The organism is Aeromonas sp. s11, from assembly GCF_040907945.1.
Classification (GTDB): domain Bacteria; phylum Pseudomonadota; class Gammaproteobacteria; order Enterobacterales; family Aeromonadaceae; genus Aeromonas; species Aeromonas veronii.
On record NZ_JBFOCU010000053.1, the window covers coordinates 1 to 211,827 of the forward strand.

The 211,827-nt window shown below is 58.4% G+C and carries 188 protein-coding genes, 6 tRNA genes and 1 riboswitch; of the genes, 87 read left to right on the plus strand and 107 right to left on the minus strand.

What is annotated here, in order from left to right; all coding sequences use genetic code 11:
• The coding region (locus tag AB5Y84_RS14385) for an integrase core domain-containing protein (protein WP_159159201.1) at positions 1 to 174 on the plus strand (174 nt) is incomplete at its 5' end.
• A gap of 81 nt (positions 175 to 255) precedes the next feature.
• Here AB5Y84_RS14385 and AB5Y84_RS14390 read toward each other — a convergent pair.
• From AB5Y84_RS14390 to AB5Y84_RS14410, 5 genes are all read right to left on the minus strand, one after another.
• Positions 256 to 780, minus strand: coding sequence for an acyloxyacyl hydrolase (locus AB5Y84_RS14390; RefSeq protein WP_368177219.1), 525 nt, complete (start codon positions 778 to 780; stop codon positions 256 to 258).
• A gap of 245 nt (positions 781 to 1,025) precedes the next feature.
• Positions 1,026 to 2,690 (minus strand): asparagine synthase B, encoded by a 1,665-nt coding sequence (gene asnB, locus AB5Y84_RS14395; RefSeq protein ID WP_139463991.1) that lies wholly within the window; start codon positions 2,688 to 2,690, stop codon positions 1,026 to 1,028.
• Between the two features lie 192 nt (positions 2,691 to 2,882).
• Entirely contained in the window at positions 2,883 to 3,251 is a 369-nt protein-coding gene (locus AB5Y84_RS14400; protein ID WP_129503815.1) for a cupin domain-containing protein, read from the minus strand.
• Between the two features lie 143 nt (positions 3,252 to 3,394).
• Positions 3,395 to 4,969: a cation:proton antiporter gene (locus tag AB5Y84_RS14405; protein WP_368177220.1), complete on the minus strand. Its 1,575-nt coding sequence runs from the start codon at positions 4,967 to 4,969 to the stop codon at positions 3,395 to 3,397.
• Positions 4,970 to 5,023: 54 nt separating this feature from the next.
• Positions 5,024 to 5,773: an HAD-IIA family hydrolase gene (locus tag AB5Y84_RS14410; protein ID WP_005337281.1), complete on the minus strand. Its 750-nt coding sequence runs from the start codon at positions 5,771 to 5,773 to the stop codon at positions 5,024 to 5,026.
• A gap of 197 nt (positions 5,774 to 5,970) precedes the next feature.
• Here AB5Y84_RS14410 and AB5Y84_RS14415 point away from each other — a divergent pair, with 197 nt between their 5' ends.
• Positions 5,971 to 7,035: an adenosine deaminase gene (locus AB5Y84_RS14415; protein ID WP_368177221.1), complete on the plus strand. Its 1,065-nt coding sequence runs from the start codon at positions 5,971 to 5,973 to the stop codon at positions 7,033 to 7,035.
• A gap of 111 nt (positions 7,036 to 7,146) precedes the next feature.
• Here AB5Y84_RS14415 and AB5Y84_RS14420 read toward each other — a convergent pair whose 3' ends face one another.
• The 4 genes from AB5Y84_RS14420 to AB5Y84_RS14435 all read right to left on the minus strand — a co-directional run bounded on the left by AB5Y84_RS14420 (position 7,147) and on the right by AB5Y84_RS14435 (position 12,360).
• Positions 7,147 to 8,133, minus strand: a complete 987-nt coding sequence (locus AB5Y84_RS14420; protein ID WP_368177222.1) for a zinc-binding dehydrogenase — start codon at positions 8,131 to 8,133, stop codon at positions 7,147 to 7,149.
• A gap of 146 nt (positions 8,134 to 8,279) precedes the next feature.
• Positions 8,280 to 9,401 (minus strand): alkene reductase, encoded by a 1,122-nt coding sequence (locus AB5Y84_RS14425; RefSeq protein ID WP_368177223.1) that lies wholly within the window; start codon positions 9,399 to 9,401, stop codon positions 8,280 to 8,282.
• 196 nt (positions 9,402 to 9,597) lie between these two features.
• Positions 9,598 to 11,133, minus strand: a complete 1,536-nt coding sequence (locus AB5Y84_RS14430) for a TerC family protein (protein ID WP_058056661.1) — start codon at positions 11,131 to 11,133, stop codon at positions 9,598 to 9,600.
• Between the two features lie 300 nt (positions 11,134 to 11,433).
• Positions 11,434 to 12,360, minus strand: coding sequence for a cation diffusion facilitator family transporter (locus AB5Y84_RS14435; RefSeq protein WP_005361338.1), 927 nt, complete (start codon positions 12,358 to 12,360; stop codon positions 11,434 to 11,436).
• A 167-nt stretch (positions 12,361 to 12,527) separates the two neighbouring features.
• Between AB5Y84_RS14435 and AB5Y84_RS14440 the strand changes: the two genes are divergently transcribed.
• The 6 genes from AB5Y84_RS14440 to AB5Y84_RS14465 all read left to right on the plus strand — a co-directional run bounded on the left by AB5Y84_RS14440 (position 12,528) and on the right by AB5Y84_RS14465 (position 21,531).
• Positions 12,528 to 15,599 (plus strand): FAD-binding and (Fe-S)-binding domain-containing protein, encoded by a 3,072-nt coding sequence (locus AB5Y84_RS14440; protein WP_368177224.1) that lies wholly within the window; start codon positions 12,528 to 12,530, stop codon positions 15,597 to 15,599.
• Positions 15,599 to 16,087 (plus strand): hypothetical protein, encoded by a 489-nt coding sequence (locus tag AB5Y84_RS14445; RefSeq protein ID WP_058058504.1) that lies wholly within the window; start codon positions 15,599 to 15,601, stop codon positions 16,085 to 16,087. The genes AB5Y84_RS14440 and AB5Y84_RS14445 overlap by 1 nt, the downstream gene beginning before the upstream one ends.
• A gap of 166 nt (positions 16,088 to 16,253) precedes the next feature.
• On the plus strand, positions 16,254 to 16,715 hold the full coding sequence (locus AB5Y84_RS14450) for a hotdog fold thioesterase (RefSeq protein WP_064336666.1): 462 nt from the start codon (positions 16,254 to 16,256) through the stop codon (positions 16,713 to 16,715).
• A gap of 180 nt (positions 16,716 to 16,895) precedes the next feature.
• Positions 16,896 to 18,797 (plus strand): DEAD/DEAH box helicase, encoded by a 1,902-nt coding sequence (locus AB5Y84_RS14455; protein ID WP_047438936.1) that lies wholly within the window; start codon positions 16,896 to 16,898, stop codon positions 18,795 to 18,797.
• Between the two features lie 333 nt (positions 18,798 to 19,130).
• Complete coding sequence (locus AB5Y84_RS14460) at positions 19,131 to 19,613, plus strand: molybdopterin-dependent oxidoreductase (protein ID WP_103251610.1); 483 nt, start codon at positions 19,131 to 19,133, stop codon at positions 19,611 to 19,613.
• A gap of 1 nt (position 19,614) precedes the next feature.
• Positions 19,615 to 21,531 (plus strand): putative bifunctional diguanylate cyclase/phosphodiesterase, encoded by a 1,917-nt coding sequence (locus AB5Y84_RS14465; RefSeq protein ID WP_368177225.1) that lies wholly within the window; start codon positions 19,615 to 19,617, stop codon positions 21,529 to 21,531.
• On the opposite strand, the gene AB5Y84_RS14470 is transcribed toward AB5Y84_RS14465, so the two are convergent.
• The 23 genes from AB5Y84_RS14470 to AB5Y84_RS14580 all read right to left on the minus strand — a co-directional run bounded on the left by AB5Y84_RS14470 (position 21,528) and on the right by AB5Y84_RS14580 (position 51,763).
• Positions 21,528 to 23,066, minus strand: a complete 1,539-nt coding sequence (locus AB5Y84_RS14470) for an HD domain-containing phosphohydrolase (protein ID WP_368177226.1) — start codon at positions 23,064 to 23,066, stop codon at positions 21,528 to 21,530. The genes AB5Y84_RS14465 and AB5Y84_RS14470 overlap by 4 nt on opposite strands.
• Position 23,067: 1 nt before the next feature.
• On the minus strand, positions 23,068 to 24,525 hold the full coding sequence (locus AB5Y84_RS14475) for an HD domain-containing phosphohydrolase (protein ID WP_368177227.1): 1,458 nt from the start codon (positions 24,523 to 24,525) through the stop codon (positions 23,068 to 23,070).
• A complete protein-coding gene (locus tag AB5Y84_RS14480) occupies positions 24,522 to 25,658 on the minus strand; it encodes an FIST signal transduction protein (protein ID WP_368177228.1) in 1,137 nt (378 codons plus the stop codon). The genes AB5Y84_RS14475 and AB5Y84_RS14480 overlap by 4 nt, the downstream gene beginning before the upstream one ends.
• A gap of 232 nt (positions 25,659 to 25,890) precedes the next feature.
• Positions 25,891 to 27,354: an NADH-quinone oxidoreductase subunit NuoN gene (gene nuoN, locus AB5Y84_RS14485; protein ID WP_139743581.1), complete on the minus strand. Its 1,464-nt coding sequence runs from the start codon at positions 27,352 to 27,354 to the stop codon at positions 25,891 to 25,893.
• Positions 27,351 to 28,895: an NADH-quinone oxidoreductase subunit M gene (nuoM, locus tag AB5Y84_RS14490; protein ID WP_005337249.1), complete on the minus strand. Its 1,545-nt coding sequence runs from the start codon at positions 28,893 to 28,895 to the stop codon at positions 27,351 to 27,353. The genes nuoN and nuoM overlap by 4 nt, the downstream gene beginning before the upstream one ends.
• A gap of 98 nt (positions 28,896 to 28,993) precedes the next feature.
• On the minus strand, positions 28,994 to 30,841 hold the full coding sequence (nuoL, locus tag AB5Y84_RS14495; protein ID WP_368177229.1) for an NADH-quinone oxidoreductase subunit L: 1,848 nt from the start codon (positions 30,839 to 30,841) through the stop codon (positions 28,994 to 28,996).
• On the minus strand, positions 30,838 to 31,146 hold the full coding sequence (nuoK, locus tag AB5Y84_RS14500; protein ID WP_005337247.1) for an NADH-quinone oxidoreductase subunit NuoK: 309 nt from the start codon (positions 31,144 to 31,146) through the stop codon (positions 30,838 to 30,840). Before nuoK ends, nuoL begins: the two co-directional genes overlap by 4 nt.
• Positions 31,143 to 31,694 carry an NADH-quinone oxidoreductase subunit J gene (gene nuoJ, locus AB5Y84_RS14505; protein ID WP_005359828.1) on the minus strand — a complete coding sequence of 184 codons (552 nt, stop codon included), beginning with the start codon at positions 31,692 to 31,694 and terminating at the stop codon, positions 31,143 to 31,145. The genes nuoK and nuoJ overlap by 4 nt, the downstream gene beginning before the upstream one ends.
• Before the next feature lie 10 nt (positions 31,695 to 31,704).
• Positions 31,705 to 32,247 carry an NADH-quinone oxidoreductase subunit NuoI gene (gene nuoI, locus AB5Y84_RS14510; protein WP_005337245.1) on the minus strand — a complete coding sequence of 181 codons (543 nt, stop codon included), beginning with the start codon at positions 32,245 to 32,247 and terminating at the stop codon, positions 31,705 to 31,707.
• Positions 32,248 to 32,257: 10 nt separating this feature from the next.
• Positions 32,258 to 33,226 carry an NADH-quinone oxidoreductase subunit NuoH gene (gene nuoH, locus AB5Y84_RS14515; RefSeq protein WP_005337244.1) on the minus strand — a complete coding sequence of 323 codons (969 nt, stop codon included), beginning with the start codon at positions 33,224 to 33,226 and terminating at the stop codon, positions 32,258 to 32,260.
• Positions 33,223 to 35,979, minus strand: a complete 2,757-nt coding sequence (gene nuoG, locus AB5Y84_RS14520; RefSeq protein ID WP_368177230.1) for an NADH-quinone oxidoreductase subunit NuoG — start codon at positions 35,977 to 35,979, stop codon at positions 33,223 to 33,225. The genes nuoH and nuoG overlap by 4 nt, the downstream gene beginning before the upstream one ends.
• 41 nt (positions 35,980 to 36,020) lie before the next feature.
• The gene (nuoF, locus tag AB5Y84_RS14525) at positions 36,021 to 37,406 is read right to left on the minus strand and encodes an NADH-quinone oxidoreductase subunit NuoF (RefSeq protein ID WP_139463864.1); all 1,386 of its coding nucleotides are present in this window, start codon (positions 37,404 to 37,406) and stop codon (positions 36,021 to 36,023) included.
• Positions 37,403 to 37,945 carry an NADH-quinone oxidoreductase subunit NuoE gene (gene nuoE / locus AB5Y84_RS14530; protein WP_108539962.1) on the minus strand — a complete coding sequence of 181 codons (543 nt, stop codon included), beginning with the start codon at positions 37,943 to 37,945 and terminating at the stop codon, positions 37,403 to 37,405. The genes nuoF and nuoE overlap by 4 nt, the downstream gene beginning before the upstream one ends.
• Positions 37,946 to 38,025: 80 nt before the next feature.
• On the minus strand, positions 38,026 to 39,831 hold the full coding sequence (gene nuoC / locus AB5Y84_RS14535; RefSeq protein ID WP_368177231.1) for an NADH-quinone oxidoreductase subunit C/D: 1,806 nt from the start codon (positions 39,829 to 39,831) through the stop codon (positions 38,026 to 38,028).
• Between the two features lie 2 nt (positions 39,832 to 39,833).
• Entirely contained in the window at positions 39,834 to 40,508 is a 675-nt protein-coding gene (locus AB5Y84_RS14540) for an NADH-quinone oxidoreductase subunit B family protein (protein ID WP_005344917.1), read from the minus strand.
• Between the two features lie 29 nt (positions 40,509 to 40,537).
• The gene (locus tag AB5Y84_RS14545; RefSeq protein ID WP_150998911.1) at positions 40,538 to 40,942 is read right to left on the minus strand and encodes an NADH-quinone oxidoreductase subunit A; all 405 of its coding nucleotides are present in this window, start codon (positions 40,940 to 40,942) and stop codon (positions 40,538 to 40,540) included.
• Between the two features lie 379 nt (positions 40,943 to 41,321).
• Positions 41,322 to 41,891 (minus strand): DUF1566 domain-containing protein, encoded by a 570-nt coding sequence (locus tag AB5Y84_RS14550; RefSeq protein WP_021231425.1) that lies wholly within the window; start codon positions 41,889 to 41,891, stop codon positions 41,322 to 41,324.
• 13 nt (positions 41,892 to 41,904) lie between these two features.
• Positions 41,905 to 43,344, minus strand: coding sequence for a DUF1566 domain-containing protein (locus AB5Y84_RS14555; protein ID WP_368177232.1), 1,440 nt, complete (start codon positions 43,342 to 43,344; stop codon positions 41,905 to 41,907).
• Between the two features lie 59 nt (positions 43,345 to 43,403).
• Positions 43,404 to 45,848, minus strand: a complete 2,445-nt coding sequence (locus tag AB5Y84_RS14560) for a proprotein convertase P-domain-containing protein (RefSeq protein WP_368177233.1) — start codon at positions 45,846 to 45,848, stop codon at positions 43,404 to 43,406.
• On the minus strand, positions 45,845 to 47,851 hold the full coding sequence (locus AB5Y84_RS14565) for a prolyl oligopeptidase family serine peptidase (RefSeq protein ID WP_368177234.1): 2,007 nt from the start codon (positions 47,849 to 47,851) through the stop codon (positions 45,845 to 45,847). Before AB5Y84_RS14565 ends, AB5Y84_RS14560 begins: the two co-directional genes overlap by 4 nt.
• Positions 47,851 to 49,989, minus strand: coding sequence for a TonB-dependent hemoglobin/transferrin/lactoferrin family receptor (locus AB5Y84_RS14570; RefSeq protein ID WP_368177235.1), 2,139 nt, complete (start codon positions 49,987 to 49,989; stop codon positions 47,851 to 47,853). Before AB5Y84_RS14570 ends, AB5Y84_RS14565 begins: the two co-directional genes overlap by 1 nt.
• Positions 49,990 to 50,151: 162 nt before the next feature.
• Positions 50,152 to 51,027, minus strand: coding sequence for a flagellar motor protein MotB (locus tag AB5Y84_RS14575; RefSeq protein ID WP_368177236.1), 876 nt, complete (start codon positions 51,025 to 51,027; stop codon positions 50,152 to 50,154).
• Positions 51,005 to 51,763 carry a flagellar motor protein gene (locus AB5Y84_RS14580; RefSeq protein WP_005351127.1) on the minus strand — a complete coding sequence of 253 codons (759 nt, stop codon included), beginning with the start codon at positions 51,761 to 51,763 and terminating at the stop codon, positions 51,005 to 51,007. Before AB5Y84_RS14580 ends, AB5Y84_RS14575 begins: the two co-directional genes overlap by 23 nt.
• Before the next feature lie 937 nt (positions 51,764 to 52,700).
• Here AB5Y84_RS14580 and AB5Y84_RS14585 point away from each other — a divergent pair.
• The 4 genes from AB5Y84_RS14585 to AB5Y84_RS14600 all read left to right on the plus strand — a co-directional run bounded on the left by AB5Y84_RS14585 (position 52,701) and on the right by AB5Y84_RS14600 (position 56,070).
• Positions 52,701 to 53,486, plus strand: coding sequence for a Sir2 family NAD-dependent protein deacetylase (locus AB5Y84_RS14585; protein ID WP_323927704.1), 786 nt, complete (start codon positions 52,701 to 52,703; stop codon positions 53,484 to 53,486).
• Positions 53,483 to 53,782: a cyclic-phosphate processing receiver domain-containing protein gene (locus tag AB5Y84_RS14590; protein ID WP_368177237.1), complete on the plus strand. Its 300-nt coding sequence runs from the start codon at positions 53,483 to 53,485 to the stop codon at positions 53,780 to 53,782. Before AB5Y84_RS14585 ends, AB5Y84_RS14590 begins: the two co-directional genes overlap by 4 nt.
• Before the next feature lie 388 nt (positions 53,783 to 54,170).
• Entirely contained in the window at positions 54,171 to 54,773 is a 603-nt protein-coding gene (locus AB5Y84_RS14595; protein ID WP_338771357.1) for a hypothetical protein, read from the plus strand.
• 334 nt (positions 54,774 to 55,107) lie between these two features.
• Entirely contained in the window at positions 55,108 to 56,070 is a 963-nt protein-coding gene (locus tag AB5Y84_RS14600) for an IS1595 family transposase (protein WP_368177238.1), read from the plus strand.
• 122 nt (positions 56,071 to 56,192) lie between these two features.
• Here the strand turns inward: AB5Y84_RS14600 and AB5Y84_RS14605 are convergent.
• The 9 genes from AB5Y84_RS14605 to AB5Y84_RS14645 all read right to left on the minus strand — a co-directional run bounded on the left by AB5Y84_RS14605 (position 56,193) and on the right by AB5Y84_RS14645 (position 62,482).
• Positions 56,193 to 56,280, minus strand: a tRNA-Ser gene (locus AB5Y84_RS14605).
• Between the two features lie 145 nt (positions 56,281 to 56,425).
• On the minus strand, positions 56,426 to 57,043 hold the full coding sequence (locus AB5Y84_RS14610; RefSeq protein ID WP_005337196.1) for a TPM domain-containing protein: 618 nt from the start codon (positions 57,041 to 57,043) through the stop codon (positions 56,426 to 56,428).
• 20 nt (positions 57,044 to 57,063) lie between these two features.
• Positions 57,064 to 57,789 carry a YgcG family protein gene (locus AB5Y84_RS14615; RefSeq protein WP_005351128.1) on the minus strand — a complete coding sequence of 242 codons (726 nt, stop codon included), beginning with the start codon at positions 57,787 to 57,789 and terminating at the stop codon, positions 57,064 to 57,066.
• On the minus strand, positions 57,786 to 58,376 hold the full coding sequence (locus AB5Y84_RS14620) for a LemA family protein (RefSeq protein ID WP_005346564.1): 591 nt from the start codon (positions 58,374 to 58,376) through the stop codon (positions 57,786 to 57,788). The genes AB5Y84_RS14615 and AB5Y84_RS14620 overlap by 4 nt, the downstream gene beginning before the upstream one ends.
• 85 nt (positions 58,377 to 58,461) lie before the next feature.
• Positions 58,462 to 59,199: a penicillin-insensitive murein endopeptidase gene (gene mepA / locus AB5Y84_RS14625; protein ID WP_005359850.1), complete on the minus strand. Its 738-nt coding sequence runs from the start codon at positions 59,197 to 59,199 to the stop codon at positions 58,462 to 58,464.
• Positions 59,193 to 60,098 (minus strand): amino acid ABC transporter permease, encoded by a 906-nt coding sequence (locus AB5Y84_RS14630; RefSeq protein WP_101529945.1) that lies wholly within the window; start codon positions 60,096 to 60,098, stop codon positions 59,193 to 59,195. Before AB5Y84_RS14630 ends, mepA begins: the two co-directional genes overlap by 7 nt.
• Positions 60,098 to 60,919, minus strand: coding sequence for a transporter substrate-binding domain-containing protein (locus tag AB5Y84_RS14635; protein WP_368177239.1), 822 nt, complete (start codon positions 60,917 to 60,919; stop codon positions 60,098 to 60,100). Before AB5Y84_RS14635 ends, AB5Y84_RS14630 begins: the two co-directional genes overlap by 1 nt.
• A 2-nt stretch (positions 60,920 to 60,921) precedes the next feature.
• On the minus strand, positions 60,922 to 61,719 hold the full coding sequence (locus AB5Y84_RS14640; RefSeq protein WP_368177240.1) for an amino acid ABC transporter permease: 798 nt from the start codon (positions 61,717 to 61,719) through the stop codon (positions 60,922 to 60,924).
• Positions 61,712 to 62,482, minus strand: a complete 771-nt coding sequence (locus AB5Y84_RS14645) for an amino acid ABC transporter ATP-binding protein (protein WP_075115892.1) — start codon at positions 62,480 to 62,482, stop codon at positions 61,712 to 61,714. The genes AB5Y84_RS14640 and AB5Y84_RS14645 overlap by 8 nt, the downstream gene beginning before the upstream one ends.
• Positions 62,483 to 62,588: 106 nt before the next feature.
• On the opposite strand from AB5Y84_RS14645, the gene AB5Y84_RS14650 reads away from it, so the two are divergent.
• Positions 62,589 to 63,131, plus strand: coding sequence for a hypothetical protein (locus AB5Y84_RS14650; RefSeq protein WP_368177241.1), 543 nt, complete (start codon positions 62,589 to 62,591; stop codon positions 63,129 to 63,131).
• A gap of 216 nt (positions 63,132 to 63,347) precedes the next feature.
• Positions 63,348 to 63,629 carry an RNA-binding protein gene (locus AB5Y84_RS14655; protein WP_005337180.1) on the plus strand — a complete coding sequence of 94 codons (282 nt, stop codon included), beginning with the start codon at positions 63,348 to 63,350 and terminating at the stop codon, positions 63,627 to 63,629.
• A 71-nt stretch (positions 63,630 to 63,700) separates the two neighbouring features.
• On the opposite strand, the gene AB5Y84_RS14660 is transcribed toward AB5Y84_RS14655, so the two are convergent.
• Positions 63,701 to 64,600, minus strand: a complete 900-nt coding sequence (locus AB5Y84_RS14660; protein ID WP_227342566.1) for an aldo/keto reductase family oxidoreductase — start codon at positions 64,598 to 64,600, stop codon at positions 63,701 to 63,703.
• Positions 64,601 to 64,749: 149 nt separating this feature from the next.
• On the opposite strand from AB5Y84_RS14660, the gene AB5Y84_RS14665 reads away from it, so the two are divergent.
• The 3 genes from AB5Y84_RS14665 (at position 64,750) to ltaE (ending at position 67,078) form a co-directional block, all read left to right on the plus strand.
• Positions 64,750 to 65,157, plus strand: coding sequence for a helix-turn-helix domain-containing protein (locus AB5Y84_RS14665; protein ID WP_368177242.1), 408 nt, complete (start codon positions 64,750 to 64,752; stop codon positions 65,155 to 65,157).
• A gap of 87 nt (positions 65,158 to 65,244) precedes the next feature.
• A complete protein-coding gene (locus AB5Y84_RS14670) occupies positions 65,245 to 65,946 on the plus strand; it encodes a short-chain dehydrogenase (protein WP_167572577.1) in 702 nt (233 codons plus the stop codon).
• Between the two features lie 112 nt (positions 65,947 to 66,058).
• On the plus strand, positions 66,059 to 67,078 hold the full coding sequence (gene ltaE, locus AB5Y84_RS14675; protein ID WP_368177243.1) for a low-specificity L-threonine aldolase: 1,020 nt from the start codon (positions 66,059 to 66,061) through the stop codon (positions 67,076 to 67,078).
• Positions 67,079 to 67,167: 89 nt separating this feature from the next.
• Here ltaE and AB5Y84_RS14680 read toward each other — a convergent pair whose 3' ends face one another.
• The 3 genes from AB5Y84_RS14680 to AB5Y84_RS14690 are packed head-to-tail and all read right to left on the minus strand — an operon-like array spanning position 67,168 to position 69,623.
• Positions 67,168 to 67,599 (minus strand): PAS domain-containing protein, encoded by a 432-nt coding sequence (locus AB5Y84_RS14680; RefSeq protein WP_005337175.1) that lies wholly within the window; start codon positions 67,597 to 67,599, stop codon positions 67,168 to 67,170.
• A gap of 8 nt (positions 67,600 to 67,607) precedes the next feature.
• Positions 67,608 to 68,630: a response regulator gene (locus AB5Y84_RS14685; RefSeq protein WP_157160969.1), complete on the minus strand. Its 1,023-nt coding sequence runs from the start codon at positions 68,628 to 68,630 to the stop codon at positions 67,608 to 67,610.
• A 54-nt stretch (positions 68,631 to 68,684) separates the two neighbouring features.
• A complete protein-coding gene (locus AB5Y84_RS14690; protein WP_005337171.1) occupies positions 68,685 to 69,623 on the minus strand; it encodes a LysR family transcriptional regulator in 939 nt (312 codons plus the stop codon).
• An 861-nt stretch (positions 69,624 to 70,484) separates the two neighbouring features.
• Here AB5Y84_RS14690 and AB5Y84_RS14695 point away from each other — a divergent pair.
• The 5 genes from AB5Y84_RS14695 to AB5Y84_RS14715 all read left to right on the plus strand — a co-directional run bounded on the left by AB5Y84_RS14695 (position 70,485) and on the right by AB5Y84_RS14715 (position 76,447).
• A complete protein-coding gene (locus AB5Y84_RS14695; RefSeq protein ID WP_013723827.1) occupies positions 70,485 to 72,437 on the plus strand; it encodes a bifunctional diguanylate cyclase/phosphodiesterase in 1,953 nt (650 codons plus the stop codon).
• A 143-nt stretch (positions 72,438 to 72,580) separates the two neighbouring features.
• Entirely contained in the window at positions 72,581 to 74,146 is a 1,566-nt protein-coding gene (locus AB5Y84_RS14700; RefSeq protein WP_005351146.1) for an AbgT family transporter, read from the plus strand.
• A gap of 71 nt (positions 74,147 to 74,217) precedes the next feature.
• Positions 74,218 to 74,943: an oxygen-insensitive NADPH nitroreductase gene (nfsA, locus tag AB5Y84_RS14705; RefSeq protein ID WP_005351148.1), complete on the plus strand. Its 726-nt coding sequence runs from the start codon at positions 74,218 to 74,220 to the stop codon at positions 74,941 to 74,943.
• Between the two features lie 191 nt (positions 74,944 to 75,134).
• Complete coding sequence (locus AB5Y84_RS14710) at positions 75,135 to 75,899, plus strand: hypothetical protein (protein WP_005337161.1); 765 nt, start codon at positions 75,135 to 75,137, stop codon at positions 75,897 to 75,899.
• Entirely contained in the window at positions 75,893 to 76,447 is a 555-nt protein-coding gene (locus AB5Y84_RS14715) for a VOC family protein (RefSeq protein ID WP_368177244.1), read from the plus strand. The genes AB5Y84_RS14710 and AB5Y84_RS14715 overlap by 7 nt, the downstream gene beginning before the upstream one ends.
• 145 nt (positions 76,448 to 76,592) lie before the next feature.
• Here the strand turns inward: AB5Y84_RS14715 and AB5Y84_RS14720 are convergent, their stop codons facing one another.
• Complete coding sequence (locus AB5Y84_RS14720; protein ID WP_368177245.1) at positions 76,593 to 77,816, minus strand: MFS transporter; 1,224 nt, start codon at positions 77,814 to 77,816, stop codon at positions 76,593 to 76,595.
• Between the two features lie 95 nt (positions 77,817 to 77,911).
• Here AB5Y84_RS14720 and AB5Y84_RS14725 point away from each other — a divergent pair, with 95 nt between their 5' ends.
• The gene (locus AB5Y84_RS14725) at positions 77,912 to 78,787 is read left to right on the plus strand and encodes a LysR family transcriptional regulator (protein ID WP_368177246.1); all 876 of its coding nucleotides are present in this window, start codon (positions 77,912 to 77,914) and stop codon (positions 78,785 to 78,787) included.
• A gap of 63 nt (positions 78,788 to 78,850) precedes the next feature.
• Positions 78,851 to 79,807, plus strand: coding sequence for a LysR substrate-binding domain-containing protein (locus tag AB5Y84_RS14730; protein ID WP_368177247.1), 957 nt, complete (start codon positions 78,851 to 78,853; stop codon positions 79,805 to 79,807).
• A gap of 81 nt (positions 79,808 to 79,888) precedes the next feature.
• On the opposite strand, the gene ribA is transcribed toward AB5Y84_RS14730, so the two are convergent.
• Positions 79,889 to 80,482 (minus strand): GTP cyclohydrolase II, encoded by a 594-nt coding sequence (ribA, locus tag AB5Y84_RS14735; RefSeq protein ID WP_005351157.1) that lies wholly within the window; start codon positions 80,480 to 80,482, stop codon positions 79,889 to 79,891.
• Positions 80,483 to 80,730: 248 nt separating this feature from the next.
• Between ribA and cmk the strand changes: the two genes are divergently transcribed.
• From cmk to pyrF, 6 genes are all read left to right on the plus strand, one after another.
• Entirely contained in the window at positions 80,731 to 81,423 is a 693-nt protein-coding gene (gene cmk / locus AB5Y84_RS14740) for a (d)CMP kinase (RefSeq protein WP_139411978.1), read from the plus strand.
• Positions 81,424 to 81,517: 94 nt separating this feature from the next.
• Positions 81,518 to 83,188: a 30S ribosomal protein S1 gene (gene rpsA, locus AB5Y84_RS14745; RefSeq protein WP_005337148.1), complete on the plus strand. Its 1,671-nt coding sequence runs from the start codon at positions 81,518 to 81,520 to the stop codon at positions 83,186 to 83,188.
• A 92-nt stretch (positions 83,189 to 83,280) separates the two neighbouring features.
• Positions 83,281 to 83,565, plus strand: a complete 285-nt coding sequence (gene ihfB, locus AB5Y84_RS14750; RefSeq protein WP_005299934.1) for an integration host factor subunit beta — start codon at positions 83,281 to 83,283, stop codon at positions 83,563 to 83,565.
• Positions 83,566 to 83,723: 158 nt separating this feature from the next.
• The gene (locus AB5Y84_RS14755; protein ID WP_005337143.1) at positions 83,724 to 84,008 is read left to right on the plus strand and encodes a LapA family protein; all 285 of its coding nucleotides are present in this window, start codon (positions 83,724 to 83,726) and stop codon (positions 84,006 to 84,008) included.
• A gap of 9 nt (positions 84,009 to 84,017) precedes the next feature.
• Positions 84,018 to 85,184, plus strand: coding sequence for a lipopolysaccharide assembly protein LapB (gene lapB / locus AB5Y84_RS14760; RefSeq protein ID WP_368177248.1), 1,167 nt, complete (start codon positions 84,018 to 84,020; stop codon positions 85,182 to 85,184).
• A gap of 18 nt (positions 85,185 to 85,202) precedes the next feature.
• A complete protein-coding gene (gene pyrF, locus AB5Y84_RS14765; RefSeq protein WP_368177249.1) occupies positions 85,203 to 85,904 on the plus strand; it encodes an orotidine-5'-phosphate decarboxylase in 702 nt (233 codons plus the stop codon).
• On the opposite strand, the gene rrtA is transcribed toward pyrF, so the two are convergent.
• Positions 85,879 to 86,472, minus strand: a complete 594-nt coding sequence (rrtA, locus tag AB5Y84_RS14770; RefSeq protein WP_368177250.1) for a rhombosortase — start codon at positions 86,470 to 86,472, stop codon at positions 85,879 to 85,881. The genes pyrF and rrtA overlap by 26 nt on opposite strands.
• On the opposite strand from rrtA, the gene AB5Y84_RS14775 reads away from it, so the two are divergent.
• From AB5Y84_RS14775 to AB5Y84_RS14795, 5 genes are all read left to right on the plus strand, one after another.
• Positions 86,471 to 87,094: a tRNA-uridine aminocarboxypropyltransferase gene (locus AB5Y84_RS14775; protein WP_368177251.1), complete on the plus strand. Its 624-nt coding sequence runs from the start codon at positions 86,471 to 86,473 to the stop codon at positions 87,092 to 87,094. The genes rrtA and AB5Y84_RS14775 overlap by 2 nt on opposite strands.
• A 20-nt stretch (positions 87,095 to 87,114) precedes the next feature.
• Positions 87,115 to 87,822 carry a 7-cyano-7-deazaguanine synthase QueC gene (gene queC / locus AB5Y84_RS14780; RefSeq protein WP_368177252.1) on the plus strand — a complete coding sequence of 236 codons (708 nt, stop codon included), beginning with the start codon at positions 87,115 to 87,117 and terminating at the stop codon, positions 87,820 to 87,822.
• Between the two features lie 61 nt (positions 87,823 to 87,883).
• Positions 87,884 to 88,555: a 7-carboxy-7-deazaguanine synthase QueE gene (gene queE / locus AB5Y84_RS14785; protein ID WP_069555736.1), complete on the plus strand. Its 672-nt coding sequence runs from the start codon at positions 87,884 to 87,886 to the stop codon at positions 88,553 to 88,555.
• A gap of 1 nt (position 88,556) precedes the next feature.
• The gene (locus tag AB5Y84_RS14790) at positions 88,557 to 88,787 is read left to right on the plus strand and encodes a DUF3820 family protein (RefSeq protein ID WP_005337126.1); all 231 of its coding nucleotides are present in this window, start codon (positions 88,557 to 88,559) and stop codon (positions 88,785 to 88,787) included.
• Positions 88,784 to 89,359, plus strand: a complete 576-nt coding sequence (locus AB5Y84_RS14795) for a cob(I)yrinic acid a,c-diamide adenosyltransferase (RefSeq protein ID WP_368177253.1) — start codon at positions 88,784 to 88,786, stop codon at positions 89,357 to 89,359. Before AB5Y84_RS14790 ends, AB5Y84_RS14795 begins: the two co-directional genes overlap by 4 nt.
• Before the next feature lie 69 nt (positions 89,360 to 89,428).
• On the opposite strand, the gene AB5Y84_RS14800 is transcribed toward AB5Y84_RS14795, so the two are convergent.
• Complete coding sequence (locus AB5Y84_RS14800; protein ID WP_075115902.1) at positions 89,429 to 89,833, minus strand: H-NS family nucleoid-associated regulatory protein; 405 nt, start codon at positions 89,831 to 89,833, stop codon at positions 89,429 to 89,431.
• Between the two features lie 302 nt (positions 89,834 to 90,135).
• Positions 90,136 to 90,307, plus strand: a riboswitch (Lysine riboswitch).
• A gap of 88 nt (positions 90,308 to 90,395) precedes the next feature.
• Between AB5Y84_RS14800 and AB5Y84_RS14805 the strand changes: the two genes are divergently transcribed.
• Both AB5Y84_RS14805 and AB5Y84_RS14810 read left to right on the plus strand, forming a co-directional pair.
• Positions 90,396 to 91,976 (plus strand): Na+/H+ antiporter NhaC family protein, encoded by a 1,581-nt coding sequence (locus tag AB5Y84_RS14805; protein WP_069527952.1) that lies wholly within the window; start codon positions 90,396 to 90,398, stop codon positions 91,974 to 91,976.
• A gap of 91 nt (positions 91,977 to 92,067) precedes the next feature.
• Entirely contained in the window at positions 92,068 to 92,649 is a 582-nt protein-coding gene (locus AB5Y84_RS14810; RefSeq protein ID WP_005351181.1) for a thymidine kinase, read from the plus strand.
• An 80-nt stretch (positions 92,650 to 92,729) separates the two neighbouring features.
• Here the strand turns inward: AB5Y84_RS14810 and AB5Y84_RS14815 are convergent, their stop codons facing one another.
• Positions 92,730 to 94,067, minus strand: a complete 1,338-nt coding sequence (locus AB5Y84_RS14815; protein ID WP_149153116.1) for a flavohemoglobin expression-modulating QEGLA motif protein — start codon at positions 94,065 to 94,067, stop codon at positions 92,730 to 92,732.
• A gap of 158 nt (positions 94,068 to 94,225) precedes the next feature.
• Between AB5Y84_RS14815 and AB5Y84_RS14820 the strand changes: the two genes are divergently transcribed.
• Positions 94,226 to 94,681, plus strand: a complete 456-nt coding sequence (locus AB5Y84_RS14820) for a YbjN domain-containing protein (protein ID WP_005337119.1) — start codon at positions 94,226 to 94,228, stop codon at positions 94,679 to 94,681.
• A 134-nt stretch (positions 94,682 to 94,815) separates the two neighbouring features.
• A tRNA-Ser gene (locus tag AB5Y84_RS14825) sits at positions 94,816 to 94,903 on the plus strand.
• Between the two features lie 286 nt (positions 94,904 to 95,189).
• Here the strand turns inward: AB5Y84_RS14825 and AB5Y84_RS14830 are convergent.
• The 8 genes from AB5Y84_RS14830 to AB5Y84_RS14865 all read right to left on the minus strand — a co-directional run bounded on the left by AB5Y84_RS14830 (position 95,190) and on the right by AB5Y84_RS14865 (position 101,550).
• Entirely contained in the window at positions 95,190 to 95,912 is a 723-nt protein-coding gene (locus AB5Y84_RS14830; RefSeq protein ID WP_368177254.1) for an AcvB/VirJ family lysyl-phosphatidylglycerol hydrolase, read from the minus strand.
• Between the two features lie 11 nt (positions 95,913 to 95,923).
• Positions 95,924 to 98,473, minus strand: a complete 2,550-nt coding sequence (gene mprF / locus AB5Y84_RS14835; RefSeq protein WP_368177255.1) for a bifunctional lysylphosphatidylglycerol flippase/synthetase MprF — start codon at positions 98,471 to 98,473, stop codon at positions 95,924 to 95,926.
• Between the two features lie 151 nt (positions 98,474 to 98,624).
• Positions 98,625 to 98,807: a hypothetical protein gene (locus AB5Y84_RS14840; RefSeq protein WP_005337116.1), complete on the minus strand. Its 183-nt coding sequence runs from the start codon at positions 98,805 to 98,807 to the stop codon at positions 98,625 to 98,627.
• A 54-nt stretch (positions 98,808 to 98,861) separates the two neighbouring features.
• On the minus strand, positions 98,862 to 100,187 hold the full coding sequence (rstB, locus tag AB5Y84_RS14845) for a two-component system sensor histidine kinase RstB (protein ID WP_368177256.1): 1,326 nt from the start codon (positions 100,185 to 100,187) through the stop codon (positions 98,862 to 98,864).
• 21 nt (positions 100,188 to 100,208) lie between these two features.
• Positions 100,209 to 100,919 (minus strand): two-component system response regulator RstA, encoded by a 711-nt coding sequence (gene rstA, locus AB5Y84_RS14850; protein WP_368177257.1) that lies wholly within the window; start codon positions 100,917 to 100,919, stop codon positions 100,209 to 100,211.
• 312 nt (positions 100,920 to 101,231) lie between these two features.
• Positions 101,232 to 101,307 (minus strand) — tRNA-His (locus AB5Y84_RS14855).
• 52 nt (positions 101,308 to 101,359) lie between these two features.
• Positions 101,360 to 101,436, minus strand: a tRNA-Arg gene (locus AB5Y84_RS14860).
• A gap of 37 nt (positions 101,437 to 101,473) precedes the next feature.
• A tRNA-Pro gene (locus AB5Y84_RS14865) sits at positions 101,474 to 101,550 on the minus strand.
• A 213-nt stretch (positions 101,551 to 101,763) separates the two neighbouring features.
• Here AB5Y84_RS14865 and folD point away from each other — a divergent pair.
• Positions 101,764 to 102,618 (plus strand): bifunctional methylenetetrahydrofolate dehydrogenase/methenyltetrahydrofolate cyclohydrolase FolD, encoded by an 855-nt coding sequence (gene folD, locus AB5Y84_RS14870; protein ID WP_005337113.1) that lies wholly within the window; start codon positions 101,764 to 101,766, stop codon positions 102,616 to 102,618.
• Positions 102,619 to 102,735: 117 nt separating this feature from the next.
• On the opposite strand, the gene cspD is transcribed toward folD, so the two are convergent.
• Entirely contained in the window at positions 102,736 to 102,954 is a 219-nt protein-coding gene (gene cspD, locus AB5Y84_RS14875) for a cold shock-like protein CspD (protein ID WP_005300025.1), read from the minus strand.
• A 229-nt stretch (positions 102,955 to 103,183) separates the two neighbouring features.
• On the opposite strand from cspD, the gene clpS reads away from it, so the two are divergent.
• On the plus strand, positions 103,184 to 103,501 hold the full coding sequence (clpS, locus tag AB5Y84_RS14880) for an ATP-dependent Clp protease adapter ClpS (RefSeq protein ID WP_005337111.1): 318 nt from the start codon (positions 103,184 to 103,186) through the stop codon (positions 103,499 to 103,501).
• A 59-nt stretch (positions 103,502 to 103,560) separates the two neighbouring features.
• Positions 103,561 to 105,816, plus strand: coding sequence for an ATP-dependent Clp protease ATP-binding subunit ClpA (clpA, locus tag AB5Y84_RS14885; RefSeq protein ID WP_368177258.1), 2,256 nt, complete (start codon positions 103,561 to 103,563; stop codon positions 105,814 to 105,816).
• Between the two features lie 68 nt (positions 105,817 to 105,884).
• Here clpA and infA read toward each other — a convergent pair whose 3' ends face one another.
• The 3 genes from infA to aat form a co-directional block, all read right to left on the minus strand.
• Positions 105,885 to 106,103, minus strand: coding sequence for a translation initiation factor IF-1 (infA, locus tag AB5Y84_RS14890; RefSeq protein WP_005300033.1), 219 nt, complete (start codon positions 106,101 to 106,103; stop codon positions 105,885 to 105,887).
• Between the two features lie 68 nt (positions 106,104 to 106,171).
• Complete coding sequence (locus AB5Y84_RS14895) at positions 106,172 to 106,888, minus strand: arginyltransferase (RefSeq protein WP_005337108.1); 717 nt, start codon at positions 106,886 to 106,888, stop codon at positions 106,172 to 106,174.
• Complete coding sequence (gene aat / locus AB5Y84_RS14900; RefSeq protein ID WP_005337106.1) at positions 106,885 to 107,592, minus strand: leucyl/phenylalanyl-tRNA--protein transferase; 708 nt, start codon at positions 107,590 to 107,592, stop codon at positions 106,885 to 106,887. Before aat ends, AB5Y84_RS14895 begins: the two co-directional genes overlap by 4 nt.
• Positions 107,593 to 107,611: 19 nt before the next feature.
• Here aat and AB5Y84_RS14905 point away from each other — a divergent pair, with 19 nt between their 5' ends.
• On the plus strand, positions 107,612 to 108,082 hold the full coding sequence (locus tag AB5Y84_RS14905) for a glycine zipper 2TM domain-containing protein (RefSeq protein ID WP_005337104.1): 471 nt from the start codon (positions 107,612 to 107,614) through the stop codon (positions 108,080 to 108,082).
• Here AB5Y84_RS14905 and AB5Y84_RS14910 read toward each other — a convergent pair.
• The 3 genes from AB5Y84_RS14910 to ald all read right to left on the minus strand — a co-directional run bounded on the left by AB5Y84_RS14910 (position 108,076) and on the right by ald (position 111,659).
• Positions 108,076 to 109,308, minus strand: a complete 1,233-nt coding sequence (locus AB5Y84_RS14910) for a diguanylate cyclase (RefSeq protein ID WP_005337103.1) — start codon at positions 109,306 to 109,308, stop codon at positions 108,076 to 108,078. The genes AB5Y84_RS14905 and AB5Y84_RS14910 overlap by 7 nt on opposite strands.
• A 100-nt stretch (positions 109,309 to 109,408) precedes the next feature.
• A complete protein-coding gene (gene trxB / locus AB5Y84_RS14915) occupies positions 109,409 to 110,359 on the minus strand; it encodes a thioredoxin-disulfide reductase (protein WP_368177259.1) in 951 nt (316 codons plus the stop codon).
• Positions 110,360 to 110,543: 184 nt separating this feature from the next.
• Positions 110,544 to 111,659: an alanine dehydrogenase gene (gene ald / locus AB5Y84_RS14920; RefSeq protein ID WP_005337098.1), complete on the minus strand. Its 1,116-nt coding sequence runs from the start codon at positions 111,657 to 111,659 to the stop codon at positions 110,544 to 110,546.
• A gap of 150 nt (positions 111,660 to 111,809) precedes the next feature.
• Between ald and lrp the strand changes: the two genes are divergently transcribed.
• The 14 genes from lrp (at position 111,810) to AB5Y84_RS14990 (ending at position 127,137) form a co-directional block, all read left to right on the plus strand.
• Complete coding sequence (lrp, locus tag AB5Y84_RS14925) at positions 111,810 to 112,301, plus strand: leucine-responsive transcriptional regulator Lrp (protein WP_005300047.1); 492 nt, start codon at positions 111,810 to 111,812, stop codon at positions 112,299 to 112,301.
• Between the two features lie 202 nt (positions 112,302 to 112,503).
• Positions 112,504 to 115,020, plus strand: coding sequence for a DNA translocase FtsK 4TM domain-containing protein (locus AB5Y84_RS14930; protein ID WP_368177260.1), 2,517 nt, complete (start codon positions 112,504 to 112,506; stop codon positions 115,018 to 115,020).
• An 80-nt stretch (positions 115,021 to 115,100) separates the two neighbouring features.
• Positions 115,101 to 115,709, plus strand: coding sequence for an outer membrane lipoprotein chaperone LolA (gene lolA, locus AB5Y84_RS14935; RefSeq protein WP_236396459.1), 609 nt, complete (start codon positions 115,101 to 115,103; stop codon positions 115,707 to 115,709).
• Between the two features lie 153 nt (positions 115,710 to 115,862).
• Complete coding sequence (locus tag AB5Y84_RS14940) at positions 115,863 to 117,200, plus strand: replication-associated recombination protein A (protein WP_368177261.1); 1,338 nt, start codon at positions 115,863 to 115,865, stop codon at positions 117,198 to 117,200.
• 306 nt (positions 117,201 to 117,506) lie between these two features.
• Positions 117,507 to 118,802, plus strand: a complete 1,296-nt coding sequence (gene serS, locus AB5Y84_RS14945; protein WP_005337087.1) for a serine--tRNA ligase — start codon at positions 117,507 to 117,509, stop codon at positions 118,800 to 118,802.
• 188 nt (positions 118,803 to 118,990) lie between these two features.
• On the plus strand, positions 118,991 to 119,479 hold the full coding sequence (locus tag AB5Y84_RS14950) for a CvpA family protein (protein WP_005337086.1): 489 nt from the start codon (positions 118,991 to 118,993) through the stop codon (positions 119,477 to 119,479).
• Between the two features lie 21 nt (positions 119,480 to 119,500).
• Positions 119,501 to 121,021 carry an amidophosphoribosyltransferase gene (purF, locus tag AB5Y84_RS14955; RefSeq protein ID WP_368177262.1) on the plus strand — a complete coding sequence of 507 codons (1,521 nt, stop codon included), beginning with the start codon at positions 119,501 to 119,503 and terminating at the stop codon, positions 121,019 to 121,021.
• Positions 121,022 to 121,226: 205 nt separating this feature from the next.
• A complete protein-coding gene (locus AB5Y84_RS14960; RefSeq protein ID WP_368177263.1) occupies positions 121,227 to 121,985 on the plus strand; it encodes a tRNA-(ms[2]io[6]A)-hydroxylase in 759 nt (252 codons plus the stop codon).
• 303 nt (positions 121,986 to 122,288) lie between these two features.
• A complete protein-coding gene (gene adk, locus AB5Y84_RS14965) occupies positions 122,289 to 122,933 on the plus strand; it encodes an adenylate kinase (RefSeq protein WP_005337083.1) in 645 nt (214 codons plus the stop codon).
• A 97-nt stretch (positions 122,934 to 123,030) separates the two neighbouring features.
• A complete protein-coding gene (gene hemH, locus AB5Y84_RS14970) occupies positions 123,031 to 124,005 on the plus strand; it encodes a ferrochelatase (protein WP_368177264.1) in 975 nt (324 codons plus the stop codon).
• A 34-nt stretch (positions 124,006 to 124,039) separates the two neighbouring features.
• Positions 124,040 to 124,432: an MAPEG family protein gene (locus AB5Y84_RS14975; protein ID WP_064338136.1), complete on the plus strand. Its 393-nt coding sequence runs from the start codon at positions 124,040 to 124,042 to the stop codon at positions 124,430 to 124,432.
• Positions 124,433 to 124,618: 186 nt separating this feature from the next.
• On the plus strand, positions 124,619 to 125,923 hold the full coding sequence (locus AB5Y84_RS14980) for an inosine/guanosine kinase (RefSeq protein WP_005337079.1): 1,305 nt from the start codon (positions 124,619 to 124,621) through the stop codon (positions 125,921 to 125,923).
• Positions 125,924 to 126,104: 181 nt separating this feature from the next.
• Positions 126,105 to 126,467: a DUF2750 domain-containing protein gene (locus AB5Y84_RS14985; RefSeq protein WP_005337077.1), complete on the plus strand. Its 363-nt coding sequence runs from the start codon at positions 126,105 to 126,107 to the stop codon at positions 126,465 to 126,467.
• Positions 126,468 to 126,642: 175 nt separating this feature from the next.
• Positions 126,643 to 127,137, plus strand: coding sequence for a hypothetical protein (locus AB5Y84_RS14990; protein ID WP_368177265.1), 495 nt, complete (start codon positions 126,643 to 126,645; stop codon positions 127,135 to 127,137).
• Here the strand turns inward: AB5Y84_RS14990 and AB5Y84_RS14995 are convergent.
• Positions 127,100 to 128,740 carry an EAL domain-containing protein gene (locus tag AB5Y84_RS14995; protein ID WP_236095571.1) on the minus strand — a complete coding sequence of 547 codons (1,641 nt, stop codon included), beginning with the start codon at positions 128,738 to 128,740 and terminating at the stop codon, positions 127,100 to 127,102. The genes AB5Y84_RS14990 and AB5Y84_RS14995 overlap by 38 nt on opposite strands.
• A gap of 189 nt (positions 128,741 to 128,929) precedes the next feature.
• On the opposite strand from AB5Y84_RS14995, the gene glgC reads away from it, so the two are divergent.
• Complete coding sequence (glgC, locus tag AB5Y84_RS15000) at positions 128,930 to 130,204, plus strand: glucose-1-phosphate adenylyltransferase (RefSeq protein WP_005337070.1); 1,275 nt, start codon at positions 128,930 to 128,932, stop codon at positions 130,202 to 130,204.
• 83 nt (positions 130,205 to 130,287) lie between these two features.
• Here glgC and AB5Y84_RS15005 read toward each other — a convergent pair whose 3' ends face one another.
• Positions 130,288 to 132,285 carry a hypothetical protein gene (locus AB5Y84_RS15005; RefSeq protein WP_368177266.1) on the minus strand — a complete coding sequence of 666 codons (1,998 nt, stop codon included), beginning with the start codon at positions 132,283 to 132,285 and terminating at the stop codon, positions 130,288 to 130,290.
• Between the two features lie 195 nt (positions 132,286 to 132,480).
• Positions 132,481 to 133,032 (minus strand): lipoprotein, encoded by a 552-nt coding sequence (locus tag AB5Y84_RS15010; protein ID WP_005337065.1) that lies wholly within the window; start codon positions 133,030 to 133,032, stop codon positions 132,481 to 132,483.
• A gap of 241 nt (positions 133,033 to 133,273) precedes the next feature.
• On the opposite strand from AB5Y84_RS15010, the gene AB5Y84_RS15015 reads away from it, so the two are divergent.
• Positions 133,274 to 134,044, plus strand: coding sequence for a hypothetical protein (locus AB5Y84_RS15015; protein ID WP_107683119.1), 771 nt, complete (start codon positions 133,274 to 133,276; stop codon positions 134,042 to 134,044).
• 12 nt (positions 134,045 to 134,056) lie between these two features.
• Here the strand turns inward: AB5Y84_RS15015 and AB5Y84_RS15020 are convergent, their stop codons facing one another.
• The 3 genes from AB5Y84_RS15020 to AB5Y84_RS15030 form a co-directional block, all read right to left on the minus strand.
• Positions 134,057 to 134,518, minus strand: coding sequence for a DUF2919 domain-containing protein (locus tag AB5Y84_RS15020; protein ID WP_042023947.1), 462 nt, complete (start codon positions 134,516 to 134,518; stop codon positions 134,057 to 134,059).
• A 148-nt stretch (positions 134,519 to 134,666) separates the two neighbouring features.
• Positions 134,667 to 135,614, minus strand: a complete 948-nt coding sequence (gene corA / locus AB5Y84_RS15025; protein ID WP_005337059.1) for a magnesium/cobalt transporter CorA — start codon at positions 135,612 to 135,614, stop codon at positions 134,667 to 134,669.
• Between the two features lie 293 nt (positions 135,615 to 135,907).
• A complete protein-coding gene (locus AB5Y84_RS15030; protein ID WP_368177267.1) occupies positions 135,908 to 137,551 on the minus strand; it encodes an electron transfer flavoprotein-ubiquinone oxidoreductase in 1,644 nt (547 codons plus the stop codon).
• A gap of 169 nt (positions 137,552 to 137,720) precedes the next feature.
• Here AB5Y84_RS15030 and AB5Y84_RS15035 point away from each other — a divergent pair, with 169 nt between their 5' ends.
• The 5 genes from AB5Y84_RS15035 to aroG all read left to right on the plus strand — a co-directional run bounded on the left by AB5Y84_RS15035 (position 137,721) and on the right by aroG (position 143,497).
• Positions 137,721 to 138,473, plus strand: coding sequence for an electron transfer flavoprotein subunit beta/FixA family protein (locus AB5Y84_RS15035; RefSeq protein WP_149153098.1), 753 nt, complete (start codon positions 137,721 to 137,723; stop codon positions 138,471 to 138,473).
• Positions 138,470 to 139,396 carry an electron transfer flavoprotein subunit alpha/FixB family protein gene (locus AB5Y84_RS15040; protein ID WP_368177268.1) on the plus strand — a complete coding sequence of 309 codons (927 nt, stop codon included), beginning with the start codon at positions 138,470 to 138,472 and terminating at the stop codon, positions 139,394 to 139,396. Before AB5Y84_RS15035 ends, AB5Y84_RS15040 begins: the two co-directional genes overlap by 4 nt.
• 225 nt (positions 139,397 to 139,621) lie before the next feature.
• Positions 139,622 to 140,710: a 3-phosphoserine/phosphohydroxythreonine transaminase gene (gene serC, locus AB5Y84_RS15045; protein ID WP_368177269.1), complete on the plus strand. Its 1,089-nt coding sequence runs from the start codon at positions 139,622 to 139,624 to the stop codon at positions 140,708 to 140,710.
• Between the two features lie 227 nt (positions 140,711 to 140,937).
• A complete protein-coding gene (gene aroA / locus AB5Y84_RS15050) occupies positions 140,938 to 142,221 on the plus strand; it encodes a 3-phosphoshikimate 1-carboxyvinyltransferase (RefSeq protein ID WP_368177270.1) in 1,284 nt (427 codons plus the stop codon).
• A gap of 220 nt (positions 142,222 to 142,441) precedes the next feature.
• Positions 142,442 to 143,497, plus strand: coding sequence for a 3-deoxy-7-phosphoheptulonate synthase AroG (gene aroG / locus AB5Y84_RS15055; protein ID WP_368177271.1), 1,056 nt, complete (start codon positions 142,442 to 142,444; stop codon positions 143,495 to 143,497).
• Positions 143,498 to 143,623: 126 nt separating this feature from the next.
• Here aroG and AB5Y84_RS15060 read toward each other — a convergent pair whose 3' ends face one another.
• Entirely contained in the window at positions 143,624 to 145,219 is a 1,596-nt protein-coding gene (locus tag AB5Y84_RS15060; protein ID WP_064336256.1) for a methyl-accepting chemotaxis protein, read from the minus strand.
• A gap of 256 nt (positions 145,220 to 145,475) precedes the next feature.
• Between AB5Y84_RS15060 and hutW the strand changes: the two genes are divergently transcribed.
• Complete coding sequence (gene hutW, locus AB5Y84_RS15065; protein WP_368177272.1) at positions 145,476 to 146,837, plus strand: heme anaerobic degradation radical SAM methyltransferase ChuW/HutW; 1,362 nt, start codon at positions 145,476 to 145,478, stop codon at positions 146,835 to 146,837.
• 111 nt (positions 146,838 to 146,948) lie between these two features.
• Here hutW and AB5Y84_RS15070 read toward each other — a convergent pair whose 3' ends face one another.
• Both AB5Y84_RS15070 and AB5Y84_RS15075 read right to left on the minus strand, forming a co-directional pair.
• Positions 146,949 to 148,352, minus strand: a complete 1,404-nt coding sequence (locus AB5Y84_RS15070) for a DEAD/DEAH box helicase (protein ID WP_368177273.1) — start codon at positions 148,350 to 148,352, stop codon at positions 146,949 to 146,951.
• Positions 148,353 to 148,534: 182 nt separating this feature from the next.
• Positions 148,535 to 149,011, minus strand: coding sequence for a glutathione peroxidase (locus tag AB5Y84_RS15075; RefSeq protein ID WP_219264645.1), 477 nt, complete (start codon positions 149,009 to 149,011; stop codon positions 148,535 to 148,537).
• 350 nt (positions 149,012 to 149,361) lie between these two features.
• On the opposite strand from AB5Y84_RS15075, the gene AB5Y84_RS15080 reads away from it, so the two are divergent.
• A complete protein-coding gene (locus tag AB5Y84_RS15080) occupies positions 149,362 to 149,970 on the plus strand; it encodes a 2OG-Fe(II) oxygenase (protein ID WP_203116682.1) in 609 nt (202 codons plus the stop codon).
• A 204-nt stretch (positions 149,971 to 150,174) separates the two neighbouring features.
• The gene (locus tag AB5Y84_RS15085; RefSeq protein ID WP_047438279.1) at positions 150,175 to 151,164 is read left to right on the plus strand and encodes a D-alanine--D-alanine ligase; all 990 of its coding nucleotides are present in this window, start codon (positions 150,175 to 150,177) and stop codon (positions 151,162 to 151,164) included.
• A gap of 169 nt (positions 151,165 to 151,333) precedes the next feature.
• Here the strand turns inward: AB5Y84_RS15085 and mngB are convergent, their stop codons facing one another.
• Together mngB and mngA are read right to left on the minus strand one after the other, a co-directional pair.
• Positions 151,334 to 153,991 carry a mannosylglycerate hydrolase gene (gene mngB / locus AB5Y84_RS15090; RefSeq protein WP_368177274.1) on the minus strand — a complete coding sequence of 886 codons (2,658 nt, stop codon included), beginning with the start codon at positions 153,989 to 153,991 and terminating at the stop codon, positions 151,334 to 151,336.
• Positions 153,992 to 154,077: 86 nt separating this feature from the next.
• Positions 154,078 to 156,024, minus strand: coding sequence for a PTS 2-O-a-mannosyl-D-glycerate transporter subunit IIABC (gene mngA / locus AB5Y84_RS15095; protein ID WP_368177275.1), 1,947 nt, complete (start codon positions 156,022 to 156,024; stop codon positions 154,078 to 154,080).
• 247 nt (positions 156,025 to 156,271) lie between these two features.
• On the opposite strand from mngA, the gene AB5Y84_RS15100 reads away from it, so the two are divergent.
• Positions 156,272 to 156,991, plus strand: a complete 720-nt coding sequence (locus AB5Y84_RS15100; protein ID WP_069553902.1) for a GntR family transcriptional regulator — start codon at positions 156,272 to 156,274, stop codon at positions 156,989 to 156,991.
• Between the two features lie 116 nt (positions 156,992 to 157,107).
• Here AB5Y84_RS15100 and xseA read toward each other — a convergent pair whose 3' ends face one another.
• Entirely contained in the window at positions 157,108 to 158,487 is a 1,380-nt protein-coding gene (gene xseA, locus AB5Y84_RS15105; protein WP_368177276.1) for an exodeoxyribonuclease VII large subunit, read from the minus strand.
• A gap of 289 nt (positions 158,488 to 158,776) precedes the next feature.
• Here xseA and AB5Y84_RS15110 point away from each other — a divergent pair, with 289 nt between their 5' ends.
• The 4 genes from AB5Y84_RS15110 to AB5Y84_RS15125 all read left to right on the plus strand — a co-directional run bounded on the left by AB5Y84_RS15110 (position 158,777) and on the right by AB5Y84_RS15125 (position 163,561).
• On the plus strand, positions 158,777 to 159,328 hold the full coding sequence (locus AB5Y84_RS15110; RefSeq protein WP_368177277.1) for a cytochrome b: 552 nt from the start codon (positions 158,777 to 158,779) through the stop codon (positions 159,326 to 159,328).
• A 443-nt stretch (positions 159,329 to 159,771) separates the two neighbouring features.
• The gene (gene guaB / locus AB5Y84_RS15115; RefSeq protein WP_005360033.1) at positions 159,772 to 161,235 is read left to right on the plus strand and encodes an IMP dehydrogenase; all 1,464 of its coding nucleotides are present in this window, start codon (positions 159,772 to 159,774) and stop codon (positions 161,233 to 161,235) included.
• Between the two features lie 84 nt (positions 161,236 to 161,319).
• Positions 161,320 to 162,909: a glutamine-hydrolyzing GMP synthase gene (gene guaA / locus AB5Y84_RS15120; RefSeq protein ID WP_216963139.1), complete on the plus strand. Its 1,590-nt coding sequence runs from the start codon at positions 161,320 to 161,322 to the stop codon at positions 162,907 to 162,909.
• Positions 162,910 to 163,288: 379 nt separating this feature from the next.
• Positions 163,289 to 163,561: a hypothetical protein gene (locus AB5Y84_RS15125; protein WP_005337011.1), complete on the plus strand. Its 273-nt coding sequence runs from the start codon at positions 163,289 to 163,291 to the stop codon at positions 163,559 to 163,561.
• Between the two features lie 143 nt (positions 163,562 to 163,704).
• On the opposite strand, the gene AB5Y84_RS15130 is transcribed toward AB5Y84_RS15125, so the two are convergent.
• The 4 genes from AB5Y84_RS15130 to AB5Y84_RS15145 form a co-directional block, all read right to left on the minus strand.
• A complete protein-coding gene (locus tag AB5Y84_RS15130) occupies positions 163,705 to 165,102 on the minus strand; it encodes a hypothetical protein (protein ID WP_267529088.1) in 1,398 nt (465 codons plus the stop codon).
• Complete coding sequence (locus AB5Y84_RS15135) at positions 165,099 to 166,781, minus strand: VPA1262 family N-terminal domain-containing protein (protein ID WP_368177278.1); 1,683 nt, start codon at positions 166,779 to 166,781, stop codon at positions 165,099 to 165,101. The genes AB5Y84_RS15130 and AB5Y84_RS15135 overlap by 4 nt, the downstream gene beginning before the upstream one ends.
• Positions 166,782 to 167,125: 344 nt before the next feature.
• Positions 167,126 to 167,953, minus strand: coding sequence for a bifunctional transcriptional activator/DNA repair enzyme AdaA (locus AB5Y84_RS15140; protein ID WP_368177279.1), 828 nt, complete (start codon positions 167,951 to 167,953; stop codon positions 167,126 to 167,128).
• A 50-nt stretch (positions 167,954 to 168,003) separates the two neighbouring features.
• Entirely contained in the window at positions 168,004 to 168,768 is a 765-nt protein-coding gene (locus tag AB5Y84_RS15145; protein WP_368177280.1) for an SDR family oxidoreductase, read from the minus strand.
• A 320-nt stretch (positions 168,769 to 169,088) separates the two neighbouring features.
• Here AB5Y84_RS15145 and AB5Y84_RS15150 point away from each other — a divergent pair, with 320 nt between their 5' ends.
• Both AB5Y84_RS15150 and AB5Y84_RS15155 read left to right on the plus strand, forming a co-directional pair.
• Positions 169,089 to 170,459, plus strand: a complete 1,371-nt coding sequence (locus AB5Y84_RS15150; RefSeq protein WP_368177281.1) for a leucine-rich repeat-containing protein kinase family protein — start codon at positions 169,089 to 169,091, stop codon at positions 170,457 to 170,459.
• Between the two features lie 282 nt (positions 170,460 to 170,741).
• Positions 170,742 to 171,389: a thiopurine S-methyltransferase gene (locus tag AB5Y84_RS15155; RefSeq protein WP_368177282.1), complete on the plus strand. Its 648-nt coding sequence runs from the start codon at positions 170,742 to 170,744 to the stop codon at positions 171,387 to 171,389.
• A gap of 331 nt (positions 171,390 to 171,720) precedes the next feature.
• Here the strand turns inward: AB5Y84_RS15155 and AB5Y84_RS15160 are convergent, their stop codons facing one another.
• Positions 171,721 to 174,507 carry an insulinase family protein gene (locus AB5Y84_RS15160; protein ID WP_368177283.1) on the minus strand — a complete coding sequence of 929 codons (2,787 nt, stop codon included), beginning with the start codon at positions 174,505 to 174,507 and terminating at the stop codon, positions 171,721 to 171,723.
• A 162-nt stretch (positions 174,508 to 174,669) separates the two neighbouring features.
• Between AB5Y84_RS15160 and sixA the strand changes: the two genes are divergently transcribed.
• From sixA to AB5Y84_RS15175, 3 genes are all read left to right on the plus strand, one after another.
• Complete coding sequence (gene sixA, locus AB5Y84_RS15165; protein ID WP_113739388.1) at positions 174,670 to 175,137, plus strand: phosphohistidine phosphatase SixA; 468 nt, start codon at positions 174,670 to 174,672, stop codon at positions 175,135 to 175,137.
• Between the two features lie 133 nt (positions 175,138 to 175,270).
• A complete protein-coding gene (locus AB5Y84_RS15170) occupies positions 175,271 to 175,477 on the plus strand; it encodes a DUF1107 domain-containing protein (RefSeq protein ID WP_005336998.1) in 207 nt (68 codons plus the stop codon).
• 164 nt (positions 175,478 to 175,641) lie between these two features.
• A complete protein-coding gene (locus AB5Y84_RS15175) occupies positions 175,642 to 176,559 on the plus strand; it encodes a DMT family transporter (protein WP_368177284.1) in 918 nt (305 codons plus the stop codon).
• Positions 176,560 to 176,663: 104 nt separating this feature from the next.
• Here AB5Y84_RS15175 and AB5Y84_RS15180 read toward each other — a convergent pair whose 3' ends face one another.
• Positions 176,664 to 178,280, minus strand: coding sequence for a peptide ABC transporter substrate-binding protein (locus AB5Y84_RS15180; protein WP_124929635.1), 1,617 nt, complete (start codon positions 178,278 to 178,280; stop codon positions 176,664 to 176,666).
• A gap of 382 nt (positions 178,281 to 178,662) precedes the next feature.
• Between AB5Y84_RS15180 and fbp the strand changes: the two genes are divergently transcribed.
• The gene (gene fbp, locus AB5Y84_RS15185) at positions 178,663 to 179,697 is read left to right on the plus strand and encodes a class 1 fructose-bisphosphatase (RefSeq protein WP_040068095.1); all 1,035 of its coding nucleotides are present in this window, start codon (positions 178,663 to 178,665) and stop codon (positions 179,695 to 179,697) included.
• A 100-nt stretch (positions 179,698 to 179,797) separates the two neighbouring features.
• Here the strand turns inward: fbp and mfd are convergent, their stop codons facing one another.
• Together mfd and AB5Y84_RS15195 are read right to left on the minus strand one after the other, a co-directional pair.
• On the minus strand, positions 179,798 to 183,265 hold the full coding sequence (mfd, locus tag AB5Y84_RS15190; RefSeq protein WP_368177301.1) for a transcription-repair coupling factor: 3,468 nt from the start codon (positions 183,263 to 183,265) through the stop codon (positions 179,798 to 179,800).
• 56 nt (positions 183,266 to 183,321) lie between these two features.
• Positions 183,322 to 183,897, minus strand: a complete 576-nt coding sequence (locus AB5Y84_RS15195) for a hypothetical protein (protein WP_005351323.1) — start codon at positions 183,895 to 183,897, stop codon at positions 183,322 to 183,324.
• 76 nt (positions 183,898 to 183,973) lie between these two features.
• Between AB5Y84_RS15195 and AB5Y84_RS15200 the strand changes: the two genes are divergently transcribed.
• From AB5Y84_RS15200 to lolE, 3 genes are all read left to right on the plus strand, one after another.
• Positions 183,974 to 185,209 (plus strand): lipoprotein-releasing ABC transporter permease subunit, encoded by a 1,236-nt coding sequence (locus tag AB5Y84_RS15200; RefSeq protein ID WP_005345085.1) that lies wholly within the window; start codon positions 183,974 to 183,976, stop codon positions 185,207 to 185,209.
• A 97-nt stretch (positions 185,210 to 185,306) separates the two neighbouring features.
• On the plus strand, positions 185,307 to 186,005 hold the full coding sequence (gene lolD, locus AB5Y84_RS15205; protein WP_236272764.1) for a lipoprotein-releasing ABC transporter ATP-binding protein LolD: 699 nt from the start codon (positions 185,307 to 185,309) through the stop codon (positions 186,003 to 186,005).
• Positions 186,005 to 187,246: a lipoprotein-releasing ABC transporter permease subunit LolE gene (gene lolE / locus AB5Y84_RS15210; protein WP_005345089.1), complete on the plus strand. Its 1,242-nt coding sequence runs from the start codon at positions 186,005 to 186,007 to the stop codon at positions 187,244 to 187,246. The genes lolD and lolE overlap by 1 nt, the downstream gene beginning before the upstream one ends.
• An 88-nt stretch (positions 187,247 to 187,334) precedes the next feature.
• Here lolE and yfbR read toward each other — a convergent pair whose 3' ends face one another.
• Both yfbR and AB5Y84_RS15220 read right to left on the minus strand, forming a co-directional pair.
• On the minus strand, positions 187,335 to 187,925 hold the full coding sequence (gene yfbR / locus AB5Y84_RS15215) for a 5'-deoxynucleotidase (protein WP_088869144.1): 591 nt from the start codon (positions 187,923 to 187,925) through the stop codon (positions 187,335 to 187,337).
• Between the two features lie 92 nt (positions 187,926 to 188,017).
• Positions 188,018 to 188,452 carry a YccF domain-containing protein gene (locus AB5Y84_RS15220; protein ID WP_005336982.1) on the minus strand — a complete coding sequence of 145 codons (435 nt, stop codon included), beginning with the start codon at positions 188,450 to 188,452 and terminating at the stop codon, positions 188,018 to 188,020.
• Between the two features lie 441 nt (positions 188,453 to 188,893).
• On the opposite strand from AB5Y84_RS15220, the gene tig reads away from it, so the two are divergent.
• The 6 genes from tig to ppiD all read left to right on the plus strand — a co-directional run bounded on the left by tig (position 188,894) and on the right by ppiD (position 197,332).
• Complete coding sequence (tig, locus tag AB5Y84_RS15225) at positions 188,894 to 190,204, plus strand: trigger factor (RefSeq protein WP_368177285.1); 1,311 nt, start codon at positions 188,894 to 188,896, stop codon at positions 190,202 to 190,204.
• 86 nt (positions 190,205 to 190,290) lie between these two features.
• Positions 190,291 to 190,914, plus strand: coding sequence for an ATP-dependent Clp endopeptidase proteolytic subunit ClpP (clpP, locus tag AB5Y84_RS15230; protein ID WP_005336979.1), 624 nt, complete (start codon positions 190,291 to 190,293; stop codon positions 190,912 to 190,914).
• Positions 190,915 to 190,984: 70 nt separating this feature from the next.
• The gene (gene clpX / locus AB5Y84_RS15235; RefSeq protein WP_005336977.1) at positions 190,985 to 192,259 is read left to right on the plus strand and encodes an ATP-dependent protease ATP-binding subunit ClpX; all 1,275 of its coding nucleotides are present in this window, start codon (positions 190,985 to 190,987) and stop codon (positions 192,257 to 192,259) included.
• A 141-nt stretch (positions 192,260 to 192,400) separates the two neighbouring features.
• Positions 192,401 to 194,755 (plus strand): endopeptidase La, encoded by a 2,355-nt coding sequence (gene lon, locus AB5Y84_RS15240; protein ID WP_005336976.1) that lies wholly within the window; start codon positions 192,401 to 192,403, stop codon positions 194,753 to 194,755.
• Positions 194,756 to 194,995: 240 nt separating this feature from the next.
• A complete protein-coding gene (gene hupB / locus AB5Y84_RS15245; protein WP_005315375.1) occupies positions 194,996 to 195,268 on the plus strand; it encodes a nucleoid-associated protein HU-beta in 273 nt (90 codons plus the stop codon).
• A 150-nt stretch (positions 195,269 to 195,418) separates the two neighbouring features.
• The gene (ppiD, locus tag AB5Y84_RS15250; RefSeq protein ID WP_368177286.1) at positions 195,419 to 197,332 is read left to right on the plus strand and encodes a peptidylprolyl isomerase; all 1,914 of its coding nucleotides are present in this window, start codon (positions 195,419 to 195,421) and stop codon (positions 197,330 to 197,332) included.
• A gap of 208 nt (positions 197,333 to 197,540) precedes the next feature.
• On the opposite strand, the gene AB5Y84_RS15255 is transcribed toward ppiD, so the two are convergent.
• From AB5Y84_RS15255 to AB5Y84_RS15350, 20 genes are all read right to left on the minus strand, one after another.
• Positions 197,541 to 199,133, minus strand: coding sequence for an ABC-F family ATPase (locus AB5Y84_RS15255; protein ID WP_005336974.1), 1,593 nt, complete (start codon positions 199,131 to 199,133; stop codon positions 197,541 to 197,543).
• Positions 199,134 to 199,195: 62 nt separating this feature from the next.
• The gene (locus AB5Y84_RS15260; protein ID WP_368177287.1) at positions 199,196 to 200,173 is read right to left on the minus strand and encodes a tyrosine-type recombinase/integrase; all 978 of its coding nucleotides are present in this window, start codon (positions 200,171 to 200,173) and stop codon (positions 199,196 to 199,198) included.
• Positions 200,170 to 200,448 (minus strand): DUF3596 domain-containing protein, encoded by a 279-nt coding sequence (locus tag AB5Y84_RS15265; RefSeq protein ID WP_368177288.1) that lies wholly within the window; start codon positions 200,446 to 200,448, stop codon positions 200,170 to 200,172. The genes AB5Y84_RS15260 and AB5Y84_RS15265 overlap by 4 nt, the downstream gene beginning before the upstream one ends.
• The gene (locus AB5Y84_RS15270; RefSeq protein ID WP_258228712.1) at positions 200,427 to 200,561 is read right to left on the minus strand and encodes a hypothetical protein; all 135 of its coding nucleotides are present in this window, start codon (positions 200,559 to 200,561) and stop codon (positions 200,427 to 200,429) included. The genes AB5Y84_RS15265 and AB5Y84_RS15270 overlap by 22 nt, the downstream gene beginning before the upstream one ends.
• Before the next feature lie 5 nt (positions 200,562 to 200,566).
• Complete coding sequence (locus tag AB5Y84_RS15275) at positions 200,567 to 200,998, minus strand: hypothetical protein (protein ID WP_368177289.1); 432 nt, start codon at positions 200,996 to 200,998, stop codon at positions 200,567 to 200,569.
• A 137-nt stretch (positions 200,999 to 201,135) separates the two neighbouring features.
• Complete coding sequence (locus tag AB5Y84_RS15280; RefSeq protein ID WP_368177290.1) at positions 201,136 to 201,597, minus strand: GIY-YIG nuclease family protein; 462 nt, start codon at positions 201,595 to 201,597, stop codon at positions 201,136 to 201,138.
• A gap of 445 nt (positions 201,598 to 202,042) precedes the next feature.
• Positions 202,043 to 202,387 (minus strand): hypothetical protein, encoded by a 345-nt coding sequence (locus AB5Y84_RS15285; protein ID WP_368177291.1) that lies wholly within the window; start codon positions 202,385 to 202,387, stop codon positions 202,043 to 202,045.
• A gap of 2 nt (positions 202,388 to 202,389) precedes the next feature.
• The gene (locus AB5Y84_RS15290) at positions 202,390 to 202,602 is read right to left on the minus strand and encodes a hypothetical protein (RefSeq protein ID WP_368177292.1); all 213 of its coding nucleotides are present in this window, start codon (positions 202,600 to 202,602) and stop codon (positions 202,390 to 202,392) included.
• Positions 202,603 to 202,777: 175 nt separating this feature from the next.
• On the minus strand, positions 202,778 to 203,659 hold the full coding sequence (locus tag AB5Y84_RS15295) for a hypothetical protein (protein ID WP_368177293.1): 882 nt from the start codon (positions 203,657 to 203,659) through the stop codon (positions 202,778 to 202,780).
• The gene (locus AB5Y84_RS15300) at positions 203,656 to 203,937 is read right to left on the minus strand and encodes a hypothetical protein (RefSeq protein ID WP_139401719.1); all 282 of its coding nucleotides are present in this window, start codon (positions 203,935 to 203,937) and stop codon (positions 203,656 to 203,658) included. Before AB5Y84_RS15300 ends, AB5Y84_RS15295 begins: the two co-directional genes overlap by 4 nt.
• Positions 203,934 to 204,845 carry a recombination-associated protein RdgC gene (rdgC, locus tag AB5Y84_RS15305; RefSeq protein ID WP_368177294.1) on the minus strand — a complete coding sequence of 304 codons (912 nt, stop codon included), beginning with the start codon at positions 204,843 to 204,845 and terminating at the stop codon, positions 203,934 to 203,936. Before rdgC ends, AB5Y84_RS15300 begins: the two co-directional genes overlap by 4 nt.
• A gap of 21 nt (positions 204,846 to 204,866) precedes the next feature.
• A complete protein-coding gene (locus AB5Y84_RS15310) occupies positions 204,867 to 205,043 on the minus strand; it encodes a hypothetical protein (RefSeq protein WP_368177295.1) in 177 nt (58 codons plus the stop codon).
• Between the two features lie 58 nt (positions 205,044 to 205,101).
• Positions 205,102 to 205,686, minus strand: coding sequence for an MT-A70 family methyltransferase (locus AB5Y84_RS15315; RefSeq protein WP_368177296.1), 585 nt, complete (start codon positions 205,684 to 205,686; stop codon positions 205,102 to 205,104).
• Between the two features lie 67 nt (positions 205,687 to 205,753).
• Complete coding sequence (locus AB5Y84_RS15320) at positions 205,754 to 206,743, minus strand: RecT family recombinase (RefSeq protein ID WP_368177297.1); 990 nt, start codon at positions 206,741 to 206,743, stop codon at positions 205,754 to 205,756.
• Between the two features lie 77 nt (positions 206,744 to 206,820).
• On the minus strand, positions 206,821 to 208,230 hold the full coding sequence (locus AB5Y84_RS15325; RefSeq protein WP_368177298.1) for a PD-(D/E)XK nuclease-like domain-containing protein: 1,410 nt from the start codon (positions 208,228 to 208,230) through the stop codon (positions 206,821 to 206,823).
• Between the two features lie 67 nt (positions 208,231 to 208,297).
• On the minus strand, positions 208,298 to 208,489 hold the full coding sequence (locus tag AB5Y84_RS15330; RefSeq protein ID WP_279458729.1) for a PA3496 family putative envelope integrity protein: 192 nt from the start codon (positions 208,487 to 208,489) through the stop codon (positions 208,298 to 208,300).
• An 88-nt stretch (positions 208,490 to 208,577) separates the two neighbouring features.
• Positions 208,578 to 209,312 carry a class I SAM-dependent methyltransferase gene (locus AB5Y84_RS15335; RefSeq protein ID WP_368177299.1) on the minus strand — a complete coding sequence of 245 codons (735 nt, stop codon included), beginning with the start codon at positions 209,310 to 209,312 and terminating at the stop codon, positions 208,578 to 208,580.
• A 508-nt stretch (positions 209,313 to 209,820) separates the two neighbouring features.
• Complete coding sequence (locus AB5Y84_RS15340; protein WP_368177300.1) at positions 209,821 to 210,039, minus strand: hypothetical protein; 219 nt, start codon at positions 210,037 to 210,039, stop codon at positions 209,821 to 209,823.
• A gap of 226 nt (positions 210,040 to 210,265) precedes the next feature.
• Positions 210,266 to 210,340, minus strand: a tRNA-Pro gene (locus AB5Y84_RS15345).
• Between the two features lie 347 nt (positions 210,341 to 210,687).
• Positions 210,688 to 211,719, minus strand: coding sequence for an IS630-like element ISAhy2 family transposase (locus tag AB5Y84_RS15350; protein ID WP_001809438.1), 1,032 nt, complete (start codon positions 211,717 to 211,719; stop codon positions 210,688 to 210,690).
• Between the last annotated feature and the right edge of the window lie 108 nt (positions 211,720 to 211,827).

Genomic DNA, 211,827 nt, shown 5'->3' on the forward strand with positions numbered 1-211,827 from the left:
GCGTTGGCGGAGCGGGTGAACGGGATTTTGAAAGGAGAGTTATTGTTGCAAAGCCCGCAGGATTTGACGCAAGCGCGGGAAATGGTGCGTGAAGCGGTGGATATTTACAACGCGGAGCGGCCGCATCATGCGTTGAAATACAGAACCCCCGATGCGGTACATCGGGGGTTCTGAGTGGAGCAAAGCTAGCCGAAAATGTGTAAACCTATTTCAGGACTAGACATTGTTGTACGTATAGCAGTGGCAGCTGTTTGGCTAAAAACGGTACTCGATATGGAGGGTATGGCTGTCCAGCCCCGGGTTCTTGTCATACATATAGGCGTTGGACATGTGCTCATACTGATAGCCGATCAGCCAATTCTTGGTGATGGTGTAACCGAGGCCGATACCCAGAGTGAACTGGAAGGGGCCGCCGTAATCCTTGTAGCCGTGGCCGCGAGTGCCAAATTGGTACTGATCGAGCCAGACCATTTCGCCGGGGAGCCAGGTTACCCAGTTACCCCATTGGCATTCGATACGGGCGCCGCCCCCCAGTCTGGCGCTATCTTCATCTTCTACCTTGAGCGTCCCGCCACGTACCCCCAGCCCAAATTGGCAGCCTGAGTCTCCCCAGCGCCAGAACATGTGGTGGAACTTGGCGTCGGCGATGTTGATGTCGAGCTTTTCATTGCTGAAGGCCTTGCAAAGCTGCAGTACCACGATATTGTCATTCGCCATTGCAGACGGACTGGCGAGCAGTGCTGTCAGCAGGGCGGTCCTTGATAGAGTGTGAGCGTCCATGCCCCCTCCCGATCCTTGTTGTCATCCTAGTGATCCTGTTGATCACCCTTCAGGCATAGTCAATCGACGCGCTCCCTGTCAATGCATGGCCACTCGGTAAAGAAATTTAATATTTATGAAAAATCAACTATCTGCATGGCCAAATATGATTTGGCGGGCGTGGCAATGGGGACATGAAAAAGCCCTTCACCATGATGAAGGGCTTTTTGCTATCTGACGTTACCCGCTCGGTTTGGCGTGCAGGCTCAGTAGCCCTGCTGGTGCACGTCCATCACGGCGCGGCCGGACGGGTCGGCCATCTCCTTGAACTTGGCATCCCACTCCAGCGCGGTGGGGGTGGAGCAGGCGACCGACTTGCCGTAGGGCACGGTACGGGCGGCGGCTTCCAGCGGGAAGTGCTCGTCGAAGATGGCGCGATAGAAGTAGGCCTCCTTGGTGAGCGGGGTGTTGATGGGGAAGCGGAATGCGGCCGCCTCGAACATCTGATCCGTCACCTCTTGTTCTACCATGGCTTTCAGGCTGTCGATCCACGAATAACCCACGCCGTCGGAGAACTGCTCCTTCTGACGCCATGCCACTTCGTGGGGCAGCAGATCCTCGAACGCTTCGCGCAGGATATGCTTCTCGATCTTGCCCTTGCCGCACATTTTGTCGGCAGGTTGCAAGCGCATCGCCACGTCCATGAACTCCTTGTCGAGGAAGGGTACGCGACCCTCCACCCCCCAGGCTGCCATCGACTTGTTGGCGCGCAGGCAGTCATAGAGGTGCAAAGAGGCGAGCTTGCGCACGTTCTCTTCGTGGAACTCTTTAGCGTTGGGCGCCTTGTGGAAGTAGAGGTAGCCGCCGAACAGCTCGTCAGAGCCTTCACCTGAGAGCACCATCTTGATCCCCATCGCCTTGATGTAGCGGGCCATCAGATACATGGGCGTGGAGGCGCGGATGGTGGTGACGTCATAGGTCTCGAGGTGATAGATGACGTCGCGCAGGGCATCCAGACCCTCCTGCACGGTGAAGTGGATCTGGTGGTGGATGGTGCCCAGATGATCGGCCACCTTGCGGGCGGCGGCGAGATCCGGCGACCCTTCCAGCCCGACGGCGAAGGAGTGCAGTTGCGGCCACCAGGCTTCGCTCTTGCCATCGTCCTCGATGCGGCGCGCCGCATAGAGCTTGGTGATGGCGGAGATGACGGAGGAGTCCAGCCCGCCGGAGAGCAGCACGCCATAGGGCACGTCGCACATCAGTTGGCGTTTGACCGCCGCTTCCAGCGCGGCTTTCAGCTCGGCCTTGTCGCTGACGTTGTGCTCGACCGCGGCGTACTCCATCCAGTCGCGCTTGTACCACTGTTTGAGCTCGCCATCCTTGCTCCACAGATAGTGTCCCGGCGGGAAGGTTTCGACGCTCTTGCAGACCGGCACCAGCGCCTTCATTTCGGAGGCGACATAGAAGTTGCCGTGCTCGTCGCGACCGGTATAGAGGGGGATGATCCCCATGTGGTCGCGACCAATCAGGTAGGCATCCTGTTCGGCGTCATAAAGAATGAAGGCAAAGATGCCGTTGAGATCATCGAGAAACGCCGGGCCCTTCTCCTTGTAGAGAGCGAGCAGCACTTCACAGTCGGATTTGGTCTGGAACTGGAAGTCGACCTTGAGGGTTTTCTCCAGCTCTTTGTGGTTGTAAATTTCGCCGTTGACCGCCAGCACATGGGTGCGCTCGGGGTTGTAGAGCGGCTGGGCGCCATTGCCCGGGTCGACGATGGCCAGACGCTCGTGCACCAGAATGGCTTTGTCGGAGCTATAGACGCCGGACCAGTCAGGCCCGCGGTGACGCAGTCGCTTGGACATCTCCAGCGCCGATTTGCGCAGGGCTACTGCATCGGACTTGATATCCAGAATGCCGAAAATTGAACACATTGGCGGTAATCCTCTTGATTTTTATATGAGCCCCCCACGTTTGGGCTCGAAATTCCATTTACATTCCTCGTCAGACACAATGCCTAGCGGAAAAACCTTTTGCAAGCGGGAAAACCGCAGAAAATCATGCCGTAAGCGTCAAGCAGATCAACAGGATAAGGATTGTTGCAACGGGGCAGGGTGACGTGAACGTCAAGCCGAGGCGGGTTCGAAGATGACGTAGACCTTGCGACAGGGGGTGAGGGTCTCCCACTCACCGACAAAGCCTGCCGGAATCACGAATTGATCCCCGGGTTTGAGAGCAAGCTGGCCGCCCTCACTGTCGTGGATCACCACATCCCCCTCCAGCAGCTGGCAATACTCGTGCTCGGTGTAGTGGATGGCCCAGCGGCCCGGCTCGCAAGCCCAGAAGCCCACGTGAAACTGCTGGCTTGGGTCGGAGTAGTGGTTCCACACCGTTTGCGCCGGGTTGCCCGCTTTAATGCGCTCGGGGGCTGGCATCAGCGGGGTAGGGGCCGCCTCGTGGCGGCCCGGCAAAATCCAGTCGTTGAGGGTCTTCATGGTGCCTCCTTGGCTTCGGCAGATAGGAACGCGGGGCCATCCCGGCCCCGCGTTTGTTCGTTTTATTAAACGAGGTTGTGCATAACTTAAACGATGCGTTCCTCCTTGCCAAGAGCCCTTGCCAAGGGCTGCTGGCCGACGACTCAAAGCGGCTGCAAGCGGCGGATCACATGACGGGCAAAGCCGCTGCCCGCTTCGTTGTAGACGTTGAACACCGCATCCACCCCCTGCTCTTGCAGGGAGGCGATATCATCCTCGAAGCGGACGATGGCGGCGATCTTGCCGTTGAACCCGTGGCTGCGCAGCTTCTCGATGGCGTAGAGATTCCCCGAATGGTGGGGCATCGCCAGCAGCACCAGATTGACCTGATTGGAGAGCAGCACCTTGTCCCAGAAGTCGGTATCGGTGGCATCCCCCTCGATGACGTTCATCCCCTGGGCTCGCAGGGTGGGCAGCTTCTCGCTGTCGTTCTCCACCCCGAGGATGACGTTACCGTACTTGTTCTCCAGCTCGAAGTAGGCCCCCTGACCGATCCGCCCCATGCCGAGGATGATCACCTCGGCATCGCCCAGCTCGATGGGCCTGTCTTCCGGATGGAGGTTGCTCGCCTGCAATCCCCGCAGCCAGTGGCCGATGCGGTGATAAATTCGCTCGCTCTGGGCATTGAGCGGGGCGGAGATCATAAAGCTCGCCGCCAGCGCCAGCGAGACCGCCACCAGCCACTCGTGGGAGAGCCAGCCCGCCTTGGCGGCAATGGCCGCGACGATCAGGCCAAACTCCGAGAAGTTGGTGAGCGCCAAGGTCGAGAGCAGGGCGGTGCGCACCCTCAGGTGAGCGCCGCTGTAGACCAGATAGTAGAGGGCGCTTTTGAGCGGCAGGGCCAGCACCAGCGCCAGTGCCAGCAACATGGTGTCGTGGGTCGGCAGACCGTTGAGGCCGATGGTGAGAAAGAAGCAGACCAGAAAGAGGTCTTTGAGGTTGAAGAGCGCCTTGGCCAGCCCTGCCGCAGCCGGATGAGAGGCGAGCAGCATGCCGATGATGAGGGCTCCCAGATCCGGCTTGAGGCCGACCACTTCAAAACCGGCAGCCCCCACCACCAGCGCCAGAAACACCCCGAACAGCACCTGCAGCTCGCCATGACCGGCCCGCTCCAAGAGCTTGAACAGCAGCGGGCGCAGCAGCGGCAATCCCAGCACCCAGAGCGCCCAGATGCTGGGCCACTTGCCACTGGAAAAGGCCAGAAATGCTACGGCGAACACGTCTTGCATGACCAGCACCCCGATGGCGATGCGGGCGTAGAGGGCATTCATGTCGCTGCGATCTTCCAGCACCTTGACCGCAAAGACAGTGCTGGAGAAGGAGAGGGCAAAGCCCAGCAGCAGCGCCAGTTTCCAGTCCAGCGAGAGGGCAAGTTCAAGCCCCAGTCCCTTGCAGACCAACAGAACCACGGTAAAGAGCAGGGTGGAGAGCAGCAGGTGCAGGCTGGTGGTGCCCCAGACATCGCGCCGCATCAGGGTCTTGATATTGAGCTTGAGACCGATGGTGAACAGCAGCAGGGTGACGCCGAGATCGGCCACCTCGCTCAGGGCGGGGGTATTTTCATATCCCATGCCGTTGAGGATAAAACCGGCGGCCAGAAAGCCGAGCAGGGGGGGCAGGCCAATCAGATTGACCAGCATGCCGCAGCCAAAGGCCACGGCGATCAGAATGGGTTCCATAACAGATCCTGCAAGGGCAGGAGAGACCTGCCCTGTTTAACGCTTGGGTGGTGATTAGACGATATCGATGTCGACCACGGAGTCGAAAATATGGTTCGGGCGAAACGGCATGCGGTCGATATCGGCGACCTTGCTCACCCCGGAGAGCACCAGCACCGTCTCGAGACCGGCCTGAAAGCCCGCCAGAATGTCGGTGCGCAGGTTGTCGCCGATGATGATGGTGTCGTCCGAGTGGGCCTCCATCCGGTTGAGCGCCGCACGGATGATCCAGGCGCTCGGTTTGCCGACATAGAACGGCTTCTTGCCTGTCATCCGCTCGATGGGGGCGCACAGGGCGCCGCAGGCCGGGTGCATCATGGGGCCGTGGGTATCGGGGTTGGTGGCGATAAAGCGGGCCCCCTGATCGACGAACTTGGCGCCCTGTTGCATCATGGTCCAGTTGTAGTTGCGGGTCTCGCCCACTACCACGAAGTCCGGGTCGATATCGGTGATGGTGAAACCGGCCTTGTAGAGTTCGTGGGTCAGCGCCCCTTCGCCGATCACATAAGCCTTCTTGCCATCCTGACGCTTGAGGAAGTCGGCGGTGCCCATGGCGGAGGTGTAGAAGCACTCTTCCGGCACTTCGATCCCGGCGGAGCGGAAGCGGTTTTGCAGATCTTTCTGGGTCTGGGCCGGGTAGTTGGTGAGGAACAAGAGCTTGCTGCCCTGCTCCAGCAGGCGATGGACGAAACGGTCAGCACCGGGGATGAGATCGTTATTGTGCAGGATGACACCGTCGATATCGCAGATGACGTTCTTCTTCATGAAAACTCCTTGTCAGGGCGCAGGCGAGCCGCCAATCGTTAAGATGTTCAATCATTTATGATTTTTGTGACGCCATTATAAGTCTGTTTGATGACAAGTCTCCCCTGTCTTGCCACTTCGGTGCACAATAAAGCTGCCGTCGGGTCAGTCTGGTGGAGGGGCTGACGCCGGATCACTTTGCTGATGGAGCCGTTGCCATGGACACCCCGATTCCCAAGCCAGTCACAACCGAACACCTCACCGCCGCGCAATTTATCGCCGGACTGCCGAAACTGGAGCTGCACCTGCATATCGAGGGCAGCCTCGAACCCGAGCTGATGTTTGAGCTGGGCCGCCGCAACGGCGTGCCGCTGCCCTGGCCCGACGTGGCCAGCGTGCGCGCCGCCTATGACTTTGACTGCCTGCAATCCTTTCTCGACCTCTACTATCGCGGCGCCAGCGTACTGGTGACCGAGCAGGACTTCTTCGACCTCACCTGGGCCTATCTTGAGCGTTGCGCCGCCGACAAGGTGGTGCATGTGGAGATCTTCTTCGACCCGCAGACCCACACCGCCCGCGGCGTTCCTTTTGCTACTGTGCTGGGCGGTATCGAGCGGGCGCTGCAGCGCGGGGAGCAGGAGTTTGGCATCAGCTGGCGGCTGATCATGAGCTTTTTGCGCCACCTCAGCGAGGAGGATGCCTTTGCGACGTTGGAAGAGGCTATGCCCTTCCTGTCGCGCATTCACGGCATCGGCCTCGACTCGGGGGAGAGGGGCAATCCGCCGACCAAGTTTGCCCGGATTTTTGCCAAATGCCGCGAGCTGGGGCTGCCGGTGGTGGCCCACGCCGGTGAAGAGGGCCCTGCCGACTACATCTGGCAGGCGATCAACGAACTGCAGGTATGCCGCATCGATCACGGGGTGCGCTCGGCAGACGATCCCGAGCTGCTGCGCTATCTGGCGGATACCCGGTTGCCGCTCACCGTCTGCCCCCTCTCCAACACCCGGCTCAAGGTATTCGGCAATATGGCCCAGCACAATGTGTTGCGACTGCTGGAGCAGGGGCTCTGCGTCACCATCAACTCCGATGATCCCGCCTACTTCGGCGGCTATATGAATGCCAACTTTGCGGCGCTGTCCGATGGCCTCGGCGCGACCATGAGTCAGCTCTGCCGCTTGTCGCTCAATGCCGTTGAGGCGAGCTGGCTCTCTGTGGCCGACAAGGCGCGCCTGACCCGGGAGATCCGCAGTTATGCCGAGGCTCACGGCGTGATCCTGCATTGAGTCAGGCGCCAATGAAGTCGAGATGACATGCACTATATAAAGAGAGGCCCGCCATCACTGGCGGGCCTCTCTCGTTTCAATGGCCGGTGTGGTTATCGGGGCAGGTCAGCGTTACACCACTCGCACCAAAAACTTTTCTCCCTGTCCTTCGCGCTTGAAGCGCTCGAGCAGGGTGGGTAGTTCCTCAAAGTCGCCGACCACCAGCGGCGGCAGGGTTAGCTCGCCGCTCGCCATCTGCTCCATCATGGCGACACCGGCGGCCACCAGTCGGCTCCACTGTTTGTCCGAGCCAAAGGCGTGCTGGGCGCCCAGCGCAATCTCGTGCAATGAGTGGCAATGGCTAAAGGCGGGTAGCGGGTTGTGCGGGATGCGCCCGAGCACAGTCACCATGTGACCGTAGTAGCCAAGGGCAGGCAGCAGGCTCTCTGCCTGTTGGCTGGAGACCAGATCGATGATCCCCTCGAACGGCTCGTTGCCGTTAGCGGCCTGTAAGGTGGCCAGCCAGTCGGGATCCCGATAATCGGCCACCCCCTGCACACCTATCTGCTTGAGCCAGTGATGGTGGCGTGAGCTGGCACTGGCAAAGACTCGCGCTCCTTGCTGGAGGGCGAGCTGCACCGCAAAGCGGCCGACGCTGCTGCCGGCGCCGGTGATGAGCAGTGCTTCTCCGTGCAGGCGCGGCAGCTTGGCCAGCGCCTGCCACGCAGTGAGGCCGGGACAGGGCAGGGCGGCGGCTGCCTCGTCACTCAGGGCATCGGGCACCGGCAGTAGGGCACGGGCTGGTACCCGGGTGTGGCGGGCAAAGCTGCCGTGGTGGCGCAGGTCGGTGTGGTAGGCGACCCGGGCACCGAGGCGCAGATGGCTGACGTTGGCGCCGAGGGCCACGATAGTGCCCATGCCATCGACGCCGGGCACCTGACCATCCTGCCAGTTTGAGTGGCCATATTCGATCAGCTTCCAGTCCACCGGATTGAAGGCGATGACCCGGTTGGCCACCAGTACCTCGTCAGGGGCGAGCGGTGCCAGGGGCAGATCGGCGAGGGTAAGCTGGGTCGGTTCACCGGGGGCATGCCAGCACCAGGCTTGGGTGTGATTCATGATGACTCCTTGTGAAAGCGAGGGGAGAGAATAACGAGGTCATTGCAACAGCAATACAGAGAAACTGCCACTGCTGCGAATGGGCAACAATACGGCAGGCCCCAACCAGTGGGGCCTGCGTCACGTGGCCGGTTGGCCATTCGCAATCAGCAACTGGTGGTTGCGTCCTCGGCCTGGTAGACGGGGTAGTCTGTCAGCCCCTTCTCGCCGCCGCCAAACAGGGTGGCCGGATCGTGGGGGGCCAGCGGATAGCCGTGGCGCAACCGGTTCGGCAGGTCCGGGTTGGCGACGAAGGGGCGGCCAAAACCAATCATGTCGGCCCAGCCCGCGTCGAGGGCGGCGCGTGCACGATCACCATCATATTTACCGGCGTAGATCAGGGTGTTGGGGAAGGCATCCCGCAGATCCTGCTTGAAGTTCCCCGGCATCAGGGGGGCATCGTCCCAGTCCGCTTCGGCAATGTGCAGGTAGACCACGTTGAGCTGGCCCAGCAGACGGGCGGCCGCCAGATAGGTCTCCTGCGGATTGGCATCGACTGTGCCGTTGAGGGTGGTGAGCGGCGCAAGACGCACCCCGACACGTTCGGCCCCGATTTCGCTACTAACCGCTTCTGTCACCTCTTTGAGAAAGCGCAGCCGGTTTTCCAGCGATCCGCCATAACTGTCGGTGCGGGCGTTGGATTCGGAGTCGAGGAACTGGTTGATGAGGTATCCGTTGGCGGCGTGCAGCTCGATGCCGTCAAAACCGGCGCTGATGGCGTTGCGAGCCGCTTGGCGGAACTGGCCCACCACCGCATCGATATCGGCCTGGGTCATGGTGCGCGGAGTGACGGTCTCGACAAAGCCCGGCGCATCGCTGCCGTTATCGACGAACACCTTGACGCCCACTGCGGGCAGGGCTGAAGCGGAGATGGGTTGGGCGCCGCCGATGTTGTCCGGATGGGTGACCCGGCCCACGTGCCAGAGCTGGGCGAAGATGGTGCCCCCCTTGGTGTGCACGGCATCGGTCACCCCTTTCCAGCCAGCGATCTGCTCGGCGCTGTAGATCCCCGGCGTCCAGGCATAGCCCTTACCCATGGGGTCGATTTGGGTGCCTTCGCTGATGATCAGGCCCGCCTCGGCGCGCTGGGCGTAGTAGCTCGCCATCATGGCGTTGGCCACATCACCCGGCTGACTAGCACGGGAGCGGGTCATGGGGGGCATGACGATGCGGTTGGCAAGGTGCAGCTGGCCGAGGCGCAGCGGGCAGAACAGGTGATCGTGGCTCATCTTGAGTTCCTCATGGTGGAAGTGAGGCCACTTTATGCCGCCATCTTGTTGTGAAAAAGAGGGGTAATTGCACAAGAGAATTGTGCTTGATGCAGCAATCAGCACAAACCGCCGGGAAAGGAGGCGTTGAGGCATAAAGTTAAAGCATAAAAAAGAGGGCCGTCTGGCCCTCTTCTGTTTTCTGCTGGTGGCAGGTTCAAGCCGCGGCGGGCATCACTTTCACCCGCTCGATGCGCCGCTCGCTCACCTCGATCACCTCGAAGTTGAGCTGCTGCAGTTGCAACTGCTGGCCCGGGGTGGGCAGAGTGCCGAAGTGGGAGAGCAGCATGCCCGCCAGGGTCACGTATTCATCGCTCTCGCTTACCAGCCCCTCGTGCTCCAGCACCTGCTCCACATGGTGGATGTTGGTGCTGCCGTTGATCAGCCACCCTTCGCCATCGCGCACGATATCCGGGGTTTCGTCCTCGTCCGGCAGCTCGCCGACGATGGCCTCCAGCAGATCGTGGGTGGTGACCAGCCCCTGGATCACGCCAAACTCGTCGGAGACCAGAATAAGGCTCCCCTTGGCTTTGCGCAGCTCCGCCAGCAGGCGGATCACGTTGATGGTCTGCGGCACGATAATGGGATCGTTCTGCTTGGCCAGTTCGCTTAAGGATTGTCCTTCGTTCAAAGCAAACAGCAGATCGCGCGCCTTGACCACCCCGATCACCTCGTCCAGATCCCCGTCGCAAATGGGGAACAGGCTGTGGGGCTCGCGCTGCAGCAGGGCGCGGATCTCGTCGCTGGAGTCGTTGATATCGATCCAGGCCATCTCCGAGCGCGGGGTCATGATGGTGCGAATGGAGCGCTCGGCCAGCGACAGTACGCCGGTCACCATATAGCGCTCTTCCTCGCCAAAGCTCACCGGCGCTACGGCCGGGGCATCCAGATCGTCATCCGGCTGATCCTGATAGGCCTTGCTGCCCATCAATTTGAAGATGGCGGCGGTGGTGCGCTCACGCAGGGGCTGTTTGGATTCGTGACGCATGGCGCTGCGCTGGGCCAGCTGGTTGAAAAACTCGATCAGCACCGAGAAGCCGATGGCTGCGTAGAGGTAGCCCTTCGGAATATGGAAGCCAAATCCTTCCGCCACCAGGCTGAAGCCGATCATCAGCAGGAAGCTCAGACAGAGCACCACCACGGTGGGGTGGGCGTTGACGAAGCGGGTCAGCGGCTTGGAGGCGAGCACCATCACCACCATGGCGATGGTCACGGCGGCCATCATCACGCCAAGGTGTTCCACCATGCCGACGGCAGTGATGATGGAGTCGAGCGAGAAGACCGCATCTAGCACCAGAATTTGGGCGATCACCACGCCGAAGCTGGCGTAGGCGCCGACCGGGCCATCATCCTGGGGTTTGGCTTCCAGCCGCTCATGCAGCTCGGAGGTGGCCTTGAACAGCAGGAACAGGCCGCCCCCCATCAGGATCAGGTCCCGACCGGAGAAGGGGTGATCCCACAGGTGCAAAATCGGGGTGGTCAGGGTGACCAGCCATGACATGACACTCAAGAGCCCAAGTCGCATCAGCAGGGCCAGCGACAGGCCGATGACGCGCGCCTTGTCTCGTTGGGCGGGGGGCAGTTTTTTCACCAGGATGGCGATAAAGACCAGGTTGTCGATCCCCAGCACGATTTCCAGAATGATCAGGGTAAACAGACCAATCCAGATATGGGGATCCAGCAGCAATTCCATTGTATGACCTCAATAAAAACAGACAGAGCAGAGAGTAATCACGGCGCGCGATGGCCGCAGTAACAGCAAGGCAAAGGTGTTATTCAGAGGCGCTGATTAAGCAGAAAAAGATAGGCTTTGACAGAGAGAGACGAAGGGCAACTTCGGGGATTGTCCATGATGGGCAATAAAACCTCGGGTGAAAAATGAGCCCTGATGATAGCGGCTGGCGCCAATTTGGCAAGAGCAGTGTCAGTGGGGCGTGATGGGGTTGTGATGCGACAGGGGGAGGCGGCGGTGCCGCTCTCCCCCGTGCGGTCGTTACAACCAGCGCTTTTCGCGGGTGAAACAGACCGAGAGCCAGGCATCCCCCAGGGTGTCGCCAAGGCGAGACCAGAGCTCCTGACGCAGGGCATCCTGACGTTCGACGGGCCACTCCTGACCCGGCGCCACCAGAATGTTCAATTCCAGATCGAAGCGGCGACCGCTTTTGGCCAGATGGCTGTAGCACTCGATGCCGTGGCGCTGGCGCAGCGCCTCGATCTCCTGCTCGACTTGCCGTGGCACATCTCCCTTGGGGGCGATCTTCAACACTTCCCGCAGGTTGCGACCGAGCACCTTGATGGGAATGAGAGTGGCGCAGAGGGCCAGCAGCGAGACCAGCACCGGGTCTATGTAGCGGTTGTATTGGCCGTAGCCGATGGCATCGAGGCCGATGGCGACCACGAAACCGATAAGCAGGGTGGCGCTGAGCAGGGTATCCACCAGCCACTCCTTGGAATCGACCCGCACCAGCTCGGAGTCTACCTGCTCGGCGACCTGGGCTTCGATGCGATAGATGATGGCGCAGAAGAAGGTGGAGACGGCGGCATAGATGAGGGCGTGGCCGAGATCGATCTCCCGTCCGCCATCCAGCAGGGTGGTGATGCCGCTATAGAGAGCGCCAAGGCAGAGCAGCAGAATAATGGTGCCATTGATGACGTTGGTGATGGGCTCGAAGTGGGCGTAGCCATACTGGAAGCGCGCATCGGAAGGGCGGGTAACGAGATAGGCGGTAACAAGACCGAGGCCTGTCATGCCCATGCTGAACAGGGTGAAGATACCATCGAGCATGATGGCGTTGGAACCGACGAAGAGGCCGTAGCCGATGCCGAAGATGGCAAAGGTGATACAACCGAACAGCGACAGGGTAAGCGCCTGTTTTTCGGTGGTGACCAGCGTACTGATAACATGGCTGTGGTGAGCCATAAAAGTCCTCCTTTCAAATGGTGAATATTGCCAAGCGCAAGCGGTTTTCTAGCTGATATACTGCCCGCTCACATGTGAGCGGACTGGCCTGACTGCCATTGACAGGCGGCTGGCCAGTCGTTGTCGCCGGCGTGCCGGCATCAAGCAAAGGATGGGAACAAGGATTCATGATCCCGAGACTCGATTACCAGGACAGTTTGTCACCCACAACCCTGCAGTTTCTTGAGTTGCTAGAGCGCAGCGCATTTCGTGGTGATATCGAAAAGTCTTATGCAAGCCGGTTGGCGATGGCGACGGATAACAGCGTCTATCAGGTAGTACCTCAGGCGGTTCTCTATCCGCGCAGTGCGGACGACATAGCAGCAATGCTCAAGCTGGCCGCAGAGCCGGCGTTCGCCTCACTGAGTTTTTTCCCTCGTGGTGGCGGTACCGGCACCAATGGCCAGTCATTGGGCGGCGGCATTATCGTCGATCTCTCCCGTTATATGAACCAGATCATGGAAATTAATCTGGAGGAGGGGTGGGTACGCGCCCAGGCCGGGGTGGTGAAAGACCAGCTCAACGCCTATCTCAAGCCCCACGGCTACTTCTTCTCGCCGGATCTCTCCACCTCCAACCGCGCCACCTTAGGCGGCATGATCAACACCGACGCCTCGGGGCAGGGGTCGCTGGTCTACGGCAAAACCTCGGATCACGTGCTGGGGCTCAAGGCGGTGCTGGAGAACGGCGACCTGATGGCCACCGAGCCGCTGACCGGTGAGCGACTGGCCGACAAGCTGGCGCTGGAGAATCGAGAAGGGGAGATCTATCGCACCCTCTATCGCATCGGCAAGGAGCGCCGCGCCGACATCGAGGCGACCTTCCCCAAGCTCAACCGCTTTCTGACCGGCTACGATCTCAAGCACCTCTATCAACCCGATACCGACACGCTGGATGTCAGCCGGGTGCTGTGCGGATCTGAAGGGTCTCTCGGCTTTATCACCGAAGCCAAACTCAATATCACGCCAATCCCGCGCTACCGCACCCTGGTCAACGTCAAGTACGACAGTTTCCCCTCCGCCCTGCGCAACGCCCCCTTTATGGTTGAGGCCCAAGCGCTGTCGGTGGAGACGGTGGACTCCCGGGTGCTCGGGCTGGCCCGCGCCGACATCATCTGGCATTCGGTGAAAGAACTTATTCAGGATGTGCCCGGCAAGGATCTGCAGGGGCTCAACATCGTCGAGTTTGCCGATACCGACGAGGCAGAACACAAGGCCAAGGTGGCAGAGCTGTGCCGTCGTATCGACGAGCTGCTGGCCAAGGGCGAGGCCGGGATTATCGGCTATCAGGTGTGTGACCACCTGCCGAGCATCGAAACCATCTACACCATGCGCAAGAAGTCGGTGGGGCTGCTTGGCAACGCCGAAGGACGCAAGAAGCCAGTGGCCTTCACTGAAGATACCGCCGTGCCGCCAGAGTCACTGGCCGATTTCATCATGGAGTTTCGTGCCCTGCTGGACGCCCACGGCCTCGACTACGGCATGTTTGGCCACGTTGATGCCGGTGTGCTGCACGTGCGCCCGGCGCTGGATTTGTGCGATCCCGAGCAGGAGGTGCTGCTGCGGCGTATCTCCGATCAGGTGGTGGCGCTCACCGCCAAATATGGCGGCCTGATGTGGGGGGAGCACGGCAAGGGCTTTCGCTCCGAATACAGCCCCGCCTTCTTTGGCGAGCTGTGGGAAGAGCTGCAGCGGGTCAAGGGGGCGTTCGACCCGGCCAACCGCATCAACCCGGGCAAGATCTGTATCCCCTACGGTAGCGGCGCCGAGCTGGTGTCGGTGGATGGCCCCAAGCGTGGCAAGTATGACCGCCAGATCCCGCTCGCGGTGCGCACCAGCTACACCCGCGCCATGGATTGCAACGGCAACGGTCTGTGCTTCACCTTCGAGACCGACTCCCCCATGTGCCCCTCGGTCAAGATCAGCCGTGATCGCCGCCACTCCCCCAAAGGGCGGGCGGGTCTGATGCGTGAATGGTTGCGTCAGCTGGCGGAGCAGGGCTTCGATCCGCTAGCGGAAGAGGTGGCGCTGCAATCCGGTGGTGTGCGCTTCAAACAGCTGGTGGACAAGGTGCGCAACAGCTGGGCCAAACAGCGCGGCGAGTATGATTTCTCCCACGAGGTGATGGAGGCGATGGCTGGCTGTCTGGCCTGCAAGGCGTGCACCAGCCAGTGCCCGATCAAGGTGGATGTGCCCGATTTTCGCGCCCGCTTTATGCAGCTTTATCATGGCCGCTACCTGCGCGCCCCCAAGGATTACTTCGTCGGCACGGTGGAGAGCTATGCGCCGTTGCTTGCCAAGGCGCCGAAGCTGGTCAACTTTTTCCTCGAAAAAGAGTGGGCCCAGAAGGCGACCGAGAAGAGCATCGGCATGGTCGATGTGCCGCTGCTCTCGGTGCCGACCTTGGCCGAGAGCCTGCATGACAACCGCGCCCGCTATTTTGATCTGCCGGGTCTGGAGCGGATGAGTGCCGAGCAGCGCAAGCAGGTTGTGCTCATCGTGCAGGACCCCTTCACCAGCTATTACGACGCCCCTGTGGTGCGCGACCTGGTGAAACTCGCCAGCAAGCTCGGGTTCCAGCCCTACTTGCTGCCCTTTAAACCCAACGGTAAACCCCAGCATATCAAGGGGTTCCTGCGCGCCTTTGCCCGTACCGCGGCCAACAGCGCCCAGTTCCTCAACAAGGTGGCGGCGCTTGGCATTCCCATGGTGGGGGTGGATCCGGCCATGGTGCTCTGCTATCGCGACGAGTATGCCAAGGTGCTGGGGTCGGCTCGCGGCGATTTTCAGGTGTTGTTGCCGCAGGAGTGGCTGCTCTCGCTGCCGGCAGATCAGTTGCCTGCTCGAACCGACAAGACCAAGAGCGGGGAGGGGTGCGAGCCCTGGTATCTGTTTGCCCACTGCACCGAGAAGACCGCCAAGCCCTCCACTCACGGTGACTGGAGCACCCTGTTTGGCCGTTTCGGGGCCAGCTTGCAGCCGGTCTCTGTGGGTTGCTGCGGTATGGCGGGCACCTATGGTCACGATGTCAAACAGGTGGAGAACTCCAAGGGCATTTATGGGTTGAGCTGGGCTGACCCGCTAGCCCGTCTACCCAAAGCGCGCTGTCTGGCAACTGGCTATTCGTGCCGCAGTCAGGTCAAGCGGATGGAGGGGGAAAAGCTCAAACATCCATTGCAAGCCCTGCTGGAGCTGCTCTGATGCTGACGTTTCCCAAGCGGTTTAGGGTGCCGAAGGCCTATCGGCACCCACGTTTCTTGCTGTTACCCGCCACTCCCGCTCAGGCGGTGGTGGAGTTTGTTGCCATGTTGCGCGAGCGCGAGCAGCTCCATCAGCTGTTTCGGCCGAACGATATCTGGCCCTCCGCTAACTTCAGCCTGAGCCAGCACGAAGGAGATCTGGAGTGGCAGCAGTCGGAGTTTCTGGCCAAGCGCTCGTTCGCCTATGGCCTCTGGAGTCCGGATCGGGAGCCGCAATTTTGGGGTGGGGTTTATCTCTACCCCTCGGTGTTGCCGGAGGTAGCGGTGGAGCTCTTCTTCTGGAAGGTGGCCGAGGCGCCTATCACGGATGAGGAGTTGGAGATTCAGCTGCGCGACTGGCTCGCCAGGGTGTGGCAGTGGCCAGAACCCCGTCTGCCGGGGCGAGAAGTGCCTTGGTCCGAGTGGCCCGGCGTTACCTACCCCTGGTGACATCCCGCTTAAGGGCATGATTGTGTAACACGCAGCTCCGGGCGGGGCTGCGTTGTTACCACGTCACCCGGTAACCAACAACTCATATAACCGAACCATTTTGCCGATGGAGGGCGTTTCACCCATATCGGTACGCATTCATCGCTTACAAAGGAGTCTGCTCGCAATGAGTCACGATATTGCGCCCATCTGGCGTAAACCCATGAGTCTGGAGGGGCTCAACGCCACCTCTCGCAACACCCTGATGGCCCATCTCGATATCGTCTACACGGCTTTTGGCACCGATTGGCTTGAAGCGACCATGCCGGTGGATCATCGCACTCACCAGCCCCTGGGCATGCTGCATGGCGGTGCATCCGTGGTGCTGGCGGAAACCTTGGGATCGATTGCCGCCAATATGGCGGTCGGGCCAGATAGCTACTGTGTGGGGTTGGAGGTGAATGCCAACCATCTGCGAGCCAAGCGGGAAGGGGTGGTGACCGGGCGTTGCACGCCGCTCCATCTGGGAGCAACAACCCAGGTGTGGCAGATTGAAATTCGGGACGAACGTGAGCGTTTATTATGCACCAGTCGGCTGACCATGGCGGTGCTCAAACACAAGCGGGGCAAGGACTCCAGCGAGGAGTGATCTGCAATAACGCACTATGAGTGCAAAATAAGCAAGCCATACTCGTCAGATCCCTCTATAATTGCCAACGTCTTGAGAGGCTTATCACATTTTTCAAGACAGCAGAACAAAGTGGCGCTATAATCGCCGCCTTTTTGCTATTCCGCGGTGTTAGCCGCCTGCCTTAATCTGGAAGAATCTATGTCTGATACCGAACAACTGCCCCTTTTTAGTGAGCTTGGACTGGCCGCGCCTGTATTGAAAGCGCTGCAGGACGTGGGCTATGAGCGCCCGTCACCGATCCAGGCCGCAGCAATTCCCCACCTGATGGCGGGACACGATCTGCTGGGGCAGGCGCAAACCGGTACAGGGAAGACCGCTGCTTTTGCCTTGCCTCTGTTGTCTCGTCTGGAAGCTGGTAACCGCAACACCCAGATCCTGGTGCTGGCGCCTACCCGCGAACTGGCGCTGCAAGTGGCTGAAGCGTGCCAACGCTACGCCCACCACATGCCTGATTTCCACGTACTGCCCATCTACGGCGGTGCCTCCTACGAAACCCAGACCCGCGCCCTGCGTCGCGGTGCCCAGGTTGTCGTCGGTACTCCGGGCCGCGTGATGGACCTGATCCGTCGCAAGAACCTGGACCTCTCCGGCCTGAAAGCTCTGGTACTGGACGAAGCTGATGAAATGCTGCGTATGGGCTTCATCGACGACGTGGACTGGATCATGGAGCAGTGCCCGAGCACTCGTCAGGTTGCCCTGTTCTCTGCCACCATGCCGGAGCAGATCCGTCGCGTGGCCCAGAAGCACCTGAAGCAGCCCAAAGAGATCAAGATCGCCTCCAAGACTGCTACCGCGACCACTATTCGCCAGCGTTACTGGCAGGTAACCGGTCTGCACAAGCTGGACGCCATGACCCGTCTGCTGGAAGTGGAATCCTACGAAGCCCTGCTGGTATTCGTACGAACCAAGAACGCTGCCGAAGAGCTGGCTGGCAAGCTGGCCGCCCGTGGTCACGCCTGTGAAGCGCTGCATGGCGACATCCCGCAGAAACTGCGTGAGCGTACCGTCGACAAGCTGCGTCAAGGCCAGCTGGATATCCTGATCGCCACCGACGTTGTCGCCCGTGGTCTGGACGTTGAGCGCATCACTCACGTAGTGAACTACGACATTCCGTACGACACCGAATCTTACGTTCACCGTATCGGTCGTACCGGTCGTGCCGGTCGTAAAGGTGAAGCCATTCTGTTCGTGGCTCCCCGCGAGCGTCGCATGCTGCGCGCCATCGAGCACGCAACTCGTCAGGCCATCGAGCCGATGAAGATGCCAAGCACTGAGGACATCAACCAGCATCGTCTGGCCAAGTTCAAAGAGCGCATCCGCGAAACCATGATGGGTGAAGAGCTCGAGATCTACCACAACCTGGTAAACGAGCTGATTGAAGAAGATTCTGCCGATCCGCTGGAGCTGGCTGCTGCACTGGCCAAGCTGGTACAGGGTGACCAACCGCTGCTGCTGGATGACTCCATTCCGGATCCGCTGTTCAACAACAGCAACGATCGTGGTGGCTTCGAGCGCCGTGACTTCAATGACCGTGGCGGTCGTGACTTCGGTGACCGTGGCGATCGTCCTGCCCGTCGCATGCCGTCCCTGGAGCCGCGTCCGCTGAAAGACAACCCGGATGTGGAGATGGAGCGCTACCGCGTAGATGTGGGTGCCCATCACGGCGTCAAGCCGGGCCAGATCGTGGGCGCCATCGCCAACGAAGCGAATATCGAGAGCCGCTTCATCGGCAACATCGACATCGCTGATGACTTCTCCACCGTCGATCTGCCGAAAGGCATGACCGCCGATGTACTGGAAGTGATCAAGAAAGCCCGTGTTTGCCAGCGTCCGCTGCAGATCACTCGCTACACCGAAGTGCCGGCCGGTGGCAACACCAGCAGCCGTCCGCCCCGTGGTGATCGTCCGTTCCGTGGCGACCGTCCTTTCAACAAGGATCGCCGTCCCCAGGGCGACCGTCCGTTCAACAAGAGCGGGGAGCGCCGTGAAGGTGGCTTCAACAAAGATCGCAAATTCGGTGGCAAGCGTCGCGAAAGCTGATTGCTGATCCCGTTATGAAGAAGGCCGCTCATTGAGCGGCCTTTTTTTGTATCTGCGATAGGGACTGTACCGTCAGTTTGCCTGTGTGGGGGTCATATTTCTGTTCCACAAGCCAGGTCGAGAGCCAAAGGGACATGAATATTTTCCGATGCAGTTGTGACATTCGTAGCCAGGATGCCATGCTTTTGGTGGCATTCGGGTACAGCCTGATGCTGGTTGCCTGTTGTGGTGAGCTGGTTGCAGCAACATTGTTTTGCATTGTGACTCTGCCGTTGCCATGTAGCTGGGCAGAGTGAAACCAATAAAACAAACAGTACGATACGGAGGTCTATCATGGGTGGATGGCTTGGCAGGATGCTGCTGTTATCCGGCTGTCTTGTTTCTGGCATGGTGTTGGCTGATGATCCCTTCCTCAAGATCAAGGGGGATGGCTGTTGCAATGGTAAAGGGGAGGTCGTGTTGACCCGGGCCGAGTTTGAGGCCTTACCTCAGACAGAGGTCAAGACCCAGACCCCGTGGACCGAGGGGGATCACACCTATCGTGGCGTGCTGCTGCGAGATCTGGTCAAGATGTATGGTCTCAAGAGCGGGGAGGTCAAGGCAGTCGCCATCAATGACTACTGGGCAGCTGTGCCGCTGGAAGATGGAGATAAATATGCGGTACTGCTGGCCGAGAAGCAGGATGGCAAGGCGTTGACCCTGCGCAACAAGGGGCCGCTCTGGATCATCTATCCCCTCTCTGATCACCCGGAGCTGAACAAGGAGCTCTATCACAGCCGGATGGTGTGGCAACTGACGGCGATTGAGAGCAAATAAGATGCTGCGCGGCAAGTTTCTGAGCTTGATCCTGATGGTGACTGCCTTTTTGGGGGTCGCCATCTGGTCGGTCTGGAACTATGACCGTGCTTTTAATGCTGTGACCCGCTATACCCAGCTCTCCGCCTGGGCGTTGGCGCAGCTGGAGCTGGAAATCCGTGGCTTTGATGAGGCGCTCTCTCTCTATCGCACCGGTTCGACCAGTCAGAAAGAGATGAACAAGCGTTTTGATATTGCCTGGAACCGCCTCGATGTCTTCCTGCACGGTGAAGAGGCAAAGCAGGTCCGAGCTCGCTTTGGTGCTGAACAAGCGGTAGGGAAGATCATGGCCCTGTTCGAGAAGTATGAGCAGGCCGTGGTCAGTGGAGAGCGAGATTCGAAAGAACTTGCTCGTTTCACCGAGGAGTTGGCTCGGGATCTGGTTGCCATCCGCGATGTGATGGTGAAAAATTTCACCGGTCCATCCGCTATTGCCCAGCGGGAGGTACTCAACTCGTCGCGTATCCAAAACTTCTTCATTCTGGCTTTCTTGATGTTGGCGACCGTGGTGATGCTGCTGATGCTGTTTCGCGAAGTGCGCCACCAGCACTTTCTTGCGTGGAATGATGCGCTAACCCGCTTGCCGAATCGGGCCTCCCTGATCAAACACCTCAAGCAGCTGACGGGACATAAAGGGGGGCGCAGCAGCGTGACCGTCTGTCTGGTGGATCTTGGCCATTTCAGGGAGGTAAATGACAGCCTGGGCTACGAGGTGGGGGATGTATTGCTGACACAATTGGCAGAGCGGATCCGCGTGGTATCGGTTGATGGTATCTTTGCCGCCCGCACCGGTAGCGATGAGTTTGCCATCATTATTTCCGGCGCCATGCCCACCTATTTGCGCTTTCCATTTCTGGAGCAGCTGCGTAACGAACTTGCCGGGCTCGCCTTGGCGACCGATCCCGCCCACCGGGTGCGGGTCTTTATGGGGATCAGCCAGTACGTGCGACCGGTACACACGCCGGAGGAGATGCTGCTGTTTGCCGATATCGCCCTCGACAGTGCCAAGCGCAAGCGGCTGAATCGTTACGTGGTTTTCTCCAGCAGCATGTATCAGCACTATCTGCGTAACCGCCGTTTGTCGACCGAGTTGCGCGAGCTGATCCAGCACCACAGCAATTTGCAGTTGAGCCTCTACTATCAGCCCATTGTCCGTGGTCAAGGTAGGGTGCGACTGGGGGCTGAGGTACTGATCCGCTGGAATCACCCGGAGTACGGGTTTATTCCGCCCCTCGATATCATCTCGCTGGCGGAAGATAACGGGCTGGGGGAGGCGCTCGGGTTATGGATCTTCCGGCGCTTGCAGCTTGATCTCGCCACTTTCCCGAGCGACTTGATTGAACCGCTGGAGATCTCGGTCAACCTCTCGAGTTCCATGTTCACTATGGGGTTGGCAGCCCAGCTGGATGAGAACATGAGAGAGGGGCCGCTAAGCCTGCAACAGCTGATCGTCGAACTGACCGAAACGATTGCTCTGGATGATATCGAGCTGAGCAAGCAAATCATCGACACCCTGCGTCAGATCGGAGTGCGGGTGGCCCTTGATGATTTCGGTACCGGCTGGTCATCGTTCTCCTATTTGCGGGAACTTTATTTCGACAAGCTCAAGATCGACCGCTCATTTATCACGGCCATCGACAATGACACCCGTCAGGCCCTGTTCGTCGAGGCGATCACCAGCCTCTCTCATCAACTCGGTGTGCGGGTGGTGGCGGAAGGGGTGGAAAACAACGATGAGCTGAAGGCGGTGCTGAGCATCGGGGTGGATGAAATTCAGGGCTATTTCTACTCGAGGCCTTTGCCGCTGCAGGACTTTCTGCTGTTCTGCCATCGCTACTTTATCAATCGGAGCATCATGCAGGAGGTGGCGCTGGGTTAGCCCAGCGGTTGGGGGATAAAGTCTCCCCGGTCGAGGATCCGCAGACAGGCATCCACCACATCCGCATCGAGCTGATGGCCGCGCATCTGGATGATCTGCTCACGGGCCTGGGGAATGCCGAGGGCGGCGCGATAGGGGCGATCCGAGGACATGGATTCGACGATATCGGCGACGGTGAGGATGCGGGCCTCCAGCAGGATCTCATCTCCCTTGAGCCCCTGCGGATAGCCGGAGCCATCGAGATACTCGTGGTGCTGGTGGATCATCCGGGCGATGGGCCAGGGGAAGTCGATATCCTTGAGCACCAGATAGCCGATGGCGGGGTGCTCCTTGACCAGCTCGAACTCCAGCGGCGTGAGGCGTTCCGGTTTGGTGAGAATCTCGGCCGGCACCTGGATCTTGCCGATATCATGCACCATGGCGCCCAGATAGATCCCCCGCAGCCGCTTCTCTTCCAGCCTGAGCTCCCGGCCGATGGCTTGGGCCAGCTTGGCCACATGTTTCTGATGGCCAGCGGTATAGGGATCGCGCTGCTCCAGCACGGCAGCGATGGCACCCAGCGCATCTTCCAGTGCCAGCTCCAGCTGGCGGGCATGGAAGATCTTCTCCTGTTGCGAGCGCAGATAAGCCTGCTGGGTATGGCGCGCCTGCAGGCCATAGGTGAGGTAGTCGGTCAGCTGGATGAAGAGCTGCTCCTCTTCCTGGCTGAACAACCGTGGCTGGTCGCTGTGAATGATCAGCGCACCGGCCTGATCCTCCTGCAGTGGCAAGGGGATCAGCAGGCGGGAGCGCAACGGGTGGCGGCCGGTATGGGGCCGCTCGTGGAAGATCACCTGATTGAGGCGCCGCTGGTGGAGGATGGCCTGGGTGAGGGCCTCATCGTTCAACCACAGCGTTTGCTCCGAGGCATCGGCACTGCCTGCCTGTGCCACGATCCTCGGCGGTTGGGCGAGTTCGGGCTGGCCTTGCAGCACTGCGACCAGCGGAAAACGGTCATCGACGGCGATGGCATCGCAGATATCCTGCAGCAGTTGTGGCTCATCGCCCGGTTTGAGCAGGGCGTGGTGGGCGCGGCTGATCGCCTGCTGGGTCCAGCTGTACTGTTGCAGTTTCTCCTGCTGCCACTTCTGCTCGGTAATGTCTTCGAAGAAGACGCCGACCCCCACGATGACCCCCGCCTCATCACGCAGGGGAAACTTGGTGGTGCTGAGCCAGCGGGCTTCTCCCCCCTTCAGATAGGGCTCTTCGATGTGCTGGTGTATCCCCTCGCGCATGACTCGGGCGTCATCCTCCCGATAGCGCTGTACCAGTTCGGGAGGAAAGAAATCGCAGTCATTCTTGCCCACCAGTGCCTCTGGGGAGAGGGCGAGATCCGCCGCCAGCAGGCGGTTGCCCGCGATGTAGCTGAAGCGGGTGTCTTTGAGCAGCACCCGATAGGGAAGCTGATCCATCACCTGGGTCAGCAACAGCGCCGAGGAGGGGAGCGCATCGGTCAGTGGCTGGGGGTGTGTACAGGAGGTGAGGAGTTCGGACATCTTATCCCGCCTTGTCTGCAAGTTGACTGATGGGAGGGCCGAAGTGGTAGCCGGTCTGCCAGAGTACGATACAGCTGTTGACCACTTTTTCATCGTAATGGATCCCGGCATAGCGGGTCAGTTCGGCAATGGCGTCACTCAGAGGCATGGCCCGGCGAAACGGGCGATGGGAGGTCATGGCGATCAGCGAGTCGGCCACCCGGATAATGCGCGCCTCCAGGATAATTGCGTTGCCCGCCAGCCCCTGCGGATAGCCGCTGCCATCGAGGTTTTCGTGGTGCTGCAGCACTATGGTGGCGATGGGCCAGGGGAAGTCGATCTGTTTGAGAATATCGTGGCCGGCCAGGGGGTGCTGCTTGATCAGTTCGAACTCCACCGGCCGTAATTCACGTGGGCGGGTGATGATCTCGGTGGGGATCTGCAGCAGGCCGATATTGTGCACCATGGCCGCCAGTCCCAGCGCATCCAGCCGCTCTTGCCGCAGTTGCATGGCCTGCCCGATGGCCAGTGCCAAATCGCGCACCCTCAGCTCATGGCCCGCACTGTTGCGATCCTTGTGGCTGATGGCGCTGGCGAGGGCACTGATGGTCTGGAACAGCAGGTCACGCTGGTGGCGCTCGCTCTCCTTGAGGCGGGTGATGTCGACCAGGGTGCCGATGATGCCGGCAACCATCCCCTGATGGTCATAGAAGAGATCCTTGAAACAGATGACCTGATAGCGCATGCCATTGCGGTCATGCAACTGCTGTTCGATGCACTGGGGCTGGCGACTTCGCAGCAACTCGGCTTCCCGCATGCTGTAGGCCTCGGCAAGCCCGACTGGCAGCAGCTCCTCGACCCGTCGACCCAGCAGCGCCTCCTTGCCGAGGCCGATCACCTGATTGAAGGCCTGGTTGCAGCCCAGAAACCGCCCCTCGATATCTTTGTAGAACACCGGGATCGGGATGGCCTTGAGCAGGGATTCGTTGAAGTGTTTCAGATCCTTCAGTTCGGCCTGCTGACGCAGGGCGAGCAGCTCGCTGTCCTTGCACAGGGAAATGGCGCGGGCCAGGTTGCCGAGCACCGGGCTGAACAGATGGCAGACCGGTACGATCTGCTGATGTGGCTGGGGGGCGAGCAGCAAGATGAGATAACCCCCTTCAACCTTGAGCCGATAGGCAAACTGGTAGGGGCGGCTGCCCGGCAGGGGGAGCGTCTGTTGCAGCAGGCAGTGCTCCTCCTCGCTGACCCACCCAGGCAGTGGCAGGGTGGTGCCGGTGTGCTGGCGCAGCTGCTCGTCGCCGATCACCTTGAGCAGCTTGTATCCCTCCCGTTGTTGCTGCAATACCGCGCCAACCGGCGTGGCGCAGTGATGCATAAAACGTTGCAGTACCTTGGTGAGCAGCGCATCCAGAGTGACTTCACGCCCGATGCAGAGCGCCAGATCGCAGACGATGGCCATGGCGTGGTCGTTGTTCATATCAATGCCCCGTTACAGAGAATGGCGCCGTTATGAAATTGGGGGTAATCCCCATGGCGCACGCTGCCAATTTCGCCAAGGGAGAGGGCTCCTGCCAGATCGCCGGCCCCCGAGTGGGTCAGCAGGGTGCGCAGCTCGGTCACCGTCTGCTGGTCGAAGTGCAGCTGGCGTCCCGCGCAGTAGTAGACCTCCAGCAAGTGTGCCCGGGTGAGGGTTTGTTGCTGGTTGAGGCGCCTGGCCAGTGAGCAGGCATGCTCGGTGGCACTCTCTGGCGCCTTCAGCAGGGTGAGGATGCTGTACTCCGCGACCTCGCCGGCGCAGAGCAGGGCGCCGTCATCGTTTGCCTCGACGGGGATCCTGACAATCACATCCCCGTTGGCCCGCAACAGGCCCAGTGGCATGTGCACCACGAAACGGTAGAGCTCCTCGCGCACAATAGTGTGCTGGAATTGCTGGCGGATCAGCCCCTGATATTTTTGAAAGGCCGGTTGCCAGTCGATGTAGGCAATCTGGTTCGCTTCACTGCTGGTGGCCAGCATTGGTTGGGCTGAGAGTTGATAACCATGTTCCAGAAAGGGAAAGCTGTTGCTGGGCAGCAGCGTGCAGGTGACCCCGTAGGCAAGTTGCCGTTGATTGTCGAACAGGCAGGCAAGGGGGGTGAAGCTGCTGCTGCCTGCATTGGCGCCGGCATAGTTGACGCGATTGGCCAGTTGCAGATAAAGCTCATCCAGAATGGAGGCGATATTGGGAATGAGGTTGTCGAAGGTCAGAAACAGGGTTGGTGGCTGCGAAGGGGTTGGCCAGGTGGCCAGCATGCTCTCCACCTGTTCCGCAATCAGTTGGGCAAGGGATGCTGCGCTGGCCTGCGGTGTCAGGGGCAGCAGTGTGGCGTGATAGGGGTTGGCTCTGGGCAGTAGCCAGGCCCCTTGCGGCAACAATCCTTGCGCACCGATCAGCTGGGGGAAGATGGCGCCATCCAGGGCGATGTTGAAGTCGCGGCACAACTGCTGCAACAGGGGGACCTGAGCGCAATCCTGTTCGGCCAGCAGTATGGTCAGCTTGCCTCCTTGCAAGGGTGCCAGCGTGGCAGCCAGTTCTGTCGGGTTAAATTGGCAAACGTAGTGTTGCTTCATCAATCTGAACTCCATTCCAGAATATAACCAATATATCAATAAGGAATTCAAGAGGGTATGAGGATCTCGCCCGGTTCTGGTTGTATGGCAAAAACCATGATGGGCATCACCCTCGCTGATTGATCTGTCATTTGCTGGCTCGCGGAGTGCGCGATGCTGTCGGTCCGCAAATAGAAAACCGGCAGCCAAGGCTGCCGGTTTTGCGGGTAATGAGGGGTAGCGACGGTAAAGGTTACTGCAATACCACGTGCTGGAACCCTTGTACCAGGCTGATGACCGGCTGGGGATAGAGCCCCAGCAACACCACCAGCACGGCAGAGAGCAGCACTACCACACCACCGGAGGAGAGAGCCCAGTCTGCGCTGGCATCCCGCTGCTGCATACCCGGTTCGCGCAGATAGAGGGTCACCATCACCTTGAGGTAGTAGTAGAGACCCAGTGCGCTGCCGAGCACGATGGCACCGGATAGCCACCAGAGCTGCGCCTCGACGGTGACGCCGATGAGGTAGAACTTGCCGATAAAGCCGAGGGTCATCGGGATGCCCGCGAGTGACAACATCATCACCGTCAGTACGGCAGTCAGATAGGGGCGCTTCCAGAACAGACCACGATAGCTGTGCAGGGAGTCGGCATCCTTGCCGCGATAGGGGCTCGACATCATGCTCACCACCCCAAAGGCACCCAGGCTGGTGAACAGATACATCAGCAGGTAGACCCCGGCTGCTTCCACCGGCATCTGGCCGAATCGGCTCGCCACGATCACCGCCAGCAGGTAGCCGAAGTGGGAGATGGAGGAGTAACCCAGCATCCGCTTGATGTTGGTCTGCACCAGGGCCAGCAGGTTGCCGACCAGGATGGAGATGACCGCCATGGCTGCCAGCAGCCAGTGGATCATGGGATCGCTCGCCGCCGGTACCGCCAGATAGAAACGCAGCAGCACGGCAAAGACCGCCACCTTGCTGACGGTGGCGAGGAAGGTGGCGACCGGTGCCGGGGCACCTTCGTAGACATCCGGGGTCCAGAGGTGGAAGGGGGCCAGGGAGAGTTTAAAGGCAAAGCCGACCAGCATTAACCCCAAACCGCCCATCAGCAGCGGATGGTGAGCCGGGCTCTCGGCCAGGGTCTGCCCCAGGGCTGCAAAGCTCAGGCTGCCTGCCTGCGCATAGAGCAGCGCCATGCCAAACAACAGGAAGGCGGTGGCGGCGGCAGAGAGCACCATGTATTTCACCGCGGCTTCCAGCGAGTGGCGCTCGCGGTAGGCGTAACCCACCAGACCGAACATCGGCAGGGTCAGCATCTCGATCCCGATAAAGAGAGAGGCGAGGTGACGGGAGCAGGCCAGCACTAGACCACCGGCGGTGGCGATCAGCAGCAGCAGGAAGAACTCCTCCCGGTTGTCCGGGTAGGCTTTCAGCCACGATTGACCGAAGGTGCAGGTGGCCAGGGCGCCGATCAGTACGAGACCCATGTAGAAGACGGCGTAACTGTCCACTTGCAGCAGCGGGGTGACCCCCTGATCCCCTTGTGCCATCACGATGGGCAGCGAGAACAGAGCAAGGTTGAGGCCAACAATGGTCACGGTAAAGGCGGTAGTGACACAGCGGCGCCAGGCGATGGCCAGCATCAGGGCCGCCATGGCCCCGGTGGTCAACAGCAGGGGAAGCAGTGCCAGCAGTTGGGAAGCGGAGAAAGTCATTGCAGGGCTCCAGCAGTCGGCAGCAGATACCAGTGCAGCACGTTGATAAGGCTGCTGCTGGCGGTGTCAATCACGGGTTGGGGATAGAGGCCAAGCAGAACCAGCAGGCCCGCGATCACCATCATCATGGTCAGCTCGCGGCGATCCAGCCCCTTGAGCATGCTCTCATCCTTGGCGGGGCCAAAGCAGGCACGCTGCAACATGATGAGAGAGTAGACCGAGGCCAGTACCAGACCGAAGGTGGCGACCGCCGTGATGACAGGGGCAACCTGGAAGCTGCCGACCAGGATCAGGAACTCGCCGACAAAGTTGCCGGTGCCCGGCATGCCGAGCGACGCTACCGAGAAGAAGAGCATCACGCCGGGCAGATAGCGTAGGCGTCCCCACAGGCCGCCCATCTGGCGCAGATCCCGGGTGTGCAACCGCTCGTAGAGCTGACCGCAGAGGATAAAGAGGCCGGCAGCCGAGAGGCCGTGGGCGATCATCTGCACCACCGCGCCCTGCAGGGCCAGCTCGCTACCCGAGTAGATAGCGATCATCACAAAACCCATGTGGGAGATGCTGGTGTAGGCTACCAGCCGTTTGATGTCGGTCTGGGCAAAGGCCACGATGGCACCGTAGACGATACCGATCAGGCCAAGCACCATGGCGTAGGGAGCAAATTCTGCGGACGCCTCGGGGAACAGCGGCAAGGCAAAGCGCAGCAGACCGTAGGCGGCGGTTTTGAGCAAAATACCGGCGAGATCCACCGAACCTGCGGTCGGCGCCTGACTGTGGGCATCCGGCAGCCAGCCGTGCAGCGGCACCAGTGGCATCTTGACCGCGAAGGCGATAAAGAAGCCCAGCATCAGCAGCCACTGAACGCCCTTGCTCATCGGGGTATTGAGCAGCTCCAGATAGTTGAAGGTGAAGACTCCGGTGGCATGCTGGTGGGTCAGCACCAGCCCGATGATGGCCACCAGCATGATAAGGCCGCTCACCTGGGTGTAGATGAAGAACTTGGTTGCGGCGTTGATCCGTGATTTGCCGTCAGTGACCGAATGGCCCCAGAGCGCAATCAGGAAGTACATGGGGACCAGCATCATCTCCCAGAAGAAGAAGAAGAGGAACAGGTCCAGCGCCATAAAGACCCCGAGCACGCCGCCCAGGATCCAGAGCAGGTTGAGGTGGAAGAAGCCGATGCGCTGCACGATCTCTTTCCACGAACAGAGAATGGCCAGTACCCCGATAAAGCAGGTGAGGATCACCATCAAGAGCGACAGGCCATCCACAGCCAGATGCAAAGAGATGCCGAAGCGGGGGATCCACGGCAGGCGCCACTCGGCGGCCCAGGCGGAGGCAGCACCAGAGACGCCCGCGCTGTCGAGGCCGGTCGTGGCAAGGGAGAAATCACCACTTAGCCAGATGGCACAGGAGAGCAGCAGGCTGGCGCTCATGGAGAGCAGGGCAACCCAACGGACAAACTGCCCGCCGAGACGCTCCATCTGCCAGCAGAGCAAGCCGCCGATAAAAGGAATTAGCAAGATCCAGAGTAAGGTCACGGTATCAGCTCTCGTTCAAGTTCATATGAGATTGCGCTCCCTGTTCCATCAGGGAGAGCAAACAGCCTGGCTGTATGATTGTCCGGTTGTTCATCGCGTTACCCCAGCAGCAACAGCGCCAGCACCAGCACGGCGCCGATCCCCATGGAGGCGGCATACCAGCGCAACTTGCCGGTCACGGTCCAGGCCAGCAGCTGGTTGCCACGCAGGGCAAGCCAGGCGGGCAGGCCCATCATCCAGTCCAGCGGATCCTGCCCGACCAGACGGGTCGCCAGCAGATAGGGTTTGACCCACAGCTGGTCATAGAGCCAGTCAAAGCCCCAAGCGTTGAACCAGAGGGTGCTGAGCAGGCGGCCCGGCGCGCTGTTGGCAATGGAGGTGGCCAGACGGCGCTCACCAAGGAACAGAAACGCGGCCAGCGCGATGCCAGCAATGGCAATGATGCCGGAGGTGATCTCCAGCGCATGGCGACCCTCTTCGATATGGTCCCCCGGGCCTGCGGGTAGTACACCTGCCAGTGGCGGGGTGATCAGCGCGCCTATGCCGGTGGAGAGCACCAGCAATACCAGCAGCGGCAGATGGTGAGCCAGACCGTGGCCCGCATGGGCTTTGGTCTGCTCTTGGCCATGGAAGGCGATAAAGATCAGCCGGAAGGTGTAGAGCGAGGTGAGGAATGCCCCTACCAGACCTGCCCACAGCAGCGCGCTTTGGCCAGAGGCTTCTACTTGCCACAGGATGGCGTCCTTACTGTAGAAACCGGAAGTGACCAGCGGCAACGCCGCCAGCGCCGAGCCACCCACCAGGAAGCAGGCATAGACCAGCGGCAGACTCTTGCGCAGCCCACCCATCTTGAAGATGTTCTGCTCATGGTGGCAGGCAACGATAACGGCACCGGCGGAGAGGAACAGCAGCGCCTTGAAGAAGGCGTGGGTCATCAGGTGGAAGATGGCCCCTTCCCATGCGCCGACACCCAGTGCCAGGAACATGTAGCCAATCTGGCTCATGGTGGAGTAGGCGAGGATCCGCTTGATATCGGTCTGAACCAGCGCGGCAAAGCCTGCCAGCACTAGCGTGATGGCGCCAACCAGCCCGACCAGATGGAGGATCTCCGGCGCCAGCAGGAACAGGCCGTGGGTACGAGCAATCAGGTAGACACCAGCAGTCACCATGGTGGCCGCGTGGATCAGCGCCGAGACCGGGGTCGGGCCCGCCATCGCATCCGCCAGCCAGGTTTGCAGCGGCAGTTGGGCCGATTTGCCGACCGCACCGCCCAGGAGCATCAGGCAGGCCAGCGACAGGGCAGGGGAGCCCTCGGCAAACAGGGTCGGTGCGCGCACCAGCAGCTCGTGAATATTGAGAGTGCCCAGTTCCCGATAAAGGATAAACAGGCCGATGGCGAGGAAGACATCACCCACCCGGGTCACGACAAATGCCTTGAGGGCCGCCGCGCCGTTGTTGGGATCCTTGTAGTAGAAGCCGATCAGCAGATAGCTGCACAGCCCCACCCCTTCCCAGCCGAGGTAGACAAACAGCAGGTCATCGGCCAGTACCAGAAACAGCATGCTGGCGATAAAGAGGTTGGTGTAGGTGAAGAAGCGGGAGTAACCCTCTTCCCCGCGCATATACCAGGAGGCGAACAGGTGGATGAAGAAACCCACCCCGGTCACCACCCCCAGCATGGTCAGCGACAGGCCATCCAGTGCTAGCGAGAAGCTCGGGGTAAAGTTGCCCACCGCCATCCATTGCCACAGGCGCTGGACATAGACGCCCCCCTCGGGCGGGTTGCCCAGAAAGTCGATGCCCACCCACAGGGTAGTGAGGGCCGACAGGCCAATGGAGCCAACCCCGATCAGCGCCGAGGTACGCTCGCCAAACCGGCCGAGGGAGAAGGCCAGCACCAGCCATCCCAGCAGCGGAAATAGAAAAGTCAGATATAAGAGGCTCATCCGCGCATCTCGCTCACAGTGTCCACGTTCAGGGTGTGGTAACGACGATAGAGCAGCAGTAACAGGGCAAGGCCGATACTGGCTTCCGCTGCCGCCAGAGAAATCACCAGGATATACATGATCTGGCCATCGGCCTGGGCCCAGCGGCTACCCGCCACCACAAACGCCAGTGCCGAGGCATTCATCATGATCTCGATACTCATCAGGATATAGAGCAGGTTGCGGCGGATCAGCAGACCGCACAAGCCGATGCAGAACAGCACCGCGGCCAGCAGGAGGCCGTGCTCCATGGGGATTCCATTCATTGCTGACCTCCTTCTTGTGCAGAGCGGGATGCTGTGCGGGGGACGGAGAGCACTTCACCGCTCTTCTCTTCCCGACCCAGGTGATAGGCGGTTACCAGACCCGCCAGCAGCAGGATGGAGGCAAGCTCCACCGCCAGCACATAGGGGCCAAAGAGCTCGACACCCACCTGCTTGGCGGTCACCTCGGTCACTCCGATCAGGCCCCCGGTCACCCCGAGAATGCCGTGGGCCAGAAAGCCCAGCAGGATCAGCGAGAGCAGGGCTGGGCCCCCCCAAGTCATGGGGGTGAGCCACTTTTTCTCCTGCGCCTGGGCACTCCCCAGGTTCAGCATCATCACCACGAACACGAACAGCACCATGATGGCGCCGGCGTAGACGATCACCTGCAGGGCGCCCGCAAAAGCGGCACCCAGGCAGAAGAAGATCATGGCCACGGCGATGAGGGAGATGATGAGATTGAGCAGCGCATGCATGGGATTGCTGGTGCTGATCACCCGCAGCGTGCTGTAAATGGCCACCAGGGCCGAGGCATAAAATGCCAGTTCCATGATTGACTCCTCAGGGCAGCAGGCTCTTGACATCGATGGGCTTGGCTTCGTTTTCGGCATCCCCTTTCGGCTTGCCGTCGATAGCCATCCCGCTCATGCGATAGAAGTTGTAGTCCGGGTATTTGCCGGGCCCGCTGATCAGCAGATCCTCCTTCTCGTACACCAGATCCTGGCGGCGATACTCACCCATCTCGAAATCCGGTGTCAGCTGGATGGCGGTAGTGGGGCAAGCCTCTTCACACAGGCCGCAGAAGATGCAGCGAGAGAAGTTGATGCGAAAGAACTCCGGATACCAGCGACCATCTTCCCGCTCGGATTTTTGCAGCGAGATGCAGCCGACCGGGCAGGCAACTGCGCAGAGGTTGCAGGCCACGCAGCGCTCGTCCCCGTCGGGGTCACGGGTCAGCACGATGCGACCGCGGTAGCGGGGGGCCGCATAGACTGCCTGCTCCGGATAGTTGAGGGTTTCACGGGGCCGCCAGGCATGGGAGAAGACCATGGCCAGACTGCGTAACTGGGTGCCGACACCCTGAATAATGCTAACAATTTTCATATTGAGTGCCTCACTGCGTACTTATCAGTACAACTGCCGCGGTGACCAGCATATTGATCAGGGTCAGCGGCAAGCAGACTTTCCAGCCAAACGACATCACCTGGTCAAAGCGCGGGCGAGGCAGGGAGGCCCGCAGCAGGATGAAGAACACCATGAAACAGGCGGTCTTCAGGGCAAACCAGATGAAGGGGGGCAGCCAGGGGCCGTGCCAGCCACCGAAGAAAAGGGTCACGATGAGCGAGGAGATCAGCACGATGCCGATATATTCGCCCACGAAGAAGAGACCCCACTTCATCCCCGCATACTCGATGTGATAGCCGTCGGCGAGCTCCTGCTCGGCTTCTGGCTGATCGAACGGGTGACGGTGGGTGACGGCGACACCGGCAAACAGGAAGGTGACAAAGCCCAGGATCTGGGGCACCACGTTCCACAAGTCTGCCTGTGCCTCGACGATATCCCGCAGGTTGAAACTGCCGGTCTGGATCACAATCCCCATCAGGGAGAGCCCGAGAAACACCTCGTAGGAGAGGGTCTGAGCCGAGGCGCGCAAGCTGCCGAGCAATGAGTATTTGTTGTTGCTCGACCAGCCGGCGAACAGCACCGCATAGACCGCCAGCCCTGCGATGGCCAGGATGTAGAGCAGCCCCACATTGAGATCCGCCACGCCCCAGGTGGGGGTGATGGGCACCACCGCAAACGCCAGAATAAAGGCGGTGAAGGCGATGATGGGGGCCAGGATAAAGATCCGCCGATCAGCGAACGGCGGGATCCAGTCCTCCTTGAAGAACATCTTGATCATGTCGGCGGCCAGCTGGAGCAGACCAAACGGCCCCACCCGGTTGGGGCCGTAGCGATCCTGCCACAGGGCCAGCAGGCGACGCTCGATGAAGCTCATGAAGGCGCCAGCCCCCACGATCCCCACCAGCACGATCAGTGCCTTGCCCACCTCCAGCAACAGATCGATCAGCGACTCGCTCATGCGATCACCTCCTGCAGGTTAGTGATTGAGGCTTGTTGCAGGGCCGTTGGCAGGCCGTTCACCCCAAGGGGGAGCCCCATCAGACCGGCGCTCAGCTGCTCGCTCAGGCGCAGGCGCAGTTGCCAGTGGCTCCCGCCCCAGGAGAAGGAGACCTGACTGCCCCCGTGGAGGGCCAGACGCTGCGCATCAAGGGGATTGAGCACCAGCTCGGGTTCGTTCATCCGTGCCTGAATGACCGGGCTGCGAGCGGAGAGCTCCTCACCGCCAAACAGCTGGGCATAATTGACCACTTGCAGTGCTTCTGCGGCCTTGAAGGGGGCGGGGATGGTCGCAAACCAGCCGAGCAGCTCCTTGCCTTCTGCCTGCGGATCTGTTGCTTCCAGCAGACGGCGACCCGGATCGCCAGCACGCAGTTTGCCACCCACTTCATCCTGGAACTTGTTCCAGGCGGAGGGAGAGTTCCAGCCCGGCGCCCAGGCGAACGGTACTTGCGGTAGCGGCTGACGGGCTCCGGCATACCCTTCCATGGAGAAGTTGAAGGGGGAGTCGGGATCTTGCGCTACCCGCGGCTCGCTGACGTTCTGATCCGCCAGCATGGAGGTGCGACCGCTGTAACGATGCGGCTCACGGGCCAGCCGCATGCCACGGATCCGCAAGCCTGCGTTGGGCGCCGCTTCCAGCATGGTAGCGAGCAGCGGATTGCTGGTGGCGCAGTCATGATTGACCTGGTCGAAGTTCTGCCAGCGCAGCGGCTTGCGTTCTATCGCCCCTTGCAGCGCTGCCAGCCAGCGCCACCCTTCACGCACCTGAATATCGGCGTTGTAGAAGGCGGGCGCATAGACCTGGAAGAAGCGCTGGGCGCGCCCTTCCATGTTCACCAGGGTGCCATCGGCCTCGGCAAAACTGGCCGCTGGCAGCACCAGATCTGCCTTGTTGGCGGTCGGGGTCGCCTGATGGTCGATGATCAGCAGGTGCTGCAGCCGTGCCAGCGCAGCATCCACCCGGTTGCGCGGCGCGCGGCGGTAGAGATCGTTCTCCAGGGTGACCAGCGCCAACCCCTCTTCTGACTCGATACGCGCAAGGGCGGCTTCGAGCGGCTTGTCTGACAAGGTTTGAGCGCCCAGCATGGCCAGCCCCAGCGAATTGGCCTCCTGGCCAACCAGCGCGATGTTGGCATCCAGACCTCGGCCTTTCAGGGCGCGGGCAATGTTGCTGGCCGCCTCAAGCAGCGCCACATCGCGGGCAGTGGAGCCTGCAATGATGAGCGGCTTCTTGGCGTTGCCGAGCAGCTCGGCCCAGCGAGCCGCTTGTGCCTGCTGTTCGGGGCAGAGGTCGGCCACGGCCGGTGCACTCGGGTCGAGCAGGTTGGCGATGGCAAAGCCAATGCGCGCCTGATCGGCATAGGGGGCGTGCAGCTTGTCGGCCGCTACATCGTCCAGACGGGTGGTGTCGAGACTGGTGATGAGCAGCGGGTAGCGCTCGTTCTGACCCAGTGTCTGAACGGCGGCGACTTGCCACAGATCGACCTTCATCTTGCGGGCCAGCTCGCGAGCCTTGCCCTTGACGGCTTGGCGCAGCGCCAGCGCGATACGGGCGGCGCTCATGGTGACATCTTCGCCGAGCACCAGAATGGCGTCAGCCTCTTCCATGTCCCGCAGGCTCGGAGTCGGCACGCCGCCCTGTTGCAGGATCTGCAGCATCTTCAGCTGACAGGCCCACTCGGCCTGCTCGACGCCTGCATAGAAGTTGTCTGCCCCCACCAGCTCGCGCAGGGCAAAGTTGCTCTCCAGCGAGGCGCGGGGCGAGCCGATGCCGATGAGGTCGCGGGCCGTGCGCAGGGCATCGGCGGCTCGGTTGAGGGCGCCATCGACCGTGATGGTCAGCTGGTCGTTGCCATCTTTGAGCAGCGGTTGGCGCGGACGGTCCGCCAGATTGACGTAGCCATAGCCAAAGCGGCCACGGTCACAGAGGAAGTAGTGGTTGACGCTGCCGTGGAAGCGGTTTTCAATCCGGCGCAGCTCGCCATAACGCTCGCCCGGACTGATGTTGCAGCCCACGGAGCATTGCTGGCAGATGCTGGGGGCAAACTGCATGTCCCACTTGCGGTTGTAACGTTCGGAGTGGGTCTTGTCAGTGAAGACGCCGGTGGGGCAGACCTCCACCAGGTTGCCGGAAAATTCACTCTCCAGGGTGCCATCCTCGACCCGCCCGAAATAGACGTTGTCGTGGGCACCATAGACCCCGAGATCCTCGCCACCGGCATAATCCTTGTAGTAACGGACGCAGCGGTAGCAGGCGATGCAGCGGTTCATCTCGTGACCGATGAAGGGGCCCAGCTCCTGATTCTGGTGGGTGCGTTTGGTGAAGCGGTAGCGACGGCTGTTGTGGCCGGTCATCACCGTCATATCCTGCAGGTGGCAGGCGCCGCCCTCTTCACACACCGGGCAGTCGTGGGGGTGGTTGGTCATCAGCCACTCCACCACGCTCTTGCGAAATTCTTTAGCCTCTTCATCCTCGATGGCGATGTAGCTGCCATCGGTGGCCGGGGTCATGCAGGACATGACCAGACGGCCGCGCTTGTCATCGGCATTCTGATATTGTTTCACCGCACACTGGCGGCAGGCGCCAACGCTACCCAGCGCCGGATGCCAGCAGAAATAGGGGACGTCCAGACCCAGCGACAGACAGGCTTGCAGCAGGTTATCTGCTCCGTCTACCTCGTACTCTTTGCCGTCTACATAAATGGTTGCCATACAACTTCCCTGAAACCTGTTTTGTGAAATCTGTGGTGTCGTTACCAGCGCTCGCCCAGCAGATTGGGCTGGATCCCTTTGACCGGCTTGCGGTTATCACCGCTGCCTTTGATCCCGGCCTCGAATTCGGAGCGGAAATATTTGATGGCGCTGGCCAGCGGCTCGACGGCGCCCGGTGCGTGGGCGCAGAAGGTCTTGCCTGGGCCAAGGAAACCGCAGAGTTGTTCCAGAGTCGCCAGATCGCCGGATTGCCCTTCGCCACGTTCCAGTGCCCGCAGCAGCTTGACGCTCCAGGGCAGGCCATCGCGACAGGGCGTGCACCAGCCACACGACTCGCGGGCGAAGAACTCCTCCATGTTGCGCAGCAGGGAGACCATGCTGATGGAGTCATCCACCGCCATGGCGAGGCCAGTCCCCATCCGGGTGCCGACCTTGCCGATACCGGCGGTATACATCTGGGCATCGAGGTGCTCCGGCAGCAGGAAGCCGGTGCCCGCGCCGCCCGGTTGCCAGGCTTTCAGGCGATAGCCGCTCTTCATCCCGCCGGCGTAATTTTCAAATAGCTCGCGGGCGGTGATGCCAAAGGGCAGCTCCCAGACCCCGGGGTTGTTCACCTTGCCGGAGAAGCCCATCAGCTTGGTGCCGTGATCTTCCGAGCCCGGCAGCGCCAGCCCGTGATACCAGGCGACTCCGTTGCCGATAATTGCAGGCACGTTGCAGAGGGTTTCGACGTTGTTGACGCAGGTGGGTTTGCCCCAGACGCCGGAAACGGCGGGGAAGGGGGGTTTGGCACGCGGGTTGGCACGGCGCCCTTCCAGCGAATTGATCAACGCCGTCTCTTCACCACAGATGTAGCGGCCGGCGCCGGTGTGGACGAACAGCTCGAAATCAAAACCGGAGCCCAGAATGTTCTTGCCCAGCAGACCGGCGGCCTTGGCCTCTTCCACCGCGCGGCGCAGGTGGATGGCGGCATCAACGTATTCGCCGCGCAGGAAGATATAGCCGCGATAGGCCTTGAGCGCCCGAGCACTGATGATCATCCCCTCGATCAGCAGATGGGGCAGTTGCTCCATCAGCAGGCGATCTTTCCAGGTGTTGGGCTCCATCTCGTCGGCGTTGCAGAGCAGGTAACGGATGTTCATGCTCTCGTCTTTGGGCATCAGCCCCCACTTCACACCCGTGGGGAAGCCCGCGCCGCCACGCCCCTTGAGACCGGCATCCTTGACGGTACTGACAATCTCGTCCGGGCTCATCTGGCCGAGCGCCTTGCGGGCGGCTTCATAGCCCTGTTTGGCCTGATACTCCTCCAGCCACACCGGCTGGCCGTCATCCCGCAGCCGCCAGGTGAGCGGGTGGGTCTCGGGGGCTCGCGGGGTGCGATTGGCGGTGCCAAGAGAGGCGAGGATCTTGTTTTGCGGCAGGCTCATGGGTAAGCCTCCAGGGTTTTCAGCAAGGTCACCGGATCGAGGCCGCCATAGGTGTCGTCATCGATCATGATGGCTGGCCCCTTGTCGCAGTTGCCAAGGCAGCAGACCGGCAACAGGGTGAAGCGGCCATCCGGGGTGGTTTGACCGGGGCCGAGGTTCATCACCTCCTTGAGACCGGCCAGCAGATCTTCATGGCCATTGATGTAGCAGACCATGCTGTCGCAGACGCGGATGATGTGACGGCCTACCGGCTGGCGGAAGATCTGGCTATAGAAGGTGGCAACCCCCTCCACGTCGCTGGCGGGAATGCCGAGCTCGGCCGCGATGGCGTGAATGGCACCGTCGGGTACCCAGCCTCTGGCCTGCTGCACGATCTTGAGCGCTTCGATGCTGGCGGCGCGGGGATCTTCGTAGTGGTGTTTCTCGTGTTCGATGGCATCGCGTTCAGCCTGGCTCAGAACGAAGTCGTCCCGTTTGCTGCTGCATGCCCCTTGCCCCTGTGGGGTCTGATTATTGTGACACTGACATTGCTGGCTCATGACTTGACCTTTGGTGGCTTGTCCTTTTACTGCTCGTCCGGCGATCCCGATTCCCGGCCATGGCCGGGAGAGCGGATCACTTAACGGTCCACATCCGACATAACAAAATCGATACTGCCCAGATAGACGATGAGGTCCGACACCATGCTGCCTTTGATCACCGAGGGGATCTGCTGCAGGTGAGCAAAGCTCGGGGTGCGGATCCGGGTCCGGTAGCTCATGGTGGAGCCGTCACTGGTCAGGTAGTAACTGTTGACCCCCTTGGTCGCCTCAATCATCTGGAACGACTCGGCAGCGGGCATCACCGGGCCCCAAGACACTTGCAGGAAGTGGTTGATCAGGGTCTCGATGTGCTGCAGGGTGCGCTCTTTGGGCGGCGGGGTGGTGAGGGGGTGATCCGCCTTGAAGGGGCCCTCCGGCATGTTTTTCATGCACTGCTCGATGATCGACATGCTCTGGCGGATCTCCTCGATCCGCACGGTGGCTCTGTCGTAGGCATCGCCATTGCTGCCGACTGGCACTTCAAAGTCGAACTGATCGTAACCGGAGTAGGGGCGCCACTTGCGCACGTCGAAGTTGAGGCCGGTGGCGCGCAATCCGGCCCCCGTGGTGCCCCAGGACAACGCCTGCTCAGTGGTGTAGGCAGATACGCCTATGGTTCGACCGCGCAGAATGCTGTTGCGCATCGCCGCTTTTTCGTAATCCATCAGACGTTTGGGCAGCCAGCTCAGCAGGTTGTCCTGCACCAGCCGTTGCCATCCCTTCGGCAGGTCGTGGGCCACACCGCCGATACGGAACCAGGCCGGGTGCATGCGGGCACCGGTGATCGCTTCGATGATGGTGTAGATCTTCTGCCGATCGGTGAAGGTGAAGAAGACCGGGGTCATGGCCCCCACGTCCTGAATATAGGTTCCGAGGAACAAGAGGTGGCTCTGGATGCGGAACAGCTCCGCCATCATCACCCGGATCATGTCGACCCGCTGCGGCACCTTGATGCCGGCCAGCTTCTCGACCGCCAGCACATAGGGGAGGTTGTTCATCACCCCGCCCAGATACTCGACCCGGTCGGTATAGGGGATATAGCTGTGCCAGGACTGGCGCTCGCCCATCTTCTCGGCACCGCGATGGTGGTAACCGATATCGGGCACACAGTTACGGATCTCCTCGCCATCGAGCTGCAACACAAGGCGGAAGGCGCCGTGGGCAGAGGGGTGATTGGGGCCGAGGTTGAGGAACATGTAGTCCTCATTCTCGTTGCCGCGGGCCAGCCCCCACTCTTCCGGTTTGAACAGCAGGTTCTCCTGCTCCATGTCCTGTTTGGCGGCATCGAGCATGAAGGGATCGAATTCGGTGGCGCGCGCCGGGTAATCCTTGCGCAGCGGGTGACCCTGCCAGCTCTTGGGCATCATGATGCGGGTCAGATGGGGGTGGCCATCGAAGGTTATGCCCATCAGATCCCACACTTCCCGCTCATACCAGTTGGCATTGGGGAAGTGGTTGGTGATGGTGGGCAGATGCAGGTCACTTTCGGTCAGCGCCACTTTCAACATCACATCGGCGTTACGGTCGATGGAGATGAGGTGATAGAAGACGGTGAAATCGCTCTGGGGCAGACCGTCGCGATGGCTGCGCAGCCGCTCATCGGTGGCGCTGAGATCAAACAGCATCACAAACGGGGAGGGCACCTTGCGCAAAAAGCCCATCACATCCTGCAGCAGTTCGCGGGGAAGCCAGACCACTGGCACGCCGGTACGGGTAGTCTGCACGGTGAAGTGCTCGACCCCGAAGTGGGCAAACAGTTCGCCAATGACTTTGGCATCCTTGTGGTCGCTGGGCTGCCACTGGGCCATGGCGTAATTGCTGGGAAAATCACGAGTCAGTTTCATGGTCAGATCTCATCCGGCGTGCGCAGGTTGGTCACATTGATCCGTTCGCCGCGCTTGCGCTCTTTTTCGGCCTGCATCTGGGGACGGTAGATCCCCTGATCGCCCACCACCCAGGAGAGGGGGCGGCGCTCTTTGCCGATGGAGTCCTGCAGCAGCATCAGGGCTTGCAAAAAGGCTTCGGGACGGGGCGGGCAACCCGGAATGTAGACGTCGACCGGCAGGAACTTGTCCACCCCCTGCACCACGGAATAGATGTCATACATGCCGCCGGAGTTGGCACAGGCCCCCATGGAGATCACCCACTTGGGTTCGAGCAGCTGTTCATACAGGCGCTGGATGACTGGCGCCATCTTGATGAAGGGGGTCCCTGCAATCACCATGAAGTCGGCCTGACGGGGCGAGGCACGGATAACTTCGGCGCCGAAGCGGGCCACATCGTGGGGGGAGGTGAAGGCGGTACACATCTCCACGTAGCAGCAGGAGATACCGAAGTTGTAAGGCCAGAGGGAGTTTTTGCGGCCCCAGTTGACTGTGTCTTGCAGCACCTCCTCGAGGCGGCCCATCATGATGCCGCGCGTCGCTTCTTGCGCCAGTGGGTCATCGACGGTCTGGCGCTGCTCCTGGGGGTAGCGCTCAACGGGTGCATCCGGGTCAATCCGGGTCAGGGTGTACTTCATGGTGCAACCTCAAGGAAAGGGTCTGTGGTTCAATCACTGTTTTTGTTGTTCAACGGCGGTTTGCGCGGTGACCAGTCCAGTGCGCCGATGCGCCAGAGGTAGATCAGGCCGATAAGCAGCAGTCCGATGAAAATGGTGGCTTCAATAAAGCCGACCCAGCCGCTCTCCCGCACGGAGACAGACCAGGCAAACAGGTAGAGCGCCTCGACGTCGAAGATGACGAAGAACATGGCGACCAGATAGAACTTGGCGGAAAAACGCAGGCGGGCACTGCCGACCGAGTCGACACCAGATTCAAATGGCTTGTTCTTGGTGCGGCCGTAGGCACGACCTCCCAGCAGGGCGGCGAGGCCTATCATCACCAGACAGATGGTGATGGCACCGATGACATAAATGGCAAAAGCCCAATGTTGAGCAGAAATATCAGCAAACATAGAGGTTTTTCCTAACCAAATTAATCAAGCGACTTAACAATAATGTTACGCATTATGACACTTTCGCACTGATTTACATGTCATTTTTACGGGTTAATTATTAATCGGTTAACCGGTAATTAAATTTTGTTAAGAAGCGCACTTTTTTGTTGGTTATGGCGGGCGAGAAAGGCCTGTAAAGCGCAGAGAGCTGCTCCTCGTCATCACCTGAAAGGGGTAAATGCCGCGGGCGAAGCCGGATCAGGTCGGTATCGCGGGCAGGGGGTACAGGCGGGAGAAGAGCGTGATGGCGGGTGAGATAGGGGGGTGGCAAGAGCAATAAAAAGAGAGGCTCGCAAGCCTCTCCTGTCATCGCGTTCCGGTTTCGAGCGTGGGGCAGTCAGGGTTTATTGGCGACCAGCAAGACCTGATCCGGGTAGGCGCCAATGGCGCGAAGACCGATATCTCCCGAGGTGATATCCAGATACGCCCGCTGACCATTGGCGGAGGTTACCGTGCTGCTCATCAGATAGACATAGCCCTCATTGACCTCTTTACCGCCCCCCGCCATGGCGCGCGGGAAAATGGCTTCATTGAGAGAGGGCTTGTAGCAGGCATGCTCGACCAGGGTCGCCAGCTCCTTGATGTCGGGCAGACGCCACTGGCTGATACCGCCGAAGTGATAGAGAGCATGACTGCTGTCACTGCGGATCCGCTCCGCCACTTGCAGCCCCTGCTGCCAGTAGTAAACGGTCGGTTCCCCCAGGCAACTGCTGCCACTCCATGTCTGCCCCAGTTTGCAGCGCATCCAGGTGAGGCCGGTGTGTTGATCCGTGACGGTGCCGTTGCCGTGGTCAAGAAAACGGGCAGAGGGGGCGGTGCGATCCATGGTGTCATCACAAATGGCAGCACCGTGGGCCAGGGGGGCCAGCAGTGCCAGCATGGCGAACGAAAAGCGATAAAGGCTCATGATATTCCTCGGATTATTGGGGAGTGGCGACCAGTCGTACCTGCATCAGTTCGATATAGGTATCTTGCTGCACCAGCGCGGGATAGGTGGTGCCCGCATCTTCTCCCAGGAGCAGGACTGTGCGTTTGCTGATGGGGCCACCGGAGAAGCGCTGGGCGGTGTTGCTGGTGGCGCTCCAGTAGTAGCCATGGTAGGTGTCATCTTCCGAGGAGGCGATATCCGGGAAGTAACGGGTATCCACGATGATGCGCTGACCCAGCGGGTCCTTGGCCAGGCTGCCGTAGTGCATCAGTGACATCAGCTCACCCATGGTGGGCAGCCGCCACTGGCTGATGCCGCAGCGCTGCTCGCCATTGAGCCACTGCTGATACGCGCGGGTGGTCAGCATGGTGGTCAGCGCCTGTGCCCGGGCGAGGGCCGCCAGATCTCCTTCGGCGGTGAGCTGTTCGATCCTCTTATGAATATGCTGGTAGGCCGCTTGCTGCTCGCCTGCGGTCGCCTTGAACTGCTCATCCTCATAGGCAAAGGGTCTGCTTTTCCAGGCCGGGCTCAAGGGATCGTCCGATTTGACCTCCCACACCAGACCGGTATTGAGATCCTTGACGCACTGCCAGTTCGGCGCGCTGTCGGGCAGCACCTGACCGCGATCATCGAGTTTGCGATAGGCAAGTTGGGGACGAGTGCGATTCCAGCTGGCATCTTGTCCCGGATAGTCATCGGGTTCCTGTTCCAGCAGCGGGTCGTTGCCATCGCTGAAGGTGGTGACGCCGGTGACGGTCAGCAGGTTGCGTGGCTGCTGCTGTACCAGCAGGGTCAGTAGCTCGCTTTGGGTCTCTTCGGCAAACTGGCCGTTGCGCTGCCACTCCTGAGCCAATTGCGCCAGCATCAGGCTGATGGCGCGATAGCTGGTGGTGAGCAACTGGGTCTCCTTGGCGGTTGCAAGGCGTGTGCGGGCCTGTTGCTGCAAGCTGATCGCCACCTGCTGTAGCGCCTGATCAAACTGGCCTAGGCCTGCGAGGGCTGCGCGGTCGCTGCCCGGTTGCAGCGGCGCGAGATCGGCCAGCAGCTGCGTCTGTGCGCGATCGGCGGCCACCCCTTCGGCAATGCGGCTCTGCCACAGGGTACTGAGCAGGGTTGGTTGCAGCCGTTGTGGATCCCCTTTGGCGGCCGGATGTGCCAGTAGCAGGCCTCCGCTCCTCGGTACGAAAAGCAGGGGCGAGTTGACGATGTTGGCCGAACGGCTGACCAGGGCCACAGCTCCTTCGCCGCTGACGGCAGGGTCGGCAGGATCACATTGCCAGTTCTGATCCAGATCGGCGCACAGGGTACCGGCGGTCGGCAGAGCGACATCGACCCGGTAGTCCGGGATCGCCAGTGGTGCGTTATCTTCCCCGCCGCCACAGGCGCTGAGCAGGGCTGAGAGGGTTGCAATAACCAGTACGGATGGTTTCACTTCACATTCCTTGATTCGGTCACAGGTACACGGGGGCGGTAACCCCCGTGGTGCAGGATTCAACGGCGCGGGGTGCTCCGGCGCCAGAGGCGGGGCCAGAGGGCCAGCAACAGCAGCAGGGGGGAAGTCGTGCCGCCACCCCCTTCATCCTGCTCAAGGGGAATGATGCCGGTGTTGGGCAGGGCTTCATCCTTGTCACAGCGGGCGCCGACTTGCTGGGCGACCCGCCAGCTGCGCAACTGACCGGTGTCACCGGCGCTGGTGTCGTTGATCTCCAGTAGCCAGCGGCCAGAGAGCGGTTCGCCGTGCAGCTTATCGAGTGATTCGAACGGTACCAGTTCACGGGGGAACTCCCCTTTGAGCCGGGTATGGCTGGCGTAACCCTTGTTCCACAGGCTGATCCGGGTGCCGTAAGGGGAGGTGAGCCAGATCTCCAGCTGCTCCAGTTTGCTGTGCTCCAGATCGAGGGCGACCACGAATCCGCTGTCGATGCGGGCCTTGCTCTCGGGCAGGGTGAGAGTGAAGCGGGACAGGCCGTGCCGTTCATTGCTCACCGCATCCTTTATCTGGCCACCCTGGCCGATGGCCCGCTGCCAGAGCGGTTCACCGATCGGCAGTTGCAGGTCAAGGCGGGTCTGGCGCTCGGTGGGGCTGGGCAGGGTGAGCTGGAACTGCAGCGGCAAGGTGACTGCCTCGCCACAACTCAGGTTGCTCGCCGCTTCCAGCGGCAGGGTCCAGCGGGCGGTGCCATCGGCGTTGAGCTCTCCCTGCCAGTGACCGTCACCCATGAGCCCCTTGGTCGGGAGCAGGCTGGCGTCGGTCACGGTCAGGGGGCGGCCGCTCTGGTTGGTCAATTCGATGGCGAGGCTCTTTTTCTCCCCGGGCAGCAGGTAGCTGTCATCGGCAAGGCGGGCCGCGATGGGAGTGGGCAGCAGGGCGTGGTGGCGGAAGGCCTGCTCCAGCAGCTTGCCATAGCTGCGGTCCGGATAGAGGCGGTTGGCGGTATCTACGGTGACCCGCGCCAGCTGGGGCATCCGCACCTGCGGGCCGAGGCCGAAGTGGGATTCAATCAGCAGGGTATCGAACTCGTCACGGGCTACCTCGCCATATTGTTCAACGGCCTGGCGCAGCGCGGTGAAGAGCGGGGTGCCCCACAGCTGGTCGCCGTTGCTGCCGTTGATGGTGAGGTGAGCCGGATAGAGGAAGCCCGGATGATAGCGCGCTCGCAGATCATCGAGCTGACGGGGCGTTCGGCCGCTGATCCTGGCATCCCAGTTGAAGACCATGAAAGGCTCGAACTGGCGAGCCTCTGGACTGCGCTGGCGCCAGCTGGCGGCCAGATAGTCGCTAAAGCCCTCGCCGATGGCGCCCCAGTCACCCTCTTCTCCCATGTCGGGCAGGATATGGTGCTGCACCGCATGGCCAAACTCGTGCCAGATCACCATGGGATCTTCCGCATCGGGTACCCCTATCCGGCCAATTTCCAACCGGCGCAGGAAGGGGTCATAGAGGGAGTTGTCCTGCTCCCCGGCATCGGTATCGATGGCCAGGGGGCCGCCCATCAGCGTTGGGTAGCCAAGGGATTCCACATGGCGCTGGGCCAGATCCAGATGGTAGTAGCCATTGATATCGAGGAAGGCGGGCTGCTGGTGATCCAGCTGGAAGCCATCGGCATCAGGGCTGCTAAAGGGGGCTGTTTCCGGCGCCGTGCCATCCACGACCCGGGCGCGTGGGCCACTCAGCTGGTAGGTGTCATCCACCTTTTGTACCCTGAGCGGGACGGTGCGATAGGCCCCGTTGTCCAGCACCAGATCGTGGCGCCACAGCAGGTTGCCATCTTGCAGTTGGGTGCGTGGGTCGAGGGCAAAGATGCGGGCCTGCACTGTGGCCGCTTCCCCTGCCAGCGGGACCGCTTCGGCACGGGTGTTGGCCTCTTGCAGCGTGCGCCCCAGCAGGGCGCTGCCATCGCAGGTGACAAACAGTTGCCAGTGGCTGCTTTTGCTGTTGCCCGGCTGGCTTTCCACCGCCAGCAGACGCCAGGCCGCAGTCAGGGTGTCGCCATCCTGCCAGTACCAGGGCTGGGCTTCGTCACTGCCAGCGAATTGCCACACAGTACCATCCAGCGTGGCGGTATAGGCATCCACCCCGGCGCGGCTTGCTTCATCACATGGCGCCTGTGCCTGCATCAGCCGGGTATTGTGATAAAGGCGCCACGGGCGACCCTGCTCATCGAGACTGACGGCGGCCATCAGGCCGGCGATCGGTGCGCCATTGAGCTGCTGGCGATAATGCAGATAGTGGCCCAGCTTGCCTTGGCGCTGATAGGCCGGGGCATCACTCAAGGTGACGCCGAGCTGCTGTTCGAGCCAGAGGCGGGTATCGGCCGGGGCGTCCTGTTCGACAAAACGCAGTTCGGCGGCCTGAGTGGAAAAGCCAGCCAGCCCCAGCAAGAGGGCGGGCAACAGGGGTTTCATAGTGGTACTCCCAATCAGCGGCGGGGTCATTGGTTGATCCCCGCCAGATGCAACAAGAAGGCAAATTCACGAGCCCGATCGCCACCACCGGCGCGGTGGCCCCCCTCCAGTTCGGTCAGCAGCAGGTAGGGGCCGGAGCCCGTGCTGTGCTCCCGCAGGCGGGCCAGCCACTTGATCGGCTCCCAGTAGGGCACCTGGCTGTCGTGCAGGGCGGTAGTGACCAGCAGGGGCGGGTAGGGGGCGCGGTGCAGGTTGTCGTAGGGGCTGATGCGGCGCATCGCCTGATACTCTGCGGGCTTGGCCGGATTGCCCCACTCCTGGTACTCCTGACGGGTCAAGGGGAGGGCAGGATCGCTCATGGTGCCGAGCATATCGACGAAGGGAACCTGCAACACGGCGCCGCTAAAGAGTGTCGGTTGCTGGTTGAGGGCCGCAGCAACCAGCGTGCCCCCCGCGCTGCCCCCCATGGCAAACAGGGGCAGGGGAGCGGCGTCGGGCGACCAGTGGCGCAGGGCGTGACCGGCTGCGATAAAGTCGCTAATGCCGTTCTGCTTGTGGATGCCCCGTCCGTCGCGGGTCCACTGCTCCCCCAGCATGCCGCCGCCGCGCACATGGGCGATGGCGTAGACAAAGCCCCGATCCAGCAGGCTTAACAGCTCTTTCTGGTAGTAGGGGCGCATCGGCGTGCCATAGGCGCCATAGCCGTAGAGCAGTACAGCGCGAGGGGCCAGATCTTTGCGCCACACCAGCGAGACAGGCACCCGGGTGCCATCGGCAGAGGTGATCCAGCGCCGCTCGCTCTGATAGGGCAATGCTTTATTGCCTGCGGTGTGCTGGTCGTTGATCCAGTGGCCGCTGTTCAAATCCAGCCAGCGTTGGCCGGGGGGCTGGCTCAAGCCCTGACTGCGCACCAGAATACGGTCGCTGGCCGGGTCATGTTCTCCTTGCAGCCAGCCGGTACCGGCGCCACTGGCCAGCGGCAGGCGCTGGCGTTCATGGCCGTTGCGGTCGAGCAGGGCGAGGCAATCCTCCCCCTGCTGGCGAAACTGCACCACCAGATGGCGATCAAACAGTCTCCACTTCTCGGGATCGCCGAGATCCTCCTCTTTGGCGGGCCACAGGCGCTGCCACTCACTGAGCGGCGTGCTGGCTGAGTAGAGGGCAAACGTCCCCTCCCGGTTGCTCTTGATCACCCAGCCGGATTGACTGTCCAGATAGTATTCCACCCCGCGCTGGCGGGGTTTGACCTGCTGCGGCTTGCCCGAGTCGAGCAGGTACTGCTCCGAACTGTCGTGGTTGTTGCCCTGCAACACCAGATGTTGGCCATCCGTGGTGCGATAGAGGCTGAGCAGCCATGCGGGATCCAGCTCCTCATAGAGAGTCTGCTCCTGGCCATCCTGCCAGCCGCGCAGCTGCCAGGGGCGCAGGGTGTAGCGCTCGTTGGCGATGGTGTAGAGGGTGCGACCATCTTGTGACCAGGCGAGATCAGCGCTGCGCTGTGCCAAACTGGCCAGCACCTTGCCGCTCTGGAGATCGAGCAGGGTGACCTGATAGTCGAGATCGCCGCGCCTGTCTTCGGCGATGGCCAGTGTGAGGTTATCCGGGCTCAGTGCCCAGCCGCCCGCTTCGTAATAGCCCTCACCCGCTCTGGCGGGAAGCCGCTGCTGCACCTTGCCCCCGTGGCGTTGCCAGAGTGAGCCATCCGGGCGCAGCTGCCATGCCTGATCGCCGCGCACAAGCCAGTTGTCTGGCACGGGTTCCCCCGCCGGATGGCTGGCAAACTCGGCGCGCAAGGTTGCTTCCAGCGGCTGCTGCGCGGCGAGTTGCTGCTCGCTCCAGCGATTTTGCTGCTTGAGCAGGGCGAGTATGGCCGGGTTGCTGCGGCTCTCGTCCCGCAACCAGAAGTAGGGATCCTGGCGTACGGGATTGCCTGAAATCAGGTGTGGCTGGGACGGGATCGGCGGTGGCAGGGCCTCTTGCGCCCACGCCAACGGGACGGCCAACAGGGCCGCCATGATTGCATGATGTTTCATCACATCCCCACGAAACGGTAGCTGAGGCTGGCTGACAGGTAGCGGCCGCTCTGGCTGTAGAGGGAGGTGTCGCTGCCAGCCGGGAGTCCGGCCACATCCTGATAGCGGACATAGCGGGTATCGAGCAGGTTGCCGATGGTGGCATTGACCTTTAGCGCTTCGGTGATCTGCCAGTCGCCGGTGAGATCCAGGCTGAACCAGCCTGCGCTGCTCTGGCAGGCACCGTTGTAGCCAGTCTGCGCATTGGCGCACTGGGGCACCTTGGTCATGGCGGCGGCATAGTTGCCACTGAGCTCAACCCCCCAGTCGAGCTGTTGCCAGCGCAGGGTGGTGTTGCCTTCCAGCGGTGTCTGGGTGCGCAGCGGCTCACCGCGGTGATCTTTGCCATCCATCCAGGCCAGATTGGTCGAAAGCTCCCACTCGTCGCTCAGCCAGAGGCTGGCGGCCAGCTCGGCGCCCCAGGTTTCTGCTTTGGCGACGTTGCGATACTGGCGCAGGAAGACACCGTCATCGAGGCGAAAACCGGTCTGGCGCCAGTCGATGAAGTTGTAGTAGCGGTTGTAGAAAACGGCCGGTTTGACGCTCCAGTTGTCGCTTTGGCCATTCACTCCCCACTCCAGACTGTGGCTGGTCTCCTCCTTGAGGTTGGGGTTGGCAATGATCTCGAACGGCGGCATGGCAAAGTAGTGAGGAATGTTGCCGTAAACCTGATCGTAAGCGGGGGCGCGGAAGCCGTTGGCATAGCTGAGCCAGCTGCGCCATGTTTCGTTGAAGCGGTAACTGGCCGCCACACTGGGGGAGATGTGGTCGCTGTGGTTCTCGGCCAGATTACTGTCCGGTGCGCGCAGGCGCTGGCGGTCAAAGCGCAGGGTCGGGGTAAACTGCCAGCTGCCCAGATCGATCACATCGCTCAGCCAGATGCCATCGCGGCGGGTCTCGGCCTTGCTGAAGGGGGCTTTCTGTCCTTGGGTGGTGATGCCATCTTCCAGGGTCAAATTGCTGACCGGCCGCTCGTGGTTGGCCTGCTCCACTTCCACACCGTAGCTGAAGGTGTGATCCAGCGAGCCGGTGCTCAGCTTGTTCTGCAACTCCAGCTCGCTGCCAAGGCGCAGCTCCTCGAATGTGGAGAGGGTGCGCTGGCTGCGATATCTGGGATAGCCGCTCAGGGCATCGTTGCGCAGCAGCTGGCGCTGGTTGGCTTCGTTGCGTGACTGGTTGCCAAACAGGCTCCAGTTGAGGGTATCGATCATGCCCAGATCGTTGGCCTCCCAGCTGAACTTGCCGCCCTGGGTGCGCTGATCGCCATCTTCCTGAAAACCGACCACGTCCCAGCTGCCATCGGGTTGGGGCACCGCTTTGGGCCCCATCTGGCGTTTGGCGTGATCCTCGTAGTAGTCCAGCTCCAGCCGCAGAGCGTGATGGGCATTGAGGGGGAGGCGGCTGCTGGTGGAGGCACTCATGCCATCCAAATCAGCCGGAATGCGGTTCTCCTCAAAGTTGGCGGTTTCGTTGCCACGCCAGCCGGAGAGGCGCAACAGATGTTCGCTCTCCAGTGCCCGTACCGCGCCGGTCATGCTGAGTTTCTTCTTGTTGCTGTCGCCTCCGTAGAGGGTCTTGGCCGCCAGATAGCTATCTTGCTGTTGCAGATAATCTTCCGGCTGCTTGGTATTCATCACCACGGTGCCGCCGATGGCATCGGAGCCATGCAGGGAGGAGCCGGCCCCCTTGGCCACCTCAATCTGCTTGATGTCATCGAGATCGAAGTTGAAGCGACCCACCTTGTCATTGATGTTGTCGGCGCCAAAGCCATCGCTGACGCGCACCCCATCCTTGATCAGCAGGATACGGTTGCCACCGATGCCGCGCACGCTGATGTTTTGCGGTCGCCCGGCAGAGCCGGTGACCGAGACACCGGGGATCTTGCGAAACACATGAGTCAGCTCGCTGGCGACCTGACGGTCCAGCTCTTCCTGGGTGATGACGGTGATGGAGCCGGAAACATCGGAGAGTTTCTGTTGTACCCGTTGCCCGGTGACAATGATGGTGTCGTCGCTGCGAGCCTTCTCCACAGGGGGAAGATCGGCCGCGCCAGCGGAGGCACACAGGAGTGCCGGCCATGCCTGAAGCAGTTTTTTCATAATGATAATTGTTTTTATTTAAGCCTGAGGGGCGGCATTATTGCAGAGGCCTGACCACTTGACAATAAATGGCAATCATTATCATTAAGATCTTATGGTATTGATATTATTGAGTTATTTGTTTTTAAAAAGAGGCTCCCGCGCGAAGCGGGAGCGGGGGGATCAGGGCTTGAGCAGTTGCAGTGACTCTTCTGCTGCCTTGCCTTGAGAGAGGGTGATATCGACCCGGCGATTTGCCTGGCGATGTTCGGGGGTGTCATTGGCAAAGCGGGGTTGGGTGTCGGCCACACCCTGAGCGATGACTCGTCTGGCATCCAGCTGGGGATTGGTCAGCATGGTCTGCACGATGGAGGAGGCCCGCAGCACCGAGAGCTCCCAGTTGTTGCGATAGAGTTCCACCGGCGCCTGGGAGTTGTCGGTATGACCGGTGACCACTACCTGCCCCGGGATGTTGGCCAAAATGCCGGCGATCTTGTTGACCAGCGGGATGAACTGGGGCTGCAGGAACGCCGAATTGGCGGGAAACAGCGCCTTCTCGCCAATGCGGATCACCAGCTGACTGCCAAGCTGCTCGACCTCCAGATCCTTCGATTCGATCTGGGCCTTTAGCTGCTGCTCAAGCTTCTGCTTGGTCACCTGCACCCACTCCTGCTCCTGGGTCTTGTGGGGCCAAGCTTCGGTGGTGCTCGGTTTTTCCGAGGCACCTATGGTCTCGTTGAAGGGGTCCGATGCCGCCATGGGGGCATCTTTTTCCAGCACAGTCTCCTCTTTCGGGCTGCTCGGCGTAGTTTTTGATTCTGGCTCGAGAATCCCTGTGCCCCCCTGCATCAAAGGTGAGCCGGCAGGCGGGGAGATGAGGCCGATTTTACCCAGCGACTCGATAAAGCCCTGGATAAGCACCCGGGTTTCGGACTGCTTTGCCATGGCAAAGGAGTAGAGCACCACAAACAGGGCGAACAGCAGGGTCATGAAGTCGGCATAGGAGACCAGCCAGCGTTCGTGGTTCTCCGGTGCTTCAGCCTTTTTCTTTTTGGCCACCGTGACCTCCCAGATAAGGTTCGAGGGTAACTTGCAGGCGCGCTTGGGATTCGCCATCCACGATGCAGAGAATGCCGGTCAGGGTCATCTCCTTGTAGTGGCGGATCTGGTGGGCAAACCCCTTGTAGCGGTTGCCGAACGGCAAGAAGATCAGGTTGGCGGCGGATACCCCGTAGATGGTGGCGATAAAGGCCACCGCGATGGCGCCACCCAGTTTGTCGGGGGCATCAAGCAGACCCATGGCGTGGATCAGGCCAAATACCGCCCCGACGATCCCCATGGTCGGGCAGTAGCCGCCCATGGCTTCATAGAATTTGACCGTCTGTTCGAGATCTTCCTGTTCAAATTCGATCTCGTTCTCCAGCACCTCGTGGATTTTGGCCTTCTCGTAGCCATCGACCATCATCTGCACCCCTTTCTTCAGGAAGGGATCCTTGATCTCCTCGATCATCCCTTCCAGCGCCAGCATACCGCTGCGGCGGGCGTTGCCTGCCAGGGTCTCCAGCAACTGGGCCTGTTCCAGCAGGTCGAGTTTGAGGGGAGAGAGCAGCCATTTGAAACGCCTCATGGTGCTGCCGACGACGGAGAAAGGGAACTGGGTCAGCGCAGCACCTATGGTGCCACCTATCACGATAAGAAATGCGGGCAGATCGAGCAGTGCACTGGGATGACCACCCTCGATCATGTTGCCGCCAAGGATGGCGATCAACGCCAGTACCAAGCCAATCAAGCTCATCTTTTACACGTCCCTGCATGTTGATAATGGCTAGTGTAGCTACTTAAGTATCAGTTTTTCAAAATGAAATCCAATCGCTGAGCAATTAATGGGCGCTGGGTAACGTCCGCAGAGGGAGGTATGTTGAAGAGGAGCAAATCGATGAAGCTTGAAGGGAAATAACCAAGGGGGCGGTAATCTGATCTCCGCCATCCTCTTCAAATCTGTATCTTGGGAAAGTTGTTTCACCTCGCCACAGAATCGTCCCCGGCATTAACTCAAGGCTTCTAAATCTTCCTTACACGAGTGTGCTTTGCGCTAAATACTGTGTGAGTAAGCAACCATGATTTCAACAAGAAAAGTCCTGCAAGTCCATCGTTTCGTCAGTCGTTCCATTGATCAAAAACCCACTATAACCACCCAGGGGATGTTGCAAATCCTGGACTGGACCATCATGCGGGTCCAGCAAAATCAAATCAGGGAGGAGGCCTATCCCTGTATCTTTGCCAGAGGGGCTGAACTGTTTTATCTGATTAGTTCAATCCGACCGTTTAGGCGATACAACCAGTTAACCGCATTGTGTGCTGTCGACTGGTGTGTCCGACAACATGGCTTTGGCCTCAAAGCTCTGCATCTGGATGAACAGCAGGCCATAACGGAGCGTATAAGAAGCGATTACCGAGAGCCACTCTTGCAGGCATGTGATCATTTTGCTCAGGAGTATCGCTACTGGTTTTTCATGCATAGCGAACCCTTCAGTAAACAAAGTGCCAGGTCTGCCAGTGCAATAACATCCATTAGTCGCAGCTTGTTTGAGCTCAGCTGGTAACTGCCGCTCCCCCTCATTCTTACCTCAACGAGGTGAGTAGGAACATAGTCATGAGGTGTGATCCCAACCCCCTGGTTCAGTAACAAATCAATCGGGTGGGCCGGTCACACCTTAACAAAAGGTGGTCGTATGCAACCAATCTCTTCCCGAGCACGAAGACATCAGCGCCGTCACAGAGAAAAAAGAGCACAAGCCTCGGTAACTGGCCAACACTACCATCCCACAATCCTCTTCTTTACCGGGGCGGGCTTGTCAGCGGAAAGCGGTGTGCCCACGTTTAGAAGTGAGGGCATTTGGCGTAATCATGAGAGCTGGTGCTATTCCCACGCTAATAGCATGAGTACGGATCTGGCTGGCTTCTTGGCCTTTCACAACAAACGGCGTCAAACCATGTTAGAAGCCGCCCCCTCACAGGCGCATTATCTGATAGCCCTGCTACAACAGAAATGTACTGTTAGAGTCATCACCCAAAATATTGATGACTTACATGAGAGAGCAGGTAGCCGTGAAGTCCTTCATCTGCATGGTTCAATCCAGTTTTTGGTCCCCATAGGTTTTCGTAGCAAAAAATATCGGCAGCCTTGGCATGAGGATGTGGCGATCGGTGATCGCTGCCCATCCACTGGCTCACAATTGCGCCCAGATATCGTGCTGTTTGGCGAAAATGTTTATGAGTATCAACAAGCTCGTCGCTGGCTCTGCGAGGCTGATATAGTAGTAGCTGTCGGCACCAGTTTGCTTGTTGAGCCTGCGAGTTCTTTGTTACAAAACATCAACCCTGGCGCATGTGTCTACTACATCGATCCCGATCTTGGTTTGTCATCCAGACTACCGTTTCCCGGTGAGCTGATTGTTGATGGGGCCTATCGCGGGATTGCTCACGTATTGGAACTGAACCTAGAAAAAATGGTATGAAATTGTATCTGGACGATGAAAGAAAAAATCCGGTAGGGTGGATTCGTGTCTTTTGGCCGGAGGAGGCGATTGCATGGCTAAAAACAGAGATGGTGACTGAAATTAGTCTTGAGCATGACCTCGGTGATGATGATAGAGGAACCGGATACGACGTGATTCTCTGGATAGAAAATGAGGTAATGACAAATCATTTCATCCTGCCCCAAATTCATATTCACTCAGCAAATGTCTCCGCAAGAATAAAAATGGAACTGGGTATTATGGCCATAAATAAATTTTTAGCGAAGTCAACATGACAAGTTCAAGGCTGTGACTAAACTACAGAGATAGTAAATCATGTCACTATGTATAAAGCCCTTTGGAACTTGGGGAAGAATTGATATCTGCAATGAACTTTCAACAGTTAAAAGTCATCCCCCCTGAAAAACAAAAAGGCTTCTAAAATAGACAAATACGAGTAATGAAATTTTCCTTTTAAAACATAAATGGTAAAAACGCTATTTTGTTGACTTTTATTTAATTCGGAATGACAATCTAACTTCCACTTTGACGATGTAATGGACAATGTATGAGTACGGATATCAATTTCTTGTGTAAAGAGAGTCTGTTTGCGTTCATCCAAAAAAATATGATAACTTAAAGAATGATATGGGATGGGACCTGCTTTTCTGTAGGTATGATAACATGCTATCCCCTCAGTATCCTGTCGCATTCTTTGGTATAAATCCAGGTGGTGGACCATGTGATACCAATGCAATTTCAGTGGAGTCTGAATGTGCATACTACAGTGAACCTTGGAAGGGCTGCGAGGAGGGTGAAGCACCGCTACAACAGCAGATGAGAGCCTTATATACAATGATTGGCGATGAACTGGGTGTATCATACAAACAGCTCATGGATGGCTCTCTGATGACAAACTATATTCCCGCTCGCTCACGAAATTGGCATACATTAAAAGGAAAGGATGAGTGGCTTGAACATGCTCGTGAAATATGGAATGAGCGTATAAAGCAGGTTCACTGTAAACTCTATATCGCGATTTCGAAAATCGTATTTGATGAACTGGATAGCCATTTAATCAAGCATGGTTTCCAGATGGTTGAAAAAATCAATGAACAGATTGGCTGGGGGAGAGTCAGATACCAAATTCAGCGTTACGAACGGGGTGATCAAGTTTCCTTGCTTGTACGCCTCCCTCATTTATCAACATACAAAATATTTAGTCGTCCAGCATGTCAACCATCAATAGATCGAATCAAGTGTGAAATATCTAAAACTATAAAATGATCATGTACAGGGCCTTAAGCATTGAGTTCTTTTAACATGCTCTTCAAGGTCCTGTTCCGTGTCTATTATCTCTGCTTGGTTTGGTGATCAGATCACAGAGCCCTCAGTTGGTTCCATTCAAGTTGTATTGATTTGAGAAACAACGCCTCTTGTTGCTCTTGTTGTGACAGGAAGGAACGCTTGTCGGGTGGGGCAATCACAAAAGCAAGGTAGGGGGCGTGAGCTGGCAATACGAAAAGCTCTGATGTTCCATCAGGGCTTTGAAAAGGCTCTGTCCCAATTACGTGTTGAAAGGCTAATCTTGAAGTAGGCCATCACCTTGAGGTCTACCATCATGGATACCCCAGCCTTTCAACACCTGTTGTCCCTTTTTCCCCAGTTAACCCTGCGCCAGCGCCGTGTTGCTCAGCAGGAGCTCACTGCACCCCACACCATTACCTCGCTCAATACTCAGTTACCGGCATGCAGTGGCTGCCCCCATTGTCAGGCCGATGTCACCCAGCTGGCGCCTTGGGGATGGAGTCGGGGGCTGCGCCGCTACCGTTGCAAACTGTGTCTGCGCACCAGCACCGTTCTGACCAAGACGCCCTTGGCCAGATTGCGTAAAGCACAGTGCTGGGAAGATTACGCGCAAGCTCTCATCGAAGGACTGACTATCCGCCAGGCTGCACGGCGCTGTGGGGTCAGCAAAAACACCGCGTTCCTCTGGCGTCACCGCTTCTTGCGCGCGATGGCAACCCATCAGGCCACCCGGGAAGAGGGCATCGTTGAGGTTGATGAGACCTTTTTCCTTGAATCGTTCAAGGGGCAGCGGGGACTGCCGCGTCCACCACGTCATCGCGGTGGTAAAGGTCGAACTCGTGGAACCGGGCCAGATTACATCCCGGTGATGGTGGTACAAGACCGTGCAGGCCACCATGCGGATTTTCAGTTGGAGAAAATAGATGCCGAGACGGTCATCGCGGTGTTGAAGCCGTTAGTGTCACCAGATGCGGTGCTGTGTAGCGATGGAGCGGGTGTGTATGCCTGTTTCAGCAAGGAACAGGGTATAACCCATCAGGTGGTGCGCAATCGTCAAGGTGAACGGGTGGTCGGTGCGTATCACATCCAGCACGTAAACGGGTATCACCATCGGTTGAAAGAGTGGATGGAGCGGTTCCATGGCGTGGCGACGCACTACCTGAAGAACTACTTGGGTTGGCGCCGGATGCTGGAGCGTTACGGAAAAGGCGTAAATATCAAAGCATGTTTGTATGAGGCGCTGGGGCGCCCCATTCAACACGTAATTGGGACATAGCCTTTGAAAACTGGGGGTGGGAGCGCGTGGATGATCCGCCACTGCGTGGCTCTGGCTCACTTGTCGGCATAGGTGTTTGCCGGAAAGCAAAAAACCGACCCTGAGGTCGGTTTTTTTAAATTTGGCGGTGAGGGAGGGATTCGAACCCTCGATACGTTGCCGTATACACACTTTCCAGGCGTGCTCCTTCAGCCACTCGGACACCTCACCAAATTTTCGTTCGCTGCGCTGTTGTGCTGGAACGGGGCGTAATTTAGGGGAAAGGGCTGTGTGGGTCAACCACTTTTCCCCTTATTTTTCATAATCTTTTCCGAATGCCTAACCCTTGTGCAGAATGCCGATTTTTTAAACCGGATCAGGGCTTGTCGAGGATGATCAGACTGTCCGGCAGCTCGTTTTGATCCCGGGTGGCTGGGAAGGCGTCGGTCAGAATGGCGCTAACGCGCTCTACGCACTCCAGAAAACCCTGTTCGATCTCCTTGTTGCGCACTCGTGCCACGAAGTCGTCGATGATCTCCTGCCACTGGCCGTTGTCGATATGCTGGGCGATGCCGTCATCCACCAGTATTTCTACATAGTGCTCGGCGGCCGAGACGAAGATCAGCACCCCGAGCCGGTCGCGGGTGCGGTGCAGCCCTTGCTCGACAAATTGCAGGCGAGCCATCAGGGCCGCCCGGTGCTGGCGAACCTTCTTCGGGATGAGCCGCATCTTGATGGGGGTCCAGTGGAACAGCAGGCTCAGCAGCAGCCAGACCGACCACTGCACCAGCAGGATTTCGTACCAGCCGAGCCAAAAGCCGAGCTGGAACACCAGCAGCGGGGTGAGCATCGCCAGCAGCGCCGCCCAGAGGGTGGGAATGTAGCGATAGCCATCGCTGGCCGGGGCCAGCACGGTGACCAGTTCAGCATCAGTCTCTAGCTCCGCTTCGCGCACCTTGGCCTGAAGCGTGTGGAAGAACTGTTTAGAAATCATGATTTGTCTCTTTACTCCTGTTACCAGCCACCGGAGGCTCCGCCGCCGCCAAAACTGCCGCCGCCACCGCTGAATCCGCCGCCGGAGCGACCACCAAAGGAGCCGGCACCCAATCCACCGGCCATGTAGGTCGACCGACGTCGTCCTCCCGGCCCACCGCCACCACCGCCGCGCAGGTTGTGGAGCACGATCATCGCAATCACCACCAGAATAAACAGCCAGGGGCCGCCACCGTTGTCACTCTTTGGCTGCTCGACCGGCTGATACTCTCCGGCGAGTGCCTTCATGATGCTCTGGCTGCCCGCCATGATCCCGGCCACCATATCGCCGCGCTTGAAGGCGGGCAGGATGCGGCCATGGATGATGTTGGCTGCGATGGCGTCGGGCAGGGCGCCTTCCAATCCATAGCCTACCTCGATCCGCACCTTGCGCTCATCCTGGGCGATCAGCAACAGCACGCCATTGTTCTTGCCTTTCTGGCCGATCCCCCAGTGGCGACCGAGCTGGTAGCCGTACTCCTCGATAGTCTCCCCATCGAGGCTGTCGACGGAGACCACCACCAGCTGGATGCCGCTGCGCTTTTCAAAGGCGGCCAGCTGTTGGGTCAGTTGATGGGCCTGTTTGCGGGACATCAGACTGGCTTCATCCACCACCCGTCCGCTCAGCGTCGGGAAGTCGGGTGCCGCTTGCAGGGCACTGGCCCAGAGCAGCAGACAGGGAAGAAACCAGCGCAGCATCATCTTCATTGGAAGCTGACCTTGGGCGCCTCATCGGCACCGGGTTTGGCACTGAAACTGGGTTTGGCTTCCAGATCCGAGTAGAGCAGCTTGGACCAGATAACGCCGGGGAAAGTGCGAATCTCGGTATTGAACTGGCGTACCGCCTCGATATAGTCGCGGCGAGCCACCGAGATGCGATTCTCGGTTCCTTCCAGTTGGGCCTGCAGGGCAAGGAACTGCTGATCCGCTTTCAGCTCGGGGTAGCGTTCTACCACCACCATCAGGCGGGAGAGGGCGCTTGAGAGCTGGTTCTGCGCCGCTTCAAACTCCTTGAGCTGGGCAGGATCGCTCACCTGTACGCTGCCGACCCGGGCACGAGCATCGGTGACCGCCTTTAGGGTCTCCTGCTCATGGCTGGCGTAGCCCTTGACGGTTGCCACCAGATTGGGAATGAGATCGGCACGGCGCTGATACTGGTTCTCCACCTGCCCCCAGCTCGCCTTGACCTGCTCATCCAGGGTCGGAATATTGTTCATGCCGCAGCCGGTCAGGCCGAGCAGCAGGGTCAGGGTCAACAGGCTCTGCGTGGTTCTGCGCCAGAGTGATGTGGCCATCTTGTTGTTCTCCTTTGATATTTCGAGTCGATAGTGCGCCATGGATGGTGTACGACCAAGAGTGCATAACCATACCAGCTTGGGGTCAGTTGCCACAACGCGCAGGTAGTTCAGGTCGCTTGTTGATGCCGGATACCTTGGGCAGCTGGGGCTTGTCTTTTAGCCAGGATGCCAGCTCTTCCCCACAGCCATTGCCGGGCGGAATGGGAGCCTGGGGTTCACAATCGGGGCTGCCCACCGGGCAGCGCAGCCGCACGTGGAAGTGGCTGAAGTGGCCCACCCAGGGGCGTAGCTTGGCGACCCAGGGTTCGTTACCAGCTTGTTGGCAGACCGCGGATTTGATCACCGGATTGACGAAGATGCGGGCCACCTCGGGTTTGCTGGCCGCAAGCCGCAGCAGGGTGAGCTGCTGTGGGCCAAAGCGGCCCGGTAACATTTTGTAGCTGGGTTCGTCGATCAGTGCCCACTCCTTGGGGGCATCCTGCTCCCACTTGCTGATGGGACGGTTGGCCATGCGAAACCAGATATCGGCATCAAGTCCGGTCTGATGGCTGCGATGGCCGGAGGTAAAGGGGCCGCCCCGGGCCATCGCCAGATCGGCGATATAGAGATCCGGCAGCCCGGCCATGCGGGTCTGGTTGGCCAGCGCTTGCAGATAGTGGATGAGGTCGGGGTGGCCGTAGTAGCGCAGCCGTTTGGTACGGATCACCTGATAACCCGGCCCTTCGAGGGGTAGGGATACGCCGTTTTTCAGGCAACCGGCGGCATAACCACCGATGGCTTCCGCTTGCAATACAGTCGCCAGCAACAGGGACGTCAGCATGTGCGTGCTCCTTGTCTTGCTTCGAGTCGGCTCAGCAATACGAACAGACTCAAACATATAAATAAATAGGCCGCGGCCACCAGCAGCCAGATCTCGTAGACCAGTCCGCTGGAGTTGGCCATCTCGGTGCCGACGAAGGTGAGCTCCTGCACCGAGATAAGGGAAACGATGGCGGTATCCTTCACCAGCGCGATGAGCTGCCCGGTGAGGGGGGGCAACATCAGCAGCATGGCCTGCGGCAGGATCACATGGCGCAGCCGCACCCAGGGAGAGAGCCCGAGGCTCTGCGCCGCCTCCCACTGGCCACGGGGGATGGCGGCCAGCCCGGCGCGGACGATCTCGGCGACGAAGGCTGCGCTGATCATGCCAACGCAGAGGGTGCCTGAGATGAGGTTCTCCCAGCGGGCAGGTGGGCCAAACAGCGCCTCTTGCCACGGGGAGAGTGATACGGTGCCGAGCCAGCGGGAGAGGCCGCTCGAAGGCAGCAGCTGGTTGGCGATAAAGAAGTAGAAGATGAAGATAAAGACCAGCGGCGGCAGATTGCGGATCAGCTGGATAAACAGGGTCGCGGGCATCACCAGCCAGGGTCGGCGGCTGAAGGCGGCTACCCCCAGCGCAGTGCCGAGCAGCAGCGCCAACACCATGCCGAGCAGGGCTATGCGCAAGGTAGTGAGCAGACCGCTGAAAAAGTAGGGCAACTCGCCGTGAGGGCCAGGGGTGAACAGCAGATCGAAGGCCTCATGCCAGCGCCACTGATAGGCCACCCCGATGTGCAAGCGGCTGGCCAGCCAGAGGCCAGCCAGCAGCAGGATCAGGGCGATCGCCCCATCCAGCCAGTTGATGTTCCGACATGGCTTCCGGACGATGCGCCGGATGGTCTGTTTGAGGGCCATCAGCATCAGGGATTGGCGACCTGCGCTTCCCACGCCAGCGACTTGAACCAGTAGTCATGGCGCGCCTTGAGCCAGCCATCGGCCTGACGGGCGGCGATCCACTCGTTGAACTGCTCAGCCAGGGCATCATCCCCCTTGCGCAGGGCAAAGCCTTCATCGCCTTGTGCCAACGGCTCGGCAAACGGCATAAAGAGGGCATCGGGGTGGCGCAGCGCCTCTTGCTCGGGTTTCGGGGAAGAGGAGAGGGCGCCGTGAGCGCGGCCGTTCAGCACCTCCTGAAATACCTGTGACTCGTCATCAAACTGGCGCAGGGTGGCCTTGGGGAAGTGTTCTTTTGCCACCTGTACCGGTGAGGCGCCACGACGTACCGCCAAGATCACCCCGCGCTGGTTGAAGTCCGCCACGGTTTTCTTCTCTTTGGCCATGGTGCTGGAGGCGGCCAGCTGCACCCCCGAATGGGAGTAGGCCTGGGTGAAGCGCACGCTCTTCTCCCGCTCGGGGGTGATGGTGAGGCCGCCGATGATGACGTCATATTTTTTCGCCAGCAGGGAGGGGATGATGCCATCCCAGGCGGTAGGCACGAACTCTACCTGCCAGCCGTTATCTGTGGCGAGGCGATGGGCCACGTCAATCTCGAAACCGATCAGGGCCCCCTGCTTGTCGCGCATCGCCCAGGGGGCAAAGGTGGACATGCCGACCCGCAGGGTACCGCTCTGCTCGATCTGCGCCTGGGTGTCGGAGGGGGCAGTTTGTGCCAATGCGGGAGTGAGCAGGCTTGTCAGTAGCAGGGCCGCGCCCGACAGGGCGGTTTTGAACGATAAATTCATGGTTAGCGTCCTTGTTGATCCGGATTCAGGTGACGGGCCAGCGCCCGCGAACAGGCTGACAGCGTCAGGGTTAACAGCAAATAGAGGGCAGCCACGGTAAACCACACCTCAAAGGTCAGAAACGTATCGGCAACCAGAGTACGCCCTTCGTTGGTCAGATCGAAGATGGCGATCACACTCACCAGCGCCGAATGTTTGATAAGGGAGACCAGCTCGTTGGTCAGCGGCGGCAAGGTGATGCGCACCAGCTGGGGCAGGATCACCTTGCGCAGGGTGATGGTTCGCGACAAGCCAAGCGACTGGGCTGCCTCCCACTGTCCTTTGGGAATGGCCTGTACGCCTGCACGCAGCACTTCGGCGGTGAAAGCGCCCTGATAGAGGGAGAGGCTCAACACGGCGCAGGCAAGGGGGGCCAATCCCAGCATGGGGCCCAGCAAGAAATAGAGAATATAGAGCTGCACCAGCTGGGGCGTGGTGCGCACCAGCGCCAGATAGGCGATGGCGAGCCAGGGGCCGAGCCTGGAGGGGAGCAGCCGCAGGCTAACCACGCACAGACCGACCGCCATCGTGCCCAACAGACTGAGCAGCGCCACCTGCAAAGTGACCAGCAGGCCGTTTAGCAAGGGGCCGGCATAAAAAGTTCCCTCATCCCATTCGCCGAGAAAGGGCAACACCCGTGGCCACTGCCACTCATAGCCCATCTGGCGAGCGCCGCTATAGAGCGCCCAGCCCAGTAGCGCACAGAGCATCACAGTGCCTGACAACCAGCCAAGCAGGCGGGGGCGTTTGAGCTTAGCCATGATAGCTGAGCACCTGTTCGAGGAAGGCCCGGGTACGTGGGTGACGAGGGGCGTTGAACAGTTGGGCGGGCGGGGCCGACTCGATAATCTTCCCTTCATCCATAAAGAGCACCCGATCCGCCACCTGACGGGCAAAGCCCATCTCGTGGGTAACGCAGATCAGGGTCATCCCCTCGTCAGCCAGCTCGCGGATCACATCGAGCACTTCGCGGATCATCTCGGGGTCGAGGGCGGAGGTGGGCTCGTCAAACAGCATCAGCTCGGGTTGCATGCAGAGGGAGCGGGCGATGGCGACCCGCTGCTGCTGGCCGCCGGAGAGCTGGTGAGGGTACTTGTCGGCCTGAGCCTGAATGCGCACCCGCTCGAGCAGACCGAGCGCCCGGGCTTTGGCCTCCTGGGGGCGCAACCCCAGGGTATGCACCGGCGCCACCATCAGGTTTTCCAGCACCGTCATATGGGGGAAGAGGTTGAACTGCTGAAACACCATGCCAACCCGACCTTGCAGGCGGCGCAGGTAGGAAGGGGTCACCGGCTCGCCAAACAGGAACAGCTGGCCGTCGTCGATCCCCTCCAGCCCGTTAATGGTGCGGATCAGGGTCGATTTTCCCGAGCCTGACGGACCACAGATGACCCACTTCTCTCCCCGTTCAATGGTGAGATCGATGTGATGAAGAGCCTGAAAGTCGCCATAGAATTTGTCGACGCCACAAAAGCGCACACAGGGTTGCGAGCTGGTCAAGAAGCGGGTTCCACTGAGAATCATTTACGCCATGGTATTGATTTTATAGGGGGATGACAAAGAAAACCCCCTTGTCAGCATCCTGATGGCTATTCACAATGGCGCCATTTCGTGATGACAGGAGCTTTTCATGCGTATTACATCCTTGCTTGCCGGTTCTCAGGTGCAGCTGTTGATGCCGCCAGCGGTTCGCTATCGCTGCGTCATTTTTCTGCTGTTGCTGGTGAGTTGGGGCGTGGTGGTGGCCTCCTTGTGGGATGGCTGGGGCGCCATGGCGCTGCTCAACTGGGTGGGCGTGGTCTTTGGTGGCATCACCGGGATCATGGTGTCGCTGCCCCGCAGCTGGCAGCCCTGGCGCCTGGCGGAACTGGGGTGGGACGAACAGCATATCTATCTGCTCAATGGCAACAAGGATGAGGCGCTGGCGCTGCCCCGCAGCCAGCTGGTGGCGCTTGAACGGGAGCGGCGAGTGGGCCACGACGGCCAGTGGCTCGACTTTAGCCTCGATCTGCAACTGAGTGCAGAGGAGCTGGCGGCGGCCATTGCCTTACTGGATCTCAAGGCGGGGGAGCTCCATCTGGTGAGCCCGTCTGTCTATCGCTTCGGCTTTAAACGGGCCTGGCACGGTCGCCGGATGCTGGCGCAACGGTTGTCAGATCTGCAATCGGCCTGAGTCGACTATTTTCTCGACAATTCCCGGCAAAGCTCAGATACTGCCAGTGACTCGAATTGATCTTGTCTGCACTGTTAACCCAAGAGATCAATCACTTGACGACAGTGTGGAGAAGGCCACGGCATGAAGCCATGGCAGGTCCGGCATAGGGGTTGTGCCCTTACCGTTATGCTGGGAATTGCATAGAGAAGGCACCTTGAATCGAGAGTGGATGGCATGAAGATTTACGTAGGAAATCTGTCGTACCGGATGACGGCCGACGAACTGAAAACCCTGTTCAGCCAGTTTGGACAGGTCGACAAGGTTGATATCATTATCGACCGCGATACCGGCCAGTCAAAGGGGTTTGGTTTTATTGAAATGCCGGTCAATGGTGATGCCGAGAAGGCCATCGCTGGTCTGCATGGCACAGAAGTCGGTGGCCGTACCATCACCGTCAACCAGGCCAAACCGAAGACAGATGCTCCCCGTGGTCGCCCGCAACAGCGCCACCGCTAAGGTACCTCGGCAATAAAAAAACGGCATGGGTTTCCCCCATGCCGTTTTTGTTTCTGAATGTTTTGCTGTTATCAGGGGACGTCGTAACCGAGCGCCGCCTTGCGGATGCGGAACCACTGCTGGCGGTTAAGCTCGATGGATTCGGCGGCCACGGCGGCGGCAATCCGCTCCCGCTTGCCGGAGCCAATCAATGGCAGCGGCTGGCTTGGCAGCATCATTACCCAAGCGTAGACCACCTGCTCGATAGTCTGGGCGCCCACTTCCTGACGGATCTGCTCCAGTTCGGCACGCAGCGGGGCATAGGCCTCATCGCTGAACAGTCGGCCGCCGCCGAGACATGACCAGGCCATCGGCTTGATGCCAAGCTGCTGGCACTGATCCAGGGTACCATCGAGGGTCCCTTCCTGATGAAGCGGCGAGATCTCCAGCTGGTTGGTGACTAGCGGGAAGGGGAGGCGCGATTGCAGTAGCTCGAACTGACGGGCGGTGAAGTTGGATACCCCGGCGTGCTTGATCTTGCCCGCCTGTTTCAGGGTGATAAAGGCGTCGGCCACATCATCGGCGTTCATCAGGGGATCCGGGCGGTGGATCAGCAGCAGGTCCAGATGGTCGGTGCCGAGCTTGCGCAGCGAGGCCTCGGCGCTGGCGATGATATGGTCCTTGCCGGTGTTGTAGTGGTTGAGAGCATGCTCCGGCTTGGCGGTGAGGGCGATACCGCACTTGGTGACGATCTCCATCCGGCTGCGCAGGGAAGGCTCGAGGCGTAGGGCGTGACCAAAGGCCTCTTCGCACTGGTAGCCACCATAGATATCGGCGTGATCGATGGTGGTGACCCCCAGATCCAGATGATATTTCATCAGATCGAGCAGAGCGGCCGGAGAGAGCTGCCACTCCATCAGGCGCCAGTAACCCATGATGAGGCGAGAGAAGGTGGGGCCTTGCGGATGCAGGGCGACACGGGATACAGACATGGTTGACTCCTTTAAAAACGCGATGCGAAAACGATGTGCAACATGGATGACTGCGGGCATCTTGGCCCCATGTGGCTGGCAAAGCAATAATGGACAGTGGCATGATTCGAACTTTGGTTCTGACCGAAGAGAGTTGGGGAGATAATTGGATGGAAGGATTTGCCGAGCGCTTGCAGAGCCTGATCGGGGAGATGAGCGTGAGCGCCTTTGCCCGCAAGGTGGGGCTCAGTGAAGCGCTGATCCGCAAATATTTGAAGGGGGCCGAGCCTGGCCTGGCGCGGGCCAACCAGATCGCCATGGGGGCCAACTGTTCGCTGGAGTGGCTGGCGACCGGATGCGGTTATCTCTACCGTCAGGCGGAAGTGGTGGACAGGGAGGCGCTGGTTGCGGCGCAGCAACTGCTGGGCGAGCAGCAACCCGGGGTGGGGCTGCCCGATGAGGAGGCGCTGGTCACCCTGCTCGCCTATTACCAGTTTTTGCGCACCCACAAGAAAGCGGACGGTTTTCTCGACTTGGCGCTGGCGCGGGAGTTTGGTCGCCATCTGGGGGAAGCGTGATGAGGGGCATATTACCCTTTGGTCGTGTCACGGCCGGTTGATTATTCTGATACGCTCTAAGCAAGATAAGTCTCCATGGAATGGGCGATGAGCTACTTGATCCTCGGAAGCGGTGCGCTGGGCTCGGCGCTGGCAAGAGAGCTGATGGCAAGGGGGGAGTCCTTCCTTCTGGCCGGGCGCACCTATCCAAAAGGGATCGAGATGGGGGCCTTCTTCCCGCTGCAAGAGGTGGACGCCATCTCGTTCGACGCCTTGTTTACCCTCTACGACACCGATCCGCTTCCCACTGTGGTGATCAACACCATCGGCCTGTTGCACGATGTCAGCTTTATGCCAGAGCGGCGGGTCGAAGAGGTGCACCCCAAGTGGCTGTGCGACAGCCTGCTTGCCAATGCCTGGCCAACGCTGGCGCTGGCTGCCCGTTTCAGTCGGTTGATGGGCAATGACCATCCGCTGTGGCTCTGTGCCATCTCCGATCTGGCGGGCTCCATCACCGCCAATCTGGAGGGGGGACGTTACAGCTACCGGATGAGCAAGGCGGCCCTCGACATGGGGGTGAAAACTCTGGCCCTCGAGTGGGCGCAACGTTTCCCGCAAGCGGGGGTGGTGGCGGTGGCGCCCGGCTTGATGGACTCCCCGATGAATGCTCCCTTTCTGAGCGAGTTGCCTGCGGAGCAATTGCAGGAGCCTGCCGAGGTGGCGGTGAAGCTGCTCAATCTCATCGAGGGGTTATCGTTGACCCAATCGGGTCAGCTGCTGGATCTCAAAGGTCAGCCGCTGCCTTGGTAAATCCCGCCTGCGGGTTCTATGGACGTCTATTGGCTTCACATTCTGCTCATGCGCCCCTTGCCAAGCGAGGGGCGCATGGCTAACGTCACTCTCCTGTTTCAGGAGGGATCTCATGCGCTATATCGATTTACGAAGTGACACCGTCACCCAGCCTACTGACGCCATGCGTCAAGCCATGCTCCACGCCGCAGTCGGTGACGATGTCTATGGTGAAGATCCGGGCGTCAACGCGCTGGAGGCCTTTGGGGCCAAATTGCTGGGCAAACAGGCGGCGCTGTTTGTGCCGTCCGGCACCATGTCCAATCTGTTGGCGGTGATGAGCCACTGTCAGCGCGGTGAGGGGGCTATCCTCGGCAACGCCGCTCACATCTATCGCTATGAAGCGCAGGGGAGTGCCGTGCTGGGCTCCGTAGCCCTGCAACCCTTGCCGATGCAGCGCGATGGCACGCTGGCATTCGATGATATCAAGGCTGCGCTGGCCCCTGATGATGCCCACTTCGTCCAGACTCGCCTGATCTGCCTTGAGAACACCCACAACGGCAAGGTGCTGCCGCTCTCCTATCTGCAGGAGATGGGGGCATTCGTTGCCGATCGCGGCTTGAAGCTTCATCTCGATGGCGCCCGGCTCTTTAACGCCGCCGTGGCCAGCGAGACCCCGGTCGAGGTGATCGCTGCACCGTTTGACAGTATCTCGATTTGTCTCTCCAAGGGGTTGGGCGCACCGGTGGGCTCGCTGCTGGTGGGCAGCCACGATTTCATCGCCCGTGCGCGCCGCCTACGCAAGATGCTGGGGGGGGGCATGCGTCAGGCGGGGATTCTGGCGCAAGCCGGTCTGTTTGCCCTCGAGCAGCATGTGACCCGTCTGGCCGATGATCACCGCCGTGCCAAACGGCTGGCCGAAGGGTTGGCTGCACTCCCGGGCATCGAGCTCGACCTCTCGCTGGTGCAGAGCAACATGGTGTTCCTGCGGCTGCGTGAGGGGGAATCGGCCCCTCTGCTCGCTTTTATGAAGGAGCGGGGGATCCTCTTCTCCGGTTACGGCGAGCTGCGGCTGGTGACCCATCTGCAAATCAACGATGACGATATTGAAGAGGTGATCGACGCCTTCACCGAGTATCTTGGAGCGCGTTGAGACGGCTGGTCAGGTAGAGGTTATACCAAGACCTGTTCATACCGAAATAACAGAGGGCGCCGCGGCGCCCTCTGTTATTTGCTGCAAGCTCAAGCCTGCCGCTGGCCGCTCATCAGCATGGCCTCATCGGTGGCATCGTAGATCATCACCGCGATGTGGGTCACCTGACCGCCGAAATCGGCCAGTGGCACCAGGGTCAGGTTCTGGAACATATGGGGGGCCGAGCCGGTAATGGGGCGGTAGTTGGAGAAACGCAGCAGATAGGGCTTCTGCTCCCAGGTGCTGAAGGCGCGGTTGTTGAGTTTGAAGACCATGTTGGCCTTGCGTTCGAACCAGGCTCTGTCCACATCGGGGAAGAGCTCGAACAGTACGCCATCGCGCACGTCACTGGCCAGTCGGCCGCTGTGGCTCTCCATAAAGCCGTTCCACACCTGAACCTTGTACTCCTTGTCGAGCACCACCAGGCCTACGTCCAGGTTCTGGACTATGTTCATCAGCCAATGAAATTCACGGATTTCCATAGTCACTCCTAGAGCATGTGCATGATTTTGTTGTTCATGGTGGCGATGGAATCTTCGGTAAACAGCAGCAGCAGATCACACTGCACCGCGTAATCCTGGATCCGGTAGTTGATCTCGATGGCGAGCGTGCGGCGCCAGCGACTCTTGTTGGTGTTGATCAGCTCGTTGATGGGTCTGTGCTGGCCGAGCACCACAGGGTGCCCCTGACTGAAGGGGGTGTCGAGCTGGTTGGCGTAGCCGCGCAGGAAGGCGCCGATCAGCACGTTGGCGGTATCCATCAACAGCTCCAGTTCGGCGGTGCGATCCAGCGTCCCCTGATGGTTCATCAGCTTGGCCAAATCTTTGAAGCTGGAGTCATGGAACAGGATCAGCGCTTCACCGGCGATCCCCGCTCCGATAAACCCCTGACAGACGGCGGAGAGGGTATCTGAATCCGCAGCGGCCGAAAGGGCCATGTGCAGCTCGGAGACCTCCAGCACGTTGACGTTGGGGATAGGCAGTACCACGAAGGCGTTGAGTAGACGAGCCAGCAAGTCGGCGGCCTGACCCATGGAGACGTTGGCCAGCTCCTGATAGACATCGCGGATTTCGGGGGTGATCTTGACGCCTGCATCGGCTACAACGCCGTTTGGCTGCAGTTCGGGGACGCTTGCTTGACCGCTCGGGGCGGCACTCCAGAAATCATGCTTTTTGAGCAGGGCGAGCAGGGTTTCTGGGGCGGCGGGTTTCTTGATGAAATCGAGCGCCCCCAGCCCCATGACCCGTTGATAGGCCTCTGGTTGGATATCCCCGGAGACCACGATCACCTTACTGCGTAGACCCTCCCGTTGGAGGGTCTCCAGCACGCCGTAACCGTCCATTTCCGGCATGGTCAGATCGAGGAAGATGAGATCGCCATGACCCATCAGCACCTGTTCGATCCCTTCGAGACCATTGGCTGCGTAGTGCAAATCGACTTTCCAGTCGGCCGGGAGCGCCCGCGCCAGCTGTTTGCGGGCGAACCCGGAGTCATCACATATCAATACATTCATGGCGTTAGGCAGGCTCTGTTGGCAAGGGATGCTATAAGTGTGGCCCGCTAACGGTCAGATGCAATGGGTGAGGCTATCACCTTGTGAAAATTGGTTGTCCCACTGCCGATTGCGATAGCGTGCTGAGTATTTTTCAACAAATTCAACGAACATCTTAACACGCAACGGAGCGAACTGGTGCTGGCAACACAACATGTAGAAGGGGCGATTGCCGGTTTGCCAGTCGGTCAGTACCGGCACCAGCTGCTCGTCATGGAGGAAGCTGCTCAGATAGTGCAGCGGGGCATTGACGATCCCCAGATGACGCCGGGCTGCACGTACCGCGGCCTGGGTCTGGTTGACGGTCAGTTTGGCGCTGCGTTTGATGCAGACGCTCTGGCCATCCTTGTCGGTCAGCTGCCAGTGCTGGTGAGGCCAGCAGTAGATGAGATCGTGCTCTTCCAGCTGGTTGGGATGGGAGGGGGTGCCCTTCTTGGTTAAATAGAGTGGTGAGGCAAACAGGCCGTACTCGATATGGCCGAGACAGATCGCATTGGGCAGCGACTGGGGCAGCTCACCGTTGAAGAACACCAGATCCCGATCATTGTCGAACAGGTGTTGGTGATCATTGGTCTGGGTGATATCGAACTGTACCTCGGGATAGTGCAGCCCGAATTCGGCCAGCATATCGATGAGGATGGTGTTGGAGAGTGCGATCGGCGCAGCTATCCGGATAAGCCCGGTGATGTCGGCCTCTTGACCCTGGATCTCGCTGGTGGCCTGCTCGATTTGTGCGAGTGGCGTGCAGAGACGTTCGTAGTATCTGAGGCCATCATCGGTAAGGCGGAGCTTGCGGGTAGAGCGATGTAGCAGGGAGCAACCCAGTTGCTCTTCCAGCTGGGAAATGCGTCGACTGATGGTGCCCGTTGGCATGCCCAGTGCGGCTGCAGCGTGGGAGAATCCTCCCTCTTGCACCACCTTGACGAACAGGTAGAACTCTTCGATGTGCTTCATAAACGCTGTTCTGGGTGTAACAAGGGGGCAACCATAAAAAGAGCGTTCCGGGTTGGCAAGGTTAATTCAGCGTTTAATTGATCTGGATTCGATTTCTGTTGATACCAGTTCTCCACCCGCCCGTCATCTCAGTTTCCCCGAGCTGGTGATTATTCCGGCACGATGCCAAATGGTACTGCGGCAGTGATGTTTGCCATATTCCCTGATTTGTTCCGCTATAACCGCAGGCGAAGGCCGATATTGCAACCTGATGGAAGGGCGCCGGGTTGCTCTGCCTACTCAGCCGGGGTGGTTTGCCATCTACAGCCAATGTGATGCAGATCATATATTCGGGTTTTGCTCATTGCCTGTTGAAAAATGAATTTGGGGTATATCAATTCCGCCTTAGTGAACTATTTTTGTCCGTTTTGGCGTTTTTTTGGCTGTTTATCCATCCGCTTGGTTAATTAATGGAAGCTTTGTGACAGAGAGTGATGACTATTTCCACCATTGATTTAAATGTTAATAACAAATTTGTCGCAGCAAATATGCAATTGCTCTTTCAAGGTCTCGAGTGGATAGCTCTTAGTGCTTGTTTTTACTGGGGAAAAAAGTTAAAAATCGACTATCTGATTTGCTTGGATTAACAGGGTCCTTGGCTGAGTCCTTTGTAGTATTGCCGTACAGGCTGCCCTGTTGTTGATATCTGAAATAGTTTTGTCCGCTCTTGGCTATGTGAAAAGGGATAATGGCCGAGAGGTATTTGCACCTTGCATTCTGCAGCTAGCGGTTTGCCAGATCTGTTTTCCGGTTAACCAGTGACCATCCAGCATGAATGACCTTGACCAGATGAATACGCTTGACGAACGGTTACTGAAGACGATGGATGTTCTGCATACCCCGATCTGGGTTTATGACATCGAGCATCACCATATTTTCTGGGCAAACAGCGCCGCGCTCTCCGTGTGGGAGGCGACGTCTCTCGACGAACTCTGCTCCCGCGACTTCTCTGCCGATATGGCAACCGCCATCGATCTGCTGCTACAGCGCTATCTGGGTGATTTTCAGCAGGGGCGCAGTTACAACGAGTGGTGGACCCTCTCCCCAAAGGGGGTCAAGAAGCAGATCTATCTGCGCCTCTCCGGTATTCAACTGGCTGGCCGGCTGATGATGATGACCGAAGCGGTGCTCGACTCCGATACCCTCTATCAGGAGTCCTCGCTGGCAACCGGCGATACCCTTGCCTGCCTGTTCGATAGCCATGGTGTGTTCGAAAGTGGCAACTATCACTTCGAAATGTGTTTCGGCCACCAGATCGCCAAGCTCTCCCAGGTTTTCTCCGGCAATGATGACAGCTTCTACCAGAAGCTCTCCCGTCTCGATGAAGTGGTGACCGAGGGGGAGTGCCGTACCCTCAAGGGGATGCGCTGGTTCCAGTATCAGTTCCGCTATATCCAGCAGGGTGCCCGCATTCTGCTCACCATGCGGGATATTACCGATCGCAAACTCGAAGAGCTGGAGCATCGCCACCTCGCCTGGCACGACTCCCTGACCGGCCTGCTCAATCGGTATGGCTTGATGAAATCCCTCGAGGCCTATTGCGGGCTGGGGGAGCGTTTCGCGCTGGTGTTCATGGATCTGGACAACTTCAAGCTGGTCAACGACAACTACGGCCACAAGGCGGGAGATCGCTTGCTGGAGCGGGTCGCCGGTCGCCTCAAACAGATTTGCCCGCGGGATGTGGAGCTGGCTCGCCTCGGTGGCGATGAGTTCACAGCACTGGTGCCGCTGGGCAATCAGGGGGATCGGGCGCAAGAGGTGGCCGATCAGATGCTCTCCCAGATGACCAAGCCGCTGCAACTGAGCGGGCTGCCGGAGGTGACCATCGGCGGCAGCATCGGTATTGCCATCTATCCCGATGATGCGGATGACGGGGACAACCTTATCACCCGTGCCGATATGGCCATGTATCAGGCCAAGCAGATGGGGCGGCTGCGCTGGCAGCGTTTCACCCCCAGCATGCAACAGACCCTGCAGCGCAAGCTCAATCTCAAACAGTTTCTGGCCAAGGCCATCGGCCGTCAGGAGCTGAGCCTCTGTTACCAGCCGCAGGTCGATGCCGCCAAACGGCGTCTGATCGGTTACGAGGCGCTGCTGCGCTGGTACAACCCGGTGCTCGGCCATGTCTCGCCGGTAGAATTTATCCCGCTGGCCGAAGAGATGGGGCTGATCCGCGAGATCGGCAGCTGGGTGCTCTCCACCGCGCTGGCACAGGTCGCCAGCTGGCAGAAGCGCTTCCATCAGCGGGTGCCGGTCTCCGTCAACCTCTCCGGTTTCCAGCTCTCGTCGGCGCTGCCCGGGCAAGTTCGCCAGCAGCTGGAGCTGCACGGGGTGGATGCCTCCCTGTTGACGCTGGAGCTGACCGAAACCGTGCTGATGCTCGATATGAAGGGGTGCCTCGGCATTCTCGATGATTTGAGCGAGCAGGGGATCAAGATTGCCATCGATGATTTCGGTACCGGCTACTCCTCGCTGGCCTATCTCAACCGGTTGCCGATCAACAACATCAAGCTGGATCGCTCCTTCGTGGTCGGTCTCAACTTGCCGGTGATCCGGGCGACTGCGGCAATGGCCACCAATCTGGGGTTGGGGATCATGGCGGAAGGGGTGGAGGAGCCTCACGAGCTGGCCGCCCTGCAGACCCAGGGGTGCCATGTGTTCCAGGGATATCTGTTCAGCAAGCCGCTGACAGTGGCACAAGTCGAGGCGAGCGGTTTCGTGGTGGAGTGCCAGGTTGGGCGTTATCCACTGCTAGATGCCGTGATGGCAGAGTAACAAGTGTGCGTTAGGCCACAACTTGGGATTTTATTCCGCAATATTTAATCAAAATTAATCATTCTTTTGCGATCGGTCATGAGACGGATTGGCTGGAATTGCTAGCATGCGACCTCGTTTCTAGGGAAAGGAGTATCGCAATAATGAGTCATGCTGCTGTCAATGACCGTCCGGCCAGCCCTCCCAAAGGTTGGCTGAACCGTTTCCTCAATGGCGTCGAGAAAGCCGGGAACAAATTACCCGACCCCGCCATGCTGTTCCTCTACGCCTTGCTGATCGTCTGGGTCGGCTCCTGGGTGTTGTCACAATTCCAGTTTGATCTGGTCAATCCCCGTACCGGGGAGGCCGTAGTGGTCAACAACCTGCTGACCGGTGCCGGTCTGGCCGAGTTTCTCTCCACCATGGTGACCACCTTTACCGGCTTTGCCCCGCTGGGGATCGTGCTGGTGGCCATGCTCGGGGTCGGGGTGGCCGAGCAGTCCGGTTTTATCAATACCGGTCTGAAAAAGTTGCTGAAAGTGACGCCTGCCCGTTTTCTCACTCCCATGCTGATCCTGGTGGCGATCGTCAGCCACACCGCCGCAGATGCGGGTTATGTGCTGGTGATCCCCATCGGTGGCATCATCTTCCACGCTGCCGGACGCCATCCGCTGGCGGGGATCGCCGCTGCCTTTGCCGGCGTTTCCGGCGGTTTTGCCGCCAACTTCCTGCCCTCCGGCGGGGATGCGCTGCTGCAGGGTTTTACCCAGTCCGCCGCTCAGTTGCTCGATCCTGACTACATGGTCAACACCCTGTGCAACATCATCTTTACCGGTGCATCTTCGTTGCTGATCATCTGCGTCGGCTGGTTCATCACCGAAAAGGTGGTGGAGCCGCGCCTCAAGCACGTGGCGCTCAACGAGGATCTGGAGAGTGCCGACGAGATGGGGCGCTACAGCGCGCAAGAGAGCCGGGCCTTCAACTGGGCCGGGTTTGCCATGCTGGCGGCTATCGTGCTGCTGGCGCTGGCGCTCTCCCCGAGCGATTCACCGCTGCGTGCTGCCGATGGCTCCCTGACCACCTTCGCCGCGCCGGTGATGAAGTCCATTGTGCCGCTCATCTTCCTGCTCTTTATCCTGCCCGGGATTGTCTACGGCTTTGTCGCAGGCAGCTTCAAGAGTGGCAAGGATGTGATCGATGCCATGTCGGCCACCATGAACAAGATGGGCTCCTACATGGTGATGGCCTTCTTCTGCGCGCTCTTTATCAAGGCGTTTGGCGACTCCAACCTGGGCACCCTGCTGGCCCTCTCCGGTGCCGAAGTACTCCATGCGCTGGCGTTGCCCGGTGAGGTGACTATCGTCGGGATGATCCTGCTCACCGCCAGCGTCAATCTGGTGGTGGGGTCGGCTTCGGCCAAGTGGGCGCTGATCAGCCCGATCCTGGTGCCCATGCTGATGGCGGTGGGGATCTCCCCCGAGCTGACCCAGGCGGCCTATCGGGTCGGGGATTCTGCATCCAATATCATCACCCCGCTGATGGTCTTCTTCCCGCTGGTGGTGGTCTATTGCCAGCAGTATGTGAAGAGCACCGGGATCGGTACTCTGGTCTCCATGATGCTGCCCTACTCGCTGGCCTTCCTGGTGAGCTGGACGATTTTCCTGCTGCTCTACTGGGCGCTCGGCTTCCCGCTCGGGTTGCAAGCCCCTTACGTCTATCCGGCCCCTTAAGCTGGGTGTGCGAGGGAGCCTTGGGCTCCCTCGTTTTTTTCGCTATGGTGTTACCTCATTTTGGAGGTGCCATGAATCAGACCATCGATCTTATCCTTTCCCATCGCTCCATTCGTCAGTTCACTGCCGAGCCGATCGCCCCGCAGCAGCTGGATGCCATTCTCGCCGCCGCCCAGTCCGCCTCAACCTCGAGCTTTTTGCAGGTGACCAGTATTGTGCGAGTCTGCGAGCCCGAGGCGCGTCAGCAGTTGGCAATGCTGGCGGGCAATCAACCCTATGTGGTGCAGGCGGCCGAGTTTCTGGTGTTCTGCGCCGATTACCACCGCCACACCCAGATCGTGCCCGAGGCCCAGACCGGCTATGCGGAGCAGTTGCTGATCGGAGCCATCGACGGCGCCCTGATGGCGCAAAACGCCTTGCTGGCGGCGCAGTCGCTGGGGCTGGGCGGGGTCTATATCGGCGGCATTCGCAACCATCCGGCCGAGGTGAGCGAACTGCTCGGCTTGCCCCATCAGGTGATCCCGCTGTTTGGCCTCTGCCTTGGTCATCCTGCTCAGCAGCCGGAGCAGAAACCCCGTCTGCCCAGGGGATTGGTGGTGCATCAGGAGCGCTACCAGCACGAGCTGGATCGCGACCTGCTGGCCCGGTACGATCAGCAGATCGCGGACTACTATCAGGCCCGCAGCAGCAACAACAAGCAGCAGACCTGGAGCGGCCAGATCCGCGCCATTCTGGGCAAGGAGTCCCGCCCTTTCATGCTGGGATTCCTGCAATCGCGGGGCTTTAACCTCAAGTAATGGCGCTGATGGGCGATACTATGGGGAGGTGACCGTCATGGTCATCATCCCCTGATCCTGCAATCTCTCCCTGAGACCGGGGGCACAGCTTGGTGACAAATCGTGGGCAAGGGGGGATCTGCAGGCTACCTTAAGTGGGTAAGCTGTTGTAGGATCACGCAATTGGATAGGAACAGGGGTTTGGACATCCTATGATTTTAACTTTGGTATTGCTGTCTATCGGCGCACTCCTGTTTTTGGTTATCGCCTATAACGTGGTGCAGCAATATAAGCAGAAGGCAGAGGCGGACAAGCGTCACGCCGTTGCCAGACACAAGACGGTGGCCGACGAGACCGAAGAGGTGCTGCTGAACGTCAATCTGGTGCCTTTCTCCAAGAACATGGTGTTGCTGTTGCAGCACCGGATCCTCGATGCCTATCGCGCTATCGCCCAGGTGATGCCGAACAATCAGATCAAGCAGCGCATCGTCGATGTGCAGACCCAGATCAAGAATGTGCAGGAGAACTACAGCGTGCAGGATGAGGGGCAGTTCAAGACCCCGGAGTCCGATCGTCAGGCGATCCAGATGCTGCAGCTGGTCAAGAAGATGCGGGCCGTGCTGCGGGTCGAGCACAACAAGGGCAAGATTGACCCTCAGGGGTTTGCCCAGGAAGAGCGCCGCCTCGAGCTGATGCAGCTCAAGATCAACATCTCCAATCTGGTCAAGCGGGCGATGGATGCCCGCATTCAGGGCCAATATGGTACATGCCGCCAGCTCTATACCAAGGGTCTGTCGGCCATGGCGAGCGTGGGCGACAAGGATCCCTATCTGCTGGCCCGTGAAGAGGATATGCGTCAGGGGCTCAAGGAGCTTGAAGAGCTGCAGCAGCAAAACAGCGCGCAGGATCTGCAAAACATCAAGGACAAGGAAGCCGACGAGCTCGATGTCCTGTTTCAACCCAAGAAGAAATGGTAAGCATGTCCCACCCACTCGATTCCACACTGGGGCCAATGGCCCCATTTGTTTTTCAGCTGTTGGCCGAACTGGCCGCCACTGGCGTCACAATTTCCCGGCCAACGGTCGATCACCTCTGTTATCGGGCGGCTACCCTGCAGGAGTACCGCGCGCTATGTGCTGTGCTAGCTGAGGCGGGCACCTTGCTGGTGGAGAGTATGATTGGCGGGCGCCCTATTGCGACTTATCAGTTGCATCAGCCGCTGTTGGCTGGTGAGGTACAGGTACCCTGTATCGAGCTGGCTGCACCGAAACCGGGTCGCGTCCATCAGGCTGGGCTGGAACATATCGAGCTGGTGGTCGCTTCACTGCAAGATCTGGTAGTGCGCTATCCCGAGCAGCCATTCAAAACCGGCAACATGCAGGATACCCGAAACCCCGATATTGGCCTGATGTTGCCCTCCGGCCAGATCAAGTTTCACCTGCGCCCGCTGGCTGAGGTGATCGCCGAAGAGGTGGCGACCGGTGCTGTGGTCGCGGTGCCTGCGGATTATTTCGATCAGGAGTGATCCTGCGTTCAATGCGGTGCGAGCCTGACAGGCTCTTGAATAACGCAGCAAAAGGGGTCACCGGTGTGACCCCTTTTGTTATCTGGCGGTGCTGGGTTGCGAGATCGCCATCTGCTCGTGGGTGACCCTGTTTGCGCTGAGCCCGTTACCCGTGTCGGTGGGGTTGCTGGGCGGGCAGTGACGATTGGCTTCGCTGCTTGAGACGGCCGAGCCAGAGGCTCAAGCCTGCCGTCAGGATGAGGACCAGTTCAATTCCCATGACCAGACCGCCCAGCTCGCCTTGCTCCCAGAAGGGGTGCAGGTAAAGTCCCCCCAGACTCGCCCCCAGATAGTAGGCTACCAGATAGAGGGATGAGGCGAGGGCCCGGTTGTGTTCGACATGATGACCCACCCAGGCACTGGCGCAGGCGTGTGCCAGGAAAAAACCGAAGCTGGAGACCAGCAAGCCACTCAGGATCCCGAGCAGGCTAGCTTGCAGCAGCCACAGACTGCCGAGGGCCATCAGGGCGATCCCGACCAACAGCATCCGTTGTGCCCCCCAGCGGTTGGCAAAGCGGCCGCTCAGTGAGGAGGCCACCGTCCCCGAGAGATAGGTGAGAAACAGCATGCCGAGCCACTGGGTGGGCAAGGAGAAAGGAGGCTTTGCCAGCAGGAAGGTGAGATAACTGAACTGGTTCAGAAACACCATAAAGTTGAGCCCGCCGATAAGGTAAGCCCCTACCAGCAAGGGATTGGTCAAGTGTTGCTGCAAGGCGCGGGCAAATTGACCGCGAACCGGGGCGCTCGCCACAAAGCGGGTCTGATGGGGCAGCAGCCAGAAGACCAGCGGCAGCAGCGACAGGCTGATCACACCGATCCCCAGAAAGGTATGCTGCCAGTCGCCAAACCAGCCCGCCAGCAGGCCACCGACCACCCGACCGGCAATGCCTCCGAGGGAGTTGGCGGCAATATAGACCCCCACCGCCGAGAGCAGCGCCCGTTTGCTGAACTCTTCCCCCATATAGGCAATCGCAGTGGCTGGTAACCCGGCCAGCAGCGCGCCCTGCAGGATACGCAGCAGCAGCAGGGAGCCAAACTGCTCAACCAGCGGGATCAACAGTGAGAGCAGGATCGCCAGGGTGAGGGTACCCAGCATGACCTGCCGACGGCCATGGCGATCCGCCAGTCTGGCGCAGATCAGCAGGGAGGCGGCGAGGCCAGCAGTGCATCCTGCCAGGGTCCAGCTGGCCGAGAGGGAGTTGACCGAGAAGACCTCGGCAATCAGGGGTAACAGGGGATGGGTCTGGTAGAGGTTCAGAAACACCAGAAAAGAGCCCAGGCTGAGGGCCAGGGTTGCACGTATCCACTCGCGACTTCCAACTTCAATCATTGTGTATTGTCCTGACTACTTTTGGTCAGGGTAGAGTCCTTACGGTTATAAATATAATATATTTAAGTTATCCATCTCATAAGATGAATTGATACATGGATCTGAAACAGCTCACCTATCTGCTGGCGGTCAGGGATGCCGGCTCATTTACCAAGGCAGCCAACAGTCTGCATGTGGCACAACCGGCCATCAGCATGGCCATCGCCAAGCTGGAGCAGCAGCTCGAATTGAGGCTGTTTGATCGACAGGACCGGGCGGTACGGCTCACCCCGGAGGGAGAGGTGCTCTGTCGCCATGCCGAGCGTCTGTTGCTGCAGATGCATCAGGCCGAGGCCGAGATGGCCGAGCTCAAGGGGCTGGAGCGGGGGGAAGTGCGGATCGGGATCCCCTACATGATGGGCTCCTACTATTTTCCCCCTCGTCTGATGGCCTTCAAGCACCGCTACCCCGGCCTCAAGATCCGGGTTGAGGAGGCAGGCACCCGTGAGCTGCTCAGCCGGATGGTGGATGGCTCCCTCGATCTGGCCATTCTTATCACCAGTGATCTCCCCCCCGCCATCGAGGGGGCGCATCTGCTGAGCGAAGAGATGTTGATGGTGGTGGGGGACGATCACCCCCTGCGCGGTGAACCAGCTGTCACCCTCTCGCAGTTCTTTGCTCAGGAGCTGGCGCTGTTTCGCCGTGGTTTCTACCACCGGGAGCATATGGAGGCGCTGGCCCAGAGCCTGGGCGTCGAACCCGATATCGCCTTCGAGAGCAATCTTATCCCTCTGCTCAAGGCGGTGGTGCGGCAAGGCTTTGCGGTGACCACCTTCTTGCGGATGGTGCTGGAAGAGGATCCGGATCTGAGTGGCGTACCCTTCGACCCGCCCATCTATCTCGATCTCTGTGTGGCGTGGCGGCGGGGTGATCCGCTCTCCATGGCCAATCGTGCCTTGCGCGATTTTCTACTCAAGGATCGTCCGGCCTGATGGCGGCGGGCCATTGCTGAAAGTTTGTTACTATTAACGGTGGGTTCGCTTGAGGGCTACACCATGAAATTGCAGCAATTGCGCTATATCGTCGAGGTGGCGAACCACAGGCTGAATCTGTCGGCCACCGCCGAGAGCCTCTTTACCTCCCAGCCCGGGATCAGCAAACAGGTGCGGATGCTGGAGGATGAGCTGGGGATCCAGATCTTCGAGCGCAGCGGCAAACACCTGACCCAGATCACCCCCATCGGTCGGGATGTGATCAAAGTGGCCGCCGAGGTGTTGGACAAGGTCGCCACCATCAAGGTGATGGCCAGGCAGCATGTGCATCCGGAGCAGGGAACCCTCACCATTGCCGCTACTCATCTGCAGGCCCGTTATATTCTGCCCGCCATCCTCAAGGGTTTTATGGCCCGCTTTCCCAAAGTTGCCGTAACTGTGATGCAGGGGAGTGCGACGCAGTGCCGCGCAGCCGTGCATGATGGCGCTGCCGATCTGCTGCTGGCGGATGAACCGGAGGATGGGAGCGATCTGCTTGTGCTCCCCTCTTTTCAATGGCAACGGGGCTTGGTGCTACCCAAGGATCATCCGTTGGCCAAAGCAACATCGCTGACTCCGGCTGAGCTGGTGGAGTTTGCATTGGTGACCGATGGAAGGGCTCTCTCCACAGTTCATGGCACTGATTGCGTTCATGCCGAGAGCCGGATCTCCTGCTGTGCGAGCGACAGCGATGTGCTCAAGACCTATGTCAGACAAGGAATGGGCATCGGGGTGATGGCAACTTTTGCTTGGGAGCCCCAGCGCGATGGCGATCTGGTGCTCAAAACGGCGCCCTGGCTACCAGGCGGTGTGGCCGCTATCGGGTTGCGCAGAGGGGCATTTTTATGTGGCTATCTCTACGATCTGATTGAACGTCTCGCGCCGCAATTGACCCACGAGCGGGTCGATCAATACTGCGCGGCCCGCACCGGCGAAGAGCTTGAAGCTCTGCTGGCCAATCTGACCGTACCACAGCGATAGCCAGGGTTGATGTGTGGTCGTCCCAAGAAAAACGCCTCCCAATGGGAGGCGTTTGACTATCTGTCATTCGTCAATGCAGGCTCACTTCTTCAGCATATGATCCAGCTTGTTGGCCTTGGTCGACAGATAGAACTCGTTGTGGGGATTGCGCCCTTCCTGCAAAGGTACCCGTTCGGCCACCGGAATACCGAAGGATTCCATCGCTTTCATCTTGCGCGGGTTGTTGGTCATCAGTTTGAGAGACTTGACCTCAAGCTGCTTGAGCATATCGGCGCAGATGGTGTAGTCGCGCATATCGGCGGCGAAACCAAGGGCCACGTTGGCTTCCACGGTATCGGCACCCTGATCCTGCAGGTGATAGGCGCGGATCTTGTTGAGCAAGCCGATGCCACGGCCCTCTTGACGCACATACAGCAACACGCCACGACCGGCTTTGGCGATATTCTCCATGGCCGCCTGCAACTGGAAACCGCAGTCACAACGCAGGCTGAACAGGGCGTCGCCGGTCAGGCACTCTGAGTGGATCCGGCCCAGCACGGGCTCGTCACCGGTAATGTCGCCCATCACCAGTGCGGCGTGGTCTTTGCCTGTGCCGGTTTCCTGAAAACCTACCAGCGTGAAGGTGCCCCAGGGGGTTGGCAATTTGGATTTGGCCACGAGGGTAACGCTGCTCATAGGTTGCTCCTTACTACTAACGGCTCAAAAAAGGGGGCCAGTTTAGCGCGCCTTGTCAGGAACGACCATAAGAACAAGTCCCTGCATTGCTTAATGAAATCTCCAAATGAGATACAAGCACAGCTGTCCGGCGGGGTTTTGGCCCTTTGTGCGGATTGATGACTGCCAGGCTCACCACATTCGGGTATAATCGGCGCCCATTAACCCACCCCTTCGGGATGGGAGCAACACAGTGCAGGAGAGAAGTTATGCCTCAGATGGCCCCCGTAATGACAATTGATGGCCCCAGTGGTGCAGGTAAAGGCACCTTGTGTCAGCTGCTTGCTGAGAAGCTGGGTTGGCACTTGCTGGACTCGGGCGCCATCTATCGGGTGTTGTCCCTGGCCGCCCTGCATCACGATGTAGAGCTGGACAGTGAAGCCTCACTGGTGCCGCTGGCCGCCAATCTGGATGTGCAATTTCAAGTAGAAGGCGATTTGGTCAAGGTGATCTTGGAAGGGGAAGATGTCTCCCGCACCATCCGCACCGAAGAAGTGGGTAATGCTGCCAGTAAAATCGCTGCCTTCCCCCGGGTGCGCGAAGCCTTGCTGCGCCGTCAGCGGGCATTTCGTCAGGCCCCGGGTCTGATTGCCGATGGTCGTGACATGGGCACAGTGGTTTTCCCCGAGGCCGAGGTGAAGATTTTCCTCGACGCCAGTGCCGAAGAACGGGCCCAGCGTCGCTATAAGCAGTTGCAAGATAAGGGCTTTGATGTTAAGTTTGAGCGTCTTTTAACCGAGATTCGGGAACGTGACGATCGCGACAGAAATCGCGCCACTGCACCCCTGAAACCGGCAGAAGATGCTCTGGTGGTAGACTCTACCGCCATGACCATAGATGAAGTGCTGGCAACAGTACTCGCCTATGCAGAGCAACAACTTGGCGATGCCAGCGCAAGCTGACATCCGGTCGTCTGCACCAAGGATGGCGCAGATTATTTAAAACAGCCCCGCTTGTGCCGGATTGCAAGTGGATGTTTCATTTGTGACATAAACAATGATCGAATCTTTTGCTCAACTCTTTGAAGAGTCCCTGAACGCCGTTGAAACCCGTCAAGGTTCCATCGTCAAGGGTACTGTCGTTGCTATCGAGAACGGTTTCGTACTGGTTGACGCCGGTCTGAAATCCGAGTCCGCTATCCCGGCTGAAGAATTCAAGAACGCCATGGGCGAGCTGGAAATCAACGTCGGCGACACCGTTGACGTGGCTCTGGACTCTATCGAAGATGGTTTCGGCGAAACCAAGCTGTCCCGCGAGAAAGCCAAGCGCCACGAAGCCTGGCTGCAGCTTGAGAAGGCTTACGAAGAGCAAGCTACCGTTATCGGTATCATCAACGGCAAGGTCAAGGGTGGTTTCACCGTTGAACTGAACGGCATCCGTGCCTTCCTGCCGGGTTCTCTGGTTGACGTGCGTCCGATCCGTGACACCGCTCACCTGGAAAACAAAGAACTCGAGTTCAAAGTCATCAAGCTGGACCAGAAGCGCAACAACGTTGTTGTTTCCCGTCGTGCCGTGATCGAGACCGAGAACACCTCCGAGCGCGAAAGCCTGCTGGCTAACCTGCAAGAAGGTCAAGAAGTTAAGGGTATCGTCAAGAACCTGACCGACTACGGTGCATTCGTAGATCTGGGCGGTGTTGACGGCCTGCTGCACATCACCGACATGGCGTGGAAGCGCGTTAAGCATCCTTCCGAAATCGTCAACGTTGGCGACGAGATCGCTGTCAAGGTTCTGAAGTTCGACCGCGAGCGTACCCGTGTATCCCTGGGTCTGAAGCAGCTGGGCGAAGATCCCTGGGTTGCTATCGCCAAGCGTTACCCGGAGACCACCCGTCTGTCTGGCCGCGTGACCAACCTGACCGACTACGGCTGCTTCGTTGAAATCGAAGAAGGCGTTGAAGGCCTGGTACACGTATCCGAGATGGATTGGACCAACAAGAACATCCACCCGTCCAAAGTTGTTAACGTTGGCGACGTGGTTGATGTGATGGTTCTGGACATCGACGAAGAGCGTCGTCGTATCTCCCTGGGTCTGAAGCAGTGCAAATCCAACCCGTGGCAGCTGTTTGCCGAAACTCACGCCAAAGGCGACCGTGTTTCCGGCAAGATCAAGTCCATCACTGACTTCGGTATCTTCATCGGTCTGGATGGCGGCATCGACGGCCTGGTTCACCTGTCTGACATCTCCTGGAACAACCAGGGCGAAGAAGCCGTGCGTGAATTCAAGAAAGGCGACGAGATCGAAGCCGTTGTTCTGCAAGTGGATCCGGAGCGTGAGCGCATCTCCCTGGGTGTCAAGCAGATCGAAGAAGACCCGTTCAACAAGTACCTGGCTGACAACAAGAAAGGTGCTATCGTGAAGGGTAAGGTTACCGAGGTTGATGCCAAAGGTGCCGTTATCGAACTGGCTGATGGCGTAGAAGGCTACCTGCGTGCCTCCGACGCTGCTCGTGACCGCGTAGAAGACGCCACTCTGGTGCTGTCTGTTGGTGACGAAGTTGAAGCTAAATTCATGGGCGTTGATCGTAAGAACCGCACCGTAAGCCTGTCTGTCCGTGCTAAGGACGAGGCTGATGAGCGTGTTGCTATCGATAACCTGAACCAGCAAGAAGAAGTTGTGTTCAGCAATGCTATGATGGAAGCGTTCAAAGCCGCCAAGGGTGAGTAATCCTTGATGCAAGAAAAGGGCGGCATTGCGCCGCCCTTTTTTATCCTGGCAAAATGAATATTGCATGTGATCGGGGAAGGAGATTTAACGTTATGACCAAATCAGATCTCATCGAACAACTGGCAGCCAGCCGCATGCATATGCCGGCCAAGGATGTCGAAGCCGCCATCAAGGAGATCCTTGAGCAGATGGCGTCGACCTTGCAAAACGGCGACCGGATTGAAATCCGCGGATTTGGCAGTTTTTCACTGCACTATCGTGCGCCCCGTGTGGGCCGCAACCCCAAGACTGGGGACAAGGTTGAACTGACCGGGAAATATGTCCCGCACTTCAAACCAGGTAAAGAGTTGCGCGAGCGCGTCAACATCATTGAATAATGCAGAAATGGGCATACCTCGGGTATGCCTTTTTTCTTTTTGGCACCGATTCCTGTGCCAATCGTCTTGTTTCTTAAACTCTTTTCCCATTCACTCTAGAGTCTGCCTGTGATTTTAAGGATAATCAGCCTCTCATTAGATACTGACAGGGAGCTCTTATGAAGCGTATTTTGGCCCTCATTCCGCTGGTGCTGGTGTTTGTTCTGACCCTGGCGCTGGGCTCACAAAATGGCCAGCTGGTTCAGTTCAATTACCTGATCGCTCAGGGTGAGTTTTCGCTTGCCATGCTGTTGGGCTTCTTCTTCGCTGGCGGTTTTTTGCTGGGCTGGCTGGTATTCGGCCTGCTGTTTCTGCGCCTGAAAATGCAAAACCGCACCCTCAACCGCACCATGCGTCGTCAATCCCGCGAGTTGGAGCTGGCCCGGTCACCGGGTAAGGAATAATGTTCCTCAATGCTTGAACTGCTTTTCCTGCTGTTGCCCATCGCCGCCGGTTATGGTTGGTACATGGGTCGCAGGAGTGTTCGCCAGGACACCCAAAAACAGAGTAACCAGTTTTCCCGCCAGTATGTGGCGGGCCTCAACTATTTGCTGTCCGATGAATCCGACAAGGCGGTGGATCTCTTTATCCAGCTGCTTGAGGTGGACAGTGAAACCATCGAAACACACCTCTCCCTCGGCAACCTGTTTCGCCAGCGTGGGGAGGTTGATCGTGCCATCAAGATCCACCAGAACCTGGTAACCCGCCAACTGACCCGGGAGCAGCGCCAGCTTGCCCTGCAGGAGCTTGCGCGCGACTTTTTGGCTGCTGGCCTGCTGGACCGAGCGGAAGCGCTCTGGAATGAGCTGTGTGATGACAGCGACTATGAAGAGACGGCGCTGGCACAGCTGTTGATCATCCATCAGCAGTTGCGGGATTGGGATAAGGCCATCGATGTGGCGGTTCGTCTGCAAAAATTCCAGGGCAAGAAGCTGGCCGACCCCATCTCCCATTTCTATTGCGAGCAAGCCGAGCTCGCGCTGCGTGAGGGCAATAAAGGGGAGGGGCTGGCCAAGCTCAAACGGGCGCTCAGTATCAATCCGGCATGTGCCCGGGCCAGTTTGCGCCTCGCTGAGCTCGCCATGGCAGAGGGGGAGTATGAGCAGGCCAGCAAGGAGCTGCTGCGGGTGTTCGAGCAGGATATCGACTTTGCCTCCGAGGCAATGCCCAAATTGCTCGAGTGCTATCAGCAGTTGGGCCGTACGCCTGCGTTGATCCCGCTGCTTGAGAAGGCAGTGGAAGATCACGCCGGTGTCAGCGTGACCCTGGCCCTTGCCAAGCTGGTTGAAGAGCGTGATGGCCTGAGCCAAGCCCGTTCGCTGGTGTTGCGTCAGCTGCGTCGTCATCCGTCGATGAAAGGTTTTTACCAGCTGGTGGGTTTTCAGCTGGCCAGTGCGGAGGAGGGGCCTGCCAAGGAGAGCCTCGAACTGCTGCAACAACTGGTCGGCGAGCAGATCAAAATCAAGTCAACCCACAAGTGTCGGCAGTGCGGCTTTGCCACTCACTCGCTGTTCTGGCAGTGCCCGTCTTGTCGCCAGTGGGGTTCCATCAAGCCGATCCGTGGTCTGGACGGTGAATAACAAGCAATAGGATGTGAGATGCAAGATCCCAAAGTACTGGTAGCGCTGGATTATCAGCATGAGGCAGATGCCTTAGCGTTCGTTGAACGTATCTCTCCGGCCCAGTGCCGTCTCAAGGTAGGCAAGGAGATGTTTACCCTGTTTGGCCCGCAGTTTGTACGCCAGCTGGTGGCCAAGGGATTCGATGTCTTTCTGGATCTGAAGTTTCACGATATTCCCAATACCGTTGCCAAAGCCGTGGCAGCCAGTGCCGAGCTCGGTGTCTGGATGGTCAACGTGCATGCCAGTGGTGGTGAGCGGATGATGCGTGCCGCCAAAGAGGCGCTACTGCCTTATGGCGACAAGGCCCCCCTGCTTATCGGCGTGACCGTGCTGACCAGCATGGAGCAGTCCGACATGCTCCCCCTCGGGTTGGATGTGAGCCCGGCCGAGCAGGTGATCCGGCTGGCTACATTGACCAAAACATCCGGTCTGGATGGGGTGGTCTGCTCTGCCAACGAGGCCCATGAGCTTAAAGCCTTGCTGGGTGATCAGTTCAAGCTAGTGACCCCGGGTATTCGCCCGACCGGTTCAGCGGCCGGGGATCAGCGCCGGGTGATGACACCGAAAGCGGCGGTCGAAGCGGGGTCCGATTATCTGGTTATCGGTCGCCCCATTACGCAGGCTGCCGATCCGGCCGCCATGCTGGCCAGCATCAATGCCGAGCTGGCTGGTGCGTAACAGGCTCACTCAGTGATACGCGGTGCAGGCCGAGCAACAGGCCTGCACCGGCCCCGATAAGATGAGAGCCGATGTGTACCCTGGCATTGATCAGTGTAGCGATCGGGCTCTCTCCCGCGTTGTAGAAGTCCATCGCCAGCTTGAGCCCCATCCCCGCTAGCAGCAGCCAGCCCGACGTGCGGCGTCCGTGGCGGATATCCTGCATTGCCCCCCAGACAAACAGGCCATGCAGCGAGCCTGATAGCCCCATGTACCACTGGGTCTGCGGGCACCACCACCAGATCCCCAAGCCCACTGCCAACCAGAGCAGCAACATCAGCAGCGGCAGGCGAGCCCCACCCAGATAGTCGCGAAACAGGCTATAGAGGATGGCGAGGCCGCCCAGATTGAGCAGCAGGTGCCACAGATTGGTATGAGCCAGATTGCCTGTTATGATCCGCCACCCTTCGCCCCCGGCGATCAAGGGCCGCTCGAAGGAGAGCTGAAGATTGGGAACGGTAAAGAAGAGTAGCAAGCTGGTGAGAGAGAGCGTGATAACCCAGAGCAATCCAGATTTGTCTGACAACATGAAACAGTCCAACGACAAGAACAGTCGATACTGTACACGTTGCACCCGAGCCCTCAAAGCCTGCCTGTGCGATTATATTGTGCCGGTTGACAATCACACGCCCCTCTACATCTTGCAGCACCCCAACGAGGTGGCACATCCCAAGGGGACCGCGGCACTGCTGGCGGTCTCTTTGCAACAGTGCGAGATCCATGTGGGGGAGGACTTTTCCCGCGATGAGTGGCTCAATGGGTTGCTTGCAGATCCTTCCCGTCGCTGCTATCTACTCTGGCCAGATGAGGATGCCATTTCGCTGACCGATCTTCGCCAACAGTGGGAGAGTGAATCCTCTAGCTCCGCATCCGTCGCCTTTATCTTGCTTGACGGCACCTGGCGCAAAGCCTATCGCATGTTGCAGAGCAACCCGGCACTGGCCCGCTTGCCCTGCATCGGCATTGGTGCCATTGCCGGTCAATATGCCATTCGAAAGAAACCCTTTCCCGATGCCCTCTCTACCATAGAGGCGGGCTATCACCTCTTGTCCCGGTGGGAGGGGAGGCCGGAGCGCTATGCGCCCTTGCTGACCCTGTTCAATCGGTTGAATACCCAGTGGCAGGACTTTGTCGAAGGCCGCCGCGGGTGACAATTCAAGGAGTTATCAAGATGAAAAAAGCAGTTGTGGTTTTCAGCGGTGGTCAGGACAGCACTACTTGTCTGGTGCAGGCATTGGCTCAGTATGATGAAGTGCACGCCATCACCTTCGACTATGGTCAGCGCCATCGGGAAGAGATCGACATCGCGCGCCGTCTGGGCAGTGCACTGGGGATTGCCGCCCACAAGGTGATGGATGTAACGCTGCTCAATGAGCTGGCGGTCTCTGCCCTGACTCGTGACGACATTCCTGTCAGCTGCGAGCTGCAGGATAACGGGCTGCCCAACACCTTCGTACCGGGCCGCAATATCCTGTTCCTGACCCTGGCCTCCATCTATGCCTATCAGGTGGGCGCCGAAGCGGTGATCACTGGTGTGTGCGAGACCGACTTCTCCGGCTATCCCGATTGCCGTGACGAGTTCGTCAAGGCCCTCAATCAGGCGGTGTCGCTGGGGCTGGATCGCGGCATCCGTTTTGAAACTCCCCTGATGTGGCTCGACAAGGCCGAGACCTGGGCACTGGCGGATCACTATGGTCACCTCGACACGGTGCGCCAGCAGACCCTGACCTGCTACAACGGCATTGCCGGTGACGGCTGCGGCACGTGTCCTGCGTGTGAACTGCGCCGTCGCGGCCTGAACAACTATCTGGCCGACAAGGCGGGCATCATGGCCAGACTATTTGAGAAAACCGGGCTGGGCGAGAAAAGCGCAGAGTGAGCCTGCGTCTTGCCGTGGCTTGGGGTATAATCCGCGACTTTTGCAACAAGCCGTGATCGAGATGCACTACCCAATCAACGAGATTTTCCAGACCATCCAGGGGGAGGGTATCTTTACCGGCCTGCCCGCCATCTTTGTTCGCCTGCAGGGTTGCCCGGTGGGCTGCCCCTGGTGCGATACCCGTCATACCTGGGTTGTTGATCCGGCTCGTGAAGTGGGTAAGGCGGCGGTACTGGATCGTTCCAACGAATCCGATTGCTGGAGCCAACTCAGCACAGCGCAGATTATCAAGAGCTTTGGCGATCTGGGTTATCAGGCGCGCCATGTGGTGATCACCGGTGGCGAGCCCTGCCTCTACGATCTGCACGAACTCTCGTCAGCATTACTGGCGGCGGGTTATCAGGTGCAGATTGAAACCAGTGGCACCAGCGAGATCAAGACTCATGAGCAGACCTGGGTAACAGTCTCCCCCAAGATCGGTATGAAAGGGGGGCTGCCTGTGCTGGTCTCGGCGCTGGAGCGTGCCAACGAGATCAAGCATCCGGTGGCCACCGAGCACCATATTGAAGAGCTGGATGCGCTGCTCGCTACCGCTACCCTGCGCCCGGACGTGGTCATTGCCTTGCAGCCGATCAGCCAGAAACCACGGGCCACCCAATTGGCGATGGATACCTGTATCGCGCGTAACTGGCGACTCTCAATCCAGACTCATAAATATCTGGATATCGATTAATATGGATTGGCTATCCGACGAACAGGTACTGCTGACCCTGACCAACAAGATGCCTTACGGTAAATATCAGGGTCGACGTATCATCGATATTCCCGAGCCCTATCTGGTGTGGATGGCGCGCAGCGGTTTTCCGGCGGGTAAATTGGGCCAGACGCTAGCGTTGGCTTACGAAATCAAACTCAATGGACTCGAGTCCATGATTATTCCCATTATTAACAGGATGTCGGTATGAGAATATATACGAGGCAGGGCGACAAGGGCATGACCCGGCTGGCCGATGGTATCCCATTGCCCAAGGATCATTTGCGGGTCGAGACCTACGGTTATATCGATGAGCTCAACTCCCATATTGGCTTGCTGATTTGTGACGTCCCATCGCAAGAGGTCGGCTTATTGGCTGATTTACAGCTGTTGCAACAGGAGTTGTTTGATCTGGGGGGGGAGTTGGCATTCTCCAGCGATGCCCAGAATGAATCGATTTGGCAAGTTAATGCCGCCTGGATCACTCGCCTTGAACAGCAGATAGATCGTTATAGCGAGCCATTGCCGCCGCTGCGCCAATTTATATTGCCCGGTGGTTCCCGTGCCGCGGCGCAAGCACATGTGGTGCGTACTCTGGTGCGTCATTGCGAGCGTTTGCTGCTGACATTGAGCCGGGAAGAGCGGGTCAATCCCAAGGTGCTGCCCTATCTGAACCGGATGAGTGACTGGTTCTTTACCGTTGCCCGCTATCTCATCTGCGTGGCAGGGGATCGTGAAGTGCTATGGGTCAAGGCAGCAGATCGCCCGCAATCAGCTATCTGATATTTCACGTTTAAGCGGCAATAAAAAACCTCGCCTTGGCGAGGTTTTTTATTAGCAACGAGATTGAGATCAGATAGCAAAGTCTTCCAGTGATTTGCCTGCTGCCACTGCGCTGGCAATGACCGAAGGCATACGGCCCTGGCCGGTCCAGGTTTTCTCTACGCCATTATCCTGATAGCGATATTTGGCCGGACGTGGCGCCCGCTTGGCTTTTTCTGATTTGCCGGGGTTGGTAGCGACAGCGCTTACCAATTCTGCCGGGTCAATACCGGCTGCTTTCAGCATTTCGCTATATTCGTTAATTTTCCGCAGATGCTCTTCACGGGCTTGGCGCTCGGCAGCTTCATCCTGCTGACGTTCAGCAACGATAGTAGAGAGTTTTTCCAGTGCCTCTTCCAGTTGTTCCAGAGAAAGCTCGCGGCAGGTCGCACGCAGACTGCGGATATTAAGCAGTACCTTTAAAAATTCATTCATAGGAGTTACCACGTCGAGTCAGAGAAAAATATTATGTTCCAGCAGATTCTTGCTTGGTGATTTAAATAAGTCAAGCCGGGTTAAATATAATATCCGTGGGGAACATCAATACAGATATTTAATATGGCCTGCAATAGGCTTGGTGATTGGATGCCAATGAAGCCGCAGTAGGTGAAAATAGCGTCAAAGCTGGCGTTGTTGCATCATTTGACTACCATTTTCCGACCTTGATATGTTTATCGTGACTATTTAATCAAAAAACTTGCTATAAGCTGCCATCTCGATAAAATGTGCGGCGAATACCTTTAAGTAGAGGCGCGCTGCCTATGAGTATTTGTGCGGAGGGTGATGCCTGTGATGCACAAGGAAAGGAGTCAGCGCCGAAGTGGCTAGGCCATCATACCGGGCTGCTGGTTCTGCATCTAATAGGTGCAGGACTGCCATAGTCATCCACTATGGAGCGCTACCTGAAGGGGCTGAGGAGTATGACCTCCCCATAGGTTTTGTTTCTTTAGATCCTCTCGGTAGATCTCCACCTGTAATCTTTAGGTGCAAAGAGATCATGGACATTAGTCATTTCGCCGACTCCGGTTGGTCCGTTCTTCCCCCCCTGTTGGCTGTCGCGCTGGCGATCCTAACCCGCCGCGTACTGTTGTCCCTTGGTGTGGGCATCGTCACCGGCAGTTTGCTGCTCAATCAGTTTTCGCCCCTCGAATCCCTGCATTACATGTTGAATACCGTGCTCAAGATCTTCTGGGTCGATGGTGCGCTCAATCGTGACAACGTCAACATGATCCTGTTTATGCTGCTGCTGGGCGGCCTCATCAGCCTGATGAGCGTCTCCGGGGCGACCCGTGCCTTTGCCGAGTGGGCCGAGCGTCGTGCCAAGACCCGCAAGGGCGCCAAAGCCCTGACTGGCATGATGGTGTTTGCCTTCTTTATCGATGACTTCTTCCACAGCCTGTCGGTGGGGGCAATCTGCCGTCCGGTGACCGACCGCTTCCAGATCTCCCGTGCCAAACTGGCTTATCTGCTGGACTCTACCGCAGCGCCGGTCTGCGTGCTGATGCCCATCTCCTCCTGGGGGGCTTATATCATCGCCTTGGTTGGCGGCATCATGGCGGCCCACGGTCTGACCGAGCAGAGCCCCATCGCTGCGTTTGTCGAGATGATCCCGATGAACCTCTATGCCGTCTTCACCCTCATCATGGTGCTGGTGGTGATCGCCTGTCAGCTGGATATCGGCCCGATGCGTCAACACGAAGCGTGGGCGCTGGAAGGCAAGCTGTGGGATGAGTCCAAGGGCCGCCCCATCGGTCTGGATATGGAGAGCCCGGAGGAGAGCAACGGCGGCATGATCGACATGGTACTGCCGATCCTGACCCTGACCGCCGCCACCATCTATTTCATGATTGATTCCGGTGCTGCGGTGCTGAGCGAGAAAGGGCTGCCCTTCAGCGTGCTTGGCTCGTTCGAAAACACCAACGTCGGCTCTTCGCTGGTTTACGGTGCCCTGTGCAGTCTGGTGGTCTCCATCGGTCTGGCTATGCGCCTGAAGCTGGGTGCCAAGAACTGGATCAAGGCCGCGCCGCAAGGCGTCATGGCCATGCTGCCAGCCATCAACATCCTGCTGTTTGCCTGGACCATAGGTGCCGTGGTGCGCGACGTTGAGACCGGCAAGTACCTGGCTTCGCTGGCTAACGGCAACCTGCCGATCGAAGTGCTACCTGCCGTGGTCTTTATCCTCTCCTGTGCCATGGCGTTTGCTACCGGTACCAGCTGGGGTACCTTCGGCATCATGCTGCCGCTGGCCGGTGACATGGCCGCCGCCAGCGACATCAGCCTGATGTTGCCGATGCTGGCTGCGGTACTGGCTGGCTCGGTGTTCGGGGATCACAGCTCACCCATCTCCAGCACCAGCATCCTCTCTGCCACCGGTGCCGGTTGCCATCACATCGATCACGTGATGACCCAGCTGCCCTATGCACTGGCCATCGCCTTCGGTGCGGCCATCGGTTACCTGGCGATGGGCTTGATGCACTCCAGCCTGGCCGGTTTCAGTGTCAGTGCCCTCTGGTTCGTGCTCTTTACCGGCTATCACCTGAAAAAGGCCAAAGCGCGGCCAGTGTTGGCCACCGCGTAACATTTATAGAGCAAGGGGCCCGCGGGCCCCTTGGTTTTGTCAGGGGCTTTGGTTAGCATGCGCCCCATAAATTCAGTTTCGGAACAGTATCATGGCTTCACTGCACTACAAATTTGCCACCATGAATTCAGGCAAATCCACCCAGCTCATTCAGGCGCACTTCAACTATCTGGAGCGGGGCATGCATCCTCTGGCGATGACGCCAGCCATCGATGACCGTTTCGGGGTCGGGGTGATCAGTGCCCGGGTTGGCCTTGAACTGAAGGTGGACGTGTTCAGCGACAGCTGCGATCTGTTTGAAATGGTGAAAGCGCGCCATGCGAAGAAACATATCGATGTTTTCATCGTGGACGAGGCCCAGTTCCTGACCCGTGAGCAGGTCTACCAGCTGGCCCGCATCGTCGATGAGCAGGATATTCCGGTGATGGCCTATGGCCTCAAGACCGATTTTCGCGGCGAGCTGTTCCCGGGCTCCTACCATCTGCTCTGTCTGGCCGACAAGTTTGAAGAGCTGAAGAGTATCTGCTGGTGTGGCAACAAGGCTCACATGAACTCCCGGGTCAACGAAGCAGGGCAGGTGATGCGTGATGGCGAGCAGGTGGAGATCGGCGGCAACGATCGCTATGTGTCACTCTGTCGCAAACACTATCTCGAAGGTCGGGCCTACAAGTAAGTCGGCTGCGATAATTGAATCGTCGAGAAGGGCGCCAATCTGGCGCCCTTTTTATTTTCCCCAACTTGTATCGCTGTGGTTCAGTCTATCTCGATATCCACCGGCGCAATGATGGGGTCGGCCACCGGCAGGCGTTGAAATAGCTGGCGAAAATGGTGCTGTACCCGGCCGATATCGACCAGCGACATGCCGGAGGCAAAACCGAACCAGACATAGAGGCCGGTGAGATCGCGAAACATCGGCGGCAAATAGCGGGGAGCGGCAATCAGCCCCTCCAGATAGTGCTGATAGAGCACCGGAATGTCATCCAGTGTCACCTTGCCGACAAACAGCATCGGCAGGATCTCGGGCACCCCTTCCAACACGGCGCTGCGGATAAAGTTGACCGTCTCCACATAGCCACGCACGTAGGAGAGATCCTTGGTAAAGCAGGCGCCGCCGCCCACCATGCCGCCACGAAAGACCCGCTGGGTGATCTTGTAGGCGTCGTGCTCGCTGGTGCCCTGCTGCACGAAGTGCTGAAACACCTCGATAAAATCGGCGCCGCGTTCGGCCATGTCGATGGCCATCACCCGATCGGAGATACGCTTGGCCCGATCCGGAAAGGAGCTGAAGGTGAGGGTCTCTATCAGGACGGCCAACCCCTCCTGACAGGCGGTGATCCGCGGTGAACCGGCGCTCAGCCAGGTGGCATAAGGCTGCTGGCGACCGTTGAGGGTGGTGCCGACATGGACCCACCCCTCGTGTACCTCCAGCACCTGCAAGTCCAGCTCGGAGAAACGGGCGTGGGAGTTGAGCTTGATGTAGTCGCCACCGGCAGCGGCATCGGAGACGATGCCATCGCTCAGCTTCACCTGCACAGTGCCGTCACTGAAGTAGCTCGACAGCTTGCCCTGCAGTTTGGCGACCGCGGCCTCTCCTTCGAACTCCTTGGGGTAGGGGCGCACCAGATGGCGGGCGCCGGGCAGGGAGAAGATATCGCACAGGCGGGCGCCCAGCTCCTTGAGAGTCTTGCGATCCCCGCGCAGGTGATCGCTGGCAGAGCCATAAAGCAGCTGGCTGTAACGCAGAAAATCGGGTTGGCCGCGCTGGCGCAGCATCTCGATCACCACCATGTACTGATCGACCGTCTCTTGCAGGATCCGGCCAAGATCGTCCTGTGGCCCCAACTTTCTGCGGATCCGGTCCCGCAGCTCCTTGAGCTCCAGATACTTGTTGCGCGGATCGAAGCCGAGGGGGAGGGCATCATAGAAGTGCCTGTCGATAGCGGGCAGCTCCCTGCCACCGCTTGCCAGAAAGCGATCCTGCAGATGGCGTGGCCATTTGATGGCATCCAGAATGCGGATGGGTTTTTGCAGGGTGAGCAGCTCATCCGAGAGTGATTTCAGATGAAGGCGATACTTTTCTTGGATAGTCATGGGGCCCCCTGTGGGGCAAGCGTCATCGTGGATTTGGCTGAGTATATGCATAGCGCTTGCCAAAAAGAAGCGAGCCGCAGGGTTATCGGGTTGGCGTGCTTTTTGTTGATAGCAAATTGGTTTAGACTGCGCCCCTTGATCCCAATCTTGTCGTGGAAATGATGAATATCCCCAGCTCCGAAATGATAATGCGTTGGTTGCAACAGGCTCGTATCGAGCACTATGTCTGCGACCAGTGTCACGGTATCCACATTGTCTCTTTGCAGTCGGTCGATGGTATTCAGGAGAGCCGGATCTTCGTGGAAGAGGAAGGCCTGCTGTTCTCCTCCGAGCTGGAAGTGCGCCCCTCCGCAATGCTGCCGCTGGTTGCCGAACTGGGCCGACTCAATATGCAGTACCCCTCCCTCAAGGTGTTCCTCGATATCATCGATGACAACCTTCCGCGGCTGGTGGTCGGCCACACCGTCTTTACCAAGGCCGGACTCAGCGTCGAGCAGTTCCTGCTGTTCGTGCAAAGCACCATCGCTGCCACCCACGAACTGGTTGCCGAATGCGAACGTTCCGGCTTCCTCAACCTGCCAGAAATCCAGGTCGCACCGGAATCTGTGCATTAAGTGTTCGAACGGTTCGCCAGGTGAAAAAAGCCGTTGACGCGGGCGGGGCTTTCCCCTAAATTACGCCCCGTTCCAGCGCAACAGCGTAGCGAGCACCGTGTTGGCTGAACACGTTAAACCACAGACCAAAATTTGGTGAGGTGTCCGAGTGGCTGAAGGAGCACGCCTGGAAAGTGTGTATACGGCAACGTATCGAGGGTTCGAATCCCTCCCTCACCGCCAAATTGCAAAGCCCTGATGGAAACATCAGGGCTTTTTTTTTATGGCGCAATCCCGAGCAGTTGTCAGCATAGGACTGCAAATCCTCATTGTTGATAGCCCAGCATCTGGCTGAGCCGCTTGGCCAATTGGAGTGAACAGCCACAGTGATCTTGCTGCCGAACCCAAGCCTGATCCTGTCAAACTTGCTGTCGAATTCAGTTAAAGGGCCTCTCGCAAGAGAGGCCCTTTTCATTGCTCGCTGATTTGCCCTGCTCGGTACTTGAAAGGCATCCCGTGGTGATACTGGTTAATGCTCCACAGGCTGCGGATCCGGGGGCAGGTTCAGATGCTTGGTGATGGCCTGATAGAGCACCGGGTAATCATCCTCAAAGTGGTGGCCACCCGGCAGGGTGATGCTGGTGACGTTGGGTTGGTTGAGACGGGGGCAGAGGCGGTCGCCGTCATCGTCATCGGCTCCTTGCAGGCAGAGCATCGGCAGGTCGCGGATGGTCTTCACCTGCGGCTCGGTCGGGTAGCTCCGCGCCTTGTGGGTCACCATGTCGCTGACGTGGATCTCGAAATCCGAGCTGGTGGAGGGGGAGAGCATCACGGCACCGATCAGCCCCTGACGATAGTGCTCCGGCAGCCGGTTGATGACGAAGGGGACAATCTCGGCACCAAACGAGAAGCCCACCAGCAGCCAGCGAGGGCGCTGCCAGTGGGCCTGATAATCATCGAGGATCCGCTCCAGATCGGTGGTCACCTGCTCCGGGGTTTTCTTCTTCCAATAGTAGGTGAGGGAGCTCCAGCACACGACCGGTATGCCGTGCAGCTGAAACTGGGCGCTCAACCCCTTGTCGAGGGCTGCCCAGCCGCCATCGCCGCTGAGAAAGATCACCATGGGGGCGTCGGATGGCTGCTTGACCGGCAGCTCAATCAGGCTCAGGTCATCCTTGACCGGGGCGGCGTGCGCCGCAAACGACGAAACGGGCAGTACGAGACTGAGTAACAGCAAAATCAGGGCTCTCATTGGCCATGCTCCTATTTCTTGATTAGCCCCAGCGGGCCGCGGCTAATCAGGGTGATCAGGTGAGTCAGGGTTCTGGGCAGTACCAGCTTGCTGCTGCAGAGCAGGTAGTGGGGTTCCCAGCGGGGCGAAAATTTCTCCTTGTAGCGTCTGAGCCCCTGAAAGTTGTAAAAACGGCTGCCACGCACAAACAGGGTATTGCCAAGGCGGGCCCAGTAGCTGCCGAGCGGGTGATCGTTGAAGCCGGACATGGGGGCCATCCCCAGATTGAAGCTGGCGTACCCTTGCGCCTTGCCCCACAGCAGCAGTTCGACAAAGAGAAAATCCATGATGGGGGCGGTGCCGGTATCCAGGCTGTAGCGCATCAGATCGATGGAGAGCATCTCCTTGTTATCGCTCACCCAGAGGTTGGCAAAACCGACGATCTGCCCCTCGTGCCACACCAGCGCAGCCGGGCTCAAGGTCAGGTAGTCAGGCTCGAAGCGGCCGACCGAGAAGCCCTTCTCCTTGCCCATCTTGCTCTGCAGCCAGGTATCGGAGACGGTTTGTAATCTGGGCAGCAGGGGGGCCACGGCACTTGCCTCGACCACCTCGAAGGTCAGTCCTTCCCGTTTGCCCTTGGCGTGGCTCTGGCGCAGGTTGCGCAGCCGGCTGCCCGCCAGATCGAAGGTGGCCAGATCGACCATCGCCTCTTCACCGAGCTTGAAGGGGATCAGCCCCAGCTCCAGATAGAGCGGAAGATAGCGGGCCGAGACCTGATAAAAGACCGGGTTGGCGTCGTGCTCGTCGCACCGCTCGCGAAATTGCCAGAGCAGCTCTTCGATCTGCTCGGGGCGGCCGACCGGATCCCCCATCACAATCCAGCTGTTGCCCTCGATGCCATACATCAGGAAGGCATCGCCGGCGGGGTGGAACAGTAGGGACTTGTCCTGCAACTGGGCCAGATAGCCGTGGATCCCCCCTTCGCGCACCACCAGCTTTTGGGCGCGCGCCAGCGTCTCCTTGTCCGGTTTTTCACCGACTACGCGCAGCGGTGCAAGCAGCTGGGCAACCCCGGCCACGGCCAGCACGGCCACCACGCTCCCCATGGCGCGCAGGCCGCGGGCCGCCCCGCCATGGGGCGAGAAGTGGAACCAGAGGGCGTGGTCGTACTCCACTTGGCGATAAGAGAAGAGCAGCAGCCACAGCGCTCCCAGCAGCACGGCGCCGACCGAGATGAGCCAGCCAGGGGTGTATTGGGGATAGAGCAGCGACCCCTTGCGATAGAAGAGAGAACGGCAGGGGGTCATGATCAGCAGGAAGCTGCCAAGCAGCAGGGCTGACTCCCAGTCGCCCCCCTTGAGCAGGGAGAAGGCGATCCCCAGTGCCAGCAGCAGCTGGGTGATGCGAAACGCGGCGTCGTGACGGCGATAGAGGCTGCGCGCCAGCAGGATCAGGAGGATACCGCTCACGCTGCCGAGCACGTGGGAGAGCTCCAGCAGATGGAGCGGCAACACCTGCAGCCAGACTTCAATGTGGCTGCGCATGGTCGGGATCATCCCCGAGCAGAGCAGTAGGCTGCCGGCGGCGAAGGTGCCCATGCTGATAAGGGCGGGAAGAAATTCGCGCACTGCGCTCATCAGCCCCTGTAGCCGCTGCCAGCGCGCTTTTTGTTGCAGCATCTCCTGACTTGCAAAGAGCAGCAGGGCACAGAGAAAGGGAAGCAGGTAATAGATGCAGCGATAGAGCAGCAGCGAGGCGAGCAGCTTGTCGGTTGGCAGATAGTTAGCCAGCAACAGGCTCATGCTCGCTTCGAACACCCCAATCCCGCCCGGCACGTGGGCCAGTACCCCGAGGAAGCTGGCCAGCACGAAGGCACTGAGCAGCACAGGGTAGGGGACGCTATCTGCAGGCAACAGCACAAACAGCACGGCGGCGGCGGCCATCCAGTCGGCCAGCGCGACCAACAGCTGCAACAGACGAACCTTGAAGCAGGGCAGGATCAGGCTGTGTTCGCGCCAGGAGAGACGGTGTGTGGGCCAGCAGAGGTAGCAGGCCACCAACAGCAGAGCCATGACGCCCGCCAGCCTGAGCAGGGTATCTGCCCATTGCGGCCAGTCAGGCAGCAGCTGTGATACATCGCAGGTCAGTAGGGCGCCACCTCCCCACGCCAGCAGGCCGAGGAAAAAGGTGATGGAGCAGAACAGCACCACTCGGGCTACCTCACCGGTCGCCAGACCGAGAGCTGAGTAGAGCCGATAGCGTACCGAGGTGCCGGTCAGCAGGGCGAAGCCCAGGGTGTTGGAGAAGGTGTAGGCGATAAAGGAGGTGATGCTGACCTGTTGCCAGGGAAGGCGCTTGCCCAGCGCATGGAGCGCCAGCATGTCATAGCTGCAGAGGCAACCATAACTGAGCAGGGTCAGTAGCAGGGCGCCCGCCAGTCGCGGCAGGGGTTGGGACCAGATGGCCATACGAATATCGTGCCAGTGCCATGCCTGAGTCAGGTGATACAGTACGGTCAGTGCGGTGCCGAGCAGCAGCAAGCTGCACAAGGGGCCGAGCCATTTAAGCAGATGACGCCACATGCCATGTTCCTGTGGTCATTGACCGTTTCCCGCAAAGGGGGCCGGGTCGTGGATCCGGTTTGGACGAGGGAGGCGCTCGTCAGGAAAATTTCGGGAAGAGATGGAAAGGGAGGCGTCAGCCTCCCTCTGTGCTATCCAGTGACCGGTTGGATCACTTGGTTTTCGGCGCGACTTTGACGGCTGGGGTCTTGGCGTGGGTGGCTTTATGGTGTTTTTTCACCACCTTGGTCTGGGTCGCCTGCGGTGTGGCTGTCTTGGTCGGAGTGGCCGCCATGGTGAAACCGGAAGTGAGGGCGAAGACGGCTGCCAGGGTCAGGGGAATGATCTTTTTCATGTTCAATTTCCTTATTCGGGTTGATGTTATGGAGCGTTCTCCATGACAGTCATCCTATGACGGTTGCAGCGGCCCTTCAGTGAGCGGTTGGTGACGGTTTGTATCCAAATGTACAGGCAGGGTGAGGCAGAAGCGGGCGCCGTGGTCACTGGCCAGCAACGCCACATCCCCCCCGTGATGACGGGCAATGCTGCGCACGATGGCCAGCCCCAACCCGGTGCCGCCGGTGCGACGATCCCGGCTCTGATCAAGGCGTACGAACGGCTCGAAGATCTGGGGCGCCAGCGCCGGATCGATCCCCGGCCCATCGTCGCTCACCTCCAGCAGATAGTTTTCCTGCAGCCGCGAGATGGAGAGGGTAACCTCGCTCTCGGCGTAGCGCAGGGCATTGCCGATCAGGTTCTCCACCGCGCGGGTCAGCAGACGCTGATCGCCGCACCAGGGCATGTGGCGTGGCGGCAAATCGAGGGTGAGCCTCTTCTCGGGTGCCAGCGCTTGCCAGTCGCCGAGATGCGCTTGTGCCCAGTGGCTGAGCTCCAGCTCGTCCTGCTGCAGCGGCAGTTCGGGTCTATCCAGCTTGGCGTAAGTGAGCATCTCTTCGATCAGGGCGTCCAGCGCTCCCAGATCTCGCTCCAGCGCCTGCTGCTCCTGCTCGGCAGGGGCAGGATCGAGCATGGCAAGCCGATAGCGCAACCGGACCAGCGGGGTGCGCAACTCGTGGGCGATGGCATCGGTCAGTTGCTTGCGGCTGGCAATCATGGCCTGCAATTGGGTCGCCATTTGATCGAAGGTGCGTCCCACCCGGGCCAGGCTGCTGCCCGGCGGCAGATTGGTTCGGCAGGAGAGATCCCCATCGCCCACGCGACGTGCGGTTTGCTCCAACTGCTGCAATCCCTGCCAGTGGGGACGCAACCAGAGCAGAATGGGCAGGCCGAGGGATAGGCCGATCACCAGCAGCAGCCCCACATCGACCCAGTGCAGCTCGTGCAGGTAGGAGAGGTAGGGTACAGGGCCGACAATCAGCACCCGATCGGTATCGGGGATGCGCTGCAGGAAGGTGTCATCCTCCTCGACGATGACAATGTTGCCGGCAGCCAGAAAGGCCTGATCCTCGCTGGCCAGGGGCTGGCGCACCAGCTCGCCGATCTTGAGGGGGAGGGTAAACTGACTGCTCTGCTCGGCCAGCCGATCGGGCCAGCGCTCGGGCGGGGTTCTTGCCAACTCGCCGGTCAACAGGCCAAGAGAGCCCTGCATCATGCGTTCGAGATAGCGATCACCCGCCCGTTCGGCGGTCACCTGATAGACCACACCCACCAGCAGGATGGCGAGGGTGAAGCAGCCTATCAGCAACAGATAGAACTGGATAAAGAGGCGGCGCATGGCGGTGCTCCCGAAAGAGGGTTATTCCCAGGCGTGAGGGATGAAGAGGTAGCCTTTTTGGCGCACCGTCTTGATCCGAGTCGGGTTGTCGGGGTTATCACCCAGTTTGCGGCGCAGGCGGGAGATGGCCACATCCATGCTGCGATCCTGACCGTCGTACTCCCGGCCGCGCAAGCTGCGAAAGAGGGCTTCCCGACTCAAGATTTGGCCCGCGTGGCAGGCGAGCTCCCACAGCAGATCAAAGTCGGTGGTCGAGAGAGCAACGCTCTCGCCATCGAGCCGCACATCTCGCCCCGGGCCATCCACCCGCAGCCGACCAAATTGCAGTTGCTGTGGAACGCTGCTGGTGGCTGCCGGTTGGGTTGATGCTTGCGGGTGCTGGCGAAACTGCACCCTCAGTCTGGCCAGCAGCACGGGGGGGGGGGTGGTTTTAAGGATGTAGTCGTTGGCGCCCAGCTCCAGACTAAGGATCTGGTTCATGTCGCTATCCAGCGAGGTGAGCATTACGATGGGGCCGTCGAAGCGCGGCCGCAGATCCCGACAGAGGGACATGCCATCCTGCCCCGGCAACATGATATCGAGCAGCACCAGGTCGGGCTGTTCTGCCTCGACCCGGGCCAGCGCCATGTCTCCTCTGGGCTCGAGGATCACGTCCATATCGTGGCGACCGAGCCAACTGCTGATGAGCTGGCCAATCTCGGGATCATCTTCGACAAAAAGAATGCGTTGCATAGAAAAGCTCCAACGGAAAGCAGGAGAGAAGAAGAGCGATCAGCATATCAATGGCGCTTGGGAAATACAGAAAAAGAACCGGGCAGGCTGATGTGCGGGGGAGTGCGGCTGTGTGTATCGATGGGGAGGCGCACATCGTGACAAATGTGCAGAGCCGCGTTTATCGGTCTGGAGGATGGCCTTGCAGACAAGGCATGGCACTGTCGAGCGCAAAACAAAAAACCGGCCAAGGCCGGTTTTTTGTGGAGCAGACCAGAAGGTCACTGCACCAAGTCGATGGAGATCACCTTGCGGCGATTATCGACAGAATAATGGGGTGGCTGATGGGGCTCGAACCCACGACAACCGGAATCACAATCCGGGACTCTACCAACTGAGCTACAGCCACCACTGAAATTTTCATCAACGCTCGCCAATCCAGAAGGATTGGGGAACATCAATGGCGCGCCCTGCAGGATTCGAACCTGCGACCCACGGCTTAGAAGGCCGTTGCTCTATCCAACTGAGCTAAGGGCGCTTTGTATCAACCCGTTTTGAGGACGAATCGATGAACATGGTCGGTGATAAAGGATTCGAACCTTTGACCCTCTGGTCCCAAACCAGATGCGCTACCGGGCTGCGCTAATCACCGAAAATCCCTGACCAGCATATCGACAAGAGTCGTACTGGGCAACGGGCGGGCATCATAGCCAAGCGTAAGGGCCAGCGTCAACGACTTTTTCCCCCAGTAAATTCAAGTGCCTACTTATTGCCCGCTACAGGTCTGGCGTGCGTCTGCCGCTAACATCCCGGCTAAAAAAATGCGACAATGCGCGGCAGTTGAACACATGGTGAGTGGAGAACGATGTCTGCCAAAATCATAGATGGAAAACAGGTTGCGCAAACGATTCGCAGCCAGGTCGCGGCGCAAGTCCAACAGCGGTTGGCGGCAGGGAAACGGGCTCCAGGGCTGGCAGTCATTCTGGTGGGGGCGGATCCCGCCTCTCAGGTCTATGTCGGCAGCAAACGCCGGGCATGTGAGGAGGTGGGGTTTCTCTCCCGCTCCTATGATCTGAGTGCAACCGCCAGTCAGGAAGAGCTGCTGGCGCTGATCGACCAGTTGAATGCGGATAGCCACGTAGATGGCATTCTGGTTCAGCTGCCGTTGCCGGATCACTTTGATACCACTCAGGTGCTGGAGCGGATCCAGCCTGACAAGGATGTAGATGGATTTCACCCGTATAACGTCGGTCGTCTGGCCCAACGTATTCCGGCGCTGCGCCCCTGCACTCCGAAAGGGATCATGACGCTGATCGAGACCACCGGCGTGAAGACACATGGTCTGCATGCGGTCGTGGTGGGAGCGTCCAACATCGTCGGGCGTCCCATGACCCTCGAATTGTTGCTGGCTGGCTGCACAACCACGACCTGTCACCGCTTTACCCGGGATCTGGAAGAGCAGGTTCGCCGTGCCGATCTGCTGGTTGTTGCGGTCGGCAAGCCCAACTTCATTCCTGGCGAGTGGATCAAACCGGGGGCACTGGTAATCGATGTGGGCATCAATCGCTTGGCTGATGGCTCGCTGGTCGGGGATGTGGAGTTTGAGACGGCGCGCAGCCATGCCTCCTTCATTACTCCGGTACCCGGTGGTGTGGGCCCGATGACGGTCGCCAGCCTGATGGAAAATACCCTGATCGCCTGCAGTGAATATCACGACTGATCATGGCTGGTGATAACCCTGCGATCCCGTGAGGAGGCAGGATTCGCCAGAAATCTGACAATAAAAAACCGGTTGCTCAGAGAGGAACCGGTTTTTTATTTATCCAACGGGTGTTATTTACATATTTTGTGCTTCGTTTGGCACAATCACAGAGGCGTGATTTCCTTTCGGCCCCTGTTGCAGTTCAAAATTGACAGCTTGACCCGCTTTCAGGGTCTTGTAGCCCTCCATTTGAATCGTGGAGTAGTGAGCGAAGATATCCTCACCGCCCCCTTCCGGACAGATAAACCCAAATCCTTTTGCGTTGTTAAACCACTTAACTGTGCCGGTTGCCATACTTCTACATCCTTTTATTGATTACCCAGAAGTCGTTGAGTAACCTGCGCCAGCCCTTTATAACTAGGGACATGGGCCCATAGCAGACGGGCACAGATTAGCAAGTAACCAATCTAGTCTAACTTTTGAGCGAGTCAAGAAGTTGTTAACAGCTGATGTGATCTGGTTAACAAGTCTATTGACAACCTTGTGTTAGACGGTAGTAATCTAGAGGTACCAAAGCGCGATTATGAGCAAGCAGAAAGAACTCTTTGCTAATGAAGAGATTGCAGAAGCAGAGAAAACAAAGCTGCAGCCGCCACCCATGTATAAGGTTGTGTTGAACAACGATGACTACACGCCCATGGAGTTTGTGGTGGAGGTGCTGCAAAAGTTCTTTGGTATGGATTTGGACAAGGCGACTCAGGTCATGCTGAGTGTGCATTATAGTGGTAAGGGTGTCTGCGGCATGTTTACCGCAGAGATCGCCGAAACCAAGGTTGTCCAGGTCAACACCTATGCACGTAACAACGAACATCCACTGCTCTGTACTATGGAAAAGGCTTGAATCTGATGACTTGATGGCGAGTGTGACATCACATTGTAGCTGTACTAGGGGAGGTGCCTATGTTGAATAAAGATCTAGAAAAGACGCTGAACGAGGCTTTCAAACTGGCCCGTGACGAGCGCCACGAATTCATGACCGTCGAGCACCTGTTGTTAGCCCTTCTGGATAACAGTTCAGCCCATGAGGCGCTGAGCTCCTGTGGTGCCGATGTCGAGCAGATGCGCAAGGAGATCCGCGCATTCATCACCCAAACTACTCCGCTCATACCGCGCGACGATGAAGATCGTGAAACCCAGCCGACACTGGGCTTCCAGCGCGTGTTGCAGCGTGCCGTCTTCCATGTGCAATCCTCCGGCAATACCGAAGTCAGCGGCGCCAACGTGCTGGTCGCTATCTTCAGTGAGCAGGAGTCACAAGCTGCCTATTTCCTGAAAAAAGCCGAGATCAGCCGTCTCGACGTCGTCAATTTCCTCTCCCACGGGGTGCGCAAGGATAACAAGCCGGATCTCGGCAGCAATAACAATCCCGAGTCTGATGATGATGTTTCGGCCGCCCAGATCGAAAGCTTTGCCACCAACCTGAACCAGCTGGTGCTGGAAGGGCGCATCGATCCGCTGATTGGTCGTGATCAGGAGCTCAACCGTACCATTCAGGTGCTCTGCCGCCGTCGCAAGAACAACCCGCTGCTGGTGGGTGAAGCGGGCGTGGGTAAAACCGCCATTGCCGAAGGGTTGGCTTACCGTATCGTTAAAGGCGATGTGCCCGAGGTGATTGCGGGCAGTACCATCTATTCGCTGGATATGGGTTCTCTGCTGGCGGGCACCAAGTACCGTGGTGATTTCGAGAAGCGCCTCAAGGTACTGCTCAAGCAGATTGAGCGTCAGGAAGGGGCCATCCTCTTTATCGACGAGATCCATACCATCATTGGTGCCGGTGCAGCTTCCGGTGGTCAGCTGGATGCGGCCAACCTGATCAAGCCACTGCTCTCCAATGGTTTGCTCCGCTGTGTGGGCTCCACCACTTATCAGGAGTACGCCCAGATCTTCGAGAAAGACCGTGCGCTGGCCCGTCGCTTCCAGAAGATCGATATTGTCGAGCCGACTATCGATGATACCACTCGCATCCTGATGGGGCTCAAGAGTCGCTACGAAGCCCACCACGGCGTGCGCTATACCGCCAAGGCGATCCGTGCAGCTGCCGAGCTTTCTGCCAAGTACATCAATGATCGTCACCTACCCGACAAGGCGATCGATGTGATCGACGAGGCGGGCGCCGGTCAACGGTTGCTGCCGGCGAGCAAGCGCAAGAAAGTGATCAATGTGCAGGAAATTGAGTCCATTGTGGCCAAGATCGCCCGCATTCCGGAAAAATCAGTCTCCTCTTCAGATAAAGAAGTACTGAAGAACCTGGAGCGCAATCTGAAGATGGTGGTCTTTGGTCAGGATAAAGCCATCGAGGTGCTGACCGATGCGATTCGCCTGTCACGCTCCGGACTTGGCAACGAGCGTCGCCCGGTTGGTTGCTTCCTGTTTGCCGGTCCTACCGGTGTCGGTAAAACAGAGGTGACCCAGCAGTTGGGCAAGGCGCTGGGGGTGGAGATGCTGCGCTTTGATATGTCTGAGTATATGGAGCGTCACACCGTCTCACGTCTGATTGGTGCGCCTCCCGGCTATGTCGGTTTTGAGCAGGGTGGTCTGCTGACTGATGCGGTGATCAAGCATCCTCATTCCGTTGTGTTGCTTGACGAAATTGAGAAAGCTCACCCGGACGTATTCAATCTGCTGTTGCAGGTGATGGACAACGGCACCCTGACCGACAACAACGGGCGCAAGGCGGATTTCCGTAACGTCATTTTGGTGATGACTACCAACGCCGGTGTGCAGGAGACCCAGCGCAAATCGATTGGCTTCCAGCAACAGGATTTGAGCCACGATGCCATGGCGGTGATCAACAAGACCTTCAGTCCGGAGTTTCGTAACCGGCTTGATCACACCATCTGGTTCAACCATCTCGATATGACGGTGATCCATCAGGTGGTCGACAAGTTCATTGTCGAATTGCAGGTTCAACTGGATGCGAAGGGAGTTTCTCTCGAGGTGTCCGAGCGTGCCCGCCACTGGTTGGCAGAGAAGGGATATGACAGAGCCATGGGCGCCAGACCGATGGGGCGGGTGATCCAGGAGCACCTCAAGAAACCCCTGGCCAACGAGATCCTGTTTGGTTCACTGGTTGACGGGGGAATAGTGAAGGTTGAGTTGGTAAATGACAGCCTCAGCTTTGATTTTAAGGTCAATGTTGAAGCTGTTTCCCACTAAGCGTCAGTTATCAGAAAACGACAAAAAACCCCAACCGAAAGGTTGGGGTTTTTTGCTGAATTCCTGGCTTAGCGAGAGCGGAAAACAATACGTCCCTTGGAGAGATCGTAGGGAGTCAGTGCTACCGTTACTTTGTCTCCAGTCAGGATACGAATGTAGTTTTTGCGCATCTTGCCTGAAATATGAGCGATAACCACGTGACCATTCTCCAGTTCCACACGGAACATGGTATTGGGCAGGGTTTCGAGAATAGTGCCCTGCATCTCAATACTGTCTTCTTTAGCCATTGAATCCTCTTGATAAGCCACAACAAAAAACCGCTGGATCATGCCGGATTTAAGGCTATGTGTAAAGTTTACTCGGGCTTGGTGTCGATATTTTTCCATTCCCCCTGAATTAACAGCTCATGAGGGAGGTAATTGCGTTTGTAATTCATCTTGCGACACGCCTCTACCAGATAGCCGAGATAGAGCCAGCTTCGCCCTGTTCGCTTGGCCAGATCGAGCTGGCAGAGGATGGCAAAGGTGCCCAGGGAGCGATCGGCATAGTCAGGATCGAAGAAGGTGTACATGGCGCTCAAGGAGTGGGGCAGCAGGTCTGTGGTGGCGACACCGATCAGGCGGCCCTCTTTGCGCATCTCTAGGTAGAGCGGCGGCATCCAGTCACAATGGAGAAACCCGCGATACTGGCTGCGGTTGGGGGGATACATGCTGCCATCGTGATGGCGTTCGCGGATATAACGTTCGTAGAGCAGGTAATACTCGGGTTTGTCATCATAGCTCAGGACGATCTCGATATCCCTGTTGAGCTGGCGGATCCGTTTCTGGCCGCGGCTGGGGCGAAAGCGCTCGCTGTGAATACGAAGGGATTGGCAGGCATGGCACGCCGGGCAGTGGGGACGATAGATGTCGTTGCCACTGCGGCGAAAACCGGCAGTCAACAGTCGCTCGTAACCGTTGGCGTTGAGCAGATTGTGATCCATCAGCACCAGCAACTGCTCCTGTTCATGGTCCAGATAACTGCAGGGATGCTTGGGAGTCAGCCCTACTTTGAGGATCACTTCTTCAGTCATAAGCTGATCTCCCCCTCTTGCCAGCAGGAAGCCAATAGTGGTTGATGGCCAAGGCGCGCCAGCTCAGCCAGAAAACGGGTCCGTGGCCACTCCTCGATACCTAGGGTCGCCAGAAACGGGTTTTGCATCTGGCAATCGATGAGGGCGCCGCGATGGCGTGCGAAGTGGCGACAGAGTGCCACCATCGCCAGCTTGGCGCCGTTATCAATCCGACTGAACATGGATTCACCGCAAAACAGTCGGCCGATAGAGAGGCCATACAGTCCCGCTTGCAGCTCTCCCTCCTGCCAGATCTCGATAGAGTGGGCATGGCCCAGCCGATGCAACTGCTGGTAGGCCTCGATCATGGGCTGGCTGATCCAGGTGCCATCGGCAGTGCGACGAGGGGCGGCGCAGGCGGTAATGACTTCATTAAAGGCGCGATTGACAGAAATATCGAATGGGGTACGGCGGATAATCTTCTGCAGTGTCCGCCCCACATGGAGTTGGTCGGGACGGATCACTCCGCGGGGATCCGGTGACCACCACAGGGTCGGCTGGTGGGGTTCATTCCACGGGAAGATCCCCTTGTGGTAAGCTGCCAGCAATCTGGCCGGGGAGAGATCTCCGCCGATCGCCAGCAAGCCGTTGGGCTCTTCCAGCGCATGGTTGGGGTCGGGAAACCAGCAAAGCTCATCATCCAGTTGGGTAAGATAGCGAGACATAAGGCAACGAGGTTCATAGATGAAGGCCATTATCCTGATAGTATCCAGCTTGCTCTGCTTTGTCACGGCGCCCGCCGGGGCGGAGGTCTACCAGCGCAATACCGCGCGGCCAGTCAATCAGGTGGTGTTTGGTCAGGTCGAAACGGTGCGCAATATTACCCAGCGCCAGATCCTGGAGTCCGAGCACTCTGGCTGGAAGACGCTGGGAGGGGCTGTGTTGGGCGGCCTGCTGGGGAACCAGTTTGGTGGCGGTCATGGCCGTGAAATAGCCACCGCCGTCGGCGCGCTCGCAGGTGCTGCGGCTGCGCAGCAATACCAGTCCGGGGGAACCGTGGTGGAAAACAAGCTGGTGGAGCTGCTGATCCGCAACGAGCAAAATGCCCTTATCAACGTGATCCAGGATTATGATCCCGCCATGGTCTTTGCCAATGGAGACAAGGTGCGCATTCTCTACTTCGATGATGGGGTGCGGGTGGATAAAACCTATTGATGCTCATGTTGCATGATGCAGTTGCGGCCAGCATGCTTGGCTTGATAGAGCAGTTGGTCTGCATCGTTGAGTAGGTTACCTAGCTCATCCGATGGGGTGTTGGTGATGCCAAAACTTATGGTTATCGAAAAGACAGCATTGTCTACCCTGATCTCTTCCTGTGATATTGCCACTCTAAACTGGTCTAGTCGCTCAAGCAGGCATGAGAAACTTGGTTGTTTACTGAGAATGCAAAACTCTTCTCCGCCGAGTCTGGCCACCAACTCTTCCTTGAAGTATTCCTTTAACTTCCCTGCGACCAGTTTAAGTACATTGTCGCCGATGTGATGCCCATGTTGGTCATTGACACGTTTGAAGTGATCGATATCGAGTAAACAGGCCGTCAGCGTAGGCTGTTCTTGCAGCCATTTGTTGCCGTGTTCGAACAGAAAACGGCGGTTGTAGAGATTGGTTAGATAGTCGCGATTGGCTGTATCACGGATGGTATCCATTAGCTCCAGTGTCTCCAGATTATGGCCAACCCGGCAGTAAAGCTCTTCGGGGGTGAACGGTTTGCTCAAAAAATCATTTGCCCCCAGTTTGATGAATCGGGCTGAAAGCGTTTTGTCTTCAGAGCTGGAGAGTCCAAGAATAGCGAGAGACTGTTTATCGAAGATGTCCCGTAGTCGCCGAACCAACTCTATACCATCCATCTGTGGCATTAGATAATCGGTCACGATAAGACGAATGGTAGGATGCTCCCTGAGCAGGTGTAATGCTTGTTGGCCTGATTCGGCTTCAAAGACGGTCAATAACTGACGACGTAGCAGGTTGGCAATATGGTGGCGTGACATCATCGAATCGTCCACTACCATGACCTCGATAGCGCGGTTATTAGAGAGGCGTCTTACCATACTGACAGTGTATTGAGCACTGAAGCGGGAATCCTTGATGATGTAGTCAAGTGCACCTTGTTCGAGCCAATAGCGTCTGGAGTCTTCGTTGAGGTTAGCCGTCAGGATAATGACAGGCACCCCACGAGCTAATAATGCGCTGGCCGCTTCACCATTTGGTGCATCGGGCAATGTCAAATCGACTAACGCCACAAAATAGTCACCATGATGTTTGGCTAGACACTCGGCCAGGGTATATACAGCATCCACTTCCAGATTGAGATGTTGGCGGATGGCTTGTGTCAGCATACGGCTTATGGTCTGACTATCTTCCACCAGAAGAAGTTTATTCATTACGCGAGTTCCCTGCGAGAGCGACATTCTATCCAATAAAGCAAAAGGTATACCAGAGTATACCTTTTGCCAGTCATTGCGTTGTTAGAGAGCCGTGCTTTTATTGCGCGTCGAGGTAGCGTTCGGCATCGAGGGCTGCCATGCAGCCGGTACCGGCAGAGGTGATCGCCTGACGGTAGTTGTGGTCGGCCACGTCGCCGGCAGCGAAGACACCTTCAATGCTGGTCTGGGTGGCAAAACCGTCGAGGCCGCCACGTACCTTCAGATAGCCGTTTTGCATCTCCAGCTGGCCATCGAAGATCTGGGTATTGGGCTGGTGGCCGATGGCGATGAAGATGCCCATCAGCGGCAGCTCGCTGGTGCTGTTGTCCTGAGTGTTGCGCAGGCGCACACCGGTGACCCCCATCTGATCGCCCAGCACTTCGTCCAGGGTCTGGTGGGTGTGCAGCACGATGTTGCCGCTCGCAACCTTGTCGTGCAGACGCTTGATCAGGATCTTCTCGGCACGGAATTCGTCGCGGCGGTGGATCAGGTGCACTTTCTTGGCGATGTTGGCCAGATACAAGGCCTCTTCCACAGCGGTGTTGCCGCCGCCGATCACCGCCACTTCCTGATTGCGGTAGAAGAAACCGTCACAGGTGGCACAGGCAGAGACGCCGCGCCCCTTGAAGGCTTCTTCGGAGGGCAAACCCAGATACTTGGCGGAGGCGCCGGTCGCGATGATCAGGGCATCGCAGGTGTACTCGCCGTTGTCGCCCTTGAGACGGAACGGGCGCTGAGTCAGTTCGACACTGTTGATGTGATCAAACAGGATGCGGGTATCGAACTTCTCTGCATGGGCTTTCATGCGCTCCATCAGGGCAGGGCCGGTCAGCCCTTCCGGATCACCTGGCCAGTTCTCCACTTCGGTGGTGGTGGTCAGCTGACCCCCTTGCTGCATGCCGGTGATGAGCAGGGGATTGAGGTTGGCGCGGGCGGCATAGACGGCCGCGGTGTAACCGGCCGGGCCTGACCCTAAGATCAGCAATTTGCTGTGAGTGACTTGGCTCATGATGTCATTTCCGGGATGTGATGAGTTTGCGCGATTGTAGGTAATTCGTGATCCGGGGTCAAAGGCTGGTGAGTCGATTGCACTAATCGTGTTCACAAGGGGTGACATGCAAAATAAAGGAATAAAAAACCGCCCATCGCGGGCGGATTTTCACTCATCTCCAACTGGCGCAGGCCAGCGCAGATCAGTTCAGCAGGGTCAGGGGATCCGTGTAGGCAAGGCCATGTGCCACGGCCACTTCCTTGCAAGTGAGCTTGCCCTCCATCACGTTGAGCCCGTGCAACAGGTTGGGGTCGCTCAGCAGTGCCTGACGATACCCTTGCTGGGCCAGCTTGATGATAAAGGGGAGGGTGGCATTGTTGAGCGCCACGGTCGAGGTGCGGGCCACCGCCCCCGGCATGTTGGCGACACAGTAGTGCACCACCTCATCGACAATATAGGTCGGATCCTGGTGGGTGGTGGCGTGGGAGGTTTCCACACAGCCGCCCTGATCGATGGCCACATCGACGATGGCAGAACCCGGCTTCATGCGCGCAATGTGGTCACGGCGGACAAGTTTTGGCGCAGTGGCACCCGGCACCAGCACGCCGCCGATGACCAGATCGGCCGCCAGCAGATGACGCTCCAGCGTCTCGCTGTTGGAGTAAACCACCTTGGCCGCTCCCTGGAACTCGTTATCGAGACGGCGCAGGGTATCGACGTTGTTGTCGAGGATGGTGACATCCGCGCGCAGGCCAATGGCCATGCGGGCTGCATTGGAGCCGACCACGCCGCCGCCGATGATCACCACCTTGGCCGGTTCGACACCGGGTACGCCGCCGAGCAGCACACCGCTACCACCGCGCGATTTTTCCAGCGCCTGGGCACCCGCCTGAATAGACATGCGTCCGGCCACTTCTGACATGGGGGCCAGCAGGGGCAGGCCGCCACGGCCGTCGGTGACGGTTTCATAGGCGATACAGATTGCGCCGCTTTTCAGCAGGGCTTCGGTCTGGGGCAAGTCTGGCGCCAGATGCAGATAGGTGAACAGGGTTTGACCCGGACGCAGCATGGCACATTCGACAGGCTGAGGTTCCTTGACCTTGACGATCATCTCGGCTTTGGCGAAAACCTCTGCTGCAGAGGCCAAAATTTCGGCTCCAACAGCGATATAATCTGCATCGCTGAAGCCAATGCCGTTTCCGGCACCGCTTTGGACGAAAACAGTATGGTTTCGTGCTGTCAGTTCACGTACACTGGCCGGAACCATGCCTACGCGGTATTCATGGTTTTTTATCTCTTTAGGTACACCGATAATCATGCTATCCCTCGTCTATAGATTGGTGTTTCATGTTGCCAAAATGTTAACCAACATTTGCGCCTAGTATATTCAGGTATTGACAGGATTTGTGACCATAATTATAAAATGACTGGTGATTCTTACCAAAAAATAGCCAAAGGATGGAATAAAATGATGGAAGCTAAGAGTCGGCTAAAGGATTTGGACAGGATTGACCGCAACATTCTTAATGAACTGCAAAAGGATGGCAGGATTTCGAATGTTGAGTTGTCCAAGCGAGTTGGCCTGAGTCCTACACCGTGTCTGGAACGGGTTCGTCGCCTCGAGCGACAAGGTTATATCGAAGGATATGCCGCTATTCTGAACCCTCATTATCTGGACGCATCTCTGCTGGTGTTTGTAGAGATAACCCTCAATCGCGGGGCGCCTGATGTGTTTGAACAGTTCAACAAGGCTGTTCAGGTGCTCGAAGAGATCCAGGAGTGTCATCTGGTTTCCGGTGACTTCGACTATCTGCTCAAGACCCGAGTCAGCGACATGTCGGCTTACCGCCGTCTGTTGGGGGAAACCCTGCTGCGTCTGCCCGGTGTCAATGACACCCGCACCTACGTGGTGATGGAAGAGGTCAAGCAGAGCAGTCGTCTGGTGATCAGCACCCGATAAAGCAGGTTATGCCGTGGTATCTTCTCCATATGAGACACCATGACAGTCAGAAACGAGCGGCCGGTCCGCTCGTTTCTTCTTGTAAAGATAATTGCAAATATGGCCCCGTCCCATCAGGCTCTGGCTGACAATCGATGGGCTTTTCGGGGATACTAGGCCCCCTTATTTCCTGCATTACATGTTTTCAGAAAGGAGCCGGAGTTTGGCCGATAAAAAGCTGTTTACTCCTTTATCAGGTACACAACGGATCTTCGAAGCCGTCTTGATCGCCATCACCCTGATGGCTGCTTATCTTCTGCTTGCCCTGTTGTCCTATCATCCCGCTGATCCCGGCTGGTCCCAGACCTCCTGGCAAGGGGAGGTGAAGAACCTCGCCGGTAGTGCCGGTGCCTGGCTCGCCGATATCACCATGTTTACCTTTGGTGCCTTCTCCTATCTGGTGCCGCCGCTGGTGGTGCTGCTGGGCTGGAGTCTGTTCTGGCGCCCGAGCCGTCTGCTCGATGTGGATTACCTCACCCTGGGGGTGCGGATCATCGGCTTTATCCTGACTGTGCTTGGCATGTCGGCCATTGCCAGCATGAACTTCAACGACATGCAGAACTTCTCCGCCGGTGGTCTGGTGGGGGATGTAATAGCCTCCGCGGTGGTGCCGCTGTTTGGCGGCGTCGGGGCCAACCTGATGCTGCTCTGCTTCGTGGCAACCGGCATCACCCTGTTTACCGGCTGGTCCTGGCTCACCATCGTCGAGCAGATCGGCGCGGCCTGTACCGGTTCGGTCAGCGCAGTTTACCACTTCCCGACCACCCTCGGCCGCTGGCTGACCGGTGGCTGGCGTCAACCCCGTAACGAGGGGCCGGATCCCTTACTGGAAGGCGGGGTAGGGGCCATCGCGTTTGATGACGAGGAAGATGAGCCGCACACCAGCTGGACTCGCAAGCCCAAGGCCAAGAACCAGAAGGCTGCCTCCGAAGAGTGGCTGCCCGAACTCGACGACGATACCTTCGAGTTCGATCCCCAGTTTGATGATGAAGATGATGAGCCAGCTCCGGCTGCCAAGCCCAAACGTGCGGTGGCGGCCGCCAATGGTCGCCGTCAGCCGGTACTGGCTGTGGCCGATGACGATGATGAGGACGATCTGGATCTGCCCTGGGCCGAAGGGGACGACGAGGTCGCCGCGCCGGTAGCCGTCGCACCAACCAAGCCCAAGCGTCGTCCGCAGTCAACAATGCCGCCGTTGCCCAGTATCGAGCTGCTGGACAGACCGCCAGCCAAGACCCAGATGATGAGCAAGGATGAGCTGGATCGCATGGGTCGTCTGGTGGAGGCCAAGCTTGCCGACTACAACGTGCAGGCCAAGGTGGTCGGTGTCTATCCGGGCCCGGTTATTACCCGTTTCGAGCTGGATCTGGCGCCGGGTATGAAGGCGAGCAAGATCACCAACCTCTCGCGCGATCTGGCCCGCTCCTTGTCTGCCAGCAGTGTGCGAGTGGTTGAGGTGATCCCCGGCAAGACTTATGTCGGTATCGAGCTGCCCAACCGGGTGCGCCAGACCGTTTACCTGCGCGAAACCCTCGACTGCGATGCCTTCCGCGATAGCCGCAACCCGCTCACCATGGGCCTGGGTCAGGACATCGCAGGGGAGCCGGTGGTGGTGAACCTGGCCAAGATGCCGCACCTGCTGGTGGCTGGTACCACAGGTTCCGGTAAGTCGGTGGGGGTCAACACCATGATCATCTCGATGCTCTACAAGTCATCCCCCGATGACCTGCGTTTCATCATGATCGACCCCAAGATGCTGGAACTCTCGGTCTACGAAGGGATCCCGCACCTGCTGACCGAGGTGGTGACCGACATGAAGGATGCCGCCAACGCCCTGCGCTGGTGTGTGGGCGAGATGGAACGCCGTTACAAGCTGATGTCGGCAGTCGGGGTGCGCAACCTCAAGGGCTACAACGACAAGGTACTGGCTGCCATCGAGGAGGGGGAACCCCTGCTGGATCCGTTGTGGCGCCCGGGTGACTCCATGGATCAGATGCCGCCGGAGCTGGAGAAGCTTCCCCACATCGTGGTGGTGGTGGACGAATTTGCCGACATGATGATGATCGTCGGCAAGAAGGTGGAAGAGCTGATCGCCCGTATTGCCCAGAAGGCGCGGGCTGCCGGTATTCACCTCATTCTGGCGACCCAGCGTCCGTCGGTGGATGTGATTACCGGTCTTATCAAGGCCAACATCCCGACCCGGATCTCATTCCAGGTGTCGAGCAAGATCGACTCGCGCACCATCATTGATCAGGGCGGCGCCGAATCTCTGCTCGGTATGGGCGACATGCTCTACATGCCGGCCGGTACCTCCAACCCGACCCGGGTACACGGTGCCTTTGTCGATGACCACGAAGTGCACAAGGTGGTGGCGGACTGGAAACTGCGCGGCGAGCCGAACTACATCGAGGAGATCCTCTCCGGTGAGTCGGGTGGCGAAGGTGGCAGCGGCGAATATGGCGGTGGTGGCGATGAAGAGCTCGACCCCTTGTTCGACGAAGCGGTCGCTTTCGTGGTGGAGTCCCGCCGTGGCTCGACCTCCAGCGTCCAGCGCAAGTTCAAGATTGGTTACAACCGGGCAGCCCGTCTCATCGAGCAGATGGAGAATCAGGGCATCGTCAGCTCACCGGGTGGCAATGGTCAGCGTGACGTGCTGGCACCGCCGCCGGTGCGGGACTAAGCCTCACCGTTTCATACTATCCCTGGCCATGCCCTCCGCGGGCGTGGCCTTTTATCGAGAGCGTCTTTATGAAGAGCGTGATGAAAAAACAACTGTTGATAGGTACCGTGCTGCTGATGGCCAGCAGCCAGGTGTGGGCCGATGCGGCCAGCGATCTCAAACAGAAGCTGGCGGGGGTGAGCCTCTTCTCCGCCAAATTTGCCCAGACCGTCTATGACAGCAAGGGCAAGGAGCTGCAAAAGGCCAGCGGCGATCTGTTGGTGCAGCGGCCAAACCGTTTCAACTGGCACACCACCTCGCCGGACGAGAGCCTGATCGTGGCCGATGGTCAGGATGTCTGGGTCTATGATCCCTTCGTCGAGCAGGTGACCGCCCTCAAGCTGAAAGATGCGGTGCTCAACACCCCCTTTATTCTGATCGCTGGCAATGACGACAAGTTCTGGAAGAACTATGACGTGACCCAGCAGGGGGATGTCTACACCGTCACCAGCCGCAACAAGGATGAGCTGATCGCCTCCTTCCGTGTCACCTTCGACAGACAAGACAACATTAGTCGTTTCGATGTGAAAGAGGCACAAGGGCAGTGGAGTGAATTCACCCTGAGCAGCTTCAACCGCAAGCCGGTGCTCAAGGGCAACGAATTTGTTTTCAAGATCCCGAAGGGGGTCGAGCTGGACGACCAGCGCTAATGAGCAAGCGGTCGTTGGATTGCTCGCCACTGCGCCAGTCAAAGGCGAGTGGCGTGACGCTGGGTGGTCAATACAGATGAGTAACCTCTTATTGGATTTCTCGTCGGACCGTTTTTCCATGGCGGTATCCGTGATACTGAACGGTCAATACAGATGAGCAACTTGTCGCTGGATTTCTCATCGGACTTTCGTCCGCTGGCGGCCCGGATGCGGCCGCAAAACCTCGACCAGTATATCGGTCAGCAACATATCCTGGGGGCTGACAAGCCCCTGCGCAAAGCGATTCTGGCGGGTCACTGCCACTCGATGATCCTGTGGGGGCCGCCCGGTACCGGCAAGACCACGCTGGCGGAGTTGATGGCTCACTACTGCCAGGCGGAAGTGCAGCGACTCTCTGCGGTCACCTCCGGTATCAAGGAGATCCGCGCCGCCATCGACAAGGCGAAGGAGAACAGCTGGCGCGGAGTGCGCACCATCCTGTTTGTGGATGAGGTGCACCGCTTCAACAAGAGCCAGCAGGATGTGTTCCTGCCTCACATCGAGGATGGCACCATCACCTTTATCGGTGCCACCACCGAAAACCCCTCGTTCGAACTCAACAACGCACTGCTCTCCAGGGCCCGGGTCTATCTGCTCAAGCGACTGGAGGAGAGCGATATTCTCGCCATGCTCGATCAGGCGATGACCGATCCCCGTGGTCTCAATGATCCGGCACTCACCTTTGCCCCGGGCGTCAAAGAGGCGTTGGCCAAGGCGGTGGATGGAGACGGGCGTAAATCCCTCAACTATCTGGAGCTGTTGGCCGACATGGCCGAAACCGACAGCACAGGGGCGCGGGTGATCGACAGTGCCCTGCTCGCTGCCGTGGTGGGGGAGCACGTGGCCCGCTTCGACAAGGGGGGCGATCACTTCTACGACCTCATCTCCGCGGTGCACAAATCCATTCGCGGCTCGGCGCCGGATGCGGCGCTCTATTGGTACGCCCGCATGGTGAGCGCCGGTTGCGATCCCCTCTATATTGCCCGCCGCTTGCTGGCGATTGCCTCGGAAGATGTGGGCAATGCCGATCCCCGTGCCATGCAGGTCGCCCTGTCGGCCTGGGATTGTTTCCATCGGGTCGGGCCGGCGGAAGGGGAGCGGGCCATCGCCCAGGCGATCGTCTATCTCGCCTGTGCCCCGAAAAGCAATGCGGTCTACACCGCCTGGAAGGCGGCGCTTCATGATGCCAAAAACCTCCCTGACTTCGAGGTGCCGGTGCACCTGCGCAATGCGCCGACCAAATTGATGAGCGATCTGGGCTATGGCGCCGAGTATCGCTACGCCCATGACGAGCCGGGCGCCTATGCTGCGGGCGAGCAGTATTTCCCGCCCGAGCTTGCCGGCAAGCAGTACTACCAGCCCACCGATCGCGGCCTTGAAAAGCAGATTGGCCAGAAGCTCGATTACCTCCATGAACTGGACAGGCAAAGTCCGCAGCAACGGGGCAAATAGCCCCTTTGTTACCTCGTATGGCTGAAAATTGGTCAGAAGTTTGAATATGCATGACGGTTTGCGTGCCAAAGTCGGTAAAAACGACACAAATAGTCCCTGTTCGGGCGGGGGGGCGGTCTGCTACACTGCCCGTCTGACCCCGCTTGTCTTGGCCTTGCGCCATCTTCTTGATCTCGAAGGCCTGATTGTTGAGGCCCGATTCTGAAGACGATTGGGGTGCGCCAACCGATGTTAACTTCCGGATCTGTTTCCCAGCCCGTCATGACGACTCAGGCCCAGATCCCATTTTAAAAAAGTAGGTAAACCATGCTGGATCCCAAATATCTGCGCAGCGATATCGAAGAGGCTGCCGCTCGTCTGGCGACACGTGGCTACGTTCTGGACGTAGCGGCTGTCAACGCTCTGGAAGAGAAACGCAAGGATCTGCAGTCCCGTACCCAGGAGCTGCAGGCCGAGCGCAACGCCCGCTCCAAATCCATCGGTGAAGCTGCCCGTCGTGGTGAAGATGTTGCCCCGCTCAAGGCCGAAGTGACCAAGATCAACGACGAGCTGGAAACCAGCAAGGTCGAGCTGGATGCCCTGCTGGCCCAGCTGAAAGCCATTGCCGACGCCATCCCCAACCTGCCGAGCGAGACCACTCCGGTGGGCCGTGACGAGAACGACAACGTGGAAGTGCGCCGCTGGGGTACCCCGCGCGAGTTCAGCTTCCCGGTACGCGATCACATCGACCTGGGCGAAGCGGCCAAGGGCGTTGACTTCAAGAATGGCGTCAAACTCTCCGGTACCCGTTTCGTGGTGATGAAGGGTCAGATTGCCCGTCTGCACCGTGCCCTGGCTCAGTTCATGCTGGATCTGCACACCCAGCAGCACGGTTACACCGAGTGCTACGTGCCCTATCTGGTGAACCCGGACAGCCTCTATGGCACCGGTCAGTTGCCAAAATTTGCCCAGGACCTGTTCAATACCGGTATCGAAGGCGAAGGGGAAGAAGAGGGCAAGGTGCGCAAGTTCTCTCTGATCCCGACCTCCGAAGTGCCGCTTACCAACATGGCCCGTGACGAGATCTTTGACGCCCAAGAGCTGCCGATCAAGATGACCGCCCACAGCCCCTGCTTCCGCTCTGAAGCCGGTTCCTACGGTCGTGATACCCGTGGCCTCATCCGTATGCACCAGTTCGACAAAGTTGAAATGGTACAGCTGGTTCACCCGGAGAAATCCTGGGATGCGCTGGAGGAGATGGTGGGTCACGCCGAGAAGGTGCTGCAACTGCTGGAGCTGCCGTATCGCGTGATGGCGCTCTCTACCGGTGACATGGGCTTCTGCGCCTCCAAGACCTACGATCTGGAAGTGTGGCTGCCGGCCCAGAACACTTACCGCGAGATCTCCTCTGTCTCCAACTGCACCGACTTCCAGGCGCGCCGCATGCAGGCTCGCGTGCGTATCGACGGCAAGCCGCAGCTGCTGCACACCCTGAACGGCTCCGGTCTGGCAGTGGGTCGTACCCTGGTTGCCGTGATGGAGAACTACCAGCAGGAAGATGGGCGCATCGCCATCCCGGCTGCGCTGCAATCCTACATGGGTGGCCTGACCCACATCGGGTAAGTTCACGCCGCAGACCACAACGCCATGGCATTGCCATGGCGTTGTGCATTCTGGCGCCGATCAACCGTTTTAGTGCTGAAAAAAATGCGGTTTTTCGGCGTCGCTTTGAACAGTTAACACATTTTTATCAAGCAATGCGCAATCGTTTTTGTTAGACTGCGCCGCAATTTCGCAGGACATCTTTTTCTATGGTCTGGATTGATTACGCCATCATCGGCATCGTCGGTTTCTCTGCTCTCATCAGCCTGGTGCGCGGCTTCGTCAAGGAGGCCATGTCTCTTGTCACCTGGTTCGTCGCCTTCTTTATTGCCAGCCATTTCTATCCCGATCTCGCTGTCTATTTCACCTCCTTCTCCGACGCGCTGGTTCGCAACGGTCTGGCCATCGCGGCGCTGTTTGTGGCGACCCTGATCCTCGGCAGCGTGGTCAACTATGTGGTGGGCCTGTTGGTGGACAAGACGGGTCTCTCCGGTACCGATCGGGTGCTGGGGGTCTGCTTCGGTGCAATTCGCGGGGTGCTGATCGTCAGTGCCCTGCTTTTTTTCATGGATACCTTCACCAGCCTCTCCCAGAGCGACTGGTGGGTGGCGTCCAAGCTGGTGCCGGAGTTCAAGCCGGTGATCCAGTGGTTTTTCGGGTTCATGTTGAACTCATCCAGTTTTCTTAAACAGGTATAGTGACTTCGAGGTAGCAAAGACATGTGTGGTATTGTCGGTATAGTTGGCACCACCCCCGTCAATCAGGCCCTCTACGACGCCTTGACGGTGTTGCAGCACAGGGGACAGGATGCCGCCGGGATCGTGACCATTGATAGTGGAAACTTCCGGCAACGCAAGGCCAATGGCCTGGTGAAGGACGTGTTTGAAGTGCGCCACATGCAGCGTCTGCAAGGGAACATCGGCATAGGTCATGTCAGATACCCCACCGCAGGCAGCTCAAGTGCCGCAGAAGCCCAACCTTTTTATGTGAACTCGCCCTACGGCATGGTGCTGGCCCATAACGGCAACCTCACCAACGCCAAGGAGCTCAAGGAGCAGCAGTTCAAGGTCGCCCGCCGTCACATCAACACCACCTCCGACTCGGAAGTGTTGCTGAACGTGCTGGCCCACGAGCTGGATTGTTGTGACAAGATGGCGCTGCGCCCCGAAGATATCTTCGCCGCGGTGCGCAGAACCCATCAGCAGATCCGCGGTGCTTATGCGGTGGTCTCGCTGGTGATTGGTCATGGTCTCATCGGTTTTCGCGATCCCAACGGTATTCGCCCGCTGATCCTCGGTCGTCGTCAGGACGAGCAGGGCCAGGTGGAGTACATGCTCGCCTCCGAGAGCGTGGCGCTCGACGCCATCGGTTTCGAGACGGTGCGGGATATTGCGCCGGGTGAAGCCATCTACATTACCGAGCAGGGTCAGCTCTTCTCCGAGCAGTGTGCGGAGAACCCGCAGATGAGCTCCTGCATCTTCGAATATGTCTACTTCGCTCGTCCCGATTCGTGCATCGACAAGGTCTCGGTCTACGCCGCCCGCCTCAACATGGGTCGCAAGCTGGGTCAGAAGATTGCCCGCGAGTGGGAAGATCTCGATGTCGATGTGGTTATCCCCATCCCCGAGACCTCCTGTGACGTGGCGCTAGAGATCGCTCACACTCTGGATCTGCCGTACCGTCAAGGCTTCGTGAAGAACCGCTACATTGGCCGTACCTTCATCATGCCGGGCCAGACCCAGCGCAAGAAGTCGGTGCGTCGCAAGCTCAACGCCATCAGCTCCGAATTCAAGGGCAAGAAGGTGTTGCTGGTGGACGATTCCATCGTGCGTGGTACCACGTCCGAGCAGATCATCCAGATGGCCCGTGAAGCAGGGGCAGCCAAGGTCTACTTCGCCTCGGCGGCGCCGGAAATTCGCTTCCCCAACGTCTATGGCATCGATATGCCCACCGCCAACGAGCTGATCGCCCACGGCCGTGAAGTGGAAGAGGTGTGCAAGCTGATTGGCGCTGACGGTCTGATTTTCCAGGATCTGGAAGATCTGGAAGCCGCCGTGCGGGAGATCAACCCGGATCTGCGTCACTTCGAGACCTCGGTGTTCAATGGCCACTACGTCACCTCCGACGTGAACCAGTCCTATCTGGACCACCTCAATGCCCTGCGCAACGATGACACCAAAGCGGTGCGTGAATGGCAGGAAGGCACCAGCAATCTGGAAATTTTTAACGAAGGCAGTTAAACGTTTGCGGTTTTGCCGGATGGGATAGCGAGATGGGGGCCTGTGGCCCCCATTGTCGTTTCTACCTAACACGGGCAGAAGGGGGAGGAGATATCTGTTTGAAAAATATCCGCTTATCTTGCCGGATATGGGCATGGCCAGCGGGATCCGCTAGCATAGGCGGCAACATATATGACCGATACGCTTTTAAGAGACGAGAGTTCAGATGGATGATCTGTTAGCCCCAGTGCGCCAGTTTTTGCAGTGCGAGACCCCGGATGAGTGGGTGGAGATGGCGCGGGATCCGGCCCGTTTACCGACCCTGCTCATCGATCACGCCAACTGCGAGACCAAGGCCGCACTCACGGCCCACAGTCTGGTGCGCCGCTACTGCCTGCCCAAGGGCAAGCGCCATCTGCTGCCCAAGCTGGAGTTCTATCGCGAGCTGGATGCCATTCCGGAGAAGGCCGAGATCCTGGGCAAACGCAGCATGGGAGAGTCTGATCGCACCGTCTTTGCCGAGCTGGAACGCAATCCGCTGCTGTTTCCCATGGTGCGACTCATTCAGGAGGAGCTGCACCACTTCGAGCAGGTGCTGGAGATCATGCAGGCCCGCGGCATCGAATACGGGCCGGTGACGGCCTCCCGCTATGCCCGCCAGTTGATGCAGCATGTGCGCACCCATGAGCCGGCCACCATAGTCGACAAGATGATCATCGGCGCCTATATCGAGGCCCGCTCCTGCGAGCGGTTTGCCAAGCTGGCACCCCATCTGGACGAAGAGCTGAGCCGCTTCTACGTCTCTTTGCTGCGCTCCGAGGCGCGCCACTATCAGGATTACCTGAGCCTGGCCGAACAGTATGCGGGGGAGGATATCAGCGAGCGGGTGGCCTTCTTTGGCAAGCTGGAAGCCGAGCTAATCTGCTCGCCGGATTCGCAGTTCCGGTTTCATAGCGGCCTGCCTGTCACATCTGACAGTTGTTGACGCACAGGGGGCAAACTACTATTGCCCTGTTCCTACTACGAGCGACAAGTAGTTACTTTTGAGCGCAATTCCCGGCCCTGAGCCGGGATCTTTTTTTCTGTCGTACCTCCTCCCTGCTTTTGGCGCTCTATGCTGAATCCCTGGCTATTTTTGCGTCTTCCCCTTGCGATGAAATCCTGTTCGATCAGCCGGTTATTGTGGTGATAAAGTGCTCATTCAAGTGGCTCACCCTTGTAGAAACGGGCGAAACCGTGTACTTTTTTGCCTTCGCAAGATTTGAATAACCAATCAATAGGAGCGTGTATGCGCATTGTTCTGTTGGGGGCTCCGGGCGCCGGCAAAGGTACCCAGGCTCAGTTCATCATGGAAAAACACGGTATTCCCCAGATCTCCACCGGCGACATGCTGCGTGCGGCGATCAAAGCGGGCACCGAGCTCGGTCTGAAAGCCAAAGCTGTGATGGACGCAGGTCAGCTGGTCTCTGACGACATCATCATCGGTCTGGTCAAAGAGCGCATCGCTCAGCCGGACTGCGCCAAAGGCTTCCTGTTGGACGGTTTCCCGCGCACCATTCCCCAGGCGCAAGCCATGAAGGACGCCGGTGTCGTGGTTGATTTCGTGCTGGAGTTCGATGTGCCGGACGAAGAGATCGTCAAGCGTATGAGCGGCCGTCGCGTTCACTCCGGCTCCGGCCGTACCTACCACGTGGTGTTCAACCCGCCGAAAGTGGAAGGCAAGGATGACGTGACCGGTGAAGATCTGGTGATCCGCGCCGATGACGAAGAGACCACAGTACGCAAGCGTCTGGATGTATATCATCAGCAGACCGCGCCGCTGATCGGTTTCTACGGCAAAGAGGCGGAAGCGGGCCACACCCGTTACGTCAAGATCGACGGCACCCAGCCGGTTGATCTGGTCAGCAAGCAGCTTGCCACCATTCTGGGCTGATCTTTGCTGCCGGCACTGTTTCCCGTGCCATCAGATAAATAAAGAGAAGGGCCCTGTCGGGCCCTTTTTGCATATGACAGATAGACAGGAAGCCAACGTGACCACGAAAACCGGAATATTGCTGGTCAATCTGGGTACCCCAGCCGCACCGACCACCGCTGCCGTCAAAGCGTTCCTCAGCCAGTTCCTGCACGATCCCCGTGTGGTGGACCTGCCCCGTTACCTCTGGTGCCCGCTGCTCCACTTCATCATCTTGCCGACGCGCTCGCCCAAAGTGGCCAAGCTCTATCAGCAGGTGTGGACCGAGCAGGGCTCGCCGCTGATGGTGATAAGCAAGCAGCAGCGTGCTGCACTGGAGCAGGAGCTCAAGCGGGAGGGGGTCGATGTGCCGGTGGAGCTGGCGATGACCTATGGTTCCCCGTCAGTGAATGATGGCTGGCAGGCGCTCAAGGCCAAAGGGGTCAACCGGGTGATCCTGTTGCCGCTCTATCCGCAATATTCGGTCAGTACCACCGCCTCGGTCTTTGATGCCTGGGGCAAGGCGATGAAGAGAGAGCGCAATCTGCCGGTGGTACGGCTCATTCGTGATTATCACGCCCATCCCGAATACATTCAGGCGCTGGCCATGAGCGTGCGCCGTCACTGGGAGCAGCACGGTCAGGGTGATCACCTGCTGATGTCGTTCCACGGTATTCCCGAGCGCTACGAGAACGAAGGGGACCCCTATGGTCACCAGTGTCGCCATACCGCCAGCTTGCTGGCCGAGGCGCTCGGGCTGGAGGCCGGGCAGTGGACGGCCAGTTTCCAGTCCCGCTTTGGCAAGGAGGAGTGGCTCAAGCCCTACACAGACGTGACTATCGCTGGCCTGCCGGCCGCCGGGGTCAAGCGACTCGATGTGATTTGCCCCGCCTTTGCCGCCGACTGCCTCGAAACCCTCGAGGAAATTCAGGTACAGAACCGGGAGATCTTCATGGAGGCCGGTGGCGAACGGTTTGAATATATTCCGGCCCTCAACAGCGATCAGGCCCACATCAGGATGATGGTCTCTCTCATTTGCCGCGAATTGGCATGAGTGACCGGCAGTCAGTCAAACAAGGAGTCGAGTCATGGTACATATCACGTTGATTTACGCAGGTCTGCTGGGGCTGTTGTTTCTGGGGCTCTCCTTCTGGGTGGTCAGACGCCGCGCCCAGTTTGGGGTGATGATAGGGCAGGGGGAGGCCCCCGAGCTGCTGGCGGCGATCCGGGCCCACGGCAATTTTGCCGAGTATGTGCCGTTGACCCTGCTGTTGATGGCGCTGTGCGAGCTCTCCGGTGCCGGTGCGCTCTGGCTGCATGCCGGTGGCGCCATGTTGTTGGTCGGCCGCATCCTGCATGCCATTGGCATCCAGATCCCCAAAGCCCCCAATGTGCCCCGTTTTCTGGGCACCTTGCTGTTCTGGCTCGCCCTCGGCCTCTTCTCGCTGCTGGCCCTGTTGCAGGGGATGGCGGCCGCCTGAAAACCGACGCTTTTTTATGCTATAGAGCCACCCCGGGCGGGGTGGTTTTTTTATGGTGAAAAGGCAAACGTTTTTCCTTGCAAGCCTTGTCTATACTGACTCCATTATTTAAACAGGGCGACTTTTCGGGGCGGCGGATTGTGTTAAAATCCCGCCCCTCTTTCCCCCAGAGCACAGAACATTGCCATGAAATTTCCCGGTCAGCGCAAGTCCAAACACTACTTCCCTGTCGACAGACGCGATCCCCTGGTGCCGCAAAATCCCCTGTTAACCGAGCTGGGTAAAGCCTACGTGGTCGGGATTGATCAGACCCTGGTTGATATTGAAGCCCATGTGGATGAAGACTTTCTGACCCGTTATGGTCTGAGCAAGGGGCACTCCGTCGTCATCAATGACGACGTGGCCGAACGGATTTATGACGAGCTCAAGGCCAACAACATGGTAGTGAGCGAGTTTGCCGGTGGCACCATCGGCAACACGGTACACAACTACTCGGTACTGGCCGATTCCCACTCCATTCTGCTGGGTGTGATGAGTCAGGATATTCGCATCGGCTGTTACGCCTACCGTTATCTGTGCAACACCTCTTCCCGCGTAAATCTGGACTATCTGCAGCCGGTTGATGGCCCCATCGGCCGTTGCTTCACCTTCATTACCGAGTGCGGCGAGCGCAGCTTCGGCATCAACGCCGGCAAGATGAACCAGCTGGATGTGCAGCACATTCCGGAGGATGTGATTAAGGGGGCGTCTGCCCTGGTGATCACCGCCTATCTAGTGCGTGGTGACGATGGTGACCCGATGAAAGAGGCGGCCATGACCGCGGTGCGTTATGCCCGCGAGGCCGGTATTCCCGTGGTGCTGACCCTGGGCACCCGTTTCGTCATCGACGAAAACCCCCAGTGGTGGCGCGACTTCATTGCCGAAAACGTGACTGTGCTGGCGATGAACGAAGACGAAGGTGAAGCCCTGACCGGTATCGCTGATCCGCTCGGTGCGGCCGACAAGGCGCTCGACTGGGCCGACATGGTGCTCTGTACTGCTGGCCCCATCGGCCTCTACATGGCGAGCTACACCGATGAGGACTACAAACGCGAGACCACTCATACCCTGTTGCCGGGCGTTATCCCCGAGTTCAACATGTATGAGTTCAGCCGCCCGATGGCCCGCGCCAAGTGCCGTAAACCGGCCCGCATCTACTCCCACATCTCCCCGTACATGGGTGGCCCGGAGAAGATCAAGAACACCAACGGGGCAGGGGATGGCGCGCTTTCCGCCGTGCTGCACGACATGGTGGCCAACTCCTATCACCGGATGAATGTGCCCAACTCCGCCAAACACATCTCCGAGTTTCTGACCTACTCCTCACTGGCCCAGGTGTGCAAATACGCCAACCGCGTCAGCTACGAGGTGTTGGCCCAGAGCAGCCCACGTCTCTCCCGCGGTTTGCCGGAGAAAGAGGACAGCCTGGAAGAGGTTTACTGGGAGCGTTGATCTCCTGAATCTGCAAGACGCCTCCATCGGGAGGCGTTTTTGCAGGCAAATGGGGGGTTATCCCGGCTTTTTTCCCGGAATAACCCCAATATGCTTGAGTCCATGTCACTTTTGCGACACCATTTGGCCATCGTATTGTCGCCCGACAATGCCGCAGCACCCGAAAGAAAGAGAGAACCCCATGAGCATGCTTAACGACAATCTTGACGCCAATTTCCAACTTTTTATCGAACAAGTCCGCGAGTCGGGTCAGGTGTGGGGTCTGCGCTATGGGGAAGACTGGGTCGTCTGCCGTTCTGCCGAATTTGAAGATGCCGACGTGATGCCGCTCTGGTCTGCCGAAGAGGACGCCCGTCTGCACTGCGTCGACGAGTGGGCCGATTACGAGCCGGAAGTGATCGATCTGGAAGAGTTTCTCGATATCTGGATCAACGATCTGGATGAAGACGATGTACTGGTCGGCCCGAACTGGAACGCCGATCTGGAAGGCCAGGAGCTCGAACCCATCGAGCTGGCCAAGGCACTGGTTGAACTGGACGCCTGAAAGCGCCTCCATTGATGGCCTGAACGCACAGGCCATCGGGACAAAGACCGGCATCCGTGAGGGTGCCGGTCTTTTTTATGGTCGAATGGCCCGATTGATGAGTTAAAAGCCGATTTGCCTTTGCACCTGTCAGGGGGATGGTCCATCATCAACCTTTTGCCAAGGGAGGAGCGCCATGTTTGTATTCGACGTAACGGGAGCTGCGGGTGAGAAAGCCTGCATTCGGGTGCAGGCGCTGGATTGGGCGCAAGCCGGACCTGTGACCTTCCAGTGCGATGATGATCAGCTGGCGGTCGTGCTCCTGAGCGGTTGTCGTTGCGATGCGGTGGGCTTTTTCAATCTGTTGGCGGGGTGCAAACCCCTCTATATCGAGCAGTGGCTCAGCTATCTGCAGGAGAGTGGTCGCATTGGCAAGTGGAGCCATCAGACCGAGAGTCCCGCCGATGGGGACTATCTGGCCAGAGCAGGTCTGGAGCACGATGAACTCAATACCCTGCTTGGTCAGGTCTATCAGGTGGCGGGGTTCAATCGCCTGCAAATCAACCGTTACCTCAAGAACCGCCACAACCCCACCACACTGGCAACCCGTTACGATCAGAAAGAGCTGGAGCGCTATCGCCAGCTCAATGACATCATTCTGACCCTTTTGAAGCTGAAGCATCCTCAGTAAAGAGCCCCAGCTGGCTGATATCCGGTCGCAGCGGTTGCGGCCGGGCGATCAGATAGCCCTGCAAGCCATCGACGTACATCCCCTGCAGCAGCTGTTTCTGACCAAGCTGTTCCACCCCCTCTGCAATCACCTGGCATCCCATCCGATGTGATACATCGACGATCATCCGCACGAACTGCTGGTTGGTCTGATCCTGCTCCAGCCCGGTGATCAGGGCAGGGTCCAGCTTGATGTAGTCGGGCTTGAGCTCGCGAAACAGGGTAAAGGAGCCGATCCCCTTGCCGAAATTGGCGATGGCCGAGCGACTGCCGTTGCGACGCAGCAGTTCAAACACCCGCTTGGCGCCTGTCAGGTTGCGTTCCAGATGCTCTTCATCCAGTTCGAACACCAGATTGGCGCTGGTATTGGGATCTTTGAGCAGCTGGCGGTCAAGCCAGATCAGGAAGGCGCTGTTTTGCAGCAAGTTGGGAGAGAGATTGATCCCCCAGCGACTCTGGTTGGCACCAAAGGCCCGGTACTGGCGCATGATGTGGGTAATGACCAACTGCTCCAGCCGCATCACCATATCGAGCCGCTGTGCCATGGCAAACAGGGTGTCGGTGGGCAGGGCAGTGCCGTCATTGCCGCTGAAGCGGGTGTAGATCTCGTTGTAGGCCAGCATGCTACGGTGCAGTGGCTGGATCGGCTGGTAGGTAAAGCTGAGGCGCTCCTGCGCCAACACCTCGGTCAGCACCTCGCGCCAGTGGTGTTGCCCCTGTAGATCGGAGGCGCTGTCATCCTGCTGGATGGCCCAGCCGTTGATGGTTTCGGTCTGGGCGCGAGCCAGCGCCAGATCCGCTCTGGCCAGTACGGCTTCGATCTTCTGGCCGCTGCTGAGCTTGGTCAGACCCGAGTAACCGGTGCTCTCCAGCTCGTGCTGATCCTGATAGTGATCGAAGGCCACCTTCAAATCCTGTCCCAGCAGATGGGGAGGAATATTGGCCACCGGTTGCACCAGCACGGCGAAATCGGCCCCCGAAATGCGGTAGACCTGATTGCCCGGGAAGCGGCTTACCACCCGCTTGATAAGGGCCGCCATGTCCTTGATGTAGGCATCACCAGACTGGAATCCGCGCTGGGCGTTGATCTTGCCAAGCTCGGTGGCACGGATCAGCACCAGGGTCGCGGTCTGGGTGTCCTGATCCCGTTGCAGCAACTCGGTCATGTCGCGGCGAAATGCATGACGATTGAGTAGCTGGGTCAGCTCGTCGGTGGTGGCCAGGTTGCTGAGCTCGGTCAGCTGGCGATGGGCGCTCTGCTCGGCGCTTTCGAACTGTTCCAGCAGCTGTTGCAGTACCTCCTGGGAGGCGGGCTCATCGAGTTGTGAGGGATCCCGCCCTCTGATCGCCTTGACCCAGGTGAGCTCCTGATGCTGGAGCATGCCATCCATGGTGCGGATGGCCAGCATCAACAGCAGGATCATGCCAAGCAGTGTGGTGGCCAGAATAATGGCCAAAGTGAGCGGTGTGCTCTGAAGGGCCAACCAAACTGCTTGCAGGAGCAGCAGGGGTATGGTCACTATGGTGGCGATCAGAAAGAGGGTACGTCCGAGCTTGTGAACCATCTTGTCATCCTTGAAGTGGCTGCTTTGTGGGGGAATTTTAACCAAGCTGGCGGAGCAAAGCATGCTATTCCTCGCAACTCGGTGAAAAGGGTCAATTGAGATCGGTTAAATGTGAGTGAAACCACTTTCACAGGTGCAGAAACAGGCGAAGATGAGTTGAAAATAGATCAAACAAGGCAGAGGTAAATCATGTTGTTAGAGCCCGAAAATAGTGCCAAAGCACGACAATTATTGAACCAGAGTATGGCACTGGTGCTGGCGGGTGGACGTGGTAGTCGCCTGAAGCAGTTGACTGACAACCGCGCCAAGCCTGCCGTCCATTTCGGTGGCAAATTCCGGATCATTGATTTTGTGCTCTCCAACTGTATCAACTCGGGGATCCGCCGCGTTGGTGTAGTCACCCAATACAAATCTCACAGCCTGCTGCGTCACCTGCAATCGGGCTGGTCCTTCCTGCGTTACCAGATGAACGAATTCATCGACCTGCTCCCTGCCCAGCAACGGGTGGATGAGGTGCACTGGTATCGCGGCACCGCCGATGCCATCTATCAGAACGTCGATATCATCCGTGACTACGGCCCCAAATACCTGGTGGTGCTGGCGGGGGATCACATCTACAAGATGGATTACGCCGCCATGCTGCTCGACCATGTGCGCCTTGGTGCCAAGGTGACGGTCGCCTGTATCGAGGTGCCGCGGGCCGAGGCATCCGCCTTCGGGATCATGGATATCGACGAGCAGCGCAAGATCCGCGCCTTCGTCGAAAAACCGGCCAATCCGCCCGCCATGCCAGGTTGCGAAGATCGCTCGCTGGCCTCCATGGGGATCTATATCTTCGAGGCGGAGTACCTCTACCAACTGCTGGAGGAGGATATTCACAATCAGGACTCCAAACACGACTTCGGGATGGATGTGATCCCTCGCATCGTGGAGGAGGGGATGGCATTTGCTCACCCCTTCAACATGTCCTGTGTCGGGGCGCGTGAGGGGCAAAAGCCCTACTGGCGTGATGTAGGTACGCTGGACTCCTTCTGGGAAGCGAACATGGATCTCGCCTCCGTGCTGCCCGAGCTCGATATCTACGATCAGAACTGGCCCATCTGGACCAGCCAGACCCTGACGCCACCGGCCAAGTTTGTGCAGGACCGCAATGGTCAGCATGGCATGACCATCAACTCCATGTTCTCGGGCGGTACCATCGTCAGCGGGTCGTTTGTGCTCAACTCGGTGCTCTTTACCAATGTGCGGGTGCACTCCTTCTGCACCCTGGATCAGGCCATCATCTTCCCCGGGGTCGAGATTGGCGCCGGTTGCCGTCTGCGCCGGGTGGTGGTGGACAAGGGATGCGTGCTGCCCGATGGGCTGGTGGTTGGCGAGAATGCCGATGAGGATAGCCGCCGCTTCTACCGCTCCGAGCAGGGGATTGTGCTGGTGACCAAGGAGATGTTGGACAAGCTGGTTTGAGGAAGTCCTTGAAACTGTGTCAGACGCTGTAATGCAAAGGGAGCCAAGTTGGCTCCCTTTTTCATGCTGGTGAATGGCGAGGATTATTCGCTGACCACCGCTTTGGCGGCCATCACCATGGCGGTGCCGTGCTTGCCACCGGCGGCGGTCACTTGCGGTACGCCATCTTCGTCGGTATCGCTGCCGGCACCTTCGATGATGTTCTCGCCGGAGTCACCGATCCACTCGGCCATCTGCATGCCACCGTTGACGGTGCCACGGAACCAGCTGACGTACTGACCGGTCAGCTTGGCCAGCTCCAGCTCGGGCGCCTTCTCGGCCCCTTCGTTGCGCAGGTTCAGCATGGCAGAGCGCAGGGCGCCGGAGATGGCTGCTTGGGTCCAGGGGGTGTATTCACCCTGTTTACCCGCCAGCCAGGTGCCCGCCTTGTCATTGAAGTAGGCCTTGTCGGCAGCGATAAACAGCTCGCGGGCGGCAGTGCGGTACTTGGCATCGGAGGTAGCGAGGAACGCGGCGGTCAGACCACGGATGGCGGCGAACTGCGCATCGATGGAGTGGCCGGCATCGAGCTTGCCACCCAGGGTGATGCCATCATGCACCAGACCATTTTTGCCCTTGAGGTTGGCAAGGATGAAATCGGCCTGCTTGCGGATAAGCTCAAGCGCCTCTTGACCCTGCTTGGTCTTGAGGTTCAGCTCGCCATTGTCACCGGCGGCGTAACCGACCGGCAGCGCGTCCTGAGCGCGCTGGAAGATCTGCAGGGCGACCAGTGCGTAAGCGGCGTCAAAGGTGGTGACGTGCTTGCCCTGTTTGCCTGCCTGCCAGCTGTCGACCAGGGTGCCAGCCTTGGTATCAAAGTGCAGGGCTGCCAGGTTCTTGAAGGTGAGGTTGGAGAGATTGATCGCCAGCGAGAAGGCATCGCTGCCCGCGACCGCTTTGCCCAGGTCATTGGTCTTGTTGGCAGCCGGTGCGGCGGCAAACGGCGCACCGTCAAACACGGCGTGGAAGGCCGGGTTCTGGTTGGTGTTGGCGCTGCGCTGATCGCTGAAGGCATAGAACTCGGAGAGCGGCCACAGCATCATCCAGGCATCGCGCAACTGGGCGGAGCCATCCATCACCTCCAGCTTGCCGATGGCACCGGCATCGTTGCTGCTGGTTTCGGTCACTTTCACCTGATGGGGGAAGTAAATCACGCCCTTGGCCGGATCGTACTGCGGGGTAATCTTGGCACCCAGTTGCTTGCCATCGAAGCCAAGCTGGTTCTGCATGATGGCCAGCTTGTCGATGGATTGCTCGGTCAGCATCATGCCGTTGAAGCCATCGGCGGCAGAGACGCCCAGCTTGTGCTTGCCATCCTGATCCATGGTGGCGGAGGCGGCTTCTACCTCTTCATCGGTTTCGGCTACGTGCATGCCGCCGAGGAAGTCCTGAGACCACATCACCTCTTTGAGCAGGATGCCGCCCACGGCTGCGGGCACCAGCAGGTTGTCGCTGCCGCTCCAGCGCAGGGTGCTGTAGTCGCGGAAGTAGGCGGGCACCTGGGTCTTGACGGTTTTCTCGGTCCCTTTGGCGGTCTTGATGGTGATCTGGTCGCCATTGACCGGGGTGGCGTTGACGGCCTGGGCAAACTCCGGATTGGCGGAGGCGTAGGGCAGGGAGAGGGGATACATGCCCTGCGGCACTTCATCCGCCGGGAAGCCAACGGCGTCGGCCATGGCCAACACCCGTTGCCCCAGAGAGGCCATGGTGCCGCCACGGGCCAGGTTTTGCGGCCCGTTTACCAGATGAGGACCCATGCCGGATTGGTAGTTGAGGGCGTACATCGCCTCTTCGGAGTATTCGTAGGATTCGATGCCGGCAGCGAAGTCGAACGGGGTCGGCTCATCGGCACGGTTGGCATCCAGCACATCCAGATCCAGCCCCAGCGCTTCGGCCAGCGGCTCACCGGAGAGCTCGAATTCGGTATAGGCCAGCATGTTGGCGGCGGTATTGAATGTCTTATCTTCGACCTTGACGGCAGCGTGTGCGGCGCCGCTGATCAGTGCGCAGGCGATCGCCTGAACCAGTACGGTTTTTCTCATGTCCCTTCTCACCATTGGTTTTATTATTGACGCTTCTCATGACGAATCTAAATGAGAATGGTCTGCATTATGCTGTGTTGGCGGGGACTTGAGAAGTAAAAAACCGCCCCATTCGGCTGCACGTTAAACCGGATGTGCGCTGTCGAAGAGGACGGTTATCTGTTTATTGCGCTGAAAGTGCCGGTGCGGCGGCGATCAGAGCAGCTTGAACGGGATGACCAGACGGCCCGGTTCCACCTTGAGGGCTTCGACCTTCTCCTTGATCCTGGCTTCGTTCTTGCGGCTGCTGTCGAGGCGATAGACCGGAGTCTGCGACAAGAACAGGGAGAGCGACTGATTGAAGGTGGGCAGCAGCGGGGTGAGGGCGGCCCCGATATCGGCCGGCTCGGTCTTCACCGAGACCAGCTCAAGGTCGCGCAGATAGATGGCGCCTTGATCGGCCACATAGTCCGGACGGGCGCTCAAAGCAAAGCGGATCTTCATCTGCTGGCTGCCAAGGGGGCTGCTCACCTGCAGGTCGCCAGCGGCGTCCAGCTCGATGCGATCTGCTTGTTTGCGGCCGATACGGCTCTGCATCTCATCCAGACGGATCTTGCTCGACATGATGCCGGGGATCCCCAGCTGTTTTTCAAAAGAGACCTGATCTTTGAGGTACTGGTTGATTTCGGCCTCGCTGACGTTGTACTGGGTCAGGGAGCAGGCCCCCAGCAGCAGGGCGAGGGGGAGTAACAACAGCTGTTTCAACATGATGGATTCCGCTTGGGCAACTATGATGGCGCTATCTTACGCGATAACGGGCGTGGAATGAGAGCCTCATACCCTGGGAAATCACGGACTTGCTGCATTCCCGATTGTTTTTTGGCAACCGCCGGGTTCATCATCGACGAGTGAGCGGAATAAGGTAGAGCTGTTTGCTGCGGGTGTGGGTCTACGCCTGAGCAGAGAGAGAACAGAGAGCGAGAAGAGCACAGAGAACGAGGAGATCGCAATGGTTCGGATGGGCAAGGTTGGTCGCAGGGCGCTGTTGTGGCTTGGCTGCATGATGGGACTGTGGAGCCCGTTGCTGTGGGCCGAGGTGAAAGTGATCCCGGTCTTCGAGGCGCAGGCGGCGGTGCAGACCCTCAAGGAGATCTATCCCCAGCTTGGGGTCAGCGCCATGGGTAACCAGTTGGTGCTGAGCGGGACGCCAGCCCAGCTGCAGGAGGCCGAAGCCACGCTGGCGCAGGTCAATCAGCCGCCGCAAAGTCTGCTTATCGAGTGGCGGGTGGAGGGCGCTGCCAGCAGTCAGCAACTGGGGGGCTCAATCAGTCGCGACGAGGCCAAACGGCAGTGGCTGCTCGATGGCAACGCCCAGCACTACCAGCGCAGCCAGAACGACAGCTGGCAGGTGCGGGGGCTGTCGGGTCGTCCCGTGCTGCTGCAGATGGGCTCCTATCAACCGGTGACTTTCTACCAATGGAACGGGGGGGCTGTGGTGGGAATGATGCCGCTGGTGAACGGCCTCTATGCCACGGCCACCTTGATTGGCGATCGGGTGCAGATTGCGCTCAGTAGCGAACAGGCGAGGCTGGAGCAGGGCACCATCAATCGTGGGCAGAGTGCTACTGAGGTGAGCGGGGTCCCTGGCCAGTGGCTGACGGTGGGGGAGCTCTCGACCAGCTCGGCAGATCAGGGGAGCAGCCTCGGCACCCAGCTACAGGGTGGGCGAGGCAGCCAGAGCGAGCGCCAGACCCTGCAGATCCGGGTCACTCGTCAATAGGTGTCAGCCCCGTCAGTGGGGCTGATCTGCGGCATATTCTCGTAGCTGGCGACTGCGCAGCAGATACCAGAGCGCCCAGAGGCTGGCGACCAGCACCAGTGCGGTGGGCCAGCTGAACGACCACTTTTGCAGATTGAGGCTGTGCAGTTGCATCAGCAGGCCGCTGACGGCAGAGCAGAGCAGCAGCAGCGGGCTGTGGCGCCGTAGTCTGGCGCGAATGCTCTGGGTCTGCTGATAGGTGCCCCCGCAGGCGAGCAACGCCAGCATGGCGGGCACGTCGGTCAGCAGGCTGATGTAGAGGGTGATCTTGTCCGGATAAAAGAGGGTCAGGATCTCGCTGCCGCTCTCGCGGGTCACTCCCGCCATCAGAAAGAGCCAGACCGAGCGTGTCAGCAACAGGGCGATGGGCCAGAACCAGAGGGGCGGGCGCAACTGGCCGTGATCGTCATATCGGTGTTCGGGGTAGAGGGTCATGGTTGCCCGTTATCCACTTGAATTGAGTGATGGAAGGGATATGGGGCGACGAAGCGTCCTTTGCAAGGCGTTGGGCGTGGCGCAAATTAATCGGGGGGCCATGCCCCCCAATCCGTTTCTTCAGATATCGCGGTGCGCGTCGGCGGCGTTACAGCCAGCCTTTGCGCTTGAAGAAGAGGCCGGTGCCGAGCGATGACATCACCATCAGCACCAGTGACATGGGATAACCATACTCCCAGGCGAGCTCCGGCATGCGGCCGAAGTTCATGCCGTAGATACTGGCGATCAGGGTCGGCGGCAGGAAGATCACGGCGGCTACCGAGAAGATCTTGATCACCTTGTTCTGCTCCAGATTGGTCACCCCCATGGAGGCCTCCAGCTGGAAGTTGATCTTGTCGAACAGGAACTGGGTGTGGGGCAACAGGGATTCCACGTCGTGCAGCATCTCGTCGATCCACTTGTTCTGCTCAAGGCTCATGCGCTGGCGCAGGCTGCGTTTGAGGAAACGCAGGGCGCGGCGGGTATCGTGCAGAGAGAGACGGATCTGGCCGTTGGCCTCTTCCTGCGCCATCAACTCTTTCAGCATGGGGTTGATCTGATCCGGCTCGAAGATCTGATCGGCGGTGTTTTCCAAGGTCTTGTAACCATCTTCGATAAGGTCGGAGAGGTACTCCACCTTGAGGTTCTGCACCTCCAGCAGGATGTCGAGGGCATCCTCCACCTCCAGCCGATCCTGGCGCATATAGTGACGCAGCAGGCGCACCAGCCCGATGTCATCTTCACGAATGCTGATAAGCAGGTTGTTGCGCAGGGTAAAGGAGACGTGGACACCCTTAGTGTCACGACCGATCCGCTGGGGAAACAGGGAGTGAATGTGCAGACCATCGGTATCCCAGTAAAAACGGGCGGATGCTTCGATGTCGTCGAGCTCTTCCTTGTCGGGGACCTCTTCCAGGAACAGGCCCGTCAACCATTCTCGCTCTGCCGTGTCCGGCTTGTAGGCATCCAGCCAGACCGTGTTGTCAGGTACTATGTCGTCAGGCCCGAGCGTGACTATATCCAGCACCTTGTTGTTGAGAATGTAGGCGGTGATCATCTGTCCCCCCTTAAAAAGTCATGGGTAATCAGGGATGGTTGCACAGGTCATGCGGCCTTAGATCGCTGCAGAAGGCGATCCCGTGGATAAGCAGATCGGGCCGATGGAAAACCTGAATGCGGCGAACTATACAGGGGCGGGCCGCGCTTGTCAGGGGCTATTCATCAGGGATTCAGCTTGTTTGTTCAAAAAAACAGCGAGGTCGGATCACCTGAGTGGCTATGCGGGGTAGAACCCAGCTTTTGGTTGGGGGAGGGCTAGCTGGGGCTGCTTGTTGCCGCTGCCCCGCTTCATCACATATTCGGATAATTGGGCCCGGAGCCCCCTTGTGGTGGCGTCCAGATAATGTTTTGACTGGGATCTTTAATGTCACAGGTCTTGCAGTGAATACAGTTGGCTGCGTTGATTTGCAGTTTGGCCGCGCCTTCCATTTCCAGCACTTCAAACACCCCGGCCGGGCAGTAGCGTTGGGCGGGTTCGGCCCAGGTGGGCAAATTGACCTCGACCGGAATGCGCTCGTCCTGCAGCTTGAGGTGGCAAGGCTGATCCTCGTCGTGACTGGTGTTGGCCAGATACACAGACGAGAGCTTGTCAAAGCTCAGTCTGCCATCGGGTTTGGGGTAATGGATGGGCTCGCAGCGGCTGGCCACGCGCAGCTGACGGTAGTCGTGAGCCTTATCGAGCAGCTTGAAGGGCGAGTTTGCGCCAAACAGCCGTTGCTCCAGCAAGTTGAAGGCACCGCCCAACCAGGGACCATAGCGGTGAAGCGCCGCGCCGAAGTTGCGCGCCGCCTTGAGTTCGCGGGCCAGCCAGCTCTGGTGCAGCTCGTCACCATACTGGGCCAGATCCCGGCCCCCTTCATCGCCCCCCCGTAGAGCCATCGCGACGGTTTTTGCCGCCAGCATCCCCGATTTCATGGCGGTGTGGATCCCCTTGATGCGGGAAAAGTCGAGGGTGCCCGCATCACAACCGATCAGCAGGCCGCCCGGGAAGTGCATGCGGGGCAGGGCGTGCCAGCCCCCCTTGGTGATGGCGCGGGCGCCATAGCTGATGCGCTCCCCATCTTGCAACACGCCGGCGATAAGCGGGTGATGCTTGAGGCGCTGGAATTCGTCGAACGGGCTGAGCCAGGGATTCTGGTAGTTGAGATCGACAATCAGCCCGACTGCCACCTGATCCCCCTCCATGTGATAGAGATAGAAACCGCCGTGGCTATTGCCGCCCCCCTGCTTGCCAAGGGGCCAGCCACTGCCGTGCAGCACCTGTCCCGCTTTGCCTTGGCCAGCAGGCAGTTGCCACAGCTCCTTGAAGCCGATGGCATAGTGCTGGGGCTGGGTAGGGCTTGCCAGGTTGAAGTCGGCGATCAGCTGCTTGCCGAGATGGCCGCGGGCCCCCTCGGCAAAGAGGGTGTAGCGGCCGAGCAGCGCCATGCCGGGCACATGATCTGCTTTCGGATTGCCCGCCCGATCCAGCCCCAGATCGCCGGTGATGACCCCCTTGACCCGGCCCGCGTCCATGATAAGTTCGCTGGCGGTAAACCCTGGGTAAATTTCGACTCCCAGTTTTTCCGCCTGTTGGCCAAGCCAGCGGCAGAGATTGCCGAGGCTGATGATGTGGCAACCCTCATTGTGCATCCGGGGCGGCACCGCCCAGGCGGGGAGTTGCAGGGAGCGTTGCTCGCTTTGCAGCAGATGCACCTGATCGTCGCTGACCAGCACGCCGAGCGGCGCTTGCTGCCAGCCATCCGGCAGCAGCTCTTCCAAGGCGACGGGATCAAACAGGGCGCCGGAGAGCAGATGGGCGCCAATTTCCGTCCCCTTCTCCAGCAGGCAGACAGAGAGATTGGCATCCTGCTGTTTCAGGGCGATGGCTGCACTGAGCCCCGCCGGACCGCCGCCGACGATGACGACATCAAATTCCATTGCTTCCCGTTCCATCTTGCCTCTGCGCTCTGGTTGGCCTAGGGTAATGCTGGTAGTTTACGTAAACGTAAAGCAGTTGTAAGCAAAACTGAGCAAGAAAAAGCAAAAAATCAGGGAAGAACGTACTGCAACAAACGCAGAGGCACACTAATGAATTCAATCCAAAGAGACGAGGCATGACCCCATGAAGCTGCTGGTCGCGATCAAACGGGTAGTCGACTACAACGTCAAGATCCGGGTGAAGGGAGACGGCTCCGACGTGGAGCTGGCCAATGTGAAGATGGGGATCAACCCCTTTTGTGAAATTGCGGTGGAGGAGGGGGTCAGGCTGCGCGAAGCCGGGGTTGCCAGCGAACTGGTGGTAGTGACCTTTGGCCCTGACGCTGCCGCCGAGCAACTGCGCCATGGGCTGGCGCTGGGGGCGGATCGGGCGCTGCATTATGTCACCGATGAGACACTCGCCCCGCTGACTGTCGCCCGCGCCTTGCACAAGGTGTGTGAGCAGGAGCAGCCGGATCTGGTGCTGCTCGGCAAGCAGTCCATCGATTCAGACAACAATCAGGTGGCCCAGATGCTGGCTGCCCTCAATGATTGGCCGCTGGCGACCTGCGCGTCAGCCCTCAAGGTGGAAGCGGGAGAGCTGCTGGTGACTCGCGAAATCGACGGTGGCCTCGAGACCCTGGGCATGCCGTTGCCTGCGGTGGTGAGCGCCGATCTGCGTTTGAATGAACCGCGTTTTGCCTCGCTGCCCAACATCATGAAGGCCAAGCGCAAGCCGCTTGATAGCGCTCCGTTCTCGACACTCGCCGTTGAGGTGGCCAACCAGACCCGTTTGCTCGGGGTGATGGCGCCGCCAGCCCGCAGCGCCGGGATCAAGGTGGGCTCGGTGGACGAGCTGGTGGACAAACTCAAACACGAAGCGAAGGTGCTGCCATGAGCGTGCTGATCATTGCCGAACATCATCAGGGCCATCTGGCCGACAACGTGGCACAACTGGTGACCGCCGCCGTCTCCATCGGCGGTCAGGTTGACCTGCTGTTGCTCGGGCAGGGACTGACCGAGGCGGGTGAACAGGCGGCAGCCCTCAGCGGTGTCGACGAGGTGTTGCTTGCCGAACATCCCCGCTTGGCTGACGGGCTGCTGGATGGGGTGGACAAGCTGCTGGCCAGCTGGTGCGAAGGTTACAGCCACTGCCTGATGGCGGCGAGTGCCATGGGCAAGGCGTTGCTGCCACAGGTGGCGGCACGGCTTGGGGTGGAGATGCTCTCCGAGGTGACGGCTATCGAGAGTAGCGACACCTTCCTGCGCCCCATCTATGCGGGCAATGCCATTGCCAGAGTGGCAAGCTCGGCGCCCGTCAAAGTGATGACGGTGCGGGCCACAGCCTTTGCCAAGGCGGCGACGGGCGGGCAGTCTCCCATCGAACGCTTGGCCGTGCCCGAATTCGCTGGTCGTACCCGGCTGGTCGAGCGCCGCGCGGTGCGCTCCAGCAGGCCCGAACTGACCGCCGCCCGGGTGGTGGTCTCCGGTGGCCGGGCACTGGGCTCCAAGACGCAGTTTGCTTTGATAGAAGCGCTGGCCGACAAGCTGGGCGGTGCCGTGGGGGCATCGCGGGCCGCTGTTGATGCAGGATATGTTGCCAACGATCTGCAGGTGGGGCAGACCGGCAAGGTGGTGGCACCCGAGCTCTATATCGCGGTCGGTATTTCGGGCGCCATCCAGCATCTGGCGGGGATGAAGGAGTCGAAGGTGATCGTGGCCATCAACAAGGACAGCGATGCCCCCATCTTTCAGGTGGCGGACTACGGTCTGGTGGGGGATCTCTTCACCCTGCTGCCGGAGCTCACCGCCAAACTGTAGATTTGTCAGAAATGGCTGAGCTGTGGTCGTTTATGCGTTCTGCCTGTCATTTCTGTGCATGTTCCCTGCAAGCCCTGACCCGTTCGGGGCTTTTTCTACTGCAAGGGGGATGCAGAGTGACGGTAAAAGGTTGAGCCAGCTCCCAAAAAGCCTTTGATCCTGTGGCTGCTCTTGTGTAAAACCTGACAAGTCATCGATTATTCTCATCCACTCACGGAAAGCGTCATGAGCAAACAGATTTACAACTTCTGCGCCGGCCCCGCCATGCTGCCGGTTGAAGTCATGGAGCGCGCCCAGCGCGAATTTTGTAACTTCCAGGGGCTGGGAGCCTCGGTCATGGAGCTTTCCCATCGTGGCAAGCCCTACATGGCGGTGGCCGAGAAGGCCGAAGCGGATCTGCGTGAGCTGCTGGCGGTGCCGGACAACTACAAGGTGCTGTTCATGCACGGCGGTGGTCGCGGCCAGTTCTCTGCCGTGCCCATGAACCTGCTGGGCGGTGCCAACAAGAAGGCGGACTTCCTGCTGACCGGCGTCTGGTCACAGAGCGCGGTGGATGAAGCCAAAAAGTATGGTGATATCCAGACCTTCCAGGGTGTTGCCAAGAACGAGCAGGGGATCACTCACCTGCTGCCGACGCCGGCGTTTCGCGCCGATGCGGCCTATGTTCACTACTGCCCGAACGAAACCATCGATGGCATCGAGATGTTCGACATCCCGGCCACTGGTGAGGTGCCGCTGGTAGCGGATCTCTCCTCCACCATTCTTTCTCGTCCCCTCGACGTGAGTCGCTTCGGCATCATCTATGCCGGGGCCCAGAAGAATATCGGGCCGTCCGGGCTTGCCATCGCCATCGTGCGCGATGACTTGCTGAACCAGGCGAGAGCCGATGTGCCCTCGATTTTCGACTACAAACTCACTGCCAAGAACGACTCCATGTTCAACACGCCGCCCACCTACGCCTGGTATCTGGCCGGTCTGGTGTTCGAGTGGCTGAAAGAACAGGGTGGCCTCGAGGCGATGGAAGCGCGCAACAAGGAGAAGGCCGACTTCCTCTATGACTATCTCGATCAGTCGAGCTTCTATGGCAATCAGGTTGATGTCAGCTGCCGTTCGCGGATGAACATCCCGTTCCAGCTGAAAAATGCCGAGCTGGACGAGCAGTTCCTGGCCGAATCGGAAGCCGCTGGCCTGCTGGCCCTCAAAGGACACCGCATTGTCGGTGGCATGCGCGCCAGCATCTACAATGCCATGCCGCTGGAGGGAGTGAAGGCCTTGGTGAGCTTTATGGATGGCTTTGCCAAACGCCACGGCTGAGAAGAGAGTACTCACATGCTTGCTGGCGGCCTCTCGTGACAACCCGTGAGCCGCTTCCAGCTATTGCAGTGATTCAAGACGCCGGGGATACCCCGGCGTCTTTTTTTCAACAGAAGCAGTGCGCTGGCGTTTGCCGTGCGATTTCCCCTGAAAGTGCCCTTGCCGAGCGGGACGCAGGCTGTTAACGTCCGGACAGGCGTTTATTTTTGAGATAGCACAGGAAGTCTATGAATTCGTTGCGTTTGGAACCCATTTCTCGTGTGGCCGGTGAGGTCAATCTGCCCGGCTCCAAGAGTGTCTCTAACCGTGCGCTGCTGCTGGCGGCGCTGGCTCGTGGCACCACCCGTCTGACCAACCTGCTCGACAGCGATGACATTCGTCATATGCTGGCTGCGCTGACCCAACTCGGGGTCAAGTACAAGCTCTCCGCCGACAAGACCGAGTGTACCGTGCAGGGTCTGGGTCGCAGCTTCGCGGTGAAAGAGCCGGTCAATCTGTTCCTCGGCAACGCCGGTACTGCGATGCGACCGCTGTGCGCCGCGCTATGCCTCGGCTCCGGTGAATATACCCTGGGTGGCGAGCCGCGCATGGAAGAGCGTCCCATCGGCCATCTGGTGGATGCCCTGCGTGAAGCGGGTGCCCATATCCAGTATCTGAAACACGATGGTTATCCGCCGCTGGTGGTGGATGCCAAGGGGCTGTGGGGCGGCGATGTGCACGTCGATGGCTCTGTCTCCAGCCAGTTCCTGACCGCGTTTTTGATGGCGGCGCCAATGGCAGCCGGTGATACCCGGATCCACATCAAGGGAGAGCTGGTCTCCAAGCCTTACATCGACATCACTCTGCACATCATGAAGCAGTTTGGGGTGGTCATCGAGCACGACAACTACAAGCTGTTCTATATCAAGGGCAACCAGACCTATATCAGCCCGGGTGATTTTCTGGTGGAAGGGGATGCCTCCAGCGCCTCCTACTTCCTCGCAGCGGGTGCCATCAAGGGTAAGGTGCGGGTCACCGGTATCGGCAAGCACAGCATTCAGGGTGATATCCACTTCGCCGACGTGCTGGAGAAGATGGGCGCGCACATCACCTGGGGTGATGACTTCATCGAGGCGGAGCAGGCGCCGCTGCACGGAGTGGATATGGACATGAACCATATTCCCGATGCGGCCATGACCATCGCGGTTGCCGCGCTGTTTGCCGAGGGGCCGACCTCCATTCGCAATATCTACAACTGGCGGGTGAAGGAGACCGATCGTCTGCACGCCATGGCGACCGAGCTGCGCAAGCTGGGCGTCGAAGTGGAGGAGGGGCATGACTTTATCACCGTGACCCCGCCGACCCAGCTCAAGCATGCCGAGATCGATACCTACAACGATCACCGTATCGCCATGTGCTTCTCGCTGGTGGCGTTGTCGGATACACCGGTCACCATCAATGATCCTAAGTGCACGTCGAAGACCTTCCCGGATTACTTCGACAAGCTGGCCAGTATCAGCCAGCGTGGCTGATCACTGACAAACCCGTCATCACCGACGCTTCGGGCCCGCGCTGAGCGGGCCTTTTTGCCTTCCTCACCAGCATCGTCATTTCGCTTAGCATCATTTCAATAACTTGCAAGATTGCCATACAAAATAGTTTTGTAATTGCTGTAATTTCCTATTTACACACGCCCTGTCGCGGGCTATGTTGAGATTTCCTAATCGCAGTCATCTAGCAGGAAGCCTTGTCATGCAGCATCAAACCGACGACGTTCGTATTAGTGAAATCAAAGAGTTATTACCCCCGGTTGCGGTGCTTGAGAAGTTTCCGGCTACCGAGGTGGCCTCGTCCACCGTTTTTGAATCCCGTCAGGCCATTCACAATATCCTGGCTGGCGAAGATGATCGTCTGCTGGTGGTGATTGGCCCTTGCTCCATCCATGATCCGGTTGCCGCGCTGGAGTACGGCAAGCGCCTCAAGACGTTGCGCGACGAGCTGAAAGGTCAGCTGGAGATCGTGATGCGGGTCTACTTCGAAAAACCGCGCACCACAGTGGGTTGGAAGGGGCTGATCAACGATCCGTACCTCGACAACAGCTGCAAGATCAACGATGGTCTGCGCATTGGTCGCAAGCTGTTACTGGATCTCAACGACATGGGGCTGCCGACTGCCTCCGAGTTCCTCGACATGATCACCCCGCAATATGTGGCGGATCTGATGAGCTGGGGCGCGATCGGTGCCCGTACTACCGAATCCCAGGTACACCGCGAGCTGGCCTCCGGTCTCTCTTGCCCGGTGGGCTTCAAGAACGGCACCGACGGCACTATCAAGGTGGCCATCGATGCCATCGGGGCTGCCAGTGCGCCACACCACTTCCTGTCGGTCACCAAATACGGTCACTCCGCCATCGTGGCGACCCGCGGCAACCCGGACTGTCACATCATTCTGCGTGGTGGTCGTGAGCCGAACTACAGCGCTGCCCATGTCAGCGAAGTTGTGAAGGGGCTGGAGAAGGCCGGTCTGCCGCAGAAGGTGATGATCGACTTTAGTCATGCCAACAGCAGCAAGCAGTTCAAGAACCAGATGCTGGTGGCCGAGGATGTGGCCGGCCAACTGCGTGCCGGCAGCAAGGCGGTGTTTGGTGTGATGGTGGAGAGCCATCTGGTGGAAGGCCGTCAGGATCTGGTGGAAGGGTGTGAACTCACCGTCGGCCAGAGCATCACCGATGCCTGCATCGGTTGGGCCGATACCGAAGTGCTGCTGCGCAACCTGGCTGATGCCGTCGCAACCCGTAACGCCCGTTAAAGCTATCTTGGCGGCGCTGTTAATCGTCAACGCGCCGCTGGAATAGCAACGCGGCCGCTCGGCCAAATCGAATCCATAAAGCAAAAGCGCGACCCTCGGGTCGCGCTTTTTCGTTGGTGAAGTGCATTACCAGCGGTAGGTTTTCAGCAGTGCCTCCAGTTTCTGGCACTGCTCCACCAGCTGGATGCTGGCGAGGTTGGCGGCGTGCGCCTGACCCAGGGTGTCGTTGGAGGTGTTGCGAATATCGCTGACCGAGCTGTCTACCTCATGGCAGACCCTGTCCTGCTCTTCGGCCGACTGGGCCATCTGGGCGTTGAGGTCGTTGATGCGGGCGATGCGCTCGATGATATTCTGCATGGCTGCCAGGGTCGCTTCGGTCTTGCTGATGCTCTCATCGGCTTTGCTTTTTGCATCCCCGATCACCGTAACTGCGCTCTGGGCCTCATTTTGCAGGGCGGCGATCATCTGGGAGATCTCTTCGCTGGCGGCGCGACTGCGATTGGAGAGGGCCCGCACTTCATCGGCCACCACCGCAAAGCCACGGCCTTGCTCACCTGCCCGGGCCGCTTCAATCGCAGCGTTGAGGGCCAGCAGGTTGGTCTGATCGGCAATCCCCTTGATCACCTCGAGCACACCGTCAACAGCCAGGCAGCGGCTGTCGAGTTGCTGGATCACCTGATCCACCCGATCGATCTCTGCCGACATCTCGCCCATATCGGTGATGGAGTGCTGGGCGAGGCGGCTGGTGTCGGCGGCATCCTGATTGGTGAGGGCGGAGAGCTCGGCGCTGTGGCGGGCATGTTCGCGCACTTCATGAGAGCTTGCGGCCAGCTCGCTCACGGCGGCGGCGACCTGGGTAGTCATCCCCTCTTGCTGGCGGGCCGAGTTTTCGGTCTGGGTCGCCACTTGACGGATCTGGTTCGACTCCTGATAGAGCTGGTGGGTCGCCCCTTCCACCTCCTGCAGGCTGTGGCGGAATCCCTGCACCATGTCATTGACGGCGCGGGTCATCTGGCCCAGTTCATCCCGGCTGTGATTGACTAGGGGGAGGGCGAGGTCGCGTTCTTTGGCCATCCGGATCATGGTGAGCTGCAGCTGGCGCAGAGGGTGTTTCACGTAACGTTGCAATACCCACCAGAGCAAGCCGAAGCCGATGCTGAAGACGGCGGCCAGGCTGCCGCTCAGGATCAGGTTGTTGTGGCGGATCTCGCCGAAGGTGTGGCTGAGGTCATAACTGATCCGCACTGCCCCCATCACGGTTCCTTCATTGACCTGGTGACAGGTGAGGCACTGGGTGCCGCGATACTCCTTGTAGGCTTTGAACGGTTTGATCAGGGTGAGCCGGTTGCCCTGTTGCTCCAGGATGGCTTCGCCCTGATTGATGGCACGCTCATCGAGGGGATCCTGCGCTTTCTGATCCGGGTGGCCCGGGCCAAACAGGTTGCTGACGGCTGGCGCGCGCACCAGGCGGGCCTCAACGATGCCCGCTTCACTCTTGAGTTTGGTCTGCACTATCTGCCGGTTGGCCATGCCACCTGTCATCATCAGCACGTTCACCTGATCCATATAGGTGTTGGCCATGCTCTCAACTTTCTCCTCTGCCAGCCGGATGGCGAGATCCCGTTGCAGCCATGCGGAGAGTTCGAAGCAGAGGCCAAAGGTGGTGCTGATGACCAGCGCAAGAGGGAGGAATATTTTCCAGTTCAAGGAGAGGTTATGCATTTTGGGCAAGTTCCATGCGCTTGGTGTTGTTATGTGATCCCGTATCATCTTGATCGTAGACGAAGAAACGGCGGGAGATGGTTCTCTATCGGCACACGATAACCACTCTTGAGTAAATAATCTGTTAAGCAGATCGGTAATGCAGGTTGCCAAAATGCCTTTCGGGAGGGGGGCTGCTCCTCGGGTTGATCCAGAACAAATCGCCAGTAACGATAATCGTTATCATTGTCATTATTTGCTGATAATAGTGACCATCATGAATCTGACCCCTTCCATGACCGGTATTGCCACGCCGGATCCCCTCAAGTTTGCTTTTAGCGCCAAGACCTCGGCTCACGCCAGTCGGGGAGGGATGCGCCCCTTCCAGTTGGATGAGGCTGGCTGGCAGAGCTGGTGGCAGCGAGAGAGTGAAGCTGAGGAGCGCGCCCTCTACATCCACATTCCGTTTTGCCGAAAGCGCTGCAGCTTCTGCAATTTCTTTGAAAATGGCGCCAATCCGGCGCGGATCAACCGCTATGTCAACGCCTTGTGCGCCTCCCTTGCGCAGGCGGCTGACACCCCGCTGGCGCAGAGCATGCCATTTTCAGCCGTCTATGTAGGGGGCGGCACGCCGACCGACATGAGCGCCGACGAGCTGGCCATGCTGGCTGCCGTGATCCGCCGTTTTCCGCTGGCGGCGGATGCCGAGGTGACGCTGGAGGGACGCCTCAACGGCTTTGATGATGAGAAATGGCAGGTGGCGTTGGCGGGGGGCTTCAACCGCTTCTCCTTCGGGGTGCAGAGCTTTGATACCCGGGTGCGTCAGCAGGCGGCCCGTTTCGATGACAGGGAGACCTTGCTGACCCGTCTGGATGAGCTGACCCGGGATGATGCGGCTGTGATCGTGGCGGATCTCATCTTTGGTCTGCCCGGTCAGGATGATGGCGTGTGGCAGCAGGATATCCGCGATGTGATGGCGAGCGGTGTACACGGGGTCGATCTCTACCAGCTCATCGCCATGCAGGGCACCAATCTGGAGCGGGCGCAGGAGAAGGGAACCCTGGATTGGCTCGCCGATGGCCAGCAGCGGGCGGCCATGTATGCCTATGGCGGAGCGCAACTGGAAGCTCACGGCTGGGAGCGCCTCTCTTGCAGTCACTGGCGGCGCAGTCCGGCCGAGCAGAGTCGTTATAACCAGATGGCCAAGCGCGGTGCGGAGATCCTCCCCTTTGGTGCCGGTGCTGGGGGCAGCATTCTTGGCCACGGCTTGATGTATGGACGGGATCTGGCCCCCTGGCATGACGCGCTGGCCAGTGGCAAGCGGGCGCCCGGGATGGTGATGGGACGCAATCCCAATGCAAGGATGGACGGTCTGCTGCGTGGCTCCCTCGACAGTGGCGTACTGGCGCTGGATCGTCTGCCAGCGCCTTTGCTGACCCATCTGATGCCGCTTTTTGCCGCCTGGCAGCAGCACGGGCTGGCCGAGATCGAGAATGCACGGTTGCAACTCACCCTCGCCGGACGCTTCTGGAACGTCAATATGCAGGCTGGCTTGTTCGAGTTCTTGCAGCTCAATCCGCTCGATGGTTCTGCGCCGCCCAGCCATGGTACTGCCGCGGTACGCCATTCGCTGGTTTGAGCCCGAGCGGAGCATTTGCACGGAGCACTTGCACGACTCCGTGCGATCCATAACGAAAGAGGGAGCCTTGCAGGCTCCCTCTTTTGGCTTGGCAGTTAGCGTCGCGCGAGCTTACTCGTCGCTGCTCTCCTGATAGCTGTCGCGCATTGCTTTGGGCAAGCGGCGCATTGGCGCAAAGCCGATATCCTCGCCCACCACTTCCCGCTTGCGGGACTTGTTTTGAGGAGACTGGGCGGGATTTTTGCTGGCGTCACCCTTGGCTTTGCCCTTGCCCGCGACTGGCTTGCCTTTGGCATTGCTGCTCTTGGCGTTGGCATGGCCGCGAGCCCGGGGCGGGTTCTGCACCGGCTTGCTGCCCGGCAGAGTCTGGCGACTCGGCTTGCCGCTTGGCTCATACCCTTCCAGGATCTCCACGGTCAGGGATTGGCCGATCAGGGCTTCGATCGCCTTGAGCTGACCCAGCTCGTCCTGACTGACCAGCGAGATGGCCTCGCCGCCACGACCGGCACGGCCGGTACGGCCGATACGGTGGATGTAATCTTCCGCCATCTGGGGCAGTTCAAAGTTGATCACGTAGGGCAGTTGATCGATGTCCAGACCCCGGGCGGCGATATCGGTCGCTACCAGCACCCGCACCTCGCCACTGCGAAAATCGGCCAGCGCCCGGTTGCGGGCACCCTGGCTCTTGTCACCGTGGATCGCCACGGTATTGAGACCATCTTTTTGCATCTGCTGGGCGAGGCGGTCGGCGATCTGCTTGGTGCGGACAAACACCAGCACCCGCTGCCAGTTGCCACGGCCAATCATGTGGGAGAGCAGCTCGCGGCGGCGTTCCCGATCCACCTGAATGATGTGTTGGGTCACCTGTTCGGCGGCGGTGTTGCTGGGGTCCACCTCGATCAGGGTGGGGTCGTTCAGCAGGTCATCCGCCAGCGCCTTGATGTCGTTTGAGAAGGTGGCAGAGAAGAGCAGGGTTTGCCGCTCTGCAGGCAGCGCCTTCATGATGCGGCGGATGTCGACGATAAAGCCCATGTCGAGCATGCGATCCGCTTCATCCAGCACCAGCACTTCCAGCTGGCTCAGGGTCAGGGCGCCCTGGGTCAGCAGATCCAGCAGACGGCCCGGGGTGGCGACCAGAATGTCCACACCCAGCTTGATGGCGTCCAGATTGGGCTTGATGCTGACACCGCCATAGGCGATCAGAGTCTTGAACGGCAGGTGGTGGGCATACTTGATGATGCTCTCGCCCACCTGTGCCGCCAGTTCGCGGGTCGGGGTCAGTACCAGTGCGCGCACCTGACGACGGCCACGACCATGGTTGGCCAGCAGACGCTGCAACATCGGCAGGGTGAAACCGGCCGTTTTGCCTGTGCCTGTCTGAGCGCCGCCGAGCACATCCTGACCGGCCAGAATGGCCGGAATCGCTTGCTGCTGGATGGGGGTTGGCTGTTCGTAACCCAGCTCCTTGACGGCCCGCAGAATATGCGGAGACAGACCCAGTTCGTTGAATGACATGTTCGAGAGAAACTCCTGAGATGAGCCTTTTGCTCAACGGGCAGCCAGCGTGTTGGGGCCAGCCACGATATGGAAAAGATAGTGGGGCCGTAATATAGCAAAAGAGCGACCGCTGCGCAGTAGCTGTCGCACCGGCCGCCATACAATCGTTCAACGCAGTGGCGTAAAACAGTGCGGGAGCATCAGAGCATCTCGCGGATCTGCTCGGCCAGACTCTCCGGTTTGGCCTGGGGGGCGAAACGCTCCACCACGTTGCCATCGCGGTCGATCAGGAACTTGGTGAAGTTCCATTTGACGTTTTCCAGCCCAAGAAAGCCCGGTTTCTGTTGCTTGAGCCACTGGTAGAAGGGGTGGGCATGCTCACCGTTGACATCGCACTTGGCCATGATGGGGAAGGTGACCGGATAGTCGAGGGAGCAGAAGCGGGCGATCTCGTCCGCATCCCCCGGCTCCTGATTGCCAAACTGATTGCAGGGGAAGCCCAAAATCACCAGCCCCTTGGGGCCGAGCTCCCGATAGAGCGTTTCCAGCCCTTCATATTGGGGAGTAAAACCGCAGCGACTGGCCACATTGACCACCAGCACCACCTTGCCCGCCAGTTGAGCCAGCGGGTAGGGGGTACCATCCAGTCGTTGCAAAGTGAGATCGGGCAGAGGCATGAGAAGATCCTTTCGTGGGTGATGCGCGGGTTGTGCCGTGAGTGGTTCGGTCGGTGACAGAGACAAGCGCCGGATGAACAGCAACATGGCGATGCGGATACGGTATCGGCTGGCTCTTGGTACCGCAAGGAGGCCGCGGCGCCTCCTCGTCCCGATTGCAAGGGCCATCACAGTTTCCACAGCCAATACGCTCTTTGGCAGGGCGGGATCACAACTGGCGACAAAAATGCGGGGCGGCGGTCAGCAACTCGCGTATTGATGTTGGGACTTCTCAAGAGAAGCAAACCGGTTTGTGACTTTGCCGGTAAGTCGCTACAAAGCGCCCTCTTTCCACTCATTGTGAGCCAATCTTGGACTATCAAGCTGCCATGGATGCCATTTACACCCGGGGATGGGTGATAGTGGATGATTTTTTGACCGCCGCCGAGGTGGATGCCCTCAAAGCCTGTTTGCCAAGCGAATGGCAACCGGCCGGGATCGGCCGTGACGCCCTGCACCAGGGCAATCCCGATATTCGCCGTGACCAGATCCACTGGCTGGAGCCCTCCCTCGGTGCGCCGGTGGCTGACTACCTCGCCCGGATGGAGTCCCTGCGTCTTGCCGCCAACCGGATGCTGATGCTGGGATTGTTCGACTACGAGGCCCACTTCGCCCGCTATCGCAGCGGGGATTTTTACGCCACCCATCGGGATGCCTTTGCCGGTCGCTCCAACCGCCGTCTTACCACCGTGTTTTACCTCAACAACGACTGGCTGCCCGAAGCGGGTGGAGTGCTGCGCATGTATGACGACCAGGAGCAGTTTCTGATGGATGTGAGCCCCAAGGGGGGGCGGCTGGTCATGTTTCTCTCCGAGGAGTTTCCCCACGAGGTACTGCCTGCCAATCAGGAGCGCTACAGCATTGCCGGCTGGTTTCGGGTCAATGGTAACGGCATGGGAAGGGTCGATCCCCCGCGCTGAGGGGCAATGTGTCCCGATTTTGACACAGGGGTGACTTTTCACTGCAAGAAGTGGGGTCATGGGTCTCCCATCAGCTGACAAGGGTTGATCTCCCTTGCTACACTGGCGCGCACTTATGTTCGTATCTGGCTTCGTCCGGTTTTTATGGTGGTTGGCTTATCAAATGGTCATGACGAAGCCGCTTTTCCCAAGGGATCACATCTAATGAAGAACATGCATGTCTTGCTGCTGTGCGGCGGCGGTGGCTCCGAGCACGAGGTTTCTCTGCGCAGCGCCAATTTTCTCGAGCAACAACTGGGCCTTCTGCCCGGTGTCGAAGTGACCCGCGTCGAGATGTTCGCCGATCGCTGGCTCAGTGCCGATGGCCGCGAGTGCAAGCTGGGGCTCGACAAGCTGCTTTCGTTTGACAGCGTGGCCCGTCCGGTGGATTACGTGGTGCCCTGCATCCACGGCTACCCGGGTGAGACCGGCGATCTGCAATCCTTCCTCGAGCTGGCCGGATTGCCTTATCTTGGTTGCGATGCCGAGGCGAGCAAGATCTGCTTCAACAAGATCAGCACCAAGCTGTGGCTCTCCGCCATTGGCATTCCCAACACCCCATACCTGTTCCTGACCGAGCAAAATGAGGCGGCGCTGGCCGAGGCGAAGGCCGCGCTGGCCAAATGGGGCAAGGTCTTTATCAAGGCGGCCTCCCAGGGCTCTTCCGTTGGCTGCTACTCCGCCAGCAACGAAGCGGATCTGGTGAAAGGCATTGCCGATGCCTTCGGTTACTCCGAACAGGTTCTGATCGAGAAAGCGGTCAAGCCGCGCGAGCTGGAAGTGGCGGTTTACCAGTATGGTGACGAGCTGGTGGCCACCTATCCGGGCGAGATCTGCGTGCCGCAGGACAAGTTCTACACCTATGAAGAGAAGTACAGCAGCGCCAGCCATACCGAGACGGCACTGCGTGCCGAGGGGCTGACCCAGGCGCAGGCTGATGCGATCCACGAGTATGCCCTCAAGGCGTTCCGTCAGCTGAAACTGACCCATCTCTCGCGCATCGACTTCTTCCTGACCGAGGAGGGGGAGATCCTGCTGAATGAAATCAACACCTTCCCGGGCATGACCTCCATCTCCATGTTCCCGAAACTGCTGGAGCATCACGGTCACCGCTTCTCTGACTACCTTGAGCAGATCCTGCGCAAGGCCAGCTAAGCGTGCTCTCCCGCTCGCGGGATGAAGCAGAGCCCAATAAAAATCCCCGCCAATCGGCGGGGATTTTTTTATGCCTTTATCAAGTGGGGCAGGCTAGCTTGAAGGGATAAACAGGCGGGGAGGGGATGACTCTTCCCCGCCTGTTGCAACCTGTGGGTGTTACCGGCGGTTAGCCGCGAGCCACCCGAAAGCGCACGCTGCGGGAGTGACACGGCGCCAGTTCGCCAAACTCGCCAGCGGCCAGTTCAAGGGGCAGGGGCTGTTCGTCCATCCGCACCGCTTGCCAATCACTCAAGGTGGTGTGCTGGCTGGTCACCTTGCCTCCCTTCAGCACCGCCTGTTCGCTCGGGTTGTAGACCCGGATCACCAGCGCCTCTTCATCCTCGGCCTTTTTCAGGGCGCTCAGCACCGGACCGGACGAGTCCATGGTGAGCAGGCTGAAGTGGAGCGGGGTGGTGAAGCTTGCCTTGTTGAGCTTCATGGCATCGAACGGGATCTTGTTGTAGCAGCGCACCGGAGTGAGATAGCTGCGCGCCGCCTGCATCACGTTGGCGCTGATGTGATCATCGGCAAACGCCAGCAGGCTGAAACGGCAGCTGAGCTTGCCGCGCACTTGGGAGTCCGGGGTGGGCAGCTTGATGCCGGAGGGGCGGCCCGGACGCAGCAGCAGCTCCTCTTTGCCGAGTACGCCGACCCCGCGCAGCAGGGTGAGCGCCAGGGTGTCGCACTGCTCACCGATCACTTCAAACTCGCGCAGACCGTCACTCAGCACCGCCAGCCCCTGCTTGCCATCTTGCAGGGCGACGAAGTTCATCAGCTGCCAGACCGGAATGGGTGCCTCTTTCCACCCTTCTGCCTCCCAGTTCGCCATGGCGCTGTCGCGGGTAGGGCGGGTGATGCAGCCAAACTGGTTGTCAGAGACAACGGTGTCGCTCGGGAAGGGGGTGGGGATCAGCACTCGCACCCGGTGATCATCGGCCTGATTGTCGAGTTCCAGCTCGATGTCGATGCGCGGACTCTGGTACGCAAGTGTGATGCGGCAGGTGACATCGAGGTGGCCGCTGCACTGGCGGTTGGCACGCTCGGCGAGGTTGGCAGGCAAGGCCATACGCAGTTTGAGAGTGGCGATGCTCTGCCATGCCTGATGGATGACCTCGCGGGTCACGGTAAACTCGGTGGAGTAGCGCAGCCACTCATCCCGCGACGGCGAGTAGTCATACTCGTCGCCATCATCGGAGCCCTCTTCCAGCGTGAGCACCTGATCGAAGGTGGTGCCGCGCAGCTTGTCCAGGATCTGCAAGGTGCCGTTGTCGTTGAGGGCGATGCGGTAAAAATCGTTCTCCAGCAGCTCGCCGCTGGCCGTCACCGGCTGCTCCACTCCCGGCTGGTTGCCCTCGATATGGAGGGTGCAGTAGCCCATGGCAGGCAGCGGATGGCAGAGCTGGATGTCGTACTCCATAAAGGGGTCGTAGTTGCCGTAGTGAACGATCTGTCGGTCTACCAGACCCGGATCAATCTCGCGTCTGGCGCGGATGAAGTAGGGGACCGGTTGGCCCGCCTCATCGCGCAGGGCAAAGGATTGGGCGCGAATGCGGATGCTGGTATTGATCACCTCCTGACGGGGGAAGGGCATCAGGTTGAACAGGCAGAGCTTGTCGGCCACCTGTACCCCGTCTTCACAGAGCGCCACCGGCATGTTGTCGACAATCTTGCGCATGTAGAAGCGGATCAGGTTCTCGGCCATGTCGTCGGCCAGAATGAAGCGGGTCATCACCTCCTGATGCACCTTGTCGCTGCAGCAGCAGCCGATGCTGTCGTGGGCGTGGTTCTTCATGATCTCCTTCCACATCTTCTCCAAAAGCCCGTGGTGGTACTCGAAGCCGAGCGCCCAGGCGATGCTCGCCAGCGGCTCGAGGATGTTGACGATCTTGTTCTCGATGGCGGCGTGAGCCAGCTTGATATCCATCCGGGTGGAGGAGATGGTGCGGTGTACCCGCATGTATTTGCCGTCGTTGAACTCCCCCTTGAGGGTGGCCAGCTGGTCGCGGCATTCTTCAATGCGCTCGAATATCTGCTCGAAGCGGCTCATGTGGAATTCACGCTGAGGGTAGATCTCCCGCAACTTGTCGATGATGGCGAAGATGTTCTGTTGCAGCGGCATCTGATCGTGGCCGTTGGGCAGCAGGATATCCTTGGTCACCGAGGCCTTCTCCAGCACCTCGAAATAGGATTCGAGCCGCTTGCGCAGACCTGCCTCATCTTCCGGCAGGTACTTGCCGATGGCGTAGCCGAGCGGCAGCACCTGGACGGTCACCTCGCTGCCATCGTTGCTCTGCCAGAGGAACTCGGTCTTGTCGGTGCCGTGACGCTCGGAGCAGCCGCGCCAGAACATGGCCCGATCGATCCCGAAGCCGTTGAAGATGTGGGGTAGCTGGGAGGACATGCCGAACGAATCGGGCAGGTAACCGATCTTCATCGGCTCGCCAAGGCTAAGGCAGTCACGCATCCCGTAGAGCAGGTTGCGCAGGATGGACTCGCCGCTCACCTGCATGGTGTCGGTCTGGGTGTACCAGGGCCCGATGATGAGCTTGCCCGCTTCCACCAGCGCCTTCACCCGGGCCTTGTTCTCGGGCTGGATGGCGAGGTAATCCTCCAGCACCGCGGTCTGGCCGTCCAGCACATAGAACTTGTAGTCAGGGTCGGATTCGAGACGCGCCAGGATCTCCGCCATATTGTTGACCAGCAGGATGCGGGACTCCTCGGTGGTGAAGTACCACTCCCGATCCCAGTGCATGTGCGGCGTGATGTGAACTCGTGAAACTGTCATGACAATGATCCTTTGCTGACGCACGGTGGCCCTTGCCTGCCGTGCGGAAAAATAGTCTGTTGAAAAAGCAGTTGTGAAGATGAGCCTTACTCTGCGACGACCACCTGATAGGTGCCGCGCTGCATGGCGTGACGGCGCCAGCCGATCAGCACCACAGTGGAGATAAGGGTGCCCACCAGCGCCGCACCGAGCCAGACGGCGGCAGCCATCAGGGCGCCGTGGCCGCCATCGTGGAGCAGGAACAGGGAGAAGATGCCAGCCCCCGGGGTGGAGAGACCAATCCCCATGGCACCCACCATGGCGCCAGTGACCACCGAGCCTGCGAGGAAGGAGCCGATCACCCGGATTGGATCTTCGATGGCCATTGGAATGGCGCCCTCGGTTATCCCTGCCAGCCCCAGCAGCCAGGTGGACTTGCCGGTCTCGATCTCGAAGGTCTGGAACAGGCGCGGCGCCAGCAGGGTGGAGAAGGTGACGGTAAAGGCAGAGACCATCTTGACCGCGCCGAAGATGGCGTAGGGGCCGTAGACCCCGTTGGCCATGGCGCCGAGGCAGAAGGCGTAGGCCGCCTTGTTGACCGGGCCACCCAGGTCAAACGAGCACATAAAGCCGAGCAGGGCGCCCAGTACCAGCGCATTGGTGCCGGAGAGGCCATTGAGCCACTCGGTAAGGCTGTTGTTGAGCCAGGCTACCGGCTGGCCGATGACAAACAGCATCAGGCTGCCTGCCACCAGGGTGCCGATCACCGGATAGAGGTAAAAGGTGAGAAAGCCGTTGAAGTTGGGGCTCAGGCGCACATGCTGCTTGACCCAGCGCATCAGGTAACCGGCGATAAGGCCGCCGACCACGCCACCGAGAAAACCGGAGCCAATCATGTTGGCGGCCAGTCCCGCCGCAAAGCCCGGGCCCAGCGCCGGTTTGTCCGCCAGCGAATAGGCGGTATAGGCCGCCAGCACCGGCACCATCAGGGTGCCCAGCATGCCGCCGCCCAGCTTGCGGTACATCCAGAGCCAGGAGTTCTCGGTATCAAACAGATGTTGCAGGCCGAAGATCTGGGCCAGCAGCACAGAGACGGCGAGCACGGTACCGCCTGCCACGATCAGCGGTACGGCAAAGGAGATGCCGCTCAGCAGCGCCTGCTTGAGTTCGGTCTTGAGGCTCACCTTCTTGCCGGTCTGCGCGTCGCTTTGGCTGGTGTTGGGCGTCGCGGCGGTGCGACCGGCCTTGGCCGCTTCCAGCGCCTCATTCAGGATCCGCTCGGCATGGCGGATGGGCTCGGCCACCGGCGTCTCGATCCGGGGGATGCCGGCAAAACGCTCCTGCTCCTTGATGGCCACCTCGGCGGCGAAGATACAGGCCACTGCAGCATCGAGCGCCTCTTGCGGCAGGCGATCCTCGATGCCGTTGGCACCCTGCTTCTCGACCAATACCCGAATGCCCAGCTTGCGCCCCGCCTTTTCCAGATACTCGGCAGCCATATAGGTGTGGGCGATCCCCGCCGGACAGGCGGTGACACAGACCACTGTGGGTTGATTTGTATCTAAGTTGTCTTCTTTTGCTGGTTGCTTGCCGCTATCCCCTTCACCATCGAGCAGCGCCATCAGCTGCTCGGCACTCTGGGCCGCCAGCACCGCCTCGCGGGTATCGTCATCCACCAGGGCAGTGGTGAGGGTGGTGAGTAGCTGCATATGGGTGGAGCCCGCTTGATCGGTCGGGATCGCCAGCATGAAGATCAGGTTGACCGGCTCGGGGCCGTCGATCCCCTCCCAGCCCAGCTGCTCGCTCAGGGTAGCGACGGCAAAGGCCGCTTCGCGCACCGCATCGCACTTGCCGTGAGGTACCGCAAGCCCTTCGCCAAGGGCGGTGGGGCCCTGCGCCTCGCGGGCCATGACCGCAGCTAGAAAGGCAGCCTTGTCGTGCAGCTTGCCGGCCTGATCGAGCCGATCAGCCAGAGCATGAATGGCCGCATCCCGATCGGCAAACCGGGTTTGCAACGTGATGAGATGGGGGCCGGTAAGACTGGTCAGATTCATGATGATCCTCTGTCAGGTTGGCTTGCCAGCAAGCCGTCATGGTGAAAGTGACAGCGATGCTAACAAACCGGCCGACTGATTTTTGTGAGTGGTATCATACAATTCATTATTTGTATTGTTTTTGTATTGTTTGGTCAAGATGATTTGTTAGGTCAAATGAGGCCGAGCCGTTTTGTCTACCGGGCAACTGGGGTAGAATGGCGCCTCTTCCATTTATCATGGCGCAGAGCCGACGAGGTGGCCTTTCGTGTCGAAAAAACCCATGTATCGCCAGATAGCCGACACCATCCAGCAGTGGATTGCGCAAGGGGAGCTGGCCCCCGGCGATGCTCTGCCCACCGAAGCCGAGCTGCGCGAGCAGTTCGGGGTGAGCCGGGTGACGGTGCGTCAGGCCCTCAAGCAGCTGACCGAACTCAACGTCATCGAGAGCATTCAGGGCAGCGGCAGCTACGTGCGGCAGGAGAAGGTGAACTACGACATCTATCAGCTCACCAGCCTCTACGAGAAGGTGACTGATCCGGCGGCCGAGACTCACAGCGACATTCTTGCCTTCGAGGTGATCAAGGCGAGCCGCGAGCTGGCCGAGCGGCTCAATCTGCTGGAAGGGGCGCTGGTCTACTACGTCAAGCGGGTGCGCTTTATTCGCCAGATCGCGGTAACGCTGGAGGAGACCTGGATGCCGCTCGCCCTCTTCCCCGATCTCAGCTATGCGGTGATGCAGGGCTCCAAGTACCACTACATCGAAGAGGTGAAGCAGCTGGTGATTGACCGCAGCGAGCAGGAGATCATTCCGGTGCTCCCCTCGGCGCAGGTGGTGGAGGCGCTCGGTATCGATCCTGCCAAGCCAATCATCGAGAAGGTCTCCCGCGGCTTCTTGCAAGATGGCACCGTGTTCGAGTTCAGTCGCAACTTCTTCAAGAGCGATGATTACAAGTTCACCCTGGTCGCCCGCCGCGCCAAGGGGTGAGCGGGCGGCAGCACCCGATAAAAAAAAGGCCACCACCGTGTTTGCGGTGGTGGCCTTTGTTTTTGGCTGATTGCCGGGCTGAATAGCAGATTGGTTGGTGGTTTGATGCAGCCGACCTACTGCGCAGAGTCTTTGATAACTTCCTCGACCCGCACCTGCAGGCTTCCTTGCGCCAGGGTGGTGAGGAGCTGATCGCCACTGTTGACCTGATCGGCGCGGCTGATGACTTCACCACGCGCAGTGCGGGTGATGGAGTAGCCGCGCCCCAGAGTGGCGAGCGGGCTCACCCCGTCGAGGCGGGCGGTGAGCATGGCGAGGCGGTGACTAGCAAGATCTTGCCGCTTGGCAATCAGGGCATAGAGCCGCTCCTCGGCCAGCTGGTGGCGGCGCTTGCCAGCTGCCAGCAAGCGCTCCGGACTCTTGCCCTGCAGGCGCAGCTCAAGGTTGGTGAGGCGCCGCTCACCCTGATGCAGCCGCTGGCGCAATAGCTGTTGCAAACGGGTGGAGAGTTCGTCGAGGCGCTGGGATTGCTGCTCCAGCCGCCGCTTCGGATCCTGATGGTCGAGCCGCTTTTGCAGCAGGATGAAATCGTGGCGTGCGGCGGTCAGCTGGCGACTCATCGCCTGCAGCAGTCGCTGCTTGAGGTGGGCGAGGCGCTGGATGCGGGCCTGATTGTCCGGCGCTACCAGCTCGGCGGCGGCCGACGGGGTTGGGGCGCGCAAGTCGGCGGCAAAGTCGCTGATGGTGACATCCACCTCGTGGCCCACCGCGCTCACCACAGGTATGGCGGAGTGGGCAATGGCGCGCGCCACCGCCTCTTCGTTAAAGCACCAGAGATCTTCAAGCGACCCGCCGCCGCGCCCGACGATCAGCACATCCACCTCGGCGCGCTGGTTCGCTTTGGCGATCGCCGCGACGAGCTGGCTGATGGCGGCGCTCCCCTGTACCTGAGTCGGGTAGATAAAGACCGGCAGATCCGGCGCACGCCGTTTAAGCACGGTTAGCATATCGTGCAAGGCGGCGCCGGTGGCGGAGGTGACAAGGCCCACCGCCCGCGGTTCACGGGGCAGCGGCCGCTTGCGGCTTTCGTCAAACAGCCCCTCGGCGCCGAGGCGGCGCTTGAGCTCTTCAAAACGCAGCGCCAGCACGCCATCGCCTGCGGGTTGCATCGATTCGATGATCAGCTGGTAGTCGCCGCGCGGCTCATAGAGGGAGACCCGCGCCTGCACCAGCACCTGCATGCCATCCTGCGGGCGGAAGGCCACCCGCCGGTTGTTGCCCTTGAACATGGCGCAGCGCACTTGCGCCGACATGTCCTTGAGAGAGAAGTACCAGTGGCCGGAGCTTGGCATCGCCAGATTGGAGAGCTCGCCGGTCAGCCACACCAGCCCCAGATCTTGCTCCAGGATCATGCGCACGGCGCTGTTGAGGCGGGTGACGGTAAAGACCTGCTGCTCGCGGCCGTTCGCCGCACTGGATGGGGTAAATCGGTTCAAAGGCGTACCTGTGGTCTGCTCCGGCGGGGCCGGGATAAAACGATGGCCGCTATCTTAACCCGAAACAGGGGGAGGGCGTTAAGCAGGAGGCGCCAGCAGCAGAAAAGCAAGATTGGAAACGCTGCCGTTTATCCGGGCAGGCAGTATGGCTCCCGACAAAGCCCTCGCGCTTGCCTGCATCTGGCCAAGTTGCGGCTTGCCTAGAGGCCGTTGATATCTCAGGTGCTGCTGATGTTCACGGTGCCACCATCTTGACCAGCGTTTACTCGCCCCCAGTTTGGAGTAGCTTATGAATCCCTCAACCCACTTAAGTTTGACGACCCGTTTGCTGCACTGGTCGGTTGCCTTGCTGATGATTGGCTTGACCCTTGTAGGTTATCTGATGGTTAAATTTGAAATATGGGATCTCTATGCCCTGCATAAATCTCTGGGGGTGATTGCATTAATCTTGATCCTGCCCCGCGCCATTCTCCGCCTTGTTAAAGGGTGGCCTGAGCCTGTGCGTCAATATCCTGTTTACGAGGCATTGGCAGCCAGGGCGATCCACTGGGTTTTGCTGATGTCAACGCTGCTTATTCCGGTGTCCGGTCTCTGTTATTCCGCAGCGGCTGGCCGAGGTGTCGCGATATTTGGCTGGTCTATTATCCCGATGAATCCAGATATTCATGATCCTGCCAACGTGATTCCATTCAGTGAATCCGTTCGGGATATTGCTCACACAGTCCATATTTATTTGCCATATATCATGCTGGCATTTTTGCTGGTGCACATTGTCGGGGCGTTGAAACATCATCTGCTGGATAAAGATAATACCTTGTTGCGGATGGTGGGGCGAAAATAATAAAGAGAGGCACCCCTTTTTGTGCCGGGAAATATATATTGGCAGCGGATGAAATTTATTATCCAGACCGAGCAAAGGAGATTGAGGGGAGAATGATACCGGTGCGAGTGGTCACCGCGAGGGCAAGAGACAATACAAGGACACAAAACAAGGGGAGGGTGGTCAGAGGCCGCTTGCCCCTGAGCCCCTGTCGATCATCCCGTTGCATGGGGGTTGCGCCGCGTCGGCACCTACCGGTTTTGCATAAATCACCGGCTAGCCAACTCTTTTGCCCAGAAATGGCGCTTTTCGTACTGATAATCTTGGTTTTTTGGCGTTTTGGCCGCCTAAAAGAGGGCTATGCCATAAAAAATTCAAAAAACTTCTTTACCAGTGACCAATGCGTGAGTAAACTTCGTCGGCAATATTTTACACCCCCACTTCCTCAACGGTGAGATATTGCCATGCTCAGGATTGCCAAAGAAGCGTTAACCTTCGACGATGTACTGTTGGTTCCCGCCCACTCCGAAGTTCTTCCCAATACTGCCGATCTGCGTACCAAGCTGACCTCCGCCATCAGCTTGAACATCCCGATGATCTCCGCTGCCATGGACACAGTGACCGAAGCCCGTCTGGCTATCGCACTGGCCCAGGAAGGCGGTATCGGCTTTATCCACAAGAACATGTCCATCGAGCAGCAGGCTGCCGAAGTGCGCAAGGTCAAGAAGTACGAAAGCGGCGTGGTCACTGACCCCGTCACCGTGCGCCCTGACATGACCATCGCCCAAATCAAGGAGCTGAGCCACAAGAACGGCTTCGCCGGTTACCCCGTGGTGACTGACGGCAATCAGCTGGTCGGTATCATCACCGGCCGTGACGTGCGCTTCGTGATTGACCTCTCCCAGACCGTTGAACAGATCATGACCCAGAAAGATCGTCTGGTCACCGTGCGTGAAGGGGCCCCTCGCGAAGAGGTGGTTGCCCTGATGCAAAAGCACCGTATCGAAAAAGTGCTGGTGGTGAACGCCGACTTCAAACTCAAGGGCATGATCACCGTTAAAGATTTCCAGAAAGCCGAGCGCAAGCCCCACGCCTGTAAAGATGACAAAGGTCGTCTGCGGGTCGGTGCTGCCGTTGGCGCCGGTGCCGGCAACGAAGAGCGCGTCGCTGCGCTGGTTGAAGCCGGTGTTGACGTGCTGCTGATCGACTCCTCCCACGGCCACTCCCAGGGCGTGCTGGATCGTATCAAGGCCACTCGCGATGCCTATCCGGATCTTCAGATCATCGGTGGCAACGTGGCGACCGCCGCGGGCGCCAAGGCGCTGGCTGCTGCCGGTGTAAATGCGGTCAAGGTCGGTATCGGCCCGGGCTCCATCTGTACTACCCGTATCGTAACTGGCGTGGGTGTGCCCCAGATCACTGCCATCTCCGACGCCGTTGACGCGCTGGAAGGCACCGGTATTCCGGTGATTGCCGATGGCGGTATCCGCTTCTCCGGCGACATCGCCAAGGCCATTGCCGCGGGCGCCAGCTGCGTCATGGTGGGCTCCATGTTCGCAGGTACTGAAGAAGCGCCGGGCGAGATCGAGCTCTATCAGGGTCGCTCCTTCAAATCCTACCGTGGTATGGGTTCTCTGGGCGCCATGTCCAAAGGTTCCAGCGACCGCTACTTCCAGACCGACAACGCCGCCGACAAGCTGGTGCCGGAAGGCATCGAAGGTCGCGTGCCGTACAAGGGTCGCCTCAAAGAGATCATCCATCAGCAGATGGGCGGCCTGCGCTCCTCCATGGGCCTGACCGGCAGCGCCACCATCGACGACATGCGCACTAAAGCTGAATTTGTGCGCATCTCCGGCGCCGGGATGAAAGAGTCCCACGTCCACGATGTGACCATTACCAAAGAAGCCCCCAACTATCGGATGGGCTGATAAAACGGGGCCCTGCGCCCCGTTTTTCCACCCTTTTTTTATCCCGTGCCCTTTGTGACAACATCAGCCTGATGCAGGAATAAAATGACTAAAGACATTCACCAGCACCGTATCCTTATCCTCGACTTCGGTTCCCAGTACACCCAGCTGATCGCCCGCCGCGTGCGCGAAATCGGCGTTTACTGCGAACTGTGGGCCTGGGACGTAACCGAAGAGCAGATCCGCGAATTCAATCCGAGCGGCATCATCCTCTCCGGCGGCCCCGAGTCCGTCACCGAAGCGGGCAGCCCGCGCGCCCCCGAGTATGTGTTCAACGCCGGTGTCCCTGTGTTCGGTATCTGCTACGGCATGCAGACCATGGCCGAGCAGCTGGGTGGCAAGGTGCAATCCTCTACCGAGCGTGAATTCGGTTACGCCAAGGTGGAAGTGCTGGGCGAAGCTGGCAAGAGCTGCGCGCTTTTGCGCAACATCGAAGATGCCATCGCCGACAACGGCAATGCCCTGCTGGATGTCTGGATGAGCCACGGTGACAAGGTCACCACCATTCCGGCCGACTTCACCACCATCGCCCAGACCCCGACCTGCCCGCACGCGGCCATGGCGTGTGAGGCCAAGCGCTTCTATGGCGTGCAGTTCCACCCGGAAGTGACCCACACCCGTCAGGGTGCCCGCATGCTGGAGCACTTCGTCAAAGACATCTGCGGCTGCGAATGCCTCTGGACCCCGGCCACCATCATCGACGACGCCGTTGCCCGCATCCGCGAGCAGGTGGGTGACGATGAAGTGATCCTCGGCCTCTCCGGCGGTGTCGACTCCTCCGTGGTCGCCATGCTGGTGCACCGTGCCATCGGCGATCGCCTCACCTGCGTCTTCGTGGACAACGGCCTGCTGCGCCTGAACGAAGGCACCCAGGTGATGGAGATGTTTGGCGATCACTTTGGTCTGAACATCGTCAAGGTCGATGCCGAAGAGCGCTTCCTCTCTGCGCTTGCCGGTGTTGACGAGCCGGAAGCAAAGCGCAAGATCATCGGCCGCGTCTTCGTCGAAGTGTTTGATGATGAAGCGAAAAAGCTGAAGAACGCCAAGTGGCTGGCGCAAGGCACCATCTATCCGGACGTGATCGAATCTGCTGCCAGCAAGACCGGCAAGGCCCACGTCATCAAGTCTCACCACAACGTCGGCGGCCTGCCGGAAGAGATGAAGATGGGTCTGGTCGAGCCGCTGCGCGAGCTGTTCAAAGATGAAGTGCGCCGCGTTGGTCTGGAGCTGGGTCTGCCCTACGACATGCTCTACCGTCACCCGTTCCCGGGCCCGGGTCTGGGTGTGCGCGTCCTTGGCGAAGTGAAGAAAGAGTACTGCGATATTCTGCGCCGCGCCGATGCGGTCTTTATCGAAGAGCTGCGCAAAGCTGACCTCTACAACCAGGTCAGCCAGGCGTTCGCCGTGTTCCTGCCGGTGCGCTCCGTTGGCGTCATGGGCGATGGTCGCAAATATGACTGGGTGATTGCCCTGCGTGCCGTCGAAACCATCGACTTTATGACCGCCCACTGGGCTCACCTGCCGTACGACTTCCTCGGTCACGTATCGAATCGCATCATCAACGAGATCAACGGTATCTCCCGCGTGGTGTACGACGTCTCCGGCAAGCCGCCTGCAACCATCGAATGGGAATAAGCGGCTCGCGCCGTTCTGCCCTTCGAGCATAAAAATGCAAAAAGACGCCCTTGAGGCGTCTTTTCTTTTCTCAATCGTTTGCGCAACACATCTTCTTTTTTCGAGCAGCTTTTTCGCCACCTTGCCCCTGTCATATGTGACAGGGGCATTTTTGCCATCCCGCACTAGGCTCTCTCATGCCAATTGAGCCTGCTGTCAACAGCGGCTCGTGGCTGGGGGGAGGGCTGATCCAGTTGCAGATAGCTGCGCAAATTTGCTCATCGTCATCGCGCCAACCGGCAGTGATGACACCCCGGTGGAGACCGGAAACCACTTGAATCAACGGGGCGCAGCCCGAACGGCCAAACGAGTCGGGATCATAGAGCACGGAGAGTTTGATATGTCAGAACAAGCAGTGTTGGTGGGTGGATGGACCGCATATCACAAGCTGACCGCCGAGGATCAGGCGGTATTTGATCAGGCGCTGAAAGGATTTGTCGGGGTGCAGTACGTACCCTTTGAAGTCTCCACTCAGGTGGTGGCTGGCACCAACTACCGCTTCAAGTGCAAGAGCACTGTGCCGCTTGCCAAACCGATCCATGGCGAAGCCGTGGTGCAGATCTTCAAATCACTGGACGGGGATGCCCATATCACCTCCATTACCCCGATTTGATTGGGTGGTGGGGCAAGGCGGGGAGGGGTGAGCCACCAGCCTGTTTGCTCCAAATCCTGAAAATAAGAAAGACGCCTTAGGGCGTCTTTCTTGAAAATAGAGCTTTTTCATAAGCTCAAAAAATAGATCTGGATAATTTTTAATCACTGGATCATGTGTTTTATATAATCTTCGAATTTCCCATAGTCATGCTTATAATAAATCCCTTCCATTAAATAAGGTAAGCTGTTGTTCTTGTGTATTTCCTCTGCGTGATATATTGGTTGTAGTTTTGAGTGTTGTAGATACCAATATGTCGTGTATTTTGATGATGTTTCATGCCAAACATTATCTATATTTTGAATTTTGTCATATAAGTCTTCTATTATACTTTTTAACTGTTTGGGTTCAATTAACTCCAGATAATATCTGGTCACAGCATAGTCTAAACAACAGCCTCTTATTTCAAATAAGAATCCATCTTTCTTTTTCACATCAAAGCACCAATCTCTCCATATTTCATATGCATATTTCCATGCAATTGCTTTTGATTCTTGAGTCGCATGTAGAGAAAATATATCTAAGCATTCTGATATCGTTTTTCTTCCTTTGTCATGCATATCAACAGTATAAAGATGAACTGCCTTGAAATATGTTTCTATTGCGGATCTTGATGTTGTCTTGGCTAGGGCTGTTCCTAGGCTTAATTGAATGTGAGGATAACGTGATGGATATGTATTTAGTATTTTCATCCAGTGTTGCCAGAGGTTATCATCCATCGTAAGATCTAAGAATATATCGGTTAACTTTTTAGCCTCAGTGTTAGTTAAATTAGATCTTTCTGGAAATGGAAGAACAGAGGCAATTGCAGAAAATTTCAATGATTGATTTGTAGTTTTTAATGCGATGTGCATTGCCTCACACTTTTCAATTTGGCTCATCATTGCCCACATTATGGGAATATCACGTCTAGTATCTAAGATTGACATGAGTGATTTTTCATTGAAATGAAATAGCAAAAAAAATGCGCTTGTTATGAAATAAGAGATTTCATACTTAAAGTTTTCATAATGTCTGTGAAATTCATTATATATTTTTGACCAGTCATTTTCAGCAATGATTTTTCGAATATAAGATTTTCTTTCCTCTTCATGATACGTTGTAAGTGCTTTAAATTCAGTTTCACTTGAACTGCTATCAATTATTAATTTTGCATAGTGTATAAAGGCATTGTTTATCTTCATTTCTGACGTAGCACATGATTTCCAGAAATAAAAATGTTCAAATGCTATTTCAATTATAAAAAATAACCCTTTAACTTCATCTAAAGAAAGGTTATTCTCGCTTGAGGTTTTGCTATAAATCCAATCCATGACCTTTAATGAATCTTGATTTGCAACAAAATATTTCGAGCCTCTATTTTTTATCAAGAAATCTAAACCTGGGATTTTTTCTGCTTTCTGATATAACTGCCATTCATCTTCGTGAGTAGATAAATCAACTGCTTCTTGATATAGCGTGTCTAAATGCTCATTTATGCGACATGTGATCTCTGTTTTCATATAGAACCCCATATTAAGCATTCATCAGAACTTAGTTCATCCCATAGCTCATTGAATGCATCAAGAATAAGGCGTGCATCACCACATTTTTGTAATATATGATGTTCTTTGCCAACACTATTTACAGATGTCCCTAACGACCAAGCCATAGGAATTTTATTTACATCGGGAAATATTAAAAATCTATCATGGAATTTCCATCCTTTATTATTTCGTGGACTTCTGAACTGTAAGTTTACACCCAGCATCATTTCCGCACTAAATGAATTAAATATATCATGGTATCTATCAAATACGCTTAGTTTTTTGGTTTTATTAGAATCATCGCTGAGAGGCTCTTTTAGAGCACTGATAGCTTTCAAAGGCGAGTTATTAAACTTTGAATAAAACAATGTTTTTACTATATCAGATGGAGATAGGTATGGATCCCATAAGTAAGCCCCATTTTTTCCATACTTATTAATTAAGTATCTTATATCCCCTATGGCCTTGTCATGCTCAAGAATTTTATCTTTACCTTTTGGATTATATTGAATGAATTCGCGACTTTCTTTTAGTAAGCTTCGATTATTTTCATAGATTCTGATTTTGCTCCAGTCAAGATTAGATTGTTGATTGATATCAACGTAATGTGTATCTGAATTGCTAATTGTTGGGACAATAGAACTATTACCATCTTCATGATATATAACGCGGTGTTCATTGCCAACAACATTAGAGGACACGCCGATCCTGCGAATAAATGCTGATGGTGGTAATGAATGAAGTATCAAATTATTATAAGAATCCCAAATAGTTAGTTGAAATGGCCCATTATTATTGAATGGTATTACTGTTGGGTTGATTTCATTCAAGTGTACAGCTATGTGAAAGTCATCATAGTTTAAGTCATCATCTTTTTTAAAACCGCAAATCATTAGGTCTCGAGGTTTTATGTCTGGGTGCCAAGAAATATTGCACTCTAAATTTTCACTATTCCCTTGTGGGGATATTCTAGCTTGTATAGCTTTGATAGGGACTTGAAATAGTATATTTCCGAGTCTATCGGATAGAGAGGAGAGGTCAATGGGGAGATATTTTAAAATCTCATCGGCTAGCTCTTGTAGGACAGAAGGTTTTTCAAAGAAAATAGAGAAATCATTTTTGCTCTTATTTACAAGCTCAACAACATAAGAACCATTCTGAAAATTGTTTTTTAATAATGAATTTAATGGAACCTGATAAAAAGAGTCTGGTGGCGTAAATGTTCTCTTTTTATAAAGATATTCAGGGGTGTTAACTAACTTTCCACAACTATCCCACTTGCGTTTAATATTTGCATCGGTAAACATGTTGATGGCTTTTTCAACAGAGACTAGGTAGCTCTTAATCCCAATGTACCACCCTTTTAAAGATGATGTTTTTATTCCTTCCCTGGGTGTAATGTAATTATCTACGCCAAGATTGATGTTTTTAGTATTTCTGTCTTCGGCAACCATTATTGTAAAGATATTTATTGGGTCATCTTTATTATTGTCAATGGCAAATATTTCTGTGATTTCAATGCAGCTGAATGTGCCCAGAACATTAGTTCTTATAATTGTCTCGATGTCATGTTTGATTGTGGGGGGGTTAACAATGGTAAGAGGATTGTGCATATAAAACCCTAATATTTTAATAATATAACTATTATTTAACATAAGAGTCCTGTGGTCATCCCCTCGAATCTGGTGTCGTTGTGCCGTAGGGTGCAATGAAATTGCACCTCTACTTTTGTTCCTCATACTTTGCACAAAAGCCGCTCGGCAGACGGTGCAATGCGCTGCGCTTATTGCACCCTACGTATTTCGTTCATCCGCTGGGGTGGGGCGGCTGAGCGCGGAGCCTCGCCAAAGTAACAAAAGGGGAGAACTGAGCCCCGATTCTTCTTATGTCCCCGTTTTATATCTCCGCACGCTTGTCCGGCATAGCCTGATTGTCTGCTGACTCACAACCAGCACTCCTGTTTCTTCCCCCCATCAGGCCGGGCAGAAAAAGCCCACCTTCACTCATACCTCGCCGCTTCCCAGGCGTGTATCGCCTGTTTGCGGGTCTCGCCCCAGTGATAGCCGCCGAGTTTGCCGTTTTGCTGGATGACCCGGTGACAGGGGATCATCAAGGCGACGGGGTTGGCCCCCACCGCCAGCCCCACGGCGCGGGCGGCTTTGGGGTTGCCGACGGCGTTCGCCACCTGGGCGTAGCTCACCACTTTGGCGGGCGGGATCTGCAGCAGCGCCCGCCAGACGCTGATCTGAAAGTTGGTGCCGCTCACGTGCAGCGAGATGGGGCGATCCGGCGCCTTGCTGCCATCGAACATGGTGTTGATGACCCCTTGGGTGCGTGATGGCGCTTCTTGCAGCGTTGCTGCAGGCCAGCTGCGGGCGAGGTCGGCCAGTGGCGCCTCTGGGGCCTGGTCATCGAGAAACGAGAAGTTGCACACCCCCCGCGGAGTCAGGGCGACGAACGCCTGACCGAAGGGCGTGTCGTGCACCCCGTGATCGATAACCAGCCCGGCCCCGCGCTGCTTGTACTCGCCCGGCGTCACCGCTTCGAGCTGCACGAAGTGATCGTAGAGCCGCGAGCCGCTGCTAAGGCCCAGGGTATCGGCCACCTCGAGCAGTGGGCGCGACTCCTGCAGCAGTGCCTTGGCCCGCTCCAGGGTCAGCACTTGCAGATAGCGTTTGGGTGTCACTCCGGCCCAGCGGCTGAACAGCCGCTGGAAGTGAAAGGGACTTAAGTGAACGTGCGCCGCTATCTCGTCCAGAGTGGGCTGGCGCTCCACCTGACTTGCGATAAAACGGATGGCATCGGCGATGCGGGCGTAATCAGACATAAGGCGCTCTCACGATAAGGTTTCGGTCGCAGGATCTTGGGGATGACAAGTCATGTACGACAAATTGATACCCCACCATCGGCCAGCAGGGCAATGCCGGTGGTAAAGCTGGATGCATCGGACGCGAGATAAAGGGCCGAGCGGGCGATCTCCTTCGGTTGGGCCAGCCGTTTGAGTGCATGCATATTCTGCACAAAGGCGAGGCTCTCTGGCGTATTGGCAAAAGCCCGCCCCATGGGGGTGTCGGTGCCCCCCGGTAGCAGGGCGTTGACCCGAATCCCTTGTGCCCCATACTCGGCAGCCAGCACCCGGGTCAGGCCAATGAGGCCTGCCTTGCTCGCCGCATAGGCCGCCATGCCGGGCAGCCCCAGGGTATGGCCGACAAAGGTAGAGGTAAAAATAATCGAGCCGCCGCCGCGAGCCTGCATGGCGGGGATCTGGTACTTGGCTCCCACAAAGGCGCTGGTGAGGTTGGTATCCAGAATTTCCTGCCACTGCGTCAGCTCAAGCTGCTCTACGCTGCACGGCATGCCTGTGGTACCTGCGTTGTTGAAGGCGATATCAAGCCCGCCGAAACGGGTTAACGCGAGATCCACCAGATCGCGGGCGTAACTCTCGCTTTTCACATCTCCCGCCAGACTTGCCGCCTGGCCCCCCTCGTGGCGGATCTCCTCCACCAGCAGATCCAGCTCGGGCTTGCGGCGGGCGCCGACGACGACGCTTGCTCCCTCCCGGGCAAACAGGATGGCGCTGGCGCGACCGATGCCGGAGCTGGCGCCGGTGATGATGGCGACCTTGTTGGACAGTAATGACATGGCAGTTCCCTCGCAGGTGTGTTGTGCGCCAGCTAAGTGGCGCACAGGGTTGGCAGTGGGTTGGAACCCCAATAGGTTCCAACCGACTTGGGTTTGGCCCCCACTATGGCAACCACTCCTCGCTGGAACGACCCGAATCTTGCTCTCTTTGTTCCCAAGTCGTTTTGCTACATGTCGATACAGGCCTTTGCGGCAACAAAAGGGGCGAACTGCGCCCCGAATTATTTATAATGCCCCCCTTTAAAATCGCCGGACCCGGGTTCGGCGCGCGCTGATGGTCGCTGTGCCATCAGGCAGATCATCAGGATTGAGAAACGGTTATGCATACTCTGGAACAGCTGCGCGCAGGTGAACTGTGCGGTGCCCGCCATCTGAAGCTCTCTGAAAACCTGACGGAGTTCCCCACCGAGATTTTGAGCCTGAAAGAGACGCTGGAGGTGCTGGATTTGACCGGCAACCAGCTAAGCACGCTCCCTGACGAGCTGGCCGGGTTTGGCAAACTGCGCATCATCTTCTGCTCCGAGAACCGCTTTACCGAGCTGCCCGAGGTGCTGGGGCGCTGTCCCGCGCTCACCATGGTGGGCTTTAAGGCTAACCAGATTGCCACCGTGTCGGCCAAAGCGCTGCCCGCCGGTTTGCGCTGGCTGATCCTGACCGATAACGCAATTGAGCTGCTGCCCGATGAGTTGGGCCAGTGCGACGCTCTGCAAAAGCTGATGCTGGCGGGCAACTGCCTGCGCGAGCTGCCCGCAAGTCTTGCCAACTGCCGCAATCTGGAGCTGCTGCGTATCGCCGCCAACCGCATCGAACGCTTCCCCGAGTGGCTGCTCTCGCTGCCTCGCCTTTCATGGCTCGCCTACTCAGGCAACCCCTTTAGCGAAGGGGAGGAGGCGCGGGCCATCGATGATGCCCATGTCACGCCGATTGCCTGGGAGACGCTGGCGCTGGGCGAGCTGCTGGGGCAGGGAGCATCCGGCGTTATCCATCGCGCCACCCTTGTGGGTAATCCTGCTGATGCAGTGACTCAGGCGAGCGATAGAGGCGATGGCAGTCAGGTGGCGGTCAAGCTGTTCAAGGGGGCGGTGACCAGCGATGGCTTGCCCCGCTGCGAGATGGCAGCGTCGCTGGCAGCGGGCACTCATCCCAACCTTATCAAGGTGATAGGCAAGGTGGCGGATTACCCCTCCGGCATTACGGCGCTGGTAATGGAGCTGATCGATCCGGCCTTTGCCAATCTGGCCGGGCCGCCGAGCCTGGACTCTTGCACCCGGGATGTCTATCCCGAGGGGCTGCATCTGAGTGTGCCGGATGCGCTGGCGATGGCCCACGGCATCGCCTCGGTGGCGGGCCATCTGCACCGTGCGGGCATCATGCACGGGGATCTCTACGGTCACAATATCCTGTTTGCCCGTGGGTCTGATGCGCCGGCTCGCGCCCTGCTGGGGGATTTTGGCGCCGCTTCCTTATATGACCGCTGCGACCGCGAGCGGGCGCTGGGCCTTGAGCGTTTGGAAGTGCGCGCCTTTGGTTGCCTGCTGGAGGAGCTGTTGGCCCATTGCGATACGCAAGACTCACCGCTTGATGGGTTGCATCAGCTCAAAGCGGCCTGCCTCTCGGAACTCCCCACCGATCGTCCCGATTTTGCTTATATCGAGCTTCAGCTGGCGGCTGCTCGCGCCACGCTGTCGTGATTTTTCTGGCGTTGGCAGGCACGTTTTGGCCTGCTAACGTCATTCCTTTTATTCATTCATCGCCATACACCCATGACGTTTTTGCATGGGTTGGTATGCCTTGTCCGTTATAAACGCATCCAATAGCGCCCATTGCGACAGCGAGGCGCACGGAAAGGTGACGTTCCGCCATTCGCCCGATAACACGCAGAGGCTGCGCGGCAAAAAGGGGAGGGCAGAGGGTTGCGCGGTGCCGGTTAAGTTGTGATATTGAGGCATCTTTAGTACAGAAGGGTAATAACGATGGAAGCTGCGTTTTGGCATCAGCGTTGGGAAGAGAACCGGATTGGCTTTCATCAGGCGGACTTCAACCACTGGCTGCAATCCTGGTGGTCGGCCCAGCAAGCGGACGAGCCGGTACTGGTTCCCCTGTGCGGCAAGTCCCGCGACATGCTCTGGCTGAGCGCTCAGGGCCATCCGGTCGACGGTTTCGAGTTATCGAGCCTTGCCGTCAGCCAGTTCTTCAGTGAAAACAAGCTCGCCGCGACCGTGAGCGAGGTGGGCCCTTATCAGTGCCATCAGGTGGACAGCCTGCGCATTTTTCAGGGGGATTTTTTCGCCGCCCCCAGTCTGGGTCGCCGTTACCGGCTGGTCTATGACCGCGCGGCGCTGATCGCCCTGCCGACCGCGATGCGCCGCCAGTATGCAGCCCTGATCAGTTCGCTGGTCGAGACCGGTGGCCAGATCCTGCTGGTGACCCTTGAATATCAGCCGGAGCAGCAGAGTCAGCCCCCCTTCTCGGTGGGGGAGATGGAGGTGCGGGCGCTGTTTGAACGGGATTTTCGCATCGAGGTGCTGGGGCGCGCCGTCGAGGTGGATCACCCGCGGGTGTTGTCGGGCCAGCTCTCCTACTTCGATGAGGTGGCCTACCGGCTGGTTCGCCGTGGCTAACGGACAGCTAACGGGCGGCCAAAGGGTGATCTGCGCCGACAAATCATCGGGCTACGCGCTCTTCGCTACCTCCTTTGACGTAGATCAACGTGACTGGCGGGGGGAGTGCCTAATATGAGGCTGTTTCTCAATCACTGTTGGCATTGCAAAGCGAGTATCGGGTCTTTCCCGCTTGCTGATCAGCAACTCAGTGTCTGATTTTCACGCTCATGTTCACTTTTGGCGGCTTTGGTCGCAATTGTTATGGTTTTTCCAGCCGACCCTGATGGGTCGGCTTTTTATTGCCTGCGATTTGCCGTGGGCAGGAAAAACGGGGGATGTCGAGGCCTGATCAGGCCTCGAAGGTGGCGGCATTGAGCCGAAATGCCTGTGGATCGTCGATAAACTGGCCGGTGATCCGCTCGTCATGTTCGTGCCCCTGACCATAGCTGCAGAGGATCAGTCGATCGGAGGTGCGCGAGCGCAGCTGGGTGATAAAGCGCACCAGATCGGCGCGGCTCAACTTGCCCACCTCGTCGCAGACTCTTTCGCGCTGATCAAACCCCAGATCCTTGTTGCCAATGCTGACCCACAGCCGCTGGCCGCGACTGCGCAGGTTGGCATCCCGCTCGCTCAGCTGGGCTTGCAGCCCTGCTTTACTCTCCTGCCACTGCTGCTCGGTAAATTCGAGCATGGCGAGCGGGAAGAGGTCGATAAACTCCTCCACTGCATCGAGCAGGATCTGCGGCCCCGCCACCGGCGACTGGATATAGAAGATCAGCCCCGGATGGCGATTGAGGGGCAGGTTGCCAGCGCCCACCACATAACCCAGTTGCTGGCGGGTGCGCAGCTCGTGGAAGAAAGTAGAGGACATGATGTGGTTCGCCAGGGTAAAGCAGGCGAGATCCCGCGCCCGGGTGGTGCGAGACTGGTAGTAAACCAGGAGCGCCGAGTCTTCGTGATCGCAACCCTGCTCGCGAATAAGGGTACCTCTGTCCTGAATGGAGATGAGCGGGCGGCGGGTCTCGCCGCTCGGCTTGCTGCTGGTGCCATTGATATCGCTCAGGTGGCGCTCCATCAGGGCGGCCAGCTCCAGCGCTTCGGCGGCAGTCCAGTCGCCATGCACCAGCGCTTCGACATGCACCTCGCCAAACAGCTGGGCCACGAAGCAGGGCATCTCCTCCAGCTCGACCGTGCGCAGGTGGCGCAGCAACTGCTCGAACGGCGGGTTGTTCGGTTGTAGCAAACTGGTGAGCTGGTTAAAGAGCTGGGAGATGGGGCGCGCCTTGGACTGGTTGTCCCAGTTGCGGATGAGCTGCTCCTTGATCTCGGCGAAGCGGCCCGGATCCGGATACCCCAGGGTGCGGTTGCCGAGGATCATGTCGAGCAACAGCGGCTGCTTGTCGGCAAAACCGCTCAGGTTGATGGTAAAGCCTCCCTGATGGGCATAGATCTGATAGCCCAGCCCCGCCAGCTCCGCCGGATAGGTGAGGGCATTGAGGTGGTCGGCCAACAGCTCCACGGCGAGGCGCGCCATGGCGATATTGCGCGGATTTTTGACCGCATGTTCGCTGTCGATGGAGATGTAGAGATTGCCCTTGGGCACGCTGAACAGGTGCTCATGGAGGTGCCAGAGGCGAAAACCGGGGCGATCGATAAGGCAGGCTGGCATGTCGGCGGCAAGCTCGGGCGTGCGCGGATCGAGTCGGCTGCTGATAAAGGGGTTGGGCTTGGGCAGCGCCAGCGCCGGATCCGGCTCGCTCTGCTGCCAGCGAATTTTCTCGGCCTCGGTAATGGTCGCCACGCTGTAGGGGGTCTGATACCAGCGGGCCAGCCGATCGGTCGCCACTTCCGGCGCAGTGATGGTGATACGCAAATTGTGCGGGGTGAGTTTGGCGAGGAAGCGGCGGATCAGCGGCTCGTCATATTCGCGCATCATGTAGTCGCCGTAGAGCAGATCCTCAGGTTTGTAGCTAAAGAGGTTGAGCACCAACCCCGACACCGTATCGAGGGGGCGGCCGCGCTCCTGAAAACGGAACGCCGATTCGAGCACGGTCCGTTTTTCGTCGTAGCGCCAGCTCTGCAACCCTTCGCGGCCAATCAGTTTCAGATAGCCAAACAGGGCGGCGAGGATGTCGTCCACATGCTCAAGGCCCAGAGGGGTGAGGCCGAAGTTGACGCCAAAATCCTTGAAGTTGGCGCCGCTGATGCCACCGCCCGCAGAGAGCTGGTTGACCCAGCCTTTCGCCTTGAGCAGGGAGAGCAGGCTGCCATCCCCCTCATAACCAATCAGATGGCTCAGGAAGGTGAGGGGCTTTTTGTCGTAAAACTCGTCCACATTGGGCAAGGGGAAGCTCAGCGACAGCTTGCGGGTCTCCTTGACCGGATTGATGTGGATGCGCACGCCGAGATCGTCGAGCCGGTAGAGCGGCATGGTGAGGATCGGGGTTCCCAAATTGCGATTCAAAATGGGAGCAAAGTAGCGACAGCACCACTGCAACTGGGTATCGATGGATTCCGGCGAGATCATCACCAGCGCCATGCGATCCGCGCTGTAGTGGCTTTCGTAAAAACGGATAAGGTCGGAGCGCAGATCCCGTCCCGGCAGATCGGCCAGGGTATCGAGGTTGCCCACCGAGAACTTGGAGAAGGGGTGCGCCGGGTTGACCGTCTCTTTATGCACCTGATAGCTGCGGCGCATGTCGTCCTGCAGCTTGAGGCGATACTCGGAGTCGACCGCGTTGCGCTCCTTGTCCACCCACTCCGGATCAAAGGTGGGGCAGATAAAGAACTGGGAGAAGCGATCCAGCCCAGCTTCGAAGAAGCCGTTGTCGATCTCGAAGAAGAAGTTGGTGAATTCGGTGCCGGTCCAGGCGTTGTTGCTGCCGCCATGACGGCTCATAAATTGCTGGTACTCACCAGGCTTGGGGTAGGTGCAGGTGCCGAGAAACAGCATGTGCTCCAGAAAATGGGCCATTCCCTGCCGGTCGGCGGGATCGTCAAAATGGCCGGTATTGACCGCCAGAGAAGCGGCGGATTTGTCGGTGTCGGGATCACAAATCAACAAGACCCTGAGCCGGTTGGCCAGCTCCAGAAAATGGTATTGCCGATGGTCATTGGGACTGGCATATGGGCTCATTGGCGTGTGACTCACGTTGGATTTATTTGAATTTAAACATGATTATCGACCCCGCTATCCCGTCAGGCAAACCCTTTTCTGAGAGGTAGCGCAATTGTTTCCACACCCGTGGCGGGGTAAGATCCCCCGGCTATCAAAACAGGCCCGTTGGGCGAGGTTGTAATGAAGATCTATATCATGCGTCATGGCCAGGCTGGCATGAATGCGAAAACAGATGAACAGCGTCCATTGACCGAGCAGGGTATTGAAGAGTCTATCCAGATGGCCCGCTGGCTGGCGCCTCAGCTGATTGGCCCGCTGGATCGGGTGATCCACAGCAACTATCTGCGGGCACGCCAGACCTGGCAAGCCATATGCAGTGAATTACCTGACGCAGCAGCCGTTGAAGAGAGTGGCGACATTACCCCTTACGGTGATCCCGCTTTCGTGGCCAGCTACCTCACCACTTTGGCTGAACAGCATGACCAGATCCTGATGGTCAGCCATCTGCCGCTGGTGGGTTATCTGGTGCAAAGCCTCTGCCCGGCCGCAGGAGCACCCATGTTCGCCACCTCGGGGATCGCCTGTATCGAGTGGCACGATGGCAAAGGAACCTTGCTCTGGCTCGAAGGGCCGCATACAATAGGCTAAAAGTTAATAAAAAGTTATAGATTGAATTTTTTGGGAAGAGATGGGCGAGTTTTCCGGATTTTTATAAATACTTTACGGAATTAATTCGCAGAAGCTGCTGTCATACGGATACAACTGCAAGAGGTTGCAAACGATGAGAGTGTTCAAGAAGTACCTGCCACTGATGGTGGCAAAGCATGTCAAAACCTTCTTTAAAGGTCGGATTTACATCCATGGTCGGGGGCGGTTTGATTTCCAATCCGGTTTGTTGCTGATGCCGAATCCGGCGGATATTCCCCACCGCCAGACAGTCACCGAGGTCAACGAGCTGATCTCCAGACTGCACATGGATGCCGCGTGATGCGCTTCTGAACCTGTTTCTGCACTGATATGCCCGCACTTGTGCGGGCATATTTGTTTCTGGCGACTGGCGTTCACCGCGTGGCTGTTCAGGCCCACACCTTTGTTTATCTTCCATCGCCCCCTATACTGGCCCGCTGTTGTCTCTTCGGTCTGGATCCTCTCATGCCCCTTGCCTTTCTGTTTCCCTTCTCCTGCATTGCCATCTGGGCTGGCAATGGCATCGTCAGCAAACTGGCGGTTGGCGTTTTGTCTCCTGCAGCCTTGGCCTGGTCGCGCTGGGTGGTGGCTGCGTTGGTATTAAGCCCGTTTCTGGCCCGTCGGGTATGGCGTGCGCGTGCCCGCATTCGTGCCGGTTTTTGGCAGATCGCCATGCTGGCCTTGCTGGGCATGGTGCTCAACCAGACTTTTGGGTACTACGCGGCGCAAACTCTGGGGGCTACCGAGATGGGGTTGATGATGGGACTGACGCCGCTGCTGACCGTGCTGTTCAGTATCTGGCTGCTGCGCGAGCGGCCCACCTGGGGCGCTGTGCTGGGGGCGCTGCTTTCCCTCCTCGGCTTGTCTATCTTGCTGGGGCAGGGGGATCCGACCCGGCTGTTTACCCAAGGCATTCATATCGGCTCTGTCTATATGCTAATTTCGGCGGGTACTTACGCCCTTTACAGCGTGCTGCTCAAGAAGTGGGATCTGGGGCTCGACAACTGGTCGCTGCTCTACGGTCAGGTGATCTGCAGTGTGGTGATCCTGACACCCTTCTTTTTGCTGGTGGATGGCCAGTGGCCGGATGGTCGGGCCCTGTGGCTGATCCTCTATGCCGGTATCCCCACTTCGGCGCTCTCACCCTGGCTCTGGATGCAGGGTATCGCCCTGCTCGGTGCCAACCGTACCGCCATCTTTATGAACCTGCTGCCGGTGATGACGGCTGGCCTTGCCATCACTCTGCTGGGTGAGCGGTTGACCAGCTATCACCTGATCGGGGGCGGTCTGACCCTGCTGGGTGTCTTGCTGGCACAGCTCTTGGTACGTCCGGTGGTGATGGGTCGCCGTCGGGTGGTGTTGGCACTCTGTCCCGAAGAGTAATCTTGCGCGAAAGCGTAGATGGGCCCAATGGCCTGCTTGGCCGCCAATGAAAAGCGCCTGCAGCAATGCAGGCGCTTTTTTATGGTCACATCTTGCCGAGCCGGTTACTGGGCAACCAGATAGAGTTCCTTGCTGTAGACCACATCCTGCGGGTTAAGGTGGGGGTAGCCTTTCACGAAAGGCTTGAGCAACCTGGATTTGACCGAGAAATAGATAGGGGCGATGGGGGCATCCGCATCAATGAGAGCCTCTGCCTGCTGATACAGGGCATTGCGTTCAGCGGGATCCAGCGAGTCGTGGGCCTTGGCCAGCAGGGCGTCGTACTCCTTGTTGAACCACTTGCCGCTGTTGGCACTGCTGCTGGAGGTCATGATATCGAGGAAGGTGGAGGCGTCGTTATAATCCCCGTTCCAGCCATAGCGGCTAACGCCAAAATCCCCCTCGTTCAGTGCCGAGACCATGGTCTTCCACTCCATGTTGTTGAGGGTGGCAGTGACCCCCAGGTTGTGTTTCCACATGGAGGAGACGGCCAGCGCAATCTTTTTGTGGCTCTCGTTGGTGTTGTAGAGAATGTCCACTGTGAGTGGCTTGTCCGGACCATAACCCGCTTCGGCCAACAGGGCTTTGGCTTGCTTGATCCGCTCCTCTTTGCTTTGCAGCTGGCTGGCCGGTTTTTTCAATTCAAAACCGTCCACAATGGGGGGCGTGAAGCTATATGCGGCAATTTGTCCCTGTCCCAGGATCTTGTCGGTGATGGTCTCCCGGTCGATGGCGAGCGAGAGCGCCTTGCGTACTTTCGGGTCATCGAACGGTTTGCGCTGGGTATTGAAGACATAGTAATAGCTGGCGAGTGTGGGGACGCTGACCAGTTCTTCCGGACTCTTGCTCTTGAGCTGTTTGTACTGCTCCAGCGGATAAGTGGTGTAGTGCAGTTCACCGGTGCGATAGCGGTTGTAGGCGGCGGTTTCCGAGACGATCTCCAGATAGATCACCTTGTTCAGGACGGTGTGCTGGTTGTTCCAGTAGTGGGTATTGCGCTCGGCACTCAGTCGCTCGTTGGGGGTCCACTCCTTGAGTACAAAGGCACCGTTGGAGACGATATTGCCCGGTTTGACCCAATCCTTGCCGAATTTTTCAATGGTGGCCTTGGGGGCCGGGAACGTGGTGTAGTGGGCCAGCGTCTTCAGGAAGAAGGGGACCGGATTTTTCAGGGTGACCTGCAGGGTGTGGTCATCGAGCGCCTTGATCCCTAGCTCTGACGGGCTCTTCTTGCCCTGGGTCACCTCGCTTGCATTGACCACTCCGGTCAACTCGATAAACCAGGCGTAGTTGGAGGCCGTCTTGGGATCGGCCGCCCGTTGCCAGCCGTAGACATAATCGGCGGCGGTGACAGGTTCACCGTTTGACCACTTGGCCTCGGGTCTCAGCTTGAAGGTGTAGACGGTGCCTGTCTTGTCGACCTCGTAGCTGACGGCGCCTGCTGGTTTGATCTTGCCGGTATTATCCAGCTCATAGAGCCCTTCAAACAGATCGTTGACGATGGCACTACCGGCGGTCTCTTCTACCAGCTGGGGGTCGATGGTGGTGGGTTCGGTGCCGATATTGGTCACGTAGATTTGTTGGGCATCCGGCAGCAGCTTGGTACCGGCAGGCACCTGGGCAGCCCAGGCAGGAAGGGCAAACAGTCCGGCTACCATGCCGGCAATGAGAGTCTTGTTCATTGATAATCCTTGAGTTTTATTTGCTTCCAAAGCGAAATCAGTGTGCTGGATTGGCGATCGGATCTCAAGAGGCAATGGCTGAGGGAAAGTCAGGCCCATCAGACTCCATTTTTAATGGCTCAAGGCCAGTCAGCTCATGGCTTGTCGCAGGTTATTGCCACGAATTAAGGGTCAGAAAGTTATCGATTGAAACCGAATAAAACGCGTCTTTTACCATAACGTGAGGCGAAATAGCCTATTTAATAGGCCGCTTAATTCGCTGCAAAAACAAAAAACAGACGTTACATTAGGTTACAAATCAAGGCCGCCGGTGATCGGCATTTTTTTTGCCGACGCCTGCAAACGTTTTCAATGCCAACGGATGCGATCTAAAGGAACAAAAATGCGAAACATGATCACCATGGGTGAGTTCATCGTCAAAAAGCAGGCGGATTATCCTACCGCGACCGGCGAGCTGACCTCGTTGCTCAGCTCGATCCGCCTTGCTGCCAAGGTGGTGAACCGGGAGATCAACAAGGCGGGACTGGCGGATATCATCGGTTCCATGGGCGCTGAAAACGTACAGGGCGAGGTGCAGCAGAAGCTGGATGTCTACGCCAACGAACGCTTCAAGGCGGCGCTGGAAGCGCGCGGCGAGGTGTGTGGCATGGCCTCGGAAGAAGAAGAGGACTTCGTGGCCTTTGACTCGCCACTCTCCAAAAACTCCAAGTATGTGGTGCTGATCGACCCGCTCGATGGCTCCTCCAATATCGACGTCAACGTCTCGGTCGGGACCATCTTCTCCATCTACCGCCGTTTGAGCCCGCAAGGTTCGCCGGTGACCCTGGAGGACTTCCTGCAACCGGGCAACCGTCAGGTCGCCGCCGGTTATGTGGTCTACGGCTCCTCCACCATGCTGGTCTACACTACCGGCTTTGGCGTCAACGGCTTTACCTACGACCCCTCCATCGGCTGCTTCTGCCTCTCCCACGAGAACATCCGCATTCCGGAAGAGGGCAAGATCTACTCCATCAACGAGGGCAATTACATCAAGTTCCCGGACGGGGTGAAGAAGTACCTCAAATATTGCCAGGAGCGCGACGAGGCGACCCACAGACCCTACACCTCCCGTTATATCGGCTCCCTGGTCTCTGATTTCCATCGCAACCTGCTCAAGGGTGGCATCTACATCTATCCGTCCGGCACCAACTCGCCGAACGGCAAGCTGCGCCTGCTCTATGAGTGCAACCCGATGGCGTTTCTGGTGGAGCAGGCTGGTGGCAAGGCCTCTGACGGTTTTGGCCGCATCATGGATATCCAGCCCACCGCGCTGCACCAGCGTACCCCCTACTTCGTTGGCTCGACCAAGATGGTGGAGCGGGCCGAGGCCTTTATGCGCGAGTTCTCCGGCCATGAGGATCCAGCCAACCAGGGCTGAACGTACGCAGTAGTCAGATAGCAAATAAAAAACGGGAGCCGATATGGCTCCCGTTTTAGTTGGCGTTATCTCTCTGGCTCGACGCCAGCGCTGCAGAGACTCACAGGCTGTTGCTGGCCAGATCAGCCAGCAAACCATCCACCAGTTTCAGGCGCATCGCACGATCCTGGGTCGGCACCTGGAAACGTAGCCGCGTCGGCCCGTCCATCTTGTAGACCCTTGGCTGGCTGGAGAGCAGCTTGACCAGATAGGCCGGATTGACCTTGGTCTCCTGGGTGAAGTCGAGATAGCCGCCGCGCTCGCTCATCTCCACCCGGCGAATGCCAAGGGCGGTGGCACGCTGACGGAAGGCAGCCAGCTCCAGCAGGGTTTTGGTTGCCTCCGGCAAGAGGCCGAAACGGTCGATCAGCTCCACTTTGAGCTCGCGCAGCTCCTGTTCGTCCGCTGCGCTCGCAATCCGTTTGTACATGGAGAGGCGCATGTTGACGTCCGGGATGTAGTCGTCCGGCAAGAGCGCCGGCAGGCGCAGCTCCACCTCGGTGTGCTGGCTCATCAGCTGCTCGAGCGACGGCTCCTTGCCCGATTTCAGCGCCTCGACCGCCTGCTCCAGCATCTCCATGTAGAGGGTGAAGCCGACCGATTCAATCTGGCCGCTCTGATCATCGCCGAGCAGTTCGCCCGCGCCACGGATCTCCAGATCGTGGGTCGCCAGCGCAAAACCGGCGCCGAGATCTTCAAGCGAGGCGATCGCCTCGAGCCGCTTGGCCGCATCCTTGGTCATCAGCTTGGGATGGGGGGTGAGCAGGTAGGCGTAGGCCTGATGGTGGGAGCGGCCAACCCGGCCCCGCAGCTGGTGCAGCTGGGCCAGACCGAGGTGATCCGCCCGATCCATGATGATGGTGTTGGCGCTTGGCACGTCGATGCCGGTCTCGATGATGGTAGTGCAGACCAGCAGGTTGAAGCGCTGGTGGTAGAAGTCGGACATGATCCGCTCAAGGTCGCGCTCGCGCATCTGGCCGTGAGCGATGCCAATGCGCGCCTCTGGCACCAGCTCCGCCAGGTCGGCTGCGCACTTCTCGATGCTCTCGACATCGTTGTGCAGATAGTAAACCTGACCACCACGCTTCAATTCCCGCAGTACCGCCTCGCGTAACACTGCCGGTTCGTGCTGGCGGACAAAGGTCTTGATGGCGAGCCGCTTGGCGGGCGGAGTGGCGATGATGGAGAGATCCCGCATGCCGGACATCGCCATATTGAGGGTGCGCGGAATAGGGGTGGCGGTGAGAGTGAGGATATCCACATCGGCCCGCAGCGCCTTGATCTTCTCCTTCTGGCGCACCCCGAATCTGTGCTCCTCATCGACGATGAGCAGGCCCAGATCCTTGAAAGTGAGCTCGGAGCCGAGCAGCTTGTGGGTGCCGATGATGATATCCACCTTGCCTTCGGCCAGCTCTTTCATCACAGCGCTCTGCTCCTTGGCGGAGCGGAAGCGGCTCAGCACCTCGACCCGCACCGGCCAGTTGGCAAAGCGGTCGCGGAAGTTGTCGTAGTGCTGTTGCACCAGCAGGGTGGTGGGCACCAGCACGGCAACCTGCTTGCCGCCGTGCACCGCCACAAATGCTGCCCGCATCGCCACTTCGGTCTTGCCGAAACCTACGTCGCCACACACCAGTCGGTCCATGCTCTTGGCCTGACACATATCCCCCAGCACCGCATTGATGGCGTTGAGCTGATCCTCCGTCTCCTCGAACGGGAAGCTGGCGGCAAACTGGCGATAGGCCTCTTTGTCGTGCTTGAAGGCAAACCCGGCGCGAGCGGCGCGATGAGCGTAGACATCCAGCAACTCGGCTGCCACGTCGCGCACCTTCTCCGCCGCCTTGCGCCGCGCCTTGCTCCAGGCCTCGCCGCCGAGTTTGTGGCTGGGCGGGTTATCAGAGCCGGTGTAGCGGCTGATAAGGTGCAAACTGGTGACCGGCACGAACAGCTTGTCGCCGCCGGCATATTCGAGGGTCAAAAACTCGGTGGGCAGACCACCAGCGTCGATGGTTTCCAGTCCAAGATAGCGGCCGACCCCGTGATCCAGATGGACCACCGGCTGACCCTGGGTCAGCTCGCCCAGGTTTCTGATCACCGCATCGGAGCTTAAGTTTTTGCTCTTCTCTCGCGCCCGTTTGCTGCGCACCTTGCCGCCCAGCAGTTCGGTCTCGGTGATCAGCGCCAATGGATCCTGACCGGCCTCCTGCCACAGGAAGCCACGTTCAAGCGGTGCAACCAGCAGGCCGTAGCGATCAGGGCTCGCCATAAAGGCGTCGAGGGAGGGGAACTCTTTAGGTTGCAGCGAGATACGCGCCAGCAGATCGCCGAGCACCTCTCGTCGCCCCTCGGATTCCACCGCAAACAGGGTGCGCCCGGCAAAGCCTTGCAGGAACTGGTTGAGCGCCAGCAAGGGTTGCTCCTTGCTGTGATCGAGTTGCAGATCGGGCAGCGCCGAGATGGGCAGATCGTGCTGACCAGCATCGCCCGCAGTGGCGGCCTCTTGCAGCCGCACCGCGCCATATTGGCCCAGAGAGGCAAAGAGCTGCTCTACCGGCAGATAGAGCTGGGCTGGGGGTAGCAGGGGGCGGGTGTTGTCCCAGCGTCTGTCTTCATAGCGCTGGCCGATGTCGTTCCAGAAACGCTGGGCGGCGGGGTAGATATCCCCCACCGTGAGCAGCAGGGTCTCTTCCGGCAGGTAGTCAAACAGGCTGGCGGTCTGGTTGAAGAAGAGCGGCAGATAGTACTCGATGCCGGCGGGCCAGCGCCCCTTGCTCACCTCCTGATAGACGGAACCCTCGGCCCGCGACAGCTCGAACTGCTCGCGGAACTGGCCGCGAAACAGCTCGATGGCCGCCTCGTCGGTAGGGTATTCCCGGGCGGGCAGCAGGCTGACCGTCTTGACCGGTTCGCTGGAGCGCTGGGTCTCGGGATCGAACGGGCGGATGGAGTCCACTTCATCGTCGAAGAAGTCGATGCGATAGGGGCTGCTACTGCCCATGGGGAAGAGATCGAGCAGGGAGCCGCGGGCGGCAAATTCGCCATGTTCCAGCACCTGATCCACCGCCACGTAACCCGCCTCGGCCAGCCGCCCGCGCAGCTGTTGCAGGTTGAGGCGCTGACCGGCCTTCACCATCAGGCTGTATTTGTCGAGATAGACCCGGGGTGCGCAGCGCAACATCAGGGTGGAGATGGGGACGATCAGCACCCCCTTGCTCATCTGCGGCAGCTTGTAGAGAGTCTCGAGCCTTTGGGAGATGATGTCCTGATGGGGAGAGAAGGTGTCGTAGGGCAGGGTCTCCCAATCGGGGAACAGCAATACGGGGGTGGACTGATCGGCTAGCTGCTTGTCTGCCAGCAAATACTGCAGCTCCTGCTCCAGGCGCAGGGCGCTCGGGGTATCGGCGGTGATAAGCAGTACCGGCCCCTTGGCTTCACTGGTGAGACGGGCTGCAATCAGCGAGAGGCTGCTGCCGACCAGCTGGCCGAGCGTGATTTTTTGGCCCGCTTTGGCGGGCAAGGCGGGGAGTGTCATTGGCATGGTTCGATTCTTTTAACGTTGACGTTATCTATCGCTGACGTTCGCTCTGGTTAGCGCTGACGTTCTTGGGCGCGCAGCTTGAGCTGCTTCGATTGTACGTGGAGGCTGGCACGAACCAGCAGTTCACGGTCATCTTCGCGGATCCGCACATAGTCGAGCTGCACATGGGTGCCATGTTCACCGCCGTCGAGTTGTTTGACCTGGCCATAGCAGTAGATGGCGGCCGCCTCTTCCCGCAGGAAAATCTTGAGGCGGACGATCTGGTGCAGGTGCGGCGCATCCCCGTGATCATGATAGGGGTGCAGGTAGGTGAGCTGGCCAGCCCCGAAGCGCAGGGTGTGAAAGCGCTGCTCCGGATGGTCCTGCAGGGAGAGCACATAGCCCATGATCATGTCGATCTTGCGGGACTGCTGATTGACGATCTCAATCAGATCGTGCATCGACTCGTTCTGGTTGCGCAGCAGGCGAGTGGTCACCAGATCGATGGAGGTAATGGCCGAAGAGATCCGAAAGGGCTCCGGCAGCTCAGCGTCCAGCTCCTCCAGAGAGGGGAGGTGGAAGTCGGCCGGCATGGGGATCACATTGACCGGCGTGGCATGAGTGACGCTGAAGAACTGTTCCTGCATGGAGGCTATCCCTTGTTGTCATGGACGGTTTCCCTTTATTATCCGGTATCTTATTTTGTTGGCAACGTACATATCCTTGAAGACCGGACTTTTTCAGCCCCTTTCGCTGGCCATCGGCCTGCGTTATGCAGGCTCGAAGCGCAGCAATCGCTTCGTCTCATTTATCTCCCTGTTCTCTACCTTTGGCATCGCCATCGGGGTTGCCGCCCTGATGGTGGTCATTTCGGTAATGAACGGTTTCGAAGGGCAGCTCAAAGGGCGCATCCTCGGGGTGATCCCTCATGTGGTGGTGACCAATCAGGCTGGCCGCATTGATGCAGACCCGCAAGGCTTGCCGGATCTGGCCAAATTACCCCATGTGGTCGCCTCGGCCCCCATGCTCGACAGCGAAGGGATGCTGCAAAGCCCCGGCCAGCTGACCGGGGTGAGTGTGCAGGGCATCGATCCTGCGAAGTGGCCCAAGGATGACATCCTGCACTCCCAGATGCTGGGTGGGCGCCTCGATACCCTGCAGGCCGGTCACTACCGCATCGTGCTGGGGCAGGGGGTGGCACGCCGCCTCAATGTCTCCATCGGCGATCAGGTTCGGCTGATCCTGACCGAAGGGACCCGCTTCACTCCGTTTGGTCGGGTACCGGCCCAGCGCCTCTTTACCGTCTCCGGTATCTTCGGGGTCGGCGCAGATGTGGATAACCAGATTGCGCTGATCGCGCTGGGGGATGCCCAGCGGCTGCTGCGCCTGCCGCCAGAAACCGTCGGTGGCATTCGCCTCTGGCTCGATGATCCGTTTGCGGCCGACGAGGTGATCAAGACACCGTTGCCGGATGGGCTGCTATGGCAGGATTGGCGCCGCGAGCGGGGCGAGCTGTTCCAGGCGGTCGCCATGGAAAAACGGATGATGGGGCTGATGCTGGTGCTGATCATCGCCGTCGCCACCTTTAACATCCTCTCCGCGCTGGTGATGGTGGTAACGGACAAGGAGGGCGAAGTGGCCATCCTGCGCACCATGGGTATGAGTGAATCAGGGATCGTCAAAATCTTCATGGTACTTGGCGCCTCCAGCGGGGTGATTGGCGCTCTGTTTGGCGGATTGGCAGGCCTTGCGCTCTCCCTTGGTCTCAACCCCCTGCTCAATGCAGTGGGGCTCAACCTCTATATGGCGGCTGGCGGCAGTGGCTTGCCGGTGATTGTCGAGCCGGCTCAGGTCATCACCATTTTGCTGGGCGCCGTGCTGCTGAGCTTCAGTGCCACCCTCTATCCGGCGGCCCGCGCTGCGCGGGTGAAACCGGCCGAGGCGCTGCGTTATGAGTAATGCCGTGAATAATACATCTTCTGTTGTTACCTCCGGTGCGAGTACCGGCGTTGTTACTGGTGCCTCTGTGGTCACTGGCGTAAGTGGAGCCCCTGTTATGAATGAAGCCGTATCCCGTGAACCTCTGCTGCGCTGCCAGGCGCTCAACCATGTCTATAAAGAGGGGGAGCTGGAGACTCAGGTGCTCAAGGGGATCGATCTCTGCGTCGCGCCCGGTGAAATGCTGGCGGTGGTGGGGAGCTCCGGCTCCGGCAAGACCACTCTGCTGCACCTGATGGGGGCGCTGGACAACCCCTCCAGTGGCGCCGTGCTGTTCAAGGGGGAGGATATACACCACTGGGATAGCCGTACCCAGGCTCGCTTTCGCAACCGCGAGCTGGGCTTTGTCTATCAGTTCCACCATCTGCTCTCCGAGTTCAGTGCGCTGGAAAATGCGGCCATGCCGCTGCTGATCGCCGGTGAGTCGGTGGCGATTGCCACCGAAAAGGCGACCAAAATGTTGGGTAGGGTAGGGCTCTCCCATCGCTTGAACCACCGTCCCTCCGAGCTTTCTGGTGGCGAACGTCAGCGGGTGGCGATCGCCCGGGCGCTGGTCAACGAACCGAGCTTGGTGCTGGCGGATGAGCCTACCGGCAATCTGGATCACGCCAGTGCCACCGCGGTGTACGAACTGCTGTGTGAACTGAATCGTGAACTGGGCACTGCGTTTGTGGTGGTGACTCACGACTTGAGCCTCGCGGCCAAGCTCCATCGCCGGGTGACCCTGGTGAGCGGCGTGATGGCGGAGGTTGCCTGATGTTCAAACCGCTGCCCCTCTTTCTGGGCCTGCGTTATAGCCGCTCCCGCCGTCGCAACGGGTTTATCGCCTTTATCTCTGCCTCTTCCCTGATCGGTATCGCCCTCGGGGTGATGGCGTTGATCCTGGGCCTCTCTGCCATGAATGGTTTCGAGCGGGAGCTCAAAGATCGGGTGCTCTCGGTCGTGCCGCAAGGTGAGCTGGACGCCGTCGAGCGGCCGTTGCCGGATTGGCCGCGTCTGCGTGACTACCTGCTGGCACAGCCGGGCGTTGAGGCGGCTGCCCCAGTCATTCGCCTCAATGGCCTGCTGGAGCATGGCTCTGCCCTCAAGGGGGTGCAACTGCGCGCCGTGCTGCCCGATCTGGAAGCCAATCTGTCGGATGCTGGCAAATACATGACGGGCCGCGGTCTGCGTGAGCTGCAACCGGGTGAACGTGGGGTGATCCTTGGCAAGACTATTGCCGACAAGCTGGGGGTCAAGGTGGGGGACTCGGTCGCCCTGCTGCTGCCGCAAGGGGGCGATCAGGCGGGGATCAAGAATCCTCGCCGTGAAGCCCTGACCGTGGTGGGGCTGCTGGAGATCGGCGGTCAGCTCGACGGCCTGCTCGGCTTTATGCATCTGGCCGATGCGCAAGCGATCACCGGCATGGGCAGCGATGTGGAGGGCTTCAGCCTGCGGGTGAGCGATGTGCTCAAGGCGCAATCCATCACCGTAGCCGCCGCGCAGCAGTTCCCTCATCACGTCTATATCCGCAGCTGGATGAACAGCCAGGGCTACCTCTATCAGGACATCCAGATGGTGCGTACCGTCATGTATGTGGTGATGCTGATGGTGGTGGCCGTCGCCTGTTTCAACATCGTCTCCACTCTGGTGATGGCGGTGAACGAGAAGCGCAGCGAGATCGCCATCCTGAAGACCATGGGGGCGAGCCCTGGCCAGATCCGGCTTACCTTCGTCATTCAGGGGATGGTCAACGGCGTGGCCGGTGCCCTGCTTGGCGCCCTGCTGGGTGGTCTGCTCTCCAGCAAGCTGACCCAGATCCTGAGCGTTGTCGAAAAGCTTATTGGCCACCGCTTCCTCAATCCGGATATCTACTTTATCGACTTCTTGCCGACCGAGTTGCATATGCAGGATCTGCTCATCGTGACGGGCGCCGCCATCCTGATGAGTCTGGTGGCGACCCTCTATCCCGCCTGGCGGGCGAGCGGTCTGGTGCCCTCCCGCGAGCTGGGTCACTGATACGCGGTATCTGACTCGCTGATAAAGAACGAAGGGCCCGCCGGTGCAAACCGGTGGGCCCTTCTGTTTTCAGATCGTGTTGCGTTGCTTAGTGCGCGTTCAGCTCATCGAGCGGTAGCGAGAAGCTGGCCACGAAGGTGTCGATAAAGTAGCGCATCTCATCGCTCATCCGGGCCTCCAGCATGGCTTCGAGGCGCTTGCGAGCCGGTTCGAACTCCCGGTTGCCCGCGTTGATCTCCTCCAGACACTTGGTATAGGCGCAGAGGGTGTCGGCATCCTTGACCAGCCTGGCCAGCTCGTCATCCTGGGCTGCCGAATCGAGCAGGGGGCGAAAGTCCTCCACCAGTTCCGGCGGCAGCATGCCAAGCAGACGCTGCTCGGCGGCCAGTTCTATCTTCTTGTACTCGCGGGCAATTTCGGGGTTGAAGTATTTGACCGGGGTAGGCAGATCGCCGGTCAGCACCTCACTGCTGTCGTGGTAGAGGGCCATCACGGCGGCGCGGTCGGCATTCACGCTGCCGTCAAACAGCCGGTTTTTGATGATGCCGAGGGCATGGGCCACCATGGCGACCTGCAGGCTGTGCTCGGCGATGTTTTCCGGCTGGATGTTGCGCATCAGGGGCCAGCGGTAGATGAGTTTCATGCGGGCGAGATTGGCGAAAAAGTGGCTGGGTAACATGACGGCCTCAACAAAAGAGAATAGAAAAGGGCAGACCCTAGTCTGCCCTTTTTTTCGTTGCAGGGCAGCGTCTGCCCGCGCATTTCCCGTGTTTAGCGGATATAGCGGCCCGATTCCGCCTCCTGGTTGGTCACTATCATCTGGCCGATGGGCGCCAGACTGATGAGTGCCAGCTTGAGGTGCTGGATACCGAACGGGATACCGATAATGGTCACGAAGCAGGCCAGCGCGGAAGCGATGTGGCCGATGGCCAGCCAGACGCCGATCAGCACAAACCAGAGGATGTTGCCAATCAGCCCCAGAGTGCCGGTGCCGATATCGCTCTGGCCGGTCATGGTCTTGCGATTGACCGCCTGCTTGCCAAACGGGAAGAAGGTAAAGGTGCCGATCACGAAGCAGGCTCGTCCCCAGGGGATGCCGACCAGCGAGATAAAGCAGACAAGACCGGCCAGCCACCAGGCCAGGCCCATAAAGACACCTCCCAGTACAAACCAGAGCAGATTGAACAAGAAGCGGAAAAAGGCCATGTGAGTGACTCCAGATCATCAATTTGGTTGCCACCATAACGAGGGAGGGGTAGGGACGCAATGGTTGATTGGTCCAATCGCCATTTGGCTGGTCAAATTGAGTCGCCGCCCGCAACGGTGGGCTGTTTTTCGGCGAAAGATGGGTAATAAAGCGGCGTTCGGATGAAAAAAGGTGAGCAAACGCAAAATTATTGCCATCGGATAGTTGAAGTCGGGCACCTCTCTCCCCATATAAAGGGCAGTTTTGCACGAATTGTGCTTGCACGCCGCTCAATGTGGGGGATGTGTAGCTCGACTCGACCAAAGTGCGCCGCTATAATGCCGCGTCATATTTTCTCATCACAAAGACATATCGTTGTCTTTATAAACAGGAAGACTCCGGGCTTTGCCCAGGGGCAATAAAGGGTCAGCACACAGTGCTGAGTTGAACGAGGTAGAAGAATGCAAGTTTCTGTAGAGACAACCCAGGGTCTGGAACGCCGTCTTACCATCACTGTACCGGCCGCTACCGTAGACGCCGCTGTGCGTAAAGAATTGAATGGCCTGGCCAAAACTCGTCGCATCGACGGTTTCCGTCCTGGCAAGGCTCCGGTTGCCATCATCAAGAAGATGTTCGGCGCCATGGCTCACGCCCGCGTTGCTGATGAAATGATGCAGAGCAACTTCATCAAAGCCATCATCGAAAACAAACTGAGCCCGGCCGGTGCCCCGACCATGGATCCGAAAGAGATCAAAGAAGGTCAGGATTTCGAATTCACCGCCACTTTCGAAGTGTATCCGGAGTTCGAAGTTGCAGGTCTCGAGACCATCAAGGTCGAGAAGCCGGTTGCGACCGTGAAGGATGAAGATCTGGCCAACATGATCGACACCCTGCGCAAGCAGCACGCTACCTGGGCTGATGCCGATGTTGCCGCTGCCAATGGCATGCGTGTGACCATGGACTTCGTTGGTTCCATCGACGGTGAAGAGTTCGACGGCGGCAAAGCTGAAGGCTTCAACCTGGTGCTGGGCGCTGGCCGCATGATCCCGGGCTTCGAAGACGCCATCATGGGCAAGAAAGCGGGCGACGAGTTCACCATCGAAGTGACCTTCCCGGCTGACTACCACGCTGAAAACCTGAAAGGCAAAGAAGCCAAGTTCGCTTCCAAGCTGATCAAGGTTGAAGAGCAGATCCTGCCTGAGCTGACCGAAGAGTTCGTGAAGCGTTTCGGTATCGAAAGCGGTTCTGTTGAAGAGCTGAAAGCCGAAGTGCGCAAGAACATGGAGCGCGAACTGGCTCAAGCCCTGAAAAACAGCGTGAAAGAGCAGGTTCTGAACGGTCTGGTTGAAGCCAACCAAATCGACCTGCCGAAAGCTGCCGTTGCTCAAGAGATCGACGCACTGCGTCAGCAGGCTCTGCAGCGCTTCGGTGGCTTCCAGGGCGGCAACGCTCCCGAGCTGCCGGCTGAACTGTTCCAGGCTCAAGCCGAGCGTCGTGTACGCGTAGGCCTGCTGCTGGGTGACGTGATCCGCACCAACGAGATCAAGGCTGACGATGCCCGCGTAACCAGCATCATCGAGTCCATGGCGACTGCCTACGAAGATCCGAAGGAAGTGATCGAGTACTACCAGAAGAACGAACAGATGCTGAACGGCGTTCGTAACCTGGCAGTAGAAGATCAAGCTATCGACCTGATCCTGTCCAAAGCGCAAGTGACCGAAAAAGAAGTTGCCTTTGACGAAGTGATCAACAAGTCTGGCGCCGCTGCCTAAGAACATTTGACTTAAGGTCAAGACTGTTAAGTATAATGGCTCGTGTGATCTCCACTCGGGCCATTTTATTTTAGGGACAATGCCTTATGTACAAGAACTATAACGATATGACCGATTCTCCCAGCAATGCGCTGGTCCCCATCGTGGTCGAACAGACTGCCAAGGGTGAACGTTCCTACGATATTTACTCCCGTCTGCTGAAAGAGCGGGTGATCTTCCTGACTGGTCAGGTTGAAGATCACATGGCCAATCTGGTGGTTGCCCAGCTGCTGTTCCTCGAGTCCGAGAATCCGGACAAGGACATCTATATCTACATCAACTCGCCGGGTGGTTCGGTGACTGCGGGCATGTCCATCTACGACACCATGCAGTTCATCAAGCCGGATGTCAGCACCGTCTGCATGGGGCAGGCCTGCTCCATGGGTGCCTTCCTGCTGGCCGGTGGCGCCAAGGGCAAGCGTTTCTGCCTGCCTAACGCCCGTGTGATGATCCACCAGCCGCTGGGTGGCTTCCAGGGTCAGGCATCTGATATCCAGATCCACGCCCAGGAGATCCTGAAGATCAAAAATACCCTGAACGAGCGCCTGGCGTTCCACACCGGTCAGGACATGGCTACCATCGAGCGTGACACCGATCGTGACAACTTCATGTCCGCCGAGCAGGCCGTGGCCTATGGTCTGGTTGACGGTGTCCTGAGCCAGCGTAGCTGAGCAGGGTGTCCCGGTCTGTTGTAAACTCAACAGGCCGATCCATCCTCTATTGATAAAACGAGGTTGCTGAATGACAGAGAAACGCAAGGGTGAGGGTGATAAGCTGCTCTACTGCTCTTTTTGCGGCAAAAGCCAGCATGAAGTGCGCAAGCTGATCGCTGGCCCTTCCGTCTACATATGTGATGAGTGCGTCGAGCTGTGCAACGACATCATCCGCGAAGAGATCCGCGAGATCTCGCCCAAGCGCGATGGTAACGAGCTGCCGACCCCTCATCAGATCCGCGCTCATCTCGATGACTATGTGATCGGGCAGGAGTACGCCAAGAAGGTGTTGGCCGTTGCCGTCTACAACCACTACAAGCGTCTGCGCAACAGCGGCGAAAACAGTGGTGTTGAGCTCGGCAAATCCAACATCCTGCTGATTGGCCCGACCGGTAGCGGCAAGACCCTGCTGGCCGAGACTCTGGCTCGTCTGCTGGATGTGCCGTTCACCATGGCCGATGCGACCACCCTGACCGAAGCCGGTTATGTGGGCGAGGACGTGGAGAACATCATCCAGAAGCTGTTGCAAAAGTGCGACTACGACGTGGAGAAGGCCCAGCGTGGCATCGTTTACATCGACGAGATCGACAAGATCTCCCGCAAGTCGGACAACCCCTCCATCACCCGTGATGTCTCCGGGGAAGGGGTACAGCAGGCACTGCTCAAGCTGATCGAAGGGACCATCGCTTCCGTGCCGCCGCAAGGTGGTCGCAAGCATCCGCAGCAGGAGTTCTTGCAGGTTGATACCTCCAAGATCCTCTTTATCTGTGGCGGTGCCTTTGCCGGTCTGGACAAGGTGATCGAGCAGCGTTCCGTGAAGGGAACCGGTATCGGTTTTGGCGCCGAGGTGAAATCCAAGGATGCCAAGGCCACCCTGAGCGAGACCTTCGCCAAGGTAGAGCCGGAAGATCTGATCAAGTATGGTCTGATCCCCGAATTCATCGGCCGTCTGCCGGTGGTCGCGACCCTGACCGAGCTGGACGAGTCTGCCCTTATCCAGATCCTGAAAGAGCCGAAAAACGCGCTGACCAAACAGTACGCTGCGTTGTTCGATCTGGAAGGGGTTGAGCTCGAGTTCCGTGACGACGCACTCAACGCCATTGCCCGCAAGGCGATGGAGCGTAAAACCGGTGCTCGTGGTCTGCGTTCCATCGTGGAAGCCGTGCTGCTGGATACCATGTATGACCTGCCTTCTCTGGAAGGGGTCAGCAAGGTGGTGATCGACGAGACCGTGATCAAAGGGGACTCTGCGCCCTTGATGATCTACGAGAATCCCGAAACCCAGGCAGCTGCATCAGAGTAAATGTCTGATTTTTAATCAAATGGAAGGGGCTTTTTGCCCCTTTCATGCTTTTTACGGTTTCGGCGATTGAATCTCATCTCAGCGCCCCCATATACTCAGCCAAGCGCTTTGCCAACGGTATAACAAGCCGAGAGGACATATATGAACCTAGAGCGTTCAGAACGCATCGAGATTCCCGTCCTGCCTCTTCGTGACGTGGTGGTTTATCCCCACATGGTCATTCCACTCTTTGTGGGGCGGGAAAAATCCATTCGCTGTCTGGAAGCGGCCATGGAGCAGGACAAGAAAGTTCTGCTGGTGGCCCAGAAGGATGCGTCAACCGATGAGCCAACGGTGGAGGAGATCTTCACCGTCGGGACAGTGGCCAATATTCTGCAGATGCTCAAGCTGCCGGACGGCACCGTCAAGGTGCTGGTAGAGGGGGGACAGCGTGCCCGCCTGGAGCGGATGATTGACGACAAGGATTTCTTTGTCTGCGAGGCCCAGTACATCCCCTCCCAAGCCATTGAGGAGAAGGATCAGGAAGTACTGGTTCGCTCCGCCATCGGCCAGTTTGAAGGCTATATCAAGCTCAACAAGAAGATCCCGCCCGAGGTACTGACCTCGATCTCGGCGATCGACGATGCTGCGCGTCTGGCTGACACCATGGCGGCCCACATGCCGCTCAAGCTGGAAGACAAGCAGAAGGTGCTGGAGATCGTCTCGGTCTCCGAGCGCATCGAATTCCTGATGGCGATGATGGAGTCGGAAATTGACCTGCTGCAGGTCGAGAAGCGCATCCGTACTCGCGTCAAGAAGCAGATGGAAAAGAGCCAGCGCGAGTATTACCTCAACGAGCAGATGAAGGCCATCCAGAAAGAGCTGGGTGAGCTGGAAGATAGCCCGGATGAGTTTGAAGCCCTCAATCGTAAGATTGAAGAGGCTGGCATGCCGGAAGATGCCCGTGAAAAGGCCCAGGCCGAGCTTGCCAAGCTGAAGATGATGTCTCCCATGTCCGCCGAGGCTACCGTGGTTCGCAGCTATGTGGACTGGATGGTACAGGTGCCCTGGAAGGCGCGCTCCAAGGTCAAAAAAGACCTTGGCAAGGCGCAAGAGGTGCTGGATGCCGATCACTATGGCCTCGAGAAGGTCAAGGATCGCATCCTCGAATATCTGGCGGTACAGGCACGGGTGAACAAGCTCAAGGGCCCCATCCTCTGTCTGGTTGGGCCTCCCGGTGTGGGCAAGACCTCGCTGGGCCAATCCATCGCCAAGGCGACAGGCCGCAAATATGTGCGGATGGCCTTGGGTGGGGTGCGTGACGAAGCGGAGATCCGCGGTCACCGCCGTACCTATATCGGTTCCATGCCCGGCAAACTCATCCAGAAGATGGCGAAAGTCGGCGTGAAGAACCCGCTGTTCCTGCTCGACGAGATCGACAAGATGAGCTCGGACATGCGTGGCGATCCCGCATCCGCCTTGCTGGAAGTGCTGGATCCGGAACAGAACAACAGCTTCAACGATCACTATCTGGAAGTGGATTATGACCTGTCGGACGTGATGTTCGTGGCTACTTCCAACTCCATGAACATCCCGGGCCCCTTGCTGGACCGGATGGAAGTGATCCGCCTCTCCGGTTACACCGAAGATGAGAAGCTCAACATTGCCAAGCAGCATCTGGTTGCCAAGCAGATCCAGCGCAATGGCCTGAAAGAGTCCGAGATCACCATCGAAGATTCTGCCCTGGTTGGAGTGATCCGTTACTACACCCGCGAGGCGGGGGTGCGGAGTCTGGAGCGCGAGATCTCCAAGATTTGTCGCAAGGCGGTCAAGCGTATCCTGCTGGACAAGAGCATCAAGCATGTTCAGGTCAATCAGGAGAACCTCAAGGAGTTCCTCGGGGTGCAGCGTTTCGATTACGGCAAGGCCACCGACCAGAATCAAGTGGGTCAGGTGTGTGGTCTGGCGTGGACCGAAGTGGGGGGCGACCTGCTCACCATCGAGACCACCAACATGCCGGGCAAGGGTAAGCTCACTTATACCGGTTCTCTCGGTGACGTGATGCAGGAGTCCATCCAGGCGGCCATGACGGTCGTACGAGCCCGTGCCGAGAAGCTGCGCATCAACGCCGACTTCTACGAGAAGCGCGATATCCACGTGCACGTACCGGAAGGGGCAACCCCGAAAGATGGTCCGAGCGCCGGTATCGCCATGTGTACCGCCCTGGTCTCCAGCTTGACCGGTAATCCGGTTCGTGCTGATGTGGCGATGACAGGGGAGATCACCTTGCGCGGCGAAGTGCTGCCCATCGGTGGTCTCAAGGAGAAGTTGCTGGCAGCCCACCGTGGCGGCATCAAGCGAGTGCTTATTCCGAAAGAGAACGAGCGTGACCTTGAGGAGATCCCGGCAAACGTCAAACAAGACCTTGAAATTTATCCGGTTCGCTGGATTGACGAGGTGCTGGAATTGGCGTTGCAGGACAATCCACAGGGGTTTGAGCGCGTTTCTGTCGTGTAAATGTTGATGCGCCGCAAATTTGGCGCATTCGGCGGGTGGTTAAGGCTTGCATGCGCCCGATAACGGAAGTAGCCTTGACCACCGATCGGGTACTCGTGATGAGTCGCAATGCGTTGTGTGGCGCGGGTTTGCGCCAGATTGTCACTTGCAACTGATCAGGAGGCTTGCTATAAAACCTCCACTTGTTGTGGCCAGGGAAATCAGCGCCGCAGCGGTGTTCGATAAAAGGGGAATATAAGAGTGAATAAATCTCAACTGATTGACAAGATTGCAGACGGTGCCGATATCTCCAAAGCTGCCGCTGGCCGTGCGTTGGATGCCTTCATTGATGCTGTTGGTGAAGCGCTGAAAGAGGGCGACCAGGTTGCTCTGGTTGGTTTCGGTACTTTCGCTGTACGCGAGCGTGCTGCCCGTTCAGGCCGTAACCCGCAGACTGGCGCGACCATCGAAATCGCTGCTGGTAAAGTTCCTGCCTTCAAAGCCGGTAAGGCCCTGAAAGACGCTGTTAACTAAGTCGGTCGCTGATATCCGTCGGCTACCGTCCTTGGTCGCAGACCAGACAAGTTAGAGAGTCTTCTCTCATACTGATTGACCAAGGCGCATCGCAATCGGTGCGCCTTTTTATTGTTTACGCCCATCGAGTTCGGGAGCATAAGTACAAACATGATGTTGGATAAACTACGCGAAGGGGCGCAGGGCAAGGTAGCCAAGGTTATCTTGGGCCTGATCATCCTCTCCTTTGCCTTGGCTGGTGTAGGTAGTTACCTGAACGGCCCGGCCCGTACCGCCCCCGCCACCGTCAATGGCACCGAGATCAGTGCTGCGGCACTGGAAAATGCCTACCGTAACGAGCGCGCCCGCATGGAATCCCAGATGGGAGAGGCATTCAGCCAGCTGGCCGCGAACCCCGATTACATGAAACAGTTCCGTCGCGGTGTGCTGGATCGCCTGATCGATCAGGCGCTGCTGGACAGCAAGGCCCGTGAACTGGGTCTGCGCATCAGCGATGAACAGATCAAGCAAGCCATCGTGGCCATGCCGGAGTTTGCCGAGAACGGCAAGTTCAACAATGACCGCTATCTGCAACTGATCCGTCGTGCCGGCATGACTCCTGAAATGTTCCGTGACTCCCTGCGTCAGGACATGGTGCGTCAACAGTTGATGAGCGCCCTGCTGGGCACCGAATTCTCCCTCAAGGGTGAAGCGGAGCAGCTCGACAAGCTCTACAACCAGACTCGCGATCTGCGTCTGGTACGTCTGGCTGCCGCCAACTACATGGCTGATGTTCAGGTCTCCGACAACGAGCTGGAGCAGTACTACAAGACCAATGGCGCCCGTTTCATGAACGACGAGCAGGTCAAGGTCGACTATCTGCTGCTGGACGCCGCCAACCTCGCCAAGGATATCAAGGTCACCGAGCAGGATGCCCAGGATTACTACGATCAGCACCAGGATCTGTTCCAGCGTGCCGAGCGTCGCCATGTGGCTCATATCCTGATCCCGTTTGGCAAGGATGAGAAAGCGGCCGAACAGAAAGCAGAAGCCGTGCTGGCCAAAGCCAAGGCGGGTGATGATTTTGCTGCGCTGGCCAAGGCTGACTCTTCCGATACCTTCTCTGCCAAAAAAGGCGGCGAGCTGGACTGGTTCGAGAAAGGGGTGATGGATCCGGCCTTCGAGAAAGCCGCGTTCGCCCTGAACAAGGCTGGCGATCTCTCCGGCGTGGTGAAGAGCCCGTTCGGTTTCCACATCATCAAGCTGCTGGGGGTTGAAGCAGCCCAGACCAAGCCGTTTGCCGATGTGAAAGAAGAGACCATCACTCGTCTGCAAGCTGACAAGGCCAAGGAGAAATTCTTCGCCGAGCAGCAGAAGATGGCTGACAACAGCTTCGAAAACCCGGACTCGCTGGACCTGACCGCTGATGCCATGGGGATGAAGGTTCAATCTTCCGATTTCTTCACCCAAGCGACTGCTCCGGCTCCGCTGAACGATCCCAAGGTGCTCTCCGTAGCGTTCTCCGAACAGCTGCGCGATGACAACACCAACTCCGACGTGATCGAGCTGGCTGACGGCAAGGCGCTGGTGCTGCACATCACTGGTCACAAGCCCAAAGCGGTCAAGCCGCTGGCCGAGGTGAAAGAGCAGGTGATTGCCGCCATCAAGCATGACAAGGCTAGCGAAGTGGCCCGTGGCAAGGCCCAGGGCCTGCTGGACAAGCTGAAGGTCGGTGAGAGCATCACAGCCGATCTGACTGCACTCGGTCTGAAAGTGGAGACCCACAAAGGGGTTGCCCGCTTCGATCGCGAGCTTGATCAGAACCTGATTGCCCAGGCGTTCACGCTGCCCCATCCGATCGACGGCAAGCCGAGCGTGGCTCTGGTTGCCGAGACCAATGGTGACCGCGTTGTGGTTGCGCTGGACAAGGTCAACGTCCCTGCCGCCGCATCCGGTATGGCTGCCATGCTGCAAGCTCAGCTGGGTCAGGGCAAAGCCCAGGTGGATTACAAGTCTCTGATCGACGAGCTGCGTAAAGTGGCCAAGATCGAGTACTTCACCAGTGTGGAAGCGACCGTCGAGTAATCGGCACTGCGCACCCCATTGAAAACGGCTCCGTGATGGAGCCGTTTTTTTATCTGTGGGCAAGAGGGGGATATTTAAGCTCTGCTCTCTACTCTGTGGCGTGCAGTCACACCACTGTTATACGCCATATCAGTCGTCCAAATACGGGATATAAAAAAACCGGCACCTGAGTGCCGGTTTTGCATTGCGCACTTGCGCAGGAGCGGGGTTATACCACGCCCTGGGTGCGCAGGTAATCCTCGTAGGTGCCGCCGAAGTCGCGGATACCATCTTCGCTCAGCTCCAGAATTCGGGTCGCCAGAGAGGAGACGAATTCGCGGTCGTGGGAGACGAAGATCAGGGTGCCCTTATACATCTCGAGTGCCAGGTTCAAGGATTCGATAGATTCCATGTCCAGGTGGTTGGTCGGCTCATCCATGATCAGGATGTTGGGGCGCTGCATCATCAGCTTGCCGAACAGCATGCGGCCCTGTTCACCACCGGAGAGCACCTTAACCGGCTTCTTGATGTCGTCCTGGGAGAAGAGCAGACGACCCAATACGGAGCGCACAGCCTGCTCGTCTTCGTTATCCTGTTTCCACTGGGCCATCCAGTCGAACACGTTGAGATCGGTGTCGAAATCTTCGGCGTGATCCTGGGCGTAGTAACCGATCTGGGCATTCTCGGACCACTTGATGGTGCCGGTATCCGGTGCCAAATCGCCGACCAGCGTCTTGATCAGGGTCGATTTACCGATACCGTTGGTACCCAGAATGGCAACCTTCTCACCCACTTCCAGCATCATGTTGAGGCCCTTGAACAGGGGCGCCTCGCCATAACCTTTGGACAGGCCTTCGATCTCCAGAATGTTGCGGTAGAGCTTCTTCTCCTGCTCGAAGCGGATGAAGGGGTTCTGACGGCTGGAGACCTTCACTTCCTCAATTTTGATCTTGTCGATCTGCTTGAGGCGGGAGGTCGCCTGGCTGGACTTGGAGGCGTTGGCACTGAAACGGGAGACGAAGGATTGCAGATCGGCGATCTGGGCCTTCTTCTTGGCGTTGTCGGCCAGCAGACGCTCGCGTGCCTGAGTGGCGGCCAGCATGTAGTCATCGTAGTTGCCCGGGTAGACGCGCAGCTCGCCGTAGTCCAGATCCGCCATGTGGGTACAGACGGAGTTCAGGAAGTGACGGTCGTGAGAGATGATGATCATGGTGCTTTCACGTTCGTTGAGCACCTGCTCCAGCCAGCGAATGGTGTTGATATCCAGGTTGTTGGTCGGTTCGTCCAGCAGCAGGATGTCAGGGTTGGAGAAGAGGGCCTGTGCCAGCAGCACCCGCAGTTTCCAGCCCGGGGCCACTTCGCTCATCGGGCCGTTGTGCTGCTCGATGGGAATACCGGCACCCAGCAGCAGTTCACCTGCGCGGGACTCGGCGGTATAGCCGTCATACTCGGCGACCAGACCTTCCAGCTCGGCGGCCTTCATGTAGTCGTCGTCGGTGGCTTCGAGGTTGGCGTAGATGGCATCGCGCTCGGCGATGGCCGCCCACAGCTCGGTGTGACCCATCATGACCACGTCCAGTACACGCATATCTTCGTAGGCGAACTGATCCTGACGCAGCTTACCGATGCGCTCGTTGACGTCCAGGCTCACATTACCGCCAGTGGGCTCCAGATCACCGCCGAGGATCTTCATAAAGGTGGACTTGCCACAGCCGTTGGCGCCGATAAGGCCATAGCGGTTGCCGCCGCCAAACTTGACGTTGATGTTCTCAAACAGCGGCTTGGCGCCGAACTGCATGGTGATGTTGTTGCTACTAAGCATAGTGTGTTAAAAAATTCCTTAATTATCAGCGCATTGCTGCACTGGTTGAAAACTCTGGGGCGCTATTGGGGCAAATGCCCATTTTTTTGCATCGAACTCCAGATCGACTCGACCTCACTTTGACTGGCCGACTCAATCCATTTTCCATAGACCTCTTGCAACATTTTTGCAGAGTTGTGACCCATCTGTTCAGCTATGAACGCAAGGTTTCCGTGAGCGGTGATGTTCCAACTGGCATAGGTATGCCTCAGTTGATAGGCCCTGCGATAACGAACCCCAGATTTCTTGATTGCTGCCTGCCATGGGGCCACCAGGAAGACACCAGAGTAAAAAGGCGGCCTGTCCGGCACAACTTTGGTTGGTCGGAATACGGGGCGCAATGTTTGGCGCACGATCATGCCACCTGGTAGGTGCATGTCAATCTCTGCGTCCAAAAGTGCCCCAGTTATCTTGAATTGATCCTGCAGAGCGCTTAGGGCCGGGGGCAAAAGGTGAACTGTTCTTGTCTTGTTTGTCTTCGGGAGCTTGAACTGCATCTTTTGCTGAGTGAGGTTTCTGCGAACATGCAGGAGCTTATTTTCAAAATCGATGTCGCCCCAGCTCAGAGCTCTCAGCTCACCAGGGCGGATCCCTGTGTAGGCGAGAACCAGCAATATGTTCTTAAACTGCTGGTTGGTTGTTACATCTAGCAGCCTTTGGAACTCCCAATGCTCGAAAGGATCCGCGCTCTTCTCGGTGGTCAGTCTGGCAGCTGCCACACGCACGTCAAACTCTCGCTCTATCAGCTCATTTCGCGCAGCCCAACCCAACAGGTTTCCGGCATGGCCAAGATAGGTTCTCACGGTTCTTGGCTTGCAGTCTGTGAGCAAGTGGTTACGCAGCCTTTCAATATGCATAGGCAGCAAGTCAGCTATTGGCAAATCTCTGCCGAGAAACTCGGTCATCCTTTTGAACGCGCTTCGATATGAGCGCTTTGTCGATATGCCTACCGTTGGCCCCGCGCTCTCAACGAAGGCGGCGGCTGCTTCTGAAAGCGTCATTCTGGTGGTTGCGCGCACACCCAGGCGGGCCAGCGCTTTGGAGTTGGGGAAGTGCTTTGCATATCAAAGCTGCCAAGCGCAATCTCGTGCTTGATCGCAGCGAGCTTGTTAGTCGCGAATTTGACGTTTGCCTTGGTGATGGGGATGTCCAACACCTCTCTACACCGGCGCCCCTTATAGCTGAAACAGATCCGGAGCTTGTTGCCGTGCACTTCAACGCCAGTCAGCCCGGCAACCAGAGAGGCTTGGTTATCTATTGCGCTGACTCGACCCATTTGTCGTACTCCTCGATGCTGTAGCGAACCTGACCATCAGGACCATATTTCCAGATTATTCCTTCCGGCCACTCCCCCTTAAGGCGGCGCCCCTCTGCTGCCTTTTCGGTCATACCTGTCAGCGCTTCAAAAAGACGTGGCCTTGCCCATCTTGCGCACGGGTAGATGTAATTTCCTTGCATGTGGTCCTCGCGGTTAAAAGAGACTCGAGCCGGTGACGCCCGAGCTGGTTGTAGTAAAAGGTTTGAACTTGCTTGCGGGAGTTGGCCGCCTGGTCAAGGCGGTATTCCCCCAGTTCGGTGGTTTTCAGGTTGTGCTGGTTGGCCAGCCTGCCGATGGCTTGCGCGCTCACCCCCAGCTCCTTGCCCAGTTCGGTGGCGCTCCAGAGCTGGCCAGCAACCCGGGGCGCTTCGATAGGCAGATCGAAGTGCGCCAGGATACGGCCGATCTCGGCGAGCTTGGCCGATTGGGACAGGGTGGGGGAGAGTACGGTATTAACCAGATCGTCCAGCAGTTGGCTGCTCTGGTCGATGAGTTGTAGCTGTTGCATGGCGTGGCCCTCCTGTCCTTGAGGATGGGGCGCCAATGGGATTGAAGGAAGGGCCGCTAATCCTTAGGTTCATAAATAACCATGGCAACGGCCGAGCCTGAAAAGATGCTTATTTTAACTGGTAGGCAGTGTCGTAATTAATTATTATTAAGAGTGTTCATTATAAACTGACAAAATGGATCTTCGTAGGGCTTTGGATTAAATTTCATTAAGATGTCGTCTTGATATAACTTACAAAGCTCGTTCACCTGATTTGAATATAAATAAGGCTCCTGCCCGCAGATTTCATTCAACATGCTATCAATGAGATATTCGGCTATGTTCGCATCCATATTAAACCATTCAGTCTGACCTCCATGAATATTTTTCATTCTTTTTTCTTGAAAAGCTCTGTGGCACTCAGCCTCTATCTTACTGATTTCTCCAAAATGTTCTGGTATGTGGTAAGCGACATGAATTGATAGACCTGGATCTGCAGTAAGTAAATGTCTATATCGACTAAGTACATTCCCCCTAGTATACCCAATCTTGCAGCGGGTGTAGTTTGACGAGGTTATTAAGATGTATATCCAGTTTCCTGGAAAGGCAAGTGTGCTCATGTTGGGCTCCTTTGGTATAAATTTGGTAACACATTATCTTTGACTATTTAGTCACGTAAATGAACCATACACGCCCCAGTCGTAGTAATCAAAAAGATTGAAAATGTTAGGCTGATGAATATGCGTTGATGTAATCAAACTCCCCATCACGCTCATCCGTCGGCACGATAAAGCTGGCGTTATCGAACTTGATGCAGGCGAACTCCAGTTGCTTGAAGTCCTCACACTTCGGCCTATGGGGGCTCGGCGGAAATCGCCCGCCGAGCGTTTCGGATAGGTCGCGCGCCATTGTCTGGCAGTTGCACATACTCACCCCTTCACAAACAGGTCGGCCGCCACGATGACGGCCAGAATGTTAATGGCCAGGATTGCGATCCCGGCCACCTTTTGTTTGTTCATTACAGCTCCTATGGGCAGCTGCTCGGCGAGCCGCTGCAGTAGTGGCTTAGCGGCGACTGATATCGCCAGATATGGTGGAAGCGGATCCGCCAATGCTGCCGCATGTAACATCACCGGACTTGGTGGAAACCGAGCCAGACACATCCTTGCAGTGCACATCGCCAGACATGGTTTTGATGGTGCCTACTGCGCCGGTTACCGTTACCGTGCCGGTCGGGTTATCCACCACATCGGCATCACCGTTGACGGTGACTGATACGGGACCGACCAGCTGGCCATCCTGCTCCACGCCATCCACAACCAATTTGTCATTGACGATGGTGACGCTGCGGCCGGTGAACGTTCTTCCGTCGATAGTCACGTCGCCATTACCTTTCAGATTGATTCTCATCGTTATTTCACATCCTTCATGCTGATCGAGATCCCGACGTAGGGGCACTGGGCGCGGTACACATCGCTGCCGTGCTCGCGCTCGATGCTCTTGCAGCGAAAGCCGGAGTGGGACTCATTGGAAATAGAAAGGCCAGTTGGTTGGCTGGCCTGTAGTTGGGCTATCTGGTGCAGGGCGCGCTCGAGAGCCGCCTGCTTGTTGGGGTCAGTCAGCATCGCCACCCCCTATAACCCATAAAGCCGGGCTCGCAGACCTTGCCGAATGGCAGCACCGGGAGGTGGGCTATCAGGGTCTTGAGCTGGGGGTTATCTGGCTGGCTGTCGATGGTGACTTTGGCGCCGGGGTTGATGCGTAGGTATCGCTCCCTGGCGTCGGCGGCTTCTTCCCGGGTTAGGCCGGGCTGGATGATGGGCTTGCGATAGCGCACGGCTCACCTCCTGATGGTATTGCTGCGGCAGGCAATGTCAGGGCCTCGGCAAGCAGGATGTATTCACCCTCGTCGTCTTGCTCCATTTCTGCGCCGCAGTCCTGACCGAAGGAATCGCAGTGCCCGCCAAGGGTGTAGCGCTGGAGGGATGCAATGTCAGACATCAGCACCAGCGCGTCAGCCGGATTATGCTCCTGCATCATGGCGAACAGCTCTTCGCAATCGCCTGTCAGGGCTGCCGTGATATGGGCCGCAAAAATCTTGTGCCCCTCGGAAACCTGCTGGCTCGGCGCGTACTCGATAGCATCCTCCACATAGGGGAGGGCGAGCTTGAGCGTGTCCAGCACCCCCTTGAGTCGGCTCTGCAGCTGGTCGTGCTGCTCCTGCAGCTCGCGGTAGTCAGCGGCGACCGGTGAGGTGGCGGCATCAGTCCATTCGGTGTCTTGTCGGTCTGGAAGTTTGCCAGCCAGCGCCGCGTCGCACCGTGATGGGAATGACTGCGTTTGCGGAACTTCGCCGATTGCCTCCCGCAGCAACTCAGCCATTACCCTGCACTGGCGAGTTGCGTCCGCAAGCTGCTCGGCCAGCTCCTGCTCGCGCTTGTTTGCCAGCTCGGCGCGCTTGGCCACGAACTCGGCCAGCGTCACGCCCTCCAGCTCCTCGGTGGAGTAGCCGTCCAGCAGGTTCCAGCAGGCGACGATGCGGCGGCCGTTTTCCTTGCCTTCGCAGTTGGGAAAGCCTTCATCACTGCGGGGCCAGAGTTCACAGACGCCGTAGCCATCGGAAGAGCCTACCGACTGGCCGTTACGAAAAAGGGCCAGAAGGCCCTTGGTGTGTTCGGTCATGCTGCACCACCTTGTGACTCAGTTGCGCTCTCTGCCTTCGGCTCAACCTTCTCAGCCGTAAGCACCATCTTGCTTCCGTCATCTAGATCCCACGCGATTTCGCCACCTTCAGCCATGACGAGTTGCCATACCATCTGGGCGGCCTCGTTGGTGACATCACGACCAGGGTCGTTACCAACGCGCTGACGGCCACCATTTATGTCCCGCATCTTTGCCAGCTGAATGGTCTTGCTCAGCGGGGAGAATCCCAACTGCATACGTGCCGCAGATTTGCTCATAGCGGAGCCTCCTCGCCACCCAAGGCGGCAAACAGGGCCTGGATAAACTGGGACAGCTCACCGGTCACCAGTGCAAAGTCGGCGTCCAGACGGGCTGCCGGATCTTCGCTGGTGATGTCGTCGTTCTGCTCGCGCAGATCCTCGCTGAACTTGAGGCGCTTGATGGAGAGGTCATCACCCAGCACGAAGCTGATGCTCTCGCCCCAGCAGAGGGCAAGCTTGGTGACCAACTTATCGTTGGCGAGGTGGTTTTTTACCTCGTCGGTCATCAGATCCTGCTGCTTGAAGCGGGCGATCCCGCCGTGCTCCACGGCGCTGCGCAGCTCGGATTCATCTTCCAGGGTGAAGGAGGCCGGCAGGTTGCCCTGTTGCAGCCACTCGGTCATGGTGATTTCTGGCGGGTTCTTGAGCGCCACAGGCACCACCGGCAGGCTGCCGATGGACTTGCGCAGCAGTGCCAGCACGTCGTCTGCCTTCTTGGCTGAGGGGGCATCGACCATCAGCAGGCCGTCTGCCGGGTTGATCCACGCGTAGGTGTTGGCGGTGCGGCTGAATGCGCGGGGCAGCAGGGTATGCAGCAACTCCTCTTTGAGCGCTTCCTTCTCTTTCTTCTTGAGGGGGCGACCCTGCTCGAACTCGATCGCCTCTACTTTCTCGGCCAGCTGCTCTTTGACAACGGTAGATGGCAACATCTTCTCCTCCTTGCGAGCACAGATGAGGATCTGGCCGTTGGCGGAGTGGGTCAGGGTGCTGCCGAACTTGCCTAGAGGGCGAGTCCAGCCGAAGCGGGACATATCCTGGCTGCCGCAGGGGGTGAAGGCGCAGGCTTCCAGCTGGGTTTCCAGCCGTTCAACGGTCAACTCGAACGGGCGGGTGAAGCGGTAAACTTGAAGGTTTTTAAACCACATGGTCGGGGTCCTTTTGGTTGGTTAGTTGCGGGCTTTTGCCAGCAGGTCGTGGATTTTCTTGGCGGCCGCCTCGGCTCGTGACCGGCTGCAGATGGTCCCCCCCGGCAGTACAAACTTGCCGCGCAGCTTGGGGTGGGGCATGACGACGCCCAACCCGATGACTACCGCGCCGCAGTAGGGGTTATCTGTGTCTTTCATGGGGTTCCTCGACTTATCAACAGAAACTGTGATGGAGACGGTTAGTAACTGGTGGGTATCAGGCCGCGGACTGCTCTGGTGTTGATGGTGCCTCATTGCCCCAGCAGTCCCACCCTTGGTGGTATGAGCGGGCAAACAGCTCGATGCGCGGGACATCACCGCACAACTTCTCTATCGCTTCGCGGAACTCGTGAGGCTTCTCACTATGGCGACCAACCTTGGCTCGAATGACAGAGCGCACGGTCTTGTCTACTACCAGCTTGCTGATTTTGCCCTTGATGCCAATCAGGGCGCACTCGGCGCCAGCTCGCGTTGCCCACCCCATGCCAAAGTGCGGGTTGTCGTTTACGGTGCGCTTCTCCCATACGAATCCAGTCATGGTCATGACACGGAATCCCCAGGCTTTGCACAGGTCTATGGCCTCTTGTGGCATGCTGCCGACCGACCACATGACCAGCATGCAGTTATCTTCTGCCAACTTTGCCACTGGCAGCGCCTTCATGTCCTCTATCGCGGTGACGGTATACACCTGCGCGGCCCCGCTTTTCATTGAGCCGCCTGACTTCTTCGATTTGAATTGCCATGCCGGGTCGGCGTAGATCACCCGGTACTTGCGGCTGGTGCTGCTGATATCAATCTTCATGACGCCTCCTGGTTCGGGTCCTGTTGGGAAAGAGAAAGCCCCGTTGGTGGCGGGGCTAGTTGGTTGGTTAGGTGGCTCGCTTCTTATCGAGGCCAAGGCGCGCAATGTTGGTGCGATAGATTTCGTTCGCCTGGGCCTTCTGCTCTTTGTTCAGCTTGTCACCCATTTCAGTAATGACAGACAGCGCTGAGCGCAACTCAGTTGCTGACTCGGCGATGTCGAGCTTGAATAGGGCATCTGCGAGCTGATCAGCAATCTCTGGGTCAACATCCGGCACTACCGGCTCGGGTTCGCTATGCGGCTGCTCAATGACGCTTTCCGCCTGCCCCTCGATGACAGTCCCCTTGCTTGCCTCTGCCTGCTGCTGCGCCCGCTTGGCTGCGGCTCTCTCAGCGAGGTTTTCGGTGGCAGACTTGTTGCCGCCATCCGGGCCGGTCGGCGTAAAATCAGGGTTGATTTCGCGCTCTTCCAGCTCTTCGACGGAGTAAACGCCGAGGATCACGTCAGGGGTGTAGAGACGAGCCCAGCGTTTTACGCCAAGATAGGCCAACTGTTGCTTCGGATCGTCGGCCCACAGCGTCGAGTTGCGGGTGCGCGCCTGCTGCAGCAGCAGCTCAACCTCGCGCACCTGGCCGTTAGCCAGCGCGGCAATGACCTTTACCCCGCAACCTTTCTCATCAGCAAAGCTCCAGTCTGGCACCCGGTAAACGGCCCATTTCTTATCTGGATCCTTGCTCTGGACCTCTTTGAACTTGCCGATGACGCGCTCCCACGGCCCGAAAAACTCATAGTCAAAGCGCCCCTTGATGACGCCGGAGTTGACCACTACGGCGTTGACAAGTTGGGCCTCATAACCGAGCGTTCCGTTGACAAGGTGGGTTTTTTGCGCCACAGGGAAGGGGTTCATACCCCACTGCACCGCTTGCAAGCAGATGGCAAAGCAGTCGGCCTGATTGCCGCGCAGATGTTGCGGTACGGTGGCCTTGCCGCTGGCCATCATGGCTGCCATCTTGTCGATGCTCGCCATGAAATCCACATTCATCATCAGGCTCAGCATGTTTGCCTGACCGCGCTCATTGGCCAATACCGGGGCCGCGCTCTGGGTTGCTACTGTATTTTCCATGTCGATGTTCCTTAGAAGAGGCTGTCTGGGAGTTCTTCGGCCACCGGCTCATGACTGATCATGGCGGGGGTGAATGGCTCTTCGTTGTTGATTCGGTGGCGCTCTGCTGCCGCCTGGTACTGCGGCACGTTGATTTCGCCCATGCCATCGTGGCCCGGGTAGTAATTCGCCTTGCGCCAGGTGACGATGTTGCGCACTGCCATATCGCGCAGCTCAAGGCCGCGGCGCCGATCCTCCTGCTCGTAGAAGTAGACGCCGACCATGATGGGCTTGTAGACGTCATGACCAAGGGGGCCGTCCTTCTCTACCGCGATAAACACGAAGCTGGCCGGGTGGCCGGTTACCGCTTCATAGCCGTCGGTGTAGTGGGCGTCCTGAATGTGGTAGTTGTGGGCCGATCCATCGCGGGCAAATGCCGCTTCGCTGGCGTTGCGTACAAATTTCAGGTCAACCAGCACATGATCCGGGCGTTTCCAGTCAGGTCGGCATTTCAGCAGCTCCCCCGTTTCTGGGTGGTTCCAGTAGATACTGGTCTCTGCCTCGCCCTCATCCAGCAGCACGGCTGCCTCCGGATGATTCAGGACAGCTTCGCGGTAGCGCAGGGCGTGGATGTATTCGTTATTGGTCACGATCACCTTGTCGCCAGCTTGCTCGCGGAACTGCTCTTTCAGCTCGTCGAGGAATTTCGCGTCAGGATTGAAGGTGCGGATCCGCTCTGCCATTTCCGCTTTGGTGCCGCTGAGTGGAAGGGGATCCGGCAGCGTGGCAATGCGCTCTGCTCGCTCCAGCTCTTTGGCGCCAATCTTGGCGTAGTTCTCGAGCACGGCCTGATAGCTGCCCTTGCTCTTGAGTGGCTTGGTCAGCGTATCGTTGTAGGCTTTGACGCATGCCTTGAGCGCTGTAGCGGTGCGCTTGTCATCTTCGCCGATCGTCTGGAAGCTCTCTGGTAGCTGGCAGTATGCTGCCTCGGCATCGCCCACAGTGGCTCCCAGCTCGATGGGCGGGGTCAACTTGGCGTTGTACGCTTCAATGGCATCAGCCAGCTCCTGCAGCTCTGGGCGCTTCTCGAGACCGGCGTTGTACTCTTCGATAGCCGCCTTCATCTGGTCTGCGCCAACAAAGGCATCTTCCGGCCACACCGGCTCGATGGCGTATTCGTTTTCGAAGTCGTCAAACTCCAACACGATCTTGTGCAGGATCTTGCCTTCGCGGAACGGCACAGTTTCTTTCTGCTGGTTGCCGTCAATCTTGTAGTAGCGGTAGTGCTGGCCGGATATCAGCGCCAGATCCAGGCTGCTTTTCGATTCGCCCGCGCTGCCGTGGTAAACATCGCTCGGGATGTCGCTATACATGCAGGGTGCGACAGGGATAAAGGTTTCAATCACCTGCTCGGCGATCTCGGTTTTTGCTGGTGCATTCATGGGGGTTGGTCCTCTGGTGGTCAATCTGCGGCCCCTTGCATAAGGAGCGTGTATTCAACTTTCGCGACTACAGTTCGAGCTCATGTCGCAGGGCGCGCTTCTCGTGGTACTCCTCGATGGCGCGGCGGGTGGCGGTGCGTTCGTGGGCGCTGCGGCGTTCTGCTGCGCTGGGTTCGACGCTCACGCTGTAGCGGTGTTCAGTGCGGGGCGGCATGGAGCCGCGAAAGCCCATTACTTGGGCCTCGGTCAGGTGTTTCATGGTCGTGGTCCTGTGGTGGTTAAAACAAAAAAACCAGCACGAGGGCTGGTTTTTTGTTAGTGACTTTTTATGTTTTTCTTGGCTAGTGCTACCGCTTTTGATTACTATTTTTCTCCGCTACGAAGTAAACTTCTGGCATTATCCAAGTGCCAATCCATGAAATTGGACTTGTAGACACATCGCGAATCAAAAAGCGTGTGCTTATAATTTTCTTTAATCTGCGGAAATCAAATCCCATATGTTCAAAGTGAAATTTGAACTTTGGCGCAATCTCGGCGACAGGGCGTTTACTTGGTGGGCGCTTTATAAAAGAAAGCCACACATTCTTGATGTTTGCATCAAATTCGCCATATCTACGCAGCATTCTGAATATTCCCTTGTAGAGCGCTGGTATGCCGATTTCTACTGGAGTTCCAATGATTAAAACGCCTTCCTGTTTTAGTAAATCGTACATTTTGCTTAGTGCGTCATTGGTTTCATCTGGTGGCAAGTGCTCGAAGACCTCAAGGCAAAAAACAATATCCACACAGCCAAGATCAACACCAGAGATATCTTGATAGAACTCTACCTTGGCAATATCACTCAAGTTATTCTTAGCCTCTTCTAGTAGGCTTGGCGTTGGCTCATAACAAATTAGCTTGGCGTTTGGGTAACGAATGGCTAACAACTTGATGAGCTCGCCGTTACCTGCACCAAAATCGCAAATAACTTCTGGTTCACGTGATAGGTGACGGCATAAATTCATTGCAGAAAAAAGGCGTTTAGCCTGAAGCCATCTTTTAATTGGGTTTTTGTCTAGGAAAGTTATATCTGCGTAGGACATCGTGGTGCTTTGCTGATTTCACATGGTAAGTTGCTGTATAGTAACGCGATTTTGCAATCAACATCCATAATAGAATCAAAAAATAAAAAACACGTAAAATCAAATGCTTGGATATGTTGTCAGATTTATAATGAATCACATCATTAACCTCCCATCCAGTAGCATATCACCAATCCAACCAGATCTTGGTTCATCCACAAAATTGTTGTTTTAATGTGTTTTTAGATCTGTTTTGCCTTGCCGTCAGCCTGTAACCCCCTGTTGCAAAGGGGCTCCAGGCTGGCCACTGTTGCCAATGGCCGCCGTTCACGTTCACGCACCGCTTTCCGAATTGACGGGTTATCGGCGCATCCCTACCGGCATCGGGATTCGTGGTTGTGAGCCGGTTCCGAGTTGTTAAAGAGCGAGCTCAGCCGAATTTGGCGTGAGCGAAGCCAAAGCATCCTTGAGGTGCTTGAAAAAGAGGCTTTGGCTACGGCGCTATGAGGGAAGCGCCAGACCCGGGAAATCAGATGGAATCGATGTGGTACTGTATGCGTGCGATCAGCATGGCTCTGTGACCTTTCGGGATGCGGCCCAGTCGCTCATTGGCGATGGCGCGCTTTTCTGCCAACTTCTGGCGGCGGAGGCGTGCTCTGCGAGCTTTATTGCCGCTTACGTGGTCAGCGATAGTGGCGATGATCTGGTCTGCGTGATGCGCGGCTCTGGAAAAAATGCTCTTGGTCATGGTACATTTACTCCTGTTGGCGAGTTGGTCCTCGCTAATTCCCACCGGGTCAACTGGTTGGGGTCCTGATTGCCGGGGTTGGTCCCTCGGCTTTCTCTGACTGGGGGTGGTACCCTAGTCCTTCAAAGCCCGCCCTGTGCGGGCTTTGTCGTTCTTACGCGCTGGTCAGGCGCTTTTCACTTCTGCCCTGGTTAGGGGCGGGGTCCTGATTGCCGAGTGTCTAAGTTGGTCGGAGATACAGGTATCGAACCTGTGAAGCCCTCATCCCAAATGAGGTGGCATACCGCTTGCCTAATCTCCGATGTTGCCGGTTACCTGATCCGGCGACAGCTGGCATCCAGTTAAAGGCTGTCGCCCTGTCGGTTTGTTGTGGTGGCCGGGTCTGACACCGGCCGAGGTCTAGGGGGCATCCCTACGAATGCCGGTTAGCGCAAAGACCTTCCCATCTTCACCACAACTGTGGATTGCACTGTTTTCCTTGAGCTCATCCTTCCTTTCAGGAATAACGCTTGATCCGGAACGTTGTTTAACGTGGTCACGCCACCACACGCAATGCAATCCCAGTTGTGCGCTCACCTTCCAGCAAGCTTGGTTCGGATAAACACGCGACGCATGTTGCTACGAACTAAATAACTGATCCCAATAGTGCTACACCTTCGCTGTGCCATAGCCATTCCCCGGGAAAGGAGACACGGTATCCATGAAGTGTTTCACTCGGGCCAGCAGGTTTGCCATCCCTCTGCATTGATGATTGCGCGTGATGGTTTCATGTAACTTGTGCCATAGCCGTTCTATGTGATTAACCCAAGGGCTGTAAACTGGCTGGAACACCAGGCAGAACTTGGGATTCTTCTTCAACCATCGCTCGGTCTGTTTGCTTTTGTGAATGATGTAGTTATCGAGGATCAACGTGATGGTTTTGGCTCGTCGGTAGTGGTGGCGCAGCTTTTCCAGCATGGCAATAAACAGCGATGAGTTTTTCTTGATCCCGCTGACGTAAAGTACCCTTCCGTTGCCTGCGTGGAGAACGCCTGCCAGATAATGCTTGGCATTCTGCCCCGGTGTGACAACCCGCTTTTGCTGCGCTCTGAACATCCAGTCGGCTCCTAATTTGGGATTGAGGTCTATATCGACTTCATCCTCATAAAACACCGGATTATCGGCATCACAGCGGGCCAGCGCGGCGTCGATATTCGCCATTTTTTCCTGATAGGCTGGGTCTTTTATCCGCAAGGTCGGCACGGGCCTGCGCCAGACAATGCCCATACGAGGTAACCATCGGCGGAGCGTGGAGGCTGCCACATTGAGCCCTGTTAACCGATTGATTTTTATAGCCAATAGTTCAGTACACCAACGGCTGCGCTGATAACCAAAATCTTGCGGAGAAAACTGCATGAGCAGCACCAGTAAGGTGACAATCTTGGCGATAGGTAAGACTGGGGCACGGCCAGCCGGTAAGGCTTCTAGCGCATCTATGCCTTCATCTCGATACCACCGAAGCCAACGACCGATGGTCGAGCGCGCAGCGCCGGTAAGGTGATGAACATCGGTGATCGTGCGTCCTTCATGTAACAGCAAGATGGCCATCAAGCGACGAGCATGTCCTTTATCACGGGTGGCATGGATGATTTTGTGAATGCGGCGCCGTTGTGGTCGTGGCAGAGGTGGTAGGATAGGCATCAACTCAGTCCTTTGGGTGTGGCTTGTTTTGTTTAGCGACTAATCAGATCGCACAAACTGGACTGAGTTCCCTTCCTCCGGTGATCTACTATTCGGAACAGCTATTTA

Excerpts from the sequence above, each read along its gene's own strand:
- AB5Y84_RS14390 (WP_368177219.1), bottom strand. The coding sequence starts at position 780 with ATGGACGCTCACACTCTATCAAGGACCGCCCTGCTGACAGCACTGCTC.
- asnB (WP_139463991.1), bottom strand. The coding sequence starts at position 2,690 with ATGTGTTCAATTTTCGGCATTCTGGATATCAAGTCCGATGCAGTAGCC.
- AB5Y84_RS14400 (WP_129503815.1), bottom strand. The coding sequence starts at position 3,251 with ATGAAGACCCTCAACGACTGGATTTTGCCGGGCCGCCACGAGGCGGCC.
- AB5Y84_RS14405 (WP_368177220.1), bottom strand. The coding sequence starts at position 4,969 with ATGGAACCCATTCTGATCGCCGTGGCCTTTGGCTGCGGCATGCTGGTC.
- AB5Y84_RS14410 (WP_005337281.1), bottom strand. The coding sequence starts at position 5,773 with ATGAAGAAGAACGTCATCTGCGATATCGACGGTGTCATCCTGCACAAT.
- AB5Y84_RS14415 (WP_368177221.1), top strand. The coding sequence starts at position 5,971 with ATGGACACCCCGATTCCCAAGCCAGTCACAACCGAACACCTCACCGCC.
- AB5Y84_RS14420 (WP_368177222.1), bottom strand. The coding sequence starts at position 8,133 with ATGAATCACACCCAAGCCTGGTGCTGGCATGCCCCCGGTGAACCGACC.
- AB5Y84_RS14425 (WP_368177223.1), bottom strand. The coding sequence starts at position 9,401 with ATGAGCCACGATCACCTGTTCTGCCCGCTGCGCCTCGGCCAGCTGCAC.
- AB5Y84_RS14430 (WP_058056661.1), bottom strand. The coding sequence starts at position 11,133 with ATGGAATTGCTGCTGGATCCCCATATCTGGATTGGTCTGTTTACCCTG.
- AB5Y84_RS14435 (WP_005361338.1), bottom strand. The coding sequence starts at position 12,360 with ATGGCTCACCACAGCCATGTTATCAGTACGCTGGTCACCACCGAAAAA.
- AB5Y84_RS14440 (WP_368177224.1), top strand. The coding sequence starts at position 12,528 with ATGATCCCGAGACTCGATTACCAGGACAGTTTGTCACCCACAACCCTG.
- AB5Y84_RS14445 (WP_058058504.1), top strand. The coding sequence starts at position 15,599 with ATGCTGACGTTTCCCAAGCGGTTTAGGGTGCCGAAGGCCTATCGGCAC.
- AB5Y84_RS14450 (WP_064336666.1), top strand. The coding sequence starts at position 16,254 with ATGAGTCACGATATTGCGCCCATCTGGCGTAAACCCATGAGTCTGGAG.
- AB5Y84_RS14455 (WP_047438936.1), top strand. The coding sequence starts at position 16,896 with ATGTCTGATACCGAACAACTGCCCCTTTTTAGTGAGCTTGGACTGGCC.
- AB5Y84_RS14460 (WP_103251610.1), top strand. The coding sequence starts at position 19,131 with ATGGGTGGATGGCTTGGCAGGATGCTGCTGTTATCCGGCTGTCTTGTT.
- AB5Y84_RS14465 (WP_368177225.1), top strand. The coding sequence starts at position 19,615 with ATGCTGCGCGGCAAGTTTCTGAGCTTGATCCTGATGGTGACTGCCTTT.
- AB5Y84_RS14470 (WP_368177226.1), bottom strand. The coding sequence starts at position 23,066 with ATGTCCGAACTCCTCACCTCCTGTACACACCCCCAGCCACTGACCGAT.
- AB5Y84_RS14475 (WP_368177227.1), bottom strand. The coding sequence starts at position 24,525 with ATGAACAACGACCACGCCATGGCCATCGTCTGCGATCTGGCGCTCTGC.
- AB5Y84_RS14480 (WP_368177228.1), bottom strand. The coding sequence starts at position 25,658 with ATGAAGCAACACTACGTTTGCCAATTTAACCCGACAGAACTGGCTGCC.
- nuoN (WP_139743581.1), bottom strand. The coding sequence starts at position 27,354 with ATGACTTTCTCCGCTTCCCAACTGCTGGCACTGCTTCCCCTGCTGTTG.
- nuoL (WP_368177229.1), bottom strand. The coding sequence starts at position 30,841 with ATGAGCCTCTTATATCTGACTTTTCTATTTCCGCTGCTGGGATGGCTG.
- nuoK (WP_005337247.1), bottom strand. The coding sequence starts at position 31,146 with ATGAATGGAATCCCCATGGAGCACGGCCTCCTGCTGGCCGCGGTGCTG.
- nuoJ (WP_005359828.1), bottom strand. The coding sequence starts at position 31,694 with ATGGAACTGGCATTTTATGCCTCGGCCCTGGTGGCCATTTACAGCACG.
- nuoI (WP_005337245.1), bottom strand. The coding sequence starts at position 32,247 with ATGAAAATTGTTAGCATTATTCAGGGTGTCGGCACCCAGTTACGCAGT.
- nuoH (WP_005337244.1), bottom strand. The coding sequence starts at position 33,226 with ATGAGCGAGTCGCTGATCGATCTGTTGCTGGAGGTGGGCAAGGCACTG.
- nuoG (WP_368177230.1), bottom strand. The coding sequence starts at position 35,979 with ATGGCAACCATTTATGTAGACGGCAAAGAGTACGAGGTAGACGGAGCA.
- nuoF (WP_139463864.1), bottom strand. The coding sequence starts at position 37,406 with ATGAGCCTGCCGCAAAACAAGATCCTCGCCTCTCTTGGCACCGCCAAT.
- nuoE (WP_108539962.1), bottom strand. The coding sequence starts at position 37,945 with ATGAGCCAGCAATGTCAGTGTCACAATAATCAGACCCCACAGGGGCAA.
- nuoC (WP_368177231.1), bottom strand. The coding sequence starts at position 39,831 with ATGAAACTGACTCGTGATTTTCCCAGCAATTACGCCATGGCCCAGTGG.
- AB5Y84_RS14540 (WP_005344917.1), bottom strand. The coding sequence starts at position 40,508 with ATGAAGTACACCCTGACCCGGATTGACCCGGATGCACCCGTTGAGCGC.
- AB5Y84_RS14545 (WP_150998911.1), bottom strand. The coding sequence starts at position 40,942 with ATGTTTGCTGATATTTCTGCTCAACATTGGGCTTTTGCCATTTATGTC.
- AB5Y84_RS14550 (WP_021231425.1), bottom strand. The coding sequence starts at position 41,891 with ATGAGCCTTTATCGCTTTTCGTTCGCCATGCTGGCACTGCTGGCCCCC.
- AB5Y84_RS14560 (WP_368177233.1), bottom strand. The coding sequence starts at position 45,848 with ATGACCCCGCCGCTGATTGGGAGTACCACTATGAAACCCCTGTTGCCC.
- AB5Y84_RS14565 (WP_368177234.1), bottom strand. The coding sequence starts at position 47,851 with ATGAAACATCATGCAATCATGGCGGCCCTGTTGGCCGTCCCGTTGGCG.
- AB5Y84_RS14570 (WP_368177235.1), bottom strand. The coding sequence starts at position 49,989 with ATGAAAAAACTGCTTCAGGCATGGCCGGCACTCCTGTGTGCCTCCGCT.
- AB5Y84_RS14580 (WP_005351127.1), bottom strand. The coding sequence starts at position 51,763 with ATGAGCTTGATTGGCTTGGTACTGGCGTTGATCGCCATCCTTGGCGGC.
- AB5Y84_RS14585 (WP_323927704.1), top strand. The coding sequence starts at position 52,701 with ATGCAACCAATCTCTTCCCGAGCACGAAGACATCAGCGCCGTCACAGA.
- AB5Y84_RS14590 (WP_368177237.1), top strand. The coding sequence starts at position 53,483 with ATGAAATTGTATCTGGACGATGAAAGAAAAAATCCGGTAGGGTGGATT.
- AB5Y84_RS14595 (WP_338771357.1), top strand. The coding sequence starts at position 54,171 with ATGCTATCCCCTCAGTATCCTGTCGCATTCTTTGGTATAAATCCAGGT.
- AB5Y84_RS14600 (WP_368177238.1), top strand. The coding sequence starts at position 55,108 with ATGGATACCCCAGCCTTTCAACACCTGTTGTCCCTTTTTCCCCAGTTA.
- AB5Y84_RS14610 (WP_005337196.1), bottom strand. The coding sequence starts at position 57,043 with ATGATTTCTAAACAGTTCTTCCACACGCTTCAGGCCAAGGTGCGCGAA.
- AB5Y84_RS14615 (WP_005351128.1), bottom strand. The coding sequence starts at position 57,789 with ATGAAGATGATGCTGCGCTGGTTTCTTCCCTGTCTGCTGCTCTGGGCC.
- AB5Y84_RS14620 (WP_005346564.1), bottom strand. The coding sequence starts at position 58,376 with ATGGCCACATCACTCTGGCGCAGAACCACGCAGAGCCTGTTGACCCTG.
- mepA (WP_005359850.1), bottom strand. The coding sequence starts at position 59,199 with ATGCTGACGTCCCTGTTGCTGGCGACTGTATTGCAAGCGGAAGCCATC.
- AB5Y84_RS14630 (WP_101529945.1), bottom strand. The coding sequence starts at position 60,098 with ATGCTGATGGCCCTCAAACAGACCATCCGGCGCATCGTCCGGAAGCCA.
- AB5Y84_RS14635 (WP_368177239.1), bottom strand. The coding sequence starts at position 60,919 with ATGAATTTATCGTTCAAAACCGCCCTGTCGGGCGCGGCCCTGCTACTG.
- AB5Y84_RS14640 (WP_368177240.1), bottom strand. The coding sequence starts at position 61,719 with ATGGCTAAGCTCAAACGCCCCCGCCTGCTTGGCTGGTTGTCAGGCACT.
- AB5Y84_RS14645 (WP_075115892.1), bottom strand. The coding sequence starts at position 62,482 with ATGATTCTCAGTGGAACCCGCTTCTTGACCAGCTCGCAACCCTGTGTG.
- AB5Y84_RS14650 (WP_368177241.1), top strand. The coding sequence starts at position 62,589 with ATGCGTATTACATCCTTGCTTGCCGGTTCTCAGGTGCAGCTGTTGATG.
- AB5Y84_RS14655 (WP_005337180.1), top strand. The coding sequence starts at position 63,348 with ATGAAGATTTACGTAGGAAATCTGTCGTACCGGATGACGGCCGACGAA.
- AB5Y84_RS14660 (WP_227342566.1), bottom strand. The coding sequence starts at position 64,600 with ATGTCTGTATCCCGTGTCGCCCTGCATCCGCAAGGCCCCACCTTCTCT.
- AB5Y84_RS14665 (WP_368177242.1), top strand. The coding sequence starts at position 64,750 with ATGGAAGGATTTGCCGAGCGCTTGCAGAGCCTGATCGGGGAGATGAGC.
- AB5Y84_RS14670 (WP_167572577.1), top strand. The coding sequence starts at position 65,245 with ATGAGCTACTTGATCCTCGGAAGCGGTGCGCTGGGCTCGGCGCTGGCA.
- ltaE (WP_368177243.1), top strand. The coding sequence starts at position 66,059 with ATGCGCTATATCGATTTACGAAGTGACACCGTCACCCAGCCTACTGAC.
- AB5Y84_RS14680 (WP_005337175.1), bottom strand. The coding sequence starts at position 67,599 with ATGGAAATCCGTGAATTTCATTGGCTGATGAACATAGTCCAGAACCTG.
- AB5Y84_RS14685 (WP_157160969.1), bottom strand. The coding sequence starts at position 68,630 with ATGAATGTATTGATATGTGATGACTCCGGGTTCGCCCGCAAACAGCTG.
- AB5Y84_RS14690 (WP_005337171.1), bottom strand. The coding sequence starts at position 69,623 with ATGAAGCACATCGAAGAGTTCTACCTGTTCGTCAAGGTGGTGCAAGAG.
- AB5Y84_RS14695 (WP_013723827.1), top strand. The coding sequence starts at position 70,485 with ATGGATGTTCTGCATACCCCGATCTGGGTTTATGACATCGAGCATCAC.
- AB5Y84_RS14700 (WP_005351146.1), top strand. The coding sequence starts at position 72,581 with ATGAGTCATGCTGCTGTCAATGACCGTCCGGCCAGCCCTCCCAAAGGT.
- nfsA (WP_005351148.1), top strand. The coding sequence starts at position 74,218 with ATGAATCAGACCATCGATCTTATCCTTTCCCATCGCTCCATTCGTCAG.
- AB5Y84_RS14710 (WP_005337161.1), top strand. The coding sequence starts at position 75,135 with ATGATTTTAACTTTGGTATTGCTGTCTATCGGCGCACTCCTGTTTTTG.
- AB5Y84_RS14715 (WP_368177244.1), top strand. The coding sequence starts at position 75,893 with ATGGTAAGCATGTCCCACCCACTCGATTCCACACTGGGGCCAATGGCC.
- AB5Y84_RS14720 (WP_368177245.1), bottom strand. The coding sequence starts at position 77,816 with ATGATTGAAGTTGGAAGTCGCGAGTGGATACGTGCAACCCTGGCCCTC.
- AB5Y84_RS14725 (WP_368177246.1), top strand. The coding sequence starts at position 77,912 with ATGGATCTGAAACAGCTCACCTATCTGCTGGCGGTCAGGGATGCCGGC.
- AB5Y84_RS14730 (WP_368177247.1), top strand. The coding sequence starts at position 78,851 with ATGAAATTGCAGCAATTGCGCTATATCGTCGAGGTGGCGAACCACAGG.
- ribA (WP_005351157.1), bottom strand. The coding sequence starts at position 80,482 with ATGAGCAGCGTTACCCTCGTGGCCAAATCCAAATTGCCAACCCCCTGG.
- cmk (WP_139411978.1), top strand. The coding sequence starts at position 80,731 with ATGCCTCAGATGGCCCCCGTAATGACAATTGATGGCCCCAGTGGTGCA.
- rpsA (WP_005337148.1), top strand. The coding sequence starts at position 81,518 with ATGATCGAATCTTTTGCTCAACTCTTTGAAGAGTCCCTGAACGCCGTT.
- ihfB (WP_005299934.1), top strand. The coding sequence starts at position 83,281 with ATGACCAAATCAGATCTCATCGAACAACTGGCAGCCAGCCGCATGCAT.
- AB5Y84_RS14755 (WP_005337143.1), top strand. The coding sequence starts at position 83,724 with ATGAAGCGTATTTTGGCCCTCATTCCGCTGGTGCTGGTGTTTGTTCTG.
- lapB (WP_368177248.1), top strand. The coding sequence starts at position 84,018 with ATGCTTGAACTGCTTTTCCTGCTGTTGCCCATCGCCGCCGGTTATGGT.
- pyrF (WP_368177249.1), top strand. The coding sequence starts at position 85,203 with ATGCAAGATCCCAAAGTACTGGTAGCGCTGGATTATCAGCATGAGGCA.
- AB5Y84_RS14775 (WP_368177251.1), top strand. The coding sequence starts at position 86,471 with ATGAAACAGTCCAACGACAAGAACAGTCGATACTGTACACGTTGCACC.
- rrtA (WP_368177250.1), bottom strand. The coding sequence starts at position 86,472 with ATGTTGTCAGACAAATCTGGATTGCTCTGGGTTATCACGCTCTCTCTC.
- queC (WP_368177252.1), top strand. The coding sequence starts at position 87,115 with ATGAAAAAAGCAGTTGTGGTTTTCAGCGGTGGTCAGGACAGCACTACT.
- queE (WP_069555736.1), top strand. The coding sequence starts at position 87,884 with ATGCACTACCCAATCAACGAGATTTTCCAGACCATCCAGGGGGAGGGT.
- AB5Y84_RS14790 (WP_005337126.1), top strand. The coding sequence starts at position 88,557 with ATGGATTGGCTATCCGACGAACAGGTACTGCTGACCCTGACCAACAAG.
- AB5Y84_RS14795 (WP_368177253.1), top strand. The coding sequence starts at position 88,784 with ATGAGAATATATACGAGGCAGGGCGACAAGGGCATGACCCGGCTGGCC.
- AB5Y84_RS14800 (WP_075115902.1), bottom strand. The coding sequence starts at position 89,833 with ATGAATGAATTTTTAAAGGTACTGCTTAATATCCGCAGTCTGCGTGCG.
- AB5Y84_RS14805 (WP_069527952.1), top strand. The coding sequence starts at position 90,396 with ATGGACATTAGTCATTTCGCCGACTCCGGTTGGTCCGTTCTTCCCCCC.
- AB5Y84_RS14810 (WP_005351181.1), top strand. The coding sequence starts at position 92,068 with ATGGCTTCACTGCACTACAAATTTGCCACCATGAATTCAGGCAAATCC.
- AB5Y84_RS14815 (WP_149153116.1), bottom strand. The coding sequence starts at position 94,067 with ATGACTATCCAAGAAAAGTATCGCCTTCATCTGAAATCACTCTCGGAT.
- AB5Y84_RS14820 (WP_005337119.1), top strand. The coding sequence starts at position 94,226 with ATGATGAATATCCCCAGCTCCGAAATGATAATGCGTTGGTTGCAACAG.
- AB5Y84_RS14830 (WP_368177254.1), bottom strand. The coding sequence starts at position 95,912 with ATGAGAGCCCTGATTTTGCTGTTACTCAGTCTCGTACTGCCCGTTTCG.
- mprF (WP_368177255.1), bottom strand. The coding sequence starts at position 98,473 with ATGTGGCGTCATCTGCTTAAATGGCTCGGCCCCTTGTGCAGCTTGCTG.
- AB5Y84_RS14840 (WP_005337116.1), bottom strand. The coding sequence starts at position 98,807 with ATGAAAAAGATCATTCCCCTGACCCTGGCAGCCGTCTTCGCCCTCACT.
- rstB (WP_368177256.1), bottom strand. The coding sequence starts at position 100,187 with ATGCGCCGCCTCTTTATCCAGTTCTATCTGTTGCTGATAGGCTGCTTC.
- rstA (WP_368177257.1), bottom strand. The coding sequence starts at position 100,919 with ATGCAACGCATTCTTTTTGTCGAAGATGATCCCGAGATTGGCCAGCTC.
- folD (WP_005337113.1), top strand. The coding sequence starts at position 101,764 with ATGTCTGCCAAAATCATAGATGGAAAACAGGTTGCGCAAACGATTCGC.
- cspD (WP_005300025.1), bottom strand. The coding sequence starts at position 102,954 with ATGGCAACCGGCACAGTTAAGTGGTTTAACAACGCAAAAGGATTTGGG.
- clpS (WP_005337111.1), top strand. The coding sequence starts at position 103,184 with ATGAGCAAGCAGAAAGAACTCTTTGCTAATGAAGAGATTGCAGAAGCA.
- clpA (WP_368177258.1), top strand. The coding sequence starts at position 103,561 with ATGTTGAATAAAGATCTAGAAAAGACGCTGAACGAGGCTTTCAAACTG.
- infA (WP_005300033.1), bottom strand. The coding sequence starts at position 106,103 with ATGGCTAAAGAAGACAGTATTGAGATGCAGGGCACTATTCTCGAAACC.
- AB5Y84_RS14895 (WP_005337108.1), bottom strand. The coding sequence starts at position 106,888 with ATGACTGAAGAAGTGATCCTCAAAGTAGGGCTGACTCCCAAGCATCCC.
- aat (WP_005337106.1), bottom strand. The coding sequence starts at position 107,592 with ATGTCTCGCTATCTTACCCAACTGGATGATGAGCTTTGCTGGTTTCCC.
- AB5Y84_RS14905 (WP_005337104.1), top strand. The coding sequence starts at position 107,612 with ATGAAGGCCATTATCCTGATAGTATCCAGCTTGCTCTGCTTTGTCACG.
- AB5Y84_RS14910 (WP_005337103.1), bottom strand. The coding sequence starts at position 109,308 with ATGAATAAACTTCTTCTGGTGGAAGATAGTCAGACCATAAGCCGTATG.
- trxB (WP_368177259.1), bottom strand. The coding sequence starts at position 110,359 with ATGAGCCAAGTCACTCACAGCAAATTGCTGATCTTAGGGTCAGGCCCG.
- ald (WP_005337098.1), bottom strand. The coding sequence starts at position 111,659 with ATGATTATCGGTGTACCTAAAGAGATAAAAAACCATGAATACCGCGTA.
- lrp (WP_005300047.1), top strand. The coding sequence starts at position 111,810 with ATGATGGAAGCTAAGAGTCGGCTAAAGGATTTGGACAGGATTGACCGC.
- lolA (WP_236396459.1), top strand. The coding sequence starts at position 115,101 with ATGAAAAAACAACTGTTGATAGGTACCGTGCTGCTGATGGCCAGCAGC.
- AB5Y84_RS14940 (WP_368177261.1), top strand. The coding sequence starts at position 115,863 with ATGAGCAACTTGTCGCTGGATTTCTCATCGGACTTTCGTCCGCTGGCG.
- serS (WP_005337087.1), top strand. The coding sequence starts at position 117,507 with ATGCTGGATCCCAAATATCTGCGCAGCGATATCGAAGAGGCTGCCGCT.
- AB5Y84_RS14950 (WP_005337086.1), top strand. The coding sequence starts at position 118,991 with ATGGTCTGGATTGATTACGCCATCATCGGCATCGTCGGTTTCTCTGCT.
- purF (WP_368177262.1), top strand. The coding sequence starts at position 119,501 with ATGTGTGGTATTGTCGGTATAGTTGGCACCACCCCCGTCAATCAGGCC.
- AB5Y84_RS14960 (WP_368177263.1), top strand. The coding sequence starts at position 121,227 with ATGGATGATCTGTTAGCCCCAGTGCGCCAGTTTTTGCAGTGCGAGACC.
- adk (WP_005337083.1), top strand. The coding sequence starts at position 122,289 with ATGCGCATTGTTCTGTTGGGGGCTCCGGGCGCCGGCAAAGGTACCCAG.
- AB5Y84_RS14975 (WP_064338136.1), top strand. The coding sequence starts at position 124,040 with ATGGTACATATCACGTTGATTTACGCAGGTCTGCTGGGGCTGTTGTTT.
- AB5Y84_RS14980 (WP_005337079.1), top strand. The coding sequence starts at position 124,619 with ATGAAATTTCCCGGTCAGCGCAAGTCCAAACACTACTTCCCTGTCGAC.
- AB5Y84_RS14985 (WP_005337077.1), top strand. The coding sequence starts at position 126,105 with ATGAGCATGCTTAACGACAATCTTGACGCCAATTTCCAACTTTTTATC.
- AB5Y84_RS14990 (WP_368177265.1), top strand. The coding sequence starts at position 126,643 with ATGTTTGTATTCGACGTAACGGGAGCTGCGGGTGAGAAAGCCTGCATT.
- AB5Y84_RS14995 (WP_236095571.1), bottom strand. The coding sequence starts at position 128,740 with ATGGTTCACAAGCTCGGACGTACCCTCTTTCTGATCGCCACCATAGTG.
- glgC (WP_005337070.1), top strand. The coding sequence starts at position 128,930 with ATGTTGTTAGAGCCCGAAAATAGTGCCAAAGCACGACAATTATTGAAC.
- AB5Y84_RS15005 (WP_368177266.1), bottom strand. The coding sequence starts at position 132,285 with ATGAGAAAAACCGTACTGGTTCAGGCGATCGCCTGCGCACTGATCAGC.
- AB5Y84_RS15010 (WP_005337065.1), bottom strand. The coding sequence starts at position 133,032 with ATGTTGAAACAGCTGTTGTTACTCCCCCTCGCCCTGCTGCTGGGGGCC.
- AB5Y84_RS15015 (WP_107683119.1), top strand. The coding sequence starts at position 133,274 with ATGGTTCGGATGGGCAAGGTTGGTCGCAGGGCGCTGTTGTGGCTTGGC.
- AB5Y84_RS15020 (WP_042023947.1), bottom strand. The coding sequence starts at position 134,518 with ATGACCCTCTACCCCGAACACCGATATGACGATCACGGCCAGTTGCGC.
- corA (WP_005337059.1), bottom strand. The coding sequence starts at position 135,614 with ATGATCACCGCCTACATTCTCAACAACAAGGTGCTGGATATAGTCACG.
- AB5Y84_RS15030 (WP_368177267.1), bottom strand. The coding sequence starts at position 137,551 with ATGGAACGGGAAGCAATGGAATTTGATGTCGTCATCGTCGGCGGCGGT.
- AB5Y84_RS15035 (WP_149153098.1), top strand. The coding sequence starts at position 137,721 with ATGAAGCTGCTGGTCGCGATCAAACGGGTAGTCGACTACAACGTCAAG.
- AB5Y84_RS15040 (WP_368177268.1), top strand. The coding sequence starts at position 138,470 with ATGAGCGTGCTGATCATTGCCGAACATCATCAGGGCCATCTGGCCGAC.
- serC (WP_368177269.1), top strand. The coding sequence starts at position 139,622 with ATGAGCAAACAGATTTACAACTTCTGCGCCGGCCCCGCCATGCTGCCG.
- aroA (WP_368177270.1), top strand. The coding sequence starts at position 140,938 with ATGAATTCGTTGCGTTTGGAACCCATTTCTCGTGTGGCCGGTGAGGTC.
- aroG (WP_368177271.1), top strand. The coding sequence starts at position 142,442 with ATGCAGCATCAAACCGACGACGTTCGTATTAGTGAAATCAAAGAGTTA.
- AB5Y84_RS15060 (WP_064336256.1), bottom strand. The coding sequence starts at position 145,219 with ATGCATAACCTCTCCTTGAACTGGAAAATATTCCTCCCTCTTGCGCTG.
- hutW (WP_368177272.1), top strand. The coding sequence starts at position 145,476 with ATGAATCTGACCCCTTCCATGACCGGTATTGCCACGCCGGATCCCCTC.
- AB5Y84_RS15070 (WP_368177273.1), bottom strand. The coding sequence starts at position 148,352 with ATGTCATTCAACGAACTGGGTCTGTCTCCGCATATTCTGCGGGCCGTC.
- AB5Y84_RS15075 (WP_219264645.1), bottom strand. The coding sequence starts at position 149,011 with ATGCCTCTGCCCGATCTCACTTTGCAACGACTGGATGGTACCCCCTAC.
- AB5Y84_RS15085 (WP_047438279.1), top strand. The coding sequence starts at position 150,175 with ATGAAGAACATGCATGTCTTGCTGCTGTGCGGCGGCGGTGGCTCCGAG.
- mngB (WP_368177274.1), bottom strand. The coding sequence starts at position 153,991 with ATGACAGTTTCACGAGTTCACATCACGCCGCACATGCACTGGGATCGG.
- mngA (WP_368177275.1), bottom strand. The coding sequence starts at position 156,024 with ATGAATCTGACCAGTCTTACCGGCCCCCATCTCATCACGTTGCAAACC.
- AB5Y84_RS15110 (WP_368177277.1), top strand. The coding sequence starts at position 158,777 with ATGAATCCCTCAACCCACTTAAGTTTGACGACCCGTTTGCTGCACTGG.
- guaB (WP_005360033.1), top strand. The coding sequence starts at position 159,772 with ATGCTCAGGATTGCCAAAGAAGCGTTAACCTTCGACGATGTACTGTTG.
- guaA (WP_216963139.1), top strand. The coding sequence starts at position 161,320 with ATGACTAAAGACATTCACCAGCACCGTATCCTTATCCTCGACTTCGGT.
- AB5Y84_RS15125 (WP_005337011.1), top strand. The coding sequence starts at position 163,289 with ATGTCAGAACAAGCAGTGTTGGTGGGTGGATGGACCGCATATCACAAG.
- AB5Y84_RS15130 (WP_267529088.1), bottom strand. The coding sequence starts at position 165,102 with ATGAAAACAGAGATCACATGTCGCATAAATGAGCATTTAGACACGCTA.
- AB5Y84_RS15135 (WP_368177278.1), bottom strand. The coding sequence starts at position 166,781 with ATGTTAAATAATAGTTATATTATTAAAATATTAGGGTTTTATATGCAC.
- AB5Y84_RS15140 (WP_368177279.1), bottom strand. The coding sequence starts at position 167,953 with ATGTCTGATTACGCCCGCATCGCCGATGCCATCCGTTTTATCGCAAGT.
- AB5Y84_RS15145 (WP_368177280.1), bottom strand. The coding sequence starts at position 168,768 with ATGTCATTACTGTCCAACAAGGTCGCCATCATCACCGGCGCCAGCTCC.
- AB5Y84_RS15150 (WP_368177281.1), top strand. The coding sequence starts at position 169,089 with ATGCATACTCTGGAACAGCTGCGCGCAGGTGAACTGTGCGGTGCCCGC.
- AB5Y84_RS15155 (WP_368177282.1), top strand. The coding sequence starts at position 170,742 with ATGGAAGCTGCGTTTTGGCATCAGCGTTGGGAAGAGAACCGGATTGGC.
- AB5Y84_RS15160 (WP_368177283.1), bottom strand. The coding sequence starts at position 174,507 with ATGAGCCCATATGCCAGTCCCAATGACCATCGGCAATACCATTTTCTG.
- sixA (WP_113739388.1), top strand. The coding sequence starts at position 174,670 with ATGAAGATCTATATCATGCGTCATGGCCAGGCTGGCATGAATGCGAAA.
- AB5Y84_RS15170 (WP_005336998.1), top strand. The coding sequence starts at position 175,271 with ATGAGAGTGTTCAAGAAGTACCTGCCACTGATGGTGGCAAAGCATGTC.
- AB5Y84_RS15175 (WP_368177284.1), top strand. The coding sequence starts at position 175,642 with ATGCCCCTTGCCTTTCTGTTTCCCTTCTCCTGCATTGCCATCTGGGCT.
- AB5Y84_RS15180 (WP_124929635.1), bottom strand. The coding sequence starts at position 178,280 with ATGAACAAGACTCTCATTGCCGGCATGGTAGCCGGACTGTTTGCCCTT.
- fbp (WP_040068095.1), top strand. The coding sequence starts at position 178,663 with ATGCGAAACATGATCACCATGGGTGAGTTCATCGTCAAAAAGCAGGCG.
- mfd (WP_368177301.1), bottom strand. The coding sequence starts at position 183,265 with ATGACACTCCCCGCCTTGCCCGCCAAAGCGGGCCAAAAAATCACGCTC.
- AB5Y84_RS15195 (WP_005351323.1), bottom strand. The coding sequence starts at position 183,897 with ATGCAGGAACAGTTCTTCAGCGTCACTCATGCCACGCCGGTCAATGTG.
- lolD (WP_236272764.1), top strand. The coding sequence starts at position 185,307 with ATGAATGAAGCCGTATCCCGTGAACCTCTGCTGCGCTGCCAGGCGCTC.
- lolE (WP_005345089.1), top strand. The coding sequence starts at position 186,005 with ATGTTCAAACCGCTGCCCCTCTTTCTGGGCCTGCGTTATAGCCGCTCC.
- yfbR (WP_088869144.1), bottom strand. The coding sequence starts at position 187,925 with ATGTTACCCAGCCACTTTTTCGCCAATCTCGCCCGCATGAAACTCATC.
- AB5Y84_RS15220 (WP_005336982.1), bottom strand. The coding sequence starts at position 188,452 with ATGGCCTTTTTCCGCTTCTTGTTCAATCTGCTCTGGTTTGTACTGGGA.
- tig (WP_368177285.1), top strand. The coding sequence starts at position 188,894 with ATGCAAGTTTCTGTAGAGACAACCCAGGGTCTGGAACGCCGTCTTACC.
- clpP (WP_005336979.1), top strand. The coding sequence starts at position 190,291 with ATGTACAAGAACTATAACGATATGACCGATTCTCCCAGCAATGCGCTG.
- clpX (WP_005336977.1), top strand. The coding sequence starts at position 190,985 with ATGACAGAGAAACGCAAGGGTGAGGGTGATAAGCTGCTCTACTGCTCT.
- lon (WP_005336976.1), top strand. The coding sequence starts at position 192,401 with ATGAACCTAGAGCGTTCAGAACGCATCGAGATTCCCGTCCTGCCTCTT.
- ppiD (WP_368177286.1), top strand. The coding sequence starts at position 195,419 with ATGATGTTGGATAAACTACGCGAAGGGGCGCAGGGCAAGGTAGCCAAG.
- AB5Y84_RS15255 (WP_005336974.1), bottom strand. The coding sequence starts at position 199,133 with ATGCTTAGTAGCAACAACATCACCATGCAGTTCGGCGCCAAGCCGCTG.
- AB5Y84_RS15260 (WP_368177287.1), bottom strand. The coding sequence starts at position 200,173 with ATGACGCTTTCAGAAGCAGCCGCCGCCTTCGTTGAGAGCGCGGGGCCA.
- AB5Y84_RS15265 (WP_368177288.1), bottom strand. The coding sequence starts at position 200,448 with ATGGGTCGAGTCAGCGCAATAGATAACCAAGCCTCTCTGGTTGCCGGG.
- AB5Y84_RS15270 (WP_258228712.1), bottom strand. The coding sequence starts at position 200,561 with ATGACCGAAAAGGCAGCAGAGGGGCGCCGCCTTAAGGGGGAGTGGCCG.
- AB5Y84_RS15275 (WP_368177289.1), bottom strand. The coding sequence starts at position 200,998 with ATGCAACAGCTACAACTCATCGACCAGAGCAGCCAACTGCTGGACGAT.
- AB5Y84_RS15280 (WP_368177290.1), bottom strand. The coding sequence starts at position 201,597 with ATGAGCACACTTGCCTTTCCAGGAAACTGGATATACATCTTAATAACC.
- AB5Y84_RS15285 (WP_368177291.1), bottom strand. The coding sequence starts at position 202,387 with ATGAGAATCAATCTGAAAGGTAATGGCGACGTGACTATCGACGGAAGA.
- AB5Y84_RS15290 (WP_368177292.1), bottom strand. The coding sequence starts at position 202,602 with ATGCTGACTGACCCCAACAAGCAGGCGGCTCTCGAGCGCGCCCTGCAC.
- AB5Y84_RS15295 (WP_368177293.1), bottom strand. The coding sequence starts at position 203,659 with ATGACCGAACACACCAAGGGCCTTCTGGCCCTTTTTCGTAACGGCCAG.
- AB5Y84_RS15300 (WP_139401719.1), bottom strand. The coding sequence starts at position 203,937 with ATGAGCAAATCTGCGGCACGTATGCAGTTGGGATTCTCCCCGCTGAGC.
- rdgC (WP_368177294.1), bottom strand. The coding sequence starts at position 204,845 with ATGTGGTTTAAAAACCTTCAAGTTTACCGCTTCACCCGCCCGTTCGAG.
- AB5Y84_RS15310 (WP_368177295.1), bottom strand. The coding sequence starts at position 205,043 with ATGAAAGACACAGATAACCCCTACTGCGGCGCGGTAGTCATCGGGTTG.
- AB5Y84_RS15315 (WP_368177296.1), bottom strand. The coding sequence starts at position 205,686 with ATGAAGATTGATATCAGCAGCACCAGCCGCAAGTACCGGGTGATCTAC.
- AB5Y84_RS15320 (WP_368177297.1), bottom strand. The coding sequence starts at position 206,743 with ATGCTGAGCCTGATGATGAATGTGGATTTCATGGCGAGCATCGACAAG.
- AB5Y84_RS15325 (WP_368177298.1), bottom strand. The coding sequence starts at position 208,230 with ATGAATGCACCAGCAAAAACCGAGATCGCCGAGCAGGTGATTGAAACC.
- AB5Y84_RS15330 (WP_279458729.1), bottom strand. The coding sequence starts at position 208,489 with ATGAAACACCTGACCGAGGCCCAAGTAATGGGCTTTCGCGGCTCCATG.
- AB5Y84_RS15335 (WP_368177299.1), bottom strand. The coding sequence starts at position 209,312 with ATGTCCTACGCAGATATAACTTTCCTAGACAAAAACCCAATTAAAAGA.
- AB5Y84_RS15340 (WP_368177300.1), bottom strand. The coding sequence starts at position 210,039 with ATGACCAAGAGCATTTTTTCCAGAGCCGCGCATCACGCAGACCAGATC.
- AB5Y84_RS15350 (WP_001809438.1), bottom strand. The coding sequence starts at position 211,719 with ATGCCTATCCTACCACCTCTGCCACGACCACAACGGCGCCGCATTCAC.